The sequence below is a fragment of the Luteimonas sp. e5 genome (genome assembly GCF_054031035.1).
Genome location: NZ_JBSTRX010000001.1, coordinates 223,512 through 449,937, shown reverse-complemented (window position 1 = coordinate 449,937; position 226,426 = coordinate 223,512). Strand labels below are relative to the sequence as shown.

General features: G+C 66.2%; 202 protein-coding genes, 12 tRNA genes, 1 other RNA gene, 2 pseudogenes, 1 CRISPR repeat array and 1 riboswitch (1 of these 219 running past the window's edge). Of the genes and pseudogenes, 95 read left to right on the top strand and 122 right to left on the bottom strand.

The window, feature by feature from the left end; all coding sequences use genetic code 11:
* Nucleotides 1–699, bottom strand: partial view of a hypothetical protein gene (locus ACW11F_RS02215; RefSeq protein WP_456995281.1) — the 5' portion only. Its footprint begins 633 nt before the window's first position; the window shows 699 of its 1,332 coding nt (coding positions 1–699); it begins with the start codon at nucleotides 697–699; its stop codon lies off the left edge, out of view.
* Between the two features lie 102 nt (nucleotides 700–801).
* On the opposite strand from ACW11F_RS02215, the gene ACW11F_RS02210 reads away from it, so the two are divergent.
* Complete coding sequence (locus ACW11F_RS02210) at nucleotides 802–1,479, top strand: DUF502 domain-containing protein (RefSeq protein WP_456995280.1); 678 nt, start codon at nucleotides 802–804, stop codon at nucleotides 1,477–1,479.
* A gap of 46 nt (nucleotides 1,480–1,525) precedes the next feature.
* On the opposite strand, the gene ACW11F_RS02205 is transcribed toward ACW11F_RS02210, so the two are convergent.
* From ACW11F_RS02205 to ACW11F_RS02195, 3 genes are all read right to left on the bottom strand, one after another.
* On the bottom strand, nucleotides 1,526–2,848 hold the full coding sequence (locus ACW11F_RS02205) for a DEAD/DEAH box helicase (protein ID WP_456995279.1): 1,323 nt from the start codon (nucleotides 2,846–2,848) through the stop codon (nucleotides 1,526–1,528).
* A gap of 296 nt (nucleotides 2,849–3,144) precedes the next feature.
* Entirely contained in the window at nucleotides 3,145–3,876 is a 732-nt protein-coding gene (locus ACW11F_RS02200) for a sulfite exporter TauE/SafE family protein (RefSeq protein WP_456995278.1), read from the bottom strand.
* A 37-nt stretch (nucleotides 3,877–3,913) separates the two neighbouring features.
* Nucleotides 3,914–5,287: an MBL fold metallo-hydrolase RNA specificity domain-containing protein gene (locus ACW11F_RS02195; RefSeq protein ID WP_456995277.1), complete on the bottom strand. Its 1,374-nt coding sequence runs from the start codon at nucleotides 5,285–5,287 to the stop codon at nucleotides 3,914–3,916.
* A 168-nt stretch (nucleotides 5,288–5,455) separates the two neighbouring features.
* On the opposite strand from ACW11F_RS02195, the gene ACW11F_RS02190 reads away from it, so the two are divergent.
* Nucleotides 5,456–7,567, top strand: coding sequence for a M13 family metallopeptidase (locus ACW11F_RS02190; RefSeq protein WP_456995276.1), 2,112 nt, complete (start codon nucleotides 5,456–5,458; stop codon nucleotides 7,565–7,567).
* Nucleotides 7,568–7,736: 169 nt separating this feature from the next.
* The gene (locus ACW11F_RS02185) at nucleotides 7,737–9,752 is read left to right on the top strand and encodes a M13-type metalloendopeptidase (protein WP_456995275.1); all 2,016 of its coding nucleotides are present in this window, start codon (nucleotides 7,737–7,739) and stop codon (nucleotides 9,750–9,752) included.
* Nucleotides 9,753–9,886: 134 nt separating this feature from the next.
* On the opposite strand, the gene ACW11F_RS02180 is transcribed toward ACW11F_RS02185, so the two are convergent.
* The 4 genes from ACW11F_RS02180 to ACW11F_RS02165 all read right to left on the bottom strand — a co-directional run bounded on the left by ACW11F_RS02180 (nucleotide 9,887) and on the right by ACW11F_RS02165 (nucleotide 12,771).
* On the bottom strand, nucleotides 9,887–10,540 hold the full coding sequence (locus ACW11F_RS02180; RefSeq protein WP_456995274.1) for a rhomboid family intramembrane serine protease: 654 nt from the start codon (nucleotides 10,538–10,540) through the stop codon (nucleotides 9,887–9,889).
* A gap of 68 nt (nucleotides 10,541–10,608) precedes the next feature.
* Nucleotides 10,609–10,956: an MGMT family protein gene (locus tag ACW11F_RS02175; protein ID WP_456995273.1), complete on the bottom strand. Its 348-nt coding sequence runs from the start codon at nucleotides 10,954–10,956 to the stop codon at nucleotides 10,609–10,611.
* 55 nt (nucleotides 10,957–11,011) lie between these two features.
* Entirely contained in the window at nucleotides 11,012–12,133 is a 1,122-nt protein-coding gene (locus tag ACW11F_RS02170) for an anion permease (RefSeq protein ID WP_456995272.1), read from the bottom strand.
* A gap of 11 nt (nucleotides 12,134–12,144) precedes the next feature.
* Nucleotides 12,145–12,771 carry a DUF47 domain-containing protein gene (locus tag ACW11F_RS02165; protein WP_456995271.1) on the bottom strand — a complete coding sequence of 209 codons (627 nt, stop codon included), beginning with the start codon at nucleotides 12,769–12,771 and terminating at the stop codon, nucleotides 12,145–12,147.
* A gap of 220 nt (nucleotides 12,772–12,991) precedes the next feature.
* Here ACW11F_RS02165 and ACW11F_RS02160 point away from each other — a divergent pair, with 220 nt between their 5' ends.
* Nucleotides 12,992–14,299, top strand: coding sequence for a hemolysin family protein (locus ACW11F_RS02160; RefSeq protein ID WP_456995270.1), 1,308 nt, complete (start codon nucleotides 12,992–12,994; stop codon nucleotides 14,297–14,299).
* Nucleotides 14,292–14,912 carry an exopolysaccharide biosynthesis protein gene (locus ACW11F_RS02155; protein WP_456995269.1) on the top strand — a complete coding sequence of 207 codons (621 nt, stop codon included), beginning with the start codon at nucleotides 14,292–14,294 and terminating at the stop codon, nucleotides 14,910–14,912. Before ACW11F_RS02160 ends, ACW11F_RS02155 begins: the two co-directional genes overlap by 8 nt.
* A gap of 4 nt (nucleotides 14,913–14,916) precedes the next feature.
* On the opposite strand, the gene ACW11F_RS02150 is transcribed toward ACW11F_RS02155, so the two are convergent.
* Together ACW11F_RS02150 and ACW11F_RS02145 are read right to left on the bottom strand one after the other, a co-directional pair.
* Nucleotides 14,917–17,076: a putative bifunctional diguanylate cyclase/phosphodiesterase gene (locus tag ACW11F_RS02150; protein ID WP_456995268.1), complete on the bottom strand. Its 2,160-nt coding sequence runs from the start codon at nucleotides 17,074–17,076 to the stop codon at nucleotides 14,917–14,919.
* Between the two features lie 260 nt (nucleotides 17,077–17,336).
* The gene (locus tag ACW11F_RS02145) at nucleotides 17,337–18,104 is read right to left on the bottom strand and encodes an RNA methyltransferase (protein WP_456995267.1); all 768 of its coding nucleotides are present in this window, start codon (nucleotides 18,102–18,104) and stop codon (nucleotides 17,337–17,339) included.
* A 68-nt stretch (nucleotides 18,105–18,172) separates the two neighbouring features.
* Here ACW11F_RS02145 and ACW11F_RS02140 point away from each other — a divergent pair, with 68 nt between their 5' ends.
* Entirely contained in the window at nucleotides 18,173–18,988 is an 816-nt protein-coding gene (locus ACW11F_RS02140; RefSeq protein ID WP_456995266.1) for an inositol monophosphatase family protein, read from the top strand.
* Nucleotides 18,989–19,101: 113 nt separating this feature from the next.
* Here the strand turns inward: ACW11F_RS02140 and secF are convergent, their stop codons facing one another.
* From secF to ACW11F_RS02085, 11 genes are all read right to left on the bottom strand, one after another.
* Entirely contained in the window at nucleotides 19,102–20,070 is a 969-nt protein-coding gene (gene secF / locus ACW11F_RS02135) for a protein translocase subunit SecF (protein WP_456995265.1), read from the bottom strand.
* 25 nt (nucleotides 20,071–20,095) lie between these two features.
* Nucleotides 20,096–21,973 (bottom strand): protein translocase subunit SecD, encoded by a 1,878-nt coding sequence (gene secD / locus ACW11F_RS02130; RefSeq protein ID WP_456995264.1) that lies wholly within the window; start codon nucleotides 21,971–21,973, stop codon nucleotides 20,096–20,098.
* A gap of 51 nt (nucleotides 21,974–22,024) precedes the next feature.
* The gene (yajC, locus tag ACW11F_RS02125) at nucleotides 22,025–22,366 is read right to left on the bottom strand and encodes a preprotein translocase subunit YajC (RefSeq protein ID WP_456995263.1); all 342 of its coding nucleotides are present in this window, start codon (nucleotides 22,364–22,366) and stop codon (nucleotides 22,025–22,027) included.
* A 107-nt stretch (nucleotides 22,367–22,473) separates the two neighbouring features.
* Complete coding sequence (gene tgt, locus ACW11F_RS02120; RefSeq protein ID WP_456995262.1) at nucleotides 22,474–23,595, bottom strand: tRNA guanosine(34) transglycosylase Tgt; 1,122 nt, start codon at nucleotides 23,593–23,595, stop codon at nucleotides 22,474–22,476.
* Between the two features lie 55 nt (nucleotides 23,596–23,650).
* Complete coding sequence (gene recR, locus ACW11F_RS02115; RefSeq protein ID WP_456995261.1) at nucleotides 23,651–24,247, bottom strand: recombination mediator RecR; 597 nt, start codon at nucleotides 24,245–24,247, stop codon at nucleotides 23,651–23,653.
* Nucleotides 24,248–24,256: 9 nt separating this feature from the next.
* Nucleotides 24,257–24,577, bottom strand: a complete 321-nt coding sequence (locus ACW11F_RS02110; RefSeq protein ID WP_456995260.1) for a YbaB/EbfC family nucleoid-associated protein — start codon at nucleotides 24,575–24,577, stop codon at nucleotides 24,257–24,259.
* A gap of 24 nt (nucleotides 24,578–24,601) precedes the next feature.
* Nucleotides 24,602–26,269, bottom strand: a complete 1,668-nt coding sequence (gene dnaX, locus ACW11F_RS02105) for a DNA polymerase III subunit gamma/tau (protein WP_456995259.1) — start codon at nucleotides 26,267–26,269, stop codon at nucleotides 24,602–24,604.
* Nucleotides 26,270–26,347: 78 nt separating this feature from the next.
* Nucleotides 26,348–26,444, bottom strand: an RNA gene (ffs, locus tag ACW11F_RS02100) — signal recognition particle sRNA small type.
* A 565-nt stretch (nucleotides 26,445–27,009) separates the two neighbouring features.
* Nucleotides 27,010–27,102: transfer RNA gene (locus ACW11F_RS02095), tRNA-Ser, on the bottom strand.
* 35 nt (nucleotides 27,103–27,137) lie between these two features.
* The gene (locus ACW11F_RS02090; RefSeq protein WP_456995258.1) at nucleotides 27,138–27,908 is read right to left on the bottom strand and encodes an MBL fold metallo-hydrolase; all 771 of its coding nucleotides are present in this window, start codon (nucleotides 27,906–27,908) and stop codon (nucleotides 27,138–27,140) included.
* Nucleotides 27,905–28,639, bottom strand: a complete 735-nt coding sequence (locus ACW11F_RS02085) for a 3-deoxy-D-manno-octulosonic acid kinase (protein ID WP_456995257.1) — start codon at nucleotides 28,637–28,639, stop codon at nucleotides 27,905–27,907. Before ACW11F_RS02085 ends, ACW11F_RS02090 begins: the two co-directional genes overlap by 4 nt.
* A gap of 31 nt (nucleotides 28,640–28,670) precedes the next feature.
* On the opposite strand from ACW11F_RS02085, the gene ACW11F_RS02080 reads away from it, so the two are divergent.
* From ACW11F_RS02080 to ACW11F_RS02070, 3 genes are all read left to right on the top strand, one after another.
* Nucleotides 28,671–29,435, top strand: a complete 765-nt coding sequence (locus ACW11F_RS02080) for a hypothetical protein (protein ID WP_456995256.1) — start codon at nucleotides 28,671–28,673, stop codon at nucleotides 29,433–29,435.
* A 53-nt stretch (nucleotides 29,436–29,488) separates the two neighbouring features.
* Nucleotides 29,489–29,579 (top strand) — tRNA-Ser (locus tag ACW11F_RS02075).
* Between the two features lie 550 nt (nucleotides 29,580–30,129).
* A complete protein-coding gene (locus ACW11F_RS02070; protein WP_456995255.1) occupies nucleotides 30,130–30,834 on the top strand; it encodes a PP2C family protein-serine/threonine phosphatase in 705 nt (234 codons plus the stop codon).
* Nucleotides 30,835–30,852: 18 nt separating this feature from the next.
* Here the strand turns inward: ACW11F_RS02070 and dnaQ are convergent, their stop codons facing one another.
* The 3 genes from dnaQ to ACW11F_RS02055 are packed head-to-tail and all read right to left on the bottom strand — an operon-like array spanning nucleotide 30,853 to nucleotide 32,638.
* On the bottom strand, nucleotides 30,853–31,572 hold the full coding sequence (gene dnaQ, locus ACW11F_RS02065) for a DNA polymerase III subunit epsilon (RefSeq protein ID WP_456995867.1): 720 nt from the start codon (nucleotides 31,570–31,572) through the stop codon (nucleotides 30,853–30,855).
* Nucleotides 31,572–32,021, bottom strand: a complete 450-nt coding sequence (rnhA, locus tag ACW11F_RS02060; protein WP_456995254.1) for a ribonuclease HI — start codon at nucleotides 32,019–32,021, stop codon at nucleotides 31,572–31,574. Before rnhA ends, dnaQ begins: the two co-directional genes overlap by 1 nt.
* Entirely contained in the window at nucleotides 32,018–32,638 is a 621-nt protein-coding gene (locus ACW11F_RS02055; protein ID WP_456995253.1) for a hypothetical protein, read from the bottom strand. Before ACW11F_RS02055 ends, rnhA begins: the two co-directional genes overlap by 4 nt.
* 76 nt (nucleotides 32,639–32,714) lie before the next feature.
* Between ACW11F_RS02055 and gloB the strand changes: the two genes are divergently transcribed.
* The 3 genes from gloB to ACW11F_RS02040 are packed head-to-tail and all read left to right on the top strand — an operon-like array spanning nucleotide 32,715 to nucleotide 35,482.
* Entirely contained in the window at nucleotides 32,715–33,479 is a 765-nt protein-coding gene (gene gloB, locus ACW11F_RS02050; RefSeq protein WP_456995866.1) for a hydroxyacylglutathione hydrolase, read from the top strand.
* Complete coding sequence (locus ACW11F_RS02045; protein ID WP_456995252.1) at nucleotides 33,476–34,663, top strand: transglycosylase SLT domain-containing protein; 1,188 nt, start codon at nucleotides 33,476–33,478, stop codon at nucleotides 34,661–34,663. The genes gloB and ACW11F_RS02045 overlap by 4 nt, the downstream gene beginning before the upstream one ends.
* Nucleotides 34,664–34,693: 30 nt before the next feature.
* Nucleotides 34,694–35,482: an enoyl-ACP reductase FabI gene (locus ACW11F_RS02040; RefSeq protein ID WP_456995251.1), complete on the top strand. Its 789-nt coding sequence runs from the start codon at nucleotides 34,694–34,696 to the stop codon at nucleotides 35,480–35,482.
* 103 nt (nucleotides 35,483–35,585) lie between these two features.
* Here ACW11F_RS02040 and ACW11F_RS02035 read toward each other — a convergent pair whose 3' ends face one another.
* The 12 genes from ACW11F_RS02035 to ACW11F_RS01980 form a co-directional block, all read right to left on the bottom strand.
* A complete protein-coding gene (locus ACW11F_RS02035) occupies nucleotides 35,586–37,559 on the bottom strand; it encodes a SurA N-terminal domain-containing protein (RefSeq protein WP_456995250.1) in 1,974 nt (657 codons plus the stop codon).
* 145 nt (nucleotides 37,560–37,704) lie between these two features.
* A tRNA-Asp gene (locus tag ACW11F_RS02030) sits at nucleotides 37,705–37,781 on the bottom strand.
* A 49-nt stretch (nucleotides 37,782–37,830) separates the two neighbouring features.
* A tRNA-Val gene (locus ACW11F_RS02025) sits at nucleotides 37,831–37,905 on the bottom strand.
* 91 nt (nucleotides 37,906–37,996) lie between these two features.
* Nucleotides 37,997–38,272: an HU family DNA-binding protein gene (locus tag ACW11F_RS02020; RefSeq protein WP_456995249.1), complete on the bottom strand. Its 276-nt coding sequence runs from the start codon at nucleotides 38,270–38,272 to the stop codon at nucleotides 37,997–37,999.
* A 198-nt stretch (nucleotides 38,273–38,470) separates the two neighbouring features.
* Nucleotides 38,471–40,918: an endopeptidase La gene (gene lon / locus ACW11F_RS02015; RefSeq protein WP_456995248.1), complete on the bottom strand. Its 2,448-nt coding sequence runs from the start codon at nucleotides 40,916–40,918 to the stop codon at nucleotides 38,471–38,473.
* Nucleotides 40,919–41,036: 118 nt separating this feature from the next.
* Nucleotides 41,037–42,329, bottom strand: coding sequence for an ATP-dependent Clp protease ATP-binding subunit ClpX (gene clpX / locus ACW11F_RS02010; RefSeq protein WP_456995247.1), 1,293 nt, complete (start codon nucleotides 42,327–42,329; stop codon nucleotides 41,037–41,039).
* A gap of 163 nt (nucleotides 42,330–42,492) precedes the next feature.
* On the bottom strand, nucleotides 42,493–43,119 hold the full coding sequence (gene clpP / locus ACW11F_RS02005) for an ATP-dependent Clp endopeptidase proteolytic subunit ClpP (RefSeq protein ID WP_456995246.1): 627 nt from the start codon (nucleotides 43,117–43,119) through the stop codon (nucleotides 42,493–42,495).
* A gap of 29 nt (nucleotides 43,120–43,148) precedes the next feature.
* A complete protein-coding gene (gene tig / locus ACW11F_RS02000) occupies nucleotides 43,149–44,447 on the bottom strand; it encodes a trigger factor (protein ID WP_456995245.1) in 1,299 nt (432 codons plus the stop codon).
* Between the two features lie 626 nt (nucleotides 44,448–45,073).
* Nucleotides 45,074–45,149: transfer RNA gene (locus ACW11F_RS01995), tRNA-Lys, on the bottom strand.
* A 67-nt stretch (nucleotides 45,150–45,216) separates the two neighbouring features.
* Nucleotides 45,217–45,293 (bottom strand) — tRNA-His (locus tag ACW11F_RS01990).
* A 41-nt stretch (nucleotides 45,294–45,334) separates the two neighbouring features.
* A tRNA-Arg gene (locus tag ACW11F_RS01985) sits at nucleotides 45,335–45,411 on the bottom strand.
* A gap of 25 nt (nucleotides 45,412–45,436) precedes the next feature.
* A tRNA-Pro gene (locus tag ACW11F_RS01980) sits at nucleotides 45,437–45,513 on the bottom strand.
* Between the two features lie 138 nt (nucleotides 45,514–45,651).
* Between ACW11F_RS01980 and ACW11F_RS01975 the strand changes: the two genes are divergently transcribed.
* Nucleotides 45,652–45,736 (top strand) — tRNA-Leu (locus tag ACW11F_RS01975).
* Between the two features lie 39 nt (nucleotides 45,737–45,775).
* Here ACW11F_RS01975 and mutS read toward each other — a convergent pair.
* Complete coding sequence (gene mutS, locus ACW11F_RS01970) at nucleotides 45,776–48,358, bottom strand: DNA mismatch repair protein MutS (RefSeq protein WP_456995244.1); 2,583 nt, start codon at nucleotides 48,356–48,358, stop codon at nucleotides 45,776–45,778.
* 39 nt (nucleotides 48,359–48,397) lie between these two features.
* Between mutS and ACW11F_RS01965 the strand changes: the two genes are divergently transcribed.
* A complete protein-coding gene (locus ACW11F_RS01965; protein WP_456995243.1) occupies nucleotides 48,398–48,898 on the top strand; it encodes a CinA family protein in 501 nt (166 codons plus the stop codon).
* Between the two features lie 39 nt (nucleotides 48,899–48,937).
* Here ACW11F_RS01965 and ACW11F_RS01960 read toward each other — a convergent pair whose 3' ends face one another.
* Nucleotides 48,938–50,182, bottom strand: coding sequence for a multidrug effflux MFS transporter (locus ACW11F_RS01960; protein WP_456995242.1), 1,245 nt, complete (start codon nucleotides 50,180–50,182; stop codon nucleotides 48,938–48,940).
* 278 nt (nucleotides 50,183–50,460) lie between these two features.
* Nucleotides 50,461–50,568: riboswitch (glycine riboswitch) on the top strand.
* Nucleotides 50,569–50,684: 116 nt separating this feature from the next.
* Between ACW11F_RS01960 and gcvP the strand changes: the two genes are divergently transcribed.
* On the top strand, nucleotides 50,685–53,645 hold the full coding sequence (gene gcvP / locus ACW11F_RS01955; RefSeq protein WP_456995241.1) for an aminomethyl-transferring glycine dehydrogenase: 2,961 nt from the start codon (nucleotides 50,685–50,687) through the stop codon (nucleotides 53,643–53,645).
* A gap of 507 nt (nucleotides 53,646–54,152) precedes the next feature.
* On the opposite strand, the gene ACW11F_RS01950 is transcribed toward gcvP, so the two are convergent.
* Nucleotides 54,153–54,653: a lipocalin family protein gene (locus ACW11F_RS01950; RefSeq protein WP_456995240.1), complete on the bottom strand. Its 501-nt coding sequence runs from the start codon at nucleotides 54,651–54,653 to the stop codon at nucleotides 54,153–54,155.
* 130 nt (nucleotides 54,654–54,783) lie between these two features.
* Here ACW11F_RS01950 and ACW11F_RS01945 point away from each other — a divergent pair, with 130 nt between their 5' ends.
* Together ACW11F_RS01945 and ACW11F_RS01940 are read left to right on the top strand one after the other, a co-directional pair.
* Nucleotides 54,784–56,091, top strand: coding sequence for a polyhydroxyalkanoate depolymerase (locus tag ACW11F_RS01945; RefSeq protein WP_456995865.1), 1,308 nt, complete (start codon nucleotides 54,784–54,786; stop codon nucleotides 56,089–56,091).
* A 154-nt stretch (nucleotides 56,092–56,245) separates the two neighbouring features.
* Nucleotides 56,246–56,467, top strand: a complete 222-nt coding sequence (locus ACW11F_RS01940; protein ID WP_456995239.1) for a hypothetical protein — start codon at nucleotides 56,246–56,248, stop codon at nucleotides 56,465–56,467.
* A 51-nt stretch (nucleotides 56,468–56,518) separates the two neighbouring features.
* Here the strand turns inward: ACW11F_RS01940 and ACW11F_RS01935 are convergent, their stop codons facing one another.
* Nucleotides 56,519–57,493, bottom strand: coding sequence for a sensor domain-containing protein (locus ACW11F_RS01935; protein ID WP_456995238.1), 975 nt, complete (start codon nucleotides 57,491–57,493; stop codon nucleotides 56,519–56,521).
* Nucleotides 57,490–57,867, bottom strand: coding sequence for a PadR family transcriptional regulator (locus ACW11F_RS01930; RefSeq protein ID WP_456995237.1), 378 nt, complete (start codon nucleotides 57,865–57,867; stop codon nucleotides 57,490–57,492). Before ACW11F_RS01930 ends, ACW11F_RS01935 begins: the two co-directional genes overlap by 4 nt.
* 106 nt (nucleotides 57,868–57,973) lie before the next feature.
* On the opposite strand from ACW11F_RS01930, the gene ACW11F_RS01925 reads away from it, so the two are divergent.
* Together ACW11F_RS01925 and ACW11F_RS01920 are read left to right on the top strand one after the other, a co-directional pair.
* Complete coding sequence (locus ACW11F_RS01925) at nucleotides 57,974–58,897, top strand: peptidylprolyl isomerase (protein ID WP_456995236.1); 924 nt, start codon at nucleotides 57,974–57,976, stop codon at nucleotides 58,895–58,897.
* Nucleotides 58,898–58,966: 69 nt separating this feature from the next.
* Nucleotides 58,967–59,260, top strand: a complete 294-nt coding sequence (locus ACW11F_RS01920; protein WP_456995235.1) for a hypothetical protein — start codon at nucleotides 58,967–58,969, stop codon at nucleotides 59,258–59,260.
* Between the two features lie 27 nt (nucleotides 59,261–59,287).
* Here ACW11F_RS01920 and ACW11F_RS01915 read toward each other — a convergent pair whose 3' ends face one another.
* The 4 genes and pseudogenes from ACW11F_RS01915 to ACW11F_RS01900 form a co-directional block, all read right to left on the bottom strand.
* Nucleotides 59,288–59,770, bottom strand: coding sequence for a copper chaperone PCu(A)C (locus ACW11F_RS01915; RefSeq protein ID WP_456995234.1), 483 nt, complete (start codon nucleotides 59,768–59,770; stop codon nucleotides 59,288–59,290).
* A gap of 61 nt (nucleotides 59,771–59,831) precedes the next feature.
* Nucleotides 59,832–60,701: a sulfurtransferase gene (locus tag ACW11F_RS01910; protein ID WP_456995233.1), complete on the bottom strand. Its 870-nt coding sequence runs from the start codon at nucleotides 60,699–60,701 to the stop codon at nucleotides 59,832–59,834.
* A pseudogene (locus ACW11F_RS01905) lies at nucleotides 60,698–61,524 on the bottom strand (NUDIX hydrolase). Before ACW11F_RS01905 ends, ACW11F_RS01910 begins: the two are co-directional and overlap by 4 nt.
* A 58-nt stretch (nucleotides 61,525–61,582) precedes the next feature.
* Nucleotides 61,583–62,275, bottom strand: a complete 693-nt coding sequence (locus ACW11F_RS01900; RefSeq protein WP_456995232.1) for an FKBP-type peptidyl-prolyl cis-trans isomerase N-terminal domain-containing protein — start codon at nucleotides 62,273–62,275, stop codon at nucleotides 61,583–61,585.
* Nucleotides 62,276–62,437: 162 nt separating this feature from the next.
* Here ACW11F_RS01900 and ACW11F_RS01895 point away from each other — a divergent pair, with 162 nt between their 5' ends.
* From ACW11F_RS01895 to nth, 3 genes are all read left to right on the top strand, one after another.
* Complete coding sequence (locus ACW11F_RS01895; protein WP_456995231.1) at nucleotides 62,438–63,220, top strand: enoyl-CoA hydratase/isomerase family protein; 783 nt, start codon at nucleotides 62,438–62,440, stop codon at nucleotides 63,218–63,220.
* Entirely contained in the window at nucleotides 63,221–63,568 is a 348-nt protein-coding gene (locus ACW11F_RS01890; protein ID WP_456995230.1) for a hypothetical protein, read from the top strand.
* Between the two features lie 113 nt (nucleotides 63,569–63,681).
* Nucleotides 63,682–64,329 (top strand): endonuclease III, encoded by a 648-nt coding sequence (gene nth, locus ACW11F_RS01885; RefSeq protein WP_456995229.1) that lies wholly within the window; start codon nucleotides 63,682–63,684, stop codon nucleotides 64,327–64,329.
* A gap of 48 nt (nucleotides 64,330–64,377) precedes the next feature.
* Here the strand turns inward: nth and ACW11F_RS01880 are convergent, their stop codons facing one another.
* Nucleotides 64,378–65,214, bottom strand: coding sequence for a 2OG-Fe(II) oxygenase (locus ACW11F_RS01880; protein ID WP_456995228.1), 837 nt, complete (start codon nucleotides 65,212–65,214; stop codon nucleotides 64,378–64,380).
* Between the two features lie 205 nt (nucleotides 65,215–65,419).
* On the opposite strand from ACW11F_RS01880, the gene ACW11F_RS01875 reads away from it, so the two are divergent.
* The 23 genes from ACW11F_RS01875 (at nucleotide 65,420) to rnt (ending at nucleotide 87,788) form a co-directional block, all read left to right on the top strand.
* Nucleotides 65,420–66,883: a hypothetical protein gene (locus tag ACW11F_RS01875; RefSeq protein WP_456995227.1), complete on the top strand. Its 1,464-nt coding sequence runs from the start codon at nucleotides 65,420–65,422 to the stop codon at nucleotides 66,881–66,883.
* Between the two features lie 123 nt (nucleotides 66,884–67,006).
* Complete coding sequence (locus tag ACW11F_RS01870) at nucleotides 67,007–69,643, top strand: TonB-dependent receptor domain-containing protein (protein ID WP_456995226.1); 2,637 nt, start codon at nucleotides 67,007–67,009, stop codon at nucleotides 69,641–69,643.
* A 139-nt stretch (nucleotides 69,644–69,782) separates the two neighbouring features.
* A complete protein-coding gene (locus tag ACW11F_RS01865; protein ID WP_456995225.1) occupies nucleotides 69,783–70,610 on the top strand; it encodes a type II secretion system protein N in 828 nt (275 codons plus the stop codon).
* Nucleotides 70,607–72,685 (top strand): type II secretion system secretin GspD, encoded by a 2,079-nt coding sequence (gene gspD, locus ACW11F_RS01860; RefSeq protein WP_456995224.1) that lies wholly within the window; start codon nucleotides 70,607–70,609, stop codon nucleotides 72,683–72,685. Before ACW11F_RS01865 ends, gspD begins: the two co-directional genes overlap by 4 nt.
* Nucleotides 72,675–74,162, top strand: a complete 1,488-nt coding sequence (gspE, locus tag ACW11F_RS01855; RefSeq protein ID WP_456995223.1) for a type II secretion system ATPase GspE — start codon at nucleotides 72,675–72,677, stop codon at nucleotides 74,160–74,162. The genes gspD and gspE overlap by 11 nt, the downstream gene beginning before the upstream one ends.
* The gene (gene gspF, locus ACW11F_RS01850; protein ID WP_456995222.1) at nucleotides 74,149–75,354 is read left to right on the top strand and encodes a type II secretion system inner membrane protein GspF; all 1,206 of its coding nucleotides are present in this window, start codon (nucleotides 74,149–74,151) and stop codon (nucleotides 75,352–75,354) included. The genes gspE and gspF overlap by 14 nt, the downstream gene beginning before the upstream one ends.
* 26 nt (nucleotides 75,355–75,380) lie before the next feature.
* A complete protein-coding gene (gene gspG, locus ACW11F_RS01845) occupies nucleotides 75,381–75,812 on the top strand; it encodes a type II secretion system major pseudopilin GspG (RefSeq protein WP_456995221.1) in 432 nt (143 codons plus the stop codon).
* 8 nt (nucleotides 75,813–75,820) lie between these two features.
* Entirely contained in the window at nucleotides 75,821–76,303 is a 483-nt protein-coding gene (locus ACW11F_RS01840; RefSeq protein ID WP_456995220.1) for a GspH/FimT family pseudopilin, read from the top strand.
* Nucleotides 76,296–76,667 carry a type II secretion system minor pseudopilin GspI gene (gspI, locus tag ACW11F_RS01835; protein ID WP_456995219.1) on the top strand — a complete coding sequence of 124 codons (372 nt, stop codon included), beginning with the start codon at nucleotides 76,296–76,298 and terminating at the stop codon, nucleotides 76,665–76,667. The genes ACW11F_RS01840 and gspI overlap by 8 nt, the downstream gene beginning before the upstream one ends.
* Before the next feature lie 5 nt (nucleotides 76,668–76,672).
* Entirely contained in the window at nucleotides 76,673–77,269 is a 597-nt protein-coding gene (gene gspJ / locus ACW11F_RS01830; RefSeq protein WP_456995864.1) for a type II secretion system minor pseudopilin GspJ, read from the top strand.
* Nucleotides 77,266–78,246: a type II secretion system minor pseudopilin GspK gene (gspK, locus tag ACW11F_RS01825; RefSeq protein ID WP_456995218.1), complete on the top strand. Its 981-nt coding sequence runs from the start codon at nucleotides 77,266–77,268 to the stop codon at nucleotides 78,244–78,246. The genes gspJ and gspK overlap by 4 nt, the downstream gene beginning before the upstream one ends.
* Nucleotides 78,243–79,355, top strand: a complete 1,113-nt coding sequence (gene gspL, locus ACW11F_RS01820; protein ID WP_456995217.1) for a type II secretion system protein GspL — start codon at nucleotides 78,243–78,245, stop codon at nucleotides 79,353–79,355. The genes gspK and gspL overlap by 4 nt, the downstream gene beginning before the upstream one ends.
* Nucleotides 79,352–79,831, top strand: coding sequence for a type II secretion system protein GspM (gene gspM / locus ACW11F_RS01815; RefSeq protein ID WP_456995216.1), 480 nt, complete (start codon nucleotides 79,352–79,354; stop codon nucleotides 79,829–79,831). Before gspL ends, gspM begins: the two co-directional genes overlap by 4 nt.
* Nucleotides 79,828–80,181, top strand: coding sequence for a hypothetical protein (locus ACW11F_RS01810; protein WP_456995215.1), 354 nt, complete (start codon nucleotides 79,828–79,830; stop codon nucleotides 80,179–80,181). The genes gspM and ACW11F_RS01810 overlap by 4 nt, the downstream gene beginning before the upstream one ends.
* 242 nt (nucleotides 80,182–80,423) lie before the next feature.
* A complete protein-coding gene (pstS, locus tag ACW11F_RS01805) occupies nucleotides 80,424–81,494 on the top strand; it encodes a phosphate ABC transporter substrate-binding protein PstS (protein ID WP_456995214.1) in 1,071 nt (356 codons plus the stop codon).
* Nucleotides 81,495–81,563: 69 nt separating this feature from the next.
* Complete coding sequence (gene pstC, locus ACW11F_RS01800) at nucleotides 81,564–82,529, top strand: phosphate ABC transporter permease subunit PstC (protein ID WP_456995213.1); 966 nt, start codon at nucleotides 81,564–81,566, stop codon at nucleotides 82,527–82,529.
* Between the two features lie 17 nt (nucleotides 82,530–82,546).
* Nucleotides 82,547–83,416 carry a phosphate ABC transporter permease PstA gene (gene pstA, locus ACW11F_RS01795; protein WP_456995863.1) on the top strand — a complete coding sequence of 290 codons (870 nt, stop codon included), beginning with the start codon at nucleotides 82,547–82,549 and terminating at the stop codon, nucleotides 83,414–83,416.
* A gap of 18 nt (nucleotides 83,417–83,434) precedes the next feature.
* A complete protein-coding gene (pstB, locus tag ACW11F_RS01790; protein ID WP_456995212.1) occupies nucleotides 83,435–84,250 on the top strand; it encodes a phosphate ABC transporter ATP-binding protein PstB in 816 nt (271 codons plus the stop codon).
* Nucleotides 84,251–84,290: 40 nt separating this feature from the next.
* Entirely contained in the window at nucleotides 84,291–85,001 is a 711-nt protein-coding gene (gene phoU, locus ACW11F_RS01785) for a phosphate signaling complex protein PhoU (protein ID WP_456995211.1), read from the top strand.
* Between the two features lie 114 nt (nucleotides 85,002–85,115).
* On the top strand, nucleotides 85,116–85,481 hold the full coding sequence (locus ACW11F_RS01780) for an EF-hand domain-containing protein (RefSeq protein ID WP_456995210.1): 366 nt from the start codon (nucleotides 85,116–85,118) through the stop codon (nucleotides 85,479–85,481).
* Between the two features lie 34 nt (nucleotides 85,482–85,515).
* Nucleotides 85,516–86,346 carry an HvfB family MNIO-type RiPP peptide maturase gene (locus ACW11F_RS01775; protein WP_456995209.1) on the top strand — a complete coding sequence of 277 codons (831 nt, stop codon included), beginning with the start codon at nucleotides 85,516–85,518 and terminating at the stop codon, nucleotides 86,344–86,346.
* Entirely contained in the window at nucleotides 86,343–87,128 is a 786-nt protein-coding gene (locus tag ACW11F_RS01770) for an HvfC family RiPP maturation protein (RefSeq protein WP_456995208.1), read from the top strand. Before ACW11F_RS01775 ends, ACW11F_RS01770 begins: the two co-directional genes overlap by 4 nt.
* Before the next feature lie 9 nt (nucleotides 87,129–87,137).
* Nucleotides 87,138–87,788 (top strand): ribonuclease T, encoded by a 651-nt coding sequence (gene rnt, locus ACW11F_RS01765; RefSeq protein WP_456995207.1) that lies wholly within the window; start codon nucleotides 87,138–87,140, stop codon nucleotides 87,786–87,788.
* Between the two features lie 27 nt (nucleotides 87,789–87,815).
* Here the strand turns inward: rnt and rlmB are convergent, their stop codons facing one another.
* The 4 genes from rlmB to ACW11F_RS01745 all read right to left on the bottom strand — a co-directional run bounded on the left by rlmB (nucleotide 87,816) and on the right by ACW11F_RS01745 (nucleotide 93,865).
* The gene (rlmB, locus tag ACW11F_RS01760) at nucleotides 87,816–88,562 is read right to left on the bottom strand and encodes a 23S rRNA (guanosine(2251)-2'-O)-methyltransferase RlmB (RefSeq protein WP_456995206.1); all 747 of its coding nucleotides are present in this window, start codon (nucleotides 88,560–88,562) and stop codon (nucleotides 87,816–87,818) included.
* 97 nt (nucleotides 88,563–88,659) lie between these two features.
* On the bottom strand, nucleotides 88,660–91,164 hold the full coding sequence (gene rnr, locus ACW11F_RS01755; protein WP_456995205.1) for a ribonuclease R: 2,505 nt from the start codon (nucleotides 91,162–91,164) through the stop codon (nucleotides 88,660–88,662).
* A 67-nt stretch (nucleotides 91,165–91,231) separates the two neighbouring features.
* The gene (locus ACW11F_RS01750; protein ID WP_456995204.1) at nucleotides 91,232–92,440 is read right to left on the bottom strand and encodes an NAD(P)/FAD-dependent oxidoreductase; all 1,209 of its coding nucleotides are present in this window, start codon (nucleotides 92,438–92,440) and stop codon (nucleotides 91,232–91,234) included.
* A gap of 81 nt (nucleotides 92,441–92,521) precedes the next feature.
* Entirely contained in the window at nucleotides 92,522–93,865 is a 1,344-nt protein-coding gene (locus tag ACW11F_RS01745; RefSeq protein WP_456995203.1) for a serine hydrolase domain-containing protein, read from the bottom strand.
* Nucleotides 93,866–93,957: 92 nt separating this feature from the next.
* Between ACW11F_RS01745 and ACW11F_RS01740 the strand changes: the two genes are divergently transcribed.
* From ACW11F_RS01740 to ACW11F_RS01730, 3 genes are all read left to right on the top strand, one after another.
* Entirely contained in the window at nucleotides 93,958–94,563 is a 606-nt protein-coding gene (locus ACW11F_RS01740) for a DUF924 family protein (protein WP_456995202.1), read from the top strand.
* Nucleotides 94,564–94,571: 8 nt separating this feature from the next.
* Nucleotides 94,572–95,048, top strand: coding sequence for a methyltransferase family protein (locus ACW11F_RS01735; protein WP_456995201.1), 477 nt, complete (start codon nucleotides 94,572–94,574; stop codon nucleotides 95,046–95,048).
* A 246-nt stretch (nucleotides 95,049–95,294) separates the two neighbouring features.
* A complete protein-coding gene (locus ACW11F_RS01730; RefSeq protein ID WP_456995200.1) occupies nucleotides 95,295–96,686 on the top strand; it encodes a phospholipase D-like domain-containing protein in 1,392 nt (463 codons plus the stop codon).
* Between the two features lie 319 nt (nucleotides 96,687–97,005).
* Here ACW11F_RS01730 and ACW11F_RS01725 read toward each other — a convergent pair whose 3' ends face one another.
* The 3 genes from ACW11F_RS01725 to ACW11F_RS01715 all read right to left on the bottom strand — a co-directional run bounded on the left by ACW11F_RS01725 (nucleotide 97,006) and on the right by ACW11F_RS01715 (nucleotide 101,396).
* Complete coding sequence (locus tag ACW11F_RS01725; RefSeq protein WP_456995199.1) at nucleotides 97,006–99,672, bottom strand: TonB-dependent receptor; 2,667 nt, start codon at nucleotides 99,670–99,672, stop codon at nucleotides 97,006–97,008.
* Between the two features lie 86 nt (nucleotides 99,673–99,758).
* Entirely contained in the window at nucleotides 99,759–101,087 is a 1,329-nt protein-coding gene (locus tag ACW11F_RS01720; protein ID WP_456995198.1) for a hypothetical protein, read from the bottom strand.
* Nucleotides 101,088–101,228: 141 nt separating this feature from the next.
* Entirely contained in the window at nucleotides 101,229–101,396 is a 168-nt protein-coding gene (locus ACW11F_RS01715; protein ID WP_456995197.1) for a hypothetical protein, read from the bottom strand.
* Nucleotides 101,397–102,199: 803 nt separating this feature from the next.
* Here ACW11F_RS01715 and ACW11F_RS01710 point away from each other — a divergent pair.
* Nucleotides 102,200–102,793, top strand: a complete 594-nt coding sequence (locus ACW11F_RS01710; RefSeq protein ID WP_456995196.1) for a hypothetical protein — start codon at nucleotides 102,200–102,202, stop codon at nucleotides 102,791–102,793.
* A gap of 177 nt (nucleotides 102,794–102,970) precedes the next feature.
* Here the strand turns inward: ACW11F_RS01710 and ACW11F_RS01705 are convergent, their stop codons facing one another.
* The 3 genes from ACW11F_RS01705 to ACW11F_RS01695 all read right to left on the bottom strand — a co-directional run bounded on the left by ACW11F_RS01705 (nucleotide 102,971) and on the right by ACW11F_RS01695 (nucleotide 105,434).
* Nucleotides 102,971–103,444, bottom strand: coding sequence for a hypothetical protein (locus ACW11F_RS01705; protein ID WP_456995195.1), 474 nt, complete (start codon nucleotides 103,442–103,444; stop codon nucleotides 102,971–102,973).
* 97 nt (nucleotides 103,445–103,541) lie between these two features.
* Entirely contained in the window at nucleotides 103,542–104,402 is an 861-nt protein-coding gene (locus ACW11F_RS01700) for a nuclease-related domain-containing protein (RefSeq protein WP_456995194.1), read from the bottom strand.
* Between the two features lie 144 nt (nucleotides 104,403–104,546).
* Nucleotides 104,547–105,434: a hypothetical protein gene (locus ACW11F_RS01695; protein ID WP_456995193.1), complete on the bottom strand. Its 888-nt coding sequence runs from the start codon at nucleotides 105,432–105,434 to the stop codon at nucleotides 104,547–104,549.
* 400 nt (nucleotides 105,435–105,834) lie between these two features.
* On the opposite strand from ACW11F_RS01695, the gene ACW11F_RS01690 reads away from it, so the two are divergent.
* Together ACW11F_RS01690 and ACW11F_RS01685 are read left to right on the top strand one after the other, a co-directional pair.
* The gene (locus ACW11F_RS01690) at nucleotides 105,835–106,137 is read left to right on the top strand and encodes a helix-turn-helix domain-containing protein (protein ID WP_456995192.1); all 303 of its coding nucleotides are present in this window, start codon (nucleotides 105,835–105,837) and stop codon (nucleotides 106,135–106,137) included.
* A 633-nt stretch (nucleotides 106,138–106,770) separates the two neighbouring features.
* The gene (locus tag ACW11F_RS01685) at nucleotides 106,771–107,328 is read left to right on the top strand and encodes a DNA-binding protein (protein WP_456995191.1); all 558 of its coding nucleotides are present in this window, start codon (nucleotides 106,771–106,773) and stop codon (nucleotides 107,326–107,328) included.
* A 176-nt stretch (nucleotides 107,329–107,504) separates the two neighbouring features.
* Here the strand turns inward: ACW11F_RS01685 and ACW11F_RS01680 are convergent, their stop codons facing one another.
* On the bottom strand, nucleotides 107,505–108,167 hold the full coding sequence (locus ACW11F_RS01680; protein WP_456995190.1) for a hypothetical protein: 663 nt from the start codon (nucleotides 108,165–108,167) through the stop codon (nucleotides 107,505–107,507).
* 773 nt (nucleotides 108,168–108,940) lie between these two features.
* On the opposite strand from ACW11F_RS01680, the gene ACW11F_RS01675 reads away from it, so the two are divergent.
* Nucleotides 108,941–109,900 (top strand): tetratricopeptide repeat protein, encoded by a 960-nt coding sequence (locus tag ACW11F_RS01675; RefSeq protein ID WP_456995189.1) that lies wholly within the window; start codon nucleotides 108,941–108,943, stop codon nucleotides 109,898–109,900.
* 38 nt (nucleotides 109,901–109,938) lie between these two features.
* Here the strand turns inward: ACW11F_RS01675 and ACW11F_RS01670 are convergent.
* From ACW11F_RS01670 to ACW11F_RS01630, 9 genes and pseudogenes are all read right to left on the bottom strand, one after another.
* Nucleotides 109,939–110,302: pseudogene (locus tag ACW11F_RS01670) on the bottom strand (transposase family protein); the annotation flags it as partial.
* A gap of 115 nt (nucleotides 110,303–110,417) precedes the next feature.
* Nucleotides 110,418–111,638 carry a hypothetical protein gene (locus tag ACW11F_RS01665; protein ID WP_456995188.1) on the bottom strand — a complete coding sequence of 407 codons (1,221 nt, stop codon included), beginning with the start codon at nucleotides 111,636–111,638 and terminating at the stop codon, nucleotides 110,418–110,420.
* Between the two features lie 327 nt (nucleotides 111,639–111,965).
* Nucleotides 111,966–112,346, bottom strand: coding sequence for a hypothetical protein (locus ACW11F_RS01660; protein WP_456995187.1), 381 nt, complete (start codon nucleotides 112,344–112,346; stop codon nucleotides 111,966–111,968).
* Between the two features lie 46 nt (nucleotides 112,347–112,392).
* Entirely contained in the window at nucleotides 112,393–112,707 is a 315-nt protein-coding gene (locus tag ACW11F_RS01655) for a hypothetical protein (protein ID WP_456995186.1), read from the bottom strand.
* Between the two features lie 10 nt (nucleotides 112,708–112,717).
* A complete protein-coding gene (locus ACW11F_RS01650; protein ID WP_456995185.1) occupies nucleotides 112,718–117,649 on the bottom strand; it encodes a DEAD/DEAH box helicase in 4,932 nt (1,643 codons plus the stop codon).
* Nucleotides 117,650–118,835: 1,186 nt separating this feature from the next.
* Nucleotides 118,836–119,381, bottom strand: coding sequence for a hypothetical protein (locus ACW11F_RS01645; RefSeq protein WP_456995184.1), 546 nt, complete (start codon nucleotides 119,379–119,381; stop codon nucleotides 118,836–118,838).
* A gap of 35 nt (nucleotides 119,382–119,416) precedes the next feature.
* Entirely contained in the window at nucleotides 119,417–119,812 is a 396-nt protein-coding gene (locus tag ACW11F_RS01640; RefSeq protein ID WP_456995183.1) for a hypothetical protein, read from the bottom strand.
* Nucleotides 119,813–120,068: 256 nt separating this feature from the next.
* Entirely contained in the window at nucleotides 120,069–121,007 is a 939-nt protein-coding gene (locus ACW11F_RS01635; protein WP_456995862.1) for an SOS response-associated peptidase family protein, read from the bottom strand.
* A 52-nt stretch (nucleotides 121,008–121,059) separates the two neighbouring features.
* Nucleotides 121,060–121,683: a GIY-YIG nuclease family protein gene (locus ACW11F_RS01630; protein WP_456995182.1), complete on the bottom strand. Its 624-nt coding sequence runs from the start codon at nucleotides 121,681–121,683 to the stop codon at nucleotides 121,060–121,062.
* A 99-nt stretch (nucleotides 121,684–121,782) separates the two neighbouring features.
* Here ACW11F_RS01630 and lexA point away from each other — a divergent pair, with 99 nt between their 5' ends.
* The 4 genes from lexA to ACW11F_RS01610 are packed head-to-tail and all read left to right on the top strand — an operon-like array spanning nucleotide 121,783 to nucleotide 127,513.
* Complete coding sequence (gene lexA, locus ACW11F_RS01625) at nucleotides 121,783–122,397, top strand: transcriptional repressor LexA (protein WP_456995181.1); 615 nt, start codon at nucleotides 121,783–121,785, stop codon at nucleotides 122,395–122,397.
* Nucleotides 122,397–123,023, top strand: coding sequence for a translesion DNA synthesis-associated protein ImuA (gene imuA, locus ACW11F_RS01620; protein WP_456995180.1), 627 nt, complete (start codon nucleotides 122,397–122,399; stop codon nucleotides 123,021–123,023). Before lexA ends, imuA begins: the two co-directional genes overlap by 1 nt.
* Nucleotides 123,024–123,026: 3 nt before the next feature.
* On the top strand, nucleotides 123,027–124,433 hold the full coding sequence (locus ACW11F_RS01615) for a Y-family DNA polymerase (RefSeq protein ID WP_456995179.1): 1,407 nt from the start codon (nucleotides 123,027–123,029) through the stop codon (nucleotides 124,431–124,433).
* On the top strand, nucleotides 124,430–127,513 hold the full coding sequence (locus tag ACW11F_RS01610) for an error-prone DNA polymerase (RefSeq protein WP_456995178.1): 3,084 nt from the start codon (nucleotides 124,430–124,432) through the stop codon (nucleotides 127,511–127,513). Before ACW11F_RS01615 ends, ACW11F_RS01610 begins: the two co-directional genes overlap by 4 nt.
* Before the next feature lie 125 nt (nucleotides 127,514–127,638).
* A CRISPR array of direct repeats spans nucleotides 127,639–127,904; the repeat unit is 28 nt; unit sequence GGTTTCCCCGCGCGAGCGGGGGTTGTTC.
* 310 nt (nucleotides 127,905–128,214) lie between these two features.
* On the opposite strand, the gene ACW11F_RS01605 is transcribed toward ACW11F_RS01610, so the two are convergent.
* On the bottom strand, nucleotides 128,215–128,703 hold the full coding sequence (locus ACW11F_RS01605; RefSeq protein ID WP_456995177.1) for a hypothetical protein: 489 nt from the start codon (nucleotides 128,701–128,703) through the stop codon (nucleotides 128,215–128,217).
* 25 nt (nucleotides 128,704–128,728) lie between these two features.
* Complete coding sequence (locus ACW11F_RS01600; RefSeq protein WP_456995176.1) at nucleotides 128,729–129,871, bottom strand: DUF4062 domain-containing protein; 1,143 nt, start codon at nucleotides 129,869–129,871, stop codon at nucleotides 128,729–128,731.
* Between the two features lie 306 nt (nucleotides 129,872–130,177).
* Between ACW11F_RS01600 and ACW11F_RS01595 the strand changes: the two genes are divergently transcribed.
* Nucleotides 130,178–130,459: a helix-turn-helix transcriptional regulator gene (locus ACW11F_RS01595; protein ID WP_456995175.1), complete on the top strand. Its 282-nt coding sequence runs from the start codon at nucleotides 130,178–130,180 to the stop codon at nucleotides 130,457–130,459.
* An 11-nt stretch (nucleotides 130,460–130,470) separates the two neighbouring features.
* Here ACW11F_RS01595 and ACW11F_RS01590 read toward each other — a convergent pair whose 3' ends face one another.
* Both ACW11F_RS01590 and ACW11F_RS01585 read right to left on the bottom strand, forming a co-directional pair.
* Nucleotides 130,471–131,658: a tyrosine-type recombinase/integrase gene (locus ACW11F_RS01590; protein WP_456995174.1), complete on the bottom strand. Its 1,188-nt coding sequence runs from the start codon at nucleotides 131,656–131,658 to the stop codon at nucleotides 130,471–130,473.
* A gap of 187 nt (nucleotides 131,659–131,845) precedes the next feature.
* Nucleotides 131,846–131,930: transfer RNA gene (locus ACW11F_RS01585), tRNA-Leu, on the bottom strand.
* A gap of 357 nt (nucleotides 131,931–132,287) precedes the next feature.
* Here ACW11F_RS01585 and ACW11F_RS01580 point away from each other — a divergent pair.
* Nucleotides 132,288–132,473, top strand: a complete 186-nt coding sequence (locus tag ACW11F_RS01580) for a hypothetical protein (protein WP_456995173.1) — start codon at nucleotides 132,288–132,290, stop codon at nucleotides 132,471–132,473.
* A gap of 58 nt (nucleotides 132,474–132,531) precedes the next feature.
* Here the strand turns inward: ACW11F_RS01580 and ACW11F_RS01575 are convergent, their stop codons facing one another.
* Nucleotides 132,532–132,684, bottom strand: a complete 153-nt coding sequence (locus tag ACW11F_RS01575) for a hypothetical protein (RefSeq protein WP_456995172.1) — start codon at nucleotides 132,682–132,684, stop codon at nucleotides 132,532–132,534.
* Nucleotides 132,681–133,442 (bottom strand): sulfurtransferase, encoded by a 762-nt coding sequence (locus tag ACW11F_RS01570; protein ID WP_456995171.1) that lies wholly within the window; start codon nucleotides 133,440–133,442, stop codon nucleotides 132,681–132,683. Before ACW11F_RS01570 ends, ACW11F_RS01575 begins: the two co-directional genes overlap by 4 nt.
* Before the next feature lie 123 nt (nucleotides 133,443–133,565).
* On the opposite strand from ACW11F_RS01570, the gene ACW11F_RS01565 reads away from it, so the two are divergent.
* Genes ACW11F_RS01565 through ACW11F_RS01555 form a run of 3 tightly spaced genes read left to right on the top strand, consistent with a single transcriptional unit; the run spans nucleotide 133,566 to nucleotide 136,227 of the window.
* A complete protein-coding gene (locus ACW11F_RS01565) occupies nucleotides 133,566–135,386 on the top strand; it encodes an ATP-binding protein (RefSeq protein WP_456995170.1) in 1,821 nt (606 codons plus the stop codon).
* Nucleotides 135,383–135,823, top strand: a complete 441-nt coding sequence (locus tag ACW11F_RS01560) for a response regulator (protein WP_456995169.1) — start codon at nucleotides 135,383–135,385, stop codon at nucleotides 135,821–135,823. The genes ACW11F_RS01565 and ACW11F_RS01560 overlap by 4 nt, the downstream gene beginning before the upstream one ends.
* A 20-nt stretch (nucleotides 135,824–135,843) precedes the next feature.
* Nucleotides 135,844–136,227 carry a response regulator gene (locus ACW11F_RS01555; protein ID WP_456995168.1) on the top strand — a complete coding sequence of 128 codons (384 nt, stop codon included), beginning with the start codon at nucleotides 135,844–135,846 and terminating at the stop codon, nucleotides 136,225–136,227.
* A gap of 9 nt (nucleotides 136,228–136,236) precedes the next feature.
* On the opposite strand, the gene ACW11F_RS01550 is transcribed toward ACW11F_RS01555, so the two are convergent.
* From ACW11F_RS01550 to ACW11F_RS01525, 6 genes are all read right to left on the bottom strand, one after another.
* Nucleotides 136,237–137,019, bottom strand: coding sequence for a DUF2189 domain-containing protein (locus ACW11F_RS01550; protein WP_456995167.1), 783 nt, complete (start codon nucleotides 137,017–137,019; stop codon nucleotides 136,237–136,239).
* 218 nt (nucleotides 137,020–137,237) lie between these two features.
* On the bottom strand, nucleotides 137,238–137,618 hold the full coding sequence (gene rbfA / locus ACW11F_RS01545; protein ID WP_456995861.1) for a 30S ribosome-binding factor RbfA: 381 nt from the start codon (nucleotides 137,616–137,618) through the stop codon (nucleotides 137,238–137,240).
* Between the two features lie 106 nt (nucleotides 137,619–137,724).
* Entirely contained in the window at nucleotides 137,725–140,304 is a 2,580-nt protein-coding gene (gene infB / locus ACW11F_RS01540; protein ID WP_456995166.1) for a translation initiation factor IF-2, read from the bottom strand.
* Nucleotides 140,305–140,384: 80 nt separating this feature from the next.
* On the bottom strand, nucleotides 140,385–141,872 hold the full coding sequence (gene nusA / locus ACW11F_RS01535) for a transcription termination factor NusA (RefSeq protein ID WP_456995165.1): 1,488 nt from the start codon (nucleotides 141,870–141,872) through the stop codon (nucleotides 140,385–140,387).
* Entirely contained in the window at nucleotides 141,869–142,480 is a 612-nt protein-coding gene (locus ACW11F_RS01530) for a ribosome maturation factor RimP (RefSeq protein WP_456995164.1), read from the bottom strand. The genes nusA and ACW11F_RS01530 overlap by 4 nt, the downstream gene beginning before the upstream one ends.
* Before the next feature lie 247 nt (nucleotides 142,481–142,727).
* Nucleotides 142,728–144,509 (bottom strand): 3-hydroxybutyrate oligomer hydrolase family protein, encoded by a 1,782-nt coding sequence (locus ACW11F_RS01525; RefSeq protein ID WP_456995163.1) that lies wholly within the window; start codon nucleotides 144,507–144,509, stop codon nucleotides 142,728–142,730.
* Nucleotides 144,510–144,593: 84 nt separating this feature from the next.
* Here ACW11F_RS01525 and ACW11F_RS01520 point away from each other — a divergent pair, with 84 nt between their 5' ends.
* On the top strand, nucleotides 144,594–145,265 hold the full coding sequence (locus ACW11F_RS01520; protein ID WP_456995162.1) for a response regulator transcription factor: 672 nt from the start codon (nucleotides 144,594–144,596) through the stop codon (nucleotides 145,263–145,265).
* A 326-nt stretch (nucleotides 145,266–145,591) separates the two neighbouring features.
* Here the strand turns inward: ACW11F_RS01520 and ACW11F_RS01515 are convergent, their stop codons facing one another.
* A complete protein-coding gene (locus tag ACW11F_RS01515) occupies nucleotides 145,592–148,915 on the bottom strand; it encodes a hybrid sensor histidine kinase/response regulator (protein ID WP_456995161.1) in 3,324 nt (1,107 codons plus the stop codon).
* Between the two features lie 108 nt (nucleotides 148,916–149,023).
* The gene (locus tag ACW11F_RS01510) at nucleotides 149,024–151,270 is read right to left on the bottom strand and encodes a TonB-dependent receptor (protein WP_456995160.1); all 2,247 of its coding nucleotides are present in this window, start codon (nucleotides 151,268–151,270) and stop codon (nucleotides 149,024–149,026) included.
* A gap of 170 nt (nucleotides 151,271–151,440) precedes the next feature.
* Here ACW11F_RS01510 and ACW11F_RS01505 point away from each other — a divergent pair, with 170 nt between their 5' ends.
* Both ACW11F_RS01505 and ACW11F_RS01500 read left to right on the top strand, forming a co-directional pair.
* Complete coding sequence (locus ACW11F_RS01505; protein WP_456995159.1) at nucleotides 151,441–152,844, top strand: GntP family permease; 1,404 nt, start codon at nucleotides 151,441–151,443, stop codon at nucleotides 152,842–152,844.
* Between the two features lie 160 nt (nucleotides 152,845–153,004).
* Nucleotides 153,005–153,081, top strand: a tRNA-Met gene (locus tag ACW11F_RS01500).
* Nucleotides 153,082–153,382: 301 nt separating this feature from the next.
* Here the strand turns inward: ACW11F_RS01500 and nuoN are convergent.
* The 28 genes from nuoN to prmB form a co-directional block, all read right to left on the bottom strand.
* Complete coding sequence (gene nuoN / locus ACW11F_RS01495) at nucleotides 153,383–154,849, bottom strand: NADH-quinone oxidoreductase subunit NuoN (RefSeq protein ID WP_456995158.1); 1,467 nt, start codon at nucleotides 154,847–154,849, stop codon at nucleotides 153,383–153,385.
* 3 nt (nucleotides 154,850–154,852) lie between these two features.
* On the bottom strand, nucleotides 154,853–156,373 hold the full coding sequence (locus ACW11F_RS01490) for an NADH-quinone oxidoreductase subunit M (RefSeq protein WP_456995157.1): 1,521 nt from the start codon (nucleotides 156,371–156,373) through the stop codon (nucleotides 154,853–154,855).
* Nucleotides 156,374–156,422: 49 nt separating this feature from the next.
* Entirely contained in the window at nucleotides 156,423–158,450 is a 2,028-nt protein-coding gene (nuoL, locus tag ACW11F_RS01485) for an NADH-quinone oxidoreductase subunit L (protein WP_456995156.1), read from the bottom strand.
* A gap of 99 nt (nucleotides 158,451–158,549) precedes the next feature.
* A complete protein-coding gene (gene nuoK / locus ACW11F_RS01480) occupies nucleotides 158,550–158,867 on the bottom strand; it encodes an NADH-quinone oxidoreductase subunit NuoK (RefSeq protein WP_456995155.1) in 318 nt (105 codons plus the stop codon).
* On the bottom strand, nucleotides 158,867–159,499 hold the full coding sequence (locus tag ACW11F_RS01475; protein ID WP_456995154.1) for an NADH-quinone oxidoreductase subunit J: 633 nt from the start codon (nucleotides 159,497–159,499) through the stop codon (nucleotides 158,867–158,869). Before ACW11F_RS01475 ends, nuoK begins: the two co-directional genes overlap by 1 nt.
* A 7-nt stretch (nucleotides 159,500–159,506) precedes the next feature.
* Nucleotides 159,507–159,995 (bottom strand): NADH-quinone oxidoreductase subunit NuoI, encoded by a 489-nt coding sequence (gene nuoI, locus ACW11F_RS01470; RefSeq protein WP_456995153.1) that lies wholly within the window; start codon nucleotides 159,993–159,995, stop codon nucleotides 159,507–159,509.
* Entirely contained in the window at nucleotides 159,995–161,083 is a 1,089-nt protein-coding gene (gene nuoH, locus ACW11F_RS01465) for an NADH-quinone oxidoreductase subunit NuoH (RefSeq protein ID WP_456995152.1), read from the bottom strand. Before nuoH ends, nuoI begins: the two co-directional genes overlap by 1 nt.
* Nucleotides 161,080–163,326: an NADH-quinone oxidoreductase subunit NuoG gene (gene nuoG / locus ACW11F_RS01460; protein WP_456995151.1), complete on the bottom strand. Its 2,247-nt coding sequence runs from the start codon at nucleotides 163,324–163,326 to the stop codon at nucleotides 161,080–161,082. The genes nuoH and nuoG overlap by 4 nt, the downstream gene beginning before the upstream one ends.
* On the bottom strand, nucleotides 163,323–164,684 hold the full coding sequence (nuoF, locus tag ACW11F_RS01455) for an NADH-quinone oxidoreductase subunit NuoF (RefSeq protein ID WP_456995150.1): 1,362 nt from the start codon (nucleotides 164,682–164,684) through the stop codon (nucleotides 163,323–163,325). Before nuoF ends, nuoG begins: the two co-directional genes overlap by 4 nt.
* Nucleotides 164,685–164,686: 2 nt before the next feature.
* On the bottom strand, nucleotides 164,687–165,214 hold the full coding sequence (gene nuoE / locus ACW11F_RS01450; RefSeq protein WP_456995149.1) for an NADH-quinone oxidoreductase subunit NuoE: 528 nt from the start codon (nucleotides 165,212–165,214) through the stop codon (nucleotides 164,687–164,689).
* Entirely contained in the window at nucleotides 165,211–166,533 is a 1,323-nt protein-coding gene (locus tag ACW11F_RS01445) for an NADH-quinone oxidoreductase subunit D (RefSeq protein WP_456995148.1), read from the bottom strand. The genes nuoE and ACW11F_RS01445 overlap by 4 nt, the downstream gene beginning before the upstream one ends.
* Entirely contained in the window at nucleotides 166,530–167,294 is a 765-nt protein-coding gene (locus ACW11F_RS01440) for an NADH-quinone oxidoreductase subunit C (RefSeq protein WP_456995147.1), read from the bottom strand. Before ACW11F_RS01440 ends, ACW11F_RS01445 begins: the two co-directional genes overlap by 4 nt.
* A gap of 9 nt (nucleotides 167,295–167,303) precedes the next feature.
* Complete coding sequence (locus tag ACW11F_RS01435) at nucleotides 167,304–167,885, bottom strand: NuoB/complex I 20 kDa subunit family protein (RefSeq protein WP_456995146.1); 582 nt, start codon at nucleotides 167,883–167,885, stop codon at nucleotides 167,304–167,306.
* Entirely contained in the window at nucleotides 167,876–168,232 is a 357-nt protein-coding gene (locus ACW11F_RS01430) for an NADH-quinone oxidoreductase subunit A (protein WP_456995145.1), read from the bottom strand. The genes ACW11F_RS01435 and ACW11F_RS01430 overlap by 10 nt, the downstream gene beginning before the upstream one ends.
* An 81-nt stretch (nucleotides 168,233–168,313) precedes the next feature.
* Nucleotides 168,314–168,398, bottom strand: a tRNA-Leu gene (locus tag ACW11F_RS01425).
* Nucleotides 168,399–168,448: 50 nt separating this feature from the next.
* Nucleotides 168,449–168,868, bottom strand: a complete 420-nt coding sequence (secG, locus tag ACW11F_RS01420) for a preprotein translocase subunit SecG (protein WP_456995144.1) — start codon at nucleotides 168,866–168,868, stop codon at nucleotides 168,449–168,451.
* A gap of 2 nt (nucleotides 168,869–168,870) precedes the next feature.
* Complete coding sequence (tpiA, locus tag ACW11F_RS01415) at nucleotides 168,871–169,632, bottom strand: triose-phosphate isomerase (protein ID WP_456995143.1); 762 nt, start codon at nucleotides 169,630–169,632, stop codon at nucleotides 168,871–168,873.
* 63 nt (nucleotides 169,633–169,695) lie between these two features.
* Nucleotides 169,696–170,646 (bottom strand): isopenicillin N synthase family dioxygenase, encoded by a 951-nt coding sequence (locus ACW11F_RS01410; protein WP_456995142.1) that lies wholly within the window; start codon nucleotides 170,644–170,646, stop codon nucleotides 169,696–169,698.
* An 84-nt stretch (nucleotides 170,647–170,730) separates the two neighbouring features.
* On the bottom strand, nucleotides 170,731–172,077 hold the full coding sequence (glmM, locus tag ACW11F_RS01405) for a phosphoglucosamine mutase (RefSeq protein WP_456995141.1): 1,347 nt from the start codon (nucleotides 172,075–172,077) through the stop codon (nucleotides 170,731–170,733).
* A gap of 94 nt (nucleotides 172,078–172,171) precedes the next feature.
* The gene (gene accD, locus ACW11F_RS01400) at nucleotides 172,172–173,062 is read right to left on the bottom strand and encodes an acetyl-CoA carboxylase, carboxyltransferase subunit beta (RefSeq protein ID WP_456995140.1); all 891 of its coding nucleotides are present in this window, start codon (nucleotides 173,060–173,062) and stop codon (nucleotides 172,172–172,174) included.
* Nucleotides 173,063–173,095: 33 nt separating this feature from the next.
* A complete protein-coding gene (gene trpA, locus ACW11F_RS01395) occupies nucleotides 173,096–173,914 on the bottom strand; it encodes a tryptophan synthase subunit alpha (RefSeq protein ID WP_456995138.1) in 819 nt (272 codons plus the stop codon).
* A 43-nt stretch (nucleotides 173,915–173,957) separates the two neighbouring features.
* Complete coding sequence (gene trpB, locus ACW11F_RS01390) at nucleotides 173,958–175,208, bottom strand: tryptophan synthase subunit beta (protein WP_456995860.1); 1,251 nt, start codon at nucleotides 175,206–175,208, stop codon at nucleotides 173,958–173,960.
* Nucleotides 175,165–175,860: a phosphoribosylanthranilate isomerase gene (locus tag ACW11F_RS01385; protein ID WP_456995859.1), complete on the bottom strand. Its 696-nt coding sequence runs from the start codon at nucleotides 175,858–175,860 to the stop codon at nucleotides 175,165–175,167. The genes trpB and ACW11F_RS01385 overlap by 44 nt, the downstream gene beginning before the upstream one ends.
* 2 nt (nucleotides 175,861–175,862) lie before the next feature.
* Nucleotides 175,863–176,669, bottom strand: coding sequence for a tRNA pseudouridine(38-40) synthase TruA (gene truA, locus ACW11F_RS01380; protein WP_456995136.1), 807 nt, complete (start codon nucleotides 176,667–176,669; stop codon nucleotides 175,863–175,865).
* Nucleotides 176,669–178,639, bottom strand: coding sequence for a FimV/HubP family polar landmark protein (locus tag ACW11F_RS01375; protein WP_456995134.1), 1,971 nt, complete (start codon nucleotides 178,637–178,639; stop codon nucleotides 176,669–176,671). Before ACW11F_RS01375 ends, truA begins: the two co-directional genes overlap by 1 nt.
* Nucleotides 178,640–178,661: 22 nt before the next feature.
* Nucleotides 178,662–179,678, bottom strand: coding sequence for an aspartate-semialdehyde dehydrogenase (locus tag ACW11F_RS01370; protein ID WP_456995132.1), 1,017 nt, complete (start codon nucleotides 179,676–179,678; stop codon nucleotides 178,662–178,664).
* Nucleotides 179,679–179,739: 61 nt separating this feature from the next.
* Nucleotides 179,740–180,822, bottom strand: coding sequence for a chorismate synthase (gene aroC / locus ACW11F_RS01365; protein ID WP_456995130.1), 1,083 nt, complete (start codon nucleotides 180,820–180,822; stop codon nucleotides 179,740–179,742).
* On the bottom strand, nucleotides 180,819–181,748 hold the full coding sequence (prmB, locus tag ACW11F_RS01360) for a 50S ribosomal protein L3 N(5)-glutamine methyltransferase (RefSeq protein WP_456995128.1): 930 nt from the start codon (nucleotides 181,746–181,748) through the stop codon (nucleotides 180,819–180,821). Before prmB ends, aroC begins: the two co-directional genes overlap by 4 nt.
* Before the next feature lie 90 nt (nucleotides 181,749–181,838).
* Here prmB and ACW11F_RS01355 point away from each other — a divergent pair, with 90 nt between their 5' ends.
* A complete protein-coding gene (locus ACW11F_RS01355; RefSeq protein WP_456995126.1) occupies nucleotides 181,839–182,516 on the top strand; it encodes an SCO family protein in 678 nt (225 codons plus the stop codon).
* Entirely contained in the window at nucleotides 182,513–183,367 is an 855-nt protein-coding gene (asd, locus tag ACW11F_RS01350; RefSeq protein WP_456995124.1) for an archaetidylserine decarboxylase, read from the top strand. The genes ACW11F_RS01355 and asd overlap by 4 nt, the downstream gene beginning before the upstream one ends.
* A gap of 119 nt (nucleotides 183,368–183,486) precedes the next feature.
* On the opposite strand, the gene cydX is transcribed toward asd, so the two are convergent.
* From cydX to ACW11F_RS01335, 3 genes are read right to left on the bottom strand one after another with little or no spacing between them, the layout of a single operon-like run.
* The gene (gene cydX / locus ACW11F_RS01345) at nucleotides 183,487–183,582 is read right to left on the bottom strand and encodes a cytochrome bd-I oxidase subunit CydX (RefSeq protein WP_456995122.1); all 96 of its coding nucleotides are present in this window, start codon (nucleotides 183,580–183,582) and stop codon (nucleotides 183,487–183,489) included.
* A gap of 14 nt (nucleotides 183,583–183,596) precedes the next feature.
* A complete protein-coding gene (cydB, locus tag ACW11F_RS01340; RefSeq protein WP_456995120.1) occupies nucleotides 183,597–184,742 on the bottom strand; it encodes a cytochrome d ubiquinol oxidase subunit II in 1,146 nt (381 codons plus the stop codon).
* A 10-nt stretch (nucleotides 184,743–184,752) separates the two neighbouring features.
* Entirely contained in the window at nucleotides 184,753–186,333 is a 1,581-nt protein-coding gene (locus ACW11F_RS01335) for a cytochrome ubiquinol oxidase subunit I (RefSeq protein WP_456995118.1), read from the bottom strand.
* A gap of 212 nt (nucleotides 186,334–186,545) precedes the next feature.
* Between ACW11F_RS01335 and cydD the strand changes: the two genes are divergently transcribed.
* Nucleotides 186,546–188,273, top strand: a complete 1,728-nt coding sequence (gene cydD, locus ACW11F_RS01330; RefSeq protein ID WP_456995116.1) for a thiol reductant ABC exporter subunit CydD — start codon at nucleotides 186,546–186,548, stop codon at nucleotides 188,271–188,273.
* On the top strand, nucleotides 188,270–189,949 hold the full coding sequence (gene cydC, locus ACW11F_RS01325) for a thiol reductant ABC exporter subunit CydC (protein ID WP_456995114.1): 1,680 nt from the start codon (nucleotides 188,270–188,272) through the stop codon (nucleotides 189,947–189,949). Before cydD ends, cydC begins: the two co-directional genes overlap by 4 nt.
* A gap of 77 nt (nucleotides 189,950–190,026) precedes the next feature.
* On the opposite strand, the gene ACW11F_RS01320 is transcribed toward cydC, so the two are convergent.
* Nucleotides 190,027–191,571, bottom strand: coding sequence for a transglycosylase SLT domain-containing protein (locus ACW11F_RS01320; RefSeq protein WP_456995112.1), 1,545 nt, complete (start codon nucleotides 191,569–191,571; stop codon nucleotides 190,027–190,029).
* 116 nt (nucleotides 191,572–191,687) lie between these two features.
* Here ACW11F_RS01320 and ACW11F_RS01315 point away from each other — a divergent pair, with 116 nt between their 5' ends.
* Genes ACW11F_RS01315 through greB form a run of 4 tightly spaced genes read left to right on the top strand, consistent with a single transcriptional unit; the run spans nucleotide 191,688 to nucleotide 195,793 of the window.
* Entirely contained in the window at nucleotides 191,688–193,190 is a 1,503-nt protein-coding gene (locus ACW11F_RS01315) for a helicase HerA-like domain-containing protein (RefSeq protein WP_456995110.1), read from the top strand.
* Nucleotides 193,187–194,749, top strand: a complete 1,563-nt coding sequence (locus tag ACW11F_RS01310; RefSeq protein WP_456995108.1) for an AbgT family transporter — start codon at nucleotides 193,187–193,189, stop codon at nucleotides 194,747–194,749. The genes ACW11F_RS01315 and ACW11F_RS01310 overlap by 4 nt, the downstream gene beginning before the upstream one ends.
* A 46-nt stretch (nucleotides 194,750–194,795) precedes the next feature.
* Nucleotides 194,796–195,287: a copper resistance protein NlpE gene (locus ACW11F_RS01305; protein ID WP_456995106.1), complete on the top strand. Its 492-nt coding sequence runs from the start codon at nucleotides 194,796–194,798 to the stop codon at nucleotides 195,285–195,287.
* Nucleotides 195,284–195,793: a transcription elongation factor GreB gene (gene greB / locus ACW11F_RS01300; protein WP_456995104.1), complete on the top strand. Its 510-nt coding sequence runs from the start codon at nucleotides 195,284–195,286 to the stop codon at nucleotides 195,791–195,793. The genes ACW11F_RS01305 and greB overlap by 4 nt, the downstream gene beginning before the upstream one ends.
* Before the next feature lie 34 nt (nucleotides 195,794–195,827).
* Here the strand turns inward: greB and rimO are convergent, their stop codons facing one another.
* Nucleotides 195,828–197,159: a 30S ribosomal protein S12 methylthiotransferase RimO gene (gene rimO / locus ACW11F_RS01295; protein ID WP_456995102.1), complete on the bottom strand. Its 1,332-nt coding sequence runs from the start codon at nucleotides 197,157–197,159 to the stop codon at nucleotides 195,828–195,830.
* Between the two features lie 326 nt (nucleotides 197,160–197,485).
* Here rimO and ACW11F_RS01290 point away from each other — a divergent pair, with 326 nt between their 5' ends.
* The 3 genes from ACW11F_RS01290 to ACW11F_RS01280 all read left to right on the top strand — a co-directional run bounded on the left by ACW11F_RS01290 (nucleotide 197,486) and on the right by ACW11F_RS01280 (nucleotide 200,526).
* On the top strand, nucleotides 197,486–199,231 hold the full coding sequence (locus ACW11F_RS01290; RefSeq protein ID WP_456995100.1) for a DCC1-like thiol-disulfide oxidoreductase family protein: 1,746 nt from the start codon (nucleotides 197,486–197,488) through the stop codon (nucleotides 199,229–199,231).
* Between the two features lie 183 nt (nucleotides 199,232–199,414).
* On the top strand, nucleotides 199,415–200,098 hold the full coding sequence (locus ACW11F_RS01285) for a dienelactone hydrolase family protein (protein ID WP_456995098.1): 684 nt from the start codon (nucleotides 199,415–199,417) through the stop codon (nucleotides 200,096–200,098).
* Entirely contained in the window at nucleotides 200,095–200,526 is a 432-nt protein-coding gene (locus tag ACW11F_RS01280; protein WP_456995096.1) for an HIT domain-containing protein, read from the top strand. Before ACW11F_RS01285 ends, ACW11F_RS01280 begins: the two co-directional genes overlap by 4 nt.
* A gap of 6 nt (nucleotides 200,527–200,532) precedes the next feature.
* On the opposite strand, the gene ACW11F_RS01275 is transcribed toward ACW11F_RS01280, so the two are convergent.
* Nucleotides 200,533–201,297: a TorF family putative porin gene (locus tag ACW11F_RS01275; protein WP_456995094.1), complete on the bottom strand. Its 765-nt coding sequence runs from the start codon at nucleotides 201,295–201,297 to the stop codon at nucleotides 200,533–200,535.
* 214 nt (nucleotides 201,298–201,511) lie between these two features.
* Here ACW11F_RS01275 and ACW11F_RS01270 point away from each other — a divergent pair, with 214 nt between their 5' ends.
* The 4 genes from ACW11F_RS01270 to ACW11F_RS01255 all read left to right on the top strand — a co-directional run bounded on the left by ACW11F_RS01270 (nucleotide 201,512) and on the right by ACW11F_RS01255 (nucleotide 205,799).
* Nucleotides 201,512–202,660 (top strand): polyamine ABC transporter substrate-binding protein, encoded by a 1,149-nt coding sequence (locus tag ACW11F_RS01270; protein ID WP_456995092.1) that lies wholly within the window; start codon nucleotides 201,512–201,514, stop codon nucleotides 202,658–202,660.
* Between the two features lie 195 nt (nucleotides 202,661–202,855).
* A complete protein-coding gene (locus tag ACW11F_RS01265; protein WP_456995090.1) occupies nucleotides 202,856–203,998 on the top strand; it encodes an ABC transporter ATP-binding protein in 1,143 nt (380 codons plus the stop codon).
* Between the two features lie 140 nt (nucleotides 203,999–204,138).
* The gene (locus ACW11F_RS01260; protein ID WP_456995858.1) at nucleotides 204,139–204,996 is read left to right on the top strand and encodes an ABC transporter permease subunit; all 858 of its coding nucleotides are present in this window, start codon (nucleotides 204,139–204,141) and stop codon (nucleotides 204,994–204,996) included.
* Nucleotides 204,993–205,799, top strand: coding sequence for an ABC transporter permease subunit (locus ACW11F_RS01255; protein ID WP_456995088.1), 807 nt, complete (start codon nucleotides 204,993–204,995; stop codon nucleotides 205,797–205,799). The genes ACW11F_RS01260 and ACW11F_RS01255 overlap by 4 nt, the downstream gene beginning before the upstream one ends.
* Here the strand turns inward: ACW11F_RS01255 and ACW11F_RS01250 are convergent.
* The 3 genes from ACW11F_RS01250 to apbC all read right to left on the bottom strand — a co-directional run bounded on the left by ACW11F_RS01250 (nucleotide 205,796) and on the right by apbC (nucleotide 207,539).
* On the bottom strand, nucleotides 205,796–206,056 hold the full coding sequence (locus ACW11F_RS01250) for a hypothetical protein (protein ID WP_456995086.1): 261 nt from the start codon (nucleotides 206,054–206,056) through the stop codon (nucleotides 205,796–205,798). The genes ACW11F_RS01255 and ACW11F_RS01250 overlap by 4 nt on opposite strands.
* The gene (gene dcd, locus ACW11F_RS01245) at nucleotides 206,056–206,628 is read right to left on the bottom strand and encodes a dCTP deaminase (RefSeq protein WP_456995084.1); all 573 of its coding nucleotides are present in this window, start codon (nucleotides 206,626–206,628) and stop codon (nucleotides 206,056–206,058) included. Before dcd ends, ACW11F_RS01250 begins: the two co-directional genes overlap by 1 nt.
* A gap of 68 nt (nucleotides 206,629–206,696) precedes the next feature.
* Entirely contained in the window at nucleotides 206,697–207,539 is an 843-nt protein-coding gene (gene apbC / locus ACW11F_RS01240; RefSeq protein ID WP_456995082.1) for an iron-sulfur cluster carrier protein ApbC, read from the bottom strand.
* A 174-nt stretch (nucleotides 207,540–207,713) separates the two neighbouring features.
* Here apbC and ACW11F_RS01235 point away from each other — a divergent pair, with 174 nt between their 5' ends.
* The 10 genes from ACW11F_RS01235 (at nucleotide 207,714) to ACW11F_RS01190 (ending at nucleotide 216,978) form a co-directional block, all read left to right on the top strand.
* Entirely contained in the window at nucleotides 207,714–209,729 is a 2,016-nt protein-coding gene (locus tag ACW11F_RS01235; RefSeq protein ID WP_456995857.1) for an alpha/beta hydrolase family protein, read from the top strand.
* Nucleotides 209,730–209,963: 234 nt separating this feature from the next.
* Nucleotides 209,964–212,849, top strand: a complete 2,886-nt coding sequence (locus ACW11F_RS01230) for a TonB-dependent receptor domain-containing protein (protein WP_456995080.1) — start codon at nucleotides 209,964–209,966, stop codon at nucleotides 212,847–212,849.
* 211 nt (nucleotides 212,850–213,060) lie between these two features.
* Complete coding sequence (locus tag ACW11F_RS01225; protein WP_456995078.1) at nucleotides 213,061–213,486, top strand: DUF2147 domain-containing protein; 426 nt, start codon at nucleotides 213,061–213,063, stop codon at nucleotides 213,484–213,486.
* A 158-nt stretch (nucleotides 213,487–213,644) separates the two neighbouring features.
* Complete coding sequence (locus ACW11F_RS01220) at nucleotides 213,645–214,529, top strand: SPFH domain-containing protein (protein WP_456995076.1); 885 nt, start codon at nucleotides 213,645–213,647, stop codon at nucleotides 214,527–214,529.
* Nucleotides 214,529–214,816, top strand: a complete 288-nt coding sequence (locus tag ACW11F_RS01215) for a hypothetical protein (RefSeq protein ID WP_456995074.1) — start codon at nucleotides 214,529–214,531, stop codon at nucleotides 214,814–214,816. Before ACW11F_RS01220 ends, ACW11F_RS01215 begins: the two co-directional genes overlap by 1 nt.
* Nucleotides 214,813–215,004, top strand: a complete 192-nt coding sequence (locus tag ACW11F_RS01210; protein ID WP_456995072.1) for an Arc family DNA binding domain-containing protein — start codon at nucleotides 214,813–214,815, stop codon at nucleotides 215,002–215,004. Before ACW11F_RS01215 ends, ACW11F_RS01210 begins: the two co-directional genes overlap by 4 nt.
* On the top strand, nucleotides 215,001–215,204 hold the full coding sequence (locus tag ACW11F_RS01205) for a DUF4177 domain-containing protein (RefSeq protein WP_456995070.1): 204 nt from the start codon (nucleotides 215,001–215,003) through the stop codon (nucleotides 215,202–215,204). The genes ACW11F_RS01210 and ACW11F_RS01205 overlap by 4 nt, the downstream gene beginning before the upstream one ends.
* Nucleotides 215,201–215,383, top strand: a complete 183-nt coding sequence (locus ACW11F_RS01200; protein WP_456995068.1) for a DUF4177 domain-containing protein — start codon at nucleotides 215,201–215,203, stop codon at nucleotides 215,381–215,383. Before ACW11F_RS01205 ends, ACW11F_RS01200 begins: the two co-directional genes overlap by 4 nt.
* A 192-nt stretch (nucleotides 215,384–215,575) precedes the next feature.
* Nucleotides 215,576–216,097, top strand: a complete 522-nt coding sequence (locus ACW11F_RS01195) for a hypothetical protein (protein ID WP_456995066.1) — start codon at nucleotides 215,576–215,578, stop codon at nucleotides 216,095–216,097.
* 74 nt (nucleotides 216,098–216,171) lie between these two features.
* Nucleotides 216,172–216,978: a M15 family metallopeptidase gene (locus tag ACW11F_RS01190; RefSeq protein ID WP_456995064.1), complete on the top strand. Its 807-nt coding sequence runs from the start codon at nucleotides 216,172–216,174 to the stop codon at nucleotides 216,976–216,978.
* A 21-nt stretch (nucleotides 216,979–216,999) separates the two neighbouring features.
* On the opposite strand, the gene ACW11F_RS01185 is transcribed toward ACW11F_RS01190, so the two are convergent.
* The 5 genes from ACW11F_RS01185 to ACW11F_RS01165 all read right to left on the bottom strand — a co-directional run bounded on the left by ACW11F_RS01185 (nucleotide 217,000) and on the right by ACW11F_RS01165 (nucleotide 221,185).
* Nucleotides 217,000–217,680, bottom strand: a complete 681-nt coding sequence (locus tag ACW11F_RS01185) for a DNA-3-methyladenine glycosylase family protein (RefSeq protein WP_456995062.1) — start codon at nucleotides 217,678–217,680, stop codon at nucleotides 217,000–217,002.
* Entirely contained in the window at nucleotides 217,668–218,057 is a 390-nt protein-coding gene (locus ACW11F_RS01180) for a DUF423 domain-containing protein (RefSeq protein ID WP_456995060.1), read from the bottom strand. Before ACW11F_RS01180 ends, ACW11F_RS01185 begins: the two co-directional genes overlap by 13 nt.
* Before the next feature lie 66 nt (nucleotides 218,058–218,123).
* Entirely contained in the window at nucleotides 218,124–219,197 is a 1,074-nt protein-coding gene (locus ACW11F_RS01175; RefSeq protein WP_456995058.1) for a polyketide cyclase, read from the bottom strand.
* Nucleotides 219,198–219,332: 135 nt separating this feature from the next.
* A complete protein-coding gene (locus ACW11F_RS01170; RefSeq protein WP_456995056.1) occupies nucleotides 219,333–219,983 on the bottom strand; it encodes a response regulator in 651 nt (216 codons plus the stop codon).
* A complete protein-coding gene (locus ACW11F_RS01165; protein WP_456995054.1) occupies nucleotides 219,980–221,185 on the bottom strand; it encodes a sensor histidine kinase in 1,206 nt (401 codons plus the stop codon). Before ACW11F_RS01165 ends, ACW11F_RS01170 begins: the two co-directional genes overlap by 4 nt.
* Nucleotides 221,186–221,332: 147 nt before the next feature.
* On the opposite strand from ACW11F_RS01165, the gene ACW11F_RS01160 reads away from it, so the two are divergent.
* The 6 genes from ACW11F_RS01160 (at nucleotide 221,333) to ACW11F_RS01135 (ending at nucleotide 226,358) form a co-directional block, all read left to right on the top strand.
* The gene (locus tag ACW11F_RS01160) at nucleotides 221,333–221,932 is read left to right on the top strand and encodes a GNAT family N-acetyltransferase (RefSeq protein WP_456995052.1); all 600 of its coding nucleotides are present in this window, start codon (nucleotides 221,333–221,335) and stop codon (nucleotides 221,930–221,932) included.
* A complete protein-coding gene (gene minC, locus ACW11F_RS01155; protein ID WP_456995050.1) occupies nucleotides 221,929–222,693 on the top strand; it encodes a septum site-determining protein MinC in 765 nt (254 codons plus the stop codon). Before ACW11F_RS01160 ends, minC begins: the two co-directional genes overlap by 4 nt.
* Before the next feature lie 47 nt (nucleotides 222,694–222,740).
* Nucleotides 222,741–223,550, top strand: a complete 810-nt coding sequence (minD, locus tag ACW11F_RS01150; RefSeq protein ID WP_456995048.1) for a septum site-determining protein MinD — start codon at nucleotides 222,741–222,743, stop codon at nucleotides 223,548–223,550.
* Nucleotides 223,551–223,552: 2 nt separating this feature from the next.
* Nucleotides 223,553–223,816, top strand: coding sequence for a cell division topological specificity factor MinE (gene minE, locus ACW11F_RS01145; protein ID WP_456995046.1), 264 nt, complete (start codon nucleotides 223,553–223,555; stop codon nucleotides 223,814–223,816).
* Nucleotides 223,809–224,330: a hypothetical protein gene (locus tag ACW11F_RS01140; protein WP_456995044.1), complete on the top strand. Its 522-nt coding sequence runs from the start codon at nucleotides 223,809–223,811 to the stop codon at nucleotides 224,328–224,330. The genes minE and ACW11F_RS01140 overlap by 8 nt, the downstream gene beginning before the upstream one ends.
* 120 nt (nucleotides 224,331–224,450) lie before the next feature.
* Nucleotides 224,451–226,358, top strand: a complete 1,908-nt coding sequence (locus ACW11F_RS01135; RefSeq protein WP_456995042.1) for a M2 family metallopeptidase — start codon at nucleotides 224,451–224,453, stop codon at nucleotides 226,356–226,358.
* The last annotated feature ends 68 nt before the right edge of the window (nucleotides 226,359–226,426 follow it).

The window sequence follows — 226,426 nt, the reverse complement described above, 5'->3', positions numbered from 1 at the left end:
GGCGGCAAGGCGTGCATAGCCCTGCGCGGCATACGCATCCGCGACCATTGCCACCACCAGCATGTCGGTCTGCGTACGCAGCCGACGCAGATCGGCGATGCGCGCACAGGTCGATGCCAGGGCCGGCAGGTGCTCGCCACGGGCAAAACGCACGGCATAGGCGGTCGCCGGCTCGTAAATCAGCTTCAAGGGCGGGAACGGCGCGAACAGATGTGCCGGGAAGGTGCTGCGTACATGGTCGCCATCGGTGATCGCCTCGATCCGCGCGATGCGCGCCGCACCGGCTTCGACAAGTGCGCTGTACTCGGCCAGATCGGCACGCACCTTGGCCAGACAGGCTTCGCTGCCGCGGCAGAATTGCAGATCGGCCGGCCATTCGGGTGCATCGCTGGGCCAGTGCGTCGCTGCCACGCTGACGAAGCTGCTTCCGCTCCATTCTTCGTTGCCCTCGCCGGACCGCGATGCGCGGAAACGGGCCACGTCTTCGGCGAGTACCCGTTCACGCTCATCGGCGGGCACGGGGAAATCGGCCAGCCAGAATGCGGCGAAGGCATTGCGCCCGGCGGGTTGCCAGGTCTGTTCCATCAACGCGAGTGCGGAACGCTCCGCGCGGCTGGCGCCGAGCATTCGCGACAGTCCCCAGACGGCGACGACGCCGACCAGAAACAGCACCAGCCCGAGTGCAACCCGTTTCAACATGCCCCACCCCAACTTGATGTTGCCGTCATGCATATCACCACAACTTCGACACCGGCAAGCCCGTGCCCCATGCAATCACGGCATGAGCACTAGAATGACGCCATGCCGCCGACCGCTTCCGCCCAATCCCGCTTCGCCAAGCTGTTCCTGACCGGGCTCCTGACCCTGCTGCCGTTGTGGCTGACCTGGGTGGTATTGCGCTTCGTGTTCGTGCTGATGTCCGATGCCAGCCGGCCCTGGGTGGAGCCGCTGCTGCACGGGATTGCACGTGCTTCGCCACAGACGCTCGGCTGGTTGACCGACGAATGGGTCAGTTTCGCGGTGGCGCTGCTCGGCACCGTGGGCCTGATCCTGCTGGTCGGCGTGCTCGGCCGGCTGGTGGTCGGCCAGCGCATGCTTGGCTGGTTCGAAACCTTCATCGCGCGCATTCCGCTGGCCAGCACCATCTACGGCAGTGCACGCAAGCTGCTGGACATCCTGCAGACCTCGCCCGATGGCACCCAGCGCGTGGTGCTGATCGACTTCCCCAGCCCGGAGATGAAGGCGGTGGGCTTCGTCACCAAGGTCATCCGCGAGGCCGGCACCGGCCGCGAGCTGGCCGCGGTGTACGTGCCGACCACGCCCAACCCGACCTCCGGCTACCTGGAGATCGTGCCGGTGGATCGCATCACGCCCACCAACTGGACGGTGGACGAGGCGATGAGTTTCATCATTTCCGGTGGCGCGGTCTCGCGCGACGAAATCCCGTTCGAGCGCGGCCCGGCGCAGGACGACGCCTGACACGAGCTGCCGTGGCGGCGACGCGCACGGCAAGCGGATGCGCTGATCAGGCCGAAGCCGCCGGACGCCGGCGACGACGCCCCTTGACGCCGGGCTTGGGCCCGGCATGCGGCTTGGCACGCGCCTCCTGCGGCTTGCCATGCCCACGATGCGCGGGCTTCGGCGCCGCGCCGCGACGCTGCCCGCCGCCGCGGCCGCCATTGGCGGGGCGCGGGCCGTTGAAGCGCAGCGGCTCGGCCGGCACGTAGCCGTCCAGTTCCTCGATGCGCACATCGGCCTTGAGCAGTTTCTGGATGTCGCGCAGCAGCGGCCCCTCTTCCGGTGCCACCAGCGAAATCGCCTCGCCGTCCATGCCGTTGCGGCCGGTGCGGCCGATGCGGTGCACGTAGTCTTCGGCCACCATCGGCAGGTCATGATTGACCACCAGCGGCAGCGCCGGAATGTCGAGCCCGCGCGCGGCGACGTCGGTGGCCACCAAGATCCGGGTACGCCCGGACTTGAACGCATCCAGCGCTTTCTGCCGCGCCGCCTGGCTCTTGTTGCCGTGGATCGCCAGCGCCGGCAGGCCGGCCTTGTCCAGCTGCTCGGCGAGGCGATTGCAGCCGTGCTTGGTCTTGCCGAACACCAGCACGCGATCCTGCGGCCGCGCGGCCAGCAAGTCGATCAGCAGCTCGCGCTTGCGCGCGGCGTCGACCGGATGCACGCGGTGCACGATGGTATCGGCGATGGCGTTCTGCGCCGCCACCTGCACTTCACGCGGCTCGCGCAGGTACTCCAGCGCCAGCGCCTTGATCCGCGGCTCGAAGGTGGCCGAGAACAGCAACGTCTGCCGCTGCGCCGGCACCCGCGCCAGGATGCGCTTGATCGAAGGCAGGAAGCCCATGTCGAGCATGCGGTCGGCCTCGTCCAGCACCAGCACTTCGACCGCATCCAGCTGCGCGGTGCCGCGCTGCAGGTGGTCGATCAGGCGGCCCGGACAGGCCACCAGCACGTCCACGCCACGGCGCAGGTTGTCGATCTGCGGCTGCATGCCGACGCCGCCGAACAGCATGGTCACGTTCAGGCGCAGGTAGCGGGCATAGGTCTTGAGGTTGTCGGCCACCTGCACCGCCAGCTCGCGGGTCGGCACCAGCACCAGCGCGCGCGGCTTGCGCGGACCCTTGGCCGGCGTCGCCTTGGCCAGGCGTTGCAGCAGCGGCAGGCCGAAGGCGGCGGTCTTGCCGGTGCCGGTCTGCGCCGCGCCGAGCACGTCGTGGCCGGCCAAGACCAGCGGGATCGCCTGCTGCTGGATCGGGGTCGGCGTGTGGTAGCCGGTATCGGCCAGCGCATGCAACAGGGCGGGCGCAAGCCCGAGGGTTTCAAAGTTCATTGGTCACTCCAAAGCAAAGCACCCGCCGCGATTGCCGATGTGCAATCGGTGGCAGGTGTACCCGGAGCTTTCCCAACCGCGCTGCGAGTAGCGATGACATCCGCGCCGGATGGGCGGATGTGTCAGGCGCGACGAAAGACGTGCGGAGCAAGGCCCGAAGCCGAAATCGGCCGAGGGCGGCGAGCCGTGGAAAACGGGCCAGCCGTGCGCTGATCCGCCCATTGTAGGGCAAACGCCGCATTCAGGTGGATGCACCCAAGCGCACCGCGCCTGCGGTTCAGTGTTGGCGCCCCGCCTCAGCGCAGTGCTTCGAACAGGGTCACGCAGCCGATCAGCAGCACCAGCCCCAGCGCCAAACGGCGAAACACCGCCTGCGGGATGCGCCGCAGCAGGCGTCGTCCGATCCAGGTGCCGATCAGCGCGACCACCGCCAGCAGCGGAATCCACACCAGGTCCTGCGTCTGGATGTAGCCATTGCGCCAGTAGACGCCGGCGCGGGCGATGTCGATGCCCATGTCGATCGCCGCCGAGGTGGCGACGAAGGCTTCCTTGGGCAGATTGAAGGTGGCCAGGGTCAGGCCGCGCACCGCGCCGCCGGTGCCGACCAGCCCGGCCATGCCACCCGACACCGCACCACCGATCACCGCCACCCACGGCCTGGGCTGCAGATGCCAGTCGTCGCGCCACAGCAGCAGCGCCGAAAGCACGATCAAAAACAGCGCCAATGCCAGTTTCAGCGCCGATACCGGAAGATACGGTGTTGCCAGCGAGCCGAGCAGCGCAAACAGCACCGAGGGCACGCCCAAGGTCAGCAGCAGGCGCCTGTCGATGCCGCCACGGAACAGCCCCAGCTTGCTGAGGTTGCTCAGCAGGTGGTAGACGGCGGTGATCCCGAGCACGGTCTGGAAGTCGAAGAAGAAATTGGCGATCGGCACGAAGAACACCGACGAGCCGAAGCCGCCGACGGTGCCGGCGACCTCGGCCAGCAGCGCCAGCGCCAGAAACAGCAGTGCCCGCTCCAGTCCCATCAGTCAGCGCCCCGCAAGTACCGCACCCGCATCCGGCTCATGCGTCCATCACCATGCCCGGCGTCGCCAGTTCGGCATGCACGCCGAAGCGCTGCTGCAGCTCCCCGGCCAGCGCCTCGCGCGCGCGATCCTCGCCATGCACCAGCACCACCGGCGGTGGCGAGGCGAAGCCGCCGTACCAATCCAGCAGGCCCTGCTGGTCGGTATGCGCCGATAGCCCGCCGACGGTATGCCGCTGCGCCTGCACGCGCACGTCATGGCCGTGGATGCGCACCCACTGCGCGCCATCCACCAGCCGCCGCCCCAGCGTGCCCTCGGCCTGATAGCCGACGAACACCACGTGGTTCTCGCGCCGGTCCAGGCGATGGCGGAAGTGGTGCAGGATGCGCCCGCCATTGGCCATGCCGCTGCCGGCGATGATGATCGAACCGCTGCCGATGCGGTTGATCACCATCGATTCCTCGGTGCTTTCGGTGATGTGCAGATTCGGCAGGCGGAACGGATTGGGCGTGCCGCGCCAGACCTCGCGCGCCTCGGCATCGAACAGCGCATGGTGGCGGTCATAGACCTTGACCACCTTGCCGGCCATCGGGCTGTCCAGGAAGATGCGCCAGCGCGCCATGTTCCATTCGTCCCAGTGCCGCGCGAACCAGTACAGCAGCTCCTGCGAGCGGCCCACCGCAAACGCCGGGATCATCACGTTGCCATGCTGGTTCCATGCCTGATCGAGAATCGCGCCCAGCTCGCGCACCGTCTCCAGCCGCTCGCGATGGTTGCGATCGCCATAGGTCGATTCCATCAGCAGCAGATCGGCCTGGCCGATAGTTTCGGCATCGCGCAGGATCGGCGTGCCCTTCGGCCCGAGATCGCCGGAGAACACCAGCGTGCGCCCGTCGGCGAACACTTCGACGATGCATGACCCCAGGATGTGGCCGGCATCGCGCAGGCGCAGTTCGATGCCGTCGATGATCGCCTCGCGCTGCCCGTAATCCAGCGTGCGCACCTGCTTCAGCGTCTGCAGCACGTCCTCGACGTCGTACAGAGGCTGCATCGGCGGCTGGCCGCGGCGCAGGTGGCGGTTGTGGCGTTCGGCCTCGCTTTCCTGCAGCGAAGCCGCATCCTGCAGCATGATCGGCATCAGCTCGGCGGTGGCGCGCTGGGCGAAGATCGGGCCGCGGTAACCGCGCGCCACCAGCAGCGGCAGCCGGCCGATGTGGTCGATATGCGCATGCGAGATGACGACCGCATCCAGTTCGCCCGGCGCAAACGGAAACTCGGCCGCGTTCATGGCCTCGGCCTCGCGCGTTCCCTGCACCATGCCGCAATCCAGCAGCAGCTGCCGCCCGGCCGCGTGGAGCAGATGCATGGAGCCGGTGACCATGCCGGCCGCACCATGGAAATGAACCTGCATGCGACGCTGCGCCTCCTTGGGTCAGTGCGAGTGGATCAATGTCAGCGGCCCAAGCTAGCACGGCCTGAACGGCTTCTCATGGCATGACTTCCTGCACAGAAGACCGGCCCGGCGCAGGCGTACAGTGCAAGCCTTGCGCCCGCGCCGCGGGCACGACACGAGAGACACATGCGCAACACCGCCCTTCCCCGCTTTGCCCTGGCCCTGTCGATCGCCGCCGCGCTGGCCGCCTGCCAGCAGGCCCCGGACAACGCCGCGCAGGCCGATGCCGATGCCGGCGCCTCCGGCAACGGCGCCATCGGCTACACGCTGGACGAATCCAGGCTGCCGCCGATGAACAGCTTCCAGGCCAGCGACATCGACGCCAGCGGCAATGCCTGCACCGACTTCGGCAGCTACATCAACAAGAACTGGCTCACCGCCAACGCCATCCCCGGCGACCGCACCAGCTGGGGCGCGTTCGAGATGCTCGACGAGCGCTCCACCGCGATCCAGCACCAGCTGGCCGAGCAGGCCGCGGCCAAGGCCGACGCGAAAGGCATCGACAAGCTGATCGGCGACATCTACGCCACCGGCATGGATCAGGCGAAGATCGATGCGCAGGGCATTGCCCCGCTGCGGGGCCGTCTGCACGAGATCGAACAACTGGCCGACGGCGCCGCCATCGCCGACTACCTGCGCCGCAGCTACGCCAAGGGCGAAGGCATGCTGTTCGGCTTCGGCCCGGAAGCGGACTTCAAGAATTCGTCGATGAACATCGCCTATGCGATGCAGGGCGGCCTCGGCCTGCCCGATCGCGGTTTCTATTTCGATGCCGACAAGAAGGACAAGCTCGACGCCTATCGCGGCCACGTCGCCAAGGTGCTGGAGCTGTCCGGCATCGACGCCGCCGATGCCGCGCAGCAGGCTGAGCACGTGGTGGCCTTCGAAACCCGGCTGGCACGTGCGTCGAAATCCAGCGAGGAGCTCTCGCGAGACGTCGCCCTGTTCTACAACCCGGTCAGCATCGAGGAGGCGGACGCGCTGAGCCCGAACTTCCCGTGGTCGGCGTTCTTCGAATCGCAGGGTCTGTCCAAGCCGGACATGTTCTCGCTGGCGATGCCGGACTTCCACCGCGAAGTCTCGACGATGCTCGGCGAGGTGCCGGCCGAGCACTGGCGCAGCTACCTGCGCTTCCATCTGGTGGACAGCGCCTCGCCCTACCTGGCGCAGCCGTTCGTCGACGAGAACTTCGCCTTCTACGGCAAGGCCCTGCGTGGCCAGCAGCAGGACAAGGAGCGCTGGAAGCGGGTGCTGGGTGCGATCGAAAGCAATGTCGGTGAGGCGCTCGGCCAGATCTACGTCAAGGTCGCGTTCCCGGCCGAATCCAAGGCGCGCATGGAAACCCTGGTGCAGAACCTGCAGGAGGCGTTCAAGGCCCGCATCGAGCAGCTGGACTGGATGTCGGACGAGACCAAGGCGCGGGCGCTGGAGAAGATGGCCGCGTTCACCCCCAAGATCGGCTACCCGGACAAGTGGCGTGATTTCTCCGGTCTTGAAACCAGCCGCGACAGCTACATCGGCAACATCCTCGCCGCCAACGCGTTCAACTACCGCTGGGCGCTGTCCAAGATCGGCAAGCCGGTGGACAAGACCGAATGGGGCATGACCCCGCAGACGGTCAACGCCTATTACAACCCGATGCAGAACGAGATCGTGTTCCCGGCCGCGATCCTGCAGCCGCCGTTCTTCGACGGCAAGGCCGATGACGCGCTGAACTACGGCGGCATCGGCGCGGTGATCGGCCACGAGATGACCCACGGCTTCGACGATCAGGGCAGCCGCTTCGGCCCCGGCGGCAACATGGAGAACTGGTGGACCGATGCCGATGCCAGCGGCTTCAAGGCCTTGACCAACAAGCTGGTGCAGCAGTTCGACGATTACCGGGTCGATGGCGGGCAGAAGGTCAACGGCAAGCTGACCCTGGGCGAGAACATCGCCGATCTCGGCGGCCTGGCCATCGCCTATGACGCCTATCAGCGCGCGCTCGGCGGCAAGCAGCCGGCCGCGATCGACGGGCTCAGCGGCAACCAGCGCTTCTTCGCCAACTGGGCCACGGTGTGGCGCCGCAACTTCACCCCGGACGAGCTGAAGGTGCGCCTGACCACCGATCCGCACGCGCCGGCGCAGTTCCGCGCCATCGGCGCGCCCAGCAACCTGCCGGCCTTCGCCCAGGCCTGGGGCTGCAAGCCCGGCGATGCCATGGTCCGCGACGGCGAGCGGCAAGTGGTGATCTGGTAAGCGCGCACGCGACACCGGCAACGCGGCCGCCGCGGCATCGCCCGGCGGCCGCGTTGTTTCCGGCCCTGCAAAACGCGCCTTGCAGCTGAACGCAGCGCGCCGCCACGCCCCGCCGATTGCACGGTGCGCTTGCTATCCTTCGCGCTTCGCTTAGTTGGAGTCCTGCCTGATGTTCCGTGCCCGACCGCTCGTCCTTGCCCTGAGCGCCGTTCTCGTCGCCACCGCCATCGCGCCGGATGCGCAGGCCCAGCGCAAGCGTCGTGCCGCCGCGCCCAAGGCCCCGCCGGTCAGCGCCGAATGCACCGACTTCTACACCGCGATCAACCAGGACTGGCTGGCCGCGGTCAGCGCGCCACCGGGTACCGCGGCGGTCACTGCACTGGGCCAGCTGCGCGGGCGCGCCGAACAGCAACAGCGCGATCTGCTGGATGCGGCGATGAACGCGCCGCAAGGCCATGTGCAGAAACTGCTGGGTGACTTCTGGGCCAGCGGCCTGAATGAAGCCGCGATCGAAGCCGATGGCGCGCAACCGATCGCACCGCTGCTCGATCGCATCAACGGCATCCGCCGCAGCCGTGACGTGCCCGCCGCAATCGCCGCCCTGCACCAGGTCGGCATCCCGGTCGCGTTCAATTTCAGCGCCGATGTCGACCTCAATGACCTCGGTCGCCATATCGGTTATCTGGCCCAGGGCGGCACGGCCCTGCCCGATCCCGCCTTCTATACCCGCACTGATGCCGACATCCAGGCGGTGATGACGCGTTACCGCACCTACGTCGAGAAGATCCTGACCCTGACCGGCACCCCGGCGAACAAGCTCGAAGCGGAAACCGAGCTGGTGCTCGACCTCGAGCGCCGCATCGCGCAGGCCTCGGCGCCACTGGCCAGCCTGCGCGATGCGCGCGGCAACTACGCGCCCACGCCGATCGCCGACCTCAAGAAGCAGTACCGCCATCTGCAGCTGGCCGAATTCATCGCCGCCCAGGGCATCAGCGACGACGTTGTATCGATCGCCAACCCGGCGCTGTTCCAACAGCTCGACGCGATGGTCGGCGGGCTCAAGGCCGATCAATGGAAGGCCTACCTGCGTTATCAGGTCGGCAATGCGATGGCGCCGTACCTGTCGAAGAGCTTCCGTGATGCCGCCTTCGAGTTCCGCGGCCGCGTGCTGCAGGGCATGAGCGCACCCGCGCCACTTTGGAAGCAGACGCTGGACGCGATCAACCTCGCCGCCGGGCCGATGCTCGGCCGCGAATACGCCGCACGCTACCTGCCCGCGACCACCGCTTCGCGCGCCGAGGCGGTCGCCGGCGAGATGCGCGATGCGCTGCAGGCCGCGGTCGAGGCCAGCGGCTGGATGAGCCCGGCCGCCAAGGCCGAAGCACGCGCCAAGCTCGGCAAGCTGCGGATCGAGATCGGCACGCCCAGGCGTGACCTCGACTACACCATCCAGCCGATGGGCCGCGGCAGCTTCGGCAGCAACATGCTGATCGCTTCGACCTGGCGCCATCGCCAGGAGATGCGTCGCATCGGACGGCACAATGCCAGCCGCCGCTGGGACGTGCTGCCGCAGCAGCCGGCGCTGGCTTACGACATGGCGCAAAACCGCCTGATCGTGACCGCCGCGGTGCTGCAGCCGCCGGTGCTGGACATGGGCCAGGACATGGCGGCGCATTACGGCAGCTTCGGTGCGCTGGTCGGCCAGGAACTGACCCGTGCGGTGAACAACCAGGGCCGTGCCATCGATGCCGCCGGCAACGTGCGCGATTGGTGGACTCCGGCCGATGTGGCCGCTTGGGACGCGCTGCTGACGCGTACCGGCAACCAGTTCAGTGGCCTGCCCTACCCGCTGCTGGAAGGCGTGCACGTCAATGGCCGCCTGGTGCGCGAGCGCGCCCTGCACGACCTTGCCGGTCTGCAACTGGCGCAGCACGCCCTCGCCAGCGCACTGCCCGGCAGCGAGGCCGAAAGCCTGCAATCGCTTTACCGCGCCTGGGCGCAGCTGTGGCCGCAGCAGATGGGCATGGAAGCCGCCACCTTCCTGTCCAGCACCACGTCCGAGCCGCCTGGTCAGTGGCGCGTCAATGCCACGCTGGCCAACCAGCCGGGCTTCGCGGATGCGTGGAAATGCAAGGTGCCAGGACCGATGGCGCTGCCGGAGGAAAGCCGCATCACGGTCTGGTAACCCCCAGGCAACCCCGTCCCGGAACCGCTTTCCCGGTTCCGGGGCGTGATGCAAGGCAGCCAGGCCGTCAGTCTGTCCGCACGGCGTGCACTCAGGCCATCAACACTCAATGCACGACACGGTGTGCACGCGCCTCACACGCTGCGCAGGTGACGCTTGCGGCCGCCCTTGCCACCGCCGAATGGCGGCTGGCCACGCCAGTAGCGGATGATCAGCCAACCCGTCAGCATCCCGCCCAGATGGGCGAAATGGGCGATGCCCGGCACGCGCCCGCTGAAGCCGGCAAACAACGCGAAGCCACCGATCAGCAGCACCGCGACCCGTGCCGGGATGAAGAACGGGATCGGGAAGATCACCACCTTCTGCTTGGGGAAGATCAGTGCGTAGCCCAGCACCAGGCCCAGCACCCCGCCGGAGGCACCCACGGTCGGGTATGCCGGGCTGCCCTCGGCGACCATCCACGCACCCAGTGCCAATTGGCACAGACCGGCACCGACCACGCAGGCAAGGTAGAAAATCAGGAACCGTCGCTGGCCCCAGACATGCTCCAGTGGCGCACCGAACATGAACAGCACCAGCATGTTGAACAGCAGGTGCATCAGGTTGCCGTGCATGAAACCGTAACTGAGCACTTGCCAGGGCTGGAACGGGAAGCCTTCACTGCCGGCACCGAGCGGCCACAGCATGAATGGCGCCAAGCGCAGTTCGCCAAGCAGGCTCTGCAGCAGGAACACGCCGACATTGGCGATCAACAGGGCGCGGGTGACGGGGGGGATGCGGGCGAACATGGTGGCTCCAATCGGTCGCACATGATACCGGTCAGGCTGCGGGCACCGCATTCACATGCGACCCGCCCTCACGCATCCGGTGGCCCCCACAGGGCGGCGTCGAGCGTGCCTGATCGCGGCATCCCCGCGACCCGGCCGGCCTCGCTCACCACCACCCCTTCGGCACGCAGGCGGCGGCGTTGCTCGATGAAGTCGTCGGAGTCGGCGGCAAACGCGATGCGCCCATCACTGCGCAGCACGCGATGCCAGGGCAGCCCGGTCTGCGGACTTTCCGCCAGCACCCGCGCCACCCAACGCGCACGCCCGGGCAGCCCGGCGCGGCGCGCCACCTCGCCGTAGCTGCGCACTTCGCCATGCGGGATCGCGCTGACCACGGCGAGGATGCGCGCACGCCGTGCCTGTGCCTGATCGTGCATGGATCAAGGGTTGCGCCAGATGTGGCGCGGGTCAAGCGGGAATGGCTGCCGCGTCCTACATCCAGCCCAGCATGCGCACCAGGTACAGCAGCGCATAGGCGATCAGGCCGGAGGCCGGGATGGTGAAGATCCACGCCCACAGGATGCGCTCGATCACGGTGATGCGCAGTGCGCGCGGATTCTTGGCGAAGCCCACGCCCATGATCGCGGTGGAAATGCTGTGCGTGGTCGATACCGGCATGCCGAAGTGCGCCGCCGTGGTGAGGATGGTGGCCGAAGCGGTTTCCGCGGCAAAGCCGTTGATCGGATGCAGTTTGACCATCTTGTGGCCGAGGGTCTTGATGATGCGCCAGCCACCGGCGGCAGTACCGGCCGCCATCACCAGCGCACAGGTGACCACGATCCAGGTGGCAATGTCCGATTCACCGGCCGTGGCCGGGTGCAGGAAGCCGAGAATGGCCGGCACTTCGTCGAGAATGCCGTTGCTTTCCGCGGCGAACAGGGTCAGCGCGATAATGCCCATGGTCTTCTGCGCGTCGTTGTGGCCATGCGCATAGCCCATGTAGGCGGCGGAGAAGATCTGCGCCTTGCCGAAGACCGCATTGACCCAGCGCGGACGCGCCAGCCGCGCCAGGCGCCCGCCGGCACGCGCCATCGCCGCGATCACCGCCCACAGCAGCACCATGATCAGCACGCCGAGCAGGAAGCCGGCCAGCGGCGAGGTCACCATCGGCAGCAATACCTTCCACAGCAAGCCGCCATTCTTCGCCCAGTTGCCGACGTTCTCCGACCAGATCAACGCGCCCCAGTCGTTGTGCGCGGCCGCCACCGCGGCACCACACAGGCCGCCGATCAGGGCATGGCTGGAGGAAGACGGCAGCCCCTTCCACCAGGTGATCAGGTTCCAGGCAATGGCTCCGAGCAGTGCGCACAGGATCACCTGCGAGGTGACCGCCACCACGCTGGTGTCGATCAAGCCGCTGGCGATGGTCTTGGCCACCGCGGTACCCATCAAGGCACCGATCAGGTTCATCACCGCGGCCAGCATCACCGCCTGCATCGGCGAGAGCACCTTGGTTGCGACCACCGTGGCGATCGAATTGGCAGTGTCGTGGAAGCCGTTGATGAACTCGAACACCAACGCGGTGAAAATCACCAGCAGCACCAGGGTCAGCATGGCGGTGCCCGTCAGCTGTTCTTGAGCACGATCTGGTAGGTCACCACACCCGCCTCGCGGCAGCGGTCGATGGCCTTCTCGAGGATCTCGAAAAACTCCTTGAGCAGGAACATCTCCACCGCCTCCATGCGTCCGGAATAGATTTCGCGGTGCAGCTCCAGGATCAACCGGTCAGCCTCCATCTCGATCGCGCGCAGGCGCTCGTTGAGCCGGCTCATCGGCTCAAGCCGCATGTGGCGCAGCTGCTTGACCATCTCCACCACCACGCTGGCGGCCTGTTCCAGCATCGCCGCGCGTGGTGCGAAGTCGATGCCTTCCAGACGGTGCTTGGCCACGTCGAAACGGTCGGCGAAGCGCTCGATCTGTTTCGGGATCCGGTACAGCGCACCGCCCAGCGCCTCGATGTCCTCGCGCTCGATCGGGGTGATGAAGGTGTCCACCAGCGCATGGTTGATCTTGTCCGCGGCCGCGCGCTCGCGCGTGCGCGCCAGCTTGAAGGCGTCCAGTCCGTGGTAATCCTCCGGCGCGCGCAGCATTTCATACAGCGCCTTGGCGGCATCATGGGCGGCCTCGGCGGCCTCGTTCAGCAAGTCGTAGAACTGGGTGCCGGAACCGAAAATCGTTTGCAGTGAGAACATGCGTGTGCGCTCGCGAAGGTGCCGTCAGTCGGCATCCCGCCATTATTGCAAATACATGACATCGATGGCGGCCCGAGCCACGCTCGATGGGCTGTTATGATCGGCTCGAATTCCAGCACATCCCCATGGACGACGAGCCTCCTGCCCCATTGCACTGCGATTGCCCGCTTGCCCCGCGCAGGCCCGGATCGCATGCGCACGCCCGCGATGAGGCCTGAGCGTGCTTGAATTGCTGGTCGTGCTTGCCCTGATCGCGTTGAACGGATTCTTCGCCATGTCCGAAATGGCGCTGGTCACCGCGCGCAAGCTCAAGCTCAAGCAGATGGCCGAGGAATCACGCGGCGCGGCACGCGCGCTGGCGCTGGCCGAGCAGCCCGACAACCTGCTGTCCACGGTGCAGATCGGCATCACCCTGATCGGCATCCTGATCGGTGTGCTCGGTGGCGAAGCCATCGGCAGCCAGATCGCATCGTGGCTTGATTCGCTGTGGCCGGACGCCAACCGCTATGCCCGCACCATCGGCATCGGCACCGCGGTCGGCCTGATCACCGCCACCCAGGTGATCTTCGGCGAGCTGATTCCCAAGCGCCTGGCGATCACCGACCCCGAGCGCATCGCCAGCCTGGTGGCGATCCCGGTGGGCGTGCTTTCCACCGCGGCAAAACCGGTGGTGCACGGCCTTGGCGCGATCAACCGCGGCGTGCTGCGCCTGCTCGGCATCCGCGACGATGCGCGCGAGGCGATCAGCGAGGAGGAAATCCGCCTGCTGGTCAGCGAGAGCCACGAGCAGGGCGTGATCGACGATGACGAGCGCAACATGATGAACCGGGTCATGCGCCTGGGTGATCGCGATGCCGAAAGCCTGATGACCCCGCGCACCCGCATCGCCTGGCTGGACGCGGAATCGAGCTACGAGGAGAACCTCGCCACCATGCGCGCCACCCCGTTCTCGCGCTATCCGGTGTATCGCGGCAACGACCAGAACGTGCTCGGCGTGCTGGAGGTCAAGTCATTGCTGCATGAGCTGGACCAGCGCCGCCTCGACCTGTTCCACGACCTGCGCGAGGCCGTCTTCGTCTCCGAATCCACCCATGCGATGAAGCTGCTGGAAATCTTCCGCGAGGAACAGCAATCGCTGGCGCTGGTGGTGGACGAATACGGCGACATCAGCGGCATCATCACCATCAACGACGTGATGGGCGCGGTAATCGGCCGTCTGCAGACCCTCGAGGGCAGCGACAAGGATCCGATGGTGGTCGCACGCGAGGATGGCTCGTTGCTGGTCGATGGCAGCCTGGGCGTGGATGACCTGCGCGAACTGATCGACAGCGCACGCCTGCCGGACGAGGACGAGCACGACTACCACACCGCCGCCGGCATGCTGATCGCCCAGTTCGGGCGCATCCCCAATGTCGGCGAATACTTCGAATGGGCCGGATGGCGCATCGAAGTCGTCGACCTGGACGGTCCTCGCATCGACAAGCTGCTGCTGCAGCGCCTGCCAGCGGAGCAGGAAGCGGATGCCTGACAGTCATTTGCGCGGGTTCGGCACCCGCGCCCTGCTCGATGCGCTGACCGTCGGCCCTGCGGAGGAGGTCCTCGAACTGGGCCGGCTGCTTGACGGGCTGGGACGGCGTGGCTTCGGCGTATTGCTGTTTCTCGCCGTGCCGCCGGCATTCTTCCCCGGCGTGGCGGCAGTGCTGGGCAGTCCGCTGGTGATCCTGGTCGGGCTGCAGCTGTTGCTGCATCGCCCGCGCGTCTGGTTGCCGCGCCGCTTGGCCCACCGCGGTCCGCAACGGCAATTGCTGATCCGCTTCGAAACCCGTTTCGCACCCTGGCTCACGCGGCTGGAACGCTGGGTGCGGCCACGCTGGCCCGTGCTCATCGACCACCCTGCCGCCAGCATGTTCAGCGGCCTGCTGCTGGTCCTGCTGGGGATATTGCTGGCGCTGCCGATCCCGTTCACCAACATCCCGTTCGCCGCCCTGTTGCTGTTGTTCGCGCTGGCCCTGCTCGAACGCGACGGCCGATTGATGGTGCTGTGCTGGATGATCGGCAGCGCGGCGGTGTTTTCCCTCGGCGTGGTATCCGGCGAACTGGCCGCCTTGGCAGCGCGCTGGGTCGATATCACCCTGCTCTGAGTCTTCAGCCGAGCAGGCGCCGGAACTGCGCCGCGCTCACCGGGCGCCCCAACCAGAACCCCTGTCCCATGTCGCAGCCGGCCTTGCGCAGCCAGTCGAACTGGCCACGCTCCTCGATGCCCTCGGCCACCACGCGCAAATCCAGCGTGTGTGCCATGCCGATGATCGCCTCGGTCAGCAGCAGGTCGGCACGATCATGCAGCAGATCGGTGATGAACGTACGGTCGATCTTGACCCCGTCGACCGGCAGCCGTCGCAACTGGCTGAGACAGGAAAAGCCGGTGCCGAAGTCGTCCAGCCACAATTTGACCCCGAGCGCACGCAGCCTGCGCAACGTCCCCAGGCTGTCGCCGATTTCATCCAGCACCATGGTTTCGGTCAACTCCAGGCGCAGGGCATGCGCGGGAAGCCTGGTTTCGCTCAGGATCGCCGCAACCTGCTGCACCAGGCCCGCATCACGCAACTGACGCATGGAAAGGTTGACCGAGACAAACAGTGGCAACCCGTCCGCTGCCGTGCCCGCCGCGGCATGCCACTGCATCGCATCGCTGCAGGCCTTGCGCAGCACCTGCGGGCCGAGCTGGTCGATCAGTCCGGACGCCTCCGCCACCGCGATGAAGGCCGAAGGCGCCACCAGTCCATCGCGCGGATGCTCCCAGACCAGCAAGGCTTCGGCGCCCACCACGCGGCGATCCTGCAGGCGCACGATGGGCTGGTAGGTCAAGTGCAACTCGCCACGCTCCCAGGCCCCGTGCAACTCCTGTTCCATGCGCATGCGTCGCTGGATGACCTCACCCATGTCACGGTTGTAGAAGCGATAGCAATGCTTGCCTGAGGTCTTGGCCTGATACATCGCGATGTCGCCGTGCTTGATCAGCGACTCGGCCCCCACCGCATCACCGGGAAACAGGCTGATGCCGATCGACGCACCGAGGAACACCTGCTTGCCCTCGGCCAGCTCGACCGGCTGCGCGCAACTGGCCACCAGCGCTTGCGCCAGCCGTGCCGCTGCAGCGGAAGCGGCATGGATTCCGCTCTCGTTGGCCTCGAGCAGGATCACGAACTCGTCGCCGCCAAAGCGCGATATTTCGGCATGGCGCAGCTCCGCCTGATGCACGGCGCGACGCACTCGCGCAGCCATGTCGATCAGCACCTGATCCCCGGCTTCGTGCCCTGAGGTGTCGTTGATGCGCTTGAAGTCGTCCACATCGACGAACAGCAGCGCCAGTGCGTCCCCTTCGCCAAGGATTTGCAGGCGTGCTTCCAGCCGTTGGCGGAAATCATGCCGGTTCGGCAATCCGGTCAGCGCATCGGTGAAAGCGATGCGACGGATTTCATTGTCGTGTTCGCGCACGCTCGCCACCATGCGCGCAAACGCGCGTTCAAGCTCGCCCAGCTCGTCGCCTCGCACCGACGCTGAGGCCGCGTCTGCGGAAAGGTCGTAAATGCCATGCTCCACGGCGCGCACGCTCTGCGCCAGGCGCAGGATCGGGCGCACGTAACGACGTTGCACCCACAGCATGCTGAACAATGCCAGAGCGCCGATCCCCGCCAGCAGCAGCGAAATCAACAACCGGTGCTGATCCGCCAATTGGCTCATCGCGTGGTCAAGCCGGGCCAGCCTTGCCGCGTCCGCATCACGCGAGGCGGCCAACGAATAACCGATCTCGGCAGCGCCGATCAGGCGCCCTTGGCGCAGGATGCGCACCTCGGCAGCCAGATGTGCCAGCTCCGGGTCGATCGTGCCAAGTCGCGCCTCCACCTCGACATCACCGGGCAGTTCCGCCATCGGCAGGCGGCGCGCATTTTCCACCTTCATGCCCTCGTGCAGAAGGCGATTCTCGCCATCCAGCACGCGCACGCGGGTCACGTCGGGCTCGCTGCTGGTCAGGTTGGCGATGCGGACGACTTCCTCGAGATCGGAATCCAGCAACGGACCCGCCAGTGCGATTCCCAATTGCCATGCATGCCGTTGGGGACACTGCCGCCAGCGATCTTCCATCACTTGCTGCAACGTCTCGCGACTGTAAGCGGCCACATGGTGTTGCATCCTGTTCTGGCGCTGGATCAGCAGCGCCACCACCAGCGCCACACCCAGCAAGGCGAGCAAGGTCAGCACGATGGACTGCATGTGCATTCCCATGCGTGCCAGGCGATTGATCATGCTCCAGCCCCCCTCATGGCCTGCGCTGCCGACTCAGCACTGCCCACGGCAAGCGCCCGGCGCAGGCATCGCGATGACAGCCGGGGCGCCGGAATCGATGACCGGAGACCAACCGGCATTCGCCGGTGGCGGATCTTCTGGCGCAAAGGCGAACTGCAGGCATGGCGGACGCGGGCTGGCACGCACGTCCTGCATGATGGCATGAGGATTCGCACCTGCTCCTGCCTGGGGACATGGGCATGCGCAGCAGGCACGGCGGCTCAGTCCGCATTGGCCAGCCGTGCCATGCGCTGCGCATCGGCCAGCAGCCCGCGCAGCAAGCGCAATTCACGCTGGTTGAGTTCGGCACGCAGGAAGATGCGGCGGAACTTGCGCAAGGCCGAATCCGGAGTGCGTCCCTTGTGGAAATCGATCGCGTCCAGGGTGTCGGCCAACTGCGAGAAGAAACCTTCCATCTGCTCGTGCGCTGCCGGAGGCTCCACCCTCTCCACAGCCTCGGCTACGGCCGCAGGCGATGCCGACAGCAGCGCCATGCGCAACTCGTAGGCCAGCACCTGCACCGCCGCAGCGAGGTTGAGCGAACTGAAGTCCGGGTTGGCGGGGATGTGCACCGCCGCATGGCACAGCTGCAGCTCGTGATTCTCCAGCCCGGTGCGCTCGCGTCCGAATACCAGTGCCACTTCGCCGCCGCTCATCGCCACCTCGAGTGCGCGCGAAGCCGCCTGGCGCGGGTCGAGTTCCTGCAATGCGATGCGCCGGCTGCGTGCGGTGCAGCCCAGCACCAGGCGGCAATCGGCCACCGCTTCGCTCAACGTCGCCACCACTGGCGCATCGAACACCAGCGCCTCGGCGCCGGCCGCCATCGAGGCGGTCTCCAGGTTCGGCGCCTTCTCCGGCGCCACCAGCATCATCCGTGCAAGGCCCATGGTGCGCATGGCGCGGGCGGCGGCACCCAGGTTTCCCGGGTGCTGGGTGCCGACCAGCACGATGCGCAGATGCCGGGCGATGTCGGGGGCGTCGAGGCTCATGCCGTGAATGGTAAACTGACTGGCCGGCCGCGATGCCGGTTCGCTCTGTCACAACCCCGGCACTATCCATGCAGAAACCTGCGGTCAACCTGATGGTCAAGGCGGCGCGCGCCGCCGGCAGCGTGCTGATGCGCAACGTCAGCCGCCTTGAATCCCTCAACGTGGTCGAGAAAGGCCGCCTGGATTACGCCAGCGAAGTCGATGCCCAGGCCGAACAGGCCGCGGTGCGCGAATTGCGCCGCGCCGCGCCCGATTACGCCATCCTCGGCGAGGAAGGCGGCCAGCAGGGCAAGGGCCGCAGCGTATGGGTGATCGACCCGCTCGACGGCACCAGCAACTACCTGCGCGGGCAACCGCATTACTGCGTCTCGATCGCCCTGGTGGAGAACGGCGAGCCGCAGCACGGGGTGATCTTCGACCCGCTGCGCAACGAACTGTTCACCGCCAGCAAGGGCCATGGCGCAGTGCTCGACGACAAGCGCATCCGCGTGGCCGAGCGCCGCACGCTGGAAGGCGCGATGGTCGCCACCGGTTTCCATCCGCGCGAGCGCGAACGCACCGGTGCGCAACTGGAGTGCACGCGCCAGCTGCTGAACCAGGCCGAGGACATCCGTCGCATGGGCTCGGCCGCACTGGATCTTGCCTGGGTCGCCTGCGGCCGCCTCGACGCCTACTTCGAAGCCGGGCTCAAGCCCTGGGACATCGCCGCCGGCGTGCTGCTGGTGCGCGAAGCCGGCGGCAAGGTCTGCGACTTCAAGGGCGCGGCAACGCGGCCGATGGATGCGCGCGGCATCGACAGCCGTCCACTCGTCGCCGGCAACGTGCGCATCGCCGAAGCGCTGCAGAAGCTGATCGCCGACAGCGGTTACGCGGCTGCATTCTGATTGCGGCGTGCAGGCGCATCATCGCCTGCAACGCTCCGAGATCACGGGACGGAATGCAAAAACGCGCGGGAATCCCCGCGCGCTTTCGTTTGCATGCAAGTCAATCCGTCTGATCAGGGGCGTCGTGCCAACGCCGCATCGTCCCGCGCCTTGGGCAGCAGATCCTGCTTGGTGACACGCAACGGGCCCACGGTCAGCATCGCGCAGGCGACGAAGATCGAGGACAGCGTGCCGACCACCACACCGATCATCTGCGTCAGCGCCAGGCCCTGCAGCGCCTCGCCGCCGAACAGGAACAAGGCCAGCACCGAGAGGAAGAACACCGCCGAGGTGATGATGGTGCGCGAGAGCGTCTGGTTGATGGAGGCGTTGAATACCTCGAACGGGGTGGCACGCATCGCACGGAAGTTCTCGCGCACGCGGTCGAACACCACGATGGTGTCGTTGATCGAGAAGCCCATCACCGCCAGCAGGCCGGCAAGCACGGTAAGGTCGAACTCGCGCCCGGTGATGGCGAAGAAGCCCGTGGCGATGACCACGTCCATCAGCGTGGTGATGCTCGCCACCACCGCGAACTTCCATTCGAAGCGCAGGCTGATGTAGATGAGGAAGCCGATCACCACGAAGGCGATCGCCTGCAGTGCCTTGCTGGTCAGCTCCGAACTGACCTGCGCGCTGATCGATTCGCGACTGATGATGCTGGCCGGGTTCTGTGCCGTGTTGACCGCCGCCAGCACCTGGTCGGCCCGCGAGGTGCCCTGGTCGATCTGCCCGTCAGCGCCCTGCTCGGCGCGCAGGCGCACCAGCAGGTTGTTGACCCCGCCGAAAGCCTGCACCTGGGCGTTGGCGAAGCCGGCATCGACCAGCTGGCCACGCACCTGCTCGACGTTGGCAGGCTGCTCGAAACGCAGCTCGATCGCGGTGCCGCCGGTGAAGTCCAGGCCGAAGTTGAAGCCCTTGCCGAAGATGCCGACCAGCGCGGTGAGCAGCAGCAGCGCGGAAATCGCCAGGCCGACCCAGCGGATGCGCATGAAATCGATGCGCGTGTCGTTGGGAATCAGTGTAAGCGGAAAAATTTTCATGTCCGTGTCGTTCTCGGATCGGGCCTCAGATCGCCAGCGTCTTGAGCTTCTTGCGGTGGCCATACATCAGGGTGGCGATGGCACGGGTCACCGTCAGTGCAGTGAACATCGAGGCGAGAATGCCGATCACCAGGGTCACCGCGAAGCCCTTCAGCGGACCACTGCCGAAGGCATACAGCGCCACGCCGGCGAGGATGCCGGTGATGTTGGCATCGAAGATGGAGCTGGAAGCCTTGTCGTAGCCGGTGGCGATCGCCGCCTTGACCGGCATGCCGGCACGCAATTCCTCGCGGATGCGCTCGTTGATCAGCACGTTGGCGTCCACCGACAGGCCGATCGACAGCGCAAGGCCGGCAAAGCCCGGCAGGGTCATGGTCGCGCCGAAGATCGACAGCACCGCCGTCACCAGCACCAGGTTGAGCAGCAGCGCGACGCTGGTGATCAGACCGAACATGCGGTAGTAGAGCATGAAGAACAGCAGGGTGAAGATGAAGGCGAACCCGACCGCGCGCACGCCACGGTCCACGTTCTCCTTGCCCAAGCTCGGGCCGATCACGCTTTCGGCGACGAAATCCATCGGCGCGGCCAGCGCACCGGACTTGAGCTGCTTGGCCAGGCTCTGCGCTTCCTCCTGCGACAGTCCGGTGGTCTGGAAGTCCTTGCCGAACACGCCCTGGATGGTCGAGGCACTGATCACCCGTTCCTCGATGCGCGAGCCCTGCACCTCCTCGCCATCGACGATGCTCACCGTCGGCACGCGCTCGATGTAGACCACGCCCAGGCGCTGGCCGACATTCTCCAAGGTGTGCTCGAGCATGCGCTTGCCACCGGCGGCATTGAGCGTGATCGATACCGCCGGCGAGCCGGTGCGCCCATCGGTGGTCGGTACCGCGGCGAGCAGCTCATCACCCGATACCAGCACCCGCTTGGAGAGCAGGATCGGTGCACCGCTGACCTGCTGGTACAGGCGCGAATCGGGCGGCACCTGGCCGGTGGCCTGGGCGGTCGCCGCGGCCTGTTCGTCACCGGTCACGGCGCGGAACTCCAGCGTCGCGGTGGCGCCGATCTGGCGCTTGGCCTCGGCGGTGTCCTGCAGGCCAGGCAGCTGGATCACCAGGCGGTCCGCGCCCTGCCGCTGCAGCACCGGCTCGGCCACGCCGATGGCGTTGATGCGGTCGCTGATGACGGTACGGTTCTGCTCGATCGCTTCCAGCGCGATCTTGTTGATCTCGGCATCGGGCAGACGCGCCAGGAGAGTGTTCGGCCCCTGCACGCTCCAGGTGAGGGCCGGGCCACCGCTGAGCGGGCTGCCGAGCGCCTCGGCCAGCACGCGCTGCGCGGCGTCGTTGGATGCACCGGGCTCGAGATTGACGACGATGCCATGGTCGGCACGACGGTCCACCGAACGGTAGCGGATCTTGGCGTCACGCAGCGCCACGCGCATGCCGTCGGCATAGGCGTCCAGGCGCTTGTCCAACGCCGCGTTGCGGTCCACCTGCATCAGGAAGTGCACCCCACCCTGCAGGTCGAGACCGAGCGACATCGGCTTGGCGCCCATCATGTCGAGCCACGCGGGCGCGGTCGGCAACAGGTTCAGCGCCACCTGGTGATCGGCACCGAGCGACTCGCGCAGCGCGTCCTGCGCGCGGGTCTGCGCATCGGTCGAATCCAGCCGCACCATCACCGTGCCGTCATCGGGCATCTGCACCGCCCTGGGCGTGATGCCGGCACCGGCGATCGCCGCTTCCACCTGCTGACGCAGGCTGATGCCGGTGGCCGCGCCACGGTTGGCGGTGACCTGCACCGAAGGATCCTTCGGATACAGGTTGGGCAGTGCATAGACGATGCTCAGCAGCACCACCAGCACGATCAGGACGTATTTCCAGCGCGGGAACTCAAGCATGGCGATCACCGGCGCGGCCCAGACCGGGCCGCACGAGAAGGGAAACGAAAATCAGGCAGCCTTCAGCGAGCCCTTGGGCAGCACGTTGGCGATCGCTGCCTTCTGCACCCGCACGCGCACGCCTTCGGCGATCTCCACGCCGACGAAGTTGTCGCCGATGTCGGTCACCACGCCGGCAATGCCGCCGTTGGTGATCACCTCGTCGCCCTTGTTCAGCGCGCCGAGCATGGCGCGATGCTCCTTGGCCCGCTTCATCTGCGGACGGATCATCAGGAAGTACATCACCGCAATCAGAACCAGCGGCATCAGCATCATGCTCATGCCACCACCCTGCGGCGGCGTGCCGGCGGTCTGGGCGTGGGCAACGGGAATCAGCAAGTCGAACAGGTTCATCGGGGCATCCGTGGAGGCGAACGGGCAATTATGCCATGCGGGCGCGAGTGTACGGATTCAAGGCGATCGGGCAGGAAGCCCCCCTTCGCGCCCGGCAGCCGCGCACCTCAGGCTTGCGCGGCATGGAACGCGGCGCGGAAATCGGCGAAGCGGCCCTGCTCGATCGCCAGCCGCATGTCCGCCATCAGCCGCTGGTAATGCCGCAGGTTGTGCAAGGTGCCGAGCATCGGCGCCAGCATTTCGTTGCAGCGGTCGAGATGGCGCAGGTAGGCGCGGCTGAACCCGTTGGCGCAGGCGTAACAGTCGCAGCCTTCCTCGATCACGCCCAGGTCGTTCTCGTAGCGCGCGTTGCGGATGCGCACGGTGCCGTCGGCAGTGAAGAAGTGGCCGTTGCGCGCATTGCGCGTGGGCATCACGCAGTCGAACATGTCGACTCCACGTGCCACCGCCTCGACCAGATCCCGTGGACGCCCGACGCCCATCAGGTAGCGCGGCTGGTGATCCGGCAACAGTGGCAGCGTGTGCTCGAGCATCGCGTTGCGCTCGGCCTCGGGCTCGCCCACGGCAAGGCCGCCGATGGCATAGCCGTCGAAGCCGATCCCGGTCAGGCCTGCCGCCGAGCGGCTGCGCAGCCCGGGAAACATGCCGCCCTGGACGATGCCGAACAGCGCCGCGTCATTGCCCTCGTGCGCGCGCCGGCTGCGTTCGGCCCAGCGCAGCGACAGCTCCATCGAGCGCCGCGCCACGTCTTCGCCCACCGGCACGCCGTCGATCTGGTAGGGCGTGCACTCATCGAAAATCATCACGATGTCGCTGCCCAGCACGCGCTGGATCCGCATCGACTCCTCCGGTCCGAGGAACACCCGGCTGCCATCCGTCGGCGCGGCGAAAGTCACCCCCTGCTCGCTGATCGTGCGCCGGTGGGCCAGCGAAAACACCTGGAAGCCGCCCGAATCGGTCAGGATCGGACCTTGCCAGCGGGTGAAATCGTGCAGATCACCGTGCGCGGCGACCACCTCCAGCCCCGGCCGCAGCCACAGGTGGAAGGTGTTGCCGAGGATGATTTCGGCGCCGAGTTCGCGCACCTGTTCGGGAAACACGCCCTTGACCGAGCCATACGTGCCCACCGGCATGAACGCCGGCGTTTCCACCGTGCCGCGCGGGAACGACAGGCGACCACGACGCGCCGCGCCATCGTGGCCCAGCAGCTGGAAGGACATGCGGGACATGGCGCGCATTATCGCGGCAAACCGCACGCGGCCTCAAAGCCGTACGGCACCGGCCTCACTCCATCTCGCTGCGCGAACCGAAGGCATGCGAAAGCGTGCCGCGATCGACGTATTCCAGCTCGCCACCGAGCGGCACGCCATGCGCCAAGCGACTCGGGCGCACCCTGGCCTGGCGCGCCAGTTGCGCCAGGTAGTGCGCGGTGGCTTCGCCTTCCACGGTGGGATTGGTGGCGATGATGAGTTCGCGCACCTCGCCCTCGCGCAGGCGCTCGGCCAGTGCATCCAGACCGAGTTCCGCCGGCCCGATGCCGTCCAGCGGCGACAGCCGGCCCTGCAGCACGAAATACAGGCCGCGGTAGCCGGTGGCCTGCTCGATGGCGAGTCGGTCGGCCGGGCTTTCCACCACGCACAGCTCGCTGCGTTCGCGCGCGGGGTTGGCACAGGTCGGGCACAGGTCCTGTTCGCTGAAGTCGCGACAGCGTCGGCAGTGGCCGACTTTGGCCATCGCCTCCGCCATCACCTCGGCCAGGCGCTCGCCACCGCCGCGCTCGCGCTCCAACAGGTGGTAGGCCATGCGCTGGGCGGACTTCGGCCCGACCCCGGGCAGCACGCGCAGGGCCTGGATCAATTGCTCAAGCAGCGGTGAGGACATGCGCCGGGATCAGAACGGCAGCTTCATCCCCGGCGGCATCGGCATGCCGGCGGTGGCCGCGCCCATCTTTTCCTGGCTCGCCGCATGCGCCTTGTTGACCGCATCGTTGAACGCGGCGGCGATCAGGTCCTCGGCCATTTCCGCATCCTCGAACACGCTCGGGTCGATGCGCACCTTGCGGCATTCCATCTTGCCGGTCAGGGTGACATTGACCATGCCGCCACCGGCATTGCCGGTGACTTCGAGATTGGCCAGCTCTTCCTGCGCGCGCTGCAGGTTTTCCTGCATCTTCTGCGCCTGCTGCATCAGTTGGGCGATATTGCCTCGCATCGGAATACTCCTCGGGGTTCGTGGTCAATCGTCCAGCGGACGGATGGAATCGGGCACCAGGCGGGCACCCCGGGCCATCAGCCGCTGCACGTCGGGATCATTGAGAAACGCATGTTCGGCGGCGCTGTGGCGGGCATCACGCTCGCGGGCATCGCGCTGGCGCAGGGTTTCGCCCACCGGCGCCACCGCCTCGAAGCGGATCTGCGGCGGGGTACCGAGAACAGCGCCCAAGGCATCGCCCAGTTGCCGCACTGCCGGCGGGGTTTTCAGGAACTCGTCCTCGGCCGGCAGCGAAAGTCGCAATACCTCGCCTTCGTGGGCGATGAAGCCGGCATGCGCGGCCAACTCCCGGGCCAGCCCCTTGAGTTCGGCCTGTTCCACCACGCGCAACCAGCTTTCCGCATCCAGCACGGACAACGCGGGAGCCGTCGGGGATGCAGCCGGGGCTTCTCGCATCACCGGTTGTGCGGCGTCACGGGCGCGAGGACGTGGCGTCGCCGCCGGTGGGGTCGCGGCCTGCGCTTCATCCAGCGCCGCCTGGGCCGCGGCGCGCCCGCCCGACGCCGGCCTGGCTGCCGCGGGGGCGGCACCGGTCGTGCTCCCCTCGCCTGCCGGCCGGAATGCGAGCATGCGCAGCAGGCTCATCTCGAACCCGACCCGTTCACCGGGCGCGAGCGACAGGTCACGCCGGCCCTGCACCGCCATCTGGTACCACAGCTGCACCAGTTCGGCGCGCAGGCCCTCGGCGAGCGCGGCGATGTCGATGTCGCCGCCCTCCTCGTTCATCTGCATGGCCGGCACCAATTGCCGCAGCTGCACCCGGTGCAGGGTTTCCGCCAAGGCCTCCAGCACATGGCCCCAGTCCGGGGCGAGTTCGGCCAGAGCCTCGATTTCGGCAAACAGGCGTTCACCATCCCCCGCCATCAGCGCCTCCAGCAGCGCACCCACGCGCGCACGGTCGACAGTACCGAGCATCGCCGCCACTTCCGCGTCGCCGACCTGCCCGCCGCCGTAGGCGATGGCCTGGTCGAGCAGGGACAGGCCATCACGCAGGCTGCCGTCGGCGGCACGCGCCAACTGGCGCAACGCGCCGTCCTCGAAGCCGATGCCTTCGGCCTCGAGGATACGCCGCATCTGCCCTTCGATCTGAGCCAGGTCCAGCCGCTTGAGGTTGAACTGCAGGCAGCGCGAGAGCACGGTCACCGGCAACTTTTGCGGATCGGTGGTCGCGAGCAGGAACTTCACGTGCCCCGGCGGCTCCTCCAGCGTCTTCAGCAGCGCGTTGAAGGCGTTTTTCGACAGCATGTGCACTTCGTCGATCAGGTACACCTTCACCCGACCGCGACTGGGCATGTACTGCGCGTTGTCGATCACCTCGCGCACGTCATCCACGCCGGTATTGGACGCGGCGTCGATCTCCAGCAGGTCGATGAAGCGTCCGGCGTCGATGTCGAGGCAGGTGCGGCACTCGCCGCAGGGCTCGGCGGAGGTGCCCGCTTCGCAGTTGAGCGACTTGGCGAAGATGCGCGCGATGGTGGTCTTGCCCACGCCGCGCGTGCCGGTGAACAGGAAGGCATGGTGCACACGGCCGCTGTCCAGCGCATTGGTCAACGCACGCACCACGTGCTCCTGGCCGACCAGTTCACCGAACCGCCTGGGGCGCCACTTGCGGGCGAGGACGAGATAGCTCATCCGGGCATTCTGCCATGCCCTGCCGGCACTCCCGCTGACCGTGTTCGCGCCTCGATGCCGGGGCCGGAAAAGGTGGCGGCCCCGCCGACTGACCTCGGCGCCCGCATCATTCGATACCGTTGCTGCCTTCCGGCCCTGGCGGGGTTTTCGAACTAGCGTCGCGAGGGGCCGACGGGGCCACCATGGAATCACCGCGGCATTCGCCGGCGGGCCGCGCATTGTAGCCGGTCGCGTGGAGCGGTCAATTTCGCCAGGAATGCAAAGCGCCCCGTATGGAGGGTCAGAGCTTGATTCATTGGGGGATTGACTCGGGCCATCCATGGCCCTCGCCCTGCGGGCAGCCTGCCGATCCGTCGAACCCCGGCGGAGGTTCTCGTCCGCCGTCATTCCGCAGATACGCCAACGCCCCCGTGCGCGACGGCGCCATGGGCTTGAGAGGGGGATTGACTCGGGCCATCCATGGCCCTCGCCCTGCGGGCAGCCTGCGGCTGTCCTGATCGGCAGTCCTGCCGATCGGTGACTCGGGCCATCCATGGCCCTCGCCCTGCGGGTAGCCTGCGGCTGTCCTGATCGGCAGTCCTGCCGATCGGTGACTCGGGCCATCCATGGCCCTCGCCCTTCGGGCAGCCTGCGGCTGTCCGGATCGGCATCCTGCCGATCCGTCGAACCCCGGCGGAGGTTCTCGTCCGCCGTCATTCCGCAGATACGCCAACGCCCCCGTGCGGGGGCGTTGGCGTATCTGGCGGAGAGAGGGGGATTCGAACCCCCGAAGCGCGGTTTAGACGCTTACACACTTTCCAGGCGTGCTCCTTCAACCACTCGGACACCTCTCCGGAAACCTTGGGCGCGCGGGCGCCAGCCGGTCATTTTAGCCCGCTGCAGGGGTATCCACAACATGCAGCAGCGGCTCGCCAAGCGCCACCGCTTCGCCCGGTTCAGCCACCCGCATGCCGCGCGCGCGCAGCGCCGCCGCGTCCTCCGCCGAGCCGTAGTGGTACAGCAGGCAGCGGGCCAGCAGTTCGGCCGGATACTCGCGTTCGAGGTCGTCGATGCCACTGTGTGACGGGTTGCCCTGCAAGGCGCAGTCGTGCGCGATCAGTTCGCCGCGATCGGCCACGGCAGCCAGCATTTCGGGGATCGGTCGGGTATCGCCGGTCCAGACCAGGCTGCCCGGCAGGCGCAGGCCATGGGCAGTGTCGGGCCAGTGATGGCGCACCGGGAAACTCTCGAGGCGCACGCCACGGTGCCAGAAGTGGTCGCTGACCACGATCAGCTGGAACGCATCCCAGAAGTTGACCCCGCCTTCGGCCAGCACATTGGGGTAGTCCGCCACGCGTCGCTGCAGCCAGGGCAGCACACCGACCGGGCAATAGACCTTCACCTGGCCGCGTCGCACCGGGTCGAACCAGGTGCCGACGAACAGCCGTTCGAAGCCGCTGACATGATCGAGGTGGGCATGGGTCACGTACACCGCGCGTGGATACTCGCGGTAATGGTCGAGATAGCGGCTCAGGCCTTCGGAGCCACAGTCGATCGCCAGCCACGGCTCGCCGTCGCGCTCGATCGCGGCCATCGCGCTGCCCAGTTCGGCCGCCGCCATTGCGCCGCCCACACCGATGAAGCGCAGCGCCCAGCTCATCGCGCCACCGACTCGGACATGGCCGCCGCATACGCCGCTTCAAGCTCGACGAAACCTTCCGCCACGGTCGCGGCACGCGCCTCGCCCGCCACCTTGTCCAGCGAGCGGCGCAGCCGCGCGAGATTGGCACGGCGCCACCGGCCATCGCCTTCGGCGCGCAAACGGCTGCGATCGAAATCGATCATCCAACCCTTGCCCTGCCCGTCGAACAGCAGATTGTGCGCGTTGAGGTCGGCATGCCACAGGCCGTGGCGATGAAAGCGCGCGATCAGTTCGCCGCTCTGTCGCCATGGCGCGGCATCGGCAAGCAACGCATCGGCCAGGCTGCGCACGCCGGCGATGCGCTCGATCAGGATCGCGGCGCGATAAGCCAGTCCGTGGCGCCAATAGGCGGCGGCAAGCGGTCTTGGCACCGGCAGTTCGCGCTGCAGCAGCTGTTGCAGCAGATGAAATTCGGCAAAGCTGCGCACCGCGGCTTCGCCCTGCCACAGGTAACGGTCGTGGCTGATGCGCGCGACCAGCCCGCCACGCAGGTAGCGGCGCAGCACCATCGCCCCCCAGGGGGCGTCGATGAACCAGGCGGCTCCGCGCCCGCCGCTGCCAACCGACTGTGCGGCCTCCCCCCAATGGCTGGCTTCGAACCACTCCACTTGCGCCGGACGCGGCAAGGCCGCGGCATCCCACAGCAGGCACCCGGCGGCGTGGTCGGCAAGTTCGGCGCGCATGTGCATGCGGCCAGTGTACTCAGGGCGATGCCCTATCATGGGCGCGTTTTCCCGCAGCGAGTCTTCGATGGCCAATGTGCTGTGCATCAAATGGGGCACCAAGTATGGCCCCGAATACGTCAATCGCCTGCGCTCGATGGTGCGCCGGCATCTGAAGCGCCCGCATCGCTTCGTGTGCCTGACCGACGATACCCGCGGCATCGATGCGGACATCGAAACCTTCGACATCCCGAAGATCGGCATCGCCGATTTCGATGCGCGCGAACCGTGGACCTTCGCCCACGGCTGGCTCAAGCTGACCAGCTTTGCCCCGACGCTGCACGACCTGGAAGGCGAAACCCTGTTCATCGACCTTGACGTGGTCATCGTCGGTGAGCTTGATCGTTTCTTCGAGCAGCCCGGCGAATTCCTCGTCATCCGCGAGTGGGACAAGTCCGACGGCACCGGCAATACCTCGGTCTACCGCTACCGCATCGGCGCGCATGCCGACGCGCTCGACTACCTGCGCGAGAACCAGGCCGAGGCGCTGGCAAAGGTACGCAACGAGCAGGAGTTCATCACCGGCTACCTCGCCCGCCAGGGCAAGCTCGGCTACTGGCCCGAGGCTTGGTGCCGCAGCTTCAAGCGCCACTGCCTGCGCCCGTTCCCGCTGTCGCTGTTCCAGCCACCGCGCATTCCGCCCGATGCCTCGGTGATCGCCTTCCACGGCAAGCCCTACCCCGAAGACGCGATCGCCGGGCGCAGCGGCAAGTGGTACCGCAAGGTGCTGCCGACCCCGTGGGTGGCCGAGCACTGGCGCTGAAGCGCTTGTCGCCACCAGCCCCGCGCCGTATCATGTGCGGCTTGCTGACCGCCGGAGAGGTGGCAGAGTGGTTGAATGTACCTGACTCGAAATCAGGCAGGCGTTTATAGCGCCTCGGGGGTTCGAATCCCCCCCTCTCCGCCAGAAACGCAAAGCGCCCCGATCGGGGCGTTTTGCGTTTCTGCGGGATGGCGGCGGACGAGAACTCCCGCCGGGGTTCGACGGATCGGCAGGATGCCGATCCGGACAGCCGCAGGCTGCCCGCAGGGCGAGGGCCATGGATGGCCCGAGTCAATCCCCTCATCACCCATCACGAAATGCCCCGATCAGAGCGTTTTGCGTTTCTGCGGGATGGCGGCGGACGAGAACTCCCGCCGGGGTTCGACGGATCGGCAGGATGCCGATCCGGACAGCCGCAGGCTGCCCGCAGGGCGAGGGCCATGGATGGCCCGAGTCACCGATCGGCAGGATTGCCGATCGGGACGGCGCAGCCGCCCGCAGGGCGAGGGCCATGGATGGCCCGAGTCAATCCCCCCTCAAACCCATGACGCCATCCCGCATCGGCGCGTCTTGCGTTTTCTGCGGGATGGCAGCGGACGAGCTCCACGCCGGGGTTCGTCCACTGGATCGTCACCCCTTGCCGCGACGCGGCCTGTGCCACGATGATGGGCATTGACCGACTTGGCTTGCATGCATGATCGAATTCGGCCACATCACCCATCCCGGGCTGCGCCGGGAGTTGAACGAGGACACCTACCACGGCGACGCCCACCTCGGGCTGTGGTTGGTGGCCGATGGCATGGGCGGGCACCAGTACGGCGAGATCGCCAGTGCGATCGCCCGCGAAACCGTGGTGCGCGAGGTGCGCGACGGCACCGCACTGGAGCAGGCGATCCGCATTGCCAACGAGGAGATCCTGCGCAGCCCGCACAACCGACGCGATGCGCTGCCGATGGGCACCACGCTGGTCGCCGCACGCATTCGCGACGGCCAGTTCAACGTGGCCTGGGTCGGCGACAGCCGCGCCTACCTGTGGCAGGCCGGCAAGCTGATGCAGCTATCGCATGACCACAGCTACGTGCAGACGCTGGTGGCGCAGGGTGAGCTGGGTGCGGAAGAGGCACGCCGCCACCCGCAGCGCAAGGTGGTGACCCAGGCGCTGGGCGTCACCGCGCCGGCGCAGCTGGACGTGGAGGAATGCAGCGGCACCCTGGAGCCGGGCATGCAGCTGCTGTTGTGCAGTGACGGCCTGACCGAAGAAGTGGACGATGCCGGCATCGCGCAGATCCTTGCGCGCCCGACCCTGACTGCACAGGAATGTGCCGACACCCTGGTCGCCAGCGCGCTGGATGCCGGCGGCAGCGACAACATCACCGTGCTGGTGCTGCGCCGGCACTGAAGGCCGTCGCGAGTCGGCTCAGCCGGCGAGCCGGCGCCACAGCGGTTCGCCGCCGCACTTGCCGGCAATCGCATCCAATCGCGCCTCATGCTCGCTGCGCTCGGCCTCCGAGACGCGCACCCGCGGTCGGGGGCCAGTCGCGCCGAAGCCCGGTACATCGATCGCCACGGCAGCGTCCGCGGCGGATGCGTCGAACCCCGCATCGAAACCGATCTCGCTCTGGCCCGAGGTCATCGCCAGATACACCTCGGCGAGGATCTCGGCATCGAGCAGCGCCCCGTGCAGGGTGCGGTGGGCATTGTCCACGTCCAGCCGCCGACACAGCGCGTCCAATGAATTGCGCTGTCCCGGCCAGCGCTTGCGCGCCATTTCCAGGGTATCGGTCACCTCGGCGTGGTCGGCGATGCAGCCCAGCTGCGGGCCGACGCCGGCCAGTTCGGCGTCAAGGAAGCCGATGTCGAACCTGGCATTGTGGATGATCAACTCCGCGCCGCGGATGTAATCCACGAACGATTGCGCGATGTCGGCGAACAGGGGCTTGTCGGCGAGGAAGTCCAGGCTGAGGCCGGTCACTTCGCGCGCCCCCTCCTCGAAATCACGCTGCGGATTGATGTAGACGTGGAAGTTGTTGCCGCTGGGACGACGCTCGATCAGCTCCACGCAGCCGATTTCCACCACCCGGTTGCCCTTGCGCCATTCCAGGCCGGTGGTTTCGGTGTCCAGCACGATCTGCCGCATCAGCATGATTCCTGTTCCTTCATCGCGAGGGCGGCTTCGCGCGCCAGCGCGTCGACCCGTTCGTTGTCCACATCGCCGGCATGCCCCTTGACCCAGCGCCAATCGACGCGATGGCGCGCGCTGGCCTGGTGCAGGCGCTGCCACAGGTCCTGATTCTTCACCGGCTGCCCGGCGGCGGTTTTCCAGCCGCGCCGGATCCAGTTCGGCAGCCATTCGCCGATGCCCTGCTGCACGTAGCGCGAATCGGTATGCAGGACCACTTCGCAGGCTTCACTGAGCGTTTCCAGCGCCATGATCGCGGCCATCAGTTCCATGCGATTGTTGGTGGTCTGCCGCTCGCCACCGGACAGTTCGCGCTCACGCGTGCCATAGCGCAGCAAGGCGCCCCAGCCGCCGGGCCCGGGATTGCCCAGACATGCGCCATCGGTATGTGCTTCGACCCGCTTCATCGCGCGCAGCTGCCCTCGCCCAGTGCCGGCACCAGCGTCGACGCCGGCCGCGGTGTCAATGCAATGCGACGTTTGGTGGCGGCCAGCATCCACGCCGCCCGTGCACCGGCTCCGTTACGCGGGCGACTGTCGCTGCTGCATTGCCAGGTCGGTCCGATGCCCTGGGCCAGCGGTTCGGGCTCCAGCCCGGCCTGGCGCAGACGACGGCGCCAGGTGAACGGTTCGCGCGCACCCACGCCTTCTCCCTGCCAACGCATGCGATAGGGCGAAAGCGGATTGAGCGCGAACACGGTGAGACATGCACCCGGCACCATCACGCGCGCGCATTCGGCAAGCCAGCCGCGCACATCCGCGGGCTCGACGTGCTGCAGCAGCACCGCGCCGACCGATTCGCTGGCCAACGGCAGGGCCATCCCGCATTCAAGCCCGCCACGCCAGCGCGCGCCATGCGGATGCAACCACAGGCCGTGCGGCAAGTTCACATAAGCCGGCCGCGGCAAGGTGGCGAACACCAGCCAGGGCAAGCCCGGGCGCGCGCCCAGCGCCTGCATCACCGCCTGCGCCTCGCTCTCGAGCACGGCTGAACCGGCCTCGTCGCTGAACCAGGAACCGGACATGGAAGGTTGACGAGGCACGGGTGCGGCGGGCATGGTGCGCCCATTCTACGCACCCGATGCATCTCAATCCCCGGTGATATCCCCGCCCGAGCCCCTGCCCGCTTTCAACGACAACTACATCTGGTGGTTGCCGGCCACGCCAGGACCGTTGCTGGTGGATCCGGGCGAGGCCGCGCCCGTGCTGCAACGCTTCGCCGATGCGCCGGCGCTGGCCGGGATCCTGTTGACCCACCATCACCCTGACCACGTCGGCGGCGTGCCCGAGCTGTTGCAGCGCTGGCCCGATACCCCGGTGATCGCCCCGCACGATGAACGCATCACCCACGCCACCCGGCGTGTGGCCGATGGCGACCGCGTGGCGCTGGGCGGTCACGAATTCGAGGTGCTCGCGGTGCCCGGACATACCCGCAGCCATATCGCGTATTTAGGCGAGGGCCTGCTGTTCTGCGGCGATGCGCTGTTCTCGATGGGCTGCGGGCGCATGTTCGAGGGCGATGCGCCGACCATGCTGGCTTCACTCGACCGTCTGGCCGCCCTGCCCGGCCCGACCCGGGTCTGCTGCGCGCACGAATACACCCTCGCCAATGGTGCTTTCGCAGAAGCGGTGATGCCCGGGCAACCAGAGCTGCTTGCGCGCCTGCGCCAGGCCCGCCAACAACGCGAAGCCGGCATCCCCACCTTGCCCAGCAGTATCGAAGACGAGCGCGCCACCAATCCTTTCCTGCGCATCGACGATGCGCAGGTGCGCGCTTCGATCGCCGACCACCTCGGCCAGGCACCTGGCGACCGCAACGCTGCGTTCGCCGCACTGCGCGCCTGGAAGGACGGGTTCAAGGGATGAAGCGCGCCATCAAGCCGCGGTGGTACATGCGTGCGGGGCTTGGCCTTGCCTGCCTGCTGGCTCCGTTTGCCGCGACCGCGGCGGAGATGCCGGCGCAGGCACCGGCCGCATCAAGTCCGCAGATCGCCACCCGCAGCGGATTGGAGATCCATCGCCGCTTCCGCGAGCATCTGGCCGAACCGGACTGCAGCAATGCCGATCCGCGCTGGACCGCCCATTACGAGCGTGCGCCACGGCGCATGGCCAGCCACGACGACGAACTGCTGGCGCTGTTCGGTTACGTGGTCGATGAACTGGTGCAGGCCGGATTGCCGACCGAATATGCATTGATCCCGTTCGTCGAAAGCCGTTACAACCCCGCCGCGCGCAGCAAGGCCGGCCCCGCCGGGCTGTGGCAGTTCATTGCACTGACCGCACGCAACCAGGGCGTCAAGGTCACCCCTGCCTACGATGGCCGCATGTCGGTGGTGGATTCCACCCGCGCCGCGGTGCGCTACCTGAAGATCCTGCACAGCATGTTCGGCGGCAACTGGCGGGTGGCGATCATGGGCTACAACGCCGGTGAATACCGCGTGCTGGGCGCGATCAAGCGCAGCGGCATGCAGCAACGCCAGGCCGATGCCAAACGAATCCAGGGCTTGCCCGCGCTGACCCGCGCCTATGTGGAAAAACTGCATGCAATCACCTGCCTGATCGAACAGGCCGAAGACCGCGCGGAATGGTTGCAGGCGATTGACCGCCCTGTGCCGGTGTTGACCGCCGAATCACTGCAGGAAGATGCCGCGAGCCTCGAGCACTGGGCACGCGCGCAACAACTGGATGCAGGAATGCTGAAACGGCTCAACCCGGCACTCGCCAGCGTGCGCCTGAACTCCGGCCCCCAGGCACCGCAGCTGCTGGTGCCGCGTCGCCTGCGTGAGGAAAGCGAAACCACGCGCACACGCAGCGTGATCGCCGCCGGCAGTGCGGCGGAGAGCCTGGCCACGGCAAGTCGCACCGGCATCGCCACCGGCGGGCACACGCACTACACGGTCGTGGCGGGTGATTCGTGGTGGGCGATCGCGCGTCGCCACGGCCTCAGCACCGCCGAACTGCTGCGCCGCAACGGCCTCAGGCCCGGCGCCGCGCTACGCCCCGGTATGGTGCTCAAACTCGACGCCACGCCCGCCACGCAGGCAAACTAGCGCATTCCCCTTCGACAGGATCAATACGGCATGGGTTTTCTTGCAGGCAAGCGTGCGCTCATCACCGGCATCGCCAGTGAACGGTCTATGGCCAACGGAATCGCCGAAGCGATGCGGCGCGAAGGTGCCGAGTTGGCCTTCACTTACCAGAACGAGAAGCTGAAATCCCGCGTCGAGAACGCCGCCAGGGAATACGGCAGCGATATCGTGATCCCGCTGGACGTGTCTTCGGATGCGCAGATCGCCGAATGTTTCACCGAGCTCGGCAAGCATTGGGATGGCTTCGACATCCTCGTGCACGCCATTGCCTATGCCCCGCGCGAAGCGATCGCCGGCCAGTTCCTGGACGGCCTGACACGCGAGAACTTCGCCATCGCGCACGACATCTCGGCCTATTCGCTGGCGGCGCTGGCGTCGGCGGCACGCCCGATGATGCAGGGCCGCAAGGGTGCGATCCTGACCCTGTCCTACCTCGGTGCCGAGCGCGCGCTGCAGGGTTACAACGTGATGGGCGTGGCCAAGGCCAGCCTGGAGGCCACGGTGCGTTATCTGGCCTACAACCTCGGCCCGGAAGGCATCCGCGTCAACGCGGTGTCCGCCGGCCCGATCAAGACCCTGGCCGCGGCCGGCATCGGCGGCTTCCGCAAGATCCTCGGCCATGTGGAAGAAAACGCGCCGCTGCGGCGCACCGTGACCATCGAAGAAGTCGGCAATGTGGCCGCTTTCCTGTGCTCGGACCTGGCCAGCGCGGTCACCGGCGAAGTCACCTATGTCGACTCGGGTTACAGCATCCTCGGCATGACCGGACTCAACGACTGAACCGGCCCGCTCGCGCAGCACGCGGGCAATCCCATGAACGCAAGACGCCCGGCGATGCCGGGCGTCTTGCATTGTCGGGGTCGCGGCCGATGCCGCGATGTGATCACAACGGGGCGTCGGTGATGCGGATCTTGTAGCGCTTGCGCAGGTCCGACACGTAGGCACGCAGGCTGTCGTAACCGGCCGCCGCCGCCATCTGCTGGCGCAGGATCCGCTTCTCCTCTTCCGGGATCGCCGTCAGGTCGGCGGCATGGACCGCATCCACCTGGAACACCAGCCAACTGCCATCGGGCAGCTTGAGCTGGCCCAGCGACGGCGCCCCGGCGTCCGGCCGCGGCGCCTCGAACATCGCGCGCGTCGCGTCAGACGTCGGTGCCGGCATCATCCGCGACAGCGCGGTCAATGGCTGCATCGCAAGGCCCTCGGCCGCGGCCAGGGTGGCCATCGCCCCGCCCTTGCGTACGCCTTCGAGCAGCGCCTTGGCGCTGGCTTCCGCCGCTTCGCCGGCACGCTGCGTGCGCACCGCGACGGCGACCTGATCGCGCACATCGGCCAGCGGCCGCACGCGCTCGGGCGAGTGTTCCACCACGCGCAGGATCACGCTGCGATCCGGGGCGATGTCCACCGGGTCACTGACCGAGCCGTCCTGCACCCGATTCTCCGAGAATGCCTCGCGCTGCAGTGCCGGCAGTGCACCGATGCCTTCGCCGCCGCCCTTGGGCAACGGGCCCAGCCTGAGCAACGGCAGCTTGTGTGCGGCAGCCACCTCGGCGAAGCCGGAAGGATTCTTCATCAGGTCGTCGACCAGGGCCGATAGCAGATCGTTGTAGGCACGCTCGCGGCCACCGGCCAGCGCCTCGCGCTCCAGCTCGTCTCGCACTTCCTCGAAGCTTTTTTCGCTGCCCGCCTCGATCGCCCGCACGTTGATCACATGCCAGCCGAAATCGGTCTTTACCGGGTCACTGATCGCACCGGCCTGCAGCGCGAACACCGCATCTTCGAACGGCTTGACCATGCCGCCATCACGCTCGATCCAGCCCAGCGAGCCGCCTTGCTGGGCGGAACCGGGGTCACCCGATTCGGCCTTGGCCAGCGCCGCGAAATCACCACCGGCACGGGCCTGTTGCGCCAGCGCCATGGCCTTTTCCTCGGCCGCCTTCTGCGCCGCGGCATCCGCGTCCGCGGCCACCGGGATCAGGATATGCGCCACCTCGCGCCGCTCGGCGCTGCCGTACTTGCCACGCTCGGCGGCGTAGCGCGCACGCAGATCGGCCTCGCTCGGCACCACCGGCTGCAGTTGCGCGGCATCGACGTCGACGTATTCGATCGTCACCGTTTCCGGCGCCATGAACTGCCTGGTATTCGCCTTGTAATAGGCTTCGATCTGCGCCTCGTCGACTTCCTCGTCACCGGCGGGCTTGAGCGCCACATGCACCGCGCTGACATCGCGCGTTTCGTACCACAGTGCGAGCATGCGCTCGGCTTCGGCGTTGGTGATGAAGGCCGAGCGCGCCAGTCGCCCCACCAGTGCCTGGCGTTGCAGGCCTTCGCGCACCAGCTGCTCGTAATCGCGCGGACGCATCGGCGGGTTCTGGCTGGCCAGCACGCCGAGGTAGCGTTGTTCGTCGAAGCGACCGTCCACCTGGAAGTCGGGGTTGTCGCGGATCTCCTGACGGATGGCCACGGTCGGCACCTGGAACCCGGCTTCGGCCGCAGCCAACTGCATCAGGCGCTGGTCGATCAGCTGATCGAGGATCAGACGCTTGTTGTCGGCCGATTCGAATTCGCGGCTGTCGAAAGCCTCGCCCCGTTCGGCGCGCTGGCGCATGCGCTCCTGGTCGAAGAAACGGCGGAACTCCTCGCTGCCGATTTCCTCGGTATGCCACAGCATCGACACTGGCCAGAATGCCGGTGCCGAGCGCCACCAGGTCGGTGGCATCCGCACCTGCGCCACGTCGTCGCGCATGCGTCCGCCCATGTAGTCGTTCACGCCCCAAAGCGCGAACGGCACGATCAGGATGCCGAGGATGACCGTCGCCACCCAGCCACTGGATTTTTCACGAATTGCTTGCAGCATGTCTTGAGATACCCCGGCGCGTGCCGTGTTGCATTGGAGTGTTGCGGTGGATCAGCCGGGCAGTTTAACCGCTGCACTGCCTGCCCGCGCATCACGTACCCCGGAAAAGCACAAGCCCCGCACATGGCGGGGCTTGTGATGAAACTGGCGGAGCGGACGGGACTCGAACCCGCGACCTCCGGCGTGACAGGCCAGCATTCTAACCAGCTGAACTACCGCTCCGTGAAGCTCGAAATTGTAATCGGCCGAATCCTGCTTTGCAATACTCGGCTGGTGGGCGCTGACGGGATCGAACCGCCGACCCTCTCCTTGTAAGGGAGACGCTCTACCGCTGAGCTAAGCGCCCGCACCGGGCAGGCATGATACGCCATGACTGCCCATGCAAGGAAAAGCCCGGCACATGGCCGGGCTTGTTCGCATGCAGGCTGCGGCGTGGATCAACCGTTGACCGCATCCTTGAGCGCCTTGCCGGCCTTGAACGCAGGCGCGTTGGAGGCCGCGATCTGGATCGTTTCGCCGGTCTTCGGATTGCGACCGGTGCGCGCGGCACGCTGGCGCACCTCGAAGCTGCCAAAGCCGGTCAGCGACACCGAGTCACCGGCTTTCAGCGCATTGGTCACGGCACCAACGAACGCATCCACCGCGCGCGTGGCATCGGCCTTGCTGAGGTTGCTGTCCTGGGCGACGGCTTCGATCAATTCACTCTTGTTCATTCAGAAGACTCCTGGGTCCTGCGGCGACATGCCGCTGTTGCGAAAAGCGATGGCGCAGCGCCGGACTCGACCGACACATGCGCAACTCATGCGGCGGGTGCCGCAACGCATCCGTTATACCAGCGCGCTGGCGCCCACCGCAAGAAAAAGCGGGGAAAATGCCCGTATTCCAAGGGTTGACGGCAGCAACGGAATTTGTCAGTGCTTCACCGCGCCCTTGCGCTTGGCGCGCGCCGGCGGCGCTTCGGGTGGCATCACCGCATCGTCGGCGTGCTCGGGCACTTCGACGTTGGCCGGAGTCAACGGCCGCTCCAGGGCAAGGTCGAGCACTTCGTCGATCCACTTCACCGGCACGATCTTCAGGTTCTTGGTGACCGCCTCCGGCAGCTCGGTGAGATCCTTCTCGTTCTCCTGCGGAATGATCACCGTGCGGATGCCGCCACGCAGTGCGGCCAGCAGTTTCTCCTTCAGGCCGCCGATCGCGCTCACGCGCCCGCGCAGGGTGATCTCGCCGGTCATCGCCACGTCCGCGCGCACCGGGATGCGCGTCAGCATCGACACCAGCGCGGTGGCCATGGCGATGCCGGCACTGGGACCATCCTTCGGTGTGGCGCCATCCGGCACATGCACGTGCACGTCGTACTTGGACAGGAAATCCAGGTCGATGCCGAAGCGCTCGGTGCGCGAACGCACCACCGACAGCGCCGCGGACGCCGATTCCTTCATCACGTCGCCCAGCTGGCCGGTCAGGATCAGCTGGCCCTTGCCCGGCACCAAGGTCGATTCGATCTGCAGCAGGTCGCCGCCGACCTCGGTCCAGGCCAGTCCGGTGACCAGACCGACTTCGTTGTCGGCCTCGGCGCGACCGAAGTCGAAGCGACGCACGCCCAGGTACTTGTCGAGATTCTTCTCGCCGACCTTGATCGTCTTCGCCGGCTTCTTCGACGGCCCTGCGAGGGCGATGTCCTTGACCACCTTGCGCGCGATCTTGGCGATCTCGCGCTCCAGGTTGCGCACGCCCGATTCACGCGTGTAATAGCGCACGATGTCGCGCACCGCATCCTCGGCGATTTCCAGTTCCCCGGGCTTGAGGCCGTTGGCCTTGAGCTGCTTGGGCACCAGGTAGCGCATCGCGATGTTGAGCTTTTCCTCCTCGGTATAACCGGGGATGCGGATCACTTCCATGCGGTCCAGCAACGGCCCGGGGATGTTCATCGAGTTGGCAGTGGCGATGAACATCACCTCGGACAAGTCGAGGTCGACCTCCAGGTAATGGTCGTTGAAGCTGTGGTTCTGCTCCGGATCGAGCACTTCCAGCAGCGCCGCGGACGGATCGCCACGGAAATCCATCGCCATCTTGTCGATTTCATCGAGCACGAACAGCGGGTTGCGGGTGCCGACCTTGTTGAGGTTCTGCACGATGCGACCGGGCATCGAGCCGACATAGGTGCGGCGATGGCCGCGGATCTCGGCCTCGTCGCGCACGCCGCCCAGTGCCATGCGCACGAACTTGCGGTTGGTGGCCTTGGCGATCGACTGCCCGAGCGAGGTCTTGCCCACGCCCGGCGGGCCGACCAGACACAGGATCGGCCCCTTCATCTTCGACACCCGCGACTGCACCGCGAGGTATTCGAGGATGCGCTCCTTGACCTTGTCCAGGCCGAAATGGTCGGCATCGAGCACGTCCTGCGCCTGCTTGAGGTCCTTGCGCACGCGGCTGCGCTTCTTCCACGGCACGCCAAGCAGCCAGTCGAGGTAATTGCGCACCACCCCGGCCTCGGCCGACATCGGTGCCATCTGCTTGAGCTTGTTGTACTCGGAGCGCGCCTTCGCCTCCACCTCCTTGGGCATGCCGGCGCCGGCGATCTTCTTCAGCAGGTCCTCCAGCTCGTTGCTGCCGTCCTCGCCCTCGCCCAGCTCCTTCTGGATCGCCTTCATCTGCTCGTTGAGGTAGTACTCGCGTTGCGACTTCTCCATCTGCGACTTGACCCGGCCGCGGATCTTCTTCTCCAGCTGCTGCACGTCCAGTTCGCCGTGCACCAGCCCGACCAGCATCTCCAGGCGCTCACCCACGTCGAGCATTTCCAGCAGCTTCTGCTTGTCGGCCAGGCGCACGCCGATGTGCGCGGCGACCACGTCGGCGAAGCGGCCGGCTTCCTCGATGCCGGTCAGGGTCTGCACCAGCTCGGACGGCAGCTTGCGGTTGGACTTGACGTAATCCTCGAACAACGCCAGCAGCGAGCGCGAAATCGCCTCCAGCTCGCGCCCCTCGCGGCCGGGGACCTCGTCCAGCTCCTCGACTTCGGCCTGCAACGCACCATCGCGCTCGGCGACCGCGTCCATGCGTGCGCGGCCGGTGCCTTCCACCAGCACCTTGAGCGTGCCGTCGGGCAGCTTGAGCAACTGCAGCACGTTGGCCAACGCACCGACCGGATAGATGTCCTCGGCGCCGGGATCATCGATCTCGGCGGATTTCTGCGTCGCCAGGACGATGCGCTTGTCGGCCTCCATCGCCATTTCCAGCGCACGGATGGATTTGTCCCGGCCCACGAACAGCGGGATCACCATGTGCGGGAACACCACCACGTCGCGCAGCGGCAACACCGGCAGCACGGCGCGGGGGATGAGGCTCTCCTGTGAAGTCATGCTTGGCTCCAGTCAAACAGTCGGCTTGCGCCACTGCCCTACTTTATGGGGGCCATCGGGCTGCGACGCAAGCACCACAAACACGAACCCCGGCAAATGCCGGGGCCGTGGAAGTCATTCAATGGCCGGATGCCTGTTGCATCACCGGCTCTTCGTTGCCGCTGGCATAGATCAGGAACGGCTCGGTGCGATGCTCGATCACCGATTCGTCCACCACCACCTTGCTCACGTTGTCCATCGAAGGCAGCTCGTACATGGTGTCGAGCAGCACCGATTCGACGATGGTGCGCAGCCCGCGCGCGCCGGTCTTGCGCTTGAGCGCCTTGCGCGCGATCGCGGCCAGCGCGTCGGGGCGGAACTCCAGCTCCACGCCTTCCATCTCGAACAGCTTGTGGAACTGCTTGGTGATCGCGTTCTTCGGTTCGGTGAGGATGCGCACCAGCGCGTTCTCGTCCAGCTCCTCGAGTGTGGCGACCACCGGCAGGCGGCCGACGAACTCGGGGATCAGGCCGAACTTGATCAGGTCCTCGGGCTCGACCTCGGCCAGCACCTTGCCGACCTCCAGCTTGCGCTCGGACGATTTGACCTTGGCACCGAAGCCGATGCCGCCGGCATCGCTGCTGCGGTCCTGGATGATCTTGTCCAGCCCGGCGAATGCGCCGCCGACGATGAACAGGATGTTGCGGGTATCGACCTGCAGGTATTCCTGCTGCGGATGCTTGCGCCCGCCCTGCGGCGGCACGCTGGCGACGGTGCCTTCGATCAGCTTCAGCAGCGCCTGCTGCACGCCCTCGCCGGACACGTCGCGGGTGATCGACGGGTTCTCGCTCTTGCGCGAGATCTTGTCGATCTCGTCGATGTAGACGATGCCCTGCTGCGCGCGCTCGACATCGTAATCGCACTTCTGCAGCAGCTTCTGGATGATGTTCTCCACGTCCTCGCCGACGTAGCCGGCTTCGGTGAGCGTGGTCGCATCGGCCATGGTGAACGGCACGTTGAGCATGCGCGCCAGGGTTTCGGCGAGCAGGGTCTTGCCCGAACCGGTCGGGCCGACCAGCAGGATGTTGGACTTGGCGAGCTCCACATCGTCCGACTTCTGCCGGCTCTCGATGCGCTTGTAATGGTTGTACACCGCGACCGCGAGGGTCTTCTTCGCCCTTGCCTGGCCGATCACGTACTGGTCGAGGATCTCGAGGATTTCCTTCGGCTTGGGCAGCGCGCTGCGCGCGGTCTGCGCCTTTTCGGTCAGCTCCTCGCGGATGATGTCGTTGCACAGATCGACGCATTCATCGCAGATGAACACGCTCGGCCCGGCGATCAGCTTGCGCACCTCGTGCTGGCTCTTGCCGCAGAAGGAGCAGTACAGGATCTTGGTGCTGTCGCCGGAGCGGGTCTGGCGGTCGTCGGTCATGTGCAGCGCTTTCCGTAATTTCTGAACAGGGAAATCCACCGCCTTTCACGCGGCTTCGATCGAGGATAGCACAGGGTCGGGCGTGCGCCCGGCCCCTGCGGTCGGACCCTGGAACATGCCGCAAGTTCCCCCCGCGCAGGCTCCGGCGGGGGCCAGCGGCGGCTCAGTTCGGCGCGATCGAGTCTTCCGGACGGCGCTCGATCACGCGGTCGACCAGTCCGTAATCGCGTGCGCTCTCGGCCGACTTGAAATTGTCGCGCTCGGTATCGCGGGCGATGGTTTCCAGCGACTGCCCGGTATGCCGCGCCAGGATCTCGTTCAGGCGCTGGCGCAGGGCGAGGATTTCACGTGCGTGGATGTCGATGTCGGTGGCCTGACCCTGGAAGCCGCCCAGCGGCTGGTGGATCATCACCCGCGAATTGGGCAGCGCATAGCGCTTGCCCGGCGCCCCGGCCGCCAGCAGCAACGCGCCCATCGAGGCCGCCTGCCCGATGCAGGTGGTCGACACGTCCGGCTTGATGAACTGCATGGTGTCGTAGATCGCCAGGCCTGCGGTGACGATGCCGCCCGGCGAGTTGATGTAGATGCTGATTTCCTTTTCCGGGTTCTCCGCCTCGAGGAACAGCAGCTGGGCGACGATCACATTGGCCATGTGATCGTCGATCGGCCCGACCATGAAGATCAGCCGCTCCTTGAGCAGGCGCGAATAGATGTCGTAGGCGCGCTCGCCACGGCTGGTCTGTTCGACCACCATCGGCACCAGGTTCAAGGCTTTGGTCTCAAGGCTCATCAGCTTCTCCAGGCGGGGGATGTGATCCGTCACTCGGGACGGATCGCATCCTGGAACGACAGCGGCTGCTCGGTGTGCCGGGCCTGCTCGGCGATCCAGTCGGTCACCTGCTCTTCCATCACCCGGTTCTGCAGCCCGGAAAGGAGTTGGGGGTCGTTGCGGTAAAGTTCAATGACCTGCTCCGGCTCCTCGTAGGTCGAAGCGATCAGGCGCATGGTTTCCATCAAGCGACCGCGATCGAGCTGCAGCTTGTTGCGGCGCGCCACTTCGCCGGTGAACAGGGCGATCAGCACGCGCTTGGCGGCGGCGTCCATGAACTGTTCGGGCTGCGCCTGGATCGTCTGACCCTGCTCGCGCGCCTGCTGCACGGCGTTCTCGGCCATGGCCCGCGCCTCCTGCTCGACCAACTTCGGCGGCATCTGGATTTCACCGTAGTTGGCGATGATCTCCTCGCCCACCGCACGACGCAGACGGAACATCAGCGCGCCCTTCAGCTCGCGCTCGAGATTGCTGCGGATTTCCTCGCGGAACTGCTCCATTTCGCCGCTCTTGACGCCGAAGCTGCGGATGAACTGGTGGTTGACCTCCGGCAGTTCCGGCGCGGCCACCTGCACCGCCTTGAGATTGACCGTGGCGGTCTTGCCGGCCAGCGCTTCGACCGGCCAGTCCGCCGGGAACTCGATGCTGGCGGACTTTTCCTCGCCCGCGCGCAGGCCGACCAGTTCGGTTTCGATCGGTGCGTACAGCATGCCGCTGCCGATCACGCTGGAGCCACGCTCGCTGCCCTCGGTCGGCAGGCGGGTGCCATCGGCCTCGGTCCACATCTCGACCTCGACCAGGTCGCCCTCGGCGGCGGCGCGCTCGACCGGCGACCAGCTGCGGCGCTGCTCGCGCAGGTTCTGGATCATGCGATCGATGTCGGCATCCTCGACGGTCGCGGTATTGCGGGTGACGTTGAGCTTGGCAAGGTCGATCTCGCCGAATTCCGGCACCAGCTCGAAGTCGGCGACATAGGTCAGCTCCCCTTCGTCCTGCTGCTCGCTGGCTTCCTCGATGCGCGGGCTGCCGGCAATCTGGAAAGTCTGATCCTTGAGTGCGTCACCAAAGCCCTCGCGCAGCATGCCGTCGAGGATTTCCGCGCGCACCTGGGCGCCGAAACGCTTCTGGATCACGCTGGTCGGCACCTTGCCCGGGCGGAAGCCCTTGATGCGCGCATCGCGCGCGATTTCGCGCAGGCGCGCGCCGACCTTGCCTTCGAGATCGGCGGAGGGCACGCGGAAGACGACTCGGCGGCCGAGCTCGCCGGTGGATTCGATCGAAACTTGCATGAAAACTCCTGCCACCAGGTACCGCGGTGGGTTGCAACGTGAGATGGATGTCGCGCCCGCCTCGCCGGCGCGAACCGTCGATTTTCACCGATTTCCGCGCCATGCGCCAGCACATGCCGCGTGCGTTCATGCATATCTCGGGGTACGGACCCGGCCTGCCTCCCGCGCCAAAGCACCGATACCGCGAAGCGGGCGAACCGCAGGCTCGAATCCGTGGCAAACGGCATCCCCCGGAAACCGAAAAACCCGGCCTGAGCCGGGTTCGTCAAAAATGGTGGGCCGTCAAGGGTGAGGCCGGACGCCGATGAACCGCAGGTTCATGGCCGGCCGAACGCCATGCGCCCCGCGCATGGCCGGACCCGCGCAGCGGGCGAACCGCAGGTTCGAATCCGTGGCACGCGGCATGCCCGGGAAACGAAAAGCCCGGCCAAAGCCGGGCTTCCGAATGATGGTGGGCCGTCAAGGGTGAGGCCGGACGCCGATGAACCGCAGGTTCATGGCCGGCCGAACGCCATGCGCCCCGCGCATGGCCGGACCCGCGCAGCGGGCGAACCGCAGGTTCGAATCCGTGGCACGCGGCATGCCCGGGAAACGAAAAGCCCGGCCAAAGCCGGGCTTCCGAATGATGGTGGGCCGTCAAGGATTCGAACCTTGGACCTACTGATTAAGAGTCAGCTGCTCTACCAACTGAGCTAACGGCCCGAAGCGGGAAATTGTATCGAGGCCACTGGCCGCTTGGCAATAGCCACGATGCAATCCGCCGAAAAAGTGGGGTGGCTGAGGGGATTCGAACCCCCGACCACTGGAATCACAATCCAGTACTCTAACCAACTGAGCTACAGCCACCACTGAAACCTTGCGTGTTGCGCCCTGCCGCGCGAGCGTAATGGCGCGCCCGGCAGGAATCGAACCTGCAACCACCGGCTTAGAAGGCCGGTGCTCTATCCGATTGAGCTACGGGCGCCCGTGTCGGATTCATGGCGCCGCGGTGGTCGGGGTAGAGGGATTCGAACCCCCGACATCCTGCTCCCAAAGCAGGCGCGCTACCAGACTGCGCTATACCCCGCCGAAGTCGCCGGTTCCGCCGCTGCGTCCGTGGACGCCACGAAGGCCGTGCATTGTCGGACCCCGGCCCTGCTGCTGTCAAACCGGCGGCCTGCCGCAGGCTCATGTACGGCAGCGGCTCTGGCATCATGGCGCCTGCGCGAAAGTGGCGGAATTGGTAGACGCCCTGGATTTAGGTTCCAGTGCCGCAAGGCGTGGGGGTTCGAGTCCCCCCTTTCGCACCACTGCACCGAAGCGACGCGGCGTGCATGCCTCGCACCGGCTCAAACCAGCGATTTGAGCCGATACAGCGCTTCCAGCGCCTGCCGCGGCGTGAGTTCGTCCGGGTCGATCCCGGCCAGCGCCTCCAGCGCCGCACTGGCTGGTGAAAACAGTCCGATCTGCTGCGGTGCGTCCAGCGCTTCTGCAGTAAGTGGCGCGCTCGATCTGGCCTGCCCGCCCTGCTCCAGCTCGGCCAGCCGCGCCTGCGCCGCACGCACCACGCTGCGCGGCAGGCCGGCCAGCGAAGCGACCTGCAGGCCGAAGCTGCGGTTCGCCGGGCCTTCCTTCACCGCATGCATGAACACCAGCGCGTCATCGTGCTCGACCGCATCCAGATGCACGTTGCGGATGCCGCTGCCCGGCTCGGCCAACGCGGTCAGCTCGAAGTAATGGGTGGCAAACAGGGTGTAGCTGCGGTTTTCATGCGCCAGATGGCGCGCGCAGGCATCGGCCAGCGCGAGGCCGTCATAGGTCGAGGTGCCGCGACCGATCTCGTCCATCAACACCAGCGACTGCGCACTGGCATGGTGCAGGATGTAGCTGGTTTCGCTCATCTCGACCATGAAGGTGGACTGCCCGCGGGCGAGATCGTCGCCGGCGCCGATGCGGGTCAGGATGCGGTCGATCGGCCCGATCCGTGCGTGCGTGGCCGGCACGAAGCTGCCGATGTGGGCAAGCAGCACGATCAGCGCGTTCTGCCGCATGTAGGTCGACTTGCCGCCCATGTTCGGGCCGGTGATGACCAGCATGCGGGTGGATTCGTCGAGTTGCAGGTCATTGGGCGTGAACGGCTCATCGCGTACCGCCTCGACCACCGGATGGCGGCCGGCCTCGATCTGCAGGCAAGGCTCCGCGACCAGCCGCGGACGCGACCAGTCCAGCGCGTCGGCGCGCTCGGCGAAGCCGGCCAGCACGTCGAGCTCGGCCAGCGCCGCGGCACAGGCGCGCAACGGCGCGAGTGCCTCGTTCAGCACGTCGAGCACGTCCTCGTACAGCGCCTTCTCGCGCGCCAGTGCGCGTTCGCGCGCGGACAGCACCTTGTCCTCGAACTCCTTGAGCTCCTCGGTGATGTAGCGCTCGGCATTGGCCAGCGTCTGGCGCCGGGTGTAGTGCAGCGGCGCCTTGTCCGCATGCACCTTGCCCATCTCCAGGTAATAGCCGTGCACGCGGTTGTAGCCGACCTTGAGCGTGGGCACGCCGATGGCTTCGCGCTCGCGCGCCTCGAGCTCGACCAGGAACTCGTCGGCATGCGTGGACAGCCGGCGCAGCTCGTCGAGCTCGGCATCGAAACCGGCCGCGATCACCCCGCCATCGCGTGCCAGCAGCGGCGGTTGCTCGATGATCGCGCGTTGCAGGTAATGCGCGGTTTCATCGTGCTCACCGAGTGCTTCAGCCAGTTGCAGCAGGCGCGGCGATTGCGCGCGGCGCACCGCTTCGGCCTGCAGCACGCCGCGCAATTCGGGCAGGCGTCGCAGTGCATCGCGCAGCGTGGACAGGTCGCGCGGGCGCGCACTGCGCAGGGCGATGCGGGTGAGGATGCGTTCGATGTCGCCGAAGCCGCGGAACAGTTCGCGCAGCTCGACATGCGCTTGCCCGGCGAGCAGGGTCGCCACCGCATCCAGTCGCGCCTCGACCACCTCGCGCGTGCGCAACGGGCGATGCAGCCAGCGCCGCAGCAAGCGACCGCCCATCGGCGTGATGGTGGAATCGAGCACGCCGAGCAGGGTGTTGCGGGTATCGCCATCAACGCGCGTATCCAGTTCCAGGTGACGGCGCGTGGCGGCATTCATCGCGATCGCGTCATCGCCGGTTTCCAGCGTGATCGCGGTCAGATGCGGCAATTGCGATTTCTGCGTTTCCTCCACGTAGCCGAGCAGCGCGCCGGCGGCGGCGATGGCCAGCGGCAGGTCCTCGATGCCGAACGCGGACAGGTCATGCAGCTTGAAGAACGCCAGCAATTTGCGCCGCGCCGCATCGCCATCGAACAGCCACGGCGCACGGCGGCGCAGACCGGAGCGCTGTTCGACGAAACCGGGCCAGCCTTCCTCGTCAGCCAGCAGCAGTTCGGCCGGCTCCAGGCGCGCCAGCTCGGCCTCCAGCGCGTCCTCGCCCGCCACCTGGGCAACATGGAAGCGCCCGCCGGCAAGATCCGCCCACGCCAGTCCGTAGCCCTGGCGGCTGCGTGCAAGCGCCATCAACAGGGTGTCGCGGCGATCCTGCAACAGGGCTTCGTCGGTGACCGTGCCCGGCGTCACGATGCGTACCACCTTGCGTTCGACCAAGCCCTTGCTGCTGGCCGGATCGCCGATCTGTTCGCAGATCGCCACCGATTCGCCCAGCGCGATCAGGCGTGCCAGATAACCCTCGCTGGCATGGTGCGGCACTCCGGCCATCGGGATCGGCTGTCCGGCACTCATCCCGCGCTGGGTCAGGGTCAGATCGAGCAGGCGCGCCGCCTTGCGCGCGTCGTCGTAGAACAGCTCGTAGAAATCGCCCATGCGGAAGAACAGCAGCACGTCCGGATGCTCGGCCTTGACGGTGAGGAACTGGCGCATCAGCGGGGTGTGCTGGTCGAGCTGGGACATCCGGGCGAGAATGGCGGCAGGAACCCCCTAGTTTGCCCGATGCCCTGCCCCACCGATACCGAACTTGAAGCGCTGGCCCATGAGGTGGGCGCGCTGCTGTGCGCCGAGCGCGAGATGCTGGTTACCGCCGAGTCGTGCACCGGCGGCTGGATCGCCAAGACCGTGACCGGGATCGCCGGCTCCTCGCAGTGGTTCGACTGCGGCATGGTCGCCTACAGCTACGAGGCCAAGCAGGCCCTGCTCGGCGTGCGCCCGCAGACCCTGGAAGTGCATGGCGCAGTGAGCCGGGAGTGCGTGATGGAGATGGTCTCCGGCGCGCTGGTCAAGTCCGGTGGCACCATCGCCGTGGCGGTGACCGGCATCGCCGGGCCCGGCGGCGGCAGTGAGGACAAACCGGTGGGCACGGTGTGGATCGGCTGGAAGCGGCGCGGCGGCTATACCCGCGCCGAGTTGTTCCGCTTCGACGGCGACCGCGATGCCGTGCGCCGGCAGACCGTGGCCGCGGCGCTGCATGGGGTGCTGCAGGCAAACGGCGCCTGAGCGCGGAGGCCACGCACGCGTTCGACGACGGCGCGCGCGTTACAGCTTGTCCATCGGTTCCAGGCTCACTGCCTCGACGGCATCGGCCGGTGCGCGCCGGGTGCGGTTGTGTTCCCAGCGCCACAGCAACCAGGCCAGCACGCTGAGGCCGCCGGCGGCCGCGGACAGGGCGGACAGGTCATGACTGAGCCAGGGCGAGACCAGCCCCGCCATCCCGGCATTGATCAGCAGGCTGATGAAGGCCTGCATCGACGAGGCCGCACCGCGCGCATGCGGGTACATGTCGAGGATGGCCAGGGTCAGGATCGGGAACACCAGCGCGATGCCGAACGAGTTGAGCGCCACCGGCAGCACTGTGGCCAGCACCCCCGGCGGGTCCACCAGGCCGTGGTATGCGACATTGATCACCGCGGCCACGATGCAGCAGGCAAATCCAAGCCGAACCTGCGCCACCCCGTCCAGACGTCCGGCCAGGCGCCCGGAAGTGAACGCGCCGAGCATCATGCCGGCGATCATCGGGATGAAGAACCAGCCGAAGCCGCCCTCGCCCAGCCGCAGATGATCGAGCACCAACGCCGGCGCCGAAGCGATGTAGAGGAACAATGCGGCGAAATTGACGCTGCCGGCCAGCGCCAGACGCATGAAACGCGTGTGCCGCAGCATCGCGGCATAGCCGCGCAACATCGGCGCCGGCTGCAACGGGCTGCGCGCTGCTGGCGGGTGGGTTTCCGGCAACCGCCACATCACCGCCGCGATCATCGCCAGCGCGTACAGCGCGAGAAACCAGAAGATCGCCGGCCATGCCGCCCAGCGCAGCAACCAGGCGCCCACCAGCGGCGCCACCGCCGGGGCGATGCCGAAAATCATCGATACCTGGCTCATCAGCCGCTGCGCATCGTCGCCGTCGAACACGTCGCGGATCACCGCGCGACCGACGATCAACCCCACGCCTGCGGACAGGCCCTGCAGGATGCGGAAGCCGAGCAGCATCGGCATCGAGGTCGACAGCGCGCAGCCGACCGAGGCCAGCGCGAACACCGCGAGCCCGGCGATGATCACCCGACGCCGCCCCAACGCATCCGACAGCGGGCCGTGCGCCATGCTCATCACCGCATAGGCCAGCAGGTACACGCTGATGGTCTGCTGCATGGCCAGCTTGTCGGCGTTCAACTCCGCCGCGATCTGCGGGAACGCCGGGAACATGGTGTCGATGGTGAACGGCCCGATCATCGCCAGCGTGCCGAGCACCGGCGCCAGGCGGCGTGCCGAGGTCGATGCGCTCATGCGCAACCCTCCGCACCCGGCGCCGCGCATGGATGCGTGCCAGACGAAGCGACGCGCCACGGCGGCATGGCGCGGCGGCCGGGATCGGCACTGGCTTGGGACACGGCGGCTTCCTCGATGAACTGGCGCACGATGATACGGAGCGCGGGTCATGCCGTGCTGAAGGCGGCAGCACGTGGCGGGCGCCGCTATAATCCGCGCTGCGATGGGAGAAGCCGGCCAGCCGGCTGCCGAAGGCGCAACCGCCCGCAATCGCTCAGGCCCCGCACCATCGCAGGCAGCGACATTCTGGAGAGACCGGCGGCCGCAAGGCGCAGTCGGCGCCGAAGGGGCAAGCCGCGCATCACGACGGCGAAACTCTCAGGCAAAAGGACAGAAGGGTGATCGCGGCATGCACTTGATGCATGTCGGCAGCCCGTTCCCTCGCCTCTGGCGTCGGGGCGGGAGTTTCCGCTGCCGCGCTCCGCGCGCGGCACCGCCCCACCCCTCCGGATGCCCCGCCATGACCCAACCCGCCCGCCTCGCCTCGCTCGAACACCACGACGCCTTCATCGAACGCCACATTGGCCCCAATGACGCCGAGATCGCGGCGATGCTGGCCGAGATCGGCCACGACTCGCTGCAATCGATGACCGAGGCGATCGTCCCCGGCAAGATCCGCAACGGCATCTCGCTGGCACTGCCCGAGCCGATCAACGAGGTTGAGGCGCTGGCCCGCATCCGCGCCATCGCCGGCAAGAACAAGGTGCTGCGCAGCTTCATCGGCCAGGGTTATTACGGCACCCACACGCCGAACGTGATTCTGCGCAACATCCTGGAAAACCCGGCCTGGTATACCGCCTACACCCCGTACCAAGCGGAAATCTCGCAGGGCCGCATGGAAGCGCTGATCAACTTCCAGACCATGTGCGCCGAACTGACCGGGATGGAAATCGCCAATGCCTCGCTGCTGGACGAGGCCACCGCCGCGGCCGAGGCGATGACCCTGGCCAAGCGCTCGTCGAAGTCGAAGTCCAACACCTTCCTGGTGTCCGGCGACACCCATCCGCAGACCATCGAAGTGCTGCGCACGCGTGCCGAGCCGTTGGGCCTGAGCATTGCGCTGGCCAATTCCGCCGAGGAGTGGGACGCGGCGATTGCCGAGGGCGATTTCTTCGGCGCGCTGATGTCCTACCCGGCCTCCAGCGGCTGGCTGTTCGACTGGAGCGCTTCGGTCGAGGCGATCCACGGCCACGGCGCGCTGGCGGTGTTCGCGACCGACCTGCTGGCGCTGACCCTGCTGAAGTCGCCGGGCGAGATGGGCGCGGACATCGTCATCGGCAACTCGCAGCGCTTCGGCGTGCCGTTCGGCTTCGGCGGCCCGCATGCCGGCTTCATGGCCTGCCGCGACGCCTTCAAGCGCAACATGCCCGGCCGCCTGATCGGGGTGTCGCTGGATGCCGAGGGCAACAAGGCCTACCGCCTGACCCTGCAGACCCGCGAGCAGCACATCCGCCGCGAGAAGGCCACTTCCAACATCTGCACGGCGCAGGCGCTGCTGGCGATCATGGCCTCGATGTACGCGGTCTACCACGGCCCCGAAGGGCTGAAGCGGATTGCCGGGCGCGTGCACCGGTTGACCGCGATCCTCGCCGCTGGCCTGGCCGAACTGGGCTTCGAGCGCCACCACCACACCGATCGCGGCACCTTCGACACGCTCAGCCTGAAGGTCGGTGCCGACAAGGCCGAGGCGCTGATGGCCCGCGCCGTGGCCCACGGCGTCAACCTGCGCCGCGCTTGGGACGAGTACATCTGCATTTCGCTGGACGAAACCAGCACCCGCGCCGACGTCGAACTGCTGTGGCGCATCTTCGGCGGCGATGACGCCACCCTGCCGTCGGTCGAAGCGCTGGATGGCAGCGCGGCCGAGCTGATTCCGGCGGAGCTGCGCCGCACCTCGGACTTCCTCACCCACCCGGTGTTCAACAGCCATCACAGCGAGCACGAGATGCTGCGCTATATGCGCTCGCTGGCGGACAAGGACCTGGCCATGGATCGCACCATGATCCCGCTGGGCAGCTGCACCATGAAGCTCAACGCCACCGCCGAGATGATCCCGGTGACCTGGCCGGAGTTCTCCAACATCCATCCGCTGGTGCCGGCCGATCAGGCCGAGGGCTACCGCGAACTGATCGCCGGGCTGGAAGCGATGCTGGTCGAATGCACCGGCTATGACGCAGTCAGCCTGCAGCCGAACTCCGGCGCGCAGGGCGAATACGCCGGCCTGCTGGCGATCCGTGCGTACCATGCCTCGCGCGGCGAAGGGCATCGCGACGTGTGTCTGATCCCCGAATCGGCGCATGGCACCAACCCGGCCTCGGCCCAGCTGTGCGGCATGAAGGTCGTCGTGGTGGCCTGCGACCGCAACGGCAACGTCGATGTCGAGGACCTGCGCGCCAAGGCCGAAAAGCACAGCGACAAGCTGGCGGCGATCATGATCACCTACCCCTCCACGCACGGCGTGTTCGAGGAAGCGGTGGTGGAGATCTGCGAGATCGTGCACGCCCACGGCGGCCAGGTGTATACCGACGGCGCCAACATGAACGCGCTGGTCGGCGTGGCCAAGCCCGGCCAGTGGGGTTCGGACGTCTCGCACCTGAACCTGCACAAGACCTTCTGCATCCCGCATGGCGGCGGCGGCCCGGGCGTCGGCCCGTGCGCGGCCAAGGCGCATCTCGCGCCGTTCCTGCCCAAGGGCTTCGCCAATGACGGTGCCGGCGTCAGCACCGAGGGCGTCGGCGGCGGCGCGATGGTCAGCGCATCGACCTACGGCTCGGCCAGCATCCTGCCGATCACCTGGATGTACATCACCCTGATGGGCGCCAGCGGCCTGACCCGCGCCACCCAGGTGGCCCTGCTCAGCGCCAACTACATCGCGCGCAAGCTGGCCCCGCACTACCCGACCCTGTACACCGGCCGCGGCGACATGGTCGCGCACGAGTGCATCCTCGACCTGCGCCCGATCAAGGACGCCACCGGCATCAGCGCCGAGGACGTGGCCAAGCGCCTGATCGACTTCGGCTTCCACGCACCGACCCTGAGCTTCCCGGTCGCCGGCACGCTGATGGTGGAGCCGACCGAGTCCGAGTCCAAGCACGAGCTGGACCGCTTCATCGCCGCGATGGTGCAGATCCGCGAGGAAATCCGCATGGTCGAGGACGGCCGCCTGGACCGCGAGGACAACCCGCTGAAGAACGCCCCGCACACCGCCACCCAGGCCATGGCCGCGGACTGGAACCACGGCTACAGCCGCGAACTGGCGGTGTTCCCACTGGACAGCCTGCGCCGGCAGAAGTACTGGCCGCCGGTGGCCCGTGTGGACAACGTGCACGGCGACAAGAACGTGTTCTGCTCGTGCATCCCGGTGGAGTCGTTCAAGGAAGAGGACGAACCGGAAGCCTTCAGCGAGCCGATGGCCATCTGACCGCCCCGTCGTCAGTGATATGAGTGCAAAACGAAACCCCGCCCAGGCGGGGTTTTCGTTTGCCGGCAGCGGCGGAGCACGGCGGCCGGCATCGCTGCCGACTGTCGCCTTGAGTCAAGCCGCGCGGTGAAAGTGGCGCGACACGTGCACTACCGAAGCGCAAAGCGCACGTGCACGCGGCGAAGCAGCGTCGCCTTGAACGAACTGTCAGACCCGCGCCGAGCTGTGCTGCCAGACAGATGCTATTTCTTGTCCGCGCCCCCGGGCCAGCACGTTGGGCAAGGACCGGGACCGCGATACTTGTGACCACGGCTGCAGGTCTTCCAACCGTTGTTGCTCGAACCCGCCTTCTTGGCGGCGGTCCTCTTCTTCCCGGTTGCCATGATGATGCCCTGGTATGAAACAGCTACGAAGTTGGGCGCGCGATTTCCTTGAGCCGTGCTCTTGAAACGTTGCGAAATGTGTTGCGCCGGGCCTGACACATGATTCAGCCCGATACGGCCTGACTCAGGCGCCGGGCACCGCGCCGCTTTGCTGCGGGCGGATCACGTCGGAAATGTCGTAGCCCTCGCTCTGCGCGATGCCCAGCCAATGCTGAATGCTGGCCTCGTCCAGCTGCGCATCGCGCGCCAGCAGCCACAGGTATTTGCGATCCGGGGTGCCGACCAGGGCGACGTTGTAGCCGGGATCAAGCCCGAGCACCCAGTAGTCACCCTGGGTGAACGGCACCCAGCGCAGTCCCTTGGGCATGAAGCTCACGCTGAGCCTGGCATTGCTGGCATCCAGCGCGGTGGCCTCGCCCTCAGCATCCTCGTACTCGCCATCCTCGTTGAGGCAGCGGTTGAGCACGCGGATCTTGCCGTTGTCCTTGAGCTCGTAGGTCGCGGTGAGGTCGCGCGCATCGCGATCCTCGTGCCGGATCGGCTTGCGCGCGATTTCGTACCAGGTGCCGAGATAGCGCTGCAGGTCGACGTGTTCGACGGTGGCGGGTTCGGAAGACGGGTTCATCGGACAGGGTTCCGTATGCGGGACTGCCAAACTACCCGGCTCCGCGTCTCGGATTCGTGACTGCGTTTCACGCGCCGACCCGGCGGACAAGGTATGCTGCATCGCAGCATCCACTCTTGGAATCCTCATGCTGCTTTACCAGATGCACGAAAACGCCCGCGCCTGGATGGCGCCGCTGACCTATTGGTCCGAAGCCGTGGCGCGCATGTACACCGCCAAAGGCAGCTGGCTCTCCAGCCTGCCCGGCGCACAGCGCATCGCGGCCGGCCACGAACTGCTGTACCGCATCGGCAAGGATTACGAAAAGCCGAAGTTCGGCATCCACGAGATCGAGGTCGAAGGCCTCAACATCCCGGTGGTCAAGCGCGTGGCCCTGGAAAAGCCGTTCTGCCGCCTGCTGCGCTTCAAGCGCTACCACGACCAGGCCGATGGCCTGGCCGGGATGAAGGACGACCCCACGGTATTGATCGTGGCGCCGCTTTCCGGCCATCACAGCACCTTGTTGCGCGATACCGTGCGCACCATGCTGCGCGACCACAAGGTGTACCTCACCGACTGGACCGATGCGCGCATGGTGCCGAAGGAAGCAGGCCGCTTCGACCTGGCCGACTATGTCGCCTACATCGAGGAGTTCATCCGCCACATCGGTGCGGAAAAGCTGCACATCGTCAGCGTATGCCAGCCCACCGTGCCGGTGCTGGCCGCGGTCAGCCTGATGGCGGCTCGTGGCGAGCCGACCCCGCGCAGCCTGACCATGATGGGCGGGCCGATCGATGCGCGCGAGTCGCCGACCCAGGTCAACAACCTGGCGATGCGTCGCCCGCTGTCGTGGTTCGAGCAGAACCTGATCCACGTCGTGCCCGGCAACTACCCCGGACGCGGTCGCCGCGTGTACCCGGGCTTCCTGCAGCACATGGGCTTTGTCGCGATGAATCCCGAACGGCATGCGATGTCGCACTGGGACTTCTACAAGGACCTGGTCAAGGGCGATCAGGAAACCGCCGCCTCGCACCGCCGCTTCTACGACGAATACAACGCGGTGCTGGACATGCCGGCCGAGTACTACCTCGAAACCGTGCGCACCGTGTTCCAGGACTACCTGCTGCCGCGTGGCGAATGGGACGTGCGCGGCGAGCGCGTGGATCCGGCCGCCATCCGCGATACCGCGCTGCTGACCGTCGAAGGCGAACTGGACGACATTTCCGGACCGGGCCAGACGCGCGCCGCGCTGGACATGTGCCGCAACGTGCCCGCGGCACGCAAGCAGCACGTGGAAGTGGCCGGCGCCGGGCATTACGGCATATTCAGCGGACGCCGCTGGCGCAACGTGGTGTATCCGCAGATACGCGACTTCATCGCGGCGCACGACGCCGAAGAGGCGGCCAGCAAGGCGTCACCGCGCCCGCGCAAACGCCGTACGCCAGCGAAGGGCCGCTGAGGCGATTCGCAGCACCTGCCCCACGGACGACAGGAGCGACGCCGCGCGTCAGTCTTCGACCTGAATCGGGGCCGGCGGACATGGCGGTGGTTCGGCACGGGTCTTGCTTGCAAGTCTTGTTGTCTTCCACCCCACCCTTGCAAAGGAGTTGTCCATGTCCGCCAAGCGCATCCTGTTCAAGATCACCGACGCCGCCGGCAAGCCGGTCGCCGGGGCCAAGGTGAAAGCCACCGACTGCTGGGAACTCGACAGCAATGCCGATGGTCTTGCCATGTTCCTGATCGACAGCGAAGAGTTCACCGTGACCGTGAACGGCAAGGAGGTCTACAGCGGCACGCTGGCGGATGCTCCGGGCGAGATCGAACTCAAGGTCTGAGCCCTCTCCACGCAGGCGCGACGGCATCACGCATGCCGTCGCCATGCCGCGTCAGGCAGCGGGCGCAAGCGCCCGGGTGCGAACCAGCAACTGCTTGGCCAGTGCGCCATGTGCCTTTCCCACCACGCGTGCCAGGTGCATGGTCAGCGTCAGCGCCAGGAAGCCAGCCAGCATCACCAGCGGCGTGGCCAATGGATGCTGCCCGATCAGGTCGCGGCTGCCGCCCAGATCGATCATCACCGGCACGCCGAACAGGCGCAGGATCGGCCCGAACAGCAGGCCCAGCGACACGGACAGACCGGTCACCGCCACGCTGAAATACACGATGCCCAGCGGCAGCATCAGCACGAAGTAGAAGAACGTGCCCCAGGTGCGCGGATCAGCGAACATTCCGGCGATGCGACGCAACAGCGGCTGGTCGTGGTCGACATACGGGCTGCGACGCGGCATGCGCTCACCCAGCAGGGTTTCGATCAGCCGGCCTTCGACCAGCGCCAGCACCCGGCTGGCACCGACGAAGAGCACGATGAACGGCAGGCCGATGATCAGGATCGCCAGTCCGATGCCCAGCGAGAACCCGGTCACCGTCCAGGTGAAGAAGAAGATCCCGCTGGCCAGCGCCAGCAGCATGTAGAACAGTGCCCCGTAGCTGCGCGGATCGGTGAACACGCCGAATACCTGGCGCCGGACGGAATCCTGCCCGTGCGCCTGCCCGCCACCTCCGTCCCTCGCCTCCTGCCGCTGCCTTGCCTGCGCCACGAGCGGGGCCTGCGCCTGCAATGCGGATTGCACCGTGGCCTCGGTTTTTCGATAGATGTCGGCAACCTCGACCGGTGCGCCATACGTGCCGGCCACCTCGGCGATGACCTCGGCCTCGCTGCGCTCCGGATGCGCAGCCAGTTCGGCATGCAGGTATTCCTCGGCATCACACAACGCGTCCTGGATCATTGCCGGATCCGCGCCCTCCAGTGCACGGCGCAGGTGCTGCAGGTATTCGGCAATCGTCGCCGGCAGTTCACGGGTCATGGCAATTCCCCTTTGAGGATGGTGTCGATGGAGTCGCGCGTTTCCGTCCACGCATCGCGCCACTGGCGCAGGATGGATGCGCCCTGTGGCGTCATCCGGTAGTAGCGTCGCGGCGGACCGCTTTCGGATGGCGCCATGAAGCTCTGCAGCAGCCCCGCCGCCTCCAGGTTGCGCAATACCGGGTACAGCGCACTCTGCTTGCCGGCCAGCACGCCGCCGGCCTGCTCCAGCGCCTTGGCGATCTGGTAGCCATACATCGCCTCGCGACTGCGCTCGACCACCGCCAGCAAGGCCAGCGCGACGGTACCGGCGGACAGCTCCTTGCGGAACTTGCGCAGCAACGGGTCTTCGTCGATGGGAGGTGATGTCGCCATGGATCACATGCTATTATTCATTTCGATATAGTGCATGTGCCACTAGTCATTGCCGGCATGCCGGGCGCGCTATGCTTTGCCGCGACCCGTCCCGCTGGAGTTGTGCATGCGCCGTTTGCCGCTGGTCCTCGCCCTGGCTGCCCTGTTCCCGTCATCCGCGCTTGCGCAGGCAGCGGAGGAAACCGCACCGAAACACCGCAGCACGCGGCAGATCGTGGAAGCGGCGCCGGACAGCGCCTGGCGACGGCCGGCGCCGGAGAACCTGCTGCTGATGGAGTTCGGCGACGGGCACCAAGCGCTGATCGAGCTGGCGCCGCAGTTCGCCCCGCGCCATGTGGAGAACATCCGCGCGCTGGCCCGTGGCGGTTTCTGGGATGGCACTTCGATCTACCGCTCGCAGGACAATTTCGTGGTCCAGTTCGGCGATGCCGACGGCGATGACCCGGCCAAGGCCAAGCCCTTCCCGACCGGCGTGGCAAGCAAGCTGCCTGCCGAGTTCGAGCGCGCGGCCACCGGTCTTGCCTTCAGCGCGCTGCCCGATGCCGATGGCTGGGCCGCACAGACCGGCTTCGTGGATGGCTTTGCCGCCGCCCGCGAGAGTGCGCAAGGCCAAGCCTGGCTGGCGCACTGCTATGGCGCGCTCGGTGCCGGCCGCGGCAACGAAGCCGACAGCAGCATCGGTGCCGAACTCTACGTGGTCAGCGGCCAGTCGCCGCGCCAGCTCGATCGCAACATCACCCTGGTCGGACGCGTGCTCGAGGGCATGGAGCAGCTGTCGGTGATCCCGCGTGGCCCGGAGCCCCTCGGCGTCCATACCGAAGCCGAACGTCGTGTGCCGATCCGCCACATCCGCGTGGTCGGCGACATGCCGGAAGCCGAGCGCCCACGCATCGAAGTGATGCGCACCGATTCGCCCAGCTTCGCCGAAGTCGTCGAGTCCAGGCGCAATCGCCGCGACGGCTGGTACCTGCGGCCGGCCGGCCATATCGACTTGTGCAACATCAGCGTGCCCGTGCGTCCGGCGCGCTGAACGCTCCGCTCACACCTGCGTTGCCGGCCGCTGCTAGGCTGGCCTGCCCCACTCCGACGAGGTCCCGCCATGCCCATGCTCCGCCTGCGCATCACCGGCAATACCGATGACGTGCGCACCATCATGAACCTGCTGCAGAGCCTGGATGGCATCGAATACGTCGAGGAAGTCGCCGACCTGATGGATCACATGGACGACGCCGATTCGAGCTCCGCCGGGCTGTCCGATCTGGGCGGGCCGGACGTGCATTCGCTGGAGGTGGAAGTGCCCAATACCGCCACCGCGCGGCGCGTGCGGCAGGTGGTCGAGGAACTGGTGCACGACCTCGACGCGATGGTCGAGTTCGAGGAATACGAGGGCTGAGCGGCAGGCTTCACGCCTGCCTACGTGTCAGTGCCCGTGTGCGTGTTCGTCCCCGGCCTCGCCAGCGGCGGCGCGGGTGGTGAACTCGACCGGAATCTCGCGACCGTCGGCGAGCTTCAGGGTGATGGTGATTTTCTCGCCTTCGACGATGTCGGCCGCCGGCTGCATCAGCATCAGGTGCAGGCCACCGGGCTTGAGTTCGACCACGCCCTGCGCCGGCACCGGCAGCTCATGGATCTGGCGCATGCGGCTGACGCCATCGTCATTGGTCGTCTCGTGCAGTTCGATGTCACCGTAGCGCGCGCTGCTGGCTGAAACCACGCTGGCCACGGTCGGGCATGCGTTTTCGATACGCGCAAAACCGCCATGCATCGGCATGCCGCCGGGCATCATGCGGATCCATGCATCCGAGACTTCGGGAGCGCAGGCGGTGGGTGCTTGCACGCTGCAGGCAGGAAGCGCGACCACGAGGGCCATGGCGGCGAAGACGGGGGCAAGTTTGCTGTTCATGGCGCCATCATATGCCAGTCATGGCAGCGCGCAATTGACCCAGATCACACGGATGGTGCGCTCATGCGCCGGTCGCCACCGGGCGCGCGGGATCGCTGACCCAGCCACTCCACGAGCCCTTGTACAGCTTGGCACCCTCCAGCCCGGCATGCGCCATCGCCAGCAGGTGGTGGCAGGCGCTCACGCCCGAGCCACACATTGCCACCATGTCCGAGGGCGTGCGCCCGCCAAGCAAGGCGGCGAACTCGTCGAACAGCACCTCGCGCGGCTTGAAACGGCCCTGCGCATCAAGATTCTCGGCAAATGGCCGGTTGACCGCACCGGGCACGTGCCCGGCGCGCGCATCGAGGGGTTCGATTTCGCCACGAAAACGCTCGCCGGCGCGCGCATCTAGCAGCACGCCGCCGTGCGCGAGATGGGCGATGACATCCTCATGATCGAACAGCCGCCCGGCCGCGAAGTCCGCCTCGCGCAGCGGCGTCGGTGCACGCGGCACGGCCGGGCCCTGCGCGCAGGCCCCGCCGGCGGCTTGCCATGCCGCAAGGCCACCATCGAGCACGGCGACACGGGCATGCCCGAACCAGCGCAGCAGGCACCAGGCACGTGCCGCGAACATGCCGTTGCCGGCATCGTAGGCCACCACCTGGGTGTCCTCATCGACGCCCCAGCGCGCAACGCATGCAGCGAAGTCCCGCGCATGCGGCCATGGGTGACGGCCCTGGCCCTGTTGCGCCATGTCGGACAGGTCGCGCTCGAGATCGGCATGCTGCGCGCCCGGGATGTGGCCCGCCTCGAACATTCGTGCGCCGGCAGCGACATCGGCAAGGTCGGCACGACAGTCGAGCAACACGATGTCACTGCCCTGCTCCGACGCCGCGCGCAGCGATGCGACATCAACCAGGGTGGTCCACGGGGGTGGTTTGGCGCTCATGGCAGGTGCTCCAGTCGACGGCGCAGGTTTTCCACGATCATTGCGGTCGCGCCCCAGACCCGAGCATGGACGATCCCCGGGCATGGCCGCAATTCGGCGAACGCACGCACCCGCCCCTGCCACGGCATCTGTCGATGGAACAGGCTGCCCGGGGCCAGCGCATGCGCCAGCGGCAATTCGAATACTTCGGCCACTTCCTGTGGATCGGGGCGCGGACGGTAGTCCGGGTCGATGCGCGCCACCACCGGCAGCACGCGAAACCCGGTCACGGTCAGCATCGGGTCGAGGAAGCCCAGCGGCTCGATCTCGGCATCGGCGACGCCGACTTCCTCGGCGGTTTCACGCAGCGCCGCGGCCACGGCATCGACATCCTGCGGCTCCAATGCACCGCCGGGAAAGCTGACTTCACCGGCATGGTGGCGCAGGTGGTCGGTGCGCCGGGTGAACAGCAATTGCGCGCCCTGAGCGCGATCGACCAGCCCCACCAGCACCGCGGCCTCGCGCAGCCGCGGCGGCATCACGTCGGCCAGCATGTCGCGGTTCCAGGGCAAATCTCCCGGCGCCTGATCCAACGGGCGCAACGCACGCACGATGCGCGCCAGCTCGGGGTTCACGGCTCCAGGCCGGAGGGCGGGCACCATCCGCGCAGCGGCAGCACCTCGCGCATGATGCGCCGGCGCTCATCCTCGGCGAGGCCGCGCCAGGCACCGATTTCGGCCGCGCTGCGGCGGCAGCCCAGGCACAGGCCATCGGGATCGAGCTGGCACACGCCGGTGCAGGGACTGGACACCGGTGCCATCGACGGGGACGCCGGAATGCTCATGCGCGACGGGCCTTCAAACGCAGACGCCGGCCAGCGGCCGGCGTCTGCTGCAAGCGTCTTACTTGACGCTGACCAGCTTGATTTCGTACACCGCCGCTGCATTCGGCGGGAAGCCGGTGCGCGGATCGGCGCCGAAGGCCTTCTCCGGCGGCAGCACCACTTCCCACTTCGCACCCGGCGACATCTGCTGAACCACCTCGCGGATGCCCGGCATCGAGATCTCGCTGACCTTGATGCTGGCGGTTTCCGCCTGCGGCACCTGCTGCGGACGCATGTTCAGGGGGAACGGGCCGGTGAACTGTACCTGCACCGTGCTCGCCATCGCCGGGCGTCCGCCGCGGCCGGTCTCCAGTTCGCGGTACAGGATGCCGCCGGCGAGCTGCTTGACGCCGGACTGGCCCTTGTACTGGTTCATGAACTGGGTGGACTTGGTCTGGTTCTCGGCCGCGATCTTCTTGAACTCGGCCTCGGCGGCCTGTGCCTTGGCCTGCTGGCGCTTCTGGAACGCTTCCAGCGCCGGCTTGGCCTGCTCCGGGGTGATCGCCGGATCACGCTTGGCGAGACCATCCTGCACCGCCTTGACCACTGCGGCGGTATCGATCTGCTCGCCACTTTCAGCGAGGTTGCGGGCAAAATCGTAGCCAAAGGCGTAGCTCAGCTTGCCCTTCTCGGAATTGAGATCCTGCGCACCGGCAACGCCCGCGGTCAGGGTAAAAGCCGCGACGGCGGCGGCCAGGAGACGCAATTTCATAGACTTCCTCATGGATGGATGGACATCATGTCCGCAAAACAACGCGTTAGCATAAACAGGCGCGGGCTTAACCGCCACTGACACGCATAGACCATCCACATCGCGATTGGTTCCCGCCTTCCATCCGTTTTTCCTGCCCTGCCAACCCTGTTGCGAGGTTCCATGTCCAGCACGCCCCTGAAAATCGACACCGCCGACGCGGTGCGCACCATCACCATCAACCGTCCGGACAAGCTCAATGCACTGGACAGCGCCACGCTGAATGCACTGCACGCGGCCTTCGACGAAGCCGCCGCGGATGCGCAGGTGCGCGTGGTGGTGCTGACCGGCGCTGGCACGAAAGCATTCGTCGCCGGTGCCGACATCAGCGAGATGAACACCTTGAGCCCGGTCGAGGGCCGCGACTTCTCGCTGCGCGGCCAGCGCATGATGCGGCGGGTGGAGAAGATGCCCAAACCGGTGATCGCCGCGATCAACGGCTTCGCCCTGGGGGGCGGGCTGGAACTGGCGATGTGCTGCCACCTGCGCCTGGCCGCCGACAGCGCCAAGCTCGGCCAGCCGGAAATCAACCTCGGCCTGATTCCCGGCTTCGGCGGCAGCCAGCGCCTGCTGCGTCTGGCCGGCCGCGCCGCGACCCTGGAACTGTGCCTGACCGGCGCACCGATCACGGCAGAGCGCGCGCGCGAGCTGGGCATCGTCAACCGCGTGCTGCCGGCGGACACGCTGCTGGACGAAACCCTGCAGCTGGCACGGCAGCTGGCCGACGCCGCACCGCTGGCACTGCGCGCGATGCTCGACTGCGTCAACATCGGCGGCGAATGCGGCATCGAGGAAGGCCTGGAGTACGAATCGGCCCAGTTCGGCCTGGTGTTCTCCACCGAGGACATGCGTGAAGGCACCCGCGCGTTCCTTGAAAAGCGCAAGCCGGCGTTCAAGGGCACGTGAATGAACGCCCCGGAGTTCATCGCCATCGCCGCGGCCCTGGCCGAGGGTGACGTGGATGCGGCGATCGAACACGGCCTGCTGGCATGGGATGGCGAGGCCGCGGGTCCACATGCGGCCGGGCTGGATGCGCCGGCGATCGCGCTGCTGGCGCATGTGCGCAGCGAGCGTCTGGCGGCCTTGGCCGCACGCGATCGACATGATGCGCGCAATGCACGTCTCGAGCGCCTGGCACGCCAGCGGCGCGCGCGCCAGGCCGCCACGCTGGCCACGAACGAGGGCGGCAAGCCCGCATTGTCCGGTGCCGCCGCGGCAGCGCTGGCCCGCGCACTGGCACGCGCAGGAAAATGAGTCGGGAAGCGGCTCCTCGCCCTACCGGGCGCGGTGTGTCCAAGGCGGCCAAGTCGGCCAGGCCGGCACCACGCAAGACTGCGGCGCGCGGTGCCGGCCGCGCCAGCCCGCGGATGAGCGCGGCCGCCATCGACGAGGCGTTCCGCCGCTGGCATGAGCTCGATCCCGAACCGAAGACCGAGCTGGAATACAGCACACCTTATGAACTGCTGGTGGCGGTGGCCTTGTCGGCGCAGGCCACCGATGTCGGCGTCAACAAGGCGACGCGGCGCCTGTTCCCGGTAGCCAACACGCCGGCACAGATCGCCGCGCTGGGCGTGGAAGGCGTCAAACCCTACATCGCCACCATCGGCCTGTTCAACACCAAGGCCGCCAACATCGTGCGCATGGCCGAGCTGCTGATCGAGCGTCACGGCGGCGAAGTGCCCGCCGAACGCGCCGCACTGGAAGCCCTGCCCGGGGTCGGCCGCAAGACCGCCAACGTGGTGCTGAACACCGCCTTCGGCCAGCCGACCATGGCGGTGGACACGCATATCTTCCGCGTCGCCAACCGCATGGGCCTGGCACCGGGCAAGGACGTGCGCGCAGTCGAGGAGGCGCTGCTCAAGCGCGTGCCGGCGGCCTGGCTGCAGGATGCCCATCACTGGCTGATCCTGCATGGCCGCTACATCTGCAAGGCGCGCAATCCCGAGTGCGGGCTGTGTCCGGTGCACGACCTGTGCCGCTGGCCGGGGAAGACGCCGCTCGAACCACGGGACTGAACCACCCGCAGCCGCGCCGGCAGGCAATGCCGGCTGCGTCGGCTGCACTCAATAATGCACTCCGGCGCGCAACCATTTGGTCGCGATCCACTTCTCGCCACGCCGCACCGGTGCACCGCCATGCAGTGAGGCGGTCATCGGATGCGGGCGGTCGTAACTGAAGAACAGGGCATTGCCCTGGGTGGCACCGATCTCCAGCCGGGTTTCGGGGAAGACCGTGGCGCCGCCACATTCCGGGGTATTGAGGTACATCACCAAGGTGGCCACGCGCTGGCCGCCGCGGGCCAGGGTGGCGGCACTGCCCGGCCGGGCAGGGTCGAACCAGTCATGGTGCGGCTCGTACTGTGCGCCCGGCGCGTAGCGCAGCACCTGCAGGCCTTCGCCATGATCCAGCGGCCAGTCCAGCAGCTCGGCGATGCGCGTTTCCAGACGTGCGATCAGCGGCGTTTCACCACGGCGGAAGAACGCACCTTCGCTGGTGCGCGCGGCATGCACCTGGTCGGCACCGCTGTCCAGGTCCAGCGTGGTCGAGCGCTGCAGCCGGCCGCGCGCGGTTTCGATCAGTTCACTGCATTCCTCGGCCGACAACAGTCCGCCGAACAGCACCACGCGCGGATGCAGCAGGTTCATCAACACCGACACCGCGCGCTCACCGGCTACCAGACGCGCCTCGCCATTGCTTTCGACCGGTGCCGGCACCGGCAATGAAGGTGGCAGGTCATTCGCCTGCGCATGTTCGCCGAGGTAGTCACGCAAGCGCGCCTCCACCTCGTCCAGCGCACTCTGCCGCGGCCAGCCGGCAGCGACCAGCGCCTCGACCACGTCGTCCGGCGAATCGCCGGCATGGATGCGCTGCAACAGCCAATCGGTTTGCAGTGCCTGCATTGCCATCCTCTTCCCGATCCGGACAAGACCTGCGCGCAGTGTGACCGCGCTCGATGACAGTTCGCCTGCAATCTGCACGCAAGCGGATTGTCACATTTCCTCTTTACGGTTCCCGCCGTGTTCGCGAGCGAGACGAGGCGACGCGATCGCACCTCCGCCTCATCACCGACACCTTTCAAATCCACACCCTCCGGGAGCCCGTTCCATGTCCAACTCCACTACCACCAAGAGCCTGCTGGTGACCTTCGGCGCGGTTCTCGCCCTGGCCGCCTGCAATGGCGGCGCCGATCGCGTCGCATCGCCTGGCGAGGGCGCGTTCCCGCCGCCGCCGACCACCCCGCCGCCGCCCCCGCCGCCGCCCGGCCCCACCCCGCCGCCGACCGGTGGCCCGGCCGCCGACTGCCCGACCGGCTTCGACAACATCGGCACGGTCGCCAACAACACCCTGCGCGCCTGCCGCCTGCCGGCGCAGATCATCGGCAATCTGGTGGTGCCGGCGCGCGAAGGCACGGTATACGCGATCAGCGGCAAGACCGAGGTCGGCGAAGACCAGGGCGGCAATGCCCAGGCACCGACCGCCGGAGCGCGCCGTGGCACGCTGACCATCGAGCCGGGCGTGCGCCTGTACGGCAGCTCCGGTGCGGACTTCCTGGTGGTCAACCGCGGGTCCGAGATCTATGCGCAAGGCACCGCCGACGCGCCTATCGTGTTCACCTCCAAGCAGAACGTGGAAGGCCAGACCGGCGTGGATTCGATGGGCCAGTGGGGTGGCGTGGTGATCCTTGGCCGCGCGCCGATCAGCGCCTGCCCGGGTGAAACCGTGTCCGGAACCCCCGAGTGCCAGACCCAGGTGGAAGGCACCAACGCGTTCTACGGCGGCAATGCGCCGCGCGACAACAGCGGCGTGATGAAGTACGTGCGCGTGATGTTCTCCGGCTTCGAAATCGCGCCGAACAACGAGCTCAACGGCATCACCCTGGCCGGCGTCGGCGATGGCACGGTGTTCGAATACATCCAGGTGCACAACAGCTCCGACGATGGCATCGAGTGGTTCGGCGGCACCGTCAACGGCCGTTACCTGGTGCTGACCGGCAACGACGACGACAGCCTGGATACCGATACCGGCTGGAACGGCGCTCTGCAGTTCGGCATCGTCATGCAGCGTGCCAATGGCGGCGACCGCATGAACGAGTGGAGCGCGATCCGCCGCACGCCGTACTCCCAGCCCAAGGTGGCCAACTTCACCTACGTCGGCCGTGCCGGTGGCGGTGCCGCGATCATGCTCAACCAGGGCACCCAGGCCAGCTTCTTCAACTCGGTGGTGACCCGCGTCGCCGGTGGTTCGGGTGATGGCCAGACCTGTCTGGCGATCCAGGACGACAACACCAAGGGCACGTTCCACTCGGTGCACATGTCCTGCCCGGTGGCATTCAAGGATGCGCGCGCGCAGGCCGATTTCGAAGCCGGCACCAACAACGTGGCCAAGGGCGAGTCCACGCTTGCCAACGGCTTCGTCAACGGTGCGGCCGAGTCCGCGGTGCCGGCCTACGCCGCACTGCGCAGCGCCAGCCCCTACTTCCAGCAGGTGGACTACATCGGTGGCGTGCGCAACGCCAGCGATACCTGGTGGAAGGGCTGGACCTGCGGCCTGGACGAGACCGGCTGCTGAGCCCTGCCTGACAGGCGCTCGAGCGGGGTGGCGGAGACGCCGCCCCGCTTCTGCAACACGCATGCGCCGCGGCAGCGCATCCGCATCGATTTCCGCACCGAATCCACGAAACAAGGCCATCCCATGAAGCCCACACCCCAACGCTCCGCGCTGTTCATCGCCATCACCGCGCTGCTCGTATCCACCCCGCTCCTGGCCCAGTCCGGTCCCAGTGCCGACGGGGCCGACGACCAGACGCGCTCGCTCGGCTCGGTGCAGGTCAAGGGCGAATACATTCCCGAACCCATGCTGGACACTTCCGAGGTCGCCTCGTTCGTGACCGAAGCCGACCTGGAGCGCACCGGCGACGACACTGCCGCCAAGGCGCTGACCCGCGTCGCCGGCCTCAGCATGGCCAATGACAAGCATGTGTTCGTACGCGGCCTCAACGAGCGCTACTCGAACGCCATGTTCAACGGCTCGCCACTGCCCAGCCCCGAGCCGATGCAACGCGTGGTGCCGCTGGATCTGTTCCCGGCCGACGTGCTGCAGGGCATCACCGTGCAGAAGACCTATTCGGCACGCTATCCCGGCGAGTTCGGTGGCGGCGTGATCGACCTGAAGTCACTGGCCATTCCGCGCCGCAACTTCGTCAGCCTGAGCATCAGCGGCGGCGGCAACACCGCGACCACCTTCGAGAAGGGGCTTACCTATTACGGCTCGCGCAGCGATTACTGGGGTTATGACGACGGCTCGCGCAAGATCCCCGGCCCGCTGGCCGAGGCGATGGCACAGGGCAAGCGCGTGGACCTCGGCAACTTCAGTCGCGAGGACATCCGTCGCATCGGCCGCAGCTTCCAGAACGCCAACTTCAACCTGTTGCAGGAAAACGACAGCATCGGCCCGGACTTCGGCTTCGGTGCCAGCGCCGGCTACAGCGCCGACATGGGCAATGGCGCACGCCTGGGCCTGGTCGCCGCGGGCGGCTTCGACAACAGCTGGCGCACCCGTTTCGGCCAGCAGCAGGAAGGGTATTTCACCGCGCAGAGCCTGGAGCTGGATCGCGATTACGAGTTCGCCTCCACGCAGAACGATGCGCGCGTCAACATGCTGCTGGGCGTGGGCGTGGAAAGCGGCAAGCACCGTTTCGGCGCCACCACCCTGTACGTGCATGACACGCGCAAGGAAACGCGCAGCCGCTCCGGTGTGGACATCCTGTTCTCCAGCAACGAAGTGCGCGACGACTACACCGAATGGTTCGAGCGCAACATGCTCAGCCACCAGCTGAGCGGCGAACACGGGTTCGGCGAATACGGCGATTTCACCATCGAATGGCGCGTGGCCAGTGCACGCGCGCGTCGCGATGCCCCGTACGAGAAGGGCATCCGCTACGAAAAGGTGGATGGCTACTGGGTGCACGATGGCAGCCGCCAGCAGAACTACACCCGCTTCAGCAAGGTCGATGACCACATGCTGAGCGCCGGCATCGACTTCGGCTACCGCCTGCCGCTGGAGAGCCGCGATGTGAAGCTGTCCGGCGGCTTCGCCTGGAGCGACAACGACCGCAATGCCGAAGCCCGCGAGTTCCGCTTCCTCGCCCTGGATGGCGCGCTGCCGTTCCTGAACCGCTATCAGCGCCCGGATTACCTGTTCTCCGACTACAACCTCAGCCTCGATCTGTTGCGCCTGCGCGAGACCACCGGCGGCTTCGGCGCGGCGGCCTACGACGCCAATCTGGAAGTGCGCGCCGGTTATCTGCAGGCCGAGGTCGAGTTCGCACCCACGCTGCGCGCCACCGTCGGCGTGCGCCGCGAGGATGCCAGCCAGTCGGTGACGCCCTATGACATCTTCACCGGCGCGCCCGACGGCAGCCTGCCGGTGCGCGACAACGCCTACACCCTGCCCGCGGCCACGCTGACCTGGAACTTCGCCGAGAACCAGCAGCTGCGCTTCGGTGCCTCCAAGACCATCACCCGCCCGCAGTTCCGCGAACTGGCCCCGCAGCAGTACAACGATCCGGATACCGATCGCCTGTACTACGGCAACCCGTACCTGGTGGACAGCGAGCTGCGCAATCTGGATCTGCGCTACGAATGGTTCTTCCGTCCCGGCCAGCACCTGACCGCGGCGCTGTTCCACAAGAGCATCGACAAGCCGATCGAGGCCAACATCAACGAAGCCGGCGGCACCATCTTCCAGAGCTATCTGAACGCGCCCTCGGCACGTCTGCATGGCGTGGAGCTGGAGTTCAAGTCCTACCTCGGCGAGGCGTTCCAGATGCCGCTGATGGGCAGCGACAACCGCCTGTTCCTCGGTGCCAACTACACCTGGTCGAAGTCGCGCATCCGTTCGCGCGAGAGCGACACGGTGCAGCCTTACGGCTATGACGCACCGATCCCCGCACGCCTGTTCGTGCGCGACGGGGTGGCCATGCAGGGCCAATCCGAGCACATCGCCAACCTGCAGTTCGGCCTCGAAAACCCGACCGACCGCAGCCAGGCGATGCTGATCGCCAACTACGTCAGCGAGCGCATCACCGCGCGCGGCCGCCCGGGCCAGCCCGATTACATGGAAAAGCCCGGCCTGCTGCTGGATCTTGCCCTGCGCAAGAGCTTCGATGCCGACGCCGCCGGCAATCTGCGCATGAGCGTGGGGCTGTCGCTGCGCAATCTGCTGGGCACCGACCATCGTGAGTACCAGGAGCGCGACGGGCACAAGGTGGATGTCAACCGCTACGCCCCCGGACGCTCGTACTCGCTGAGCCTGTCGGCCAGCTTCTGAGCCACAGCCACATCCCCGGTCAGCCGATCCGGCCGGGGATGTCGGTTTTGCGACAGTTGCGTGCAATCTGCAACAAAGTCGTCATGCAGTCGTCTTAGGCTGCGCGTGCGTGAATCCCGCGCATCCCGCGACACCTCGCTTGCTCCCTCGCCTGCCCGTTTCCGACGCACTCGCCCGCCACCGGCCGGCCCGGCTGCTTCCGGGTGCACTGCTCGCCACCCTGCTGGCCCTGCTCGCCTGGCAGGGCGCGCGCCTGGCCTGGATGCTGCTGCTGGCACCGGCGCCAGTGCAGGCTTCCGCGGGCACGGCCACGCCGCGCGGTGGCAGCCCACAGGTGGTGCATTTCGCAGCGGTGGGTGATCCGTTCTTTGCCACGGCGGCGGCCAATGCACCCTCGGGCGCGGGCTCGGTTTCCGGCCTGCAGCTGTACGCGGTACGCCTCAGCCCGGCCCCGGCTTCGGCCATCCTGCAGGCCGGCAACGGCGCGCAAGCCTCCGTGCTGCTTGGGGAGCGGCTGGAAAACGGGCTGCAACTGGCCGAGGTGGCGGCCGATCATGTCCTGTTGCGCGATGGCGCCGGTGCGCTGCACCGCGTCGCACTGCACTCCGCCGATCCCTCTCCGGCCGCGGCAAGCATGAGTGCTCCCGCGCAGCTGCCACAAAGCGCACCAGCACCCGGCGGCGCCGCAGACGTTTCCGCCGCGGCGCTGGCCCAGGCCAGCTTGGTGCCGGAAATGGAACAGGGCCGCCTGCGCGGCTATCGCATCGCCGCGCGTGGTGATGCGCCGCTGTTGCGCCAAGCCGGCATCGAGCCCGGCGACCTGCTGACCGCGATCGACGGCAATCCGCTCACCGCGGAGACCCTGGCCGAATGGCAACAGGGCGTCGCCAGCGGCGGCGCCAGCACCCTCACCATCATCCGCGACGGACAAACGCGGACCCTCCGACTGCAGGGCACCCATCCTTGAACATCCGCATTCCCCTGACCGCCCTGCTCGTCGCTGCCCTGCTCGCGGCGCTGCCCGCCCCGGCGCAACAGGCCGGTTCTGCACCTGCGCTCAGCGTGCAGGATGCCGACATCCGCGTTTTCATCCAGGACGTGGGCCGCGCCACCGGCACCACCTTCATCGTCGACCCCCGCGTGCAGGGCAAGGTCAGCCTGGCCCGCGACGAGGATCTTTCCAGCCAGGAACTGCTGAGCGTGCTGGTCGCCCTGCTGCGTGCCAACGGACTGGTCGCGGTACCCAACGGGCGCGGCGTGTACCGCGTGGTGCCCGATGACGGCGCGGCGCAGCAGCCGGCATCGCTGGGCTTCGCCACCCGCGTGTTCCCGCTGCGCCGGATCGATGCCAAGGCCGCGGCCGAAGCCGTGCGCGGCCTGGTCAGCCGCGGCGGCGTGGTGGTGCCCGCACCCTCGGGCAATGCCCTGCTGGTGGCCGACTATGCCGACAACCTCCTGCGCCTGCGCGACCTGATCGCACGCATGGACGTGGACAATTCACGCGCCGAGGTGATCCGCCTGCGCAACAGTTCCGCGCGCGAGATCGCCTCGGTCATCGCCGGCATGTACGGCAATGCCGGCATCAGCGCGCTGCCGATCGAAACCAGCAACGCGCTGATGCTGCGCGGCGAGCCGCGCCTGGTGGCCGAGGTGCGCGGCATCATCGGCGATCTGGACAATGCCGGCGATGCCGTCAGTGACGTGCGCGTGGTGCGTCTGCAGCACGCCAGTGCGGAAGAACTGTTGCCGGTGCTGCAGCAGGTGATCGGCCAGCCCGGAGCGCAGGACGCGGCACTGGCCGCACCGGCCGCTCCGGCGCCTCTGGCCACGCCACCGGCGGGCCTGACTGCGCCCACCGGCGGGCATGAAGCCGGTGTCGGGACGCAGGCCGTCGGCAGTGCGCCGCTGGGCGCTTCGCTGGCGCTGGGCCCCGGGCGGCGTGCGCGGGTGGCGCGCTACCCCGGTGCCAACGCCATCATCATCAATGCCGATGCCGACACCCAACGCATGCTGGTGGACACCATCGCCCAGCTCGACGTGCGCCGCGAACAGGTGCTGGTCGAAGCGCTGGTGGTGGAGATTTCCGACGAGGCGGCCAAACGCCTCGGCTCGCAATTGCTGATCGGCGGCAAGGCCGGCAGCAACATCCCGTTCGGCAGCACCTCGTTCCCCGGCACGCAACGACCGGGCATCCTCGAGCTGGCCGCCGGTGCGGCCGCCTGGCGCGACGGCGATCGCGACGGCAGCGCGGTCGGCTCGGCGGCGCGCTCGCTGCTGCAGTACAACGGCGGTCTGGCCGGCCTCGCCGGGGAAACCAGCAACCTGATCTTCGGCCTGATCATCGACGCGGTGCGCAATGACGCCGCCTCCAACCTGCTGTCCACGCCCTCGGTGCTGACCCTCGACAATGCCGAAGCGCGCATCCTGGTCGGTCAGGAAGTGCCGGTGACCACCGGCGAGATCCTCGGTGGCGCCAACGTCAACGCGTTCCGCACCATCGAACGGCAGGACGTCGGCGTGCAGCTGGTGGTGCGCCCGCAGATCAATGCCGGCGGCGGCATCACCCTCAAGCTGCGGCAGGAGGTTTCGGCGATCGCCGGGCCGGTGAGTGCCAACTCGCCCGAATTGATCCTCAACAAGCGCGAGGTGGAAACCGCGGTGATCGCCGATGATGGCGCCATCGTGGTGCTCGGCGGCCTGCTCGACCAGGGTGATCGGCACAGCGTGGACAAGGTGCCGCTGCTCGGCGACATCCCGCTGCTGGGTGGCCTGTTCCGCACCACCAGCCGCAGCCGCAGCAAGACCAATCTGATGGTGTTCATCCGCCCCACCATCGTGCGTGATCGCCGCGATGCCGAGCGCGTGACCGCGCCGCGCTACGACTACATGCGGCGCCAGCAACTGGCACGCCCCGACGTGCAGCGCGCCGACCTGGACGCCTTGCTGGAAGACTATTTCCGCACCACGCCGCCGGCCATGCCCGGGCTTGCACCGCAGCCCGCACCTGCCGCGCCCGCGCCACGCCCTCGCCATGAACAGTGAGCCGGTGCTGCCCTATGCATTCGCCCGCCGCCATGGCGTGTTGCTGCTGGATGCGGATGCCCATGGCGCGCGCGTGGCGCAGCGCGGCGATGCCGGCGTCGATGCACTGCTGGAAGTGCAGCGCGTGCTGGGCCGTCGCTTCAGCCTGGAAACGCTGAGCGAGGACGCCTTCGACCGGCAACTGGCCGAACGCTACGGTGGCGGCGCACTGGCGGCGGACACGCCCGACGAGTTGGGTCTTGACGCCAGCCTGGAGGCATTGGCCGAGGACATCCCGGACGCCGCCGACCTGCTCGACAGCCAGGACGACGCGCCGGTGATCCGCCTGATCAACGGCATGATCGCCGAGGCGGTGCGCCGCGGCGCCTCCGACATTCACATCGAGCCCTATCCCGGCGCGCTGCGCGTGCGCCTGCGCGTGGACGGCATGATGCAGCCGGTGCTGGAACTGCCGGCGCGGCTGGCGCCGATGCTGGTCTCGCGGGTCAAGGTGATGGCCCGGCTCGACATTGCCGAGCGCCGGGTGCCGCAGGACGGGCGCATCTCGCTGACCATGGGCACGCGTGCACTGGACGTGCGCGTGTCCACCCTGCCCGCCGGTCAGGGCGAGCGGGTGGTGCTGCGCATCCTCGACAAGCAGCAGGGCGTGCGCAGTCTGGATGCACTCGGCATGCGCCCGGCATTGCGCGAATCGCTGCAGCAGGCGCTGCAATTGCCCAACGGCATCGTGCTGGTGACCGGGCCCACCGGATCGGGCAAGACCACCACGCTGTACGCCGGCCTGGCACTGCTCAACGACGGCAGCCGCACCATCCTGACGGTGGAGGATCCGGTCGAATACGCGATCGACGGCATCGGCCAGACCCAGGTCAACGCCAAGGTCGGGATGGGCTTTGCCACCGGCCTGCGCGCGATCCTGCGCCAGGACCCGGACGTGGTCATGGTCGGCGAAATCCGCGACCCGGAAACCGCGCAGATCGCGGTGCAGGCCAGCCTGACCGGGCATCTGGTGCTGTCCACCGTGCATACCAACGATGCGGTCGGTGCGATCACCCGGCTGCGCGACATGGGCATCGAACCGTTCCTGCTCGCCAGCACGCTGCGCCTGGTGCTGGCGCAGCGGCTGGTGCGCCGGCTGTGCCCGCACTGCCGCCAGCCGCGGGCGCCCGATCCGCTCAGCCAGCGGCTGATGGGCCGCGACCATGCCGGCCCGCTGTACCGCGCGGTCGGCTGCACGCACTGCCGCCAGAGCGGCTATGCCGGACGCATCGGCGTGTACGAGGCGCTGCGCGTGGACGAACGCCTGCGTGCGCTGATCAATGAAGGCGCCGACGAGGATGCGCTGGCACGCGCCGCGCGCATGGATGCCGGCTGGCTGCTGGATTCGGTGCGCGAGGCGGTGGCGCAGGGCCTGACCACGGTGGAGGAAGCGCTGCGCGTCAGCCGCCAGGAGGCACGTGACGATGCCGTGGTTTGACTATGCCGCGCTGGACATCGCCGGCCAGCCACGCGAAGGCCGCATCGAAGCCGCCGCCGAAGCCGCCGCGCGCGCAGGTCTGGAGTCGCGCGGCTGGGTGGTGCTGAGCCTGGGCGCGCACACCACGCGCGGCGATGCCAGACCGGCCCGTGGCGGGCGCTTCGGGCGCCGCGATCTGGCACTGGTGACGCGGCAACTGGCCACCCTGGTGGAAGTGGCGCCACTGGAGGAGGCGCTGCGCACACTGGCCGCACAGGCGGAAAAAGCCGCCGTGCGCCGCACCCTGGGCGATGTGCATGCCGGCATTGTCGAAGGCCAGCGCCTGTCGGCGGCACTGGCGCGGCAACCGCGCGCCTTCCCGCCGCTGTACCGGGCGATGGTCGCCGCCGGCGAGGGCGTTGGCGCCCTGCCCCAGGTGCTGGCACGGCTGGCCGACCTCAATGAACGCGAACAGGCGGTGCGTGCACGCCTGCTGACCACGCTGATCTATCCCGCGGTGCTGGCGCTGGTGGCACTGGCGGTGGTGATCGCGCTGATGACCTTCGTGGTGCCGAAGGTGGTCGAGCAGTTCGATTCGATGGGCCGCAGCCTGCCGCCGCTGACCCGCGCGGTGATCGCGGTGTCCGAGCTGATGACCGGCTGGGGCTGGCTGCTGCTGGTGCTCGCCGCGCTGGCGGCACTGGCATCGATGCTGGCACTGCGCCGCGAGGACGTGCGCCTGCGTGTAGACCGATGGCTGCTTGGCCTGCCCTGGCTCGGCCCGCTGCTGGTCAAGCTGCATGCCGCGCGGCTGGCGCGCACCCTTGCGCTGATGCTGGAAAGCGGCCTGCCGATGCTCGAGGGCCTGCGCGCCAGCGTGGACACGGTGGGCAACCGGGTGCTGCGCGCGGCCACCGCCGGCATGGCCGAATCCATCCGCGAGGGTGGCAGCCTGTCGCAGGCCCTGCGCGGTGCCGGCGTGTTCCCGCCCATCCTCCTCTACATGGCCGCCAGCGGCGAGGCCAGCGGCCGTCTCGGCGCGATGCTCGAACGCGCCGCCGACTACCTCGAGCGCGAATTCACCACCTTCACCCAGGTCCTGATGAGCCTGCTGGAGCCGGCGATCATCGTGGTCATGGGCCTCTTGGTGGCGCTGATCGTGCTCTCGATCCTGCTGCCGATCCTGCAATTCAACACCATGGTCGCGCGCTGACCCCCGATTCTTCACGGAGACTGCCCATGTCCACTGCCCCACGCCGCCAACGCGGTTTCACCCTGGTCGAACTGATGGTGGTGATCGTCATCATCGGCCTGCTCGCCACCGTGGTGATGATCAACGTGCTGCCAAGCCAGGATCGCGCGATGGTGGAGAAGGCCCGCGCCGACATCGCCACGCTGGAACAGGCGCTGGAAACCTATCGCCTGGAACTGCTGGTCTTCCCCACCACCGAACAGGGCCTGCAGGCGCTGCTCAAGCCACCGGCGGGTCTGGCGCGGCCGGAACGCTACCGTCCCGGGGGCTACATCCGCCGCCTGCCCGACGACCCGTGGGGCCAGCCCTACCAGTACCGCCATCCCGGCCAGCACGGCCGCTTCGACGTGTTCTCGCTGGGTGCCGATGGCCAACCCGGTGGCGAAGGCGAGAACGCCGACATCGGCAACTGGAACTGAGCCCGGCGATGCCGCAGCCAGCCGCCCGTCGTGCCATCCGCTGTGCCGGCTTCACCCTGGTCGAACTGATGGTGACCCTGGTGCTGATCGGCCTGCTCGGCGCGCTGGTGGCGCTGACCTCCCCCGTGCTCGAATCGCCGGCCGAGCGCGCAGCCACGCGGCTGGCGGCGGCGATGACCGGCGCCCGCGACGAGGCGCTGCTTTCCGCACGCGCGGTGCGCCTGCGACTGGATGCCGAAGGCTATCGCTTCGAGCAACGCGATTTCGAAGGCTGGCAACGCATCGACGACGCGCCACTGGCCGCGCAGCACTGGCCCGGCGGGGTGCGCCCACAGCTGGGCCATGGCGAGCAGGCCGTGGTCCTGCAATGGGATGCGCAGGGAAGCCCGAGCGAGACCCTGGATGACCTGTGGCTGGCCGATGACCGCGGCCGGGTGCAGGTGCGGCTGCGCAGCGATGGCCATGCCCTGGCGGGAAACGGCGATGAGTGAGCGCGGCTGGCTGCAGGGCGGTTTCTCGCTGCTGGAACTGCTGGTGGCGCTGGCCGTGTTCGCGCTGGCGGTACTCGCCCTGCTCAATCTGGGCAGCCAGGGCATCCGTGCCGCGGCGCTGGCCGAGCAACGCCTGCTGGCCGACATCGTGGCGGAGAATCGCGCGGTGGAAGCCGCATGGCTGCCGCTGGCACAACTGCAGGCCAGCGATGCGGGGGTGGAGCACCAGGACGGACGCGAATGGCGCTGGCGGCGGCAGTTGCAGGCGATGGATGGCGGCCTGGTGCGCATCCGCATCAGCGTCGCCGCGAGCGATGCCCCGCAGCAACTGGCCGAGCGTGAACTGTGGCGGCCAGCGCGATGAAACGCATGCACCCGTCCGCACGCGGTTTCAGCCTGATCGAGGTGCTGGTCGCGCTCGCCATCTTCGCCCTGCTCTCGGCAGCGGGCGTGGCGGTGCTGGCACAGTCCGCCGACAACCGCGAAGTGGTGCGCGGGCACATGGCGCGCCTGGCCGAGCTGCAGCGTGCGCGCGCCATGCTGGCCGCCGACCTGGCGCAGGCCGCGCCGCGGGTGGTGCGCGACGCCGACGGCCGGCAGGCACGGGATGCCTTCATCGCGCGCGGCCAGGGTGACCCCGACCGTCTGTTCGCACTGGTCCGGCACGGCTGGGAAAACCCCGATGCCGCGCCGCGCGCCTCGCTGCAGTTCGTCGAATACCGTCTGCGTCAGGGGCGCCTGGAGCGCGCCACCCGGCCGATGCTCGATGGCACCGCCAGCGGTGGCGACCGGGTGCTGTTGCGCGGCATCCGCGCGGCCGAGGTGCGCTACCTGCATCAGGGCCAGTGGCAGGACGGCTGGCCCGGCGGCGTGCACAGCCTGCCGCAGGCACTGGCTCTGGATCTGCAGTTCGAGGATGGCAGGCAGTTGCGCCAGTTCTTCGCCATGCCGGGGCTGGAGCCATGAGCGCGCGCCGGCAACGCGGCGTGGCCCTGCTCACCGTGCTGTTGATGGTGGCGGTGATCTCGGTGCTGGTGATCGCGGTGCTCGATGACATCCGCTTCGGCCTGCGCCGCAGCAGCAATGCCGAAGCGTTGGGCATGGCGCGCTGGCAGGCAGTCAGCGCCGAGGCGTTGGCCATCGCCCGCCTCGGGCAACTGCACCGGGCCAGCCCGCAACGCACCACGCTGGAGGGCGACTGGGCCGGGCGCGAGTTCGCGTTGCCACTCACCGATGGTCTGGCGCGCGCGCGGCTGGACGATGCCACCCATTGCTTCAACCTCAACAGCGTGGTGCAGGGCGGCAGCGACCTCATCATGCGCCGCGAATCGGCGGTGGCGCAGTTCATCGCCCTGGCACGCAGTCTCGACATCCCGGCGGGCCAGGCCGAGGCGCTGGCCGACAGCCTGGTCGATTGGCTCGACAGCGATCAGCAACCAAGCCCGCGCGGCCACGAGGACGCGAGCTACCGCCGCGGGCGTGGCGGCTACCTCACCGGGCAGACCCTCCTGGCCGACGTCAGCGAGCTGCGCGCCATCCACGGCTTCGACGCCAACATCTACCAACGGCTGCGGCCATGGGTCTGCACCCTGCCCACGAACGCGCCCAGCCCGCTCAACGTCAACACCCTGCGTCCGGCGCAGGCACGCCTGTTGCAGGCATGGAGCCTCGGTGCGCTCGACGAAGCGCGCGCGCGCAGCTTGTTGGCGGCACGCCCGGCGGCGGGCTGGGCCAGTGCGCAGGCGTTCTGGACGCAGCCGGAGATCAGCGCACTGGCGCTGGATGCGGAGGCGCTGGCCCAACTCGCCGTGCGCACGCGCTATTTCCGCCTGCGTGCGCAGGTCCAGTCCGGCCCGGCGCAGGTGGTACTGGACAGCCTCTTCGATCAGCAAAGCGACGGCCATGCGCGGCTGGTCGCCCGGCAATGGAACACTCCCGAGTGAATACGCGACTGCTCTGGCTTGATGACGACACCGACGCGACCCGCAGCCTGCTGCTGGGCGCACGTGGCGAGGTGCTCGCGCGCGAAACGCTGGGCAAGGGCGTCACGCCGACCGGCGAGGCTGCACGCACCTGGGCGATCGTGCCCGGGCATGCGCTGCGTGTGCTGTGGATGCCGTTGCCGGCGCGATCCGCGGCGCAGGCGCAGGCGTTGGCACGCACGCGCCTGCAAGGCGAATGGGTCGCCGAGCCGCTCGAACGGTTGCATGTCGCCGTCGGCGGCACGCTGGAGGATGAACGCCACCCGGTCGCGGTGGTGGCGCACGCCCGGATGCAGACCTGGCTGGCGCAGGCCGGCGCACTCGGGCTGCGCCTTGACGGCATGCTTCCCGATTGCCTGGCCGTGCCTGCTCCCGAACACGGCGTACGCATCGTCCAATGGCATGGCGACGCGCTGGTGCGCGGGCCGCAGCTGGCGTTCCGCGCACCCCCGGAACTGGCGCAACGGCTGCTGGCACAGGTTCCCGCCGAGGACTGCACCCGCCACGCCGAGGACGAGAGCGAGCGGCTGATGCTGAAAGGGATTTCCTCGCCGGCGATCAACCTGATGCAGGCGCCCTTCGCCGCGCGCCGCCCGACCCATCCGCTGCTGTCACGGCGCAGCCTCGCGGCCATGCTGTGTGCATTGCTGCTCTCGCCAATGCTGCTTTCCGCAGTGGACGGGCTGCGTTACCGGCGCGCCGCCGAGGCCCTGCGCGCCGAGGATCGCGCCGCGATCGACCGCGCGCTGCCCGGGCGCCCCGCCTCGATGGACGCCGCGACCTGGCTGCAGGATGCCGCCACGCGACAGGCGCATCGGCGCGAGCTGCCGGCCCGCTTGCAGGCCCTGGCGCAGGCGGTGCAGGCCAGCCCGGACAGCCGCATCGACCTGCTGCACCTGGATGCGCAGGGCGTGATCAGCGCCACCGTGCTGCATGCGGATGCGGATGCACTGGCGCAGGTGCTGGCCCGGCTGCAGGCCGGCGGCTGGCCGGCGCGCGCGGGCGACAGCCGCAACGAAGGCACGCAGATGGCCAGTGAAATCGTGCTGGAACCGGGAGTCGGACGATGAATGCCCTTGCCCGCTGGTGGCAGCTGCGCAACCCGCGCGAACGGCGCATGTTGATGCTGATGTTCGCCAGCCTCGCCGCCTTCGTGTTGTTCTTCGGCCTGTGGCGGCCACTGGAGCGCATGCGCAGCGCCAATCAGGCGCGATACCTGCATGCCGCCAATGCACACCTGGATGCCCGCGAGCAACTGGCGTTGCTGGAGCAACCGGCCAGCGCGCCACTGGGTGAAGCCGAGCGGATACAGGCCCTGCGCGACAGCGCCGCGCGCCACGGCCTTGCCATCACGCGGCATGCACACGAGGAGGACGGGCGGGCGCTGATCGTGCTCGAGCGCGCGACACCCGCCGGGCTGTGGCCATGGCTGGACGAGCTGCGCGAACGGCATGCACTGGTGCCCGAAACCCTGCGCCTGCAACGCCGTGACGGCGCGCTGGACGTCCAGGCCGGCTTTGCCGGCGGCCACGAGGCGACGCCATGAACACCGTCCGCGCCTGGGTGCGTCGTCATTGGCCCGTGCTCTGGCTGCTGTTTGCATTGCTTCTTTCCATGTTGCTGCAATGGCCGATGGCGCTGCTGGTGAAGTCGCAGGCGCGTGCGCTGCCCGCCGGCGTGGCCGTTGCCGAGGTGCGCGGCAGCCTGTGGTCGGCCCAGGCGCGCGGGCTGCGCCTGGGGGCGCTGCGTCGGGATCACGTCGAGCTGCATATGCCGCCGGCCAGTCTGTTGCGCGGACGCCCGCAGTTGCTGACGCGGCCGGACTTCGCCACGCTCGCCGCCGAGGCCCTTTCGCCCGGCAATCCCGAGGCCGCCACGCCGGGCGCGAGCGACTGAATACCGGCCACGGCCGCTCTGCTGTCACCTGTCTGTCCGCGCGGTGGCATCGCCACGTCATCTTGCCCGCATCCAATGCATGTCATGCCGTGCGCTGCGCGATCCGTCCCGCCGCGCAGGAAAGCGTCGTCCCGCCTGCGGCTGCACATGCTTTATGACGCTTTGTCATCTTGCTGTCACACAACTGTCGTCCCATTGACTCAACGCGCACAACGCGCCCGATCCACGACCCAGGAGCCGTGATGAATACCCCTTCCCTGCGCATTGCCGCCCTCGCCTTGGCCAGCGTCGTCCTCGTCGCTGCCTGCCAGCCTTCCACCACACCGGGTGGTGACGCGCGTGGCGGCGGCGAATCCGGTTCGCGCATCGGTGCCGAAATCACCGGCGCAGGCGCCAGTTTCATCTATCCGCTGGTGTCGAAGTGGTCGGCCGATTACCACCGCGCCACCGGCAACAAGATCAATTATCAGTCGATCGGCTCGGGCGGCGGCATCGCGCAGATCAAGGCCGGCACGGTCGATTTCGGCTCAACCGACAAGCCGCTGACGGCCGAGGAACTGGCCGAAGCGGGCCTCGCCCAGTTCCCCTCGGCGATCGGCGGGGTGGTGCCGGTGGTCAATATCGCCGGCCTGGAAGGCGGCAAGCTGCGCTTCTCCGGCCCGGTGCTGGCGGATATCTACCTCGGCACCATCACCCAGTGGAACGACCCGCGCATCGTCGCCGAAAACCCCGGCGTGACGCTGCCCGCGGACAAGATCAACGTGGTGCGCCGCTCCGACGGCTCGGGCACCACCTTCAACTTCACCAACTACCTGTCCAAGGTCAGCCCGCAGTGGAAGCAGGCGGTCGGCGAAGGCACCTCGGTGAACTTCCCGGTCGGCATGGGTGGCAAGGGCAACGAGGGCGTCGCCGCCTACGTCAAGCAGATCAAGAATTCGATCGGCTACGTCGAGCTGTCCTACGCGCTGCAGAACAAGATGCCGCACGCTTCGATGCAGAACGCCGCCGGCGCCTGGGTCGAGCCGAACGCGCAAAGTTTTGCCGCCGCCGCGGCCAGTGCCGACTGGGCCTCGGCCGGCGACTTCAGCCTGGTCATCACCAACGCGCCAGGCGCGGAAGCGTGGCCGATCACCGCGACCAACTTCATGCTGGTCTACAAGCAGCCGAAGAATCCGGAGAAGCAGCAAGCCGTGCTGGACTTCTTCAAGTGGGCCTTCGAACAGGGCCAGTCGCAGGCCGAATCGCTGGACTACGTGCCGCTGCCGGCGGAACTGGTGCAGCAGGTCGAAGCCTACTGGGCCGAGCTGCAGTAATCCCCGCGACTGCGGCGGCGGCAACGCCGCCGGAGTCGATCAACGCGAGCCGCCTGGGCCATCTCGACGATGAACACCGCCACCCTGCCCGCTGCCACCACCCGCGACGTGCGCGACGCACGCAATGACCGCAGCTTCCGCTGGTTGCTGACCGGCGCTTCATTGTTCGTGCTGTTCACCCTCGCCGCGGCGGCGCTGTCGATGCTGTGGGGCGGGCGCTCGGTACTGGCCAGCGAAGGCCTGGCCTTCTTCACCTCCAGCGACTGGAATCCGGTGGAGAACCGCTACGGCGCACTGGTGCCGATCTGGGGCACCATCGTCACCGCACTGATCGCGATGCTGATCGCGGTGCCGGTCAGCTTCGGCATCGCCTTCTTCCTCACCGAGGTCGCGCCGCGCTGGCTGCGCGGCCCGATCGGCACCGCGATCGAACTGCTCGCCGGCATCCCCTCGATCATCTACGGCATGTGGGGCTTCTTCGTGCTGATGCCGGTGATGCGCGAACACGTGGTGCCGCTGCTCGACGGCTGGCTTGGGCCGCTGCCGGTGATCGGCAAGCTGTTCCAGGGCCCGCCGATCGGCGCCGGCATGCTGACCTCGGGCATCGTGCTGTCGATCATGGTGATCCCGTTCATCTCGGCCACCATGCGCGAAGTGTTCCTCACCGTGCCGACGCGGCTCAAGGAGTCGGCCTATGCCCTCGGCTCGACGCGCTGGGAAGTGAACTGGGACATCGTGCTGCCGTACACCCGCTCGGCGGTGATCGGCGGCATCTTCCTCGGCCTGGGCCGCGCGCTGGGCGAAACCATGGCCGTCGCCTTCGTCATCGGCAACAACGTGCAGTTCACCGCCTCGCTGCTGGAGCCCTCGACCACCATCGCCGCGCTGATCGCCAACGACTTCGGCGAGGCCACCGAAAGCTATCGCGCCGCGCTGCTACTGCTCGGCTTCGTGCTGTTCATCGTCACCTTCGTGGTGCTGGCACTGGCGCGCCTGATGCTGCAACAGCTCGCGCGCCGGGAGGGCAAGGCATGAGCACGCCTGCTGACGCGATGCGCGCACCCCGCCAGGACGAGCGTCTGTACCGGCGCCGGCGGCTGACCAACATGGTCGCGGTGACGCTGGCCAATCTCGCCGCGATCTTCGGCCTGCTGTTCCTCGCCTGGATCATGTGGACGCTGATTTCGCGCGGCATCGGCCATCTCGATCTGGCCCTGCTGACGCAGGACCAGCCGCCGCCGATGGAAGACGGCGGCCTGCGCAATGCCATCGTCGGCAGCCTGATGATGTGCGCCATGGCGGTGCTGATCGGCACGCCGCTGGGCATCGCCGCGGGCACCTGGCTTGCCGAGTTCGGCCACGGCACGCGGCTCGGCTCGGCGGTGCGTTTCGTCAACGACATCCTGCTGTCGGCGCCTTCGATCGTGCTCGGTCTGTTCGTGTACGCGATGTTCGTGATGCAGACCGGCGGGCGCTTCTCCGCCGTCGCCGGTGCGCTGGCGCTCGCTTTCATCGTGCTGCCGGTGGTGGTGCGCAGCACCGACGAAATGCTGCGCCTGGTGCCGGTGACCATGCGCGAGGCCGCGCTCAGCCTCGGCGTGCCGCAATGGAAGATGGTGCTGCAGGTGCTGTACCGCTCGGCGCTGCCCGGCATCGTCACCGGCGTGCTGCTGGCACTGGCGCGCATCTCCGGGGAAACCGCACCGCTGCTGTTCACCGCGTTCGGCAACGAGTTCTTCAGCCTCGATCCCTCCGGCGCGATGTCCGCGGTACCGCTGGTGATGTACAAGTTCGCCGGTTCCGGCTTCGAGAACTGGGAACGCATCGCCTGGGCCGGTGCCCTGCTGACCACCCTGTTCGTGCTCGCGGTCAGCCTGATCGCACGCGCCATCGTCAACCGCAAACGTGTCACCCCCGACTGAACCTTCGCGACCACGCCCATGAACGACGCTGCTCCCACCCTGCACCTGCGCACCCACGAGGCGATGTCCGGCCCGCCGCCGGCGGTGAAGATCTCCACCCGCGGACTGGATTTCCACTACGGCGACGTGCAGGCGCTCAAGGACATCCACTTCGACATCCCGGAAAAGCGCGTCACCGCGTTGATCGGGCCATCCGGCTGCGGCAAGTCCACGCTGCTGCGGGTGTACAACCGCATCTATGCGCTGTACCCGAAGCTGGTGGCACGCGGCGAAGTGCTGCTGGATGGCGAGAACATCCTCGACGAGCGCTACTCGATGAACCGGCTGCGCTCCAAGGTCGGCATGGTGTTCCAGAAGCCGGTGCCGTTCCCGATGACGATCTACGAGAACGTCGCCTACGGCATCCGCCACCACCAGCGCCTGCCGAAGGCGGAGATGGATGTGCGCGTCGAAACCGCGTTGCGCCAGGCTGCGCTGTGGGACGAGGTCAAGGACAAGCTGGGCAAGAACGCGCTGGGCCTGTCCGGCGGCCAGCAGCAGCGCCTGTGCATCGCGCGCGCGGTCGCGCTGCGCCCGGACGTGCTGTTGCTGGACGAGCCGACCTCGGCGCTGGATCCGATCTCCACCGCGCGCATCGAGCAACTGGTGGAGGAGCTGAAGACCGATTACACCATCGTCATCGTCACCCACAACATGCAGCAGGCGGCACGCGTGTCCGACTACACCGCCTTCATGTACCTGGGCAACCTGATCGAACACGACACCACCACCACCATCTTCTCCAATCCCTCGCAGCAACAGACCGAGGACTACATCACCGGCCGCTTCGGCTGAGCGCCCACCCCTGACAACCACCCGCCTGACCGGAATCCGCATGAACATCGAGAACGAACACATCGTCAAGAGCTACGACGAGGAGCAGCAGCGGCTGACCCGGGAAATCCAGCGCATGGGCGCGATGGCCGTGGCGCAGCTGGAGGCGGCGCTGGACGTGATCGAACGCCGCGACGACCGCGCCGCCGAACGCATCGTCGCCAATGACGACGCCATCGACACGCTGGAGGAAGAGATCAGCCGCGACGTGATGAAGCTGGCCCTGCGTGGCCCGCTGGCCACCGACCTGCGCATCATCCTCGCCGCCTTGCGCATCGCCTCGGACATCGAGCGCGTCGGCGACTATGCCGCCAACATGGCCAAGCGCTCGCTGGCACTCAATACCGCACCGCCGATGCCGCATACCGGCAGCCTGCGCTCGCTGGGCCGCCTCGCGGTGGAGCAGATGCGCGACGTGCTGGGCGCCTACCTGGAACTGGACGCCGACGCCGCACAGCGCGTGCGCGAGCGCGATGCCGAACTGGACCGGCAATACACCGCGCTGTTCCGTGAACTGCTGACCTACATGATGGAAGATCCGCGCAGCATCACGCCGTGCACCCATCTGCTGTTCATGGCCAAGAACCTGGAGCGCATCGGCGACCACGCGACCAACATCGCCGAGAACATCTGGTTCCGCATCCATGGCGACCAGCAGCCGCTGCCGCCGCGCGAGAAGCGTGACGACAGCCACGTGGTCAACCACGATTGAGCCGGCCATCGCTGCACGTGCACATGCATCGATGCTGCATGACAGCATGACTGCTTCACGCGCGCAGCGTGCGGGGCGCTACCATCGGGCCTCATTCCCGAGGAATCCCCCGTCATGAAGTCGAACAAGACCCTGCTCACGCTTGGCACCCTGGCCGGTTCACTGGCCCTGTCCGGCAGCGCACTCGCGGTGCAGCCACTCGCCTCGCCCTACATGGACACTCCGCCGCCGGCCAAGCAGGCCGAGGGCATGTGCGGCTTCAAGCACATCGACCGCGATGGCGACGGCAAGATCTCGCGCGAGGAGTTCGCCGCCGCGCACGATGGCAAGGATGACGAGTTCGACGCCCATGATCTGGATGGCGACGGCAGCATCACCGAGGCCGAGATGGAGGCCTATCACGCCGAGAAGAACAAGGACGGCGAAGGCAAATGCGGCGCGGGCAAGTGTGGCGCCGGCAAATGCGGCGGCACGCCTTGACGCCTGCCACCGCTGAGCGCGGGCCCGCCTGGCGGTGACCCGCGCCCTGGGTGCGGCCACGGTGGGCCTCGGCCTGCGCCGTGGCCTGCTTGGCGCGATCGAATCCGAACCGGCCGGGGATTTCGATTTTCTCGAGTGCGCGCCGGAGAACTGGATCGGCGTCGGCGGTGAACTCGGGCAACGCTTCGCCGCGCTGTCGGCGCGCCTGCCGATCACCCTGCACGGCCTGTCGCTCTCGCTCGGTGGCCCGCAGCCGCTGGACAGCGACCTGCTGGACGGCATCGCCGGCTTCATGCAGCGCCACGCCATCGACCATTACAGCGAACACCTGAGCTGGAGCGGCGACGATGGCCATCTCTACGACCTGATCCCGCTGCCCTTTGATGACGCCAGCGTGCGCCATGTCGCCACGCGCATCGACCGCGTGCAGCAGCACCTGGGCCGGCGCATCGCGGTCGAGAACATCAGCTATTACGCCGCACCATGGCAGCGCATGAGCGAGGTCGAGTTCCTGCTCGCGGTGCTGGATGCCGCCGACTGCGACCTGCTGCTGGACGTCAACAACATCTTCGTCAACAGCATCAACCACGGCTACGATGCCGACGCCTTCCTCGCCGCGATGCCCTCGGCGCGCATCGCCGGCTACCACGTCGCCGGTCACCATGACGAAGCCGACGACCTGAAGATCGACACCCATGGCGCCGCGGTCAAGGACGCAGTATGGCAGCTGCTCGCCAGCGCGTATCGCCGGCATGGCGTGCGCCCGACCCTGCTCGAGCGCGATTTCAACTACCCGCCGTATGCCGAACTGCAGGCCGAACTGCAGCGCATCCGTGTGTTGCAGGCAGAGGCGCTGGCGCCATGAGCACGCACGACACGCTCGAAGCACGCCAGTTGGCGTTCGCCGCCCACCTGCGCGATGCGCGGATGCCGGCGCCCGAAGGCATTGAAGAGCGCCGCCTCGCGCTTTACCGACGCCTGTTCTTCAACACCATGGAAGGCCTCCTCGCCAACAATTTCCCGGTGATCCGGCAAACACTTGGCGAGCGCGAATGGACGCGGCGGGTGGCCGACTTCCAGCGCGAACACCGCTGCCGGACACCCCTGTTCACCGAGATCGCGCAGGAATTCATCACCTGGCTGGCGGCGCAGGCGGAACTGGATCCGCCCTGGCTGGCCGAGCTTGCGCACTACGAGTGGATGGAGCTGCGCGCCGCGATCGACGACACGCCGCCGCCCCCGCATCTGGCCGATGGCGATCTGTTCAGCGGCATCCCGGTGCTCTCGCCGCAGGTCTGGCCGCTGGCCTATGCGTGGCCGGTGCAACGCATCGGGCCGCGCTTCCAGCCGCGGCAAGCGCCGGACGCGCCTACCCTGCTGCTGGTGCGCCGCGACCGCCGGCTGAACGTGCATTTCGCCGCGATCTCGCCACTGGTGTTCCGTCTGCTGCAATTGATTGCCGACAACGAAGACGACAGCGGCGAGCACCTGCTCGGGACGCTCGCGGCGGAGGCCGGGGCCGACGGGGATGCGGCGTTCCACGAGGAAGCGCGACACATGCTGCAACGGCTGCACGCCGAGGACAGCGTGCTCGGTATCCGCCCGCATCAGGCGAAGTCGGCACGGAACGCATCGCGCACCGATTAAACTGGCGCCATGCCCGACGCCGCCACCTCCACCCCCGCTGCCGACATCCCGTCCATGGCCCGCCGCTTCCGTGGCTACCTGCCGGTGGTGGTCGACGTGGAAACCGGCGGCTTCGACTGGAATCGCCACGCCCTGCTGGAATTCGCCGCGGTGCCGCTGGAACTCGACGCCGAAGGCCGCCTGGTGCCGGGTGAAACCGCCTGCGCGCATCTGGAGCCGGCACCGGGTACCGAGATCGACCCCAAGTCGCTGGAGGTCACCGGCATCGTGCTCGACCATCCCTTCCGCCTCGCCAAACCCGAACGCGAGGCGCTCGACCACGTGTTCGCCGCGGTGCGCAAGGCGGTGAAGAAGCATGGCTGCCAGCGCGCGATCCTGGTCGGCCACAACGCGCACTTCGATCTCAACTTCCTCAATGCGGCGGTGGCGCGCTGCCAGCACAAGCGCAACCCGTTCCACCCGTTCAGCGTGCTCGATACCGTGACCCTGGCCGCCGTGGCCTACGGCCAGACCGTGCTCGCGCGCGCGGTGCAGGCGGCCGGGCTGGAATGGAGCGCGGTCGATGCCCATTCCGCGGTGTACGACGCCGAAATCACCGCGCAGCTGTTCTGCACCATCGCCAACCAGTGGCCCGCGCTGCAGGCAGCGCCGGCTCCTTGAATCCCGCTGCCGGGCAAGCCCGGCTGCTCAGCCGCCGCGGCGCTGGCGCACCGCTTCGAACAAGGCGATCCCGGCCGCGACCGAGACGTTGAGGCTCTCCATTTCACCCGGCATCGGGATCCGCACCAGGCCATCGCAGTGCTCGCGCGTGAGGCGGCGCAATCCGTCGCCTTCCCCGCCCAGCACCAGGGCGACATTGCCGCGCAAATCCACGTCATACAGCGGCGCGGTACTTTCCCCGGCCAGGCCATAAGTCCACACGCCGAGCTTCTGCAATTCACGCAGGCTGCGCGCCAGATTGGTCACCGCGATCACCGGGATGCGATCGGCGGCGCCGGCCGAGGTCTTGCGCACGGTGGCGTTCACCTGCACCGCCTTGTCACGCGGGATCAGCACCGCGGTCGCGCCGGCCGCTGCGGCCGAACGCAGGCAGGCGCCGAGGTTGTGCGGGTCCTGCACCCCGTCCAGCACCAGCACCAGCGCCTGTCCCGCGGCCTGTTCCAGCAAGGCGGGAAGTTCATGCTCGGCCCAGCTGCGCGGCGCCTGGTAGCGTGCCGCCACGCCCTGGTGGCGCAGGCCGCCGGCCACGCCGTCCAGCGCCTGCTGCGCGACATGGCGCACCGTGACCTGCAGCCGCCGTGCACGGCTTTCAATTTCTGCCAAGCGCGGATTGCGCGCCCCGGCCTCCAGCAACACCTCGCGCACGTTGCCCGGGTCATGCTCCAGTGCCGAGGCCACCGCGTTGATGCCGGCAATCCATTGGGTCGAAGTCATGCGCCGCGCCGTTGTCGATCGGGCCGGTCATTATCGCCGCCCGTGCACATGCCTTGCATCGCAACGGCGATGGCCGACCCGGGTTCGTGCACCGCGCTCAATACGCCTTCTTGGCGCGTCGTGCGGGTTGCCCGCGGCGCGCCTTTTCGCCGTCGCCCTCCTCGGCGAGGCGGAAATCGATCTTGCGATCTTCCAGACTTGCCTTGAGCACCACGATCCGCACCCGGTCGCCGAGGCGGAACTCGCGTCCGCGGCGCTCGCCGGTCAGCGTCTTGCGGATCGCATCGAAGTGGTAATAGTCATGCGGCAACTGGGTGACGTGGACCAGGCCATTGACCTTGGACTCATCCAGCTCGACGAACAGGCCGAAGCTGGTCACGCCGCTGATCACGCCGTCGAACTCGCCACCGACGTGCTGCTCCATCCACGCGGCACGGTAGCGCTCGTCGACTTCGCGTTCGGCCTCGTCGGCGCGTCGTGCACGCTCCGAGCATTGCAGCGACAGTGTATCCATCTCGCGTGCGTTGTAACGGAAGTCGTCGGCATCGCCACCGGCCAGCCCGTGCTTGATCGCACGGTGCACCAGCAGATCCGGGTAGCGGCGGATCGGCGAAGTGAAGTGGGCGTAGCTGTCCAGCGCCAGACCGAAATGGCCGATGTTGCCGGGCGAATACACCGCCAGCGACTGGCTGCGCAGCAGCACCGACTCGATCAGCGTCGCATCCGCGCGCTCGCGCACCTTGCGGATCAAGGCCATGAAGTCGCGCGGCTGCACCTCCTGCCAGGGCGGCATGGAAAGCTGGAACTCCTTGAGGAACTCCTGCAGGTCGGCGTACTTCTGCTCCGGGGGCCGCTCGTGGATGCGGAACGGCGCCGGGATGCGCTTGCCCAGCAGGTAACGGGCGGCCTCCACGTTGGCCGCGATCATGCATTCCTCGATCAGTTTGTGCGCATCGTTGCGCGGCAACATGCCGGCCTGCACCACTTCGCCGCGATTGTCGAGCACGAAGCGCACTTCGCTCGATTCGAAATCGATCGCGCCGCGCGCTTCGCGCGCCTTGGCCATCTGCTGGTACAGCTGATGCAGATGACGCACCTGCGGCAGGCAGTCGCCGATCCGCGCTTCGGCCTGCAACCGATCCTCGTCCGTCACCCCATCGCCGACCGCGTTCCAGACCTGGGTATAGGTCAGCCGCGCATGCGAACGCATCAGCGCCGGATAGAACTCCGACGACACGGTTTCGCCGCGATTGTTCATCTGCATTTCGCAGACCAGGCACAGGCGATCGACCTCCGGGTTCAGCGAACAGATGCCATTGGACAGCGTCTCCGGCAGCATCGGCACCACGTAGCCGGGGAAATAGACCGAAGTCGCGCGGTGCTCGGCTTCCTCGTCCAGCGGCGAGCCCGGGCGCACGTAATGCGAGACATCGGCGATCGCCACCAGCAGCCGCCAGCCACCGCGTCGGCGTTCGCAATACACCGCGTCATCGAAATCCTTGGCGTCCTCGCCGTCGATCGTCAGCAGTGGCAAGTCGCGCAGATCCACCCGGCCGCGATGCTCGGCGGGCTGCACCTCCAGCGGCACCCGCGCCGCCTCGTCCAGTACCGCCTGCGGGAACTCGTGCGGAATGTCATGTCCGTGGATCGCCGTCTCCACCACCAGCGAGGGCGTCAGCTTCTCGCCGAGCACGGTGACGATGCGGCCCATCGGCGGGCGCCGGTCATCCTGTGGCTGGGTGATTTCGGCCACCACCAGCTGGCCGGGACGTGCCTCGGCCCGCTCGGCCTGCGGGATGATCAGGTTGCGCTGCATGCGCGCATCGTCGGGAATCACGAAGCCGACACCGGCCTCCTCCTCGTAGCGCCCGACCAGACGGCTGACGCGCCGCTCGAGCACATCGACGATGGCCGCTTCCTGGCGCCCGCGGCGGTCGGCGCCGGTGACATGCACCAGCACGCGGTCGCCGTGCATCGCCTTGCGCATCTGCGCCGGCGGCAGGAACAGGTCATCGCCGCCGGCATCCGGGCGCAGGAAACCGAAACCTTCCGGGTTGGCGATCACCGTGCCCGGCACCAGGTTGCCGCGCGCCGTCGGCACGTAGCCGCCACGGCGGTTCTGCCGCAGCTGGCCGTCGCGCACCATCGCCGTGAGGCGACGATCCAGCGCCTCGCGCCGTTCGGGCGAATCCAGACCCAGCTGTTCGGCCAGCACATCGCCCTGGATCGGGCCGTCGGCCGCATCCAGCAGCTGCAGCAGGTACTCGCGGCTGGCGATCGGCTGGGCGTAGCGCTGCGCTTCGCGGCGATGATAAGGATCGGTCGCCGGCGTTCCGGGCCTGCCGGTCTTGCCGGCTTTGGTGCCGGATGTCGCCGGCCTGGCCTTGCCACGCGCGGACCCGGAGCGGGTCGAAGGCGTTTTTGCGGCAGCCGCCTTCGCTGCCTTGCGCGCGGGTTTGCCATTCTCCGTGTCGATCACGTCCGGCAGCCATGGCGCCGCCTTGGCCGGCTTGCCCGGTTTCGCCTTGCCCGTGCGTTTGCCCGATGCCGACTTCGCACCGCCCGGGGAAGCGCCTTTCCTGTTGTTGTTTTTCTTCGTCATCCCGCCATGCTCGCACACGCAGCGTCGAAACCGGCCTCACTTGCTGCCATGCAAAGCGCTTTCCCGCTCAGCGCTCGAACGCGAACAGTCCGGCCAGCGGGTGCTTGCGACGTTCGATGATCGCGCGCAGCAGCCCGGCGCCGAGCACCGAATAGGTGATGCCATTGCCGCCATAGGCCATGGCGAACAGCACCCGGCTGGCGTGTTCGCGATGGGCGCCGAAGAACGGCAGCCCGTCACTGGTTTCGGCAAAGGTTCCGGCCCAGGCGAAGGCCGGCTGCACCGGCAGCCCGGGGAACAACGCGCGCACCTTGTCGGCCAGCTTGGCGGCCTTGGCCTCGACCCGTGCATCGCGTTTGGCCGGAATGTCGATGCTGTCATCCTCGCCGCCGACCATCAGCCGGCCATCGCCGGTGGTGCGCAGGTACAGATAGGGCCGCGCCGACTCCCAGACCATGGTGTTCTTCAAGGCGCCAAGAAGTTCCTCCGGCTGGATCGGATCGGTGATGAAGGCATAGCTGCTGCGGTTCTTCGCCACCTGTTGGCGGATGAAGCCCTGCGCGGCGTAGCCGGTGGCCATCACCAGATGTTTGCCACGGATGCGCGCGCCCTGCGTGGTTTGCAGTTCGACCCCGCGCGCGTCGGCGGCAATGTGCGCGACCGGGCTGCGGTCATGCACCGGCACGCCGCGACGCTGCAACGCCGCCAGCAGCCGGTATGCCATGCGGTAGGGATCGACGCGCGCGGCCTTGCGCGACAGGATCGCCGCCGGCGCATCGAAGCCGAAGCGTTCGCGGATCGCCTCCGGCTCCAGCCAGGTGACGTCAAAGCCATGCCGCTTGCGCAACTCGAACTCCTCCCGCAGCGCCTTGCGATGGCCGCGCTTGCTGGCGTAGTACAGACTGTGCATGCGCGCGAAATCGACATCCTTGACGCGCCTGGCACGCTCGGCGACCAGATCGATCGCCTCGACGCAGGCGCGATAGGCCAGCAAGGCATTGTCCTCGCCGTACTGCTTCGCCAGATCGACCATGTGGGTGTCTATCTCGTACTGCAGCAGCGCGGTGCTGGCGGCGGTGCTGCCCCAGCCGACATCGCGCTCGTCCAATACGCAGATGTCGTGCCCGTGCGCGGCCAGCTCATCGGCAATCAGTGCCCCGGTGATGCCGGCGCCCAGCACCACCACCTCGCAGCGGATGTCCTCGCGCAGTGGCGGGAAGGCATGCATCAGCCCGTTCTTCACCGCCCAGAACGGATAACCGCTTTTCAGGTCCATGCGCATTCAACGCCTTCGGCCACCGGATCAGGCACGCTATCGCCGTGGCGGTGAAGGGTGGACGAAGACGCCGCGCCGCAGCTATTGGCTTGGCGTCGCCATCAGGTGTTTGGCCATGGCGTGATAGGCCGGCAGCGTGGTCGGGTCGTTGACCGGGTTCGGTGCCACCGGGTGCGAGGCGTAGCGCGCGATGACCATCTCGGCTTTCGGGTCGACATAGATCGACTGGCCGTGGATGCCGCGCGCCATGTAGGCGCCGTGCTCGTTGTGCGACACCCACCACATGGCGCGATAGCTCCAGCCCGGCAGGGTCACGTAACCGGCCGGCGCGAAGGCCTCGCGGTCGCCACCACGGCGGATGCTCTCCACCGCCGCGCGCGGGATGATCTGCTCGCTGCGGCCATCGACGGTCCACTCGCCGCCCCGGCGCATCAGCTCGCCGAAGCGGGCCAGGTCGCGCAGGCCGGTGTTCAACCCGCCGCCGGCGAATTCGATGCCGATGGCATCGACGGTGAAGAAGGCGTCCTGCTCCATGCCCAGGCGGCGCCAGATGCGCTCGGACAGCACCTGACGCATCGATTGCCCGGTCACGCGGCGAATGATCCAGCCGAGCACGTCGGTGTTGATGGTCTTGTAGGCGAAGGTGCCGCCGTGCTCGCCTTCCTTCTGCACCGTCTGCAGGAACTCGTAGAAGCTCATCGGCCCCTGATAGCCGGGCGGGCGCGCCATCACATGGCCGGCGCGCACATAGGCCCAGATTTCCGAATCCGGATCGGCGTAGTCCTCGTTGTATTTGAGGCCGGTGCGCATGTCCATCACCTGTCGCACGGTGGCATCGGCAAACGCGCTGTCCTTCAGCTCGGGCACGTAATGCGTCACCAGCGCGCCATCGTCGAGCTTGCCTTCGGCGACCAGCATTTCGGCCAAGGTGCCGTAGAAGGACTTGGTGACCGATTGCGCCATGTGCTGGCCCTCGGGGCCGAACACGCCGGCGTAGCGCTCGTAGACGATCTGCCCGCGATGCAGCACCACGATGCCGTCGCTGTAGTTGGCATCGAAGGCCTCGCGCCAAGTCATCGGTTCGTTTCCACCGAGCGGGGTGAAGCGCACCGCGTCGAGGTCATGGCGTTCGGCACGTGGCAATGGCACCGGCGCGGCGATGCCGCGCGAGACCGTCGCGGTGGGGCCGAACTGGCGCGCGTTGGAAAACGTCCAGCGCAATTGCGGGAACTGGTACATCGAGCCGTCTTCCTGGCGGATGATCTTGTCCGCCGGCGGCGGCGAGCCGACCATCCAGCCCAGGCGTGCCGGGTCGCTGTCGTGGGCGTCGGGATATTTCCCGGCCTGGACGGCGGCGGAGCCGCTGCCGATCACGCCCAGCGCCAGCCAAAAGGCGCCCTGCCGGGCCAGACACCATGTGCTCATCGCTTCACTCCTGACGGGTCGCCGCGTTGCGCGTGCATGCACCCACCATGATAAGCGCGCATGCGCGGCGCTATCGCTATGCTGCATGCATGATGACGCAGCCGCCCTACGCGCCTGTGCTGGAGTTCTGGCTTGGCGCGTATCCCCTCGACGACGACGCCATGCGGCGCGTGCAGCGTCAATGGTTTCGCAAGAGCAAGGCCTTCGATGCCAAGCTGCGGCACCATTTCGAAAACACCATCGCCGAAGCGCGCGCAGGTCGACTCGACGATTGGGCGACACAGGCCGAAGGGCGGCTGGCGCTGCTGATCGTGCTGGATCAGTTCACCCGCAATGCCTTTCGAGGCCAGCCGAAAAGCTTCGCCGGTGATGCGCAGGCGCAAGCCCTGGCCGTGGACGGGGTCGAGATCGGTCACGATCAGGCGGTGCCGCCACTTGCGCGCATCTTCTGTTACATGCCGCTGGAGCATGCCGAGGACGCGGCGATGCAGGCGCGCAGCGTGGACCTGTTCAGCGCATTGCGCGAAGCGCCGGATGCCGAGCCGAAGGCATACTTTTCCAGAGCCCTGACCCATGCACGCCGGCACCGGGAGGTGATCACGCGCTTCGGACGGTTTCCGCACCGCAATGCCATCCTCGGCCGCAGCAACACGGCGGAAGAACGGGCCTGGCTGGCGCAGCCGGGCACGGGTTTCTGAGGCGCCGCATGTCGCGCTGGTTTGAACATCGCATCCCGCCGCCGGTCATCGACGTGGCCATGGCCGTGCTGATGTGGGGGCTGGCGGCATGGTGGCCACAAGCCCAGCTGTGGCCACGCGGTGGTGGATGGCTGGTCTGGCTGGCTGCCTGCGCCCTGGCCGTGGCCGGTGGCGTGGTCGCCTTGGCCGGCGCACGCGAGTTCGCCCGTGCCGGCACCACCTTGAACCCGCTGGCGCCGGAACGCGCACATCAACTGGTGACCCGCGGCATCTTCCGCCACACGCGCAACCCCATGTACCTGGGCATGCTGCTGGTACTCGCCGGCTGGGGTGTGTGGCTGGGCAATGCGGTCGCCTTCCTCGGCCTGCCACTGATGGTGATCACGCTGAATCGCTTGCAGATCAAGCCCGAGGAACACATCCTGCGCGAGCGCTTCGGCGAAGTGTACGAGCGTTATGCGGCGCGCGTGCGGAGGTGGATTTGATGCTTGCCGGACGCCGACACAAGGATTCCATCCCATCCTGCCGCAAGCGGACACCCTGCTCATTGCGCGCACGCTCCTTTCCTCGCATTCGAAATGCAGTGCCGCGACGATCGTCCGCACTTATGGCCGTCGTTCTGCTCGCCGCCTGCGCGCGACTGCCGTCGCTGGACGATCGCCAGGCATCCACCGCCCTGCCCGCCCGCGACGCCGCGGAAACCGCACTGGGCCAGGCCATCCGGGCCATTGGTGGAACAGCACCCCGGCCGCTCGGGCGTGCTGCCGCTGGCCAACGAGCTGGATGCATTCGCCTCGCGTATCCTGTTGATCGCCGCCGCGGAACGCACAATCGACGTGCAGTACTACATCTGGCGCGACGACATCACCGGCAACCTCTTGCTGCGCGCCCTGCTGGATGCCGCGCAACGCGGCGTGCGCGTGCGGTTGTTGCTGGATGACAACGGCACTTCCGGACTGGATCGGAAACTGGCCTTGCTCAATGCGCAGGACGACATCGAAGTTCGCCTGTTCAACCCGTTCGTGCAACGTCGCTTCAAGGCGCGCGGCTTCCTCACCGACTTCAATCGCCTCAACCGGCGCATGCACAACAAATCACTCACCATCGATGGCCAGGCCACCATCGTGGGTGGGCGCAATATCGGCGATGAGTATTTCGGCGCCAGCGAAGGCGTCACCTTCACCGACCTCGACGTGATGGTTGTCAGCGATGCCGTCGATGAAGTCTCCCGCGACTTCGACCTCTACTGGAACAGCGCATCCGCCTACCCGCTGGAAAAACTGGTCCATGTCCCGGAACGGAAGCTGCGGGCACAGTCACTGGACACACGACCCGACCCCGCCAGCCTGGCACGCAGGAAGATCTACGTGGATGCTGCCAGGCAATCCGACTTCATCCGCAACCTGCGCTCGCGCAGGCTGGATTTCCAATGGGTTCCGGTGCGCATGGTCAGCGACGACCCGGCCAAGGTGCTGGACAAGGCGCCGCCGGATGCCCAGTTGCTGCCGCGGCTGGCGCGCCTGCTTGGGCGCCCGGAAAAGACCGTCGATCTGATTTCCCCTTATTTCGTGCCCACGCAACAGGGCGTCGATGCGTTTGCCACCTTGGCACGGCAGGGTGTCCGCGTGCGCGTCCTGACCAATGCACTGGAGGCCACCGACGTCGCCGCCGTGCATGCCGGCTACATGAAGTACCGCGAGCCGTTGCTCGAGCACGGCATCGAACTGCACGAAATGCAACGCCAGCGCAGCCGCGACCTGCCGAGGGAAAAAGCCGGGCCATTCGGCAGTTCCGGCTCCAGCCTGCATGCCAAGACCTTCGCCGTGGATGGCGAGCGCGTATTCGTCGGCTCGTTCAACTTCGACCCGCGCTCGGCACAGCTGAACACCGAACTCGGCTTCGTCATCGAAAGCGCGTTCATGGCACAGGGCGTCGCCAATGCCTTCGAGCACGACATCCCGCACCTCGCATACCGGCTTAAACTCGCCGGCAAGCGCGACATCGTCTGGCATGAAAGCACCCCCGACGGCGAGCGCCAGCTCGACAAGGAGCCCGAATCATCGCTCTGGCGGCGCGGATACGTGAAGTTCCTGTCCCGGCTCCCGATCGATCACCTGCTGTAACCGACGTCACCGGCCCAGCCGTGAAAGGGAGCATGTGAGCAATGCTGGCTACGATGGCATGCATGCCAATCCTGCCACCAGACTGGATCACCAAGTGGCGTTTGCCTCCCTCACCTCACACATGCTGCAGCACGCGGAACCGCCTGCCTGGAAACTCACATCAAGACAGCCTGCCCAGGCTGTCACGACGCCGGGATCACGCCAGGGCATGCATCCACACCTGTCGTCCCCCCCTGCACTGAGACTGATTTTGACGGGTATCAACGCGTCAACTCTCAATTGAGCGCGCCATCACTGCAACTTTGGACTCGCAAGAGAATCAAAATCGATAATGCAGATCCAAAAACCAGGTGCTACCAACCTCCATGTCTGCACGGATAAGATCCTTGTCGGGTCCCGTCAAGCGTGCACGGCGCTGGCTGAATATGTTCCGCCCCCTGAGGCCAAGCTGAAGGCTCGGGTTAACCCACCATTTCATGGTCAAGTCAACCGTGGAAAACGGCTTGATCCATATATTCTGCCATGGCGTTGCAGCAAATGACTCGAGATATTTGCCCTGGAAGTTGGCCGCCAACCGGAGCTCGGAGCCCCCCTTGAAACTCCAGAACAGCGCGGCATTGCCGGCATACCTGGATTGGTACTGAAGGCGATCGATTCTCGTTGACACATCACGATAAAGGTATGAAGAAGCCCCATCAACAAACATCACGTTGAGGGCCATGCCGAGGGGCTCCAGACTCGGATGGAAGTTCACGAAGCTGGTGTTGACGACACTGAGCTCGATTCCCTTGTAGGTTGTGTCCTCGCCATTGACAGGAGCCCTGATGGTCCAGGTATCACCATTGATGACCTCCTGCCATGAAACGTTCAGGATGTCATCGGTTACACCTTTGTAAAACCCGGTCAACAAAGCCATACCCAGACCACCATTGAAGTAATACTCCAGGCCCAAGTCAAAATTATTCGACTTGCGTGGTCTGATCAGCGGGTTGCCACGTGTCCCGGTGAGATCGTCATGGTTCATATTTTCGACAGTGGCAATCATTTCCGGATTGGGTCGCCCAAGGGTTCTGGATGCCGATGCCTTGATTCGAAACTCCGGCGAAACGGACCAGACTACGTTCAGGTAAGGCAGCACCTCTGACTGCGTGCCCGATGCCGCGGCTTTTTCGGGCAACACCACGCCGTTGGCTACCGCAGCCATCTCAGCATCAAAACTGGTGCGATCAAAACGAAGGCCGCCACTGACACGAAAATCATCCGCAGCGTAGATTCCATTCACATATCCGGCAAAAACGCTTTCCCTGTAATTGTAGTCGTTTGCCAAGGAGTTGTACGCGGAGGTTTTCTCATCAACTGTCATCCCGGGAGCCACAGTGTCCCAGAACCGACCCCCATCCTGCCATAACACGGGCGATCCGTGGCCGGGAGGGTTAAAATCAGTGACGAAGGCCAGGTCACCCAAGTCCAGCTGCCCGCGCTCGTATTGCGTGGCAGTGTTATCGCGTCGCATATTCCATGTCCGACGGCTCATGCCAGCAGAAAACCCCCAGCCACGACTGTCGGCAAGGTGGTTGAGCCCGTAGTCAACCTTGGCCTCCGTAACATAAGAGTGAGCCTCGCGACGATCCTTGTACACATTGAAATTGCTGTAGTTTTCTGGATCCAGAAGCGCCATCCTGTCGTCAGGAACAAACCGCTGATGGCGATTGCTCAAATCGTAGCTGAGCCGGCTGTTGGGTGCATAACGAAATGCCGAAAATGGGCGATCGGATCGATACCATGCCTTGGATCTGCCCAGCTGGGCATTGAGCTGGCCCCGCTCTTGCCAATCCCACTCCGCCTGAGCCTGGAGCCCCATTTGGTCGCGATTGAAATCGTTATAGCGCCACTGGGTGTCTGCTGCACTGATATTGGCCGTGCCCGTGGTTGCTGTCTGGTCACGGTGCTGGTTGAGGTTGAAGACACGATTCGTGTTTCGGGTTTCCTGCTCATCCGAAAGGTAGGCAAAGCCGAAAAGGCTGGCTTTGAATCCGTTGCCCGGATGCCAGTCAAGCCTCACAGTGCCTCCATGCTTGGTAAAAACATTCGTGTAGTTATGAGCGACAAAAGAGTTCGGTGCCGCGTACCCGTTCCAATCAGGAGATTCAGGCGTTGTCAGCCTGCCAGCATCGTCATAGTACAAATAGTTTTCAATCGTATTGTTCGACTGGGTTCGCGGCCGCTGCTCGTAGATACCCGTGACCAGGAGGCCGATAGTGTCTCCGGCAAAACCGGGAGCCCATGAAAAACGTGCCGTACGGCCCCATGGCGCGCTCTTCCCGTCACGCCCCCAACTGTTGACATCAGGCACATCCATGTAGGTTGAATAGCTCGTACCTGTACTGGCTGAAAAGAGTCGCTGTCCCGGATCGAATGCAGCGGAAGGCACGATGTCGATCAGCCCTGCCAGTGCACCCGCGTCAAGCTCCGGAGAAAGCGACTTGAATGCCCGCAACTGCCTGACTGCGCTGCTGGGAATGACCTGCATGTTGACTTTTCGCGTGCCCTCACCATGATCCCCCGTCGTGGCGATCGTCAATCCATTGATCGTGACCGGAACATAGTCAGGGTGCGAACCACGAATTGATGCAAACTGCCCGATATCGTCATTGTAGATCGTCGTCACGCCAGTGATTCGGCGCAAAGACTCGCCAATGGTGAGATCTGGCATTTCACCAATGTCATCCGCACTCAGTGAATCCACAATGGCGAGTGACTCTCGCCTGCTTTCGATTTCCTCCCTGGCCTGGAGTCGCGAACCTGTAACGACCACTGCATCGAGTTCATTCGCACCACCGTCCGGCGAATGACCTGCTTCCTGAGCATCGGCCGGGAGTGTTGCAGCGGTCAACGCCGCGACAAGCGCAAGAACGAGTGGGCGGTGTCGCGGAGCCCAGTGCCTGCCGGGGCGCAGACGATATTGAAAAACAGCATTCATTTCCATGGTCCCACGAGTTGTGCCTGACGAACATGCAGGGAATGCATGTCGACCGGATCGGGCGGCCTGCCATCCGCCTGGTTGTGCCGCGATTACTTGCCAGCCCGGCTGAATCGCTTATGGAAATCGCGAAGCTCGACTACGAACTCGTCACGTGCGAGAAACTCCTGCTCGCTGAGCCCTGCCTGACGTTCACCAGCTTTGTACCAAGAGGCATACTCCGGCATTTCGGAGCTGAACTTCCTGAAGTGTGTGGAGTATGTTCGAACACTGATGCGTGGCCTCTCCCCGTCAAGCTCGAAACTCAAAAGGCGCAGCCAGCCATCACCCGTCAAGGGATTTCCCGGATATTTTCCCTCCGGGTCAGCCACCTTCGCGGCACGCCAACGTGGCTGGTAGTCCGCCAGCATCTGATGGACTTCATTGCCCATGTCGTTGTAGTCGATGCCGTAACCTTGGCCACCAATGTGGCCACTGAGCACAAGGAAAATCTGGTCATGACGACTGATGAAGTCATCCCAGACCATTTGCGGGTTGTTGTCGTGGCGATCAATGATGCTCATGTCCAATGGCCCACCAACGGCACGCTTGCCATCACGGTCAGTGAATTTGTGAGTGGAAACGATCGTCGGCAAACCTGGGTTCTGCAGGATCACCCTACGCGCCCAGGCAAGGGAGCTTGCAGGTGCGTCAAACTGGAGGCCGATATGAAGGAATCTGCACTGTCCGGCAGTGAAAATCTGCGCGCTATCGGCGCCTCCATCATTGGAGGCGATGTACCACGCCTGCCCCCTGAAAAACTCCGACTGATCGGAAAATGCCGAAAGAAATCCCTTCAGTCCACCCACATGACGAATACCTTTTCCAATATCACCATCACGGTCCGGATGAGGAGGATTGTTCGCATCAACCCAGATCGCGTCATAATCATGGTTGCCGGGAACCACGGAAAACGGCAACTTTCCTGAAATTATCTCGAAGCCTTTTACTGCATTCGGAATTTCGTGATTCCGAACGCCTTCCGGAAACACCTCCGGCAAGCCTCCAGTGACCGATTCCGGAGCCGCCCTGAAGCCTCGCAACTCATGCCCCGGGTCCATGCGTTGCACACGGTTCTGCCAGATATCACCTAAATGAGTGGCGAAGACGATGTCCCCGCCATTGCTTCTTGCATTGTCAGCGACATACTGCATCTGCTCAAAGAACATCTCATGGGCATCCACCGGAAACCCCTCGGACTTTTGATGCCTGAAATCCAGGTAATTCTGGCTATCCGGGATGGCTGCGACAGTGAAGCTCCCACATGCACCCTTGCGATACTCATCGGCCAAGGACTGGTAAGGCAGCATCAAACCGACAACAGTAGCAAATAGCGCGAAGCCTACAGGCATGCGCTTGCTCTTCAGGCTTTGGATAACCATTTGTTTCACTCGGACTGACAGGCTCAGGGCAGTTGGATTTCGAATGGCTGCGACTGAATGCCACTGCTTCGGAGTGGCATCAAGCACGCTTTGCAGTACTTGGCAGCCACACCATTGGACGTGATCAAGGTTTCATGGGTATTACGGTCGCCACTTCATGCCAAGTGCGGGAGTGACGGGGTTTTTCATGCACGCCATGAATAACGAGCCGCAGCCAATTGCTGCCATGCACTCTTCGCGGCCAGGAAAGGCCGTCTGCACCAGCCCGACCGGATTGCCGGTTACCTGCATTAAGATGCGAGTGATCATCGCGACTGCAGCTCCACGGGGTGGCTCATCTGCGCCAAATCCTGACGGTCCCCGCTCACCGGCTTCCCCATGCCAGAGTCTGCTGCCCGCCTTCCCGAGCGCAATAACGACCGAGCAAGCCGGATCCGATGCCTGCAACCATCTCACGCGCTGCAGGCCGGGATCTCGCCACACCTGCCGAGTACAGACATCTGGAAACGAGCATCCAGCCGGAAGCGATGGCACCACAGCTTCAGACCGATTGACCTGACTTCAAGGCAAAGCCCATTCCGATCCGTGGTGCGATGCGGACAGTCACGTGACGTGATTTCATGCCGCTCCTCATGGCGGTGACGGCAAACAAGAAAGGCGTTGCGCACACCCTGCGGACCTTTCGCCAGGCTACGCAGGACCACGCAAGCCCTTGCTCCACGATGGAAAGCAAACCGCAGGCAACAAAAAACCCCGCTTTCGCGAGGTCTTTGATTCCAGCCGTTGGTGCCCAGGAGAGGTCCCGAATCAGCACGGCAACTGGTTGAATTCAAAGACGTTTCCATTTCAAAAGCTCCTGCGTTACTCACACTCTTACGCACACATCGCAAGCCTACCTGAAGCTCTCTCGGAGCAGGGTGCACCGTTACTCGTGCAGAGGCAGCTGCGGTGCTCCGCCCAGAGCAGATCCATTCGACCACAACAATGCTGCCTGAGCGACTAACACTTGCTCTCCCCGAGCCTGGGCCGCATAAAGGTCACTTATCCGCGTAACCGCTACGCGTCTGCCCTGTGCGGGTGGTTGTTCACGTTCTGATGTCGGAGGAGGCTGAGTGAGTACGGAGTACAGAGTGCGACAGCCACTTGTTTATCGCAACGCCGTGCTGCACCGATTGATCCTGGCCGGATTGCCACGGCTGTCCGCTGCGCCCGGCCCAAGACCGCCCATAGCGACCAAGCCGTGGCCGATGAGCTTGGCGGAACTGGCAGCGCTGATCTTGCCAGGCATCGTGTTGGCCATCGGACTCGGGGCATGGACCGGGAAGGTGAGCGCGGGCTTGGCCCTCGCAATGTTCGTCGCCATGCATGTGTGGCGGAACGCAGCGGTCCGTTACGGACACCAGCTGATATTCCATGTGAATGATCATCTGCGCAGCTTCAGACGTTGCTATCGGCCAAAAGATGTCGACGCGATTGCAGCAGCAGTCACGCGGCTCCTCGCAGCTGTCGTCGGCTTCTTCCCACTGACCTTCGGGCTGCAAGCGTTGACGCTGGCGCTGGGCGCGATCGGCACGGTGCCTGCGATGCTGCTGGCGACCATTCCATTGACGCTATCGCTCCTGGCGTTCTCGCAGACGATCATTGGATTGGTGCGCGGCTACCGGGATGCCAACCGCCTGACAGACGGGCTGCTGGAGACATTCTGATCAGCCAAGTGCAAAGCTTCTGCGCCAGCGCGCCGCCTGCTTAGTACTTGTTGTCTCAAGCAATCGCTTCTACAAATCCTGCTTGATCAGCAAGATTTGATCACGAGAAAGGATCGAGCCTCCGACGGACTCCAACCCAATCGAGTCGGTGAAGTGGTCGTCGCTGTCTGTACTCTGTCACGCGTACGGGTCAGAATCCAAGCCGATGCCGGTCCCACTATCAAACAGATCGCTACAACCATAAAAATTTCCTCCAAGGTCGAAACATCCGATCATTGGCAATCCAGTCGCCGGATTGATCTCGGAGAAAGGAAAGTCACTGTTCGATCGGTCCCATTCCGAGCTTGTCGCGACATGGTCCTCAAGCAACTCCTGAGTGTTCAGATCGTCCTCCAGCCAATCGAACCCTTGCCAGTCATCGTCGGCATCGCTGACTTCGAGCATCGAAGTGTGAACCTCGCTGAGTTGGCTGCTGCTTCCGCCTGTCACAGACGCGCTCAACATTGCTGCTCCACTCGGTTGTTCTTTGCTGGTTGCCTCATCGCGTTGGTGCCAAATGCTGGGAAACACGACGTCATCCTCCCGCCTCCTTGGCCGGAGTACGAAGTAAAGGACCGCGACTACCACGGAAAGAACGAGCAGATTCAACATGGAGGAACTCCTGACTGAAGCTCATGAGCGGTGCTTGTAGAACAGAGCATGGCATGGTGTGCACTCTCGGTGCACACCATGCGGTTTTCTGCCGGTCTCATCCAGCAGCGGCTCGTGGCGCTGCATGCGCCATTCGACGCTGCTGGTGACGTCGCGCGTGGTGCGCGTGGTCACGTTTGATCGTGTCCAGAACCTTCGCCAAATCCGAATCGGGCAGTGCTTGGCCTTGCGAGATCGTTCGGGCCAAGTCCCAGTCGGACAACACCACCACCTCCGCGGCTGGCTGATCCAAGCGGGCGATTGCGGATTTCTGATGGCTCAGTACCACCACCCGATGGGCGCGAACACCTGGGACGCTGCGCTGCAAGAACTCGACGAGCTTGTCCGTCGGCTCGTTCAACTGTCGAGAGGGTGAGCGGCCGCGCCTGTCCGCGATCTGTTTCCCTGTCTCCTTCAGATTGCCGTAGTTGTCGTATTTGTCACTGGTGAAGCTGTCGCCAATGACCGTCACCACGCCGTTGATGTTCTTGATCTCGATGGTGAATAGCCCGCCAGGACCGACCAGGACCTGGTCAATCTCGCCTTTCGGATTGCGATAGCCACCAAACAACGTCCAGGTATCGGGCAGGAAGCGTGCCAAATGGTCGGCGACGCGCTCTTCGCCTTCGTTGCCGACCGCCCATATCCGCTCCTGCTCGGTCTCACCACGCATTTGCGGCGGGGTCGGCCAGCCGACCATGCTGCGCCATTGGCCCACCCACCAGTTCCAGAGCGCCTTCGCAATCTTCCGATCCTCCCACGCCTCGCGTGATGCTCGCCGTGCCTCGTCGACCCGGGCCTGCTGGGCAGCTTGCGCAGCCTCGAACTGCTCCATTGCGCGCGAATACGCGTCCTTCCGCTCCTGCACTGCCGCGTTGATCTGATCCGCGGTGTGATCTGACAGCGTGATACGTTTCATCCAAAGCTCCTTTTGCAATTTAGATTGATGGTCGAATGGTGATCGACCAGACTTCCATGAACCACTCCCAGGTCGTTCTCAAAGTTGTCACATGAATTCCCGCGACGGATCGATTGGCGCAAATGCGGGAAGGGTCATCCCAAGTCAATCGTGATACTCAACTCGACGGAACTCCAACATGGCGGTTCCATCTGGTCGCTCCACCCGTCGTTTCAGCCAATTCCCCTTTGCGTCGATTTCGGTCGGGACGTATCTGAACTCCCCACCATCCGCCAATCTTGACCAGGTGACATCCCCGCGCGCGCTGTATCGCCATGCCTCGCTACGCGTTGGGCCACCCTTCACAGGTGTGTATCGTCCTTCAACGAAAACTCCACCGTCACGCTCCTGGCGAATCGTGCACTCGACCTCATACAAACTGTCCATCGGGTCCGGCTGGGGACCTCCGATGACGATTGGTGTCAACCCATCCAGATGTCCGATGAGTGCAGTACCCGACTGGTACCGTCCGTCGACATAGCGTGCCGAGAAAAGCCCGTCCTCGCTGTAAAGGCGGACCACCCCATTTCCAGTCGACCGCCACTCCGGCGAACTCAAGCGCACGCCATGAGCGTCCACGGGCGAGAGTCGCTCGACTCGGTCTGTTCCGAAGGAGCTGGTGGAGTGCACGCTCACCGGATATTTTGTGTCACCCTCATATGAATAGGCGTCTTCGCTCCATGTCGTGGGTGTCGTGCTGTTCTCCCGGGTTTTCAGCACGCGACCATGATCGTCGAGGATCATGATCTTTGCAGGGTTCCTGCCATATGCGGCACACTTTTCGGGACCTTCCCAATCTTGGCAGCCCCACTCTTCAAACTGTTTCACACCTTGGCCAGCCAGGTGATGCAAGGCATCCGCCGTGGTGTGTCGCAGCCAGTTGAACTTCCTTGCAGAAGTATCCAGCCTTGTGTTGCAGAACATGTTGTACGCCTCGCTTTGTGCTGGCATCCACGCCAGCACTGCCAATACTGTGAGGGTGATCTTTTTCATGTCATCTGCCCTTTGTTGATGGGTGAGCAAAACCAAGAAAGTGAACGATCGAGGGAGACGGGGCGCATGCTGTGCCCGGGTTTGCGTCAATCGCTCGACTCACGGCGCAGCGCCGAACCACTCTGAACATTGGCGATCTCGTCCCGACGCAGACCAAGTCGTGCGCGGACGCGAATGCCTCCGTCGCGCTTGTCTTCCGCATCCCAGCTGTTGATCCCATGAGACGCTGGCTGGACGCTTCCTGGGTGTGGGCGGCTCTGTCCAAAGCGGCATACGCCGACCAGTGCCAAGGACAAGCGTGTGATGACCATGTTCTCTCCAGCTGCTGTGGTTAGTGATAGATGAAATTTATCTATAGAAGTTGTGACTATAGCTTCGGGGGGCCGCGGATGCGTACCCCATGCCGAAGACCCTTCACCGCCCCGAATACGACCTTTGTCGGCAAATGCTGCTGGATGCGCGGCATGAAGCCGGTCTGACCCAGGCAGCGCTGGCTGAAGCGTGGGGTGTTCCTCAGGAGCGGATCAGCGCGATTGAGCGCGGCATCCGTCGTCTGGACCTTGTCGAGCTGCAGGATCTTTGCGAGCTGCTTGGTGTCGACATGCTGGCGTTCGTCGCGTCGTTCCAAGCGGGAACGCAAGGTCTCGGTGTCCCGACGCGAAAGCCGGCCAAGCCGACCGGCCAACCTAGACATCGGCGCTAGGTTCTCGCGGCTCCCCGTCGCCTGTGCTGCACAGGTAGGCTTGCAAGGCAAGTCGAGCCAGTGTGACGCGTTCGAACCGGTCGTCTGGCCCGTCGTCGGTGATCGGCAAGAGTTCGTAGAGCTGCGACGTGAATTCCAGCGTTTGGTCGCCAAGCTTTGAACCGCGACTGCGCACCCTGCGCCAGACTCTCGCTGCCAACGCCAGATCCGCGGCCCTTGTTGGCCATCCATGAGTACGCGCCCAACGGATGGCGCGAAGCAGCTCCGGGTCCGGGCTGCGCGGGTCGTTCGACATGGTGATTTCCTATGACGCCACCGCTCGTGGCGTACCCCAGAAATCACGAATCGGACGCGAGCAAAGTTAGCCCTGGTTTTTCTTGATCATGTAACCCGTGATTTACAAGGGGCGGGCGAACAGCCCAGATCTCAGCAAGCCTGTCGGAGCCACAACACGCACGCCAGTCACCACAGTTGCCAGCTGCCCGCCAGGAGGAATTGCAAGGAATTAATCGTGTCCACTTCCCAGAGGCACACGACCGCGTGACGATGATGAGGCAACCGCGCGTTCCGTGTAGCGAACCTGTATTCCGTAGCGGTTGTATCGCGCTACACGCTACAACTTTGGAGGCTCTGATGGCACTCACGGAAGAAGACGTTTTCGCAGCCGCAAGCGCACTGGACGCCGAAGGCATCCGCCCGACGCAAAAGGCAGTGCGGGAGCGCCTCGGCGGCGGCTCGTTCACGACCATTGCCGCCGCGATGCAGGTCTGGCACCAGCGGCGCTCGGCACCTGCCGCCACACGCATCCCAATCCCCGATGTCCTCAGCAAATCCATGGAGGAGGCAACGCAGCAGGTGTGGGACTGTGCCGTGTCCGAAATGGACATCCGGCTGCGGGACGAGCGCCGGGCGTTGCGCGATGCACATGCTGCGCACGCGCTACAGGTCGCCGACTATCGGGAAGCTCTGGACACACTGCAGGAGGAGCACGCGCAGGCTGGCCGCGCTTTGGAACAGCGGGATCAGCAAATTCAGGCACTGGAAAACGAGTTGCGCGACGCGCTGGATCGGACGATCGCCGCAGAAGCTCGCTTGGCGGAATGTGCGGCGGCACTGACAGCCGAGCGAGAGGCTCGCCGAGAAGCCCAAAGCGCATTGAAGGCCGCACTACGCAGTGACCCGCGCCGATAAAGACCCTGTGCATCCAAGGTCCGGCGCTGGAGAACCGATGGGTCAGTTCGTGGGTCATGAGGCAGGACCGAGGTTGCGTTGCAGCTGGCACTCTCAGCGTCGTCTCATGCGCGTGCGATCGCACGCGACGCACCGTGTCGCTGTGCCGGATCCAAGTCGACTGCCTGGCACCAGCGTCAGTGGAAGTCGAGGCGTACTGGGGTGCCTGTCGGCGGGATCGACGGATCCCCGTGGACGACTTCGGCAATCTCCCAGAACGGACCCATGTCCTTGGAAAGCAGCGGAATGGGAACCAGCTCCTCCTCCTCGACGTGGTATCCCTCGCGGCGGCACTTTTCGACAACCTGGTCCTTGTAGCGAAGCTGGGTGCCGAAGAGCCCCAGCACGTACCTGCGCAGATCCTTGCCCACGTTGCGCATGTGCTGAACAGGGTCCTTGGTGGCTGCCTTCTCCATCGCATCCACGGTCTGGATCAAGGTATACACCTTCAGCATTGCGGCATGGCAGACCGCCTGCTCCCGGATATCCAGCGTCTTGGCAAAGCGCTCGACATCTTCCATGTCCTCGCCCAACGAATACCCCTCGCGTGCGGCCGCCTTGTTGATCGACCTCCGATAGCTCTCCGCCTTGCGGTGCACCACGTAGATCAGGTTGCGGTAGGACTGGTGCGCTCGGATCGCCTCAGCCGCGTCCCAGTCTTCCCAGGACTCGAGGATTTTCTCCAGCTTCGTGCGGATTTCCGAGATCTCGAACACCTCCCAGACGTTGATCAACACGTCATGCGAGGTGATCGGGATGCGGGTGTACGGCGGCCGGCGGACAGGCTTCATGGGGAGCATCGGCTTTCCCTTCTGTGGTTGAGGTGGCCCAAACGAACCACACCTTTGCCGTTTCAAAAGTTAGCACGCAAGAAACATCGGCACGTTGTCCGAAATGGACGAGTAGTTCGGCATCACGTGATTGTCATGACCACGAGGTGGCGAGCCGCCACACCTTGCGCATGCCCGTGAGTGTGCCCAACAAGCCGACGTCGGACTCTCAGAACGCGTACCGCAGTTCGACCGACGCTCACGGGCCGCCCTCAAGCAAGCCTTGACATGGATCCAAAAGCATCGTGAGTCACAGCCGAAAGGCGAGATGCAGGTCGAAGTCCATGTGACGGGCAACGGTCACACATCGGCTGCCGACCATTTGGAGGAACTTGTCGGCCGCGACTCGCTCGAGCTCGTCCGAGAGCAGAGAAGCTCGCATGACCAGCAGGCAACCCTTCCCGAACGCTCCGGCCGCCGAAAGATCGGTGATGCCCTCCCGTCGCCGCAATGCATCGGTGGCCCGACTGCTGGATCAGAGGTTCCCGTTGGTGGGTCAGTAAGCGCATGGAGCACCGGGCGGTGACGCCTGGTCGAGCCCCGAGTCTTGCGTGTAGTCGTGTAGGCGATCCGGGCTGATTCTTCCGCGTGTCAAGCATGCGGCTTGGCGCCTTGACGCCGTATCGACGCGTATCAACGATAAGTTATAGTTCATCTATAGATGAAAAAGACGAGAAGGCGAAAATGCGCCGCCCTCGCCGGCACATCCGCCCAACAGCCACCGATCGGACTAGGGGAGTCACATGAACGTCAAAGTCTTGAAGCCGCTTGCAATTTGGCTGCTGGTACCGCGTCGCGAGTTCATACGTGAAGCGAGGTTGCTTGCCATGCTCGTGTTCGCGCTCTTGGCCATACCTCCGGCGTCGTGGGCTGGGCCGCAGCAGGAAGATCCGGAAACCGAAGCGATCGTAGCCTTCTATCGGAAAGCCAATGAGGCGGTTACCGACCTCAAGCGCAGGGCGAACGCCGGCCACGCGGAATCCCAGTTCGTGCTGGGTGCAGCCTATTACGATCAAGGCTTGCCGGGCCTTGAGCACGATGAAACGCAAGCGCTGCCGTGGTTGCTGAAATCCGCCGGCGCGGGGTACGCGGAGGCGATGACCGCGCTGGCCGTCATCCATGCACAGGGGCGTGTCGTCCCTGCGAGCGAGTCTGAATCAGACGAGTGGCTGCGCAAGGCGGGCTCGGGTGACCGCCGCGCCATATTCCTGCGGATGTATCGGCAAGCAGGCGGCAGGCTCACGGACCCACCATTCGAGCGCATGGGCGCGTTGGCGCTACCGAGGGACTTGGCGTTCGAAAATGCTTGGTACAAGGAGCAGGCTCAGTTGGGCAACGCGGAGGCGGCGCGCCAAGGCGGCTGGAATCATGGCTTGGGACGTGGTGTCGAGCGAAGCGAGTTGATGGGCATTGCAGTGTTGATCGCAGCTGCCAAGAACGGATCCGCGCAAGCTGGCCATGACTTGACGATGGTCACCCGGAACAAGGCCTCGGCAAAGACAACTCGAGAACTAAGTGTCGTGCTGATGCTTAACGAGCAACCAGTGACGATTGCTCAAGGAACCGAGGTGCGCGTGCTGGTCCACAGTGCTGATGACTCCATGGTGTATTTCCCGTCGCGGCGCAGTGCAGCGCTTGTCCCAACGGATGCACTACGCGTCATTTCCTCGGCGAATCACCTGAGCAGTCCATGGGATCCGTAATCAGCGATGTGACCTGCCCCAAATTTCCTTACCAGTGATTACTGGTATAGCCCGAAGTTGAAGGGTACTGCACTCGTGTTGGCCTGGGATCGGTGGTTCGCGGCGATGTGTGCTGGCGGGATACGACCACCGCCACTGTGAGGCCTGGCTGCGTTGTAGGCACGCCGACTGTTGGCGATGACGTCACCGGCGGCCACGAGGGAAGAGCCAGTGTTCGTTTAGTCATTCAGCCCGGAAACTGCGGTTGAAGCTCTCCATGCATCCGCTCTGCATCGGTTTGCGAGGCTGGATCAGGATGTGCCGGATGCCGTGCCGCTGCGTCGAGGCCAGGAACGCGCGACTGGTGAACTCGGGGCCCTTGTCGGTGCGCACGGTGGTGGGAAAGCCGCGGAAGCAGGCGATCAGCTAAGTACTGAATCGACTTTTTTTCATGTCCGTCCTCTTTTTTGACGGACTTTACAGCTTCGCTGGGTACGGCTCAGCGGGGCAGGTCAATCGCAACTTGTGGAGCGCGGAGTCACGGCGCCGGCAGGATCGGGAATCTGTCTCCGCGATTGACGCGCCAAATCGCATGGCCGTTGGGCATGTGCTCTTTCAGCCATGCATGCACCGTGATCTTTCGCATTAAATATTCTTCACTGGTCAGTCCATCGACTTCCAGAATGAAATCCTCGCCATCTGAGAGGTGAAGGCGAAAGTCCGGGCGAAAAGGTATGCTTGTCGGTTGATATATGTCTTTCGTAAATTTGTAACCCGCAGAAGCAAGGCGGTCGGCACAGTCCAGCTCGTACGAAGACTCCACAGGGATCCAGGTATCGGTGGTGGCCACGAGGCCAATGGCACCGACTCGAATTTCTCCCTTCCGATCCTTTTCAATATCGGCAGCGAAGATGATTTTGCCGCGAGCTCGTGGCAGGCCGGAAAAGATCGACTTTACGCATCGAGAAGTCGCTCTTCTAAGTGCATATTGCCATTTTTTCAGATCTATTCGTAAGGAACCCTCAACTCCCAGGATGCGCAGCTCCACCGATGATGATGTATACCTCCGGCCAATAATATGGCCGATCACAACGACTCGTCCGCTGCGGCCGATGACTTCTGAAAGACGTCTACTGGACGCGGAAAGGCCTAGGACGATGGGCTGAACTGCCTTGGCCCCCGCTGCGTGCGCTGAGGCAATATCGTGAAACCGCCCGGCTACAAATTGCCAGGCTCTAGGGGCAGTACCAGGGTCGAATCGATTCAGCTCTGAAGCATCGATCAGTGCCAAAAGGCCTGCACCCAATGTCCGAGTCCCGACGGGCATTCGTGACGGAGGGCGTCTGTCATGAGATGTGTCAGCGGCTGCGTGGCGACGACCAATTGGTGGAGGTGCGCAAATCCTGTCCAGACCGTGCGCGCGCCAGCGATCACGATCGAGGTCAATGGCGATTTGGGCGAAAGCGCTGAAACGATCACATTGCGGAGAATGAAGCTCACCTCCACGCGCTAGATTGCATATTTCGAGTCTGCCGTTGCGGACGCGCAGGTACATTGAAGGCCCATTTTGCACGCAGCCGCAAATTGCAGAACGAATCGTGCCCGATAGAAACAGATCCTTGATTTTTCTTTTTACGCGCTCCTGCGTCAGATCTTGATGCGGTATCTCTAAGACCAGCCGTCCATTCTTCGCAAGAAATCCGATATGGCCAAGTCTGACTTCTGTTGTTTGGTGGCGTGACTCGTCATGGGGGCGCATGGCAATTCCTGAGATTGTTCATCTCAGGGTACATGCTGTTTCCGTCGACAAAGTCCGGATTCAGCGGTCAAAAACGGGGTGAATCGGACACTTTGCTCGTACTCCAGTTTCTGGCGGAGATCCCACACCCTCGCGACGCAAGCAGCGGAGCCAACGCCGGAGTGATTGGCTAAGAAGCTTGCGTCCTGGCAAAGCCGGAGTGCCACCTGCCTTTCCCTGTTGCGCCTGCCTTTCCCTGTTGCGAAGGTGTTCCCGCGCGTGAGCAGAGAAATAGCCACGTCAGGCACGCGCCTTATGGATGGATTCGTGCCGTGATGCCGAAGGCTGCTATTGCGCCTCTGGCGTTTCGTCCTCAGTTTCCGGCGTCTCGTCCTCTTCTGTGTCCTTGAGCTGGATGTAGATGCATGTCACTGCTCCGTCCGTCAGGACGACGCTGTAACGCAGGTCGCAGTGCAGGGCGGCGAACAGGACAGGCAGCTGCTCATTGCCCCACCGGTTCGGCAGGAAGGCCACCCGCTGGCCTGGTTGGCAGGCGTCAGCTGCACCATCCACGGTGTTCGTCACGCATAGCGCCTGCTGATTCAACGCTGGTTCCGAGTGGGTCTCGTCGTCATGCGTGGTTGCGGGTCCCGCCGGTGCAGGCGGGTCCTGTCGGCAGCCGGCGAGCATGGCGATGGTGATCAAGGTCGGCAAAATGAGTTGGCGCACTGTTCCTCCTTGGAGTGGTGTTTCCGCAATATCGGCAATGCCGAATCTAGCCCTGCACGTTGAATCGCGTTTTCAGCTGTCCCACCGTGGTGCGACAGGCGGGAGTCCTCGGGCGGCAGGCGGTGTTCTGGTTTCCGAACACGCCGACTTCCTGGATCGCGTGGTGCGGCTCGACCGTCTTGATCCATTGCACCGGCACGAAGTATTCGATGACTTCCTTGCCGATCAGCATCCACTCGGGCGACAGGATGCGCGGTTCCGCGAGGATCATGTCCTGCAGCAGCTGTTCGGATTGGAGCTTGCCGCCGGCGAGCATCTGCGGGGATTGCGAGACTGTCCACAGCGCGTGTTGGATCGGCACGGAGGTCTCCTCAGGCTCGATTGGCCTTGGGTGCCACGTCGAGTGGGTGGATATCCAGCTTGGGCAATGCATTGACGATCTTCATCGTTTCCAGGCTGACGGTGATCACGCGCAGGAACAGTTCGAGTGGATAGCGCGGGTTGCCCATGGTTTCGATGGCCCAGTCGTTGGCGTCGTTGACGATGCCGCTGGCCTTGTCGGTTTTGACCACCTGGCGTTCCACCACCCAGTCCAGTGCCGGCTTGCCGTTGACGACGTAGTCATAGGCTTCCATCGGGATTCCCGTGACGGTGATCCTGTCGTTGTAGTGCAGGATGGTCTTGTCCTTGCCCTTGCCGTAACGCATCTTCTCGACGCGGTAGTCGGCATCGGTCAGCGTCTTGCCGCCGGTATCGACCTTGGCGCCCTTGTACATGGGCACGGTTTCGTAGTTCAGGTGCAGCTCGGCCAGGTCGCGACCGGCCTGGCTGAACGCCCAAAAGTCCTTGGTCGAGGCCACGCGCGGGATGCGCGGCAGCTCCTTGGACAAGTTGTCGGCGTAACGCTCCCGGTAATCGGGGGAATGCAGGATGCCGTAGATGTAATAGAACAGGTCTTCCTTGCTGATCGTCTCGCCGGGATATGCGGTCTGGAAGTGGGCGACACCGGTGTCGGTGATAGCATCGCGGCGCTCTCCTTGAGAAGCATCGCCGGCGAACAAGCCGGGCTTGTCATCAGAGTCGTCATTATTCGTCTCTTGGGCGGTGTCGTACAGGTAGAGCGGGAAGCATTGCCCTTTTTCAATGTTGTCGTAGTTCGGAATTGTGTTCCCGATCAGCGCCGAAAAACCCTTCGAGCTACCCGTTCCAAGTGTACAGATCACCAAGTTCTCGGAATCCGCGTGGGGAAAGAGACGCGGCATTTGGTAGACCCTCTCATTGAGCCGCCGATTGAAGTAGGCCCACTGCTTGGTGAAGGGCCGGTACAGACTCTGTACTACGCCATCACTCTCGAATGAATGCTTGCGGTCCATCACCAGTTCCTGCTTAAGGTTGGCAGTCCAACTGATCTTGCTCGCATCGGTGTCGATGAACTTGTCGACCTTCGCTTTCTTGTCCTTTGGGGCCTGGCCTTCAACGGCTTCACTGAAACGCTTCCGCTCACTGTTGTAGAAGCGGATCATGCGTTTCATGTTGCCAACCATGGCTTGCTGACTGGCGTTGTACGCCCACGCATCACGCGCGGTCAAAATGCCCTGCGAGTAGTTTTCGAAGATGGCTGATTGCGTGCTGCTTTTGTCGCCCATCACCACGAAAGTGCTGAAGCTGTCATCACGCTGGTTGAGCCAATCGCCGTGCTCGTCGGGCACGATCTTCTGCCAATCGTGGACGCCGCCGACATCCCTGAACTCGGCAATTTTCGCCAGCTTGTCCTCGCGGCTCAGATAGTCGCCGATGTCGTGAAACAGGATCTTTCCACGCTGCTCGGCGGCCGGATTCTTGACCAGCAGGCTGATGGCGATGGGGGCGCGACTGCCGACGCCGAAAACATTGTCCTTTTCCTTGCGCCGCGTTTCCCCGGACGTACGTGCATTCCCACGCAAATGGAACACATGCAGGCTGGAGAACTCGTCCGTCAAGCACTTGCGCAGGCCATCAGCAGACTGGGAATCCAGCCAGCCGGCATTGGTGACAAAGCCGATCACGCCGGCATCACCGACCCGGTCGCTGGCCCAGCGGATCGCGCGGATATAGCTGTCGTACAAGCCTTTCGCCAGTGTTGCGGTAGAACGTGCCGCATAGGTGTCGCGAATGCGTGCATCAAGATGTGGGTAGGCAACGTTTTCTGCGTTGTCGTTCTCGTTGCGCTGCCCGATCGAGTACGGCGGATTGCCGACGATCACCCGAATGTCCAGCGCCTTCTGCCGCTTGCGGCGCTTGCTGTTGATCTCCAGGACTTCGCTGACCAGGTCCTCCTTTTCGTACATCTGGAAGGTGTCGGTCAGCAGGATGCCTTCGAACGGCACGTAATCGCCGCCGACGATGTCGTGATAGGTGGACTCGATGTTGATCGCCGCGATGTAGTAGGCCAGCAGCACGATCTCGTTGGCGTGCAGCTCGTGCCGGTACTTGTGCGGCAGCTGCTCGGGCGAGATCAGGCCGCTTTGCATCAGCCGGGTGACGAAGGTGCCGGTGCCGGTGAACGGGTCGAGGATATGAACGTTCTTGCTGCCCAGCTCCTCGCCGAACTCGGTCTTCAGCAGGTGCTGCACGCTGTGCAGGATGAAGTCGACCACTTCGACCGGGGTGTAGACGATGCCCAGCCGTTCGGTCATGCGCGGGAAGGCGGTGCGGAAGAACTTGTCGTACAGCTCGACGATGATCTTCTGCTTGCCGACGGCGCTGTCGATGCCTTCGGCACGCAACTTCACGCTGTCGTAGAACGACTTCAGGGTTTCCGCTTCTTTTTCGAGGTGATGCTCCTGCAGCACGTCCAGCACGGACTGCATGGCCTTGGACATGGGGTTGTGCTGGGCAAAACTGTACTTGTCGAACAGCGCATCGAACACCGGCTTGGTGATCAGGTGCTGGGCGAGCATCTCGACGATCTCGCCGTCGGTGATGCTGTCGTTCAAGTCATCCCGGAGTTCGTGGGCGAATTGCGCAAAGGCTTCACGTTCGCGCGTGTTGTCGGGGTTCTCGAGGATGCCTTCGATGCGATCGATGTGGGTCCGGGCGATCTGGGCGATGTCCTTGGCCCAGTCTTCCCAGTGGTGGCGATTGCCGACCTTCTGCACCAGCTTGGCGTAGATGGCACGTTCGATCTCGCCGATTTCGAACTCGATCTGCTGCTGCTCGGGCTGGTCCTGCACGGCGGCGGTGCCAATGCTCTGGCCGCCGCGGGCGCGGTTGCGCGCCTTGTCGGATTTCGACAGCTTGGCGGCCTTGCGCTGGATGGAGTCGGTGACCGCGATGACTTCCATCTTGCTGGTGTCGCGGCCGATCAGATCGAGCTTGTTGACCATCGCGTCGAAACGGTCATCGTGCGAGCGCAGCGCTTGCAGGACCTGCCACACGACCTTGTAGGTCTTGTTATCGTTCAGTGCCTCGTGCGGCTCGGTGCCGGCCGGGATCACCACCGGCAGCACGATGTAGCCGCGGGTCTTGCCGGACGCATTGCGCATGACGCGGCCCACCGACTGCACCACGTCCACCTGCGAGTTGCGCGGGGTGAGGAACAGCACCGCATCCAGCGCCGGCACGTCCACGCCCTCGGACAGGCAGCGCACGTTGCTGAGGATGCGGCAGGTGTTGGCCGGCGGGGTTTGCTTGAGCCAGTTGAGCTTTTCCTCTTTCTCGGTCGCGTTCATGCTGCCGTCGACGTGCTTGGCTTCGCAGGCCAGCCGGGCGGCCGTTTCTTCCTCGGACTCTGCCGTCTGCTGGTAGGCCTCGACCACCGACTGGAACATCGCAGCGATCTGCTTGGATGCCACCTTGTGGGTCTTGCTCTTGCCACCGGACTCGATCACCTGGCAGAACGCCACGGCGCGCTGCATCGGGTGCGGGTCCATGGTCAGTTCGTCTTCGAGTCCCTGTTTGGACAGTGCCTTCCAGCAGCCGATGATCTTCGAGGCATCATCCACACGCAGCTGGTTGTCGCCGTCTTTCAACAGCGCCTGGATGCGGCGGTTGACGTGGGATTCCTCCACCGCCAGCACGATCACCTTGTAGTCGCACAGCAGGCCACGCTTGACCGCTTCGGAAAAGCTGATCGTGAACAGCGTCTTGCCGTACTGGCTGGCATCGTCCATGGAGTACAGCGCCACGTTGTCGCGCTCGGCGACGGCGCGGGCGGTGTCACCGAAGATGCGCGGGGTGGCGGTCATGTACAGCCGCTTGCGCGCATCCAGGAAGTTGACATCGTGGACCCGCACGAAAGCGCTTTCTTCCTGCCCTTCGAACGTCGCGCCGGTGGTGCGATGGGCTTCATCGCAGACGATCAGGTCGAAGGCGGGCAGGCCGTGCTTCTTCTGTGCCTGGCTGATGACGTCGATGGAGTGGTAGGTGGCGTACACCACGGACATGTGCTCGCCGTCATGGCGCTTGGCCATTTCCGCGGCGAGGCGCTGCGGATCGGTGGTGGCTGGATAGCGCAGCTCGTGGGTAAACGTCTGCACCGTGTCGTCGTCCACCTTGCGCTTCTTGCCCACATCGCTGTCCGAGCACACCGCGAAGTTGTGCAGCGGCGTGGCGCTTTCCTGGCTCCATTCGGTCAACGTCTGGCTGAGCAGCGCAAGACTGGGCACCAGGAACAGCACACGCCCGCCGCTGCCGGCCAGTTCCTCTGCGATCTTCAGGCTGGTGAACGTTTTGCCGGTGCCGCACGCCATGATCAGCTTGCCGCGGTCCTGTTCCGCCAAGCCGGCCTTGACTGCCTTCAGGGCATTTTCCTGGTGCGGACGCAGGCTCTTACGGGGTTTCAGGGTTGGCGCCTTGCTGGGCGCGTACTGCGCCCAATCGATCAGGCTCTGCTCAAGGTCGAACAGGTCGATCTTGAACACGGGCGGCTGCTGGTCGAACAGTGCGTCCTCGGCGTGCTCGGACCAGTTGGTCGACGTCGTGACGATGAGGCGGCGCGCAAAGGGCCTCTTCCCCGAGGCGGTGAAGAAGCTGTCGATGTCCTTTTTCGTGACCCTGTGGTCCTCGGCGTACAACTTGCACTGAATGGCATGCACTTCGCCGGTGTCCCGGGTGATCGCCACCAAGTCAATGCCGGTGTCACGCGCGTCCTTGCCTTCGCGCTTGGCCCAGTCCGACCAGAGCAGCACTTCGGCGTACAAATCCTGGTAGGTGGGCTCGTGGCGGAGGTAGGTGCGGATGAGCTCCTCGAAGTAGGTTCCTTTCTCGCGCTCGCTACGGGCCGCCGTGCGATAGCTGTCGAGGATGTCGGTCAATGCGGTCAAGGGCGCTTCCTTTCTGATGACACGTTGTTGCGGTGTCTTTCGTGGACTGGGTCGTGGGGCGCCGCGACAGCCGCACGGAAAGGATCCGGCAGGTCATTTGCCCCGTTGGTGCCAGTGTAGTGGACGGTTTCGGACGGGCAAATCGGAGTTGCGGACGCAGATAGGAGCGTTGGTTACGATGCGCCCGCGTTGTTGCCCAACGCCCCTCGCAGAAGCCGCCAAACGGGTCGGTCGCACGGCGGGGTATCAATTCACCATGGCAGAGCTCAGGGCTGCAGCACCGCGCTTGTTGGGCCGGCACTTGGGCTGATGCGACTGCCGCGGGGATGTATCAGCCACCGTCATCCTTCGGCTATCCATAGTGTGCCCGTCGACAGGTCGGTTCGGCCGAATGATACACCTGCAGGCTGCATGACGAGTCCGCGCAGATGCAGTGGTTGATGACCCGAACGTAGCCACGATCGTTCCAAGAATGACGGTAGGCCGCACTCCCGCATGAACTCGCACGCTCGGACGTGCTCTGAACCCACTACCGATCGTGAACGACTAGCGACACTTTTGACCCGTAGTTGGTAGTCGGAGCGGGTGGCTCCATTCGTGAGTACATTGCTTCATTGCGAAACGGAAGAACTTCGCAAACATGTGTGCGCTTTGTCTACGGTTCGCAAACATGCGGCGCGACGGCATACCTGATCCAATTGGCGGCTGAGCAGCGAAGGCGAAATAAATGCGACGCAAGTCATTGTTGTAAAACACTTTCACGGTTCGATAGGCGAAATTCCCCCTCTGCGTTGACTGCGCGGCGGCTGGTCTTGAAGAATTTCGCCTTCGCGGCGTGGGAAGCGCTGAAGATGGCCGGCAAGTGACTGATTGCCAAGCACTTTTACTTCCAGTCGTTGCGGCTGGAATTTCGCCTTTGTCTGCACTCAACATCCGTCGGGATTTCTTGGCCCCGCCGAGGGGCTTTCCTTGAGGCGTTTGTGCCAATGCGTCGCCCGACGTGCCCCCCTGAAGGGCAATCTGAGGAGCGTGGGTCTTAATGCGGGGGAACGGGAGCCTGGCAGGGCGCGGCCGCCTCTGTGTAGGCTGCCGCTGCGTGGGGCCAATGGGCTGCACCACGCACGCCGGAGCCGAGGCGGTTCGCGGTCAGCGGATCCGTAAGGTGGCCATCGCGGGGCGAGTCAGATCATTTGACATCGCCGCCCCGTGGATTGCCGGGCTGCTGGCCTTTGTCGCGCGCATTGAGAGTCGCGAGCGCGCACATCCTGAGGGCCCTGCGGAGCGCGACAATGCGCGCCCATCGGGCATTGAAATCGCGCACGGTCATCTCATGAGAGGTCAGCAGATCCATCTCATCCGGATGCGCGCCCTCCAGAACATCTCGCAGTGCAGTGCCGCTCTTTGTCGATTTCACCGATGAAAACCTCGGCCGCGGCCCGCGTCGGCTGAACCAGGCGACATGCCAAGTCAGCCTCGGTCGTCCACATTCGAATCGCAGAAATAACACCCTCCGGGATGTGTCGACGTAGGACCGCATGCCGTGTTCGCGCATATGGCGCACGACAATCGCCCGACGCAACTCGCTTCGCTGTTCTTTCGCAACTACCGAAAATTCCGCTGCGTCAGTGCCAATTGCCACCACAAGTTGCTCAACCGCCGCGAAGCAGGCGATGAGCGCGTCCTCTTCCATGGTCCTGTCCTCAATCCACCGCAGGCGATCCTCGATCGACATGGCTGCTCCGCTCCGTGTACCTAAGGAGCTCAAGCCTAGATGCCGTCGGTCGCGGCTTTTCCCGGATTCGGTGGGTAAAAACAGCTTGAATCGGGGAAATTGATGCGAGCGGCTCGCCAGCGTCGGTTGCTAGCCGTCGGCAGAGTCAGGATCGCGGGCGACGGGCGCGGCACAGGTGCTTCAGCACTTGCGTCATCGCTGTTAGCCGTTTTGGCCACCCGAAATTGTATGCAAGTACGCAATGCCCTCTCGGTGTCGCCGTCGATCGTCGAGCTCAGCAAGGTTCGATGGCTGAGAACGCGGATGGGGGTGTGAACGAAGTATGCGATTGCTTGATCGCGGTCGCATTGCACTTCCAGAAGTGCGTTGATCACACGGCTGAAGTCCGCGAGAAGAGCGTGGATGTCGGGGTGTTCCAGATTACGTTTCAAGGTGGTTTCATGAACCCGCAAAGCCTCCGCCATCTGATGGCAGTCCATCGTCGGCAGGCGCTGGAGTCGTAACGCCGAGAGGAGTGTGTCTCGTCCTGCAGCGCCTTGGACAAGGTCATGACGGCTCCTCCCGATGTGGTCTTGGCTCGAGTCTGCTCTTTTGCCCGGTCTCGGCGCAGCGTGCCGCTGCCAGTCGCATCCGGATGCGTGACCAGTTCAGAAGAACGCGCCAACGTGGAAACCGGCCTTGCCGAAGTCACGCTGCCAACCTGTGCTCGTAGTACGGATGCTGCTTGTCGTCGAAGATGGCGTAGAGCGCATCCAGCCGAGCCGGATCCGGGTTGAGCCAGGCGTCGACGTGTTCGGGCTTGATGTTGATGATGGTGCGGTCATGGCCGGCGGCGGCGACTTCAGGTTCGGGCGCGTCGGTGATGGCCGCGAACGACAGCAGGTCGGGCTCCTTGCCCTTGGGGTCGGTCCAGTGCGACCAAAGGCATGCGACCAGCATGACGCTGCCGTCGCGTGGCGTGAACTGGATGACCTGGTTCTTGCCGTCCGCGCCTTCGACGTTCTCGTAGAAGGTCTCGACCAGGATCAGCCCGTGGGTGTGGCCGAACTGGCCTTTCCAGAATCCTTCCAGGTTGTCGCGACGCGCGTTGTAGGTGCCGGGGTATGTGCGGTCGTAGAACGCAGGCTTGCCCTGTGGTCGACATTGATAGCGCATCGGCCGCAGCACGTTGCGGCCGTTTTCGGAAACCATGACCGTGCACCAATAGCCCGGATAGATGCGATCGTCGCGTGCTTCGTGTCCAGTGCGCTTGAGGTCGGCGAGTCGACGTTTGGCAGCTTCAACCTTGTTCCCGGCGATGCGCTGCTCGTTCTGTGCCTTCTTCGTGATCTTCGTTTGCAGCGCGCGCTCGGCATCATTGAGCCGCTTCTTCTGCGCGAACAACTCCTGCTCGGTCGCGGTGATCTGGCCTGACCGCCACTCGTCGACCAGCTGCCTGATCTCGCGTCCCTTGGTTGTGTCCAGCTGCGCGAATGCGTTCTCCATGCCCTTGGGAATGCGCATGGTGGGCCCAGCGGCCTGATTGCGTTCCCAGAACAGGCGCACGTAGTCCTGGATGCTGATATCCGCACCGAAGCGCCGGACGTACTCACGATAGTCCTGCTTGACCTTTGCCGAGTAGCACATGGGACCTCCTGCCAGTCTGGTCCAGCCTAGCGCGGCGCTCGTGATGCGCGGCTCAGGGCAGCAGCCGAAGGTCTTCGACCAGACCCATCGGCAGATGGTGCAGCAGATCCTGGTCGAACAGGCGGTGCGCATCGATCAGGTTCTGAATCGCCTGGCGTTGCGCCAGTTGCAGCCAACCGGCGTGATGGTCGGCATGGGCGGCGTGCAACAGCTCGAATACCCGCTCGCGTTGTTGGCGCATGGACGGTGCCAGCCAGTCACGCGCCTGCCAGTGCACGATATGGCCAGCATCAGCCAGTGCCCGGACGTGGCGGCGGATGGCGGCATATGCGCCGCGGTACCACTCACTGTGCCCGCCGGCGGCCAGCCGCATCGTGATCGGCATCGGGCAATGGTGGTCTTGCAGCGTCCGATGCAGGCTGGTTTCCAGTTTTTGTGCATCGGCGCGGGTCTCGGTTTCCACCAGCAGGCTGTGGTCGAGGTCGAATGCTTCGAACCAGCGCGGGTGGAACGAAGACCAGCGCTGCAGCGGGTCGTGCGTCAGCCCGACCTTGGCCAGGTCCTCCGGACCGGAGGCGACCAGCACGTACAGGAAGGCGCGCCCGCGGTAGTCATTTGGCGCAATCGTGCCGTCCGGGACGGCTGAAGCTATGTCAGTGTGTGGTTGAGCGTTCATGGGCAAGACATTGATCCATCGGCGTCGCAGCTCCTGCGACGGGGATGGGGAAGATGGGCTGGGTTGAATTGTGCCCGATGAGGTGACCAAATAGACACCATGGACGCCAACGACCTGACCCCGCGCCAGCAGCAGGTGCTGGCCTACATCGAAGAGTTCATCGCCGAGCACGGCTACGCGCCGACCGAACGCGAGATCGCCGATGCATTCGGGCTGGCGAGCAAGACCGGGCCGCGAAAGCACATGGCGGCTCTGGCCGAAGCCGGGCGCATCCGGCTGGTGCCAGGGCGCAACCGGTCACTGACACTGGCAGCGCCTGCCTCCGGCAAGGACAGCCTGTCACTGCCGATCCTGGGCCGGGTCGCGGCCGGTGAGCCGATTGGTCCGGCGCACGAGTTCGACGAAACGCTGCCGCTCGACCCCGGCCTGTTCCGGACCCGTCCCGACTACCTGTTGCGGGTGCGGGGCGATTCGATGCGCGACGACGGCATCTTCGACGGCGACTTGGTGGCGATCCGGCAGGCGGACACGGCCGAAAACGGGCAAACGGTGGTGGCGCGCATTGATGGCGAGCTGACCATCAAACGATTGAAGGTCACCCGATCCGGTGTGCGCCTGCTGGCGCGTAATCCTGACTACGCTCCAATCGAGGTGCCGCGCGATGCTGATTTTGCGATCGAGGGCCTGTATTGCGGTCTGGTGAGGCGCGACTGATGGCCAGGGCCGCCTCCCTGTCCCACCTCATCGATGCGCGCCAAGTGTGGCGTGGGCCCGCACGTGCACCGGAGGTGCCGACCGGACAGCCCACCGGCCACGCGGAACTGGATGCGCGCCTGCCTTGGGGTGGCTGGCCGCCGGCCAGCCTCTCGGAAATCCTGATGCCGGCCGATGGCGTAGGCGAGCTGTCGCTGGTGATGCCGACATTGGCCCGCTTGACCCGCGCCGGGCAACGCATCGTGCTCATCGCCCCGCCGTACCGCGTGCACGCCCCGGGCTGGCGCAATGGCGGCGTTGACCTCGCACAGATCGAGGTCGTACAGGCCGCGACCGGCAAGGATGCCCTGTGGGCGGCAGAGCAATGCCTGCGCTCGGCGGCTTGTGCGGCGGTGTTGTGCTGGCCGATGAAGGCGGATGATCGCGCCTTGCGTCGCTTGCAGGTCGCGGCCGAAACCGGCCAGAGCCTCGGCTTCGTATTCCGCGATGCACGCCAGGCACGCAATCCCTCGCCAGCGGCCTTGCGCCTGCAGATCAGCGCCACGGCACGACAAATCACCGTCCTCAAATGCCGCGGCGGCTGGGCCTCGACCGAGCCGATGGCGTTTGATCGTCCATGGCATTGAGCCATGCGTTGGGCCTGCATCCTCCTCCCGCAGTTGGCCTTGGACGCCACCTTGCGCCAGCAAACGGATCCCGATGCCCCGCTGGTGCTGGTCGGTGGCCCAAGCCAGCGGCGCGTCGTGCACGCGCTGAACCCGGCAGCCAAGCGTCTGGGGCTGCGCCGCGGCGTGCTGCTGTCGGCGGCACATGCACTGACTCGTGATTTCCGCGCATTGCCGTTTGATCCCCGGCTCGAAGTCGACACACGGCAGATGCTGGCGGCGTGGGCCTATGGCGTCAGCTCGCAGGTCAGTCTCGTGTTCGAACATGCCTTGGTGCTGGAGATCGGAGCCAGTCGCGCACTGTTCGGCGATTGGGGCCGGATTGGCCGACGCTTGGCCGCGGATCTGGGAGAGATGGGGTTTCGGCATCGCATGGCCGCGGCACCCAATCCATTCGCGGCACGGGTATTGGCGGCTGTGCATCCTGGCGCCGGTATCACGATGTCGCAACTGGACACGGCCTTGGCCGGAGTGCCTGTCGAGCGCAGCGGCCTGCCTGGACAGGTGATCGACACGCTGCATCGCTCCGGCCTGCGCCGGCTGGGGCAAGTATTTGCATTGCCGAGGGAGAGCTTGGCGCGACGCTTCCCCCCGGATGCCTTGGCCCATCTGGATGCCTTGCGCAGTTCGCAGACGCCGCCGCTGCCTTACTACGCGCCCCCGGATCGATTCGAGGCGCGTATCGAGTTCGAATACGACATCGAATCCTCCCAGGCCCTGCTGTTCCCGCTGAAGCGGCTGACTGCCGACCTCGCGGCATTCCTGTCCTCTCGCGATGGTGGCGTGCAGCGCTTCAGGCTGTATTTCGAGCACGAGCACCATCCCGACTCCGAACTGCTGGTGGGCCTGCTCGCGCCCGAACGTGATGCCGCCATGTTGATGGAACTCTCCCGCAGTCGCTTGGAGCAGTTGCGCTTGCCTGCCGGCACCCGTGCGATGCGCCTCCTCGCCGATGACCTGCCGGCGTTCGTGCCGGCCTCGACGGACCTGTTCGATACTCGTCCGGCTCAAGCGGTAGGTTGGCCGCAACTGCGCGAGCGCTTGCGCGCCCGACTGGGTGATGAGGCTGTCCACGGCATCGCCTTGCAAGCCGATCACCGGCCCGAGTGCGCCACCCGCACCCCGTCCGGCAAGCCCATGGCGGAACCGCCGCTGCCTCCCCGACCCACATGGCTGCTGCCACGGCCGATCGAACTTCGCGGCTGGGGTCATGAGGTGGTCGGCAAGGCCGAACGCATCGAGTCGGGCTGGTGGGATGGTCGTGACGTGCGCCGTGACTACGTGCGCGTCCTCACGCGCGACGGTCAACACGCTTGGGCGTTCCGCGTCGCGGGCGATGAGCGGCTCTGGCTGCAGGGCTGGTTCGCATGACCGTTCCGGACTACGCGGAACTGCACTGCCTGTCCGCTTTCAGCTTCCAGCGCGGCGCCTCGACAGCGGATGAGTTGTTTGCCCGTGCGGCACGGCTGGGCTATCGCGCCTTGGCGATCACCGATGAATGCACTCTGGCCGGCATCGTGCGGGCGCATGAGGCAGCCAGGAAGCACGAGGTGCGCCTCATTGTCGGCGCCGAGTTCCAAGTGGAATCTGGCCCGAAAATCGTCCTCCTGTGCGAATCCCTGGCCGGCTATCAGGCGCTGTGCCAGCTCATCACCGTATCTCGCAGGCGGGCGTCGAAAGGAAGTTATCGGACGCTCGCCTCGGATTTTTCCGAGGCCATTCCCGGACTTGTCTGCCTGCTGATCGAGCCCGGGTCCGACCCGGATCGGGACATCGTCTGGTTGCAACGCTGCTTCCGCGATGCCCTGTGGATATCCGTGAGCCAGCACCGAGAAGCAACCGATACATCAAGCATGGAAGCGCGCCAGCGTTGGTCGAAGCAGCATGGCGTGCCGCTGGTGGCGAGTGGTGATGTGCACATGCACGCCCGAGGACGTCGGGCTTTGCAGGACACCCTAACCGCGATACGCCATCACTGCACCGTGGCGGAGGCCGGCTGGCGGCTGTTCCAGAACGGCGAGCGCCACCTGCGCAGCCGGACGGCACTCTCCGGGCTGTATCCGCAGTCGCTGCTCGCCGAGACGCTGCGCATCGCCGAGCGCTGCCGCTTCAGCCTCAGCGAACTGCGCTACACCTATCCGCGGGAACTGGTCCCGGACGGCCACACGCCGACCACCTGGCTGCGTCAGCTGACAGAAGAGGGAGCGCGCTGGCGCTGGCCGGAAGGGGTGCCGACCAAGGTCCGTCAGCAGATCGAGCACGAGCTCGGGCTGATCGCGCAACTGCAGTACGAGAGCTACTTCCTGACCGTGCACGACATCGTGCGCTTTGCACGAGGTCGCGGGATCCTCTGCCAGGGCCGCGGATCAGCGGCGAACTCCGCGGTGTGCTTCGCGCTTGGCGTGACCGAAGTCGATCCGGCGCGCATCAACCTTCTGTTCGAGCGATTTCTGTCGGCCGAACGCAATGAGCCGCCCGACATCGACATCGATTTCGAGCACGAGCGGCGCGAGGAAGTGATCCAGTACGTATTCCAGCGCTACGGCCGCGAGCGCGCCGCATTGACCGCGGTCGCCACCGAGTACCGCGGGCGCAGTGCCATCCGCGACGTGGCAAAGGCGCTCGGGTTGCCGCCGGACCATGTCGATGCTCTGGCCGGCACCATGAACCACTGGGAAGGCCAGCCGGTCGATGCGCACTTGCGCGAGGCCGGCTTCGACCCGGACACGCCGATCATGCGGCGAGTCATCGCGCTGACACGGCAACTTCTGGGTATGCCACGACATCTGTCGCAGCATCCGGGTGGGTTCGTGATCAGCGAGCTGCCGCTGTCCACGCTGGTGCCGGTGGAAAACGCGGCCATGCCCGATCGCACCGTGATCCAGTGGGACAAGGACGACCTCGACACGCTCGGTTTGCTGAAGGTCGACTGCCTCGCGCTCGGCATGCTGACTGCCGTGCGCAAGACGCTGGACATGCTTCGCCACACCGGACGACGCGACTTGGCCATCGCCACCATCCCGGCTGAGGATGCAGCGACCTACGACATGATCTGCGCGGCCGACACGCTCGGCGTGTTCCAGATCGAAAGTCGTGCACAGATGGCGATGCTGCCGCGTACCCGGCCGCGCACGTTCTATGACTTGGTGGTGCAGGTCGCGATCGTCCGCCCTGGACCGATCCAGGGTGACATGGTGCATCCCTACCTGCGGCGGAAAAGGGGCGAGGAAGCCATCGACTATCCGCCGCAGCTCAAGCACATCTTCGAACGCACACTCGGCGTCCCGTTGTTCCAGGAGCAAGTCATGCAGCTGGCAATCGATGCTGCGGGGTTCACCCCCGGCCAGGCCGACCAGTTGCGCAGGTCGATGGCGGCGTGGAAGCGGCGCGGTGGCCTGGAGCCGCACAAGGCGCAGTTGCTCGCCGGCATGCTTGAGCGCGGCTACAGCGCGGAGTACGCACACACGCTGTTCGAGCGCATCAAGGGTTTCGGTCACTACGGCTTCCCGGAATCGCATGCCGCCAGCTTCGCCCTCATCACCTATGCCAGCTGCTGGCTTAAGTGCCATGAGCCGGCAGCCTTCGCCGCAGGGCTCATCAACAGCCAGCCACTGGGCTTCTACACCCCCGACCAGATCATCCAGGACGCTCGACGCCACGGCATTCGGATACGGCCGCTGGACGTGCGCTTCAGCAACTGGGACTGCACATTGGAATTTGCCCGCGGCAAGACGTCGGAAAACCCCGAGATCCGTCTCGGATTACGCCTGATCAGGGGTTTCCGACAGGATGCGGCCGATCGCCTGACGCAAGCACGCGGCAAAGCCCCCTTCGACGATGTCGCCGACCTGTGTCGACGCGCCAACCTCGACCGGCGTCACCAGGGACTGCTGGCTGATGCTGGTGCGTTGAAGGCGCTGGCAGGACATCGTCACAAGGCGCGCTGGGCGGTGTCTGGCGTCGAGGCCCCTTTGCCGCTGCTGGACACCGCGCCGGCAACCAAGGAGCCCGTTCCCTCGATCCCGCTGCCGAGCGTCGCGGACGACATGGTCGCCGACTACGCCACGCTCGGCATGACGCTGGGTGCCCATCCGCTGGCACTCATCCGCAGTCAACTACGCGCCCGCCGTTGCTTGCGCTCCTCTGAACTGAACGCACTTCCACATGGCCGACGCCTGCGCTTCGCAGGCTTGGTGCGTCTACGCCAGCGTCCCGAAACCGCAAGTGGTGTGACGTTCCTGACCCTCGAGGACGAAGACGGCATGGTCAATGCCGTAGTCTGGAAGAAGGTCGCCGAGAAACAGCGCCGCGTATTGCTCGGCAGCCAGCTCATCGCCATCGACGCCCGCCTCGAACGCGTCGACTGTGTGCAGCATCTGATCGTGCACAGGATGGAGGACTACGGCGACCTGCTTGCCAAGGTCAGGACACCGAGCCGGTATTTTCGATGAGGACGTGCGGGACAGCCTTGCGCTGCGCGCGCGATTTGGTACGATCTCGGTGAGGGATCGGTGTGTCGATTGTCCCGCGAAAGCGGGGGTTAGCCTGCTGAAAAGCACAAGTGTGTAGCTTTACCGGTTGCCCCGCGGGAGCGGGGGTTGTTCGGCGACGTGAAAGCGGTGTCAACGCCGGTCAGGGGTTTCCCCGCGCGAGCGGGGGTTGTTCCAAGCTGTTATCAGTAAATGCCTGTATCAAGAGGTTTCCCCGCGCGAGCGGGGGTTGTTCCGCGGGTTCACCCCACGTCAGGATCTCGAATCGGGTTTCCCCGCGCGAGCGGGGGTTGTTCTAGGCAAACGAGCTGCTACGCCGTATCCCGTTGTCCCGCGCGAGCGGGGGTTGTACCGTCAGGGCCGGGTCTCCCGGCCTTGGCTTTTTTCATGACTACAAGTCCGCGATGCTAGTTGTGAGGCGAGTGCCGCCAACGTTGCACCGAGTGACCTGCGCCTCGCGCTATGTCCCGCCCATCGCTGGTCACCAAAGGCATCTTGCAGACTACCTGTACCGACGCTTGCCGCCTGGCTATCGCCCTTGAAGAGAACGCTGCGCTTGACGCATCACGCTGTCGCGGTTGTTTTTCGACAGCTGCAGACTATCGAGGTTCTAGAACAGCCGTCAGTCGGTCAGCATCCAGCACCGGCCCTGCGCCGCAAAGCTACATGGCAGGCTCGGCGCGAGCGATGGTGGCGATCGTGCCGAGACTTCGAAAGGGCCGATCCTGATGGTGCAGTTCGATGGTCCAGCACTGAAAATGCGGGCCACTCCCACGAAGCTCTTTGACCAGCATTCCGTCGAGACCAAATGCCACCGCCTCGCCCCACCCATCTGGCATGACTCCTGGGAGAAGAACGCCCGACGGGGATAACGCAAGCGACGCAGGAACGAACGTGTCGACCAGAGGCGTTGAACCTTCGATGGCAGGGAACCAGCCAAACGGAGACACGACGCAAAGGGAGCGTGCAATGCCGCCACCGATGGGGAAGATCTGACCCGCACGCTCGCCTTCGAGCAGCAGCAGGCATGCCTGATTCAGGGTGCCTGGGAGCTCAACCCGCAGCGCCCAATGACCATGAAGCGAGAACAACTGTCCCGGGGTGAGATCTTGCAGTGCGCGTTCGGCAAAGGCTTGGGCAGGAAGCGACATAGTGATTCCTCCGGTATGAGCGACGTCAGTATCCAATGTGCTCATCGCTCCACCTGCGACGCAGGAGAACAACAAGGTCTTCGGTGATTTCCCGCGAGCGCATGGTTAACGCCGCCCGCGGCATATGTGCAGGCGAAAGTTGTACGGGCTGCCCGCGCTCCGCCTCCCGACCCATCATCGACCAGGAGCCACTCGTGGGGCTCGCGGCCTGCTCTGCAGCAGTGCGCCAGCCCATAACACTGTCGCCAACGACGCGCGCCGCAATGCTTACGTGTGTCAACCGCTCCGTTGGGTCGACATGGCCGAGCATCCATCCTGCAAACGCCAGAGCGCCTGCAACGGTGTCTGCGACGTCTTCTTCGATGACATAGGACATGTGCGAGCCCGTGCTTCGACGCAGCGGAACGGATACACGCAAATCCCCGGTGGGCCACAACTGCACCTCGGCCGTCGGAGCATGGCGCTCGCCCTGAAAGACGGATACCGCGTGGTCTTCCATTGCCACGTCGGCGCCCACTCGTACATCAAATAGCGGTTGTGAACCGAACATCAAACGTTGCTGCAATTGCGACGCCAACTCTCGACTTTCCAGTTCGGCAGGGCGGAGGATTGCGTCCTGCGGTCCGGTCGCAACGCCGATGTGCAGCACCGCGCCGTATTGGTTGCCACCTCGAACCCGCTGAACCACCTCGATCGCCCGCGCGGACAGCAAGCCCGGGTCCAGCGGCGTCGCCGCGTTGGCGAGAGCCATGCGATGCAGGGCACGGGTAACCAGCACGTCAAGCTGCTCAGGATCCCTGTAGCTGTCGCGAAACAGCCCGCCCTCCCAGCCGCTGACCTCCTCGACGAAGGCAGCTTGGTCGGGCTCCAGCGCCCCTTCGGTGTCTTTGAGAAAAATAATCACGGGCTTTTGGCCTTGAGCCGCACGGTATTCCTCATGAGTCGCCGATAGCCCGGACGCCTGCTTGGCGCCATACCGGGCACCCAAGACCAGCACCACTGCGTGGGACCTGCGCAGTTCGCCCAAGCATGCCACCTGGGGCGAGTTGGGACGCGCACCAAAGTCCTCGGCCATCACGGCTCGGTGCCCCAAGCGCTCAATGGCGCGTCTGACCGCCGCCCGGTCTTCCTCCAGTCCCGATATCAAAGAGCTGACAAAGACGTCCATGGCACCTCCTGATCCAAAGAGCCTATTAGATCAGCTCGGAACGGCTGATACAGCTCAACTAACGGGGGCTGGTTCACTTCCTGATGCCCAAAAGTGCAGATGCCGCATAACGCGGGGCTATCGTTTCAGATGATGCAAACTTCCGCAATCGGGCGAGAGCCACCCTTCCGCGACAATCGCAGCTTGCCTATGACATCCCCGCACCAAGATGCATCGCAAGAACGCGTTTCACCGTGCTTTTCATGCGTAATTTCGGAAAACTGCGGCGCGTGGCACTTGTAGTCTCCTAGACAAGGAGGCTCCCCAATGTCCCACAACACCCGAAGCAATGCATTGCCCACACTGCTGACCCGGCCGGAAGTCTGCGCACTACTGAAGATCTCCAAGGCAACTTTGTACCGCCAAATTGAACGCGGCCACCTGCCTCCACCAGTCATGGTCGCGCCACGCATACCGCGTTGGCCGGAGGCCGACCTCATGCGCGCTCTGCAAAGAACTACCGACAAATCAAGTCGAGAGCGTCACGCCAGGAACGAGCGTCGGCAGCAGCTGGGACTGGCACCCGTGCGACGAGCAGGATCAGACTGATCTAGTTGCGGCTATTCACCGACGTTGCTGCTTTTCAGGGCATCAAGGTAGTCGGCCCAAAGCTGCATCAGCTCGATGCGCTTCTTGTCGAAAGTGGCCCGATCGTACGCGCGCTGGACGTCCCCCTTTTTGACGTGCGCCAGCTGCGCTTCAAGCACGTCAATGTCGATCTCGAGTCGCTCGCGCCCCAAAGTGCGCAGACTTGCGCGGAAGCCATGCGTCGCATGCTTGCCCTGGAACCCCATCCGCCGCAGCGCTGCACTCAGCGCGTCTCGGTTGAGATGCGGACGTTTCTGCTTCGCTTGAGCGGGAAAGACCCACGGACATCGCGGTTTGCGCTTCAGCGACATCAGTAGCTCGACGGCCTGCCGTGGAAGCGGCACAACGTGTGCTCTGCGAGTCTTCATCAATTCCGCAGGCACCGACCACGTACCCTGGTCGAGATCGATATGATCCCAGCGTGCGCCTGCCACTACGGACGGCCTCATCGCCGTCAATGCCGTCAACTGCAGGGCCGCGCGCGTCACGGGCGAATCGTATCCGTCGATGGCGAGCAGCACCTCACGCAGAAGCTCGGCGTCCGTCGCTGCGGCGATATGACCGCTTTCATGCGTGGGAAGGGCACCACGCAGCGACAGCTCTGAGCCGTCATGCCGAAGCCCGGTCTGGATGGCCAAACGCACAATGTCCGCCACGTACTGGCGCGCTTTCCTTGCAAGACTTGGAGCGCGCGAATGAATGGCTTTGAGCACGGGCAGCACATCGGCAGTTGTCAGCGACGAGATCGGGATCGGCCCCAGCGCTGGTATCAGATCGCGCTCGACGACAAGGCGAGCCTTGCGAAGGGTGTCAGGGTGGAGGCTTTCGGCCTTCTCCGTCAACCAAGCCGACGCAACATGCTTGAAGCTGTCGCTACGAGCACGCTGCTGCTCCTGCAGCTGCCTGCGACGCTCATTCAGCGGATGGAGCCCTTGCGCTACGAGGCGACGCGCGTGGTTGGCGAGTTCGCGTGCTTCTTTCAGAGAGACATCGCCATAGCGCCCGAGAGCAAGGAGCTGATGCTTGCCGTTCATCCGGAAACGGTACCGCCAAGCCTTGAACCCGCTGGGTCTAACCTCGAGACAGAGACCATCACGGTCAGCCACGCGATAAACGGTTGGCCGCGGACGCAGCGTCCTGATTTTCGCGTCACTCAGCATGGGTCGTGCAGTGCTGTAACGTCCTTGAGCGTTACGCACATCCTTACGCACAACGTGACGTGGTACCCCAGTACCCGGTGAGACCAGCCGCGACCCCGAGAGACGCCATAACCCCTTGTTTTGCAACGGGAAATGAACGTCAGGCAACAAAAAACCCCGCTTTCGCGAGGTCTTTGATTCCAGCCGTTGGTGCCCAGGAGAGGACTCGAACCTCCACGGTTTTACCCGCTAGTACCTGAAACTAGTGCGTCTACCAATTCCGCCACCTGGGCAGCTGGCCGGCCATTATCCGGGCACGCCGGACGGCTGTCAACACAATCTTGGCATCCACCACCGTGACCACTGGGGAGCGTGCGCACGGCCATAGCGGTACGGGAATGCCCGTTTTCCCGGCTTGCGAGCGTGGCACGGCGTGCCGGCGGCAAGTATGCAATGGCGTCGCGCACGCGCTGCGCCCGGACAACGCACGCCTGCCAGGCCGGATGCTCGTGCGCCATGGTCCCCCTCGCGCTGAACCTGCTCCCTTGCAGCAAAGCTGCGGAGCGCAGACGGGTCGCGAGCATCCCGTGCAATCGCGACTGCGCAGCGGGCTGGGATGATCGCTCCAGTCACCTGTGGAGAGTCGGGACATGAAGGTGCGCCAGGTCGAAATCATCGAGGGCAGGATCAGCGTGGACATGGAGCAGTCAGGGGACAATGTTGCCGACATGCTTCACGCGATCGAATGGGCGATCGAGCAGCTTCGCTCCGAGCGCAAGCTGCTCCTCGAGCGGTACCCGACGGGTCGGGATCACGCGGGCGACGTGACCCATTGATACTCGCGGCTTTCGCCGCGTGATGCCGCGTTCGGCACGTCCGAGTGACGCATTCGATTCACGGCAGCGGCCAGCCGAACACCTGGGCGAAGAAGAAGTAGGCGATCGCGGCCAGCAGCAGCCACAGGGCGATCTTGAGCACCATGCCGACCACGCGCAGGGCCATCCAGGCCACGATGACGCCGATCAGCAACAACAGCCACGAGCTCATGCGACAGCGCCGGGCATTGCGTCCGCTGCGTCCTGCAACGGGCGCAGCTGCGGATCGAGTGCGATGCGCTCGTCGAACACGAAGCAGCCGCCGGCATAGCCGCTGCCACCAACTTCCTCGAAGTAGCGCAGGATGCCGCCATCCAGCTGCGACACGTTGTCCATGCCGAGACTGCGCATCCACGGCGCCGCCTTTTCGCAGCGGATGCCGCCGGTGCAGAAGCTGACCACGTGCGCGTCGGCCAGCTCATCGCGGATTGCAGCGACGGCTTCGGGCAGGTTGTTGAAATTGTCGATCGGCAGGTGGCGCGCACCGATGAAGCTGCCATGGGCGACTTCTTCGCGGTTGCGGGTATCGAGCAGCAGCACGGGCCGGCCGGCATCATCGTGCCCGGTCTCCAGCCAGCGCTGCAGGGTGCGTGGCGCGACCGCGGGCGCGCGCGCATCGCCGGTGCCCGCGGGGCGCCCGGCGAACGGCACGATCTCGCGCTTGAGCTTGACCTTGAGCCGTGCGAACGGCACGTGCCGGCTCCAGCTTTCCTTGGCCTGCAGCGCCGCGAAGCGCGGGTCTTCACGCAGCCAGTCCAGGAAGCCGCGCAGCTCGCTCTCACCGCCGGCGAGGAACAGGTTGATGCCCTCGGCGGCCAGCAGCACGCTGCCGTGCAGGCCGCGCGCGGCACATTGCGCGCGCACGCGCTGCGCGAGCACGGGCAGGTCGTCGAGTTCGACGAACAGATAGGCGGCGATGTTGAGCACCATGCGTGCATTTTATCCCGTCCCGTCATGCGCAATGCCTGCATCGCGCGGCCCGGCGGCAGCAGTGCGTGTTGAATCCATGGCGGGCATGTTCGATCATGCCTGCTGCCCAATCGGACCTGGCGCATGTCGGTGTGGCGCTCGCAATGGCTGTTGTACCTGGTGGTGGCCCTGATCGTGGCCGGCCCGCACCTTGCGCTGCACCTGGCCAATTCGCGCATCCACGACGCCGACCAGCGCGTCGCGCACACCAGCCAGGTCGAGTCCACGGCCAGCCGGCTGATCTATGAAGTGCGCGACCTGGAATCGGCGGCGGCCAGCATGACCGCCGGGGTCGATGTCCCCAACGCACGGCGCCGGGTGGCCGAAAGCATGGGGGCGATCCCCGACCTGCTGAATCGGCTGATCGAACTCACCAGCGACAACCCGCGCCAGCAACTGCGCGTGGGCGAGTTGAAGAACCGCATCGAGCAGCGCATGGAGATGAGCCAGCGCATCATCGACGCCGGCGACACCGACACGCGCCGCGAACTGCTCGCGATCATGGTCAACGAGTTTCCGATGCGCGATGCCGCGGCCAGCCTGCTCAAGGAGGAGCGCGATCGCCTCGCCGAACGCCAGCGCGAGGCCAATCGCCTGCGCGAAGCAGGGCGTTCGATGTCGGTGGCCAGCGCGGCGCTGCAGATCGGCCTGTTGTCGTTGCTGCTGTGGTTGACGCTGCGCCACCAGCGGCGCCTGGAGCAGGCCGAGCATGTCGCTCGCACCGCCAACGCACGTGCACTGGCGGTGATGCAGACCATTCGCGAGCCGATCGCGCTGATCGACCGCGAGCAACGCGTGGTGATGCACAACGCGGCCTTCGCCGAGCTGTATGCGGACGAGGATGAGGCCGCCGCCATCGACGGCGAGCACATCGGCCGCCTCGGCGACGGCGCCTGGTCCGGCGCGGAAGTCACTCAGCGCCTGCGCGACGTGGTCAGCCGGGGCCGCGAGTTGTGGGATTACGAGCTGGAGCATGAAACCCGGGACGGCGTCAGCCGCACCATGTTGCTCAACGCAAGGCAGATCGAGCTGCCCGATCGCGAGGACGAGATCGCCTTGCTGACGCTGTCCGACCTCAGCGCGCACAAGGCCGCCGAGCGCGAGATCAGCGAGCTCAACCGCCAGCTTGAAGGCAAGATCGAGCAGGTGTCCGACGTCAACCGCGAGCTGGAAGCCTTCAGCTACTCGGTGTCGCATGACCTGCGTGCGCCGCTGCGGCATATCGCCGGCTTCACCGAGAAGCTGCAGGACCGCCTGGGCGAGGATGCCGACGAGCGCACCCGGCATTACCTCGACACCATCGATGCCTCGGCCAAGCGCATGGCCGCACTGATCGACGATCTGCTGGTGTATTCGCGCCTCGGCCGCAGTGCGCTGCGTCTGCAACCGGTGGACATGCAGTCGCTGGTGGCCGAAACGCGCGCCCTGCTCGATTCCAACGCCGAGGCCGAAACCCCGGGACGACGCATCGAATGGCGCATCGCACCGCTACCGATCGTGGTCGCCGACGAAAACATGATGCGCCAGGTGTGGCTCAACCTGCTGGGCAACGCGGTCAAGTACAGCACGCCACGCGAGCACACGCTGATCGAGGTCGACCATCAGCGGCTGGACGACGGACGCCACGAGTTCCGGATCCGCGACAATGGCGTCGGCTTCGACATGGCCTATGCCGGCAAGCTGTTCGGCGTGTTCCAGCGCATGCACAAGGCCAGCGAGTTCAGCGGTACCGGCATTGGTCTGGCCAGCGTGCAGCGCGTGCTGCTGCGCCATGGCGGGCAGATCTCGGCTGAATCGGCACCCGACCAGGGCAGCACTTTTCGCTTCACCTTGCCGGCGATGCTGGATAATTCCGGCAATGCCGGAATGGCACCCCATGACCATCAGGGACACCCCGCACCATGAAGGAAATCCTCCCGATCCTGCTTGCCGAAGACAGCCTGGCCGATGCCGAAATGGCGGTCGACGCGCTGCGCGAGGCCAATCTTGCCAATCCCATCGTGCACGTCGAGGACGGCGTCGAAGTGATGGAATACCTGCGCCGCGAGGGTCGTTTCGCCGACCGTTCGCCGGGCGACCCGGCAGTCCTGCTGCTGGACATCAAGATGCCGCGCATGGACGGCCTGGAAGTGCTGCAGCAGCTGCGTGCGGATGACACCTTTCGCCACCTGCCGGTGGTGATCCTGTCCTCCTCGCGCGAGGAAAGCGATCTTGCGCGCAGCTGGAACCTGGGCGTCAACGCCTATGTGGTCAAGCCGGTGGACATCAACCAGTTCTTCGAGGCGGTGAAGACCCTCGGCCGATTCTGGGGCGTGTTCAACGAAATCCCGCGCAGCGAGTAGCGGACGGAAACGGCACCGCGATGCACGCATCCCGCATCCTGTTGATCGAGGACAGCGCCGACGATGCCCAGTTGATCGCCTGGGCGCTGGAGGATGCCGGCATCGCACATGAGCTGCACCGGGTGGAAACCCGGGATGAGCTGATGGCCGCACTGGTACACGATGACTGGCTGCTGGCGATCTGCGATTCGCGCCTGATCGGCTTCGATGGTGCGCAGGCGCATGCCTGGGTGCGCGAGCGCCTGCCACGGCTGCCGGTGTTGTTCTGCACCGGTGCGGCGGATGTCGAAGACGATGCGCATCTCGAGGCGGTGCTGGCCGACAGCATCGGCTGGATCGGCAAGCATGAGCTGGAGCGGCTGGCAGCGGCGGTAAGGCGCGTGACCGAAGCGGACGCGAACTGAGCCGCCGGCTCAGGCCAGCTCTTCCCAAGCGCGGGTGTCGAGGGTGTCGTGGTAGGCGTGCCAGCTGGCATACGCCAGCCACGGCATCACCAGCCCGAGGCCGATGAAGGCGGTGGCGAAACCGGCCAGCGTCAGCAGCACGATGATCGCCGCCCACAGCGCCATCGGCGCCTTGTTGCGCAGCACCGCATTCACGCTGGAGATACCGGCGGTGATCATGTCCACGTCGCGCTCGGCGATGAACGGCAAGGACACCGCGGCCACGGCGAAGGTGAAGGCGGCGAAGATGCCGCCGACCACGCTGCCGATGGCGAGGTATTCCAGCAGCGCCACGCGGTCGCCTTCCACCATCGGCGACAAAGCGGTGATGACCATGCCGGCACGTGACCACAGCAGGATGATCACCCCCTGCGCCAGGGCGAACACCGCGGCCTGCCCCAATACCCGCCGCGCCAGCGCCAGGCAGGTGCCGATGCGTGGCTCCTCGCCGCGTTCCAGCGAGCGGCTGACGCAATAAAGCCCGACCGCGATCAGCGGTGCCACGAACACGAAGCCCGAAAGCAGCGTCGCCAGCAAGGCGAAACGCCCCAGGCGCCAGGCCAGCAGCGATACCAGCACGCTGACCACCACGATCAGCGCACCGAACAACACCGATTGCCGGGGCGCTCGCATCATGTCGCGCCAGCCGGCACGCAACCAACGCCACGGCGCAGCCATGTCCAGTTCGCGCGCCGGCGCGACGAAGGGATGCGTCGGCGCGTCGCGCCGGATTTCGCTGTCGTGTTCGACCATGCACGCCCCGAGTTGTCCGCTTCAACGCAGCTTATGGCGGGCATCGGGAAATGGCGCGCCGCGCTGCAGCATGGCGCCAACGCGCCGATCAGGGCTCAGGTGCGCCTTGCAGGAACGGAGCCGGGCATGTACCAAGCCGGGTCGGAGACACCAGCGCGCCGGCAGGCCTCGGGCTGAAACGGACAGGGATCGGCAGCGCGCTGACGGCGCAGCGAGGTTCAGGCCTCGTCGTCGCCCGCATCCGGCGTGTCACCGGCCTGCGGGAGGTCACGCAACAAGGCGTCGATGCGCTCGCCGCGATCCACCGAGTCGTCGTAATGGAAGTGCAGTTCGGGGACGTGGCGCAGCTTCATCATGCGTGCCAGCTGGAAACGCATCTCGCGCGCATGCTGGCGCAAGCCGGCCACCGCCTCGTCGGCCTTTTCGCTGAGCAATGCGGTGACGAACACCTTGGCATGCGCCAGGTCGCGGCTGACTTCGACATCGGAAACGCTGACCGAGGGCAGGCCCAGTTCGCGTACCGCCTCATGCACCAGCACGCCGACATCGCGACGCAGTTGCGCAGCGACGCGGTCGGTACGGTGGAACGACTTCCTCATCGCCATGCCGGGCACTCGTCTGCGACGCAGCACGCCGATGCAGCACCGCGGGCACGGACACAGGCGCAGGAAGCCTGCGCATGCAGTGCGCGCCGGCGGGCGTGCATCACAGCGTCCTCTGCACTTCGATGCGCTCGTAGCACTCGATCTGGTCGCCGGCCTTGACGTCGTCGTAGGCGCGCACGCCGATGCCGCATTCGGTGCCTTCCTTGACCTCTTCGACGTTTTCCTTGTAACGGCGCAGGCTTTCCAGCTCGCCCTGGAAGATCACCGTGTTGTCGCGCAGCACGCGGATCGGGTTGGACTTGCGTACCACGCCCTCGACCACCATGCAGCCGGCGACGGCACCGAACTTGGAGCTGCGGAACACGTCGCGCACCTCGGCGATGCCGATGATTTCCTCGCGGATCTCGACCCCGAGCAGACCCGAGGCGACCTGCTTCACCTGGTCGATCACGTCGTAGATGATGGAGAAGTAGCGCAGGTCGATGCCGCTGTTCTCGATCACCTTGCGCGCGGTGGCATCGGCGCGCACGTTGAAGCCGATGATGGTCGCCTTCGAGGTGGCGGCGAGCTGGGCATCGGATTCGGTAATGCCGCCGACGCCCGAGCCGATCACCTGGATGCGGATCTGGTCGTTGGACAGGCTGGTCAGCGCATCGTTGAGCGCCTCCACCGAACCCTGCACGTCGGCCTTCACCACCAGGTTCAGCACCTGCTGGTCGGCGCCCTGGCCCATCTGCGCCATGACGTCTTCCATGCGGTTGCCGGCCTGCTTGATCAGGCGCTGTTCGCGGCGCTTGGCATCGCGCTGCTGCGCGACTTCCTTGGCCAGACGCTCGTCGGCGACCACCACGAAGTCGTCGCCGGCATCGGGCACCCCGGACAGGCCAAGCACCTGCACCGGGATCGAAGGCCCGGCCTGCTTGACCTGGCCACCGGTTTCGTCGAACAGCGCACGCACGCGGCCGAACTGCACGCCGCAGACCAGATAGTCGCCACGCTGCAGCTGGCCCTGCTGCACCAGCACCGTGGCCACCGGACCACGACCCTTGTCCAGCGAGGATTCGATCACCGTGCCGCTGGCACGGCCCTCGGCCACCGCGGTCAACTCCAGCAATTCCGCCTGCAGCAGGATCGCGTCGAGCAGATCGTCGATGCCCTGCCCGGTCTTGGCCGAGATCTCGACCATCTGCGTATCGCCACCGAACTCCTCGGCGACGACTTCCATTTCCAGCAGCTCGTTCTTGATCCGCATCGGGTCGGCGGTCGACTTGTCGATCTTGTTGATCGCCACGATCAACGGCACCTTGGCCGAGCGCGCGTGCTGCACCGCCTCGCGCGTCTGCGGCATCACGCCGTCATCGGCCGCCACCACCAGCACCACGATGTCGGTCAGGCGCGCGCCGCGCGCGCGCATCTGCGAGAACGCGGCGTGGCCGGGCGTATCGAGGAAGCTGATCACGCCCTTGTCGAGTTCGACGTGGTAGGCGCCGATGTGCTGGGTGATGCCGCCGGCTTCGCCACGCGCCACCTTGGCGGTGCGGATGTAGTCCAGCAGCGAGGTCTTGCCGTGATCGACGTGGCCCATGATGGTGACCACCGGCGGCCGCTGCGCGGACTCGCCCTGCGGCTCGCCGACCTGGGCCAGCAGCTCGGTTTCGGCATCGGCGCTGTCGGCGCGCACTGCCTTGTGACCAAGCTCCTCGGTGACCAGCACCGCGGTGTCATGGTCGATGGATTGGGTGATGGTGGCCATCACGCCCATCTTGAACAGCGCCTTGACCACGTCGCCGCCCTTCAGCGCCAGTTTCTGCGCCAGGTCGGCCACGGTGATCGCATCACCGATCGCCACTTCGCGCACGATCGGCGCGGTCGGGCGCTGGAAGCCATGCTCGCCGCCGCCGGTGCGTGCCTGCTCCAGCGTGCGGCGGCCGCGCGCCTTGCCGCGCGCCGCGCCGCGACGTGCGCGGTCGGCTGCGCTCAGGTGCAGCTGGCCACCGAAACGGCTGCCGCCCTCCTCGTCGCCACGACCCCGCGAAGGCCGGCTGGCACGGCCGCGATCCTCACGCCCGCGCGACGGCGGCGCACCATGTCCAGCCGCCTTGCGTGGCGGCTGGGCATCGATTTCGACCGGTTCCACAGGTACCTCGCCGGCGGCCTGCTCTTCGGCTTCACGCCGCGCCTTCTCTTCCTCTTCATGCTGCTTGCGCAGGCGCTCGGCCTCGGCTTCCTCGGCGCGCCGGCGGTCTTCCTCGGCCAGACGCTGCTGCTCTTCGAGGTTGCGCTGGCGCGATTCCTCCAGCTTGCGCAGCGCGTCGGCGCGCTCGGCGTCGAGCTCGGCTTCCTTCGAGGCGGCGCTGCCGGGCTTGACCAGGGTCACGCGCTTGCGCACCACCACGTCCACGGTCTGCTTGTTGCGACCGCCGCCCACGGTGATTTCCTCCACCTTGCGCCGGGCCAGGGTGATCTTCCGCGGCGCGGGTGCGGCGGCGCCATCCTGTCCCGCCTCGCCCCGGCCATGGGTACGGCGCAGGAAGCCCAGCAGCTTCACTTTTTGCGCGCTGGTCACTTCCTGATCGGCCGAGTCGAACGGCATGCCGGCTTCGGAGAGCTGCTCGAGGAGCTTCTCGACCGGCGTATTGACCAGTTCGGCGAGCTTGCGGATGGTGGTTTTCTGCGACATGCGTTTCCCGTGTTCCCGGCGGGGCGCTGCGCGCCCGGCCTTGATGTTTCGATTCTACTGCGCGCGAGGTTGCCGCCGGTTCACTCGAACCAGTGCTTGCGCGCTTCCATGATCAGCGCCGAGGCGCGTTCCTCGTCCATGTCCTCGATGTCGATGATCTCGTCCACGGCCAGTTCGGCCAGGTCCTCGCGCGTGCGCACGCCACGGCTGGCCAGCACGTAGGCGGTGGCCTCGTCCATGCCTTCCAGCTCGAGCAGGTCCTCGGCCGGCTGCTGGTCACCCAGTTCGGCCTCGGCGGCCAGCGCCTCGTTGATCAGCGCATCGCGGGCACGGGCGCGCAGCTCTTCGACGATGTCCTCGTCGAAGCCATCGATCGCCAGCAGTTCGCCGACCGGCACGTAGGCGATTTCCTCGATGCTGCTGAAACCCTCGGACACCAGGATGCCGGCGATCTCGTCGTCGACTTCCAGCTTTTCGATGAACACTTGGCGCGACTGCGCCTGTTCGGCTTCGCTCTTGGCCTGCACCTGCTCGGCGGTCATCACGTTGAGCTGCCAGCCGGTCAGACGGCTGGCCAGGCGCACGTTCTGCCCGCCCTTGCCGATCGCCTTGGCCAGCAGCTCCTCGGCCACGGCCAGATCCATCGAATGCTTGTCCTCGTCGACGATGATCGACTGCACCTCGGCCGGTGCCATCGCATTGATCACGAACTGCGCCGGGTTGTCGCTCCACAGCACGATGTCCACGCGCTCGCCGTTGAGCTCGTTGGTCACCGCCTGCACGCGCGAGCCACGCATGCCGATGCAGGCGCCGATCGGGTCGGTGCGGTTGTCGTAGGCCAGCACCGCGATCTTGGCGCGGTCGCCCGGATCGCGTGCGCAGGCCTTGATGTCGACCAGGCCTTGGCCGACCTCGGGAACTTCCAGGCGGAACAGCTCCATCATGAATTCCGGCGCGGCGCGGCTGATGAACAGCTGCGGGCCGCGCGGCTCGCTGCGCACGTCGTACAGATAGCCGCGCACGCGGTCGCCGGCGCGCAGCATGTCGCGCGGAATGCCCTTGTCGCGCGGAATGAAGCCTTCGGCATTGCCGCCGAGGTCGACGTAGATGTTGCCGCGCTCGGCGCGCTTGACGGTGCCGGTCACCAGTTCGCCGACGCGATCCTTCCACGCATCCACCACCTGCTGGCGCTCGGCCTCGCGCACGCGCTGCACGATCACCTGCTTGGCGGCCTGCGCGGCGATGCGCCCGAACTCGGCGTTCTCGACCTGCTCTTCGATGAAGTCGCCGACTTCAACGCCCTCGCCTTCCTCCACGGCATCCATCAGCCGCAACTGGCGATCGGGCGATTCCATCACCACGTCATCGGCCACCACTTCCCAGCGGCGGAAGGTTTCGTAGCTGCCGTCGCGCGGGTCGATGGCGACACGGATCGCCACGTCCTGCTCGGGATAGCGCTTCTTCGCCGCCGAGGCCAGCGCCGCCTCGATCGCCTCGACGATGACTTCGCGCGGCACGCCCTTTTCGTTGGCTACCGCATCGACCACCATCAACAGTTCCTTGCTCATTGTTCTGGCTCCGCATCGGCGGACGATTCCGCCTGCTTGTGAGAGGATTTCTTGTTGCCGCCACGCACGCCGGGCTTGCGCCCGGGCTTGTCGCGGGCATAACCCAGCGCCGCCCAATCGGGGACCAGGCGCGCCTTGTCGATATTGTCCATCGCCGCCACGAACGGCTGGCCGTCGATGTCGAACGTGATCTCTTCGCCCTCGACCGCGACGATGCGCCCGGTCAGGCGCCGCCGCCCGTCCTGCGGCAATTTGAGCACGGCTTTCACCGTCTCGCCGATGAAGCGGCTGAACTGCGCGGCGCTGAACAGCGGCCGGTCCAGCCCCGGCGATGACACTTCCAGCGTGTACTGGCCGCTGATCGGGTCTTCCACGTCCAGTTGTGCCGAGACTTCGCGGCTGACCTGCTCGCATTCGTCGATGCCGACGCTTGGCGCCACCGTCTGCCCGTCCTCGCCCGCCCGCGGCTCGGCGCTTTCCGGGTAGTCGATGTACAGGCGCAGCACCGCCCCGCCCGGCGCGGTCATGTATTCCACGCCCAGCAGCTCCAGCCCGAGCGATTCAACGGTCGGGGCCAGCAATCCGGCGATGTGTCCTGCCTTGTCCATCCACGCTCCATGGCGGCGAAAACAACGAAGGGGCCGCGAGGGCCCCTTCCGGTCATGATGCGATGATTCCGGTGCCGGTGCGCCTGGCGCATCCGGCGGCCCGGGCCGGGCTGTTGGAGCGGACTCCGCGAATCCCGGCCGGTGCACCTGGCCAGCGCGAGCGGCCAAGTCAAGCGCGAAATTGTAGGCGCACCCGGCCCCGGTTGCAAGCACGCCGCCCGGCTGTACGGCGGAGCGTCGCGGCCGCTCAGCGCGGGATGGCGAGGTCGGCGGCGGTCAGCGGCTTGCCTTCGCCGCGTGGACGTGCCGGGATCACCGCGTCCTGCGGCAGGCTGCCGTTGCCGTCGAGGTAGGCATCGAGCCGGTCCAGCGCGTTGTAGACATACGGCAACAGCGGCGCGTAGCTGTGGCCGAATTGCGGCAGCGCGAGGAAGGCATCGAAGTGCTGCGCGCGCTCGACCTGCCAGAAGCGCACATCATTGCGACCGGCCGCACGGGCCGCGGCCACGTAGGGCTGGCTGCTGAACGCCATCGGGATCAGGCCATCGGCCTGGCCGTGGATCACGATCACCGGCAGGCCCGGGCGCGGCGGCGCGGCACGGGTGGCGGCGACGCCTTCGCGCAGGCGCCGCGCGGCGGCATCATCGCCCTCCCACAGCGCGCGCATGCATTGCAGACCGGTGAGGCCGCCCGTCGCGGCGGAAGGATCGACGATGTGCACGCCGGAGCCGGGCGGGATGCCGCTGCCATCCGGCCACCAGGCCGCGCGCTCGCCCGCACTCGCCGCACGCGGCTTGCCTGCTTCATCAAGCGCGGAGAAACGGAAACCGCAGGGGTGCGCGTCATGCGCGCTGCGGCTGTAGGCCGAGGCATAGGTCACCAATACCGATCGCCACAGATCGAAGCCGACGCTGCTGGCACCCGCGCGCAATGCGTCCTCGCTCCAGCCGGCCACCTTCAGCCGCTGCAGCGCCGAGCGCTGGCGTGCCGCGGTGTCCGCACCTTCGATCCGGCCCGATGCCGCCATCGCCGCGCACAGGGCCTCGGCCTGCGGCATCGCCGGCAAGCCCAGCGCCGGCAATGCACACGGCATCAGCAGTGCGGCTTCGCTGGCATAGTCGTACAGCGCTCGCCCACCGTGGCCTTCGACCTGCACATTGGGCTCGCCCGCGACCACGCCGTCGAGCCAGTCACCCTCCATTTCGGCAGCCCGCAGCACCGCGCCACCACCGTTGGAAATGCCGGTGGCGATGACGCGGGTATTGTCGAAGGTGAACGGCGCGGCATCCGGGAACGCCAGCGCCAGCGCCCGCAGCCCGAACTCCGCGGCCTGGCGCGCGTGGATGCCCCAGTCGGCTTCCGGGTTGTCCTGCGAATGGGCATGCTTGATCGCCACGCCCTGCCCGGCGGCTTCGCCCGGCACGAACGCGAGCGGCTCGCCCAGTGCGGCCACCTCGCCTGACGGGCCGATGCCCATGCCGGCGTCGAGATCGAAATAATCGCTGCCGGCCGCCTTGTCGGTATGCACCACCGCACAGCCGCGCGGCAAGCCCCAGGCCGCGCCCACCGCCATCGCCCCGTATACCCCGCGCGAACCGGAGGCGACGCTGACCACGAGGCAACGCTTGTCGCGGTCGAAGGCATCGGGCACCTGCGCCAGCACGCGGTGCGGGTGGCGCGCACCGGGCACCAGCGCAAGCGCGGAGAACTCACGGCCCGGCACCGGCACCAGACTGCCGTACAACTCACCGAAGCCACCGGTGGGCGAAAGGTCGGCGATGCCGCGCCAGCTGCCCCAGATCGCGCGCCGGCGCAGCTCGGCCGGCGTCGGATTTTCGGCATCGGCAAACGCCGGCGGCACCAGCGAACGCAGTCCGGCGGCACCCAGGCCCGCGGTCAGCAGGTCATCCTCATGGCGATGCTCGGTCGGCGGGTTGTCGATGTGTGCAGCTTGCGGCATGGGCGGTCCGTGGCTGACGCAGGCACTCATCAGCAGGCTGGCGGTGATGGCTGTGAAGGTGTTTTTCATGCCCGGAGATTACCGCCAACGGTGATGCGGGGCATCGTACCTTCGTACCACGGCAGGCGGGATGCAAACTGCTAGCCTTGTCGCATGCCGCCCACCAGTCTGCTCATCGCCGATGACCATCCGCTGTTTCGCGCCGCGCTGAAGCAGGCCGCGCACGATGCGCTGGGCGAGGTGCGCCTGCTCGAAGCCGGCTCCATGCCCGAGGTTCTGGCGACGCTGGAGCACGACGATGCCATCGATCTGGTGCTCCTCGACCTGCACATGCCGGGCAGCCATGGCCTGGCCGGACTGGCCGCGGTACGTGCGCAATTCCCCGGGGTCGCGGTGGTGGTGGTCTCGGCCAATGACGATCCGCGCGTGGTGCGGCGCGCGCTGGATCATGGTGCGGCGGGCTACCTGCCCAAGAGCGCCGGGCTTGATGAATTGCGCGAAGCCATCGTCACCGTGCTCGATTGCCAGCAGTGGCTGCCGGCGAGCCTGCGCGCCGCGGTGGCCTCGGCGACTTCGGCACCGGACGATGCCGCGCTGGCCGCGCGTCTGGCCAGCCTCTCGCCACAGCAATTCCGGGTGCTGGCGCTGGTCGCCGAAGGCCTGCTCAACAAACAGATCGCCGACCGCCTGGGGGTGCAGGAGCGCACCATCAAGGCGCATCTTTCCGCGATTTTCGAGCGTCTTGGCGTGCGCAACCGCACCCAGGCCGGCGTGGTCCTGCGCGGTCTTGAGCTGAAGGACCCGGCCACGCGCATCGATCCCTGAGCCCGTCACGCAGGCTGGCGAAAAAGTCGCCAGTCGCGGACGGTGCATGCAGGATGCGGCTTTGCGCCTCTGCCCACACCTTTATCCACAGCCACATCCACAGCGGCTGTGGATATCGCCGCGATCAGTGGATACTGGATACTCGGCTCCGGCTCCGGTGTGTCGGGCTTGAGCCATGGCGGCGGCATCCGCCAACTACGGATGCCAAATGATTCTGTATCGCCAGCATGGCCGATGCGTTCCTCCGCCCTGCGCGCACTCGCTGCATGACACGCCTGCCATGCGGCAGGCCACCCACCCAGCGGCGCCTCTGCGGGCCGGGGTGCTCAGGCTTGGGTGGCGCGATGCGCCGCCAGCACGCGGTCGAGCATGGATTTCAGTGCCAGCGGACGCAGCGGCTTGGCCAGCAACGGCAGGCCGGCATCCTGCGCGGCCAGGCGCACCTCGCCGGTCTGGTCCGCGCTGAGCAGCAATGCCGGGCGCGTGCCGAACCGCTCGCACAGGCGACGATACAGGGCGATGCCGTCATCGCCATCATCCAGGTGGTAATCGAGCAGCCACAGGTCGGCGGGGGCTTCGCGCAGGGCGGCTTCGGCATCCGCTCCGCCATGGCAGGCGGCAACCGCGCAACCCCAGCCACGCAGGACGCTGGCCAAGGCCTCCAGTGCGGCCGGATCGTTGTCCACCAGCAGCATGCGCAGGCCGGCGAGCTGGCCGGCATGGCGCCGCGTCGCGGGCACGGCAGCGGCGCGCGGCACCCGGACATGGAAGCAGCTGCCACGGCCGGGCGTGCTGCGCATGCCGATGCGCACGTCGAGCACCTCGGCGATGCCGCGTGCGATCGCCAGCCCCAGGCCCAGACCCTGCGCACCGGAATGCTGGCCACGGCGGAACTCTTCGAAGATCAACGCCTGCTGTGCCGGATCGATGCCGGGGCCGGTGTCATGCACCTCGATGCGCAGATCGCGGCCGACCCGGCGCACGCCAAGCAGCACGCGCCCGTGCTCGGTATAGCGCAGGGCATTGACCAGGAAGTTCTGCACGATGCGACGCAGCAGGCGTGGATCACTGTGCACCCAGGCCGAGGTCGGCACGAAACGCAGATCCAGGCCGCGATCGGCAGCGAGGATGCGGCCTTCATTGACCAATGGTGAAAGCACCTCGGACAGCGCGAACACCTGCGGCTCGGCCTGCAGCCCGCCGGCCTCCAGTCGCGACATGTCGAGCAGGTCGCTGATCAGCGCGGTGGTCGAATCCAGCGCACCACCGACCTGCTCGGCCAGACGTCGGGATTCGGGCGTGCTGACCCGCTGGCCGAGCGCGTCGACGAACAGATGCGCCGCATGCAGCGGCTGCAGCAGGTCATGGCCGATCGCGGCGAGAAAGCGGCTCTTGGCTTCGTTCGCGCGCTCGGCCTCGCGCTTGGCGGTTTCCAGCATCGCGGTGCGTTCGGCGACGCGTTGCTCGAGTGTTTCGTTGGCCGACTTCAGACCGGCTTCGGCAAGGCGGAAGTCGGTGACGTCGGTGAAGGTGGCGACGAAGCCACCATCGGGCATCGGATTGCCGCGGATTTCGACGATGCTGCCATCGGGAAACACGCGCTCGGACAGATGCGGCGTGCCGGCGCGCATGTGCGCCAAGCGCCGCGCCAGGGCCACATCGATGTCCTCGCGCGCCGGCATGCGCTGCAGTGCCCATTGACTGGCCTGCGCGATCGGCATGCCGACCTTGAGCATGCCGGGCGGGAAGCCGAACATCTGTGCATAGCGGCGGTTCCATGCCACCAATCGCAATTGCGCATCGACCACGCTGATGCCCTGGCTCATGTTTTCCAGTGCCGCTTCCAGCAGGCGCTGGTTGAAATGCACGTCCTGCGCGGTTTCGTCGAGGATGTCGGCCACCGCATCCAGTTCGCGCGCGCCCTCGCGCCGCGCGGCATTGAGCAGCAGGCGCGCCGATGCGGCGCCGATCACCGCCGCCAGTTCGCGCTCGACATCCTCTTCCAGCGCGCGCGGCACGCGTGCCGCGGCCGGCAAGGTGCCGAGCAATGAATCCACCTGCGCCGGTGGCAGGAAGCGCTGCGCCAGCGGCCGCAATACCTGCGCCTGCAGGCTGCCGCGTGCCCGCGCCAGGCGCGGGCGGCGCCAGCGCGCCAGCAGCCAGGTCACCACGAAACCGGTGAGCAGGCTGGCCGCCACCGCGCGTCCCAACCGGCTCCAACCGGTCAGTGCGAGCAGTGCGTCCGGCGCCAGCCATGCCAGTCCCGCCGGACCATCACGCAGCCATTCGGGCGAGGCGCCGCCGGCTTCGAACATCAGCGGCAAGGGCAAGGCCCAGACCCAGACCAGGAACCCGGCAATCACGCCGATGCTCACCGCCAGTGGCGGCGTCTGTGGACGCCAGACCGCATACGCCAGTGCCGGCGCCAGCGTCGCCAGCGCCGAGAACGAGAGTGCGCCGACATCGGCCAGCGCGGCATTGCCCGCCACCGAACGGCTGTAGACCCAGGCCAGCAGCATGATCGCGACGATGCCGCCACGCCGCAGCAGCAGCACCGCACCGCGCAGGTCGCCCTCGCCGTCCCGGCTCCAGCCACGCGACAGCCACGGCAGAACCCAGTGCTGGCCGATCATCACGCTCAGGCTCAAGGTGCTGACCACCACCATGCCCGCACCGGCGCTGAGCCCGCCGAGATAGGCCAGGAGGGCCATGGCGGTATTGCCCTGCGACAACGGCAGCGCCAGCACGTAGGCATCCGAAGGCACCGCCGGATCCAGCAACGCCTGGCCGAGCCGCGCCAGCGGCAGGATCGGCAGCGCGATCAGCACCATGTACAGCGGGAACAGCCAGCGCGCGGTGCGCAGGTGCGCACTGTCGCGGCATTCCACCACGCCGACGTGGAACTGGTGCGGCAGGGTGAACATCGCCAGCACGCCGAGGATGACCAGCGGCACGAAACCGTCGGTGGTCGGAGCTGCCGCCAGCGGGGTCGGCATCGCCTGCCCCCACAGGCGCCACACGAACACGCCGAGCAGCAGCATGGCAATCAGCTTGAACAGCGAATCGAAGGCGATCGCCAGCACCAGTCCGCGGTTGTGCTCGGTGGCGCTGGCATGGCGTGCACCGAAGGCGATCGCGAACAGGCTCATCGCCAACGCGATGTACAGCGTGCTGTCGCTGCCGGCATCGCCGCCGGTGACGCCATGTCCGGTGAGCAGGGCAAAACCGGAGGACAGCGCACGCAATTGCAGCGCGATGTAGGGCACCAGCCCGAGCGCCGCCACCGCGGTCACCACCGCCGCCAGCCAGGCATCCTTGCCCAGGCGTGTGGCGATCAGGTCGGCGATCGACGTGGCGTTGTGCGCCTGCGACAGGCGGATCAGGCGCATCAGCACCGCGGCACCGAAGGCATACAGCAGCAGGGTGCCGACAAAGGTCGGTGGCAGCGGCCAGCCGTAACGTGCGGCCTGGGTCACGGTGCCGAAGAAGGTCCACGAGGTACAGTAGACCGCCAGCGACAAGGCATAAACGTGCCGCCAATGGGCAGCGAAGGCCTGCGGCCGGCGCTCGGCATGCAGGGCCACCGCGAACATCAGCGACAGCCACGCCAGCCCGGCGGCGATGACCACCGGGCCGCTCAACATGGGCATGGTCGCAGCGGCCTCATTCGAAAAGCATAGTGGCAAAACCCCGGGCCGCTTGTGCGGCCCGGGGCGGACTCCGTTTCAATGCGACGCTCGCGGCGTCACGCGGCATGCTCAGAAGCTGTAGCGCAGCGACACATACCAGTTGCGCGGCAGCCCGTAGTAGGCGGTCTGGATGTTGCCCACGCTGGCAAACTCCTGACCTTCGGTCATGTACTGCTTGTCGGTCAGGTTGCGCACGCCGGCGCGCGCCTGCCACACGTACTGCGGCGAATCCCACACCAGGAACAGGCCGACCAGCGAATACGCGTCCTGGCTCAGCACCGCGCGGTTGTCCACCGAAAGCCAGGTCTTGCCGCGGTAGGAGACATCGCCGCCGACGCCCAGGCTGCCGCGCTCGCCCAGGTTGAACTGATGATGCAGCGCGATGCGCGCGGTCCAGTCCGGGGAGAACGGCACGTGGTCGTGGCTGACGTTGGGGTCGTAGCCCGGGTAGTTCGGGTCGAGGCGGAAGTCATCGAAGCGCCCGTACTTGGCATCCAGCCAGCCCAGCTGTGCGCTCAGCGTGGTCGCCTCGCCCAGCAGCGCGCTGCCTTCAAGTTCGAAGCCCTTGATCTTCAGCGCCGCGGCATTGAGCACCGGGAAGGTGCCCACGTCCTGCGACACGCGCGCCTGGAAGTCCTTGTAGTCGCTGTGGAACACCGCCGCGCTGCCGCGCAGGCGGCGATCGGCGGACGAGGCCTTCACACCCAGCTCGTAGGTCCACACGTACTCGGGGTCGAACTTGGCGTGCTGCGTGTCGTACACCGTGTTGGCGCGCCCGTTGAAGCCACCCGACTTGAAGCCGCGGTTGGCCGAGACGTAGCCCATCACGTTGTCGCTGAAGGCTTTTTGCAGGCTGACCGAGGGCGTGACCGCGGTCCAGCTGGCGCTGGCGTTGAAGGCCACGGTTTCGTCCAGTGCCTGGAACGGCGTACCCCAGAAGGTGCTGGTGGTACGGTCGTATTCCTTCTTGTCGCGGGTCCAGCGCACGCCGGCGGCCAGCGTCCAGCTCGGCACGAATTCCCAGTTGACGTGGGCGAAAGCCGCGGTGCTGGTGGTGGTCAGGTCATCGTCGATGGTGCGCAGGAACCCGATTCCGTTACCGAACATGGCGAACAGGTCATCGGCATAGGCTTCCTGGTGCGAGGGCACATGCTCGCGCATGTAATAGGCACCGAAGGTCGCGTGCAGGTTGCTGCCGTTGTCGTAATGCAGCTGGAACTCCTGACTGGTCTGGCGCTGGTCGAGTGCCACCAGCACGTCACCCAACTCGAACTCACTGGCATCGATGTCGATGTAGGAATCGGTACGCAGCTTGCGGTAGGCGGTGATGCTCTTGGCCTGCCATTTCTCGGACAGGTCCCATTCCAGTGCCAGCGTGGCACCGGAGTGACGCAGCTCCTGGCCCTTGTCGGGCGAGAACGAGGTGCGCACCAGGCGATCCCATTCGCCGCTGGCGCCCGGCTTGAGCACGATGGGCCCGAGCCCCAGGTCGGTCTGCATCAAGTCGGCCATCGGCCGACCCATGGTCAGCGCGGCGTCCTGGCGGGTGTGATCGAGGGTGAACACGCCGCGGAACGCATCGCTCGGGCGGAACGCCAGCTTGGCGCGCAGTGCGGTGGTGTCGTCGTCGTTGTAGCGCTTGCCGGTGACCGCGTCCTTGACGTAGCCGTCGTTGGTGACCTTGGCCACCGCGATGCTGCCGGCCAGCGTTTCACTGAACTGGCCGCTGGCATACACCCGGCCTTCGGCGCGGCCATAGTTGCCGAGCGTCAGTTCCGCCGCGCCCCCCTGGTTCTCGAACGGATCCTTGGTGGTCAGCTTGATCGCACCACCGGTGGAGTTCTTGCCGTACAACGTGCCTTGCGGTCCACGCAGCACTTCGATCTGTGCGATGTCGTAAAGCGAGAACAGGGCACCGTTGATGCGCGAGAAGTACACGTCATCCACATACATGCCCACGCCCGGGTCGAAGGTCTGCAGGGCATCAGGCTGGCCGATGCCGCGGATGAACACGTTGACGCTGTTGGCCGAGCCGCGGCCCTGTGCGATGTTGAGGTTGGGTACCGAACCCTGCAGCCCGCTGACGTCGCTGGCCTGCAGATCCTTGAGCTGCTCCTCGCTGAAGGCGCTGATCGCCACCGGCACGTCCTGAATCGACTCGCTGCGACGACGCGCGGTCACCACCACCGCATCCAGCGCACGCTCCTGGCTTTGTTCGCCATCGACCGGCGGCTGCTCCTGTGCCGTGACCACTGGCGTTGCCAGCGCGCCGGTCAGCGCCACCGCAATGGCCATGCTCAAACTGCGGATTTTCATCATGCCCCTCCTGAAGGAATTGGACGCGGCCGGCGGTCCCGTCGCGATGCACGCATGATCGGCCCGTGGCCGCGGCGGCGGCATCGTACCTTCGGACAATGGGACGGCAGCGGGACGGGCGGCAGACTCTCTGGCGTCAATCTGCCCGCAGGCGGGCCGGGGTTTCCTCCATGTCGTTCCTGATCGTGCTGGCCGCGCTGTGCTTCCTGATGTACGTCGCCTACCGCGGCCACAGTGTCATCCTGTTTGCGCCCATCGCCGCGCTGGGCGCGGTGCTGCTGACCGATCCCGGCCTGGTCGCGCCGATGTTCACCGGCTTGTTCATGGACAAGATGGTGGGCTTCCTCAAGCTCTACTTCCCGGTGTTCCTGCTCGGTGCGGTATTCGGCAAGCTGATCGAGGTATCCGGCTTTTCCAAATCGATTGTTGCCGCGACCATCCGCGTGGTCGGCGCGCAACGCGCGATGCTGGCGATCGTGCTGGTCTGCGCGCTGCTGACTTACGGCGGCGTATCGCTGTTCGTGGTGGTGTTCGCGGTGTACCCGTTCGCCGCCGAGCTGTTCCGCCAGAGCGACATCCCCAAGCGGCTGATCCCCGGCACCATCGCGGTCGGCGCGTTCACCTTCACCATGGACGCGTTGCCCGGCACCCCGCAGATCCAGAACATCATCCCGACCACCTTCTTCAAGACCGACACCTGGGCCGCGCCCTGGCTCGGCACGCTGGGCGGCATGTTCATCCTTGTCCTCGGCCTGCTCTACCTCGACTGGCGCCGCCGCGTGGCGCTGGCCAACGGCGAAGGCTATGGCGATCCGGCGACGCTGGTGCACGAACCTGCCGCGTTCACCGGCGGCAAGCTGGCCAATCCGCTGATCGCGCTGCTGCCGCTGGTCATGGTCGGCGTCAGCAACAAGCTGTTCACGGTGATGATCCCCAAGCTCTATGGTGCCAGCCATTCCTTCGTGCCCGCGGTGATCGGCGACCCCGCACCGGTGGTGCAGGAAATCTCCAAGATTTCCGCGATCTGGGCCGTGATGGGGGCACTGCTGGTGGGCATCCTGTGCGTGCTGGCGTTCGCCTGGCGTCCGGTCACGGCGAGCTTCGCCGAGGGCAGCAAGGCGGCAATCGGCGGCTCGTTGCTGGCGGCAATGAACACCGCGTCGGAATACGGTTTCGGCGCGGTGATCGCCGCCCTGCCCGGTTTCCTGATCGTCGCCGATGCACTCGGCGCCATCCCCAACCCGCTGGTCAACGAAGCGATCACCGTCACCGCGCTCGCCGGCATCACCGGCTCGGCCTCGGGCGGCATGTCGATCGCGCTGGCGGCGATGGCCGATACCTTCATCGCCAACGCCGAGGCCGCCGGCATCCCGATGGAAGTGCTGCACCGCGTGGCTTCGATGGCATCCGGCGGCATGGACACCCTGCCGCACAACGGTGCGGTGATCACCCTGCTCGCGGTGACCGGCCTGACCCATCGCCAGTCCTACAAGGACATCTTCGCCATCACCGTGATCAAGACCGCGGCGGTGTTCTTCATCATCGCCCTGTTCTATCTCACCGGCTGGGTCTGATTCGACGCCGACACGGCGAAGCGGAGTTCACCAGTCCGCGAACCTGGCGGCGACCTTGCAGCCAAAGCACACGCAAGGTGCCGCGCCGGCACAGTCGCTGCGCCGGCGTGATGCCGGCACTTGCATGAATAGGCATGTTGCCGCATAATCCTCGTTCTGCTGCGGGGTGGAGCAGTCTGGCAGCTCGTCGGGCTCATAACCCGAAGGTCGCAGGTTCAAATCCTGCCCCCGCTACCAACTTGTCGACGGCGTGACCTTGCTCCGGTCACGCCGTTTTTGTTGGCCGGCGCGACATTCGCACTGACTATGCCTCCCGCGTTCGGCCCGTCGTCTTTTCTTCCGCAGCCGGCACAACTCGTGCTTCCTGCGTAATGCGCGAAGCACACCACTGGCTGACAACGCGCGCAGCTCGGACGTGATGCAGCAAACGCCTTGTTCCCTGCATCTCCGGCTGCACGCCTATCTGATTTCGGTCACGAGCGACAGTGCCGCGCCGCATCTGGCGGCGACACTGGAAATGGTTCCAACTGCAGCGGGTTCAGGCGAGGTCGAACACCTGGCGGCACCAGGCCAGCAAGTGGTTCACCCACGGGCTGAGCAGCAGCAGCGCGGCGGCATTGACCACGAACAGGGTACGCATCGAACGGTTGCTGCGTGGCGTGGCCGCTTCGGCGCCCTCGTCCGCGGCATCGAAATACATCACCTTGATCACGCGCAGGTAGTAGAACGCGCCGATCACCGCGAACACCACGCCGAGGATCGCCAGCCACAGCATGTCGCCATTGAGCGCGGCGAAGATCACGTTGACCTTGGCGAAGAAGCCGATGAACGGCGGCACGCCGGCCAGCGAGGCCATCACGATCAACACCATCAGCGCCATCCACGGATGGCGGCTGGACAGGCCGCGGTAGTCGGCGATTTCCTCGGCCTCGAAGCCGTGCCGCGACATCAGCACGATGGCACCGAACGCGGCCACCGTGGTCAGCGCATACACCACCGCGTAGAACATCGCCGCGGCATAGCCCTCGCTGCCACCACCGGCCAGGCCCATCATCAGGAAGCCGATGTGGGAGATGGTGGAATAAGCCAGCATGCGCTTGAGGTTGGCCTGCATCAGCGCGATCAGGTTGCCGACGATCAGCGACAGTGCGGCAAGCCCGCCGATCAGCAGGCGCCACTTGTCGTCCAGTGGGCCGAGGCCGTCTTCCAGCAGGCGGTAAGCCATGACGAAGCTGGCGATCTTCGGTGCGGCGCCGATGAACTGGGTGATCGGCGTCGGCGCGCCGTGGTAGACGTCCGGCAGCCACATGTGGAACGGCGCGGCGCCGAGCTTGAAGGCGACGCCGGCAACCACGAACACCATGCCTGCCATCAGCAGCTGGGCGTTGTCGCCCGGCGCCATTGCGATCGCCGCGATGCCCGGCAGATCCAGCGTGCCGGTGGCGCCGTACAGCAGCGACATGCCGTACAGCAGCATGCCCGAGGCCAGCGAACCAAGCACGAAGTACTTGATCGCCGCCTCGGTCGCCAGCGGGTTTTCGCGCTCGATGGCGACCAGCGCGTAGGAACACAGCGCCAGCATCTCCAGCCCGACGTAGACCATCACCAGGTCGTTGGCCGAGACCAGCACCATCATGCCGAGGGTGGCGAACAGCATCAGGATCGGCACTTCGCCCTTGTAGCTGCCGCGCTCCTTGAGATAGTCGAACGCATACACGAAGCTGGCCGCGGCGGCGAGCGCGATCATGCCCTTGGACAAGTCGGCCAGGCCATCGCGCACGAACATGGCATTCATCACCACACCGTGCTCGCCACCGGTACCGGCGAAGGCCATCACCGCGACCAGCAACAGGACGGCCAGGCCAAGCCAATGGGTGATGCCGCGCTGGCGGCTGTCGAAGAACAGATCGAACAGCAGCAGGGCGAAGGCCGAGGCGGCCAGCACCAGCTCCGGCAGCAATGCCCGGAGTTCGGTGGCGGGGAAGACGTGAAGCGTGGTATCCATCGGTTACGGTCCGGAAAGCTTGCTGGTGGCGATGGTCTGCGCCAGTTGCGCGATGGACGGTTCCATCAGGTCGGTGAGCGGCTTGGGCCAGACGCCGATCAGCAACACGCCGACGGCGAATGCGGCCAGGACCAGCCCTTCGCGGGCATTGACGTCCTTGAGCGTGGCGACCTGCGGGTTGCGCACCTCGCCCCAGATGATGCGCTTGGTCAGCCACAGGCTGTAGGCGGCACCGGTGATCAGCGTGGTGGCGACCAGGATCGCCAGCCACGGGCTGTAGCGGAAGCTGGAGATCACCACCATGAATTCGCCGACAAAGCCACTGGTACCCGGCAGGCCGGAGTTGGCGAAGGCGAACAGCACGAACAGCGCAGCGAACCACGGCATGGTGGTCACCACCCCGCCGTAGTCACGGATCATGCGCGTGTGCATGCGGTCGTAGAGCACGCCGACGCAGGAGAACATCGCGCCGGAAATGAAGCCGTGCGACACCATCTGCACCATCGCACCCTGCAGGCCCAGGCGCGCGGCATCGGCATGGCCACCGTCACGGATCAGGCCGATGGCGATGAACACGCCCATGGTGACGAAACCCATGTGTGCGATCGACGAATAGGCGATCAGCTTCTTCATGTCGTCCTGCACCAGCGCCACCAGGCCGATGTAGATGATCGCCACCAACGACAGCGCGATCACCACCCAGGCGAATTCGTGGCTGGCATCGGGCACGATCGGCAGGTTGAAGCGCAGGAAACCGTAGCCACCGATCTTCAGCATGATCGCGGCCAGCACCACCGAACCACCGGTCGGCGCTTCCACGTGCGCATCCGGCAACCAGGTGTGCACCGGGAACATCGGCACCTTGACCGCGAACGCGATCAGGAAGGCGAAGAACAGCCACGTCTGCTCGGTCATCGACAGCGGCGCGGAGGCAAGATCCGCCAGCTGCCAGCTGCCTTCCTTGAGATACAGGTAGACCAGCCCGACCAGCATGAACACCGAGCCGAGGAAGGTGTAGAGGAAGAACTTGATCGAGGCATACACCCGGCGCGGGCCGCCCCACACGCCGATGATGATCATCATCGGGATCAGCATGCCTTCGAAGAACACGTAGAACAGCAACGCGTCCATCGCCGCGAACACGCCGACCATCAGGCCCTCGAGGATCAGCATCGCCGCGTAGTACTGGTTGACGCGCTCGTCCACCGAACCCCAGGCACCCAGCAGCACCAGCACCGTGGTGATGGTGGTGAGCAGGATCAGGGCGATGGAAATGCCGTCCGCACCCAGGTGGTAGAAGATGTCCCAGGCCGCGATCCACGGCGTGTTTTCGACGAATTGCATGCCCGGGTTGGCGGCGTCGAAGCCGCTGATCAGGCCCAGCGACAACACCAGCACCAGCAGCGATATCGCCAGGCCACCCCAACGCGCGGTGTTGGCCGGCATCCGGCCCAGGGCGAGCAGCGCCGCGCCGCCCAGGATGGGCAGCCAGATCAGCAGGCTGAGCAAAGGCAACTGGCTCACAGGTCGAATCCTCTCTTATCGCAGCGGGCAATCATGGTCGTGTCGCGCCTCATGTCCATGCCCTGATCAGGTAGGCCAGCAACACGATCAGGCCGATGATCATGGCGAAGGCGTAGCTGTACAGGCGTCCGTTCTGGATCCGGCGCACGGTGGCGGCGACCACGCCGACCACACCGGCGCTGCCATCCACCACGCCGCGATCGATCACGGTCGAATCGAACCAGCGGAACAGCTTGCCGAGCAGCACGCTGCCACCGGCAAAGCCGTCGATCCACAGCTTGTCGAAGCCGTACTTTTCCTCCAGCACGCGGATCGGCAGGCGCAGGGTCTGCGCCACCTTGGCCGGCAATTCGGGCCGCAGCACGTACATCACGGTGGCGAGCGCGAAACCGGCCACGGTCAGCCAGAACGCCGGCGCGACCAGCGCGTGCAGGGCGAAGGCGAACGGCCCATGCCAGTCGGCCGCGGCGATGCGCGCCAGCACATCGCGCGCCGGCTCGACGAAGATCGCGCCATCGAAGAAGCCCGGCTGCTGCACCTGCCCGCGCCAGTCGGTGCCGAACAGCATCGGCCCGGCGGTGAACAGGCCGATCAGCACCGAGGGGATCGCCAGCAGCACCAGCGGCACGGTCACCACCCACGGCGACTCGTGCGGCTCGTGTGCACCATGGCCATGGGCATCGGCCTGCGGCTCCACGTCACGGAAGCGCTCCTTGCCGAAGAAGGTCAGGTACAGCAGGCGGAAGCTGTAGAAGCTGGTGACGAAGGCGCCCAGCAACACCGCCCAGTAGCCGTAGTTGGCGATGAAGCCGCCTGCTTCGCGAGCGTGCGCGCCGGCGGCGAGGATGATCGCGTCCTTGGAGTAGTAGCCGCTGAACAGCGGAGTGGCGACCAGCGCCAAGGTGCCGAGCAGCGAAGTCCAGAAGGTGATCGGCATGTACTTGCGCAGGCCACCCATCTTGCGCATGTCCTGCTCGTGGTGCATGCCGATGATCACCGAGCCGGCGGCAAGGAACAGCAGCGCCTTGAAGAAGGCATGGGTCATAAGGTGATAGACCGCGGCCGAATAGGCCGACACGCCCAGCGCCACCGTCATGTAGCCCAGCTGCGACAGCGTCGAGTACGCGACCACGCGCTTGATGTCGTTCTGCACCATGCCGATCAGGCCGGTGAAGAAGGCGGTGGTGGCACCGATGAACAACACGAAATTGAGCGCCGTCAGCGACAGTTCGAACAGCGGCGACATCCGCGCCACCATGAAGATGCCGGCGGTGACCATGGTCGCGGCGTGGATCAGCGCCGAAATCGGCGTCGGGCCTTCCATCGAGTCGGGCAGCCACACGTGCAGCGGCACCTGCGCGGACTTGCCCATGGCGCCGATGAACAGCGCGATGCAGATGAAGGTCGCCGCGCTCCAGCCGGTGCCGGCCACGGTCTGCCCCTCGAGCAGGCCGCGATCGGCGAACACGCTGGCATAGTCCAGCGAACCGAACCAGAACACCACCGCGGCGATGCCGATCAGGAAGCCGAAGTCGCCGACGCGGTTGACCAGGAACGCCTTGAGGTTGGCGAAGATCGCGCTGGGTCGCTTGTACCAGAAACCGATCAGCAGATAGGACACCACGCCCACCGCTTCCCAGCCGAAGAACAGCTGCAGGAAGTTGTTGCTCATCACCAGCATCAGCATGCTGAAGGTGAACAGCGAGATGTAGCTGAAGAAGCGCTGGTAGCCCGGATCGTCGGCCATGTAGCCGATGGTGTAGACATGCACCAGCAGCGAAACCAGGGTGACCACCACCATCATCATCGCGGTCAGCTTGTCCACCAGGAAGCCGACATGCGCCGAGTAGTCACCCACCTCGAACCAGGTGTAGAGGTTCTGGTTGTAGGTATCCGCGCCCTGCCCCACCAGCTGCCACAGCACGTGCGCGGACAGCACGAAGCTGACCGCCACGCCGGCGATGGTCACGCTGTGTGCCCCGGCACGCCCGACCTGGCGGCCGAACAGCCCGGCAATGACCGAGCCCAGCAGTGGAGCCAGGACGATGATGAGGAGTTGGGTGGTGGATAGGGTCATTTCGGTTTTCGCCGTCTTGCCGGTGGGTGACGCCGTTGTGGATGGTGGATGTCGGGCCGCTGTCCAGCGCCTTCCGATGAGGAAGGCGGCGGATCGGGGTCAGCCCTTCAGGGTGTCGAGCTTCATCACCTCGATGGTGCGGCGGCTGCGGAACAGCGCCACCAGGATCGCGAGGCCGATGGCGGCTTCGGCAGCGGCCACGGTGAGGATGAAGAACACGAAGATCTGCCCGGCCGGGTCGACCATGTGGCGCGAGAACGCGACGAAGTTGACGTTGACCGAGAGCAGCATGAGCTCGATCGACATCAGCAGGATGATCACGTTCTTGCGGTTGAGGAAGATGCCGGCGACGCTGATGCAGAACAGCACTGCGCCCAGCGCGAGGTAATGGCCCAGGCCAACGGGTACGTCGAACATCAGGGTGCCTCCTCGTCGGCGGCGGGCGCGGGGCGCACCGCATCCATCTTGACCATGCGCAGGCGGTCTTGCGCCCGCACCCGGCTCTGCTGCGCCGGGCTCTGGTGCTTGACGCCCTCGCGCCGGCGCAGGGTGAGCATCACCGCCGCGATCACCGCCACGGTGAGGATCACCGCGGCCAGCTCGAACGGCAGCAGGAACTTGGTGTACAGCGTGTTCGCCAGCCACTTGGTGTTGCCCAGGCCAGCGGTCTGATCGACGATGTCCGGGCCGAAGCCGGCCATCCGCGACTTGATGCCGATCAGCGCCAGGATCTCGACCAGCATCACCACCGCGACCAGGAGGCCGACCGGCAGATAGCGCACGAAGCCCTCGCGCATCGGCGCGGTATCGACATCGAGCATCATCACCACGAACAGGAACAGCACCATCACCGCACCGACGTAGACCAGGATCAATGCCACGCCGAGGAACTCGGCCCCGGCGATGATCCAGGTACAGGCGATGGAGAAGAAGGTCAGCACCAGCAGCAATGCGGCGTGCACCGGGTTCTTCACGCTGATGACGCCGACCGCGGCCATCACGGCCATGGCGGCGAACGCGTAGAAGGCGAAGGTGATCACGGAATCCATGGTGTCCTCAGCGATACGGCGCGTCGGCGGCGCGGCGCTCGGCGATCTCGGCTTCAAGCCGGTCGCCGATCGCCAGCAGGGTCGGCTTGGTCAGGATGTTCTGCCCGCGCCGGTCGAAGTGGTATTCGTGCACATGCGTCTCGACGATCGAATCCACCGGGCAGGATTCCTCGCAGAAACCGCAGAAGATGCACTTGAACAGGTCGATCTCGTAGCGCGTGGTACGGCGCGTGCCGTCCTCGCGACGCTCCGAATCGATGGTGATGGCCAGCGCCGGGCACACCGCCTCGCACAGCTTGCACGCGATGCAGCGCTCCTCGCCATTGGGATAGCGACGCAGCGCATGGATGCCGCGGAAGCGCGGCGACTGCGGGATCTTCTCCATCGGGTACATCACGGTGTACTTGGGCCGCAGCATGTACTTGAAGGTCAGCCAAAGGCCGCTGATCAACTCGAGCAGCATCAGGCTCCTGAAATAGCCGGTGATCCGTCCCATCAGCCCACCACTCCCCTTTCGAACACGCCGTAGAACACCATCAACGTGGTCACCGCGATCCACACGATGGCGATCGGGATGAACACCTTCCAGCCCAGGCGCATGATCTGGTCATAGCGGTAGCGCGGGAAGGTGGCGCGCGACCAGATGAAGCAGCTCATGAAGAAGAACACCTTGGCGAACAGCCACGGCCAGCCGCCCTGCCAGATCCAGTTGACCAGCCAGTGCACGTCACCGAGATCAAGCCAGCCCTGCAGCGGCGAGAGCCAGCCACCGAGGAAGAACAGCGCGGTGAGGAAGCTCACCAGGATCATGTTGGCGTATTCGGCAAGGAAGAACAGCGCGAACTGCGAGCCGGAATACTCGACCATGTGACCGGCGACGATTTCCGATTCACCCTCGACCACGTCGAACGGCGAGCGGTTGGTTTCGGCCACGCCGGAGACGAAGTAGATCACGAACAGCGGCAACAGCGGCAGCCAGAACCACTCGAAGAAGCCCTTGTTGCCGGCCTGCGCCATCACGATCTCGGTCAGGTTGAGGCTGCCCGAAGCGATCATCACCCCGACCAGGGCAAAGCCCATGGCGATTTCGTAGCTGACCACCTGCGAGGCCGAACGCATCGCGCCGAGGAAGGCGTACTTGGAGTTGCTGGCCCAGCCGGCGAGGATCACGCCGTACACGCCGAGCGAAACCATCGCCAGCAGGTAGATCAGGCCGACGTTGGCATTGGACAGCACGGTCTGCGCACCGAATGGCACCACTGCCCAGGCCGCGAACGAGGGCGCCAGCACGATCAGCGGCGCGAGGATGTACAGGAACTTGCTGGCCGCGCTGGGCTGCACCACTTCCTTGAACAGCAGCTTGAACACGTCGGCAAACGCCTGGAACACACCCAGGCCCACGTACATCGGCCCGTGGCGCGCATGCATCCAGCCGATCAGCTTGCGTTCCCAGACCACGTAGAAGGCCACGGTGATGATCACCGGCATCGCGATCGCGAGGATCTTGACCACGATCCACAACACCGCGCCGGCATCACCCAGCTGCAGGAACCATTCACGCATGGCGTCGATCATCGCATTCATGCCGACTTCGCCTCCACCCGGCTGGCGGCCAGCGGCGCGGTGGCGCCATGGCCGGATTCGACCCAGACCACGCCCGGCGCCACCTGCTCACTGAGCACCACCGGCAAGGTCGCGGTGCCCGCGGCAGTCGAGAACTTGCCCATCGCCCCCCCGGCCAGGCCCGCCGACGCCGCGGTCTGCGGGTGCAGCGTGGCGCGCGGGCCGACGTTCAGCGGATGCGCCTGCAGGGCCGCGGCGCGGCGCACGGTACCGTCGGTGCGATAGATCGCCTGCGACACCGCCAGCTCCAGCCCCGGGGCACCTGCAGCGGCAAGATTGCCCGCGCGCACTTCGACCTCGCGCGGACGAATCGAGCCGCGCAGGCCGGCGAGATCGATGAAATCGAAGCCCTCGGCGAACAGCGCCGCGCCCAGTGCGCGCAGCACCTTCCAGCCCTCGCGTGCTTCGCCCGGCAGCTTGCCGGCGGCCTGGGTCTGCTGCTCGCGGCCGTCGAGGTTGGTCAGCGTGGCCTCGATTTCCGGCAGCAGGCCGATCGGCAGGATCACTTCGGCCACCGCGCGCGTGGAGCGGCAGGCGTAATGGCTGAACGCGACGGTGCGTGCACCGGCCAGCGCGCGCATGGCGACGCCCGGGTCGGCAAAGTCCAGACCCGGCTCGATGCCGTAGATCACGTAGGCCTTGCGCGCCTCGCGCAGCATGTCCTGGGTCGGGCGCTGACTGGGCAGCACGCCGAGGCGGCTGAGACCCAACGCGTTGGCACCCTGCGGGATGCGGCATACGCGTGCGCCGCTGCGTGCGGCGAAATCGGCGGCGGCCTTGCGGATCGTCGCGGCGTGCACGCCATTCTCGGCCACGCCGCCGACGATCAGCAGCGCACGCTCGGCCTCGCCGATGTCGAGTTCGGTCAGCGCCGTCGCCAGCTGCGCCGGCGGCACGATCGACTTGCCGGCGACATCGAAGGCAACATCGAAGTCGACCGGATTGACCATGTACACGCGCGCGCCACGCTGCCAGGCCTGGCGCACGCGATGGTGCAACAGCGGCACTTCATGGCGCAGGTGGCAACCCAGGATCACCACCACTTCGGCATGCTCGATGTCCTCGACGCTGACGCCGAAGGCTTCGGCGGCGGCACGGTCGGAGACGTCGTGCTGGCTCAGGCGGTGGTCGAGGTTGCCGCTGCCCAGCGCATCGGCCAGCCGCGCCAGCAATGCGCCTTCCTCGTTCGAGGTGGCCGGGTGCACCAGCATGCCGAGCGCATCGCCGGCGTTGTCGCGCAGGATTTCCGCAGCGCGTGCCAGTGCCTCGTCCCAGGAGGCTTCGCGGAACGCGGAGGCTTCATTGCCCTCGCCCACGCGGATCATCGGCACGCGCGCACGATCATCGGCATACATGCCCTGATGCGCGTAGCGGTCGCGGTCGGAAAGCCAGCATTCGTTGACCATCTCGTTGTCGCGCGGAACGCTGCGCAGCACCTCGCCACGGCGGGCGTGGTGGAACAGGTTGCTGCCGAGCGCATCATGGAAGCCCAGCGACGGCCGCGCCACCAGTTCCCAGGGGCGCGCCTTGAACTGGAACACCTTGTTGGTCAGCGCGCCCACCGGACACACGTCGATCACGTTGCCGGAAAGCTCGGTGGTCAGCGGCTTGCCGTCATAGGTGCCGATCTGCAGGTTCTCGCCACGCCACATGCCACCCAGCTCGTGGGTGCCGGCGATCTCGTCGGTGAAGCGGACGCAACGCGTGCAGTGGATGCAACGGGTCATCTCGGTGGCCACCAGCGGACCGATGTCCTCGTCGGCCACCACGCGCTTGCGTTCGACGAAACGGCTGACCGAGCGGCCGTAGCCGATCGACACGTCCTGCAACTCGCACTCGCCGCCCTGGTCGCAGATCGGGCAGTCCAGCGGGTGGTTGATCAGCAGGAACTCCATCACGTTGCGCTGCGCCTTGAGCGCCTTGTCGCTTTGCGTGAACACCTTCATGCCGTCGCTGACCGGGGTCGCGCAGGCCGGCAGCGGCTTCGGGCTCATGCGCCCGCCCATCTCCGCCTCGACCAGACACATGCGGCAGCTGGCGGCGAGCGAAAGCTTCTCGTGGTAGCAGAAGCGCGGGATCGGGATGCCGGCCTTGTCGGCGGCCTGGATGATCATCGAGTTCTTCGGCGCGGCCAGTTCGACACCGTCGATGAACACGGTGACGTGGTCGGGTGGAAGGTTCGGGTTCACCGGTTGTGCGCTCATGCCGCCACCTCGCCGGCCACGCGGCCTTCGCGGATGTCATCGACGAGGAAACGCTTGTTGACGATGGCGTATTCGAACTCGTCCCAGAAGTGGTGCAGGAAGCCCTGCACCGGCCACGCCGCGGCCTCGCCGAACGCGCAGATGGTGTGGCCCTCGATCTGGCCGGCCGCGTTGCGCAGCATCTCGAGGTCGTCCACGGTCGCTTCGAAACGGCAGATGCGGTCGAGCATGCGGTGCATCCAGCCGGTGCCCTCGCGGCACGGAGTGCACTGGCCGCAGCTTTCCTGCCAGTAGAAACGGGCGATGCGGCGGCAGGCGCGGACCATGCAGGTGGTCTCGTCCATCACGATCACCGCACCCGAGCCGAGGCCGGAGCCGGCCTTGCCGATGCTGTCGTAGTCCATGGTGCAGGCCATCATGATCTCGGCCGGCAGCACCTTCATCGAGGAACCACCCGGGATCACCGCCTTCAACTTGTTGCCGTCACGCACGCCACCGGCCAGCTGCAGCAGGTCGGCGAACGGCGTGCCGAGGCGGATCTCGTAATTGCCCGGCGTGTTCACGTGACCCGACACCGAGAACACCTTGGCCCCGCCGTTGTTGGGGATGCCGAGGTTGGCGAACCACTCCGCACCGTTGCGGATGATCGCCGGCACCGAGGCATAGGTTTCAGTGTTGTTGATGGTGGTCGGCTTGCCGAACAGGCCGAAGTTGGCCGGGAACGGCGGCTTGAAGCGTGGCTGGCCCTTCTTGCCTTCCAGCGATTCCATCAATGCGGTTTCCTCGCCGCAGATGTAGGCACCGGCGCCCAGCGCGTTGTGGATGTCGATGTCCACGCCGCTGCCGAGGATGTTCTTGCCCAGCCAGCCGTGCCTGTAGGCTTCGGCCAGCGCTTCTTCCATGTGTTCGAACGGCTCGTGGTGGAACTCGCCGCGCATGTAGTTGTAGGCCACGGTGCTGCCGGTGGCATAGCAGGCGATGGCCATGCCCTCCAGCACCGCATGCGGGTTGTAGCGCAGGATGTCGCGATCCTTGCAGGTGCCCGGCTCGGATTCGTCCGAGTTGCACAGGATGTACTTCTGCATATCGCCCTTGGGCATGAAGCTCCACTTCAACCCGGTCGGGAAGCCCGCGCCGCCACGGCCACGCAGGCCCGAGGCCTTGACCATCTCGATCACGTCGGCCGGCGGGATCTTCTCCTCCAGCACTTTGCGCAGTGCGGCATAACCGCCGGTCTTGAGGTAGTTCTCGTAGGACCAGGGCTTGTCGAAATGCAGCGTGGTGTAGACCACGTTGTGCTCGGCCGGCGCCGGGCCGACCGGGCCGTAACCCTGGGAATAGTCGCGGTGTTCAGACATCGTCACTTCAACCCGTCCAGCAGTTCATCGACCTTTTCGATCGTGAGCTTCTCGTGGTAGTGGCCATTGACGATGGCCACCGGCGCGCCGCAGCAGGCGGCCACGCATTCTTCTTCGCGCTTGAGGTAGACGCGGCCATCCGCGGTGGATTCGCCCAGCTTCACGCCAAGCCGCTGCTCGGCATGCTGCACCAGCTTGTCGGCCCCATTGAGCCAGCAGCTGATGTTGGTGCAGAAGGCAACGTTGTGACGGCCCACCTCCTGCGTCTGGAACATGCTGTAGAAGGTGGCCACTTCATAGGCCCACACCGGGGGCAAGCCGAGATAACGCGCCACCGCGGCGATGATCTCGTCCGACAGCCAGCCGCCGTTCTGCTCCTGCGCGGCGAACAGGCCCTGGATCACCGCCGAGCGCTTGCGGTCCGGCGGGAACTTGGCAACCCAATGATCGATATGCGCACGGGTGGCGTCCGACAGCACGGCCATCGGATGGACGTTGCGCGTGTTTTCGAAGTTTCCGGTGGCTTTCATCGGTCGATTTCACCAAAGACGATGTCGTAGGTCCCGATCATCGCGGCCACGTCGGACAGCATGTGGCCGCGCACGATGGCATCCATCGAAGACAGGTGGGCAAAGCCCGGGGCGCGCAACTTGCAGCGGAACGGCTTGTTGGCACCATCGCTGATCAGATAGCAGCCGAATTCGCCCTTGGGCGCTTCCACTGCGGCATAGGTCTCGCCGGGGGGCACCGCATAGCCTTCGGAGAACAGCTTGAAGTGGTGGATGAGGGCTTCCATGTCGTCCTTCATCTCTTCGCGCGAAGGCGGCGACACCTTGTGGTTGTCCAGCATCACCGGGCCGGGGTTGGCACGCAGCCACTTCACGCACTGCTTGATGATGCGGGTGGACTGGCGCATCTCGGCCACGCGCACCAGGTAGCGGTCGTAGCAGTCGCCATTGACGCCGACCGCGATGTCGAAATCGACCTCGGCGTACTTCGCATAGGGCTGCGTCTTGCGCAGGTCCCACTCGATGCCCGAGCCACGCAGCATCGGCCCGCTCATGCCCCAGGCCAGTGCCTGCTCCGGGGTGACGATGCCGATGTCGACGGTGCGCTGCTTCCAGATGCGGTTGTCGGTGAGCAGGACTTCGTACTCGTCGATGCGCTTGGGGAAGTCGTCGCAGAACGCGTCGAGGTAGTCCAGCATCGAGCCTTCGCGCCAGGCGTTGAAGCGCTTGAGCTTGTCGCCCTTGCGCCACTTCGACTCGCGGTACTGCGGCATGCGCTCGGGCAGATCGCGGTACACGCCACCGGGGCGGTAGTAGGCCGCGTGCATGCGTGCGCCGGACACCGCCTCGTACACGTCCATCAGCTCCTCGCGCTCGCGGAAGGCGTACAGGAACACCGCCATCGCGCCGAGGTCGAGGCCGTTGGAACCCAGCCACATCAGGTGGTTGAGGATGCGCGTGATCTCGTCGAACATGGTGCGGATCCACTGCGCGCGTTCCGGCGCCTCGATCCCGAGCAGCTTCTCGATCGCCAGCACGTAGGCGTGCTCGTTGCACATCATCGAGACGTAGTCGAGCCGGTCCATGTAGCCGATCGACTGGTTGAACGGCTTGGATTCGGCCAGCTTTTCCGTGCCACGGTGCAGCAGGCCCACATGCGGGTCGGCACGGGTGACGATTTCGCCGTCCATCTCCAGGATCAGGCGCAGCACGCCATGCGCGGCCGGGTGCTGCGGGCCGAAGTTCATGGTGTAGTTGCGGATTTCCTGGCGCGCTTCGCCGGGGTTGCTGGCGAACAGCTTGCCATCGTGCGGCGGCTGCAGCAGGTCGGGTGCACTCATGCCTTGCCTCCTTGACGCATCTCGGCGGATTCACCGCGCGCGGTTTCCAGGCGCGAGTCCTCGCGCACCACGCGCGGCACGCCCACGCGCGGCTCGACCGAGGTCACCGGGCCATACACCACGCGCTCGCGGGCGACGTCGTAGTGCACTTCGACGTTGCCGATCAGCGGGAAATCCTTGCGGAAGGGGTGACCGACGAAACCGTAGTCGGTGAGGATGCGACGCAGGTCGGGGTGGCCACGGAACACGATGCCGTAGAGATCGAACGCCTCGCGCTCGAACCAATCCGCACCGGCCCATACCGGAGTCAGCGAATCGACTTGCGGCAGGCTGTCGTCGGCGCAGAATTCGCGCAGGCGCAGGCGCCGGTTGCGCGCGATCGACAACAGGTGGGCGACTGCGGCGAAACGACGGCCCGGCACCGCGGCCACGGCTTCGCTGGCCAACGGCTGCGCGGCCTGTTCGGTCATCGCCTCGCCCCACTTGAAGCGGCCGGGGCCACGCCCTTCGACGCCGCGGCTGAAGCCCTGCGAGGACACTTCGGTATCCCACTCGTCGCTGCCATAACCAAGGTAGTCGACGCCGCAGACGTCGATCAGTTGTTCGAAGCCGAATTCGTCACGCAGGGCCAGCGCGACTTCGCGCCAGCTGCCGGCGGGCGCCTCGATGGTCACTTCGCCGCGCGCGGCGGCCACGTCCACGCTGCAAGCCGGAAAACGGGCACGCAGTTCGTCGGCGAAATTCGCTGCACTCTGGTTCATGGACAGCACTCAGGAATGGGCGGCGAGGGCCTGGCGGCCTTCGTCCTTCTTGCCGAACACGGTGGCGCGACGGATCTTCTTCTGCAGCTGCAGGATGCCGTAAGCCAGCGCCTCGGCGGTCGGCGGGCAGCCGGGCACGTACACGTCCACCGGCACCACGCGGTCGCAGCCGCGCACCACCGCATAGGAATAATGGTAGTAGCCGCCGCCATTGGCGCAGCTGCCCATCGAGATCACCCACTTGGGGTCGGGCATCTGGTCGTACACCTTGCGCAGTGCCGGGGCCATCTTGTTGACCAGGGTGCCGGCGACGATCATCACGTCCGACTGCCGCGGCGAGGGACGGAACACGACGCCGAAGCGGTCCATGTCCAAGCGCGCGGCGCCGGCATGCATCATCTCCACCGCACAGCAGGCCAGGCCGAAGGTCATCGGCCACATCGAGCCGGTGCGCGCCCAGTTCCACAATGCGTCCATGCTGGTGGTGACGAAGCCCTGCTGCATCACCGGGTTGTCGCCCTCCGGCCGCAACAGGTCATCCAGCCGCCCTTCGGGCAGCGGGTTGAAGAATGGCGTGTGGCTCACTCCCATTCGAGCGCCCCCCTCTTCCAGACGTAGATGAAGCCCAGGAACAACATGCCCACGAACAGGCCCATGGTCACCAGGCTGCGTGCGCCGATGTCCATGAACACCTGGGTCCAGGGCACGATGAAGATGATTTCCAGATCGAAAATGATGAACTGGATGGCGATCAGGTAATAGCGCACGTCGAACTGCATGCGTGCGTCCTCGAACGGGAGGAAGCCGCACTCGTAAGGCGAAAGTTTCTCGGCGCTGGGCTTCTTCGGGCCCACCAGGTTGCCGATCACGATCAGCGCAATGCCGATTCCGGTGGCAACGATCAAAAACAGCAGGGTCGGCAGGTATTCGGCCAGCACGTGCAGTCTCGTCGGCTATGCCGCGGAGGGACGCGGCGTGGCTGTATTGTGCAACCGGGCCTGTCAGGCCCGGTGCGCGTATGGTGCCCAAGGGGGGACTCGAACCCCCACGACCGAAGCCGCTACCACCTCAAGGTAGTGCGTCTACCAATTCCGCCACCTGGGCAATTTCTCATCCATCGCAACCGCGCGATGGAAGGTGTTGCATTGTAGTCCTTATCGCTCCTCTTGGCCCGCCTGCGGCGCAGCCTGCGGCTCGGCTGGCGCCATGGAAGGTACCGGCTGTGCGGCCGGGGCCGAAGGAATCTCGGGCACTGCCGGTGCGGCCGGCACTTGCGGCTGTGCATCCGCGGCCCCGGCCATCACGCCGAGGTCGACGCCCTGCTGCGCGTTGCTGGCCGCGCGCATGTGCATCCACGCCATGCCGATGCTGAGCACGAAGAAGGCGATGGCCAGCCACTTGGTGGACTTGGACAGGAAGTTCGATGCGCCACGTGCGCCGAACACGGTGCCCGAGGCACCGCCACCGAAGCCCGAGCCGGCCTGCGCGCCGGCACCGCGCTGCATCAGGATCAGGATGATCATCGCCAGTGCAAGCAGCACGTAGAGGATGTTGAGAGCCCAGAGTAACGACATGGTCAGTTCCGTGATGCCAGCGCCGCGTTGGCGATGGCGTTGAATTCGGCTGCGGTCAGCGATGCGCCGCCAACCAGGCCGCCATCGACGTCGGGCTGCGCGAACAGCTCGGCGGCGTTGTCGGCCTTCACGCTGCCGCCGTAAAGGATCGGCAGCGAATCAGCCATTTTAGCATCGTGTGCAGCCGCCTGGCTACGGATGAAGGCATGCACCTGCTGCGCCTGGTCCGGGCTCGCGGTCTTGCCGGTGCCGATCGCCCATACCGGCTCGTAGGCGATCACCGCGCCCTCGAACGCCTGCGCGCCAAGCAGCTCGAACACCGCGTCGACCTGCGCCCGGATGCAGCTTTCCGTCTGCCCGGCCTCGCGCTCGGCAAGGGTTTCGCCCACGCACAGCACCGGCACCAGGCCGGCTTCGCGTGCAGCCTTGAATTTGCGCGCAACCTGGGCGCTGCTTTCGCCGTGGTACTGACGACGCTCGGAATGACCGACCAACACGTGGCTGGCACCGATGTCGGCCAGCATCTGCGCGGAGACTTCACCCGTGTAAGCTCCGGACGCGTGCTCGCTGACGTCCTGTGCGCCGAAGCCGATGCCCGAGTCGCCATGCACGCGGATCAGTTCGGCAAGATAGGCCATCGGCGGGAACACCAGCATCTGCACGCCCTGCCCGGCCGGCGGCGGCTGCAGTCCGGCCAGCAGCTCGCCGGCGAACTCGCGGCTGCCATTCATTTTCCAGTTGCCGGCGGCGATCTTGTTGCGCATGTCGATTCTCCGTGTTTCGCAGCGCGCCCGGGGGCGGCGTGTCGGGTTGGAAAGGGGTGGCCCTCAGGCCAGCTTGATCTCGCGCAGCCGCTCCTCGAGGTAGGCCTGCGCGGTGATCGGCTGCGGGTAGCGCAGCGGATGCTCGGCGTCGATGCACTGCGGCAGCACGTCGATCACGAAATCCGGGTTGGGGTGCAGGAAGAACGGGGTCGAATAACGCGGCTGGCGCGCCTCGTCGCCCGGCGGGTTGGTCACCCGGTGGGTGGTCGAGGGGTACACGTGGTTGGTCAGGCGCTGCAGCATGTCGCCGATGTTGACCACGATGGTGCCCTCCTCCGCGGTGTATGGCACCCACTCGCCCTTGCGCGAGAGCACTTCCAGGCCGGCGGCGCTGGCCCCGACCAGCAAGGTGATCAGGTTGATGTCCTCGTGAGCGCCGGCGCGCACGTTGGGAATGTCCGGCGTGGTGATCGGCGGGTAATGGATCGGGCGCAGGATGGAGTTGCCGTAATCGGTCTTGTCGGCGAACCAGTCCTCGGCCAGACCGAGCGACAGCGCCAGCGCCGAGAGCACCTGCGAGCCGAGCGCATCCAGCGCGCGATACAGCGCGAGGCCGTTCTCGCGGAACGCCGGCACTTCCTGCGGCCACACGTTGGCCGGCATCACCGCCGCCTGCGGATGGTCGCGCGGGATCTCGCGGCCGATGTGCCAGAACTCCTTGAGGTCATGATGCTGTGCGCCCTTGGCGGTCTCGATGCCGAACGGGGTATAGCCGCGCGCACCGCCCAACCCGGGCAGGTGGTAGCGCCGCTTGTCGGCTTCGGGCAACGCGAAGAAGGCCTGGAAGCTGTCGTAGGCCGCATCCACCACGGCATCCTCGATGCCATGTCCGCGGATGCCGGCAAAGCCCCACTCGCGATAGGTCGCCGCCAGTTCATCGACGAAGGCGGCGCGATCGGACGCGCTGGTCGGCTGGTTGAAGCGGCGGATATCGAGGGTCGGGATGCGGCTCATGGCAGGCGGACAGGCGGCGTGGTCAGCCGCTTATTGTAGGCCGCCGCGCCTCAGGAAGCCCGCCGATGGCCGCCGGCCGGATGCTCAGGCCGCCTCGCGCACCACGGCGCTCAGCGCGTCCAGGGTCTGCTGCATCAGTGCCTCGTCATCGGCCTCGACGGTGACCCGCACCACCGGCTCGGTACCGGAGGGGCGCAGGAACGCGCGGCCACGGCCTGCGACCTGCGCCTGTGCCTCGGCCAGCGCGGCCTGCACCGCCGCGGAGTCGACCACCTTCGCGGCATCATCCACGCGCACGTTGATCGTCTGTTGCGGCAGCTTGTGCATGCCGGCAAGCCCTTCGGCAAGGCCGATGCCACGTCGGTGCAGCACTTCCAGCACCTGCAACGCGGCCATGATGCCGTCGCCGGTGCTGGTGCGGTCCAGGCACAGCAGGTGGCCGGAGGCTTCGCCGCCGAGCACGCCCTCCCGCTCCTGCAGCATGCGGTGCACGTAACGGTCACCGACCTTGGCGCGCAGGAACTCGATGCCGGCCTCGGCCAGCGCCTTTTCCAACCCGTAATTGGTCATCAGCGTGCCCACCACCGGCCCGCGCAGGCGTCCGCTTTGCTGCCAGTCCAGTGCCAGCAGGTAGATCAGGTCATCGCCATCGCGCACCTGCCCCTCGGCATCGACGAACAGCACGCGGTCGCCATCGCCATCGAAGGCGATGCCCAGCGCCGCGCCGCGCTTGACCACTTCGGCCGCCAGCGCCTGCGGGTGGGTCGAGCCCACGCCGTCATTGATGTTGAGGCCGTTGGGCTCGACGCCGATGGCTTCCACCTTGGCGCCGAGCTCGCGCAGCACCAGCGGGCCGAGCTGGTAATTGGCCCCGTTGGCGCAATCGACAACGACGTGCAGACCGTCGAGGTCGAAGCCCTTGGGCACCGAGTTCTTGCAGGCCTCGACATAGCGACCCAAGGTATCGCGCACGCGCAGCGCGCGGCCGAGCAATTCCGAATCCACGGTACGGAACGGCTGTTCCAATGCCGCTTCGATCGCCAGCTCGGCCTCGTCATCGAGCTTCCTGCCTTCGGCGGAGAAGAACTTGATGCCATTGTCATGGTGCGGGTTGTGCGAGGCGGAAATCACGATGCCGCCATCGGCGCGCATCGAACGGGTCAGATGCGCCACCGCCGGCGTGGGCATCGGCCCCATCAGCTGCACGTCGACCCCGGCCGCGGTCAACCCGGCCTCCAGCGCCGCCTCGAACATGTAATTGGAGATGCGCGTGTCCTTGCCGATCACCACCATCGGCTTGCGCCAGGCCACGCCACGGCGCTCGCGCAAGGCATGGCCGTAAGCATTGCCCAGGCGCAGCACGAAATCCGCCGAGATCGGCGCCACGCCGACCCGCCCGCGGATGCCATCGGTACCGAAATATTTGCGCATGATGAGACTCGGAATGAGGGAATGGAGTACGCACGGCACCGCATGCGGTGCCGGAAGCCGGCGATCGACGCTGCGACCGCAGGCAATGCCGGCTTCAGGCCACCAGTTCGGTGTCTTGCGGCGGCGGCGGCAGCTTGAGCATCAGCGCACACAACTCGGCGATGCGATCGCGCAGTTCACGGCGGTCGCAGATCTGGTCGATCGCGCCGTGTTCAAGCAGGAACTCGCTGCGCTGGAAGCCTTCCGGCAACTTCTCGCGCACGGTCTGCTCGATCACCCGCGGCCCGGCGAAGCCGATCAGCGCCTCCGGCTCGGCGATGTTGATGTCGCCAAGCATGGCGAAGCTGGCGGATACGCCACCGGTAGTCGGGTGGGTCAGCACCGAGATGTACGGCAGCCCGCGGGCACGCAAGCGCCCGAGCGCGGCCGAGGTCTTGGCCATCTGCATCAGCGAGAACAGGCTTTCCTGCATGCGCGCACCGCCACTGGCGGCGAAACACACGAACGGCGAGCCGATTTCCACCGCGCGCTCGACGCCGAGGCTGAAGCGCTCGCCGACCACCGAGCCCATCGACCCGCCCATGTAGGCGAAGTCGAAGGCACTGGCGACGATCGGCCGGCCCTTGAGTGCGCCTTCCAAGGTGATCAGCGCATCACGCTCGCCGGTGGCCTTCTGCGCGGCGCGGATGCGGTCCACGTACTTCTTCTGATCGCGGAACTTGAGCACGTCGACCGGGCCCAGCCTGGCACCGATTTCCTTGCGCCGGCCGGCATCGAGAAACGCATCCAGCCGCGCGCGCGCACGGATCGGCATGTGGAAGCCGCACTTCGGGCAGACCTCCAGGTTCTCCACCAGTTCGGGCCGGTACAGCACCGCACTGCAGCGGTCGCACTTCTCCCACAGGCCCTCGGGAACGTTGCGTTTGCGTTCGCCGGCGCCTTCGGTGCGGATGCGCGAGGAAGTGAGTTTCTTCAACCAGGACATGGGGTGCCCGAGAGTCGGATTCAGCGCAGCAGTTTAGCCCACCGCCCCGTCGCCACCGTCCAGTGCGGTACGCAACGGCGCGAGGAAGGCACCGGCGCGTGCGGCGGCGCCGGCGGCGTCAATCGCCGGCGCCAGCTCGGCCATCAGCGCGCTGCCGACCACCACGCCGTCGGCCTGCGCGGCCAATGTCGCGGCACTGGCCGCGTCGCGGATACCGAAGCCGGCCACCACCGGCACCGACATGCGTGCACGCAATTCCGCGAGGCGTGCGCCGGCATCGCCGGTATCCAGGCGATCGGCCCCGGTCACGCCGGCGTAGTTGACGTAGTAGAGATAGCCCTCGGCCACCTCGGCCAGGCGCGACAGGCGCGCGGCATCGGTGGTCGGCGACACCAGCCAGATCAGCGCCAGGCCGTGCGCGGAGAACGCACGGCGGTAGTCCGCGGCTTCTTCCGGCGGCAGATCGACCAGCAGCATGCCGTCCACGCCGCAGGCGACCGCCTCAGCGGCGAACGCCTCGGGGCCACGGACTTCGATCGGGTTGAGATAGCCCATCAGTACCACCGGAGTATCGGCGTCGCGTTCGCGGAACTCGCGCACGCAGGCCAATGCATGGGCGATGCCGCCACCACGGGCGATGGCACGCTCCGAAGCCTGCTGGATGACCGGGCCGTCGGCCATCGGGTCGGAAAACGGCACGCCCAGCTCCAGCGCATCGCAACCGGCTTCCACGGCCGCATGCATCACCGCCACCGTTGCATCCAGCGTCGGCTCGCCGGCGGTGATGAAGGGAATCAGGGCCTTGCGCCCGGCTTCGCGCAACCCGGCGAAACGCTGCTGGATCCGCTTCATGCCAGCCCCCCGCGGGCAGACGTCGGCAAATGCGTGTGCAGGCTCACAGCTCGATGCCCTCGCGCTCGGCGATGGTGTGCACGTCCTTGTCGCCGCGGCCGGAGAGGTTGCACAGCACCAGTGCGTCCGCCGGCAATTCGCGCGCGAGCTTGATCGCCTGTGCCAGCGCATGGCTGGACTCGAGCGCGGCGAGGATGCCTTCGCTGCGTGCCAGGCGATGGAACGCATCCAGGGCTTCCTCGTCGGTGACACCGCGGTATTCGGCGCGCCCGGTGTCCTTGAGGAAGGCGTGCTCCGGGCCCACGCCCGGATAGTCCAGACCGGCGCTGATCGAATGCGTCTGGCTGATCTGGCCATCCTCGTCGCACAGCACATAGGTGCGGTTGCCGTGCAGCACGCCCGGGCGCCCCGCCGACAACGAGGCCGCATGGCGCTCACCGTGCATGCCCTCGCCCGCCGCCTCGGCGCCCACCAGGCGCACCTCGCGATCATTGAGGAAGGCATGGAAGATGCCGATGGCGTTGCTGCCGCCGCCGACGCAGGCGGTCACCGCGTCGGGCAGACGGCCGTGCTCGGCCAGCATCTGCGCGCGCGCCTCGCGCCCGACCACCGCGTTGAAATCACGCACCATGCGCGGGTACGGGTCCGGGCCGGCCACGGTGCCGATGATGTAGAAGGTATCCTCGACGTTGGTCACCCAGTCGCGCATGGCTTCGTTCAGGGCATCCTTGAGCGTGGCCGAGCCCGCGCTCACCGGCACCACCTCGGCACCGAGCAGCTTCATCCGCCACACGTTGGCACGTTGCCTGGCGATGTCGGTCGCGCCCATGTACACCACGCACTCGAGCCCCAGGCGCGCGGCCACGGTGGCACTGGCCACGCCATGCTGGCCGGCCCCGGTCTCGGCGATGATGCGACGCTTGCCCATGCGGCTGGCAAGCAGTGCCTGGCCGATGGTGTTGTTGATCTTGTGTGCGCCGGTGTGGTTGAGGTCCTCGCGCTTGAGCAGGATGCGCGCGCCGCCGACTTCACGGCTCAGCCGCTCGGCGAAATAGATCGGGCTCGGACGCCCGACGTAATGCTTGAGGTCGTGCTCGAACGCGGCGATGAAGTCCGGATCGCGGCGTGCTTCGTCATAGGCCGCAGCCAGCTGCTGCAGCGGCACCATCAGGGTTTCGGCGACGAAGCGGCCACCGAAGCGGCCGAAACGACCATCCGCATCCGGCCATGCGTGGAAGTCGGCGATGTCCTCAGCCGCAGTCGCCGGGACGCGGCCAGCGGTATCCGGACTCATGTTCATTTTCGCAATCGGCACGGTGCACCTCGGCAACGAAGGCACGCATTTTATCGCCATCCTTCACCCCCGGGGCCGATTCGATGCCGGAGGCCACGTCCACTGCCCACGGCATGCGCGAAGTGATCAGATCGAACACGTTGCCGCTGTCCAGTCCACCGGCGACCATGACCGGCTTGGTGCTTTGCGCGGGCAGTCGGCTCCAGTCAAAGCGTTGCCCGCTGCCACCACTGCCGCCGGCGACATGGCCATCGAACAGGAACGCCGCCGCGTGCGGATAGCGCGCATGCAGGCCGTGCCCATCGTGCTGCGCGGGATCGCCCATCGCGATCGCCTTGATGTACGGCAGGCCGAAGCTGCGGCAGAAACTGTCCTCTTCGTCGCCATGGAACTGAAGCACCGAAGGACGCAGCAGGCGCACGATCTCGCGCACCTCGCCCGGCGGGTTGTCGGAAAACAGGGCCACCATGTTGACCAGCGGACCGATCGCCTGGCGCAACGCGCGTGCCTCCTCGACCTGCAAGCGCCGCGGGCTGCCCTTGGCAAACACCAGGCCGACCGCGTCCACGCCCAGTTCGCAGGCCATGCGCACGTCACCGGCACGGGTGAATCCGCAGAACTTGATGCGGGTACGGATGGAGCTTGCGAGCACGCTCATGCCGGCAGGCTCACGTCGGCCGGCAAGCCGCAATCGACCGGGTACAGCGGATGCAGCAGGCTGAGCCCACGCGCTGGCGCGGTGGGACCGGCAAGGGTGCGATCGCGCCCGGCGAGGAGTTCGGCCAGCCAACTCGGGTCGCGTTCGCCGGCGCCGATCGGCAGCAGCGAGCCGACGATGTTGCGCACCATGTGGTGCAGGAAGGCATTGGCCTGGATGTCGAGCGTGACGATATCGTCGCAACGGCGCACTGAGATCTCCTGAATTTCGCGACGTGCATGGGGCGCTTGGCAATGCACGGTGCGGAACGCGGAAAAATCGTGTTCGCCGAGCAATGACTGCGCTGCCACATGCATGCGCTGAACATCCAATGGTCGCCGTTCCCACGTGAAGTAAGCGCGTTGATACGCCGGGCGCACTGAACGATTCAGGATCTGGTAACGATAACGGCGCGCCACGGCGCTGAAGCGGGCGCTGAAATCCGCCGCCACCGGCACGCACCAGCGCACCGCCATGTCCGCCGGAAGATGGCCGGTGGTGCCCAATACCCAGGCCCACGGACTGCGCTGTGCGTCGGAATCGAAATGCACCACCTGGCAGTGCGCATGCACGCCAGCATCGGTGCGGCCGGCGCACACCGTCGCCACCGGCGCATCCGCCACTTGCGCAAGCGCCTCTTCCAGCGTCTGTTGCAGCGTCGGACCGGCATGGCCAAGACGCTGCCAGCCGAGGTAGCGGCTGCCGTCGTATTCGACCCCCAGCGCGTAGCGGCGCGTGAGCGTCGGAAGCGCCTGCGCGGACATCACCCGGCGAGGCGGGCCAGCAGCTCGCGTGCCTCCTGCGCATGCGGGCCACCGAGTTCGATCGCCTGCTCCAGCAGCATGCGCGCGGTGGTGGCGTCCTCGAGTTCGAGGTAGGTGCGCGCCAGGGCCACGCGCTCGGCCGCTTCGGCATGCCGCGGATCGCTCATCGGCGGCAGCTCGAAACCGTCATCGGCCGCGGCATCACCATCGCCGCCTGCATCCGCGCTTGGGTACGCGACATCCCATTGCGCATCCAGCGCCGCATCCTCGTCGCTGCGCTCGGGCATCGATCCGGCATCGGTTTCCGCAGCCACTTCGGCATCGATCCCGTCGATCGGCGCATCGAACACGCCCTGCCCCGGCGGCAACTGCTGCGGCATGGGCTCCCATTCGTCGGCATGCGCGGCAGCGGCCTGATCCGTGTGCGCTGTTTCCTGTTCTCCCGCCGGTGTCGGTACCGCGTCGTCGGGCTCGCGGTACAGCGAACCCGACCAATCCGTACGCGCCACCGGCATCACCAGGTCGTCGACCGCGGGCTGGGCCAATTCACCCTGCGGCGGGACTCCGGTCCAGGATGGCGTGCCCAGCGGCTCGGCGTCGGCCTCGTCATTTTCCTCTTCCTGTGCGAACAGGGCGGCACTGGAAACCGGTTGCGGGCGTTCGCGGGTGAAACTCGGCGGCTCATCCGATGGCGCCACGGGCGGCTTGCGCCGGCCACGCAGCCACCATGCGAGGAGTGCCAGCAGCAGGACCAGGGCACCCAGGCCAAGCCACGGCAGCACACTGCCGGCGGCCGGATCCGCCGAACGCTGCTTGAGTTGCTGCTCGGCCACGGCGAGCTGGCTGTCCTTCATTTCGATCAGCCGTGCCTGTTGCTGCTGCAGGGTTTCAAGCTCTTGCACGCGTGATTTCAGTTCCGCGACTTCGGCGTCGCGGCTGGCGATGGTTTCGTGCGCTTCCTGCAATTGCTGGGTCATCTGTGCATCTCCCTGGCCGCTGCCGCCAGTGCCCGTTGCCGTGCTGCCGGCGGCGGGGATGATTTCAAGTCGTGCATCACTGCGTGCGGGTGTGGCCGGTGCCGCGCCCGAGGCGCTTGCTGCGGGTGCCGCGGCGGCGATCTCGGTGGCTGCGGATGCACCGCTTCGGGCGGCGCGCGCGCGGCCCCAGGCCGCCAGTTGGCTGCGCAGCTCGCGAGCCGCGCCATCGTTGGCTGCGCGCGTGATGTCCTCGGCACCCGGCAGCTGCAGGCGCGCGCCCTCGCGCAGCAAATGCGGGTTGCCACGGATGAAGGCTTCGGGGTTGGCGCGCATCAGCGCCGCCATCACCGCGGCGCTGGACTGGCCGGGGGCACGCAACTGTGCGGCAATCCCGGACAGGGTCTGCCCGCGACGCACGGTCATTGCATCGTTGCCTGGTGCCGGTGCAGAGGCCGTCGGCGTCGGCGTCGCGCTGGTCGGCGTGGCGGCGGACTCGGGCGTCGCGACCGGCGTGGCCGGTTCCGCCTCGCGCACGATGCTGGCCTCGGGCGCGGCTTCGGGCACTTCGATCTGCGGCGTCTCGGTGGCTTCCACCACCTCCGGCGCATCCATCAGCAGCGAGTACTCGCGCACCAGGCGCCCTTCGCCCCAGTCGACTTCCACCAGGAAAGTCAGCATCGGCAGGTTGACCGCGCTGTGGCTGGTGACACGGATCACCGGCTGCCCGGCGGCATCCTCGGCCAGCACGAACTGCAGGTCGGAGACCAGGCTGTCCGGCAACGGCAGGCCGATGCGCAGGAACGTCTCGGGCGAGGCCAGCCGCGCCTGCAGATTGGCCAGCTCGGCCGGCTCGGCGATCACCGGAATCTCGGCCAACAGCGGCTCGCCCGGCCTGGACTTGAGCACGATCTGGCCCAGGCCCAGTGCCCACGCCGGCGCACTGACCAGGGCCAGCAACGTCGCGATGACAATGGTTTGCAGGAATTTCCTCATACGGGACGCACTCTAGCGGGCCTCATCCTTCGCTGGCAACGATTTCCGCGATCTGCACCGCATTGAGCGCCGCACCCTTGCGGATGTTGTCGGCGACGATCCACAGGTTCAACGCCTGCGGGTGCGACTGATCCTGACGGATGCGCCCGACGAATACCGGGTCGCGCCCCGAGGCGTGCGTGACCGGCGTCGGGTAGCCGCCGGGGCGCCGCTCGTCGACCACTTCGATGCCGGGCGCCGCCTGCAGCAAGGCGCGTGCTTCATCCGCCGACAGCGGCTTGCGGGTTTCGATGTTGACCGCTTCGGCATGACCATAGAACACCGGCACCCGCACCGCGGTCGGGTTCACCTGGATCGACGCGTCGCCGAGGATCTTGCGCGTCTCCCACACCAGCTTCATTTCCTCGCGGGTATGCCCGTCGTCGAGGAACTCGTCGATGTGCGGGATCAGGTTGAACGCGATCTGCACCGGGAAGCGTTCAGGCTGCGCACCCTGGAAACCGAGCAGCGATGCGGTCTGCCGGCCCAGTTCCTCCAGTGCTTCGCGCCCGGCCCCGGACACCGACTGGTAGGTGGCGACGTTGACCCGCGCGATGCCGGCGGCATCGTGGATCGGCTTGAGCGCGACCACCAGTTGCGCGGTCGAGCAGTTGGGGTTGGCGATGATCCCGCGCGGACGCTGCTTCACGGCGTCGGGATTGACCTCGCTGACCACCAGCGGCACGTCGTCCTCGTACCGAAACGCGGAGGAGTTGTCGATCACCACCGCCCCGGCCGCGGCGAACTTCGGCGCGTACTGGCGCGAGACCTCGCCACCGGCGGAAAACAAGGCGATATCGACACCGGCCGGGTCAAACTCGTCCAGCGCCTGCACGCGCAACTCGTCGTCGCCGTACTCGACCACCGAGCCGGCCGAGCGCTCGCTGGCCAGCGCGATCACCTCGCTGGCGGGGAAGCGGCGTTCGGCGAGGATCGACAACATGGCCTCGCCCACCGCACCGGTGGCGCCGACGACCGCGACCTTGAATTGCTTGCTCATGCAGATGTCCGTTCGATCAGGAAGATGGGCCGTGGCCCGGTGTTGCGTGCGCTGGCGGCGCTCATGCGATGCGTGGCGCGACGTCACCAACATCGCCGCATTGGGCACGATGGCGCAGCGCCTGGTCCATCAGCACCAGCGCCAGCATCGCCTCGCAGATGGGCGTGGCGCGGATGCCGACGCAGGGGTCATGGCGGCCGGTGGTGACGACCTGGACCGCGTTGCCGTCCACGTCCAGGCTCGCCGCCGGCAGGCGCAGGCTGGAGGTCGGCTTGAACGCCACCGCGACGCGGATCGGCTGGCCGGTGGAGATGCCGCCGAGGATGCCGCCGGCATGGTTGCTGGCGAAACCCTCGGCATGCAGCAGGTCGCGGTGCTCGCTGCCTTGCTGGCTGACGGCGCCGAAGCCGGCGCCGATTTCCACGCCCTTGACCGCATTGATCGACAGCATCGCCGCGCCGATCTCGGCCGACAGCTTGCCGTACACCGGCTCGCCCCAGCCCGGCGGCACGCCGCTGGCTTCGACGTGCACCCGCGCGCCGACCGAGTCACCGGACTTGCGCAGTGCGTCCATGTACGCCTCGACTTCGGCCAGTTGCTCTGCATCCGGCCAGAAGAAGGGGTTGGTTTCCACCGCCGACCAGTCATGGCTGCGCGGCCGCAGCTCGCCGATCTGCGCCAGATGCCCGCGCACCTGCACGCCATGGCGTTCGGCCAGCCACTTCTTGGCGATCACCGCCGCGGCCACGCGCATCGTGGTTTCGCGCGCGCTGGCACGGCCGCCGCCATGCGGGTCGCGGATGCCGTACTTCTGCCAATAGCTGTAATCGGCATGGCCGGGGCGGAACTGGCGCTCGATCTTCGAATAGTCCTTGCTGCGCGCATCGGTGTTGCGGATCAGCAGGGCGATCGGAGTGCCGGTGCTGTGGCCCTGGTACACGCCGGAGAGGATTTCGACCTCGTCGGCTTCGCGCCGTTGCGAGACATGCCGGCTGCGGCCGGTGGCACGCCGCGCCAGGTCATGCGCGAAGTCCTCCGGCGCAATGGCGATGCCGGGCGGGCAGCCATCGATCACGCAGCCGATCGCCGGGCCGTGCGATTCGCCGAAGGTGGTGACGCGCAGTGTGTGGCCGAAGCTGTTCATGCGCGCATCCCGGCCAGTTCGTCGATGCGCGCGTGGTGGGCCAGCAGGTCGTCGCGCTCGGCGACGAACACACCCATCTGCCCGACCCTGAACTCCACCCAGGCCAGCGGCAATTCCGGCAGCAGCTGCACCAGTGCACGCTCGGACTCGCCGACTTCGCAGATCAGCAGGCCGCCTTCGTCCAGATGCGCGGGCGCATCACGCAGGATGCGCAGGACCAGGTCCAGACCGTCATCGCCCGCGCGCAGACCCAGTTCGGGCTCGTGCGCATACTCGGCCGGCAGCGCATCGGTTTCGGCATGGGTCACGTAGGGCGGGTTGGTCACGATCAGCTGGTAACGCTCGCCTTGCAACGCCTCGAACAGGTCGGACTTGAGCAGACGCACGTTGTCGGCCATCAGGCGCTCGCGGTTCTCCTCGGCCAATGCCAGCGCGGCGTCGCTGATGTCGACGCCATCGACCTGCCAATGCGGGTGGTAATGCGCCATCGCGATGGCGATGCAGCCCGAGCCGGTACACACGTCCAGCGCACGCTGGACCTCGCGCCCTCCGAGCCAGGGCTCGAAGCCGGCTTCGATCAGTTCGGCGATCGGCGAGCGCGGCACCAGCGCACGCGGGTCGGATTTGAACGAAAGCCCGCAGAACCACGCCTCGCCGGTGAGGTAGGCCGCGGGGATGCGCTCCTCGATGCGGCGTCGGAACAGTGCGAGGGTGGCCTCTTTCTCCGCCGCGGTCAGGCGCGACTGGCCATACACCGGCGGCAGGTCGTGCGGCAGGTGCAGCGCATGCAGCACCAGTTGCGTGGCTTCGTCGATCGCGTTGTCGAAACCGTGGCCGAAGGTCAGCCCGGCCGCGTTGAAGCGGCTCGCACCGTGGCGGATGAAGTCGATCAGGGTGCGCAATTCGCGCGCGTCATCGGCATTCACGGCAGGTCGGGCCCGGCAGGCAGCAGGAAGACCGGGCAGTATAGCGGCGGCCCGCTATGATGGCGGGTGCTTTCCCTGCAGCGTGATGCCATGTTCAATCGAACCACCCTCATCATCCTCGTCGCCGCGATGGCCGTGGCCGGCCTGCTGGCCGGGCTCGCGGTCTTCAATCGTGCGCCTGCCCCGGCGCCGGATAGCGTCGCCGACAGCGCCGTCCCGCTCGAGGCATTCAAGCGTTTCGACCAGCCGCGCGAGATTCCGCCGGTCAACCTGGTGCGCTCCGACGGCCAGCCGCTGACCACCGACTCGCTCGAGGGTCACTGGACCCTGGTATTCATCGGCTTCGTGCACTGTCCCGACATCTGCCCGACCACGCTGGCGCAGATGAAGCGCGCGCAGAACCTGTGGGCCGACCTGCCCGAGGCCACCCGGCCACGGCTGCTGTTCGTCTCGGTCGATCCCGAGCGCGACACGCCCGAACTGGTCGGCCGCTACGCCAACGGCTTCCATGCCGACACCATCGCCGCCACCGGTGAGCTGCCGGCACTGCGCACCTTCGCCCGCTCGCTGTCGCTGGTGTTCATGAAGCAGCCGCCCGAGCGCGGCGCGCCAGAAGATCGCTATGCGGTGGACCACTCGGCTTCGATCGCGGTGCTGGATCCGCAGGTACGCATGGCCGGCGTGATCACGCCCGACCCGGCCACCGGGGGCTTCGAGCCCGAACGCATCGCCGCCGAGTTCACCGCGCTGACGCAAGCCGCCCAATGAGTCCGATCACGGCGCTGACCTACGCGCTGCCGCACCGTGCGCTGTCCTCGCTGGCGCGGCGATTGGCGTATTCGCAACATCCGGCGATCAAGCAACGCCTGATCGATACCGTGATCGCGCGCTTCGGGGTGGACATGAGCGAAGCCGCGGAGCCGGATCCGCGCGCCTACCCCAGCTTCAATGCCTTCTTCACCCGCGCCCTGAAGCCGGGCGCGCGCACGCCCGATGCAGATCCGCGCGCATTGCTGATGCCGGCCGATGGCCACATCAGCCAGTGCGGGCCGATCCGCGAAGGACGCATCTTCCAGGCCAAGGGCCAGTCGTTCAGCGTCGAGGAGCTGCTGGGTGGCGATGCCACCGCGGCCGCGGCCTTTGCCGATGGCCTGTTCGCCACCATCTACCTGTCCCCGCGCGACTACCACCGCGTGCACATGCCCTGCGCCGCGCGCCTGCTGGAAACCGTGCATGTGCCGGGCCGGCTGTTCTCGGTGGGCCGCGATGCGGTCGCCTCGGTGCCGCGGCTGTTCGCGCGCAACGAACGGCTGGTCTGCCATTTCGACACCGATTTCGGGCCGATGGTGCAGGTGATGGTCGGCGCGCTGCTGGTCTCGGGCGTGGAAACGGTGTGGGACGGCGTGGTGATCCCGCCCTACGGCCACGGCATCGGTCGCCGCGACTGGCGCGACCAGGACATCCGCCTTGCGCGCGGTGCGGAAATGGCGCGCTTCAACTACGGCAGCACCGTCATCACCCTGCTGCCGCCGGGCGTGGCGCAACTTGCTCAAGAGTTGGGTGCGGAAACGCCGGTGCGCCTGGGCCAGCGGCTGGCGACCCTGACCGCCACGGCCTGAGCGTCCGCCACAGCTTCGGAAACAACACCGCCCGCACCTTGACGGTACGGGCGGCGCTCATGCGTGACGATGACGGCAGCCCCGGCACGGGTGCCGCCGTCGATGTTCAGGCGTCCTGCTCAGGCGTCCGGCTCGCGCGCCTCGAACCACATGCCATTGAGGATGGCAAAGGTCGCGGCCAGGCCGACACCGAGAATCCAGGCGAAATACCACATGTCAGCTCTCCAGATCAGTAGGCGTTGGGCGTGTCGTCCACGCTTTCGGGGGTGACCTTGCCGCGCAGCACGCGGAACACCCAGGCGGTGTAGGCAAGCACGATCGGCAGGAAGATCAGCGTCGCCAGCAGCATCACCCACAGGGTCATGTGGCTGCTGGAGGCATCCCACAGGGTCAGCCCCGCGCCCGGCACCGAAGAGGACGGCAGCAGGAACGGGAACACGGTGAAGCCCACGCCGATGATGATGCCGGTCAGCGACAGCGCCGAGCTGATGAAGGCGGCGCCACCACGCCGCGCACGCAGCATGAAGAAGGCCGCCAGCGCGCCGCCGATGCCCAGCAGCGGGAACAGCCAGATCCACGGCATCGCCGAGAAGTTGGCCATCCACAGCCCGGCGCCGGCGGCGACTTCCTTGCCCAGCGGATTGGCCGGCATCGCCTGGTCGATCACCGATTCGATGCGATAGCCACGCACGCCCAGCGCCAGCCACACGCCACCCAGCGCGTACAGGATCGCTGCGGCCAGCGCCGCCCAGGCGCCGTAGCGCGCCGAACGCTCCGCCACCACGCCGGTGGTCTTCATCACCAGCATCGCCGCGCCATGCGCCACCAGGATCGCCACGCTGACCAGCCCGGCCAGCAGCGCGAACGGTGTCAGCAGGCCGAAGAAGCCGCCGGTGTAGACCGGGCGCAGTTCCGGGGTGAAGTGGAACGGCACGCCGAGCAGCACGTTGCCGACCGCCACGCCGAAGATCAGCGCCGGCACCGCGCCGCCGACGAACAGCGCCCAGTCCCAGGTATTGCGCCACTTGGGCTCCACCTTGCCGCGGAACTTGAACCCGACCGGGCGCAGGATCAGCGCGAACAGGATCACGAACATGGCCAGGTAGAAGCCGGAGAAGCTGACCGCATACAGCGGCGGGAACGCTGCGAAGATCGCGCCACCGCCGAGGATCAGCCACACCTGGTTGCCTTCCCAGACCGGGCCGATGGTGTTGATCACCACCCGCCGCTCCTCGTCATTGCGGGCAACGAACGGCAGCAGCGAGGCCACGCCAAGGTCGAAGCCGTCCATGATCGCGAAGCCGAGCAGCAACACGCCCAGCAGCAGCCACCAGATCAGCTTGAGCGTCGGGTAATCCAGGGGAATGAATTCCATGATGATCTCCTCAAACGACCGGGTGGACGTGGGCGGATTCCGGCCCCGGACGGACCGAGGGTTCGGGCGGGGCCAGCTCGTCCGGCCCCTTGCGCACCATCTTCAGCATCAGCTTGACCTCGACCACCGCCAGCGCGGTGTACAGCGCGACGAAGCCGGTCAGCGACAGCAGGATGTCGCGCAGCGCCAGGCCCGATGCCGCGTAGAAGGTCGGCAACACGCCCTCGATGGCCCACGGCTGGCGACCGTACTCGGCCACGAACCAGCCGCATTCCGACGCAATCCACGGCAGCGGCAGGGTCCACAGCGCCAGCTTGAGGAAGCCGCGTTTGTCACCCAGACGACCGGTGCTGGCCAGCCAGAACGCGTAGATGAAGAAGCCGATGAAGTAGAAGCCGATGCCGACCATGATGCGGAAGGTCCAGAACAGCGGCGTCACCCGCGGCACCGTGTCCAGCGCCGCCTTGGAGATTTCCTCCTCGGTGGCGTTGGCGATGTCCTCGCGATAGCGCTTGAGCAGCAACGCGTGGCCGAGGTCGGGCCAGGTTTCCTCGAAGATCTGCCGCGCCTGGGCGTCATCGCGGTTCTCGCGCAACCGCTCCAGCGCCAGATAGGCCACCTGCCCGCCACGGATGCGCTGCTCGGCGCGCTTGACCAGATCGAGGATGCCGGGGATTTCGGTATCCAGCGAACGGGTCGCGATCAGGCCCATCACCCACGGCACCTTCATCTCGAAGTTGTTGGCCTGCGCCTGTTGGTCGGGGATGCCGAACACGGTGAAGCCGGCCGGCGCGGGTTCGGTTTCCCACATGCCTTCGATCGCCGCCAGCTTCATGTGCTGGTGCTCGGTGGTCACGTAGCCGCTTTCATCGCCCAGCACCACCACCGACAGCGAGGCCGCGAGGCCGAAGCTCGCCGCCACCGCCATCGAACGCTTGGCCAGTGCCACATGCTTGCCGCGCAGCAGGTAGAAGGCACTGATCGACATCACGAACACCGCGCCGGTGACGTAGCCGGCACTGACCGTGTGCACGAACTTGGCCTGGGCCACCGGGTTGAAGATCACCGCGGCGAAGTCGGTGATTTCCATGCGCATCGTGTCCGGGTTGAACACCGCGCCGACCGGGTTCTGCATCCAGCCGTTGGCGACCAGGATCCACAGCGCGGAGAAGTTCGCGCCCAGCGCCACCAGCCAGGTCACCACCAGGTGCTGCACCTTGGACAGGCGCTTCCAGCCGAAGAAGAACAGACCGATGAAGGTGGCTTCGAGGAAGAAGGCCATCAGCCCCTCGATCGCCAGCGGTGCGCCGAAAATGTCGCCGACGTAGTGGCTGTAGTAGGACCAGTTCATGCCGAACTGGAATTCCATGACGATGCCGGTGGCCACACCCATGGCGAAGTTGATGCCGAACAGCACCCCCCAGAACAGGGTCATGCGTCGCCAGATGTCCTTGCCGCTCATCACGTAGACGCTTTCCATGATCGCCATCATGAAAGACAGGCCCAATGTGAGCGGCACGAACAGGAAGTGGTACATCGCGGTCAGCGCGAACTGCAGGCGCGACAGTTCGGCTACAAGCATGTCAGGCATGACGGCCTCCATATGCGAATGGACGTGACCATCATCGGCGATCGGCGCCGGCAAGGTTTTGTCCGGGGTCAGGCAAGCCTACCCTCTTTCTGGCAACATGAATGGTTCGTTTGCCTGTCGAATGCGCAATATTCGACCTGGGCCGGATTTTTCGGCGCAGCCGGATTTGCCTGTCCGTGCTGCGACAGTGGCACCCCTCATCCGCGCCGCGCATGTCCGATTCCACGATCGCAGCCCCTCCTTCCGCACCTGCCGTCGCGGCGCCCGATGCGCGCGAGGCGTCCAACGTGCGCGACGCGCGAGCGCGGCTGACGAAGCTGGCCGAGGCGCAGTCCGGCCGCCTGCGCCTGGCCGCGGCCTGCCAGATCGGCGCCGGCTGGCTGCTGTTGCCGCAGGCCGGACTGATCGCGTACGGCCTGCAGCAGGTGTTCGTCGAAGGTGCCGCGGTGGTCTCATTGCACGGGCTGCCGTGGGCGCTGGCCGCGGTGCTGGCGCTGCGTGCGCTGCTGTCCTGGGGAGGACGCGAGCTGGCCGATACCGCGGCCAGCCGCATCCAGACCGGGCTGCGGCAACGGCTGGCCGAGCGCCTGCTCGCCGCCGGCGCACCGTGGTTGCGGCGACAGCGCAGCGGCGCCCTGGGTGAATTGACCGGCACCCATGTCGATGCGCTGCACGGCTATTACGCCGGCTTCGTGCCGACCCGGCTGGAAGTGCTGTGGGTGCCGCTGGCGATCCTCGTCGCCGCCTTCATCGCCGACTGGGTGGTCGGCCTGATCCTGCTGCTGACCCTGCCGCTGATCCCGTTGTTCATGATGCTGGTCGGCTGGAGCGCGGAAGCGGCCAGCCGCCGTCAGTTGCAGGCGCTGGCGCGGCTGGGCGGGCATTTTGCCGACCGCCTGCGCGGCCTCGGCCTGATCCGCGCGTACGGGCGTGGCGAGGCCGAACTGCAAGGCATCGGCGAGGCCGCCGAAGACCTGCGCCAGCGCGCGATGAAGGTGCTGCGGCTGGCCTTCCTGTCCTCGGCGGTACTGGAGTTCTTCGCCTCGGTCAGCGTGGCACTGATCGCAGTGTACCTGGGTTTCACCTACCTCGGCATGCTCGGCATCCGCCAGGCACCGCTGACCTTGGCCACCGGCATGTTCTGCCTGCTCCTGGCACCGGATTTCTATGCCCCGCTGCGGCGTCTGGCCGCGCATTACCACGACCGCGCCGCGGCGCTGGCGGCGATCGACGAGATCGAGGCGGCACTGGCCGGCAGCGACGCGCAAGCGACCACGAGTCGCCACGCCGATGCCGCCGCCGGCAGCCCCGCGCCGAGGCTGCTGGCGCGGGGGCTTGCCATCGGCCATCACGGACGCGATGCAGCAGTGCTGCAGGGCATCGATTTCGACATCCGGCCCGGCGAGTTCATCGCCATCGCCGGACCCAGCGGCAGCGGCAAGACCACCTTGCTGGAAACCGTGGCCGGCTGGCTGCCGCCGCTGGCCGGCGAGCTGCAGGTCGAGCCGGCGGTGCGCATCGGCTACGCGCCGCAGCGTCCGTTCCTGTTCCACGGCAGCATCGCCGACAACCTGCGCCTTGCCCGGCCCGATGCCGGCATGGACGAACTGCAGGCCGCGGCCGAAGCCACCCAGGCGATGGAGTTCATCCGCCGCCTGCCCGCGGGCATGGACACGCTGATCGGCGAGCACGGCTTTGGCCTGTCCGGTGGCGAAGCCCGGCGCCTGGCGCTGGCACGGCTACTGCTGCGCGATGCGCCGCTGTGGTTGCTGGACGAGCCCAGCGCCTTCCTCGATGCGGATACCGAGGCGGCGTTGCTGCGCGCCCTGCGCCGTCTTGCCCACGGCCGCACGGTGTTGATGGCGACCCACTCACCGGCGGCACTGGCCGCAGCCGACCGCGTGCTGCACCTCGCCACGCCGGCGGAGGCGCCGCGATGAAGGCTGCACCGCGCACGCTGAAGCAGGTGTTCGGCGGCCAGCGTGCGCTGCTGGTGCTGACCATCGTGCTGCTCGCCACCACCCTGCTCGCCGGCACCGGGCTGCTGGCGGTTTCGGCCCACTTCCTCACTGCCACCGCGCTGGCCGGTGCCGCCGCGACCGGCTTCAACTTCTTCGGCCCGTCGGCCGGGATCCGGGCGCTGACCTTTGCCCGCATCCTCTCGCGTTACGGCGAAAAACTCGTCGGCCACGACGCCACCCTGCGCATCGCCCGCGACCTGCGTCGCTGGTTCTTTGCCCGCGCCCTGCCGCTGGCACCGCTGGACCTGGGCCGCGAGCGCGTCGGTGACCTGCTGGCGCGTCTGATCGCCGATATCGACCAGGCCGATGGCCTGCTGGTGCGTGCCATCGGCCCGTTGCTGGCCTTGCTGGTGCTGGTGATCGCCCTGCTGCTGGGCATCGCCTGGCTGTTGGCGGCGGCGGCGCTGTGGATGGCGCTGGTGTTCGCCCTGCTCGGCCTCGTGCTGCCGGCTCTGCTGTCGCTGCGCAGCGACGATGCCGAACGCCGGCAGACGCTGGATCGCGCGGCGTTGCGGCAACGCCTGCACGAGGCACTGGAAGGTGCCGGTGATCTGATCGCGATGGATGCGGTGGCCCCGCGCCTGCAGGAGATCGATGCCGACGCCCGGAGGCTGGAAGACAGCAGCCTGCAGTTGCAGCGACGCCAATCGCTGGCGCAGCTGGCGCATGGCCTGATCGTCGCGGCGGGCCTGGCGATCCTGTTGTGGCAGCTGCTGCTGGGCTTCGAAGCCGGGGCGCTCACCGCGCCGCAAGCGGCGGCGCTGCTGTTCGCGGGGCTGGCCGGCTTCGAGGCCGCTTCCGGCCTGGCGCTGGCCTGGCAGTCCCTGCGTCAGGCGCGTGCCTCGCTGCGCCGGCTGCGCGAAGTCGCCGGGCGCGAGCCGGTGATCGGCGACATCGCCCAGGCGCAGGCCTTGCCGGCCAATGGCGAGCTGCGCCTGCACGGCGTGCGCTTCGGTTGGCATGGCGATGCCGGACGCATCCTGCTGGACGGCGTGGACCTGTCGATCGCACCCGGTGATCGGGTGCTGATCCGTGGCGACAGCGGCGCCGGCAAGTCCTCGCTGCTGGCCCTGCTGCTGCGCCTGCGCGACCCGGATGCCGGGCATATCCGCTTCGGCGGCATCGACCTGCGCCAGGCCAGTCAGGCGCAGTGGCACCGGCGCATCGCCTGGCTGCCGCAGGAGGCGCCGGTGTTTGCCGGCAGCGTGCGCGAGAACCTGCTGATGGGCGATGCGCAGGCCGACGATGCGCGGCTGTGGCAGGTGCTGGCGCAGGTGCGCATGGCGCAGGCGGTGCGCGCCCTGCCCGACGGGCTGGATGGCTGGATCGATGCCGCCGGTGCCAGCCTCTCGGCCGGCCAGGCGCGACGCATCGCGCTGGCCCGCGCCCTGCTGCGCGACGCCCCGTTGCTGTTGCTGGACGAACCGACCGAAGGGCTGGACGCCGACACCGCGCAGGGCCTGCTGCAAGACCTCGCCCGTGTCAGCGCCGGCCGCAGCCTGATCGTGATCAGCCACGCGCCGATTCCCGCCGAACTGACTCCGCGCCGCTACCGCCTGCGCGATGGTCGGCTGCTGGCCGAAAGCGCGCAGTAGCCGGCGCACGACTCGCACCCCGTGCCGTTGCGCGCAATGCGGGACACGCATGCGCGCTGCCGGCACCTCCGCGTGGCTTACTTCGCGCAGCCGCTCAGGCGCAGGGTCTGTCCCGGCTGGATGCGATAGTTCGGTGCCTTGAGGCCATTGGCCCGTGCCAGCTCGCTCACTCGACACTGGTAGCGGCGCGCGATCGCGGTCAGGTTCTCGCCACGCGCAACACGATGGGTGCGCACGGACGCCGGACGTCGCGCCGCCGCGATCTGGCTGCGTTCGGCGGGATTGGCCGGCACCACGCGTGCCGGCGTCTCGCCCGTCGCGTCCGACGCCGATTCACCCTGGGGCGTCACCAGCGGGCCCACCCGTACCACCGCCGCACCGGCATCGCTGTTGAGCAACTGGCGCGCGATCTCGGCACGCTTGCCGTTCACGCAATAGCGGTTGTACAGCGAGGCGATCGTATTGGTCACCGTCAGCTGGGTACCTTCCTGCAGCCAGGTGTTGGGCCGGAAACGCGGGTTGAGGTTGCGCAATGCGCGCTGGTAACCATTGGTGCCGCGCGCGTTGCCAAGACAAATGGTCAGCTCGTTGATGGTGGTCGCGCGCCTGAGCTGGATGCGCGTGGTACGCCCGGCACCCCAGGTGCGCGGGAAGCGCAGCCCGTAATCGGACGGATGCAGGTACAGCCAGGCCGCGGCGATCACCATCGGCACATAGTCCTTGGTCTCCGCCGGGAACTGGTCGTACACGCTGGCATCCCAGAACGTGCGACCACCGGTCTGGTTGTACACCCGCAGCGCACGTCCTTCGCCGCCGTTGTAGGCCGCCAGCGACATCTCGATGCTGCCGTTCAATTGTGCATAGCGTTCCAACAGGTACTCGGCCGCGGCCTGCGCCGACATCTGCGGGTCGAAACGGGTATCGAAACCGGTGCCATCGTTGCCGAGGCCGAAGCGGCGCCCGGTGGCGGGCATGAACTGCAACGGCCCCGAGGCCCCGGCGCGCGAGGTCACGTGCACCTTGCCGTTGGATTCCTTGGCCAGGATGCCGAACAGCAACGCCTCGGGCAGGCCGGCGCGCTGGAACGCCGGCGCCATGTGCGGACGCAGGTACTGGTAATTGACATAGCTTTCCATCAGCGCCGGGCGCATGTCGGTCAGCCAGCGACGGATACCGGCCTGCACCGCCGGATTGAACTGCACGGCCTGGATGAAGCGGCGGTTGCGATCATCCAGCAACGCCTCGGCGGTGGCCGCATCGGGCACGCCGTCGCCGGCGATGTTGATCGGATCCTCGTCCTCATCGCCTTCATCGATTTCGTCCACGCCCCGCTCGGGTGCCGGTTGCAGCATCTGCCGGTAACGCGGCATGAGCTGTGCCATCGGGCAGCCTCGCAGGGTGCCGCATTCGGTCAGCACTTTTTCCATGTCACCGATCGCCGCATCGCGTGCATCGGCATCCTCGGCCGCATCGAACTTCGCCTGTGCCGCCTCGGCGCGCTCGACCAGGGCCTGGGCGGCACGCGACAGGCGCTGCGCCTGCGCGGATTGCGGCATCAACAACGCAGCCACGGCAACAAGCGGGATGACATGCAGGCGGCAGGCACGGGAAAACGGCGACATCGGCGATCCAGTCTGTGGGGAGCACGCAGGGTAGCGAGGGCGTCTGATCGGAACAAGGCACGCGTGATCGCGTTCAGCGAATAGAATCGGGCTCATTCAATTCTTCTGGAATGCGCATGAGCTCGATTCTGGTCGGCAAGTCGATCACCCGTGCCGATGGCGGCGCGGTCACCCTGCAGGCGAAGTTCGGCAACCGCCACGGTCTGGTCGCCGGCGCCACCGGTACCGGCAAGACGGTGACCCTGATGACCCTGGCCGAAGGCTTCAGCCGTCTTGGCGTGCCGGTGTTCATCGCCGACGTCAAGGGCGACGTGGCCGGCCTCGCGGTGGCCGGGGAAATGAACGACAAGCTGGCCGCGCGGGTGGCCGAAATCGGCGTTCCCGACTACCAGCAGGCCGGCAATCCGGTGCTGTTCTGGGATCTGTGGGGCGAGAAGGGCCATCCGATCCGCACCACGGTCAGCGAGATGGGCCCCTTGCTGCTGGCACGCATCCTGGAACTGAACGACACCCAGAGCGGCGTGCTCGACATCGTGTTCAAGCTGGCCGACGACCGCGGCCTGCTGTTGCTCGACCTCAAGGACCTGCGCGCCCTGCTCAACCTGGTGGCCGAGGAGCGCAAGCAGATTTCCGGCGAATACGGCCTGGTCAGCACGCAGTCGGTGGGCGCGATCCAGCGCGCGCTGCTGCGCCTGGAGCAGGAAGGTGCCGACCGCTTCTTCGGCGAGCCGGCGCTGGAGCTGGCCGACCTGATGCGCACCCATATCAACGGTCGCGGCATGATAAGCGTGCTCGCCGCCGACCAGTTGATCCTCAAGCCGCGGCTGTATTCGAGCTTCCTGCTGTGGCTGCTGTCGGAACTGTTCGAACAGTTGCCGGAAGTCGGCGATCTGGAACAGCCCAAGCTGGTGTTCGTGTTCGACGAAGCGCACCTGCTGTTCGCCGATGCACCGCCGGCACTGCGCCAGCGCGTGGAACAGGTGGTGCGCATCATCCGCTCCAAGGGCGTGGGCGTGTACTTCTGCTCGCAGTTCCCGGACGACGTGCCCGATGCCATCCTCGGCCAGCTCGGCAACCGCGTCCAGCACGCCCTGCGCGCGTTCACCCCGCGCGACCAGAAGGCGGTGCGCACCGCGGCGCAGACCTTCGTGCAGAACCCCGCGATCGACGTCGCCGAAGCCATCGCCCAGCTCGGCGTCGGCGAGGCGCTGGTTTCGACGCTGCAGGACAAGGGCGTGCCGATGCCGGTCGAACGCACCCTGATCGCGCCGCCGGGCTGCCGCATGGGCGCGATCAGCGAGGCCGAGCGCAGCCAGGTGCGCGCAGGCAGTCCGGTCGGGCACAAGTACGACCAGCCGATCGACCGCGAATCCGCCTTCGAGGTGCTCGCACGCAAGGCCGAGCAAGCCGCGGAAGCCGCCAATGCGCCCAAGGCGGTGGAGGCCGGCGCCGAACAGGGCGGCTTCGGCCAGATGATGCGTGACGTGCTGCTCGGCACCAAGCGCCGCCAGGGTGCGATCGAAACCATGGCCAAGCAGACCGCGCGCACCATGGGCAACCAGATGGGCCGGCAGATCCTGCGCGGCGTGCTTGGCGGCTTCCTCGGGGGCCGCCGATGAATCGCCCGGCCACGCCGGTGAAAAAATCGGCAATGGATCGCTTTCTCGGCATCGTCGAGAAAGGCGGCAATGCACTGCCACATCCGGCCACCCTGTTCGCCCTGCTCGCCCTGCTGGTGGTGGCGATGTCGTGGATCGCATCGCAATTCCACATCGCCGTGCCGCACCCGACCACCGGCGAGGACATCGTGCCGGTCAATCTGGTCAGCGTGGAAGGATTGCAGCGCATCCTCGGCAGCCTGATCACCAACTTCACCAGTTTTGCGCCATTGGGCACGGTGCTGGTGTCGCTGATCGGCATCGGCGTGGCCGAACATTCGGGCCTGATCGGCGCCGCGCTGCGCAAGCTGGTGCTGGCCGCGCCGCGTTACCTGCTGACCCCGGTGATGGTGTTCGCCGGGGTGATGTCGAACATGGCCAGCGAGATCGGCTACGTGCTGCTGGTGCCGCTGGCCGGCATGGTGTTCCTGGCCGCCGGGCGCCACCCGATCCTCGGCATGGCCGCCGCGTTCGCCGGCGTCTCCGGCGGCTATTCGGCCAACCTGTTGCTGGGCACGGTCGATCCGCTGCTGGCCGGTCTGTCCGAGGAAGCCGCGCACATCGTCGATCCGACCTATGAGGTCAACGCCGCGGCCAACTGGTATTTCATGATCGTCTCCACCTTCCTCGTCACCGGGCTCGGCTGGTGGGTGACCGAGCGCATCGTCGCACGGCGCTTCCCCGATGCGCCGCGTGATGATGGCGCGACGGACGAGATCGAGCCGATCAGCGCCGCCGAGAACCGCGGCCTCAGGTTCGCGGTGATCGCCGGCGTGCTGCTGACCCTGCTGGTGCTGTGGGGCACGGTGCCGGAGAACGGCTTCCTGCGCCTGGCCGGACAGGAGGAACTGCTCGACTCGCTCAAGCCCTTCCTCAACGGCATCGTCGCGCTGATCTTCGTCTATGGCCTGGTGGTCGGCGTGGCCTACGGCATCGGCGCGGGCACGGTGAAGAACGACAGCGACGTGATCAACGGCATGGGCAAGAGCATGTCCACGCTGGGCGTGTACCTGGTGCTGGTGTTCTTCGCCGCGCAGTTCGTCGCCTTCTTCAACTGGACCCAGCTCGGCCTGATCATGGCAGTCAAGGGTGCCGACCTGCTGGTGCAGCTTCAGTTGCCGGGCGTGGTGCTGTTCGCCGGCTTCATCGTGCTGACCGCGGTGGCCAACCTGTTCATGGGGTCGGCCTCGGCCAAATGGGCGCTGATGGCGCCGGTATTCGTGCCGATGTTCATGCTGCTGGGTTATTCGCCGGAGCTGACCCAGGTCGGCTACCGCATCGGTGACTCGGTGACCAACATCATTTCGCCGATGATGAGCTACTTCGCGCTGATCATCGCCTTCCTGCAGCGCTACGAGCCCAAGGCCGGCATCGGCACCGTGATCGCGGTGATGCTGCCGTACTCGATGGTATTCCTGCTCGGCTGGACGGTGATGTTCATGCTGTGGATGGGTCTGGATCTGCCGATCGGCCCCGGAGCCCCGCTGCAATATGTCGCGCCGGCGTCAACGCCGGGTTGAGTCCGCGTCGTATAACCTCCCGATTTCCCCCCACGAGAGTCGACACATGCAACTGATCCGCACCTCCCTCCTCGCCGCCGCCGTCACCCTGGCCCTGGCCGCCTGCCAGAAAGCGCCGGACACCGCGGCACCGGCGGCACCGGCCGAGGCACAGTCCGACGCGTCCGCTGCCGCGCCTGCTGCAAGCCCGGCTGCCGATGCCGGCACCCGCGCCGGCGTGCCCGCCGCCAACGACCTGGTCGGCACCTACTCGGCCACCCTGCCCTGCGCCAGCTGTCCCGGCATCGACACCACGCTGACGCTGGAGGCCGATGGCCGCTATCGCCTGCGCGAGGTCTACCAGGGCCAGGATGGCGCGCCGGTGGAAACCGTCGGCAAGTGGGAAATCGATGACGGCAAACTGGAGCTCGACCCGGACGCCGATGATGAAACCGACCGCGAGTTCGCCATCGATTCGGTCGATGCCCTGACCCTGCTGGGCCAGGACGATCGCCGCGCCGAAAGCGGCCTGGACTACACCCTCAAGCGGCAGCGGTGAGCCGTTGGCGGCCGCCCGCCGCGGTCGGCACCGCGCTGATCACCGCGGCGGGTCAGGCCCGCCTCAAGGCGGAGCTGGATGAGTTGTGGCGCGTGCAGCGCCCGGAGGTGGTGCGCGCGCTCAGCGCCGCCGCCGCCGAAGGCGACCGCAGCGAAAACGCGGAATACGTCTATCGCAAGAAACAACTCGCCGGCATCGACCGGCGGGTGCGCTATCTGAGCAAGCGCATCCCCGCATTGAAAGTGGTCGATGCCGCACCGGCCGACCCGGAGGCGGTGTTCTTCGGTGCGGAAGTGGAGCTGGAACGGCTCGACGATGGCCAGGTGCTGCGCTATCGCATCGTCGGCCCGGACGAGACCGATGCCCGCCTCGGCCACATCAGCATCGACTCGCCGCTGGCACGGGCGATGCTGAAAAAGCGCATCGACGACGAATTCGGCGCGGAACTGCCCGGCGGCCACACCCGCTTCGCCATCATCGCGGTGAACTACCCGGCCGCAGGCTGACGCCGCCGCGCAGCGCGCTCAGGCGTGCCTCTGCTCAGTCGTCGAACACCACTTCGCCGTACAGGTCGTGCTCGTCGCTGCCGAGGATTTCGACATCGACGAATTCGCCGGGCCGGCAGCCGGCCTCGAAACCGTTCTGGATCTGCACCACGCCGTCGATTTCCGGGGCATCGGCCATCGAGCGGGCAATCGCCAGCTCGCCATCGGCCAGATCGACCAGGCAGCGCTGGGTGCTGCCGACCTTGGCCGCCAGCTTGTCCGCGGAAATCTCCGCCTGCAGCGCCATGAAGCGTGCCAGCCGCTCCTGCTTCACTTCCTCCGGCACCGGGTCGGGCAAGGCGTTGGCGGCGGCACCGTCCACCGGCGAATAGGCGAACGCGCCGACCCGATCCAGCTGCGCGTCTTCAAGGAAGTCCAGCAACTCCTCGAACTCGGCCTCGGTCTCGCCGGGGAAGCCGACGATGAAAGTGCTGCGGATGGTCAGCTCCGGGCAGATGTCGCGCCAGCGGGCGATGCGCTCGCGGGTCTTGTCGATCGCGCCGGGGCGCTTCATCAGCTTGAGGATGCGCGGGCTGGCATGTTGCAGCGGGATGTCCAGGTACGGCAGCAGCCGGCCCTCGGCCATCAGCGGGATCACCTCGTCCACATGCGGATACGGATACACGTAGTGCAGCCGCGTCCACACGCCCAGCTCCGACAGCCCTTCGCACAGCGCCTTCATGCGTGTCGCATAAGCCTTGCCGCGCCATTCTCGCTCGGCGTAACGCACATCGACGCCATAGGCGCTGGTGTCCTGCGAAATCACCAGCAACTCGCGCACCCCGCCGGCGACCAGGCGCTCGGCCTCGCGCAGCACCTCGTCCACCGGGCGGCTGACCAGGTCGCCGCGCATCGAGGGGATGATGCAGAAGCTGCAGCGATGGTTGCAGCCTTCGGAAATCTTCAGATAGGCGTAATGCCGCGGCGTCAGCTTGAGCCCGTAATCCGGCAACAGGTCGACGAAGGGATCGTGCGCCGGCGGCAGCGCCTGATGCACCGCCGACATCACGCTGGCGTAGTCCTGCGGGCCGCTGATCGACAGCACGCCCGGATGCGCCTCGCGGATCAGGTCCTCGCGCTTGCCCAGGCACCCGGTGACGATGACCTTGCCGTTCTCGGCCATCGCCTCGCCGATCGCATCCAGCGACTCGGCCACCGCGCTGTCGATGAAGCCGCAAGTGTTGACCACCACCACGTCGGCATCGTCATAGCTGGGCGCGATGGCATAGCCCTCGACTTTGAGCTGGGTCAGGATGCGCTCGGAATCGACCAGCGCCTTGGGGCAACCAAGGCTGACGAATCCGACTTTGGGCTGGGCTTGCGACATGCGGCGATACCTCGAAACGGCCGCCGATTATAGAGTTTCATGCGGCTTTCCGGCGTCCGACAACGCGCTGGCGCGAGCGGACAGGCGACCGTTTCCTCGCTTTGCGATCAAGGGCCGCACTGCAACGCACGCAGGACATGCAATGGATCGAACCCGATCCACCCGAGCGCGGGGTACGCGCCCGGCATGCCGGCGAGAAGCGTGGCCTGCGCAGCAGCGGCACACGCGAGTTTTCATGCACGGCGGGAACTGCCCGAGCGAAAAAACGGCACGAAAGCGGCGCTTGATCTTCTTCCACCCTAAACTTGCACGCCAAGGGGAGTGTGATGGCCGCCAAAATCTATTACGACGGGCAATGCCCGTTCTGCTCGCGATATACAGCTTTGCTTCGCCTCCGACAATCGGTCGGAGACATCCGGCTGGTCAACGTCAGGGAGGACGACACAGCGCGTCAAGCACTGCAAGCGGCGGGTTTCGATCTCGATCAGGGAATGGTGCTGGATCTCGATGGCCGGCTCTACGCCGGCGCCGATGCCATGCACATGCTGGCCATGCTCGGCAGCCGCAGCGGCTTGTTGAACACGATTGTCGCGCGTGTCTTCCGTGTCACATGGCTGGCGAAGCTGCTCTATCCGGTTCTGCGTGCGGGCCGGGCGCTGACGCTCTTTGCCATGGGCCGGGAACGCATTTCAGCGAGCACCCCGGCACAGCAATCCCTTTTCATGCTGTTCAGCCAGGCATGGGGGCTGTGCGCTTTCCTGCACCTGCTTTACTACATGTATTACGAAGGCGCGACCCAGGTTTTCTTGACAACATGGGCAATCGGCCTGCTCGGCGCGTATCTGACGGTTCGGCCGCGCTCGCCGCGAGCCTTTGTGGTCTTGTCCGGGCTGATGTTATGGGATGCCTGGGCGCAGATGCCGGTGTATTCCAATCACACCATCCTGCGGAACTTCACGCTGCTGGCCATCGCGGCATCGGCCATTTACACCTGGGCGCGCGGCCGCAGCTGGTCGGATTTCATGAAGAGCTTTGCGCCGGTCGGCCGATGCCTGTTGGCGATCATGTACGTGTTCGGGGTCTTCCACAAACTGAACACCGACTTCATCGATCCGTCGGTGAGTTGCGCGGTCGCCGTGTGGGAACAGATGCCGACACCCTTGAACCATGTCGACTGGCCCTGGTTCCACTTGGCCGCCATCCATGGCACCTTGATCGGCGAAACGGTGATCCTGCTGGGATTGCTGTACAAGCCATCGCGGCAGATCGCGATCATTCTCGGCATCGCCTTTCACTCGATGCTCGCCCTCAGTTCCTACGGGTTTTACCCCTCGTTCTCGACCTTGGCGGTGGCACTGCATCTGTTGTTTCTTTCTCCGCAGGCGGCCGCGCGCATCACCTCGTCGAAGCAGTGGCTGCGCGTGGAAGGAGCCACGAAGCAGTACCGTGGCTTCCTCTATGTCTCCATGTGGTTCATGTGCATGTGGTTGGCACAAAAGCATGTGACACCGAGCGCGGTTGGACTGGTGTGGTTGCCATGGGCGATCTGGATCATGGTCATGGTCGTCAAGTACGGAAAAGATGCTGAAGGGGAAAGCACTTTCGGCGCCGCGATCTTTGCCCGGCCCTGGCTTTTCAACCTGATTTCCGCCTTCTTCTTTTTCAACTGCTTCGCCCCCTATCTCGGCCTCAAAACGGCGCAATCCATGAACATGTTTGCCAATCTCGCACTCGAGGGCGGCTACAACAATCATCTGGTGCTGCGCGGCACACCTGGCCCATTCGAGTACACCAACGATGTGGTCAAGCCATTGAGCCACGGCAGCCAGTACCTCACCCATGCCAAAGAGAACGGGCTGCATCTGACCTATTACGATCTGCTCAATCAGCTGGAGAGGGATCGCAGCCTGGTGGTCAGTTTCGAGCGCAATGGCACCGTGTACACCGGGCAGTCCTACGCAACACTCAAGGCGGACGCAGAGCGGTTGCTGCACCCTCGCTGGTTTCGGAACTGGTTTCTGTTCCGCCCCATCGATATGCGATCACCGAAGCCGTGCTCGCTTTCGCAGTAACCGCGAGTGTTGCGCCGGTGTGTGCGCCCGGCGCCTGATGATCAGTCCGCCGATGATCCTCGTGAACCGGGACATCGGCGGTTTCATCCATGCCCGCTTGTGCCGTCTGCCGCCGGACGCGCCCGTGCCAGTCGCAGCGGTGGCCGCCTACAATCGAGGCAGTCCATGCAAGGGAGCAGCACGATGCAACGGATCGACCTGGACACGCCCGCAGGCCGGGTACAGGCCTGGCATGCCGTGCCGGCGGGCACGCCGCGTGGCGCGGTGATCGTGGTGCAGGAAATCTTCGGCGCCAACGCGCATGTGCGCTCGCTGATCGAGCGTCTGGCCGCGGACGGCTGGGAAGCACTGGCACCATCGATGTTCGACCCGGTCACGCCCGATGCAGCCGGCATCGAACTGGACTACGACGATGCCGGCATGGCACGCGGCCGCGAACTGGCCGCGGAACTGGGCTTTGCCGCCGCCGTGCAGATCATCGATGCCGCCCAGCAATGGCTTGAAGGGCGCGGGCGCAAGGTCGCGGTGATGGGCTTTTGCTGGGGCGGCAGCGTCGCCCTGCTCGGCAATCTGCGGCTGGGCCTGCCAGCGATCGGCTGGTACGGCGCACGCAGCATGCCCTTCCTCAACGAGCCATTGCGCGCGCCGCTGCTGCTGCACTTCGGCGAAGAAGATCCGCTGATCCCGGCCGAGGACATCGAACGCCAGCGCGCCGCCTGGCCCGAAGCCGGCGTGCACGTCTACCAGGGCGCCGGCCACGCCTTCAACCGCGACTGCGACGGCGAACACTTCCGCCCCGGCGCCGCGGCGCTGGCCTGGAGCCGCAGCCTGGAGTTCCTCGAACAGCACCTTGAAACATCGGCATGAGCGCCGCGCCCGATTTCCGGCTCGATCCGCGACTGGGCGCCGACAGCCATGCCCTCGCCGAATGGCCGCTGTGCACGCTGCGCCTGATGGACGATGCACAGTACCCGTGGCTGCTGCTGGTGCCACGGATCGCCCGCGCACGCGAACTGATCGATCTGCAACCCGCGCAACGCCGCCAGCTGCACGTGGAAACCGATGCCGCCGCGCAGCTTCTGCGCGACGTGTTCGCCCCGCACAAACTCAATGTCGCGGCACTGGGCAACGTGGTCGAACAACTGCACGTCCACGTTATCGCACGCTTCCGCGAAGACCCTGCCTGGCCACGCCCGGTCTGGGGCGCGGCCCCGATGCAGCGCCGCAGCGAGGCCGAACGTGGGGAATTGATCCAGCGCCTCCAGGCACGGCTGCCGCAACTGACAGCCGACTGAGCGCGCTCAAAACTGCCAGTGCAGCCCCAATGCGACGCGTGAGCTGGCCTGGCTGGCATCGTCCAGTGCTTCGGACAGGGCCTCGCCGTAGCTGTTCACGCCGGTCCAGCTCAGGCGCGCGGTCAGCGGGCCGAAGTCGCGGGCCAGGCCGATGACGAAGTCGTTGTAGCTGTCGCCGGCGGCCTTGCGCAGGTCGTAATGGCCGATCTGTGCGTCCAGGCGCAGGCCGCTGTCGCCCAGTTCCAGTTCGGTGCCGACGTTGTAGTACAGGCCGCGACCGCCAAGGGCGAAGATGTCCGGCGACCAGGCCATGCCGACGTACACCGGCGCCCGGAAGTCCAGCCGCGCTTCCAGCTCGGTATAGGCGTAGTTGAAGTCCGGCTTGTGACCGGGATAGCTGACCCGGGTCAGGGTCATGTCCAGCGCCATGCCGCCGCCGATGTCGCCGGACCAGCCGATGTACGGGTCCAGCTCGTAGCGCACGCCGTCGTCCTCGTCGTCACTGGCGGTGAAGTCGACGTTCGAAGCCCACACGCCGGCGTAGACGCCACTGTCGTGGGTCAGGTTGAGGTCGAGCTGCAGCGCCGGCTTGCCACGGGTCTGCGACACCCCGCGCCAAACGTAATCGCTCAGCAGCGCCACCTCGCCGCCGAACTCCCAACCGGAACCCGCAGCGTGTTCTTCCACTTCTTCCTGCGCCAGCGCCGGGCCGGCCAACAGCGTGCCTGCCAGCAACAGAGCAAAAGACAGGCCAAAAGCAATCGTGCGCATCTCGCCTCCGGGCGCGGGGAAAGCTGCATACGATAGCGCCAAACCCGGCCCGTATCGCAGGCGGCAGGCCGCGAAATCCACCCGCCGCGACGCGCGCCAAGCGCGCCGGCCCGATGCGCACGCACTGCCTGCACGGCAACGCTTATCATCGCCCCATCGCCGGCCTGATCGCCGATCTCATTGTTGATCCCATCGCCTGCCCACGGAGTCGTCCATGAACCTGCGCCTCGCCCCGCTCGCCGCCGTGCTCGTGCTGAGCGCCGCCTGTGGCGGCAAACCCGCCACCGACGGCACCGATGCCGCACCCGCCGGCCCCGAAGAAAAGGTGCTCAACGTCTACAACTGGTCGGACTACGTGGCCCCGGACACCATCGCCAACTTCGAGAAAGCCACCGGCATCAAGGTCAATTACGACGTGTATTCGGAAAACGAGACGCTGGAAACCAAGCTCTCGGCCGGGCGCTCGGGCTATGACGTGGTGTTCCCCTCGGCGCGGCCGTTCGCCCAGCGCCAGATCGCCGGCGGCATGTACGCCGAGCTCGACCGCGACCAGCTCGGCAACTGGTCGAACCTCGACCCGGCGATCCTCCAGGGTCTTGAGGACATCGATCCGGGCAACCGCCACGTGGTGCCGTACATGTGGGGCACCACCGGGCTGGGCATCAACGTGGACAAGGTGAAAGCCGCACTGGGCGATGCCGCGCCGCTGGACTCGTGGTCGCTGCTGTTCGATCCGGCCAATGCGGCCAAGCTCGCCAGCTGCGGCATCAGCGTGCTGGATGACGACCAGGAAGCCTTCGGCGCGGCGCTGATCTGGCTCGGGCGCGACCCCAACGCCGGCAGCGCCGACGAGATCGATGCGGTCAAGCAGGTGTATGCGGCGATCCGCCCGCACATCCGCACCTTCAACAACGCCGAATACAAGGATGCACTGGCCAATGGCGACGTGTGCGTGGCGATGGGCTATTCCGGCGACATCGGCCAGGCGCGCGACGTCGCCATCGAAGCCGCGCAAGGCGCCGGCCGCCCGGCACCGGACATCCGCTACGTGATCCCGAAGGAAGGCGCGATCCGCTGGATCGACGTGATCGCGGTACCCAAGGACGCGCGCCACCCGAACAACGCCATGGCCTTCATCAACTACCTGCTGCAGCCGGAAGTGATCGCCGCGATCAGCAACGAAGTCGCCTACGCCAACCCCAACCTCGGCGCCACCGAACTGGTCGACCCCGACCTCGCCCAGGACCCCGGCGTCTATCCGCCTGCCGAAGTCCGCGCCAAGCTGATCGATCCGCATGCACTGCCGGAAAGCACCCAGCGGCAGCGGGTACGGGCCTGGACGGGGATCAAGAGTGGAAGATAAAGGCTAGGAACGAGTGTGGAGAAACGAGGAACGAGTGAAAAGCATCGCTTGCTCACACTTCCCGCTCATCTCCGCCCCACCGCTGTTACTCGTTACTCGTTACTAGTTCCTCGTTCCTAGCCCTTACTCGTTCCTCCACACTCGTTCCCAGCTCTACCACTCGTTCCTCGTTCCTAATCACTCGTTCCTAGCCTGATGAAGCCCATCCGCCCCACTCCCATCGAACCCTGGCGCGATACGGAAGCCGCGCCGTTCGTGCGCATCGAGGGGGTGACCAAGACCTTCGGCAAGCTGTATGCGTGCGATGACATTTCGCTGGACATCTATCGCGGCGAGTTCTTTGCGCTGCTCGGGGGTTCGGGGTCGGGCAAGAGCACGCTGTTGCGGATCCTGGCCGGGCTGGTGACGCCGGATGCGGGGCGGGTGCTGATCGACGGGGTGGATGTCACCGATCTGCCGCCGTACAAGCGCCCGGTGAACATGATGTTCCAGAGTTATGCGCTGTTCCCGCACATGAGCGTGGCGCAGAACATCGCTTTCGGGCTGAAGCAGGACGGGCTGCCGGCAGGCGAGATCCGCGATCGCGTGGCGCGCATGCTGGAACTGGTGCAGATGCCGCAGCTGGGCGGGCGCAAGCCGGATCAGCTCTCCGGCGGCCAGCGCCAGCGCGTGGCACTGGCACGTGCGCTGGCCAAACAGCCCAAGCTGCTGCTGCTGGACGAGCCGCTGGGCGCGCTGGACAAGCGCCTGCGCGAGCGCACCCAGTTCGAGCTGGTCAACATCCAGGAACAGGTCGGCACCACCTTCGTCATGGTCACCCACGACCAGGAGGAGGCGATGACCATGTCCAGCCGCATCGCGGTGATGGACAGCGGGCGCATCGTCCAGGTCTCGACCCCGGCGGCGCTGTACGAATACCCGGCGACCCGCTTCGTCGCCGAGTTCATCGGCGGCATCAACCTGTTCGAGGGCCGTGTGCATTCGCATGATGCCGAGGCCGGGCTGCTGCGGGTGCAGTGCGATGCGGTCGAAGGCGGCATCCTGCTGGCGGCGCAGGCCGATCCGATCCCCGAGGGCACCGCGGTCAGCGTGGCGGTGCGGCCGGAGAAGATCGACGTGCACGAGGACAAGGTCAGCGCCGAAAACGTCGCCGTCGGCCAGGTGCGCGACGTGGCGTATCTCGGCGATGTCTCGATCTACCACGTGGAAACCGCTTCCGGCGCGGTGATCCGGGTGCAGGAAACCCATGTCGAGCGCAGCTCCGAGCCGCATTACCAGTGGGAAGAAACCCTTTGGCTGTCGTGGTCGGCGGCCAGCTCGGTGGTGCTGACCACATGATCGGGGCGCCGCGCGATCGCCGCGCCGAGGGCGTGTGGTCGTTCTGGGACGACGTGGTGCGCAACCTGTTCGGCTGGTTCCGCGCCGTCGGCCGCGAGTTCCGCACCCGCCGCGGGCGTTTCCTGGTCACCGCGATCCCGATGCTGTGGCTGCTGCTGTTCTTCGCCACGCCCTTTTTGATCGTGCTGAAGATCAGCTTCGCCGAAGCGGTGTTCGGCCAGTCGCCGCCCTACACCTCGCTGATCCAGCAAACCGCCGACGGTGCGCACGCGCTGAAACTGCGCGCCTCGGCCTACGCCCTGCTGCTGCAGGACCCGCTGTACGTGTCGGCCTATCTGAAGTCGCTGCTGTTCGCAGGCGTCTCAACCGTGTTCTGCCTGCTGCTGGGCTACCCGATCGCCTACGGCATCGCCCGCGCGCGCCCGGCCTGGCGGCTGGCGCTGCTGGTGCTGGTGATCCTGCCGTTCTGGACCAGCTCGCTGCTGCGCACCTACGCGATGATCGGCATCCTCAAGGCCAATGGCCTGGCCTCGCAGGCGCTGGCGGCGCTGGGCATCATCGAGCCGGGCACGGCGATCCTGCATACCGATCTGGCCGTCTACATCGGCATCGTCTACAACTACCTGCCGTTCATGATCCTGCCGCTGACCGCGACGCTGATGCGGCTGGACTTCACCCTGATCGATGCCGCCGCCGACCTCGGCGCGCGGCCGTGGCAGTCGTTCCTGCGCATCACCGTGCCGCTGTCGATGCCGGGCATCATCGCCGGCGCGCTGCTGGTGTTCATCCCCGCGGTCGGCGAGTTCGTGATCCCGGACATCCTCGGCGGGCCGGACGCGCTGACCATCGGCCGCGTGCTGTGGACCGAGTTCTTCAACAACCGCGACTGGCCGGTGGCCTCGGCGGTGGCGATCGCGATGCTGCTGCTGATCGTGATCCCCACCCTGCTGTTCGAATACTTCGAGAACCGCCGCGCACAGCGCGAGGCGCAGGCATGAAGCGGCGCAACTGGGGCCTGGTCGCGGTGATGGCGCTGGGCTACGCCTTCCTGTACATCCCGATCCTGTCGATGGTGGTGTATTCGTTCAGCGCCTCGCGCCTGGCCACCGTCTGGGGCGGGTTTTCCACCCGCTGGTACGTGGCGCTGCTGCACAACGAGCAGATCATCACCGCGCTCGGCCGCAGCCTGACCATCGCGGCGGTCTCGGCCAGCGTCGCGGTGTGCATCGGCACCGCCAGCGGGCTGGCGCTGTCGCGCTTCGGCAAGTTCCCCGGGCGCGGGCTGCTGTCGCTGATGAACTCCTCGCCGATGGTGATGCCCGACGTGATGCTGGGCCTGTCCTCGCTGCTGCTGTTCGTCGCCATGCAGCAGCTGTTCGACTGGCCCGAGCGCGGCATGCTGACCATCACCCTGGCGCACATCACCCTGACCGCCTGCTACGTCACCGTGGTGGTGCGCTCGCGCATGGGCTCGCTGGACGAGTCGCTGGAGGAAGCGGCGATGGATCTGGGCGCGCGGCCATGGCGGGTATTTTTCCGCATCACCCTGCCGCTGATCGCGCCGGCACTGGTGGCCGGTTGGCTGCTCGCCTTCACCCTGTCGCTGGATGACCTGGTGATCGCCAGCTTCACCTCCGGGCCGGGTTCGAGCACGTTGCCGATGCTGATCTATTCCAAGGTCAAGCTCGGCGTGACCCCGGAAATCAACGCGCTGGCAACGCTGATGGTGACGGTGGTGGCGGTTGGCGTGGCCATCGCCGGGATCGTGATGCAGCGGCGCGAGCGCACCGACGGCGGTTAAAGCACGCCGCGTTTCTTCTCCACCAGCCACAGGCCGATGCCGGCAAGCGCGCCGATGCCGATCGCCAGCCACCACGGCAGCCCGGCCAGCCCGCGCAGCAGCGCCATCACGATCACCCCGACCACGACGAACTGGCTGTAGCGCCACGGGCTGTTGATGAAGCCGCGTGCCAGCTGTTCGTGGCGCGGCTCGGGCTGCCTGTCGGGTTGCCTGCCGCGCTGCGCGGCCGGCTGGCGGCGCTTGCGTGCCTTGCCCATCAGGTCCTCGGCAGGGTCACGCCGGTCTGGCCCTGGTACTTGCCGCCGCGGTCCTTGTACGAGGTCTCGCAGATGTCATCGGCCGCGGCCTGGAAAAACAGCATCTGCGCCACGCCCTCGTTGGCGTAGATGCGCGCCGGCAGTGGTGTGGTGTTGGAGAACTCCAGGGTCACATGCCCTTCCCACTCCGGCTCCAGCGGGGTGACGTTGACGATGATCCCGCAACGCGCATAGGTGCTCTTGCCCAGGCACACCACCAAGGTGTCGCGCGGGATGCGGAAGTATTCCACCGTGCGCGCCAGGGCGAAGGAATTGGGCGGGATGATGCACTCGTCGGCCTCGATGTCGACGAAGCTCTTGGGATCGAAGTGCTTGGGATCGACGATGGTCGAGTTGATGTTGGTGAACACCTTGAACTCGCGCGAGCAGCGCACGTCATAGCCATAGCTGGAAGTGCCGTAGCTGACGATGCGCTGCCCGGCCACCTGCTTGACCTGGCCGGGCTCGTAAGGCTCGATCATGCCGTGCTGCTCGGCCATGCGGCGGATCCAGCGATCACTCTTGATGCTCATCATTCACCCTTGGAAGCGGACACGGCATTCTAGCCCCGGCGACGACGCCGACAGGCCCGGGCGTGGAGTCAGATCAGCGATGCGGCGATCGGCATGCGCGCACGCGGACGCTGATCCAGCACCTGCAGCATGCGTCGCGCCGCGTCGCGATAGGCCGCCGCGGCCGCCGACTCCGGCTCGGCGAGGGTCACCGGCGTGCCGGCATCGCCGCGTTCGCGGATGCGCACGTCCAGCGGCAGCGACCCCAGCAGCGGCAGCCCGTAGCTTTCCCCCATGCGCTCGCCGCCACCGCTGCCGAACACGTGCTCGGCATGCCCGCACTGGCTGCACACGTGCACCGCCATGTTCTCGATCAGGCCCAGCACCGGCACCTCGACCTTCTCGAACATCTTCACCGCCTTGCGCGCATCCAGCGTGGCGATGTCCTGCGGCGTGGTCACCACCACCGCGCCGGCCACCGGGATCTTCTGCGCCAAGGTCAACTGGATGTCGCCGGTACCCGGCGGCAGGTCCATCACCAGCACGTCCAGATCGCCCCAGCGGGTGTCGTTGAACAACTGCATCAATGCCGAAGTCGCCATCGGCCCACGCCAGATCATCGGCGTGTCCTGATCCACCAAGAGGCCGATCGACATCGCCTCCAGACCATGCGCGCGCATCGGCTCGATGCTCTTGCCATCCGGGCTGTCGGGCTTGCCGGACAGGCCCAGCATCATCGGGATGCTCGGCCCGTAGATGTCCGCATCCAGCACGCCGACCCGCAAGCCCTCCTGCATCAGCGCCGCGGCCAGGTTGACCGCGGTGGTGGACTTGCCCACCCCGCCCTTGCCGGAAGCCACCGCGATCACGTTGCGGATGCGCGGGTGCGGCTGCAGATCGCGTTGCGGGGCATGCGCGGAAAGCCTGTTCATCTCAAGCACCATGTGGAAGCATTCCATTTCACCATCTCGGGCTGGAGAACGCCACTTCGCTTCTCCACTTCATGCCGATGCTCGCTGGATGCACGCCAACCGTTTTTCAGGTTGAATACGGTTTCACGACTGTTCAGTCTTCCTCCGCCCCGGACAACAACAAGGGAAATACGCATGAACCAATGGAAATTCCCGGTGCTTGCGAGCGCCCTCGCGCTCAGCCTCACCGCCAATGCACGCGAGCCCATTCCCGCCGAATCGTTCGCACGCGTACCGCAAGTGCAATCCGTCTCCATGAGCGCGGACGGCAAGAGCCTGGTCGCCTTGGTCGAAGCTCCCGGAAGCAACCACCAGGAAACCGCACTGGCGACATGGAACCTTGACAGCAATGCCGCCGGCCCGGTGATAACGCCATCGGGCAACCGCATGAAGTTCATTGCGGCCAGTGCACTGAAGGCAGGCCGTGCACTGGTTCTCGGTCGCCAGGAATGGACAGGCCAGCTCGCCGGCTGTGGCGAGGGCAGCGTCACCGGGGCCACGAAGACCTTCGTGACCAAGCTGTATCTGACCGACCTCGAGCAGAAGAAGTTCAGCGAAGCCTTCGCCGAAAACACCCGCAGGATCGGGGTCAGCAAGGAAACCCAGCAATGCATGGAGATTGCCGGCAGCGCATCGCTGGTCAGCACGCTGCCGCTGGATCCGGATAACGTCATCATCCGCCAGTTGAACGAGGCGACGCTGCAAGCCAACTACTACCTCTACAACCTTCGCACGGACGAAACCAAGCTCCTGTTCCGCGCGGGCGGTCGCACCCAGCCCGGCCTGTTCAATCCGCGCAATGGCGAGGTCATGACCCGAAGCCAGATCGAGCCCGTGGCCGGCGACTTCGAGCAACGCATCTTCATCGTGAATCCGGCCAGCGGCGAGTTCGAACAGCACGACGCCCTGACCAGCAAGGTCGGTGACCGGTATACGGTGGAAATCGTCGGCATCGACGAAACCAGCGGCAAGTATTACGTGCTGACCGATCTCAAGTCAGATCTGATCCAGGCATGGATGTATGACCCGAAGACCCGTGCATTCGATTCCGAGCCACTGGTCGCGCACCCACAGTATTCCATCGGCAATTTGATCCTTGGCACTCAGCCCAGCAACTTCAATCAGGTCCTGGGTTTCGTGACTGCCGGCCCAACCATGGAGGCGGTCTATGTCGATCCGCAAATGAAGGCAATCCATGACGGATTGAAGAACAGCTACCCGGGGCAGAACGTATCGATCAACGGCTACAACGACGACCTTTCGCGCGTTCTGTTCACCACTTCGAGCCCGCGGCACTCGCCTACCTACCATCTGCTGCTGGATCGCAAGAACGTCAAACCCATCGGCAGCCAACGCCCGTGGATCAGTCCAGCGCAAATCGGCGAGCAACGCTGGATCACCTACGAGGCTCGTGACGGCATGAAAATCCCCGCCATCCTGGACTTGCCGGTCGGCTGGAAACAGGGGGATCCGGCACTGCCCGCCATCGTCCATCCCCACGGTGGGCCGTGGGCGCGTGACTTTGCCGGCTGGGATGGTTCGGGCTGGGTTCCATTCCTGACCTCACGCGGTTACGCCGTGCTGCGACCGCAATACCGCGGCTCTGCCGGCCTGGGACGGCAACTCTGGCTTGCCGGTGATGCCGAATGGGGCCAGAAGATGCAGGATGACAATGACGACGCCGCTGCGTGGCTGGTCAAGGAAGGCATCGCAGGCAAGGATCGGATCGCCATCTTTGGCTACTCGTACGGCGGCTTCGCTGCCGCAGCGGCCACCGTGCGGCCAGATGGCCCCTTCCAGTGCGCCATTTCCGGTGCACCCGTCACCAACCTCGCTCGCATCGGCCGCTCATGGAGCGACAATCGCCTGCAGCGCATCCTCCAGGGCAGGACCGTGACCGGCATGGACCCCATGCGCAACACAGACAAGGCCAGCATCCCGATCCTTCTGTACGTCGGTGATCGCGACGTGCGCACCCCAGCCTTCCATGCCAAAAGTTTCTACGATGCGGTGAAGGGCAAGGTCAATGCCAAGTACGAATTGATCGCCGACATGCCGCACAGCATGCCTTGGTACCCGCGACACCAGGTACAGACGCTGGGTTTGATCGAGGAGTTCCTGGCCAAGGACTGCGGGCCGGGAGGCCTCTGAATCGCTGTCTGACGCCAGCCACTCGGGCGCTGCCGTGCCGCTGTCCGCGCAGCACGAGCAGCGCCCGCTCGCGCCATTCACTTGTAATGCCCGCATCGGCCGCTTTGGCATGCGGGAGCTCGGCTTGCAATACTTTGTAAACACTGCTATCACTATTTTTTAACACTCGGTAGGCCCACCAAACAAAAGGGGAGCAACATGCGTTCTACATCTCGTCACTCATCGCCGAAGCGCTTGCCGCTGCTGGTTGCCATGCTCGGCTGCCTGTACGGTGCCAGCGCAATGGCGCAATCGCAGCCAGCTCAGGAGCCTGAAAGCGAGCCGGAAACGCCGAGCCAGCAGCAGGACACGCAGGCGCTGGAAACGGTTACCGTCACCGGCTCTTTGCTGCGTCGCAAGGAGTACGAAACAGTTGCACCGGTGCAGATCATCACCACGGACACCAGTGTGGCCGTTGGCCAGATCGATACTGCGGAGTTCCTCCAGCAATCCAGCGTCGCAGCCGGTTCGACCCAGATCGCCAACCAGTTCGCCGGCTACGTGACCGAAGGTGGTATCGGCGCGCAAACGATCTCGCTGCGCGGACTGGGTGCCAACCGCACCTTGGTGCTGCTCAATGGTGCCCGTCCGGGTCCGGCAGGCACCCGCGGCCAGGTGGGCGCGTTCGACCTCAACGTCATCCCGCAGGTCATTCTGCAGCGCGCTGAAATCGTCAAGGACGGTACTTCGTCGATTTATGGGTCGGATGCGGTGGCCGGCGTCGTCAATCTGATCACGCGCAAGAACATTGACCGCCCCGAGATCTCGATCATGGCACGTGGCCCGCTCCACTCCGGTGGCGAGTCGCTCGACGTGTCCGGCGTGACCGGCTGGAACTTCAATACCGGCAACCTGGCGCTGGCTGCCAGCTACTACAAGCAGAGGTCGATGAAGGTCGGTGACCGCGACTTCTTCCGCTGTGCGGAAGATCTTGTCTGGGATGCCGAAGGCAATCGTATCGACCGCGAGGATCGATCGATTCTTGCTGGCACCGAGTATGCCAACTGCAACATGATGCTGTTCAATGCCATTGACGATGCACTGACCGGCGTTCGTTACGTGCCGTCGCCCGATGGCGTGAGCAGTGGACCTTTCCCGGGCTGGCGTCCGCGCGCGAACACCACCTACGCCAACTCGCCGCAAGCCTCCTATGAGGAAGTCCTGAATGGCGAGTTCCTGCGCGCAGGCGACGTGTTCAGCGCGATGGAGCGCTTCAGCGTGTACGGCAGCGCGGACTTCAACCTGGGTGGCAGCGTCAACTGGACCAGTGAAGTGCTGTTCAACCAGCGCAAGACCGAAGCCCGCCGTTTCCGCCAGTTCTTCCCCATCATCGGTGGCTCCAATGCCATCCGACCCGGGTTCGGCTACGCCAACGACCCGGACTTCGTCAACCCGGTTCCCAGCGGCGTGGCGCGTCCGATCATGCCGTTCCGCTCGAATACCAACGTCAAGGTCGATTACTACTATGTCAATACCGGCTTCGACGGCCTGCTGCCATTCGGCGACTGGTCATGGAAGGCCAACACCTCGTATTCGCGCAGCAAGGGCACGTACAACGGCCTTGCCATCAGTGCATCGCGTTCGGGTGACGTGCAGTACAGCGACGACGCCCCGACCCTGGACTATTTCGACCCGGGCTTCCTGGATGGCTCGCGCATGGATGAACTGGTTGCCGCAATCGGCCAGTGGGATCGCGGTGTGACCACCTATGACCAGTTCGTGGTCAATGCGGTAGCCACCGGCGAGCTGTTCCAACTTCCTGCCGGTGGCGTGGGTGTGGCCATCGGTGCCGAGTATCGCCGCTACAGCATCGATGATCAGCCCGGCGAGCTGTCCCGTGCCGGTGACCTCTGGGGCCAGTCCTCGGCCCAGGTGACCAAGGGCAAGGACAGCGTCAAGGAACTCTTTGCTGAAGTCGAGGTGCCGATCCTCAAGGCTGTTCCGGCGTTTGAAACCCTCACCTTCAACGCCTCCGGGCGCGTGTTCGACTACGACTCGGTGGGCGACAGCGATTCGGTGTGGAAGGCCGGCCTCAACTGGCAGATCGTACCGTCCCTGCGCTTGCGCGCGACCAGGGGGACATCGTTCCGGGCACCCGGCCTGTACGAACTCTATCTGGGCAATCAGAGCGGCTTCGTCGGCCAGCTTGCCATCGACCCCTGCGTACGCTGGGGTGAAAGCAGCAATGACCACATCCGCGCCAACTGTGCGGCTGCGGGCATCCCGGATGACTACGCCGGTGGTGCTGCGTCGGCGCGCGTGTTCACCGGTGGTGGTGCTGGCTTCCTCCAACCGGAAACATCGACTGCATTCAACGCCGGTTTTGTATGGACGCCCTCGTTCGCTCCGCTGAGCCTGGCATTCGATTACTTCAAGTACGAGGTCAAGGACGAGATCGCATCGCTGGGAGCGGGCGATATTCTGGCTGCCTGCTACGGCGCGCCGGTCTATCCGAACAACTACTGCAGCATGTTCACGCGCAATCCGAACAACGATCCGACCGCACCCAACGCGATTGGTGACGTGTACGCGACGTACATCAACATCAACCGCCAGATGATCCGCGGCTACGACCTGATCATGCGTTTCGACAAGGACTTCAACTTCGGTTCGCTGGAGATGGAAGGCAACTTCAGCTACCTGCTGGAAGACGTCGAACAGGTCTTCGACAGTGCGGCCGAAAGCGGATACGACTCGACCGACTGGGTCGGCTACATCGCACGACCGAAGCTGGTGGGGAACTATCGCACCAGCCTCAAGCGGGGTGACTGGACGTTCACCTGGGCCATGGACTACGTCGGTTCCACCAAGAACACCCTGATCCAGCCGACCTTCACCTATCAGGGCTTCCCGAATGCAGTCCGCAAGATCACGGCAGAAAGCCAGCTCTATCACGCTTTGTCCGTCGGCTACCGCGCGGACAAGTGGTCGCTGCTGGTGGGCATGCGCAACGTGTTTGACGCCAAGCCGCCGGTGATGACCACCGGCACCGCAACGCGCTATGGCAATATTCCGGCGTTCGCCACCCAGTACGACTGGTACGGTCGCACGCTGTATGCGCGTTACAACTACCGCTTCTGATCACGGGATTTGACGCGGCAATGGACAAGGGCGACTTCGGTCGCCCTTGTCTTTTTCCGTTTGGGGAATCGTCGGACCGCCACGTGCCCGCAGCCTGAACGCGCCAGCGCGTTTGTTGCAGCGCAACTTTCAACCTACGGCAGCGGATGGATATAAAGAAGGCATCCGATGGCAGTGGCCACCGGGGGAGCCCTCACATCAGGAGAGTTACATGCGCAAGACCCTGTTTGCACTGGCCATTGGCCTGGCCGCGCTGCCGATGATGGCCGCGGCGCAGCAGTCGCCGATCGGCAAATGGACCACGCTGGATGACGAAACCGGCAAGCCGATGACCGTGGTCGAGGTCTACGAGGCACAGAACGGCACGCTCGCGGCGAAGATCATCGAGAACATTGCCGCGCCGCCGACCTGCACCAAGTGCAGCGGTGCCGACAAGGGCCGCTCCATCATCGGCATGCCGGTGCTGTGGAACCTCAAGCCGACCGGCAAGGCCTGGGGTGATGGCAATGGCCTGAAGCCGTCCAGCGGCGATACCTTCCGTGCCAAGTCGGTGGAAGTCATCGAAGGCGGCGCCAAACTGCGCATCACCGGCTGCAAGGGCCCGTTCTGCCGCAAGGCCACCTGGGTCCGCAACTGACGGCAACACCCTTCAACTGTCCGCGACTCGATACACGCCCGCCATCCCTTGGCGGGCGTTTTCGTTGCCCCGACCGCAGGCAATGCGCAGGGCGGATCGAATGGCTTGACAAGTGATATCTTTTTGATATCTTTTTGTTCGACCCTTGGAGAGCTGCCATGAAAGAAAACCCGATCCGCTCGCTGCCCGGCATCCCGATGCTGATTGTCCTGCTCCTGCTGCTGGCTGTCGCGGGCTGGCTGGTGATCAGCAGCGCGGCTGCGGGAACCGATGACGTCGGCCTTGTCTGGGCCATCAAACTGGTTGGCGGTATCCCGCTCGCCCTCGCCGCCGTGTTCTGTCTGCTCGGCCTGTACACCGTGCAACCCAACCAGGCGGCGGTGATCAGCCTGTTCGGCAAGTATGTCGGCACGGTCAAGGAGAGCGGGCTGCGCTGGAACAACCCGTTCTTCTCGAACAAGAAGGTGTCGCTGCGGGTGCGCAACTTCGAGAGCGGCAAGCTCAAGGTGAACGAGCTCGAAGGCAGCCCGATCGAGATCGCCGCGGTGATCGTGTGGCAGGTCGTGGATGCCTCCGAGGCGGTCTACAACGTCGATGATTTCGAGAGCTTCGTGCACATCCAGTCCGAGGCCGCGCTGCGTTCGATGGCGACCAGCTACCCCTACGACCAGCACGAGGACGGGCAGATGTCGCTGCGCAGCCACGCCGCGGAAATCTCCGAGCATCTGCGGAAGGAACTGGCCGAGCGCCTGGCCGATGCCGGCGTCAGGGTGCTGGATGCACGCATCAGCCACCTCGCCTATGCGCCGGAAATCGCCCAAGCCATGCTGCAGCGGCAGCAGGCCAACGCGATCATCGCCGCGCGCACGCGGATCGTCGCCGGCGCCGTGGGCATGGTCGAGATGGCACTGGCCGAACTGCAGAAGAACGGCACCGTGGAACTGGACGAAGAGCGCAAGGCGCACATGGTCAGCAACCTGCTGGTGGTGCTGTGCGGCGAGCGTTCCACCCAGCCGATCGTCAACGCGGGAACGCTGTACTGATGGCACCGCTGCATGCCGCGCTGTTGATGGCATTGCTGGCCTTGCCGGCGATCGGCATGGCGCTGTGGTTCTCGCGTGATCCGCGCCCGACCTCGCCGCCGATGGCGCTGCACATGGCACTGATCGGCATCGTGATGCTGTTGCTCGCGTTGGCGACCTATCTGTTCGCCGCCGATGCACGGCTGATGCGCACGATCGCGCTCGGTGCGGTGCTGCTGGTGAACGGCCTGGTGGTGTCCCTGCTCATCGCCGTGCGCCGCGTGCACAAGCGCCTGCAACAGCAATGACCGCGAAGAAAGCCTATCCGCTGCGCATCAACGCGACCATTCTGGGCGAGGTGCAGCGCTGGGCCGATGACGAGCTGCGCAGTGTCAACGCACAGATCGAATACGTGCTGCGCGATGCCCTGCGTCGCGCCGGCCGGCTGAAGCACTCCCCTGCCCCACCCGAACCTGACGAGGATCCATCCCCATGAGCGAACGCTGGCAATACAAGGTCATCGACATTCCGGCCCAAGTGCTGGGCGCACCGGGGCAGAAGGTCGAGGAAACCCTCAACGCACTCGGCGAGGACGGCTGGGAACTGGTCGCCGCGCTGCGCTGCAGCCTGACCGAGCCGACCCGCCTCTACCTCAAGCGCCGCATCGACTCGAACACCCAGGGAGCCGCACGATGAATGATCGCTGGCAATACGAGGTCATCGAGTTCAAGCCGAAGATGTTGGGCGGTTTCAACACACAGGCCATGCGCGAGGAACTCGACCGCCTGGGCCGCCAGGGCTGGGAACTGGTCAGCTTCAGCCAGCCTGCGCCCACCTCCGCCGCTTGCGCGGTGTTCAAGAAGAAGGCCGGCTGACATGCGTGCAGCGCAGCACCTCCATGCCAGTCAAGGCATCCAGCCGGCACGGGCGGCTTGGCAGGCGTGGCAGGTCGTTCCCCACGAAGTGCGGCAGGTGGCGCCACGGGCCTGCCCCACGCCAACCCTCCTTGCGAGCGCCCCCGATAGCGGATTCGGGGCCGACATCGCCGCGTGGATCAAGGCAAGCCCATGAAAGCGCCTCGCGATTTCAAGGTCACTCCGCCGGACAGCCGGCTGGTCGGGTTGGTGGTCGGCTCGGTGGTGCTGGTGCTGGCCTGGATGCTGCTGCGGGCCACACGCGACGGCGCCACCGCGACATGGGTGGCACTTGCCACCGGCCTGCTGGTGACGGCGCTGCTGCTGACCGCGGTGAACCGGCGTCGGGTCACGCTGGCCGATGGGGAGTTGCGCATCGTCGCAGGATTCAACCGCAGCTCGGTGCCGGTATCCGAACTGCTGCTGCACGAGGCGCGCATCGTCAATCTCCACGAACATGCCGAGTACGCCCCGGGCTGGCTGCGTGTCAATGGCACCTCGATGCCCGGTTACTCCGCCGGCCACTTCATCAATCGCGCGGGACGACGCAGCTTCGCATTGCTGACCGATCGCGAGCGGGTGCTGGTGCTGCCGCGGCGCGATGGCCGCCAGCTGCTGCTGAGCTTGGAGCAGCCGCGCGCCCTGCTCCAGGCCCTCACTGCCGCAGTCGACTGAAACGCCGGCAGGTGCACCCATGCAGCCCATGTGCGCATGCTGAAGACCGGCAGCACGCGCCGTATCCTGTGCACATGCATCCTCGCCCCATCCTGCTGCTGAACAGCGCCGAGCTCGAACTGTGGCCGGCCTGGCTGTTGCGTGCGCGTCGCAACGCCGATGCCCGCCTGCTGGCGCGCAGTCGCTGGGTGCTGCGACGCAAGTGCGACGGGCGCTATCTGGCCGCGTTCGACGCGGACGGCGATGCAACCATCATGGAGCGCACGGCACTGCGCCGACCTTGGCTGGAAACCGCGCATGCACTGGCGCGCCACGGCACGGCGCGAAATGGCTCGTGGACTCGGCCGCCACGGGCCCTGCCGCTGGAGGGCCTGCACGCCCGGCTGCGGTCGCTGGGACTGGATGCGGAGGACTATGCGCGATCCACCGCCCTGCCCCTGGTGGCGGAGCCGGACTGGCTGGCCTTTGCCGGCTTCGACCGCTACCGGCGTGCACTGTGGCTGCACCCCGACGCCGCGCGCGCCTGGTCACGCATGCAGGCGGCGGCACGCGCCGACGGGGTGCGGCTGGAGGCGATCTCCGGCTACCGCAGCCATGCCTATCAACTCGGCATCTTCGCGCGCAAGCGCGCGCGGGGCCTGCAAGTCGCGCAAATCCTCCAAGTCAATGCCGCGCCCGGTTTTTCCGAACACCATTCCGGTTTCGCACTGGATATCGGCACCCCCGGCCAGCCACCGGCAGAAACCAGCTTCGAAGCGACCCCGGCATTCGACTGGCTGCAGCAATGCGCCGGCGATCACGGTTTTCGCCTCAGCTATCCGCGCGACAACCCGCACGGCATCGTCTACGAACCCTGGCACTGGCGCTTCCATCCGCGCTGAACACAGTGCCCGCCGGCATGCTCAATCCTGCGAGCGCGGTACCGACGTGCCGCTGCCGGCATCGGCGATGCGCCACAGGTGGAACGCGGCCTGGGTGCGGAATGGCGCCCAGCAGGCGCCGCGCGCCAGCGTCTCGCGCGGCGTCGGCAAGCGCTCCAGCCCGTCCAGCACCTGCACGCCCTTGCGGATGCCGAGTTCATCCACCGGCAGCACGTCGGCACGTCCCAGGCGGAACATCAGCAGCATCTCCACCGTCCAGCGGCCGATGCCGCGCACCGGCACCAGGCCGGCGATGATCTGCGCATCACTCATCCACGCCATCCGCGCCGGCGATGGAATCTCCCCGAGCTGCTCACGCCGCGCCAGATCGCGCAGCGCCAGCGTCTTGTTCGCCGAGACCCCGCAGGCACGCAGGCCGGCATCATCGATCCGTGCCAGGGTGTCGGCATGCAGGCGCGTGCTGCCGATCGCCGCCTCGACCCGGGCGACGATGGTCGCCGCGGCGCGACCCGACAGTTGCTGGTAGAGGATTGCGCGGGCCAGCGCATCGACCGGATCGAAGCGCCCGCGCCACTGCGCCTGCGGCACGATCGGACCGAGCCGTTCGATCCACGTACCGAGCGCAGGATCGTGCCGTGCCAGGTGCTTCTCGGCGATGCGCGTGTCGAAGCCGCGCCGATGCCGTGTGCTCAGCGGCGCCATTGCCCGATGGCGTGCAGCAACCAGCCCAGCATCATCATGCCGCCACCGAACGGCGCCAGCGTGGTCGAGGTGCCGACGAAGGCCGCCAGGGCCAGGCTGCCGGAAAACAGCAGCACGCCGAGCAACAGGCAGGCCAGGCCCAGCCAGGTCAGGCGTTTGACCGCCAGCGGTGCCAGCGCGGCCAGCGCCACACCGTGGCCGAAGCCGAACAGCGCCGCCTGCTGCAGCCAGTGCCGCGCCTGCGGCTCCAGCGCGGCGTGCGCGGCATATGCCGCCAGCGCCACCGAAACCCCGGCCAGCAACGAGCCGGCCATGCCGAACCAGAAGCGATGGCGCATCTGCGCTTCGCCAAGCCCACCCGTCAAGCGTGCATTCATCGCGATCTCCCGTGGCACAAAGACGAACGCCGCGCAGTGCGCGGCGTTCCTGGCATCCGGCCGGGGTTACTTGACCGGCCAGTACATGTCGAAGCTGCCATCCTCGGTGAACGCCGGCTCGATGCCGCCGGTATACACCTCGAACGGACGCGACACCGGCTCCAGGCCGCGCACCAGCGCCCATGCACGCACCGCGTTGCGCATGCCTTCGAGCTCGGCGAAGTAGCCGGTGAAGGTGGCGTGCGCGGCACGCTGCGCTTCGCGCTGCTCGTACTTCACCGGACCCTGCAGGGTCGGCTTCAACGGCTCGCTGCCGGCGCTTTCGCTGCCCTTCGGCTTCACCGGCTGGATCACGTCGAAGTTGTAGGTTTCGCGCGCCAGTTCGTTGGTCAGGATCTGCACCGGGCCGGCCGGCTCCAGATCGCTGGCGTCCATCACCCGCTTGATCCACTCGCGGTTGGAGTTCATCGCCGACTGGATGCTTTCGTCGTCGCGCTTGACCGCGCCCGAGCTGACCAGCAGCACATGCTGCGCCGGCAGCTCGACCAGCTCCAGACCCTGCAGGCGGCCATTGGCGATGCCGTAATCCTGGTTCGGGATGCCGGCCAGCAGATGGGTCAGGCGCGCCAGACCGATCTTGATGTCTTCGCCGACGAAGCTGCGCACGTACATGCCGGCGTAGCGGCCGATCAGGTTCCAGCCGTAGTCCACGTCGTAGCTCTGCGTGATCAGCACGTTGCGGTTGTTGCGGCCGGTCGGGGTCAGCGTGATGGTGGAACGCTTGTTGGTGCCCCAGTGCGGGTTTTCGATGGCGAAGTCGACCTGCTTCTTCGGCTCGGAGCCGGTGATCAGCCAGTGGCCCTTGCCGATGCCCTTTTCCTTGGAATCGTAGTCCACGCGCGCGCCCTTGCCGCTTTCCGGGCCGGACAGCTTGAGCTGGACCGCGGGGTCACGCGCGGGAATCGCATTCCAGTCGCGGAAGCGGGCGAAGCTGTTGACGGTATCGAAGACGATGGTCTGTCGCCGGTTGGTTTCCACGCTCTCGGAGACCTGACGGTGGTCAGGCAGGATCACGCCGACGATGAGGAACAGGACGGCGACAATCGCAAGGGCAATCAGGAACTCGATCAAACGGGTCATTCAGGGGTCTCCAGGGCGGCAGCCGGCCGTCGCGGGTCACGGATTGGCAATCCTAACAAACTGCAGGTGGCTGGCGCGATAGCCGGACGATGAATTTTTGATGATCCCGACATCGCTGCAGGCCGAGGGGCAGGCTCACTGCCCTCCGACCAGGTTCAGCTCGAAGGCGCGCAACACCGCGCGGGTGCGGTCGCGCACGCCGAGCTTGCTGAGGATGCTGGACACGTGGTTCTTGATCGTGCCCTCGGCCACGCCCAGTGAATTGGCGATTTCCTTGTTGGAAAACCCGCCGGCCATCAGCCGCAGGATCTCGGTTTCACGCTCGGTCAGCGGATCCGGTCGCTCCAGGCTGACGAATTCGTTGCGCATGTGCTCCAGCCCCGACAGCAGGCGCTGGGTCACCGCCGGCTGCACCAGCGAGCCGCCGCCGGCCACGGTCTGGATCGCGTCCACCAGTTGCTCCAGCGAGACGTCCTTGAGCAGATAGCCCCGCGCGCCGGCCTTGATCCCGGCCAGCACCAGTTCGTCGTCATCGAACGTGGTGAGGATGATGGTCGGCGGCAACTGGCCACTGCGCGAGAGCGATTGCAGCGCTTCCAGTCCCGACATCACCGGCATGCGCATGTCCATCAGCACCACATCGGGTGCGACTTCTGGAATGCGCGCCACCGCTTCGCGCCCGTCGGCGGCCTCGGCCACCACTTCGATGCCCTCGGCCAGCGCCAGCAGCGAACGCACGCCCTGCCGCACCAATGTCTGATCGTCCACCAGGAATACCCGGATCATCCGTTTGCTCCCTTGCTCGTCAATGGCGCCGGTTCGGCCGCCAGCGGCAGCCACAGGTCGACGGCGAACCCCTGCTCCGGCGCGGTTTCCACCGCCACGTCACCGCCCTCCTGGCGCACCCGCTCGGCCAGTCCGCGCAGGCCGTTGCCCAGCTGCAGCGCGTCCACGCCACGGCCATCATCGCGCGCATGCAGGCGGATGCGCCCTTCATCATCGTCCCGCTGCAACCGGATCTGGAGGCGTCGCGCGCCCGAGTGGCGCACCGCGTTGGTGATGATTTCCTGCACCGAGCGCAGCAGCACATGCGCGCGCGCCGGATCGGCCACCACCAGATCCTCGGCGACCTGCATGTCGATCGTCATGTTCGGCACGTTCTCGGCCAGCGGCCGCAGCGCGCTGGCCACGTTCAGCGCGGCGGAATCCTCGCGCATCTGGCTGACCGCCTCGCGCACGTCGGTCAGCAGCAGCTTGGCCAGAGTGTGTGCCTGGCGCACATGGCCGGCGGCCTTGCCCTCGGTCAGGTGCCCGGCCACTTCCAGATTCAGGCTGAGCGCGGTCAGGTGATGGCCGAGCAGGTCGTGCAGCTCGCGCGCGATGCGGGTGCGTTCGTTGACGCGCACGCTCTCGGCCAGCAGCGCGCGTGTCGCACGCAGTTCCGCGTTCAGCCGGCGCTGCTCCTCGCGCGCTTCGGACTGCTGCCGCGTGACCAGGCCGGTGATGAAGGAGAACGCACAGAAGCCGACATAGATCAGCGATTGCAGCAGCGCCGAGGGCCAGTCGAAGTCCTGCCACAGCACCAGGATCGGCGCGATCGCCGCCTGGCTGAGCGCCAAGAGGCCGATGCCCCAGGGCAGCGGCAGGGTCCACGGCAGCACGGTGGCCGCGACCACCATCAGGATGCCGCCGAGCCCGCTGCCGCTGAAATGGCTGACAGCCACCGAGCAGGCCAGCAGCAGCAGCATCAGGATGTAATCCAGCACGTTGCGCCGCATCGCCTGACCCATGCGCAGGGTCAGGCCGTAGTACAGGATGCCGAACGCCAGATAGGCCAGCCAGCCCCAGGGACCGATGCTCGGCACCGCCGAGGGACCATCGGCGCGGCCCAGCACGAAGCTCGTGTACAGCAACGGCGCCCCCACCATGGCCCAGGTGAACAGGCCGGCGTAGCGCAACAACCGGGTATGGGAAATGCTGCCGAACATGCGGCATCTTAGTCATGCTGGGAAAACCCGTGCGCGGCCCACAAGTCATGCCCGCGGCCGCTCCATACGGCTGCCGATGGCGCAAGGCCATGCGATAATCCGCCCACGGTCGCCTTTCGGCCCGATGCAAAAACACCGGAGACAGGAATGTCGATTCTCGTCCGCGACGTGCATGAGCACGAGCTGGATTCCGTTCTCGCCCTCAACAATGCCGCCGGGCCCGGCATCCTTCCGCTGGACGCTGCGCGCCTGCGCCGCTTCCACGACAGTGCCGAATACTTCCGCGTCGCGCTGAGCGATGGCCACCTCGCCGGCGTGCTGATGGCCTTCGGCAGCGGCAGCGGCCATGACAGCCTCAACTTCCGCTGGTTCGCCGAGCGCTACCCCGACTTCCTCTACATCGACCGCATCGTGGTCGCCAGCCGCCGCCGTGGCGGTGGCGTCGGCCGTGCGCTGTATGCCGACGTGCAGAGCTATGCCGAAGCGCATTACCCGGAGCTGTGCTGCGAAGTGTTCCTGCAGGAAGGCAACGACCCCGCACTGCTGTTCCACGGCAGCTTCGGCTTCCACGAAGTCGGCCAGAACGTGCAGCCTGATGGCACACGCGCCTGCATGCTGATGAAACCGCTGTGCAGTCACAGCTGGATTCGCCAGACGTATGGTGATGACCTGCCCGATGTCCCCTGGATGATCCGCCCACGCGCCACCGCGCCCGCGCACGGGCGACTGGGTGGGGCGCGCGCGTGAACCTCCCCGATTACGAACCTGCCGGCGAGCTGAAGTTCGGCCAGGTCGGCATCGCCAACCTGCGCCTGCGCAAGCTGGACATCCCGGCACTGGCCGAGGAGATGCGTCAGCGCATCAAGCGCGCACCGAAGATGTTTTCGCGTGCACCGGTGATCCTCGATTTCGGTGGCCTCTCGCACCTGCCCGCCGCGGCCGAGGCGCAGGACCTCATCAATGCCCTGCGCGAAGCCGGCGCGCTGCCGGTGGGCCTGGCCTATGGCAGCAGCGAGAACGACGCCCTCGCCGAAGCCCTCGGCCTGCCGCTGCTGGCCAAGTTCCGCGCACAGTACGAGCCGGATGAGATCGCCCGCACGTCCGCGGCGCCCGCGCCCGAACCCGCCGCGGCCCCACCGCCCGGCCCGGGTGATGCCGCCGCGGCCAATGGCGAACCCGGCCTGATGCAAGCCGGCTCGGTACGCTCCGGCCAGCAGCTGTATGCCGAATCGCGCGACCTGACCGTGGTCGGCACCGTGGGTGCTGGCGCGGAAGTCATCGCCGACGGCTCGATCCACATCTACGGCGCGCTGCGCGGCCGCGCCCTGGCCGGCGCGCGCGGAATGGAGCGCGCACGGATATTCTGTCGCGAGTTCCATGCCGAACTGGTCGCCATCGCCGGTCACTACAAGGTGGCCGACGACATCCCGCCCGAACTTGTCGGGCGCGCGGTGCAGGTCAGCCTGGATGGTGACGAACTCAAACTCGAAGCGCTCGACCACGGCTGATTGCAGGTCCGATACCCGCATTCGGCCCCCAACCCTGGAGAAATCCCTTGGCTGAAATCATCGTAGTGACCTCCGGCAAAGGCGGGGTCGGCAAGACCACCACCAGTGCCAGCCTGGCCACCGGCCTGGCACGTCGCGGCAAGAAGACCGCGGTGGTCGACTTCGACGTCGGCCTGCGCAACCTCGACCTGATCATGGGCTGCGAGCGGCGCGTGGTGTACGACTTCGTCAACGTGGTCAACGGCGAAGCCAGCCTGCGTCAGGCGCTGATCAAGGACAAGCGCTTCGACAACCTGTTCGTGCTGGCCGCGAGCCAGACCCGCGACAAGGACGCGCTGACCCAGGAAGGCGTGGAAAAGGTGCTCAAGGAACTGGCCGATGACGGCTTCGAATACATCATCGCCGACTCGCCCGCGGGCATCGAGAAGGGTGCCTTCCTCGCCATGTACTTCGCCGATCAGGCGGTGGTGGTGGTGAACCCGGAAGTCTCCTCGGTGCGCGACTCCGACCGCATCCTCGGCCTGCTGTCCTCGAAGACGCGCAAGGCCGAGGAAGGCGGCCGCATCAAGGAACACCTGCTGCTGACCCGCTACAGCCCGGCACGGGTGGAAAAGGGCGAAATGCTCTCGGTCAAGGACGTGGAAGAAGTGCTCGGGCTGAAGGCGATCGGCGTGATCCCCGAATCGACCGACGTGCTCAATGCCTCCAACAAGGGCGAGCCGGTGATCCTCGAGGCCAATTCCGACGCCGCCCAGGCCTACGAGGATTCGGTGGCGCGGCTGCTGGGCGAAGAGCGCCCGATGCGTTTCGTGCAGGCCGAGAAGAAGGGCCTGCTGAGCCGGATCTTTGGAGGCTGATGGTGGGTATTTTCGATTTCCTCAAGCCTCGCAGCGACAGCGCCAGCACCGCGCGCAGCCGCCTGACCCTGATCATCGCCGAGCAGCGCAGCAAGTTCGGCGCCCCGGACTACCTGCCGCGCCTGCGCGAGGAGCTGATCGCGGTGATCCGCAAGTACGTCAACGTGGACGAAGAGGCGATCAAGGTGTCGCGCGACAAGCACGGCGATTACGACGTGCTCGACATCTCGGTCGAACTGCCGGACAACCGCGACGGCGATGCCTGACACCGGCGCGTCCGCGCACGGCCCGCCACCGGCGGTGCTGCGCATGGTCGATATCGGCTTCGCCGACGCACGCCGCCTGCTCGCCCACTACGGCCTGACGCTGCACCGGGTCGAGGATGGCAGCAACATCCCCGGCAGTTACTGGGGCGAGTGTGAGGCCGGCATCATCGGCCACGAGGTGTACGCGCGCGACGACACCCCGGTGCATTCGCTGCTGCACGAAGCCGGCCACCTGATCGTGCTGCCGCCCGAGCGCCGCGCCGCGGTGCATACCGACGCCACCGATTCGATCGCCGAGGAGGACGCGGTGTGCGTGCTGCAGACCCTGCTCGCCGAAGCCCTGCCCGGCGTCGGTCGCGCACGCATGTATGCCGACATGGATGCCTGGGGCTACAGCTTCCGCCTCGGCTCGGCCCGCGCCTACGTGGAAAGCGATGCCGACGAAGCCTGGGCCTGGCTGCGCGCGCATGGCCTGGTCGATGCCGACGGGCAGCTGCTGATCCCGCCACGCTGAGCACGCAGCGCCCGCGGCGCCAAGACCGGACGGGCCGCTGGCAAATCAGGCACGGCCTGCCCTCGCGCACACCGTCCCCGCTCCCCTACACTCGGGTTTTCACCCACTGGGGGATCCCGCATGAAGCTCCGCCACGCCCTGCTCTCGCTCGCCATCGCGGCGAGCCTCGTCCCGCTTTCCCTGAGTGCGCAAACCCGTGCGCCGGCCGCGGAAAGCGCCGACCAGTTCGTCGCCCGCATCAATGACGAGCTCAAGGCGATGTATCCCGAAATCACCGTGCCGCAGTGGCTGGCCGCGACCTACATCAACGACGACACGCAGATGCTGGCGGCCAAAAGCGACGAGCGCTGGCTGACCCGCCTCAACGCGTGGATCGAGGAAGCCAAGCGCCACGAGGGCACGCCGATGTCAGCGGCAAGCGCGCGCACCTTGCAGCTGCTCAAGCTCTCGGCCTCGATGCCGCCGCCGAAGGATCCCGCGCACCTGGCCGAACTCACCCGCATCGCCAGCCGCATGGGCGGCATGTACGGTGCCGGTACTTATTGCAAGGGCGAAGGCGATGCGCGCCAGTGCCGCCAGCTCGGCGAACTGGAGGACGTGCTGCGCAGCAACCGCGATTACGACGCGCAGCTGGACGCGTGGCAGGGCTGGCACACCATCTCGGTGCCGATGAGGAAGGACTACCAGCGCTTCGTCGAGCTCTCCAACGAAGGCGCGCAGAACCTCGGCTTCGCCAACACCGGTGAACTGTGGCGCTCGGGCTACGACATGAGTCCGGCGCAGATCGCCGCCGAAACCGACCGCCTGTGGCAGCAGGTCGAGCCGCTGTACGAGCAACTGCACTGCTACGCCGGGGACAAGCTCAAGGCGCGTTACGGCGCCGACAAGGGCCAGGTCGCCGGCGGCCTGCTGCCCGCGCACCTGCTGGGCAACATGTGGCAGCAGGACTGGGGCAACCTGTGGGATCTGCTGGCGCCCTACCCGCAGGCCGGCAGCCTCGACATCACCGGTGCATTGGAAAAGCAGTACCAGGCCGCGCTCGCCGCGCAAAAGGCCAAACCCGCCGGGCGCAGCGCCGAGGACATCGAGCGCGCCGCGCAGATGGATGTCGCCGTCGCCATGACCCGCCGCGCCGAGGATTTCTACACCTCGCTCGGCATGCCGAAACTGCCCGACAGCTACTGGCAGAACACCCAATTCCTCAAGCCGCGCGACCGCGACGTGGTCTGCCATGCCAGCGCCTGGGACATGGACATGAAGGGCGACGTGCGCACCAAGATGTGCATCAAGCCCAACGAGGAAGACTTCACCACCATCTACCACGAGCTTGGCCACATCTATTACGACCTGGCCTACAACGTGCAGCCGGCGATGTTCCAGGCCGGCGCGCATGACGGGTTCCACGAGGCCATCGGCGACGTCATCGTACTGGCGATGACGCCCGACTACCTGCAATCGATCGGCCTGGTGGAACAGCAGTCGCAGTCGCAGGAAGCGCTGATCAACTCGCAGATGCGCATGGCGCTGGCCAAGGTCGCCTTCATGCCGTTCGGGTTGATGATCGACCGCTGGCGCTGGGGCGTGTTCGATGGCTCGATCAAGCCCGACGACTACAACAAGGCCTGGTGGGAGCTGAAAGCCAAGTACCAAGGGGTGGCCCCGGTGAGCCCGCGCGGCGAGGAATTCTTCGACCCGGGCGCCAAGTACCACGTGCCCGGCAACACGCCCTACACCCGCTACTTCCTCTCCCACGTGCTGCAGTTCCAGTTCTACAAGTCGCTGTGCGATGCCGCCGGCCACGCCGGCCCGCTGTACCAGTGCAGCTTCTACGGCAACAAGGAGGCCGGCCAACGCTACTGGGCGATGCTGTCCAAGGGCGCCAGCCAGCCATGGCAGCAGACGATGAAGGAACTGACCGGCGGCGAAACCATGGACGCCAGCGCGGTACTGGAATACTTCGCCCCGCTGCAGGACTGGCTCAAGCAGCAGAACGCCGGCAAGCAATGCGGCTGGAGCGGCGCCCGCTGAAACATGCAGTCGGCCCGCACATGGTGCGGGCCATGCACATGCGGCAGTCCGCGCCCTCGGTCGATCCG

Bases quoted from the DNA above. Each gene is read 5' to 3' on its own strand.
- ACW11F_RS02210 (WP_456995280.1), top strand. From the start codon at position 802: ATGCCGCCGACCGCTTCCGCCCAATCCCGCTTCGCCAAGCTGTTCCTG.
- ACW11F_RS02205 (WP_456995279.1), bottom strand. From the start codon at position 2,848: ATGAACTTTGAAACCCTCGGGCTTGCGCCCGCCCTGTTGCATGCGCTG.
- ACW11F_RS02200 (WP_456995278.1), bottom strand. From the start codon at position 3,876: ATGGGACTGGAGCGGGCACTGCTGTTTCTGGCGCTGGCGCTGCTGGCC.
- ACW11F_RS02195 (WP_456995277.1), bottom strand. From the start codon at position 5,287: ATGCAGGTTCATTTCCATGGTGCGGCCGGCATGGTCACCGGCTCCATG.
- ACW11F_RS02190 (WP_456995276.1), top strand. From the start codon at position 5,456: ATGCGCAACACCGCCCTTCCCCGCTTTGCCCTGGCCCTGTCGATCGCC.
- ACW11F_RS02185 (WP_456995275.1), top strand. From the start codon at position 7,737: ATGTTCCGTGCCCGACCGCTCGTCCTTGCCCTGAGCGCCGTTCTCGTC.
- ACW11F_RS02180 (WP_456995274.1), bottom strand. From the start codon at position 10,540: ATGTTCGCCCGCATCCCCCCCGTCACCCGCGCCCTGTTGATCGCCAAT.
- ACW11F_RS02175 (WP_456995273.1), bottom strand. From the start codon at position 10,956: ATGCACGATCAGGCACAGGCACGGCGTGCGCGCATCCTCGCCGTGGTC.
- ACW11F_RS02170 (WP_456995272.1), bottom strand. From the start codon at position 12,133: ATGCTGACCCTGGTGCTGCTGGTGATTTTCACCGCGTTGGTGTTCGAG.
- ACW11F_RS02165 (WP_456995271.1), bottom strand. From the start codon at position 12,771: ATGTTCTCACTGCAAACGATTTTCGGTTCCGGCACCCAGTTCTACGAC.
- ACW11F_RS02155 (WP_456995269.1), top strand. From the start codon at position 14,292: ATGCCTGACAGTCATTTGCGCGGGTTCGGCACCCGCGCCCTGCTCGAT.
- ACW11F_RS02150 (WP_456995268.1), bottom strand. From the start codon at position 17,076: ATGATCAATCGCCTGGCACGCATGGGAATGCACATGCAGTCCATCGTG.
- ACW11F_RS02145 (WP_456995267.1), bottom strand. From the start codon at position 18,104: ATGAGCCTCGACGCCCCCGACATCGCCCGGCATCTGCGCATCGTGCTG.
- ACW11F_RS02140 (WP_456995266.1), top strand. From the start codon at position 18,173: ATGCAGAAACCTGCGGTCAACCTGATGGTCAAGGCGGCGCGCGCCGCC.
- secF (WP_456995265.1), bottom strand. From the start codon at position 20,070: ATGAAAATTTTTCCGCTTACACTGATTCCCAACGACACGCGCATCGAT.
- secD (WP_456995264.1), bottom strand. From the start codon at position 21,973: ATGCTTGAGTTCCCGCGCTGGAAATACGTCCTGATCGTGCTGGTGGTG.
- yajC (WP_456995263.1), bottom strand. From the start codon at position 22,366: ATGAACCTGTTCGACTTGCTGATTCCCGTTGCCCACGCCCAGACCGCC.
- tgt (WP_456995262.1), bottom strand. From the start codon at position 23,595: ATGTCCCGCATGTCCTTCCAGCTGCTGGGCCACGATGGCGCGGCGCGT.
- recR (WP_456995261.1), bottom strand. From the start codon at position 24,247: ATGTCCTCACCGCTGCTTGAGCAATTGATCCAGGCCCTGCGCGTGCTG.
- ACW11F_RS02110 (WP_456995260.1), bottom strand. From the start codon at position 24,577: ATGCGAGGCAATATCGCCCAACTGATGCAGCAGGCGCAGAAGATGCAG.
- dnaX (WP_456995259.1), bottom strand. From the start codon at position 26,269: ATGAGCTATCTCGTCCTCGCCCGCAAGTGGCGCCCCAGGCGGTTCGGT.
- ACW11F_RS02090 (WP_456995258.1), bottom strand. From the start codon at position 27,908: ATGAGCTGGGCGCTGCGCTTCATCGGTGTGGGCGGCGCAATGGCGGCG.
- ACW11F_RS02085 (WP_456995257.1), bottom strand. From the start codon at position 28,639: ATGCACATGCGCGCCGAACTTGCCGACCACGCCGCCGGGTGCCTGCTG.
- ACW11F_RS02080 (WP_456995256.1), top strand. From the start codon at position 28,671: ATGGGCGCGTTTTCCCGCAGCGAGTCTTCGATGGCCAATGTGCTGTGC.
- ACW11F_RS02070 (WP_456995255.1), top strand. From the start codon at position 30,130: ATGATCGAATTCGGCCACATCACCCATCCCGGGCTGCGCCGGGAGTTG.
- dnaQ (WP_456995867.1), bottom strand. From the start codon at position 31,572: ATGCGGCAGATCGTGCTGGACACCGAAACCACCGGCCTGGAATGGCGC.
- rnhA (WP_456995254.1), bottom strand. From the start codon at position 32,021: ATGAAGCGGGTCGAAGCACATACCGATGGCGCATGTCTGGGCAATCCC.
- ACW11F_RS02055 (WP_456995253.1), bottom strand. From the start codon at position 32,638: ATGTCCGGTTCCTGGTTCAGCGACGAGGCCGGTTCAGCCGTGCTCGAG.
- ACW11F_RS02045 (WP_456995252.1), top strand. From the start codon at position 33,476: ATGAAGCGCGCCATCAAGCCGCGGTGGTACATGCGTGCGGGGCTTGGC.
- ACW11F_RS02040 (WP_456995251.1), top strand. From the start codon at position 34,694: ATGGGTTTTCTTGCAGGCAAGCGTGCGCTCATCACCGGCATCGCCAGT.
- ACW11F_RS02035 (WP_456995250.1), bottom strand. From the start codon at position 37,559: ATGCTGCAAGCAATTCGTGAAAAATCCAGTGGCTGGGTGGCGACGGTC.
- ACW11F_RS02020 (WP_456995249.1), bottom strand. From the start codon at position 38,272: ATGAACAAGAGTGAATTGATCGAAGCCGTCGCCCAGGACAGCAACCTC.
- lon (WP_456995248.1), bottom strand. From the start codon at position 40,918: ATGACTTCACAGGAGAGCCTCATCCCCCGCGCCGTGCTGCCGGTGTTG.
- clpX (WP_456995247.1), bottom strand. From the start codon at position 42,329: ATGACCGACGACCGCCAGACCCGCTCCGGCGACAGCACCAAGATCCTG.
- clpP (WP_456995246.1), bottom strand. From the start codon at position 43,119: ATGAGCCTTGAGACCAAAGCCTTGAACCTGGTGCCGATGGTGGTCGAA.
- tig (WP_456995245.1), bottom strand. From the start codon at position 44,447: ATGCAAGTTTCGATCGAATCCACCGGCGAGCTCGGCCGCCGAGTCGTC.
- mutS (WP_456995244.1), bottom strand. From the start codon at position 48,358: ATGTCCCAGCTCGACCAGCACACCCCGCTGATGCGCCAGTTCCTCACC.
- ACW11F_RS01965 (WP_456995243.1), top strand. From the start codon at position 48,398: ATGCCCTGCCCCACCGATACCGAACTTGAAGCGCTGGCCCATGAGGTG.
- ACW11F_RS01960 (WP_456995242.1), bottom strand. From the start codon at position 50,182: ATGAGCGCATCGACCTCGGCACGCCGCCTGGCGCCGGTGCTCGGCACG.
- gcvP (WP_456995241.1), top strand. From the start codon at position 50,685: ATGACCCAACCCGCCCGCCTCGCCTCGCTCGAACACCACGACGCCTTC.
- ACW11F_RS01950 (WP_456995240.1), bottom strand. From the start codon at position 54,653: ATGAACCCGTCTTCCGAACCCGCCACCGTCGAACACGTCGACCTGCAG.
- ACW11F_RS01940 (WP_456995239.1), top strand. From the start codon at position 56,246: ATGTCCGCCAAGCGCATCCTGTTCAAGATCACCGACGCCGCCGGCAAG.
- ACW11F_RS01935 (WP_456995238.1), bottom strand. From the start codon at position 57,493: ATGACCCGTGAACTGCCGGCGACGATTGCCGAATACCTGCAGCACCTG.
- ACW11F_RS01930 (WP_456995237.1), bottom strand. From the start codon at position 57,867: ATGGCGACATCACCTCCCATCGACGAAGACCCGTTGCTGCGCAAGTTC.
- ACW11F_RS01925 (WP_456995236.1), top strand. From the start codon at position 57,974: ATGCGCCGTTTGCCGCTGGTCCTCGCCCTGGCTGCCCTGTTCCCGTCA.
- ACW11F_RS01920 (WP_456995235.1), top strand. From the start codon at position 58,967: ATGCCCATGCTCCGCCTGCGCATCACCGGCAATACCGATGACGTGCGC.
- ACW11F_RS01915 (WP_456995234.1), bottom strand. From the start codon at position 59,770: ATGAACAGCAAACTTGCCCCCGTCTTCGCCGCCATGGCCCTCGTGGTC.
- ACW11F_RS01910 (WP_456995233.1), bottom strand. From the start codon at position 60,701: ATGAGCGCCAAACCACCCCCGTGGACCACCCTGGTTGATGTCGCATCG.
- ACW11F_RS01900 (WP_456995232.1), bottom strand. From the start codon at position 62,275: ATGAAATTGCGTCTCCTGGCCGCCGCCGTCGCGGCTTTTACCCTGACC.
- ACW11F_RS01895 (WP_456995231.1), top strand. From the start codon at position 62,438: ATGTCCAGCACGCCCCTGAAAATCGACACCGCCGACGCGGTGCGCACC.
- ACW11F_RS01890 (WP_456995230.1), top strand. From the start codon at position 63,221: ATGAACGCCCCGGAGTTCATCGCCATCGCCGCGGCCCTGGCCGAGGGT.
- nth (WP_456995229.1), top strand. From the start codon at position 63,682: ATGAGCGCGGCCGCCATCGACGAGGCGTTCCGCCGCTGGCATGAGCTC.
- ACW11F_RS01880 (WP_456995228.1), bottom strand. From the start codon at position 65,214: ATGCAGGCACTGCAAACCGATTGGCTGTTGCAGCGCATCCATGCCGGC.
- ACW11F_RS01875 (WP_456995227.1), top strand. From the start codon at position 65,420: ATGTCCAACTCCACTACCACCAAGAGCCTGCTGGTGACCTTCGGCGCG.
- ACW11F_RS01870 (WP_456995226.1), top strand. From the start codon at position 67,007: ATGAAGCCCACACCCCAACGCTCCGCGCTGTTCATCGCCATCACCGCG.
- gspE (WP_456995223.1), top strand. From the start codon at position 72,675: ATGAACAGTGAGCCGGTGCTGCCCTATGCATTCGCCCGCCGCCATGGC.
- gspF (WP_456995222.1), top strand. From the start codon at position 74,149: ATGCCGTGGTTTGACTATGCCGCGCTGGACATCGCCGGCCAGCCACGC.
- gspG (WP_456995221.1), top strand. From the start codon at position 75,381: ATGTCCACTGCCCCACGCCGCCAACGCGGTTTCACCCTGGTCGAACTG.
- ACW11F_RS01840 (WP_456995220.1), top strand. From the start codon at position 75,821: ATGCCGCAGCCAGCCGCCCGTCGTGCCATCCGCTGTGCCGGCTTCACC.
- gspI (WP_456995219.1), top strand. From the start codon at position 76,296: ATGAGTGAGCGCGGCTGGCTGCAGGGCGGTTTCTCGCTGCTGGAACTG.
- gspJ (WP_456995864.1), top strand. From the start codon at position 76,673: ATGCACCCGTCCGCACGCGGTTTCAGCCTGATCGAGGTGCTGGTCGCG.
- gspK (WP_456995218.1), top strand. From the start codon at position 77,266: ATGAGCGCGCGCCGGCAACGCGGCGTGGCCCTGCTCACCGTGCTGTTG.
- gspM (WP_456995216.1), top strand. From the start codon at position 79,352: ATGAATGCCCTTGCCCGCTGGTGGCAGCTGCGCAACCCGCGCGAACGG.
- ACW11F_RS01810 (WP_456995215.1), top strand. From the start codon at position 79,828: ATGAACACCGTCCGCGCCTGGGTGCGTCGTCATTGGCCCGTGCTCTGG.
- pstS (WP_456995214.1), top strand. From the start codon at position 80,424: ATGAATACCCCTTCCCTGCGCATTGCCGCCCTCGCCTTGGCCAGCGTC.
- pstC (WP_456995213.1), top strand. From the start codon at position 81,564: ATGAACACCGCCACCCTGCCCGCTGCCACCACCCGCGACGTGCGCGAC.
- pstA (WP_456995863.1), top strand. From the start codon at position 82,547: ATGCGCGCACCCCGCCAGGACGAGCGTCTGTACCGGCGCCGGCGGCTG.
- pstB (WP_456995212.1), top strand. From the start codon at position 83,435: ATGAACGACGCTGCTCCCACCCTGCACCTGCGCACCCACGAGGCGATG.
- phoU (WP_456995211.1), top strand. From the start codon at position 84,291: ATGAACATCGAGAACGAACACATCGTCAAGAGCTACGACGAGGAGCAG.
- ACW11F_RS01780 (WP_456995210.1), top strand. From the start codon at position 85,116: ATGAAGTCGAACAAGACCCTGCTCACGCTTGGCACCCTGGCCGGTTCA.
- ACW11F_RS01770 (WP_456995208.1), top strand. From the start codon at position 86,343: ATGAGCACGCACGACACGCTCGAAGCACGCCAGTTGGCGTTCGCCGCC.
- rnt (WP_456995207.1), top strand. From the start codon at position 87,138: ATGCCCGACGCCGCCACCTCCACCCCCGCTGCCGACATCCCGTCCATG.
- rlmB (WP_456995206.1), bottom strand. From the start codon at position 88,562: ATGACTTCGACCCAATGGATTGCCGGCATCAACGCGGTGGCCTCGGCA.
- rnr (WP_456995205.1), bottom strand. From the start codon at position 91,164: ATGACGAAGAAAAACAACAACAGGAAAGGCGCTTCCCCGGGCGGTGCG.
- ACW11F_RS01750 (WP_456995204.1), bottom strand. From the start codon at position 92,440: ATGGACCTGAAAAGCGGTTATCCGTTCTGGGCGGTGAAGAACGGGCTG.
- ACW11F_RS01745 (WP_456995203.1), bottom strand. From the start codon at position 93,865: ATGAGCACATGGTGTCTGGCCCGGCAGGGCGCCTTTTGGCTGGCGCTG.
- ACW11F_RS01740 (WP_456995202.1), top strand. From the start codon at position 93,958: ATGACGCAGCCGCCCTACGCGCCTGTGCTGGAGTTCTGGCTTGGCGCG.
- ACW11F_RS01735 (WP_456995201.1), top strand. From the start codon at position 94,572: ATGTCGCGCTGGTTTGAACATCGCATCCCGCCGCCGGTCATCGACGTG.
- ACW11F_RS01725 (WP_456995199.1), bottom strand. From the start codon at position 99,672: ATGGAAATGAATGCTGTTTTTCAATATCGTCTGCGCCCCGGCAGGCAC.
- ACW11F_RS01720 (WP_456995198.1), bottom strand. From the start codon at position 101,087: ATGGTTATCCAAAGCCTGAAGAGCAAGCGCATGCCTGTAGGCTTCGCG.
- ACW11F_RS01715 (WP_456995197.1), bottom strand. From the start codon at position 101,396: ATGATCACTCGCATCTTAATGCAGGTAACCGGCAATCCGGTCGGGCTG.
- ACW11F_RS01705 (WP_456995195.1), bottom strand. From the start codon at position 103,444: ATGTTGAATCTGCTCGTTCTTTCCGTGGTAGTCGCGGTCCTTTACTTC.
- ACW11F_RS01700 (WP_456995194.1), bottom strand. From the start codon at position 104,402: ATGAAACGTATCACGCTGTCAGATCACACCGCGGATCAGATCAACGCG.
- ACW11F_RS01695 (WP_456995193.1), bottom strand. From the start codon at position 105,434: ATGAAAAAGATCACCCTCACAGTATTGGCAGTGCTGGCGTGGATGCCA.
- ACW11F_RS01690 (WP_456995192.1), top strand. From the start codon at position 105,835: ATGCCGAAGACCCTTCACCGCCCCGAATACGACCTTTGTCGGCAAATG.
- ACW11F_RS01685 (WP_456995191.1), top strand. From the start codon at position 106,771: ATGGCACTCACGGAAGAAGACGTTTTCGCAGCCGCAAGCGCACTGGAC.
- ACW11F_RS01680 (WP_456995190.1), bottom strand. From the start codon at position 108,167: ATGCTCCCCATGAAGCCTGTCCGCCGGCCGCCGTACACCCGCATCCCG.
- ACW11F_RS01675 (WP_456995189.1), top strand. From the start codon at position 108,941: ATGAACGTCAAAGTCTTGAAGCCGCTTGCAATTTGGCTGCTGGTACCG.
- ACW11F_RS01665 (WP_456995188.1), bottom strand. From the start codon at position 111,638: ATGCGCCCCCATGACGAGTCACGCCACCAAACAACAGAAGTCAGACTT.
- ACW11F_RS01645 (WP_456995184.1), bottom strand. From the start codon at position 119,381: ATGTCGATCGAGGATCGCCTGCGGTGGATTGAGGACAGGACCATGGAA.
- ACW11F_RS01635 (WP_456995862.1), bottom strand. From the start codon at position 121,007: ATGTGCTACTCGGCAAAGGTCAAGCAGGACTATCGTGAGTACGTCCGG.
- ACW11F_RS01630 (WP_456995182.1), bottom strand. From the start codon at position 121,683: ATGAACGCTCAACCACACACTGACATAGCTTCAGCCGTCCCGGACGGC.
- lexA (WP_456995181.1), top strand. From the start codon at position 121,783: ATGGACGCCAACGACCTGACCCCGCGCCAGCAGCAGGTGCTGGCCTAC.
- imuA (WP_456995180.1), top strand. From the start codon at position 122,397: ATGGCCAGGGCCGCCTCCCTGTCCCACCTCATCGATGCGCGCCAAGTG.
- ACW11F_RS01615 (WP_456995179.1), top strand. From the start codon at position 123,027: ATGCGTTGGGCCTGCATCCTCCTCCCGCAGTTGGCCTTGGACGCCACC.
- ACW11F_RS01610 (WP_456995178.1), top strand. From the start codon at position 124,430: ATGACCGTTCCGGACTACGCGGAACTGCACTGCCTGTCCGCTTTCAGC.
- ACW11F_RS01605 (WP_456995177.1), bottom strand. From the start codon at position 128,703: ATGTCGCTTCCTGCCCAAGCCTTTGCCGAACGCGCACTGCAAGATCTC.
- ACW11F_RS01600 (WP_456995176.1), bottom strand. From the start codon at position 129,871: ATGGACGTCTTTGTCAGCTCTTTGATATCGGGACTGGAGGAAGACCGG.
- ACW11F_RS01595 (WP_456995175.1), top strand. From the start codon at position 130,178: ATGTCCCACAACACCCGAAGCAATGCATTGCCCACACTGCTGACCCGG.
- ACW11F_RS01590 (WP_456995174.1), bottom strand. From the start codon at position 131,658: ATGCTGAGTGACGCGAAAATCAGGACGCTGCGTCCGCGGCCAACCGTT.
- ACW11F_RS01580 (WP_456995173.1), top strand. From the start codon at position 132,288: ATGAAGGTGCGCCAGGTCGAAATCATCGAGGGCAGGATCAGCGTGGAC.
- ACW11F_RS01575 (WP_456995172.1), bottom strand. From the start codon at position 132,684: ATGAGCTCGTGGCTGTTGTTGCTGATCGGCGTCATCGTGGCCTGGATG.
- ACW11F_RS01570 (WP_456995171.1), bottom strand. From the start codon at position 133,442: ATGGTGCTCAACATCGCCGCCTATCTGTTCGTCGAACTCGACGACCTG.
- ACW11F_RS01565 (WP_456995170.1), top strand. From the start codon at position 133,566: ATGTCGGTGTGGCGCTCGCAATGGCTGTTGTACCTGGTGGTGGCCCTG.
- ACW11F_RS01560 (WP_456995169.1), top strand. From the start codon at position 135,383: ATGAAGGAAATCCTCCCGATCCTGCTTGCCGAAGACAGCCTGGCCGAT.
- ACW11F_RS01555 (WP_456995168.1), top strand. From the start codon at position 135,844: ATGCACGCATCCCGCATCCTGTTGATCGAGGACAGCGCCGACGATGCC.
- ACW11F_RS01550 (WP_456995167.1), bottom strand. From the start codon at position 137,019: ATGGTCGAACACGACAGCGAAATCCGGCGCGACGCGCCGACGCATCCC.
- rbfA (WP_456995861.1), bottom strand. From the start codon at position 137,618: ATGAGGAAGTCGTTCCACCGTACCGACCGCGTCGCTGCGCAACTGCGT.
- infB (WP_456995166.1), bottom strand. From the start codon at position 140,304: ATGTCGCAGAAAACCACCATCCGCAAGCTCGCCGAACTGGTCAATACG.
- nusA (WP_456995165.1), bottom strand. From the start codon at position 141,872: ATGAGCAAGGAACTGTTGATGGTGGTCGATGCGGTAGCCAACGAAAAG.
- ACW11F_RS01530 (WP_456995164.1), bottom strand. From the start codon at position 142,480: ATGGACAAGGCAGGACACATCGCCGGATTGCTGGCCCCGACCGTTGAA.
- ACW11F_RS01525 (WP_456995163.1), bottom strand. From the start codon at position 144,509: ATGAAAAACACCTTCACAGCCATCACCGCCAGCCTGCTGATGAGTGCC.
- ACW11F_RS01520 (WP_456995162.1), top strand. From the start codon at position 144,594: ATGCCGCCCACCAGTCTGCTCATCGCCGATGACCATCCGCTGTTTCGC.
- ACW11F_RS01515 (WP_456995161.1), bottom strand. From the start codon at position 148,915: ATGCCCATGTTGAGCGGCCCGGTGGTCATCGCCGCCGGGCTGGCGTGG.
- ACW11F_RS01510 (WP_456995160.1), bottom strand. From the start codon at position 151,270: ATGAAAATCCGCAGTTTGAGCATGGCCATTGCGGTGGCGCTGACCGGC.
- ACW11F_RS01505 (WP_456995159.1), top strand. From the start codon at position 151,441: ATGTCGTTCCTGATCGTGCTGGCCGCGCTGTGCTTCCTGATGTACGTC.
- nuoN (WP_456995158.1), bottom strand. From the start codon at position 154,849: ATGGATACCACGCTTCACGTCTTCCCCGCCACCGAACTCCGGGCATTG.
- nuoL (WP_456995156.1), bottom strand. From the start codon at position 158,450: ATGACCCTATCCACCACCCAACTCCTCATCATCGTCCTGGCTCCACTG.
- nuoK (WP_456995155.1), bottom strand. From the start codon at position 158,867: ATGTTCGACGTACCCGTTGGCCTGGGCCATTACCTCGCGCTGGGCGCA.
- ACW11F_RS01475 (WP_456995154.1), bottom strand. From the start codon at position 159,499: ATGGATTCCGTGATCACCTTCGCCTTCTACGCGTTCGCCGCCATGGCC.
- nuoI (WP_456995153.1), bottom strand. From the start codon at position 159,995: ATGGGACGGATCACCGGCTATTTCAGGAGCCTGATGCTGCTCGAGTTG.
- nuoH (WP_456995152.1), bottom strand. From the start codon at position 161,083: ATGAATGCGATGATCGACGCCATGCGTGAATGGTTCCTGCAGCTGGGT.
- nuoG (WP_456995151.1), bottom strand. From the start codon at position 163,326: ATGAGCGCACAACCGGTGAACCCGAACCTTCCACCCGACCACGTCACC.
- nuoF (WP_456995150.1), bottom strand. From the start codon at position 164,684: ATGTCTGAACACCGCGACTATTCCCAGGGTTACGGCCCGGTCGGCCCG.
- nuoE (WP_456995149.1), bottom strand. From the start codon at position 165,214: ATGAAAGCCACCGGAAACTTCGAAAACACGCGCAACGTCCATCCGATG.
- ACW11F_RS01445 (WP_456995148.1), bottom strand. From the start codon at position 166,533: ATGAGTGCACCCGACCTGCTGCAGCCGCCGCACGATGGCAAGCTGTTC.
- ACW11F_RS01440 (WP_456995147.1), bottom strand. From the start codon at position 167,294: ATGAACCAGAGTGCAGCGAATTTCGCCGACGAACTGCGTGCCCGTTTT.
- ACW11F_RS01435 (WP_456995146.1), bottom strand. From the start codon at position 167,885: ATGGGAGTGAGCCACACGCCATTCTTCAACCCGCTGCCCGAAGGGCGG.
- secG (WP_456995144.1), bottom strand. From the start codon at position 168,868: ATGTCGTTACTCTGGGCTCTCAACATCCTCTACGTGCTGCTTGCACTG.
- tpiA (WP_456995143.1), bottom strand. From the start codon at position 169,632: ATGCGCAACAAGATCGCCGCCGGCAACTGGAAAATGAATGGCAGCCGC.
- ACW11F_RS01410 (WP_456995142.1), bottom strand. From the start codon at position 170,646: ATGAGCCGCATCCCGACCCTCGATATCCGCCGCTTCAACCAGCCGACC.
- glmM (WP_456995141.1), bottom strand. From the start codon at position 172,077: ATGCGCAAATATTTCGGTACCGATGGCATCCGCGGGCGGGTCGGCGTG.
- accD (WP_456995140.1), bottom strand. From the start codon at position 173,062: ATGTCCTGGTTGAAGAAACTCACTTCCTCGCGCATCCGCACCGAAGGC.
- trpA (WP_456995138.1), bottom strand. From the start codon at position 173,914: ATGAAGCGGATCCAGCAGCGTTTCGCCGGGTTGCGCGAAGCCGGGCGC.
- trpB (WP_456995860.1), bottom strand. From the start codon at position 175,208: ATGAGTCCGGATACCGCTGGCCGCGTCCCGGCGACTGCGGCTGAGGAC.
- truA (WP_456995136.1), bottom strand. From the start codon at position 176,669: ATGTCCGCGCAGGCGCTTCCGACGCTCACGCGCCGCTACGCGCTGGGG.
- ACW11F_RS01375 (WP_456995134.1), bottom strand. From the start codon at position 178,639: ATGAGGAAATTCCTGCAAACCATTGTCATCGCGACGTTGCTGGCCCTG.
- ACW11F_RS01370 (WP_456995132.1), bottom strand. From the start codon at position 179,678: ATGAGCAAGCAATTCAAGGTCGCGGTCGTCGGCGCCACCGGTGCGGTG.
- aroC (WP_456995130.1), bottom strand. From the start codon at position 180,822: ATGAACAGCTTCGGCCACACACTGCGCGTCACCACCTTCGGCGAATCG.
- ACW11F_RS01355 (WP_456995126.1), top strand. From the start codon at position 181,839: ATGTTCAATCGAACCACCCTCATCATCCTCGTCGCCGCGATGGCCGTG.
- asd (WP_456995124.1), top strand. From the start codon at position 182,513: ATGAGTCCGATCACGGCGCTGACCTACGCGCTGCCGCACCGTGCGCTG.
- cydX (WP_456995122.1), bottom strand. From the start codon at position 183,582: ATGTGGTATTTCGCCTGGATTCTCGGTGTCGGCCTGGCCGCGACCTTT.
- cydB (WP_456995120.1), bottom strand. From the start codon at position 184,742: ATGGAATTCATTCCCCTGGATTACCCGACGCTCAAGCTGATCTGGTGG.
- ACW11F_RS01335 (WP_456995118.1), bottom strand. From the start codon at position 186,333: ATGCCTGACATGCTTGTAGCCGAACTGTCGCGCCTGCAGTTCGCGCTG.
- cydD (WP_456995116.1), top strand. From the start codon at position 186,546: ATGTCCGATTCCACGATCGCAGCCCCTCCTTCCGCACCTGCCGTCGCG.
- cydC (WP_456995114.1), top strand. From the start codon at position 188,270: ATGAAGGCTGCACCGCGCACGCTGAAGCAGGTGTTCGGCGGCCAGCGT.
- ACW11F_RS01320 (WP_456995112.1), bottom strand. From the start codon at position 191,571: ATGTCGCCGTTTTCCCGTGCCTGCCGCCTGCATGTCATCCCGCTTGTT.
- ACW11F_RS01315 (WP_456995110.1), top strand. From the start codon at position 191,688: ATGAGCTCGATTCTGGTCGGCAAGTCGATCACCCGTGCCGATGGCGGC.
- ACW11F_RS01310 (WP_456995108.1), top strand. From the start codon at position 193,187: ATGAATCGCCCGGCCACGCCGGTGAAAAAATCGGCAATGGATCGCTTT.
- ACW11F_RS01305 (WP_456995106.1), top strand. From the start codon at position 194,796: ATGCAACTGATCCGCACCTCCCTCCTCGCCGCCGCCGTCACCCTGGCC.
- rimO (WP_456995102.1), bottom strand. From the start codon at position 197,159: ATGTCGCAAGCCCAGCCCAAAGTCGGATTCGTCAGCCTTGGTTGCCCC.
- ACW11F_RS01290 (WP_456995100.1), top strand. From the start codon at position 197,486: ATGGCCGCCAAAATCTATTACGACGGGCAATGCCCGTTCTGCTCGCGA.
- ACW11F_RS01285 (WP_456995098.1), top strand. From the start codon at position 199,415: ATGCAACGGATCGACCTGGACACGCCCGCAGGCCGGGTACAGGCCTGG.
- ACW11F_RS01280 (WP_456995096.1), top strand. From the start codon at position 200,095: ATGAGCGCCGCGCCCGATTTCCGGCTCGATCCGCGACTGGGCGCCGAC.
- ACW11F_RS01275 (WP_456995094.1), bottom strand. From the start codon at position 201,297: ATGCGCACGATTGCTTTTGGCCTGTCTTTTGCTCTGTTGCTGGCAGGC.
- ACW11F_RS01270 (WP_456995092.1), top strand. From the start codon at position 201,512: ATGAACCTGCGCCTCGCCCCGCTCGCCGCCGTGCTCGTGCTGAGCGCC.
- ACW11F_RS01265 (WP_456995090.1), top strand. From the start codon at position 202,856: ATGAAGCCCATCCGCCCCACTCCCATCGAACCCTGGCGCGATACGGAA.
- ACW11F_RS01260 (WP_456995858.1), top strand. From the start codon at position 204,139: ATGCTGTGGCTGCTGCTGTTCTTCGCCACGCCCTTTTTGATCGTGCTG.
- ACW11F_RS01255 (WP_456995088.1), top strand. From the start codon at position 204,993: ATGAAGCGGCGCAACTGGGGCCTGGTCGCGGTGATGGCGCTGGGCTAC.
- ACW11F_RS01250 (WP_456995086.1), bottom strand. From the start codon at position 206,056: ATGGGCAAGGCACGCAAGCGCCGCCAGCCGGCCGCGCAGCGCGGCAGG.
- dcd (WP_456995084.1), bottom strand. From the start codon at position 206,628: ATGAGCATCAAGAGTGATCGCTGGATCCGCCGCATGGCCGAGCAGCAC.
- apbC (WP_456995082.1), bottom strand. From the start codon at position 207,539: ATGAACAGGCTTTCCGCGCATGCCCCGCAACGCGATCTGCAGCCGCAC.
- ACW11F_RS01235 (WP_456995857.1), top strand. From the start codon at position 207,714: ATGAACCAATGGAAATTCCCGGTGCTTGCGAGCGCCCTCGCGCTCAGC.
- ACW11F_RS01225 (WP_456995078.1), top strand. From the start codon at position 213,061: ATGCGCAAGACCCTGTTTGCACTGGCCATTGGCCTGGCCGCGCTGCCG.
- ACW11F_RS01220 (WP_456995076.1), top strand. From the start codon at position 213,645: ATGAAAGAAAACCCGATCCGCTCGCTGCCCGGCATCCCGATGCTGATT.
- ACW11F_RS01215 (WP_456995074.1), top strand. From the start codon at position 214,529: ATGGCACCGCTGCATGCCGCGCTGTTGATGGCATTGCTGGCCTTGCCG.
- ACW11F_RS01210 (WP_456995072.1), top strand. From the start codon at position 214,813: ATGACCGCGAAGAAAGCCTATCCGCTGCGCATCAACGCGACCATTCTG.
- ACW11F_RS01205 (WP_456995070.1), top strand. From the start codon at position 215,001: ATGAGCGAACGCTGGCAATACAAGGTCATCGACATTCCGGCCCAAGTG.
- ACW11F_RS01200 (WP_456995068.1), top strand. From the start codon at position 215,201: ATGAATGATCGCTGGCAATACGAGGTCATCGAGTTCAAGCCGAAGATG.
- ACW11F_RS01195 (WP_456995066.1), top strand. From the start codon at position 215,576: ATGAAAGCGCCTCGCGATTTCAAGGTCACTCCGCCGGACAGCCGGCTG.
- ACW11F_RS01190 (WP_456995064.1), top strand. From the start codon at position 216,172: ATGCATCCTCGCCCCATCCTGCTGCTGAACAGCGCCGAGCTCGAACTG.
- ACW11F_RS01185 (WP_456995062.1), bottom strand. From the start codon at position 217,680: ATGGCGCCGCTGAGCACACGGCATCGGCGCGGCTTCGACACGCGCATC.
- ACW11F_RS01180 (WP_456995060.1), bottom strand. From the start codon at position 218,057: ATGAATGCACGCTTGACGGGTGGGCTTGGCGAAGCGCAGATGCGCCAT.
- ACW11F_RS01175 (WP_456995058.1), bottom strand. From the start codon at position 219,197: ATGACCCGTTTGATCGAGTTCCTGATTGCCCTTGCGATTGTCGCCGTC.
- ACW11F_RS01170 (WP_456995056.1), bottom strand. From the start codon at position 219,983: ATGATCCGGGTATTCCTGGTGGACGATCAGACATTGGTGCGGCAGGGC.
- ACW11F_RS01165 (WP_456995054.1), bottom strand. From the start codon at position 221,185: ATGTTCGGCAGCATTTCCCATACCCGGTTGTTGCGCTACGCCGGCCTG.
- ACW11F_RS01160 (WP_456995052.1), top strand. From the start codon at position 221,333: ATGTCGATTCTCGTCCGCGACGTGCATGAGCACGAGCTGGATTCCGTT.
- ACW11F_RS01140 (WP_456995044.1), top strand. From the start codon at position 223,809: ATGCCTGACACCGGCGCGTCCGCGCACGGCCCGCCACCGGCGGTGCTG.
- ACW11F_RS01135 (WP_456995042.1), top strand. From the start codon at position 224,451: ATGAAGCTCCGCCACGCCCTGCTCTCGCTCGCCATCGCGGCGAGCCTC.